The following is a 230686-nucleotide window of genomic DNA, read 5'->3' on the forward strand; positions in this document are numbered from 1 at the left end:
AAGTATTCTGATATTAATCTAAATAAGCATCTATCAGACTTACATGAAATTATCAAACAAAAAATTAAAGCGCCGAAAGTAATTTTAATCGGTCAATCATTCGGCAGTATTATCATCTCACAATATTCTGCACAACACCCAGAGACCATAGATAAAATCGTCTTTAGTTCTCCAGGAGCATTACGACCACATAGACAAATTAATGGCAATTATGTAGATCTTGATTCCATCTATCTAGCACCTGATTCACTCCTATTCAAGACACCATATTATTTTGTAAAAGATGTGGATAATATGGCAATGAAGCCGAAAGCTATTGCTGCAAGTGTCGGTGCATTAATATTTAATAAGAAGTTTATTTCTGACAAACAAATGGATAGAATGCTGAATACTCTGGCTTCCCAATTTACGAAAGGAATGGTTGCTGATCCTAAAAACGTTCTGCCTGAAGAAGGTGGTGGTAGATTGTATGCTTACATGGCAACTAACAGTGATGATTTCCCAGAAATCAGGGATAAAATTAATTCAGTCACAGCACCTATCCTAGTTATTCAAGGACAATATGAATATCATTCTTACGGAGTAGCATATGAATACGTAGATCTTTATCCTAATGGGAAATATCGCTTCATTGAGAATGCGGGACATGAAATATGGTGGGAGCAAGAAGTGGAATATGTGAAAGTTATTAAGGACTTTCTAAATGAGTAATGTAAACTCATTAATGAAAGTAAATAGTTTACATTTAAATTCTGAAAGGATATATTAGCAAATCTCTATTACTAGACTATCCAATAAGTACATCTATGAAATCAAATATTCTCACACTACTATTTCTTTTAACTATTTTTTCTTGCTCCCAGAAGGATGACTTTACTCTTACTTCTCCTAATGGTGATTTGCAAATAGATATCTTCTCAAAAGATCAAAGGAGATCTATTTCCGTCCTCTATTTAAAGGATACCATTTTCACATCAGCTGCATTTGGTTTATTGGTAAATGATTATAATTTTGGAGAGCAGGTTTCCTATAAGCATAAAGAAGTAAATGATGTAGATGAGACTTGGAAAGCCATTAATGGCAAGCAAGCTGAAATCAGAAACCATTACCGTGAGTATAGTTTTCAAGTTGCTGCAAATAGTAATAAGGAAAAGTTCTACAAGCTCATTTTCAGACTATACGACGATGGATTTGCCTACCGTTATGATTTTCCGCATGAGGTTATCGGCGACTCAATAACAATCCAGAAGGAATTGACTTCACTTGATATGAAAGGAGATTACACCTACTGGGCTTACAACGGAGAAAAACACAACGTCGGCCCCATCACGAGATCTTCGGAAGATAAAAAACAAGTCCGAATCCCAATGGTTATTCAGTTGAAAAATAATAGATTTATGGCGATCCACGAAGCAGACATTTCGGAATTTGGACCATTTTCTATGAACGCAGCAGCGCCAGATCAGTCGCTAGTTTTCAATACGTCTTATTCTACTCGGAAAAAAGCATTTAAGACTTCATGGAGAAGTTTTATGCTAGGAGAAAATATTGGTGATCTCGTGGAATCTAATTTACTAGAAAACTTAAATGAACCGTGTAAAATAGAAGATCCTTCTTGGATTAAACCTGGAAAGTCACTTTGGGATTGGCGTGTCAAAGGCTATAAAACGGAGGATCGATACACCTACCAACTGAACACTAAGTCCCATAAGCGATTTATTGATTTCGCATCAAAGAATAATATACAATACCTACTGATAGACGCCGATTGGTATGGTTCTGAATTTTCAGAAACTTCTGATCCGACTTCTTCCATCGATGGTGTAAACATAGAAGAGTGCATGGCCTATGCAGCAGACAAGAAAGTAGGTATCATCCTATATCTCAATGATGTAGGCGCTAAAAAATTTGGATTGGAAGCAGTGTTGAAACAGTTTTCTGAATGGGGAGCAGTAGGTGTTAAGTATGGATTCATGAAAGGGAATGCAGAACAAAAAGTGAAGCATACTCATGAAGTGGTAGCTTTATGTGCAAAGTATAAACTGATGGTAGATTTTCATGATAATCCTATTCCTCCGAATGGAGATTCCAGAACTTGGCCTAATCTAGTCGCTCGAGAATACGGGCATGCTCAGGCTGATGCGAAAAAATCTTACTTTCCAGAAACAGCTGTGAACACTCCACTAATCAATATGATTGCCGGTCCACTAGATCTGACGAATGGATGGTTTGATTTAAACCATGCGCATTCTAGAGAGAAGGTATTCCAAGAGTTACCAGGAACGGTCGTTGCAGAGGTTGCGAAATTAATCGTGATCTATTCAGGCTGGATGGTTCTTCCTGATAGTCCAGAAGAATACGCCAAAAAAGATGATTTATTTGATTGTATTCGACAAATGCCAGCACAATTTGATGATTTAAAAGTTATCGATGCAAAGATTGATGAATATGTCAGTATTGCCCGAAAATCAGGCGAAGATTGGTTCATCGGCTCCTTGACTAATAGAGAAGCCAGAACGCTAAAACTGGACTTTAGTTTTCTTCCTGAAAATGAAAAATACGAAGCTACAATTTATGAGGATGCTAGCGATTCCCATTTCTTGAATAATAAAGAAGCTTATCAAATTAGAACGCAACTAATTGATTCGAGCACTCAACTTTCTATTACCATGGGTGCTGGTGGAGGAAATGCCATTCATCTTAAGCATTTAAAAAGTGAATAATAATGATTCCTGTAATCTTAGGGCGTGAAAAGTTTTAGAAATCAAATCTCTCATTTGTAGATGCGTTACAATTTGTATATTTTCCATTATGGAATACCAAAACTTTGATCCTTCGACCGCATTAGCAACCTTCGTTAAAACCTATTGGACCTTACATATTCCTAAAGAAGCGCCGAGAGAAAAACAACAGATCTTACCAGATGGATGCATTGAAATCATTTTCATTCTTGGAGACGATATAAAAAGATACACTAGTGAAACCGATTATATTATTCAACCTCGATCCTTCGTTCTAGGTCAACTTACCGATCCTTATTTTGTGGAACCCTTGGGTGAGGTGAATAGTTTTGCAGTAAGTTTTATTCCAGGAAAATTCTCTTATTTCGTAAATACATCCCTTCGTGTATTAGCTAACAAGGAAACTCCGCTTTCTGAATTGTTTGATAAAGACGCGGTATCAATCCTAGAAGATGCGATTAAGAATGCCGCTACATCAGAAGAGCGAGTAGCCATTGTCGAAAACTTCCTCCTTGATTTAATTGCTCAGAATACTTCAGTCGACGAAATTATTAATGCTACAATAGAAAGCATTTTTCAAACCAAGGGAAACATTGGCATAGAGAAAATGCTCAAATCATATGACTTGAAACGACGTCAATTAGAACGCAAATTCTCGAAAAAAGTAGGAATTAGCCCCAAACAACTCTGTCGGATTATTAGATTACAAGCAAGTCTCCAAAGCATGCTCAACAATGAAGATAAGAGCTTAACTCATGTGGGTTACGAAAATAATTTCTTTGATCAGTCGCACTTTATCAAGGACTTCAAAGATTTTACTGGAATCAGTCCCAAAGAATTTTACAAGGACGAAAAATTTTCCCTTTCGTCTATCATTTATGGCAATAAGGAAAGATGACGCATTTGTACAATTTTAAATCCTTGTAGGCGAGTATTTTTGAGTTTCACTAATTAAAACATTGACCTATGCTAAATTTAAAATTGCCGATATGGATGGTCTTCGCACTCGGTTTATGCCACTTTGTAGCCCAACAAACAACCAACAATAACATTTCACTTAACTCAACAAACAACACTAGTATGATTTCAATTTTCGAAATACCTGCAACAGATTTTAAAAGAGCAACGACATTTTATAAAGCGATCTTAAACATTGACATTCAAGAAATGGATATGCAAGGTTCTCAGATGGGATTGTTCCCAAGTGATGGCCAATCCGCTTCGGGCGTTATTATCAAAGGAGAAGGTTATGCACCTTCGCAAGAGGGTGTACTTATTTATCTCAATGGTGGAAATGACTTGCAAGTTATCCTTGACAAGATCGAAGCGAATGGAGGAGAAATTGTGCTTCCTAAAACCATCATCGATGAAGAAAATGGCTATTTCGCATTTTTCTTAGATTCAGAAGGAAATAAAATCGGATTACATTCGATGAAATAGAAACTAGGTAAACCCTGCAATTGCTCAGTTTTAGAAACATTTCACAATTCATTGACATTGTTTCACATTAGGAAATAGCAATAGGCACCGCTTCATGATAGATTTACATAAAAAAAATAAATCATGTATAGTCTAAAGTACCTATTGCCTATCCTGCTCTTCTTCATTTCATGCGGACCACAATCCAGATATACTGATCCACAAGATGCAGATGCTTCTATAATAGAACAGACTAAAACAAGCGAAGTAGATAAACTCATCAGAACGTACGCTGATTATGGTGAATTCAATGGTGCCCTTCTGGTCGCTAATGAAGGAAAAGTGATCTACCAAGAGGGATTCGGATATGCGAATATGGAGTGGAATATCCCCAACCAATCGGATACAAAATTCAGAATTGGATCCATAACGAAGCAATTCACAGCGATACTTGTATTGAAATTGGTTGCGGAAAACAAATTAGACCTGCATACTCCCATTTCGAACTACCTTTCTGAATATCCAAAAGAAAACGCGGAACAAATCTCCATCCACCACTTGCTTACCCATTCTTCAGGAATCCCTAATAATTTTGAGTCCACAAAACGGAAAGCATTCAGACCAGACAATTATTCATCCAGGGAGCTTGTAGATGAATTTTCTTCGTTGCCACTTGAATTCGAACCAGGATCTAAATTCTCCTACTGTAATGCTGGCTATAATCTTCTAGGCCATATCGTAGAAGAAATTACCGGCATGAGATATGAAGAAGCCCTACAAAAAGTGATATTCGATCCATTAGAAATGAAAAACACTGGATTCGACAAGCACAGAGCGCAGATTAAGAATAGAGCTTCGGGTTATTTTGAAAGTTTTAAAACTTACTATAATTCGAATTATATAGATATGTCCACGGTATATGCGGCAGGTGCTATGTATTCAACGGTGGAGGATTTATTTCGCTGGGACCAGGCATTGTATTCGGATAAAATCTTACCAAAAAACTACTTGGATTCCATTTTTATGAAACACATAGAAGATCCAGGATACGGCGGCTACTACGGATACGGATGGAGTATTAAAGATAAACCACTAGGCAATTCAGATGAAGTAGTAGAAACCATCGTTCATGACGGTGTGATAGATGGATTTTGTGCGATCATCACAAGAATTCCATCTAGAAATTCCGCTATCATTCTATTAAGTAATATCAGAAGAGCGCCTCTTAATGCCATGACGAAAGGAATCATGGGCATTCTTTATAATAAACCATATGACGTTCCACGAAGATCAGTAGCATTTGCTTTCTTAGATGCCGTCAATGAAAAAGGACTTGAAAAAGCAATAATTGAGTATAAGCGAATTAAAGGCGATCCAGATTATTATTTATCGGAAGAGGAAATGAATATTGCGAGTTATAAGTTGCTACAAGCGGATCAACCTGAACATGCAGAAACATTATTGAGACTAGGAATCGAAGCATTTCCGGAGGCATTTAATTTATATGACAGTCTCGGTGAAGTACTGATGAGCCTTGGAAAAAAACAGGAATCCATTCTAAATTATAAGAAGTCTATTCAGTCAAATCCAGAAAATGAAAATGGGATTAGGATGTTAGAAAAGTTAGAAGCGGGAATGGAAGAATAAATATTTAATTAAAAATGATTTTCTTATTTATAGGTATTTGTTAGACCAACAGTGTCTCTAGTTTATAAAGTATATGCTAAATCATATTAAATATAATTGCATATGTTAAAATTACATTTTATTTTGTTATCATTGCAGCGCAATATATAATAACTAAAACCTTTAACACCATGAATTACAATTTCCGATTATTAAGTTTCGTGTTCGTATTTCTTTGCTCTTTTTTAGTGATCTCTGAAGGGATCGCACAAACCGACACCGGAATGACAGATGGTAATATTGTCGTAAATCCCATGAGACCTTCAGCTCTTATGCCACCTATGCAATCTTTTACTTTCTCAGGAACGATAACTGCAGCATCACCAACAAAATCAGCGCGATTAAACAGAAATGCAGTAGCCTCTACTTGCGAAGTTCCTAAAATTTGTGATATTTTCTCAACAGATGCTTTTCCATATAATCAACATTCCTTTACAAATCCAAGTAGTGAGTCCGTTTGTATAGAAGTAATACTATCAACTTTATGTACAGAAGGAAATGTTGGATTCGACATATATGATGGTTCATTTGATCCGAGTAATATTTGTACAAATTATTTAGCAGATCCAGGGCTTTCATCAGGAGTACCTGCAGTAGATGTTATGCTATCCTATGAATTGGCTCCATCTCAGACAATAGTAATTGTAGTCTTTGATGTTAATCAAGCTACTTGTGAAATAGGAGGTGGATATGAATTAGCTATAAATGGCATGTTCCCTGCAGCTGTTCCGACATTAGGACAATGGGGACTTATCATATTAGGAATACTATTAGCGATATTCGGAGTGGTTGCTATAAAGTCTAGACAGTTTACATTTAATAAAGCGTAGCCAATTCAATTATAATTCAATTTCGCTTTAGATTGGTTTTGTAAAGAAAAACTTGATATTCCCAAGCCCATTCAAACCATTCATTTTTCATTCTTTGGGCGATCTCAGGATAATTTAAGCTTTGATCATTTGATTCAACTGGATCCGTTTCTAAGTTATATAAGGACCAATGTTTACTTTGCTTTGAGTAGACCAATTTCTTTCCTCGCCTTTATAAGTGCTACTTTTTGCGTTGAATGTATGTTTAAAATACTTTACCATGCGTTCAAAGAACCCTATAAATACTCGATCAAGGCTATTTCGTAGAATAAAAGAGCAGATTTCAGCTTAAACATTCTCAATTATTCCTTATCAATTTAATTGCTCAAAACTATTTTTTAATTTCATCAAGCAAGTAAGTTTTTCTATTCATCTCATTCTGAAAAATTAAACTTTTAGCTTTCTAGATTGCTATGATGACATGAATACATATATTTAAATTGCTAAAAATACCTCCATAAATTCGAAACGTATTTCAACAAAATTTTAATTTTAGAATCTGAAACAAGTGAAATAAAAATGAGCAAAACACTTAAAGATATTCTAGGAAAGGGATTTGAATATATTAGAGTAGAAGGTTTTAATACAAAGAATCCTAAAATCTTCATTGAGGATGGGAAAATTAAAAAATGCATCCAGGCCGTTAAAGCTTTAGATATTCAGATCGTTTACTGCTCAACAGACAATATTGACTATCTGACTGATCCAGCATTTCTTCAAACTAAAAAACTTTCGCTATCCTCTTACAACCTGAAAAGTATCTCACCTATTTTCCAACTTAAGAAGCTAACCAACCTTAGTTTTAACGGTGAAATACAGGAAGAGGTGGATTTTAGTAATTTTAAGAAATTAACGACATTATATTGTGACATGCCCAAGCACTATACGAATTTAAGCGCTTTGACCAAGTTAAAAGATGTTACAATAACCAATTATCTCAAAAGTGACCTTTCAGAATTCACACCTCTTGTTCAGATTAAAAAACTAAGTCTATATAACACGGAAATTGAAAAGTTGAATGGTATTACGAATCTTAATAAATTAACTTCATTAAAGATTCATCATGCTCTAAAATTGAAATCTATTAAAGAACTTGAAACTTTAAAAGACAGTCTTACGCATCTCGAAATTCATTTTTCAAATATATCTGACTTATCACCCATTGGAACATTGGTTCACTTAAAAAAACTGAGTCTCAGAGCTCTGAAGGATGTTGGTGATCTTTCATTTATTTCGAATTGTACAGCACTTCAAGAATTAGGATTGAATCAACTAAAAGATGTGGATTCCCTTGATTTTTTATCTGGCTTGACCAACTTCAAATCTTTACAAATCTACCCTTGGGCCGTTAGTGTAAAGGATGGATCTTACCTGCCACTCACTCAGAAACTTAATGAAATGGGTAAACTTTTTCAGCTGTTACAATGGGAAGAAGTCTATAAACATTTAGATGATGATGGGAAGAAAGAATATCATGAATTTCATGACATTAGTAAACTAGACTTTATCAAACGTGAATTTCACTTTCATGTATACGAAAACTTCTCTCCTCCTTATACTAAGGAAAACTGCGATTTGGTAGATCAAGTGATTTATGGTCTAATTGATAATCTAGAAAAGGATCCCGATTTATCCAAAAAAGAGAAAGTCGACCTAATTAAAGAATCTGTTCTCAAACTCAATGAAATAGATGAGCAGATTACCGGTTTTATAGAAACAGGAGAACGTGAATACCTATGTGATGTTCTAGATGAAATAGCCCTGGCAGTTGACATTAACATAGAAGAATATGAGGATGGGATTGCAAGTGAATGGAGAGAATGGTAGTGCTAGCTTGGCATAATTTATTTATAATTGACAAAAAATTTAACATGAAGACATTGCACGAGATTCATCAGCATAAAGAAAACTTTGAACTGATCGAAATGATAGAATCTCCTGAACATTATACCCCAGAATGTATCGAAGTGATTCACGAAATATTGAATTCGCGGGACATTAACAATAAAGAGAAAGCTAAAATCATAAAGCAAATAAATGAAGATAAGGCTAGAAAAAAATTACTCAACCAGAATCTTTCTGAAGAAGAAATCATCTTGCATAAAAGCCAATTTCTAGATAAAAAGCAAATAAAAAATATCTACATTAAGCAGTTGAAACTAATCATGAAAGAGCAAAAAGGTTTTAGATTTGACGTTTGGTCTTATGTAATTGGTGCTTACTAAACCAAATTTAAAGCCGCCGAAATGCTCGGTGGTAAAAAGAACCTAACGTAAATGAGTTTTCTGAAAGCAGAATGGCGAAAACTAGCCATTGCGAATTACAAGATCGATCCTACTCTTCTCGAAGAATATCTTCCAGCAGGCACTGAGCTAGATTTTTGGGAAGGGAATTGTTACGTGAGTTTGATCGGCTTTATGTTTCTGGATACACGAATACTGGGGTTTCGCATTCCTTTTCACACAAATTTTGAAGAAGTAAATCTAAGATTTTATGTGAAGCGTTATGAAAACAAGGCATGGAAAAGAGGTGTTGTTTTTATAAAGGAAATGGTTCCAAAATTCGCGCTAACTTTCGTGGCGAACACCATCTATAAGGAAAATTATGTAACCCTTCCGATGAAGCACCGCTGGGAAAAGTCTGAGAAAAGCAACATCGTAGAATATCAATGGAAAAAAGATCATTCTTGGCAAAAAATTAAAATAATTGCCGACCTTGAGCCTAGTGAAATAATCCCAGATAGTGAAACGGAATTCATTACAGAGCATTATTGGGGATATGCTAAAGTAGATAGCAACACAACGAATGAATATGAAGTGACTCACCCCAAGTGGCTCGCTTACAAAGTCATAGACTTCGATATTTCAGTAAATTTCGAATCCGTTTATGGTGAGAAATTTGCCATGTTAAATGGCAGAGAAGCAGATTCGGTGATGTTAGCTGAAGGTTCTGAAATTACCGTTGAAAACAAGAAAAAACTAAAATTTTGAGTGAGATAAATGTAAAAAGCGACCCATCCGTAAAGGAGAAATTTGAGAATTATCCTGAACACATCAGACCCAAAATGGAGAATTTGAGAAGGATCGTGCTAGAAACTGCTCAAGAAATAGAAACGATTAAGGATGTGGAAGAAACACTAAAGTGGGGAGAACCTAGCTACCTTGTAAAGAAAGGAAGTACTGTTCGCATGGATTATAAAGAGAAAAAACCGGATCAATATGCTGTTTATTTCAAGTGTACGAGTCTAATCGTACCAACGATCAAGGAGATCTATGGCGACTTGTTCAATTATGAAACAACAAGAGCGATCGTATTTGGATTAGACGAGGAGGTTCCTGAGGAAGCATTGAAAACTTGCATCGGTTTTGCACTGAAATATCATACTATTAAACATCTTCCTTTACTTGGTGAGATATAATTTATTTATTTAGGTCAATGTTTGACTTGAAACTAATTGCTTTTCACTGATTAAACAGGCAGCATTAGCAAGCAATACAATTGCTAACCAGTAAGAAGCCAAAATTACCAAAGGTGCCATTTCAAATGCGAACTTAAACTTATTCAATGCAATCATAGCATCTGAGAAAATAAAGCAAGCTGCTCCGATCGCCATAATTTTAAATACAAATTCCTTCCGCTTTAAAAACAAGCTCGTACTCTGCCAACCCATCGTTAATATAAAAAGAACATAAGCAAAAACGGGAATCGCCATCGCTCCTAAACCACTATAAATAAAAGCATAGTAACCAATTCCAAAGGCAAGAAAACCTAGCATTACTGGAATATTAAAATTGAACTTATCCAAGGTTACAAAACTCCAAGTGAATAGAACATGAGCGATAAGAAAAGACCCAAGACCCAATACAAATCTGCTATCCTCTAATAAGAATACATCACCTATTAAGCAAAAAACCAATGCAATAATGGTTAAATTCCTATATTTCCCAAAGACTTTGTTACCATGTAAGATTGGAATTAAAAGTACGAGAATAGTTGTAATGGGTTTGAATATGACGTACAGATTATGATTGTTGGTTAGATCAAGATATATAGATACCGCCGCACTAATGAACACCAATATATTGAGCAATCTTCTTGAAATCATCCTATGGAATCTAAAGTTTCACAAATTTATCAATGTATAATTTTTTATCCTGATCTACAATTTCCAGGATGTATATTCCTGCCGGTAGTGAAGATACATCCATCTTGCTCCCATATCTTTGCATTTCAGTACTAATAACTTTGCCACTTATATTCAGCACCCTAACCTTACTTGTTTCTGGTATTCCATCGAAGGTTAAAACATCAGCAGTAGGATTTGGATAAATCTTCACCTTTTGTGCAAATGAGGATGCATCTGCAGATAGCACTAACTTGCATGTAGAATTGTTAGAAAAGTCTGCGTCCACTTCACCGTCTACTGCAATTGCATAGAGACAAAGTTCATTGTATTTCCTGTATGCTTTATATAAAGTATCTATCGTTATCTGACCGCCCGGCTCTAAATTTAGGTTCTTCAGTTTAATTTGTAGCTGAGCATATGCACAATTAAAACCATGCATTCTGTTAGAGAGCACGAAAATCTCATCGACCTTTTTATCCGATAAATTTGTGATACCAAATTGAAGTTCATAATGATAATATATTTCATAAACTAACGTCCCATCTAATTGCTCATGTACTTCGAAAGTATCTGGGATCTGAACGATTTCATTAAGGTCAATTGAAACGTCTTTTTCAGATGGAGACGGATTACTAATATTCTCAAAAATCCCATTTGTCAATTTTTCACCTTCTGTAGTTTGATGCCCATAAATATATACTGATGAGCCATTCGTAATTAATCTATTAAAATCCTGAACAGCATTGTCTTCTACAAATACTTTCTCCTCTACATTGTTTTCATCAATTTTATAAACGCTTGATTGCTCTTCTAATACTGATAAAATGAAAAGATCATTCTTAAAAACTAAAATATCTTCGATGGTTCCGCCCTTTTCAAATGCAATTGTAGAGCTCAAATTTAACCCACCATCATATATTTCTATTCTATCTTCTAAGCCAATATAAATACTTTCATTATCAATAAAGTAAGTCTTAATCGATTCAACTAAATCAACACTTCCGTTCTTTTCTCCATTTCCATCTATAAGGTAAAATCCATTTTTACTGAACCCCAAAACATGATTATCGTGGGCTTCTATGCTTTCTAAACTTAATTCAGTAACTACCTCAGAAAACAATCCTCCTTCAAAATCGTAAAACTTAAGCTTATCATCCTCCGTCAAGATGGCAATTAAACTATCCTGAAAAATAGAGAAGTCTTTAAAATCTAAAATGCCATCTATAGTTTTCTTTTCTACAAACTTATCTTCATTGTGGTAAGAAAGGGAGACAAAATTAGGCCCTACATCATCTGCTTGTCGGTTAACACTTAGAGCAGCCCATTTTGATTCGTTCTTTTTCAATCTTGCCTTTAGGGTAAAACCATAGCCTGCTATGAATGAAGGACTTTCTAAATGATTGATTAAACTACCTTCCATACAAGTCCCCACAATCCAAAAACTATAAATTGAATTTTCAAAACTAATCATGTCTTCAATGATCAATGGTTCACCAAAATCAAAGATAGATTGTGATGAAAGTGGTGAAAAGGCAAAAAGAAAAATAATCGGAAATAGCTTAATAAGTTTCATGGTATTGGATTTATGATACTTAAAATAGTAAATAATCCACACAATTTCAACTCGTTACTACTAAGTTAAAGGAAGCAATAAATAACGTAGAAATGCATGAATAATCCATGGGCATAAGTGGATACCTCTAAATTTCTATAGAGGAAGGCGCAACAATCATACGAGTAGGAACCGCTATTTTTGGAAAAAGATTTCACCCAGACAGCTACTATTGGAATGAAAAGAAGTAATTAAATAACTGGGACAACTTAACTGCTCCTTGCCATTTGCCTTCTTAGAAACTTAACCCAAGCACTCCATTCCGACTTCTTATTCCCACCAGTGAAGTTGTTTTCTAATTTATCAAATGCATCTTCTAGCAATGCATCATGCAAAGATCGAATTCCGAAAATCCACAGCCAAGTTCCCTTGCCGGAAGTATTAATATCTATCGTATGACTAATTTCTGTTTTGCCATTGCCCAAATCTTTTAATTCCAATTTATGGATACCGTTGAATCCTTTGGGTCTAGTGAATTGAAATTGAATAATCTCAGATGGTTGATATTTTTCTACGGTGTATCTAATCGGTCCATGACCTCCTTTCTCCCCTACTCCGATTCCGTTCTTAAATTTCATCGCTGGCCAGTGCTCATTGGGCCATATTTTATCAGCAGGTGTTGAAACGGTGGCCACAGCTTCTGCAACCTTTTCGATCGGTTCGTTAATCGTACGTCGGTGAATGTTTAAGACTTTCATGACTGCTTGTATTAAAATTAAGTACCGATCTAGTTTTAGTGTAAGTTCGACCTTTACTTCAAAGATAATACATTAATGTGTACCAAATGTTTTCGCTCTCACATCAAATTAATCATATACTTTTACTAGCTTTAGTATCCATACTGTTTTCATTTTTAGTACGCCTGAAATCAAGTTAAAAAAAAGCAAAGCATCAACACACAAACATTTAGATGAAATCACTACATAAATTTTTGACCGGAGGAATTACCTTCATCATCCTACTATCTATCTTCGGATTTAATGAACTTAAGTCCACAGAAGAGCAAGTCACGAAGAAACCCAATATCTTATTCTGTATTGCAGATGACTGGGGCTGGCCACATGCGGGAATCTATGGCGATGAAATAGTAAAGACTCCAACTTTCGATCAACTTGCACGGGAAGGAGTTGTCTTCGACCATGCCTATGTTTCCAGTCCTTCATGTACACCTAGCCGAGGAGCTATTCTGACAGGTCAATACCACTGGAGATTAGAAGAAGGCGCGAATCTATGGTCAACGCTCGACATTGATATTCCAGTATATCCACTATTATTAGAAGATGCTGGCTACCATGTTGGTCACTGGCGGAAATGCTGGGGTCCTGGAAATCTAAAAGCTGGAGGGTACATCGACGCTAATCCTGGAGGCAAGAATTACCCTAAGGGATTTGATCAATTCTTAGAAGCAAGAAAGGATGGTGAACCGTTTTCTTTTTGGTTAGGTGCGTCTGATCCACATCGAGGATATGATGAAGGCAGCGGCAAAAGATCTGGAATGGATATCGATAAAATTAAAGTCCCAGGATTCTATCCTGACGAAGAAATCATTCGCTCTGATATTGCCGACTATTATTTCGAAGTACAACGATTTGATAATGATGTCGCAAAAGCAATTCAAAAACTGGAAGAAATAGGCGAATTAGAGAACACTATTATTGTGATGACAGGCGACCACGGAATGCCTTTCCCAAGGTGCAAAAGTAACCTTTATGACATGGGCGTCCGTGTCCCATTGGTCATTCGATGGGGCGATAAGGTCAAAGGAGACAGACGAGTGAAAGACTTTGTTTCTTTAACAGACTTAGCAGCAACTTTTCTCGATGCAGCAGATGTTGAAATACCACAAGAAATGACTGGAAAATCTTTATTGCCGATACTTACTTCCGATAAAGAAGGCTGGATCGAAACAGAACGTCAGCAAGTTATATTCGGAAAAGAACGTCACGTTCCAGCTCAACTTGCACCATCCATCGTAGGTTATCCAAGTAGAGGAATTCGAACAGATGAATTCTTATATATTCGAAATTTCCATCCTGAGCGCTGGCCTGTAGGAGTTCCTGAAGGTGCATCTCACCCCAGCTCCATTTTTTCTGATAGTGACAATGGACCAACGAAAACATTTTTAATAGAAAATGCGGAAAATCCTGAATACAAGCCATACTACGAATGGAGTTTTGGTAAGCGACCAGGAGAAGAGTTGTACCTTATAACTTCAGATCCAGATCAACTTAATAATCTAGCTTCCATAGAAACATTTGCTAAAGTCAAGAAAGATTTGTCAGATAAATTACACACTCTATTAGTGGAATCTGATGATCCACGTGCTGTCGGTGGTGGCGAAAAATTTGACGAATATCCATATCGTTCTTCCTATAAGCTGAACGACGGCGTGAAGAAATAATAGATGTATTCATGAAATTCTCAACTACTGACTTAGCAAACATTGACCATTAAAAATAAAAAATGCGGTACTTAATTTTCTTACTAATCTTAACCGTTTCATGCACGAAGGAAGACAAAAAACCTAACATAGTTTTCGTTTTTGCAGACCAATGGCGGGCGCAATCCCTGGGCTATGCAGGCAACCCAGATGTCCTTACACCTAATCTGGACCAGCTGGCTAAAGAAGGAGTGAATTTCACCAATGCTATTTCTACAAGTCCAGTCTGTACGCCTTATAGAGCCATGTTACTTTCAGGTTTATATCCGCTGAAAAACGGAATGTTCATGAATGATGTAACGCTTAATCCAGAATCGAACAGTATTGCAAAAATTTTAAAAAAGGAAGGATATAATACAGGATACATTGGGAAGTGGCATCTAGATGGAAATGGTCGGTCTGCTCATATTCCAGAGGAGAGAAGACAAGGTTTTGATTATTGGAAGGTCTTAGAATGCTCTCATCGATACAACAATTCAAATTATTGGGGTAATGATGACCAACTGCATTCTTGGGAAGGTTACGATGCAGAAGCTCAGACGAAAGATGCTATAGCTTATATCGAGGAGCAGTCGAAAGGTGAAAATCCATTTTGCTTGATGCTTTCTTGGGGTCCGCCTCATGCTCCGTATCAAACAGCACCTCAGGAATTTCAAGACTTATATGCGGATGCAGATATTCAGCTAAGACCTAATGTGCCAGTTGAAATGAGCGAGAAAACAAAAGCCCATTTGAAAGGATATTACGCACATTGCACTGCCCTAGATACCTACATCAAGCAATTGCAAGACGCTATAAAACTAGCTAACATCGAAGACAATACCATTTTTGTTTTCACTTCAGATCATGGAGACCTGATCAATAGTCACGGAGAAACGAAAAAGCAACGGATTTATGAGGAATCCGCTAAGGTTCCCTTTATCGTGAAATATCCAGAGCTACTCGGAAAGGAAGGAAAATCAAGTGATTTCTTGTTGAATACATTAGATATTATGCCTACCCTTCTGGGCATGTCGGGTAATCCCATTCCTGCAGATTTGGATGGTGAAAACATCACTGATATTATGCTTGGAAAGAAACCCGATCATCGAGAAGCTGCTTTGGTCGCTTGCATTCAACCTTTCGGACAATGGTCTAAGAAACGAGGTGGAAGAGAATTTAGAGGCATAATAACTAAGCAGTATACTTTTGCGAAAGATTTAGCGGGAGATTGGTTGCTTTATGACAATATCAAAGATCCATTTCAGCTGAACAATCTGGTAGGCACCGAAGCGTATAAATCAATTTCTTCAGAATTAGAAATCCTACTCATGAAAAAACTGGAAACCCTGGACGATGAATTCTTTCCTGGAACATATTACACCAGTAAGTGGAATCATCATATTGATGAAACAGGCACGGTTCCTTATGTGAATTAGTTCGAGGATTTCTTTTTAGGTCAATGTTAGAAGGGTGGACTTAGAATAGTATTCACTTAATATTAGGAATCTATTGCTTGTAATTACTCAATCTCCAAACAAGCTATCTTTGCGTAATCTGGATGACTAATGAAGTCTTTAATATCTAGATAGTGTTCGATTAATATTTTGGCGATATTGTTTGTAGATGTATTTCCTGTTCTTATCCAAATGATTTTCGGAGGATGCCCAAACAAGTTAGCAAGTTCATAAAAGTCGGCATCAAAAGTCACGATCGTATAATGATTCGATTGACAATAATTTCTAATCTCCTTATCTTGTTTTCCATTCAAATCTACTGTTGATGTATGAATTGATTTAGGAAATAAATTCTCAATCTTTTTAAGAATCCGATAAGAAATATTTTGATCGAAGAAGAGTTTCAAGATGCTACTCTTATATTATGCTCTTTATCAGCAGCATACAATAAACAAGATTGAACTGCTTCTTTTTTCAGTTCAGGATAATCATTCAGGATATCATCAATTGACATTTCGTTAGCTAACCAATTTAGAACATCATAAACACTTATTCTTGTTCCCTTTATGATCGGTTTACCAAAACGAATGCTTGGATCTATCTCAATATAATCTCTGTAGTTTACCATACTTTCAATTATTTATATAAAGATAATTATTTTTCATACGAGAGTTCTTCTTTTTAAGTACAACTTAAGTTTTTCCCTCACCCACCTTCGTTAATTCATTGATCATTCCATTAAAAACAATCCCGTGAAAGGGTAACACCGCATACCAATAAAGCCGTCCTGGAATTCCATGCGGTCGGAAAGTCGCCGTTTGTATCACCTTGTTGTTCTTAATCTTAAACTCTAGCCAAGCCTCACCTGGTAATTTCATTTCCGCAAACAATAACAATCTGCCTTCTGACTTATTCGCATATAGAACCCTCCAAAAATCCAGAGCATCTCCAGATTCTAAAGTAGTTGGATTACTTCGTCCTCTTCTAAGTCCTACTCCTCCGAATAACTTGTCTATAAACCCGCGGAGCTTCCACAATATGTTCGCATAATACCAGCCATTCGAACCACCTATGTTCCATATTTTATCGACAACTTCCTTCTTAGCAACTATCTCTCGTTCTTTTACATCTTTGAAACACCCAAAGGACGGAACATCTATAAAGTCAGAAATATTGAATTGCTTAACACCACTTACTTGGGAATCCTTCCAACTTGAAACAATCTGATTACTATCTATCTTTGTGAAAGCACGTTTCAGCGCAGTCCTATAATCTTCAGGTTCTACATTAAGGATATCATTGATTTTAGTATCTCTACAAACAACTTCGATTTTCATGCTGGCAACTAAGGACTTCGCAAGATTATAGGAAGTAGAAGTTACAAAGTAAAGCCAGTATGAAGATAGCCTCGGTGTCATCACCGGAACGGTATATATTCTCCGAGACAGCTTTCTGAACTTGGCAAATTCAAGTAACATTTCCTTGTACGTTAGCACGTCTGGACCACCGATATCGTAATTCTGGTCATATACCTTTTCATTCAGCAATGATTTCTCTAAAAAGGTAAGCACATCTCTAATGCCTATTGGTTGACACTTCGTATTCAGCCACTTAGGTGCAATCATGATCGGTAGTTTCTCCACTAAATCTCTTATAATTTCGAACGAAGCACTACCCGAACCAATAATAATCCCTGCTCTTAAAGTAGACAAACTAAAACTGCCATCTGACAATATATTCTCAACATTTTTCCGAGATTTCAGATGTTTCGAAAGACTGTCTTCATTGACTATCCCACTTAAGTAGATCACTTGCTTTAGCGCCGTCGAATCGATTGCATCTCTGAAGTTCTTTGCAGATTCCTCTTCCAGTTTCACATATTCGTTAGAACTAGACATAGAGTGAATAAGATAATAAGCCGCATCGATATCATTCGGAATGTTACTCAATGACGCTTTATCTAGAAAATCTACTTGAATTATATCAATGAATGGAAGAACAGATTCTGGTGGACTAAATCGATTAATATCTCGAACACAACAGATGACATGGTGACCATTTTGCACCAAAACAGGTAACAATCTTTTTCCAATATATCCAGTCGCTCCTGTTAATAGTATTCTCATTCAATCATAATTACCCAAGTGAACTTATTCAGCTTATACGTCCTCATAACATGATTGCTTCCGATTATGTTCAGGGCCTTCCAGATGTCTCAAAACTAAAAAATCCTAGAATCAAGCAGTAGTTACTTGAATCTAGGATTTATATTTTAATCTATTTTCTACGTCTTAACCTAATGGCTAAGCAGGAATTTCAGGCCAGTTGATCGTGTCTTCATCTTCGAAAACTGGACTCCATTGAATTTCAGATAATAGGTTATCATCAAACCAAAAACTGATTTCTGAACATTCTGAACTAATCAATTTTTGACTAGGGCCATCACTATTCGATAAATCTTCATACGCAAGATCCGTGAAATCCCATCCGACTAACTTGGATTTTATATCCTCAATATCCTTGTACATAATTTCCTCATCATTCAAGGTATAAAACTCCGCATTGATCGATATCGTATATAATTTCCAGTCTTCCTCCTCAGAGAAACTTAACGATAATTCGAAATCATCATAATGCCATATTTCTATACTATCTAATTCTTCTTCTGAAAAAGTCTGCATTTCAGTTTCATCAGGTGTTCCCAGAACGGCTTTTACCTGATCCTTATTCATTCCGAAGATTAAATCACCAAGTCCTATTCCTGGCTTTATGTCTTTAATATTTTCTTTCATTTGTTTTATTATTCTCATTCATTCAATGATGCAAAGCTACTCCTTTTTATGCAGCACAACACCTACATTATGACTTATGATCAAAATTTATGATTAAATTCTAAATCTCCTAGAATTAATAGCTTGATTCCTAATCAAATGAAGAATTAACTAAATAGCTGATCTGCTTCCAGGTTCTTTGAAACCTCTTTTAGATTACGCTTATATATTTCATAGTGAAAACCTTTCTGAAGCATTTTGTAGTCTAATAGTACACCGTAATAACCACATTCATTTTGCTGTCCAAACATATAGTGGCTCTGCTTTCGATTTCTGCTCATCATCATAATTCCGATTTATTCTTTCTTTATAAAAGTTGATACTTAAATCGTAGCGTATATTTATCTATAACCTAGTTACCCATCATAAAAACAAACTTGACAGTTATGGAATAATTTTGTATATTTGTTATACATAATTGACAAGTTGAAGATATTTAATAAAAAAGCAAACCTCAAGATAGAATGTCAAATTACGCCAATTAAAAGGGACTTTGTACCTAAAAAGAAAGATGGCTGGGCATTTAATTGGCAAAAAGTCTATCGGGAAAGACCCGAAACGTTATTTATGATGATTGAAATTCAATCAAAAAAAATACACGGTGTTATTCAATTGATTGAAGATGACGGAATGCTAATAATGGAATTAATAGAGCTAGCACCATTTAACATTGGATCGAAAAAGGAAAATGAACATGTAGCTGGTTGTATGATTGCTTTTGGATGTAAAGAATCAATAAAATTACAAAATGCTTATAAAGGCTATCTAACTTTCATATCTAAAACAAGTTTAATAGAGCTTTATACAACTAAATATTACGCAACTCAAACAATTGGAACGAGAATGTACATTGACCCAATTTCAGGTGAAAAGTTAATTAAAAAATATTTACAAGAATGAATAATGATAAAGATATTTTAAGCAAATTGACAAACGGAATATTGACAGAACCAATGGATATTGGGACAAAAGAATATGAAGATTTCAAACTCCTTATCCGCAGTAAAGTAGCTGAAACACCAAAAGCTGAGAGGGTGAAAATTTCATTGCTAGGATTAAAATACCAAATGGAAGATTACCTTAGATTTAATTCCAATCCAATTCCTGTAGGTAACTTCATAAAGAAATTCATTAAACTAATAGAGATTAAGCAAATAGATTTCGCAAACTATCTTGAAATAAGGCCGTCAAATCTGAGTAAAATCCTAAATGGTGAAAGAAGATTAAGTATTGAATTAGCTCTTATTCTTGAAAAATTATCAAATATTGATGCAGAATTATGGCTTAGAATTCAAAATCAAAATGAGATACACAGTATACAAATATCAAATCCCAAAAGAATGAATAAATATAGATTGAAAGAGCTTATAAAATAATGGTACGATGGGTAACAGGCCGAGATCATAGAAGACTTCCTTCGGTCGTCAGAAGGATTCAGCTAATCCGTTTTAAAATTGAAAATGATTTATTACTTAGACATTTCTATTTATGAAATCCTTCGCAGCAGGTCTTCTTTTTTTTCTATGTCAATGTTTTAACCTCTTTTTACATTTGAAGCACTTAAAACAATAACCGTTTCAACAGGAAAAAGAGATCAGTCCAACATTCTAAGCTACTTCCTTCTTGAAGTACTTTTTACGTAGCCAAAAAGAAACCTTCACGAGCAGAATTAATGCAGGAACTTCCACCAAAGGACCAATTACACCAGCAAATGCCTGCCCTGAATTCAGCCCGAAAACCGCAATCGCAACCGCAATTGCTAATTCAAAATTATTCCCCGCCGCCGTAAATGCCACCGATGCAGTTTTGTCATATTCTGCACCCATTGCTTTAGTGAAGAAAAAGCCAATAATGAACATCAGCGTAAAATAGATCAGCAAGGGAATGGCAATGATTACGACATCCATCGGAATTTCTACTATCAATTCTCCTTTCAAAGAAAACATCACCACTATGGTAAACAATAATGCGATTAATGTAATCGGTGAAATCTTAGGGATAAATACATTTGTATACCATTCCTCACCCTTCCATTTAACTAGAATCAACCTACTCAATATGCCCATCACGAATGGAATACCTAGGTAAATCGCTACACTTTCGGCAATCGTAGCTACCGATATATCCACAATAGCGCCTTCGAATCCGAAATAAGGCGGCAGCACTGTAATAAAAATCCACGCATAAAAACTATAGGCAAAGACTTGGAAAATACTATTCAAAGCAACTAGTCCTGCACCATATTCCACACTCCCTTCCGCCAAGTCATTCCACACAAGGACCATAGCAATACATCTTGCAAGTCCTATTAATATAAGTCCAACCATATATTCCGGATAATTCCTCAAAAAAGTAATGGCAAGAACAAACATCAAAACGGGACCGATAACCCAATTCAGAATCAAGGAGATCGACAAGATTTTTGTGTTTCTAAATACTTTCGGCAAGAGCGCATAATTTACCTTTGCCAATGGCGGATACATCATCAATATTAACCCAATTGCTATGGGAATATTAGTCGTTCCACTGCTGAAAGAATTGATAATCTCTGGAAAGGAAGGCACAAAATAACCGATTCCCACTCCTATTGCCATCGCGACAAATATCCATAGCGTAAGGTTTCTATCAAGAAAACTTAATTTTTTATTCGTCATATCTAAGCACTGATTTGGGAGAAAACGTAAAATAATTCATTGGCAATTTGCAAACTTCTTTCGCGGTACTTTTCAGCTTGTAATGGCGTATTATCAAAAGCTTTCGGGTCGTCATATGTAATCGGAATACGCTTTTCCGCACCGCTAATAAATGGACAACCTTCATCCGCTTGAGAACATGTCATCACTGCTGCAAAGGCTGATTTCGGGTTAAAAGCATCATCTAATTTCTTCGAAAATGCAATTACAGGATGTTCGTTTTCAGCATACTTGATACTATATACAGGGTTCGTATTAGAAGAAATTGCATTGATCTTAAATCCAGCATTTTGCAATGTTTCTGCAACCATCGGAAACAATGCTGTCGCCTCAGTGCCGCCTGAATAACAAAAAACTTGGGGTATTGTAAAATAGTAAGCCATTGTTTGCGCCCAAACTTGGGAAAGATGACTTCTTCTTGAATTGTGCGTGCAAATAAAGTTGATCCTAATTTCCTGACGATTCGCAACCTTTAATTGAATAAAATCAGCTAATGGCTGTAAGATCGCCATTCGCTCTGCAGAAATAGAATTGATTCTTAGCTTCCCAATTAATGCTTCTAATTCAGGGAAAAGGTCTGTTTGTATTAATGGCATATTTTTTTACTTAATTTTTTAGCAACAATCTTGTTTTTGAGACAGGTCTTGATCCAAGAATCCAATCATAATTGACTTCATCGAAGTCCAGTTTTCTTTGTGAATACAATAGCAAACGCTTGTTCCTTCGACGTTTCCTTTGATCAGTCCTAGTCGCTTTAACTCTTTCAAGTGTTGTGAAATCGTAGGTTGTGCTAACCCAATTTCATTCACTAAGTCTCCGCAAACACAGGCGTCCATTTTAAATAAATACTGCAATATAGATACTCTTGCAGGGTGACCGAATGCTTTTGCAAAAAGAGCAATTTCGTTTTGTTCATCCGAAAACATTTCCGTTTTAGCTAATCCCATGGTATTAAAATTTACTTAATCGCAATATTACGATTAAGTTTTCAATTCACCTAACTTTTTTGAATAGATCAATATGTTGAATCGAAAAAACAAAAAATTATAATGTGTTTTGAATAGCCAACTTAACAAATTGCTAAAAATGTCTTATTTCTAGAGCAATTTCATCCAAAGGTCAATCAATCAGAAATTTTAAAAATAAAAACATTGACTTACATCATAATAATTACTGATAGTCATCATATAATCCATCTAATTAATCCACTAATTTTAAAGAACGAATACAAAATTTAGAAATGCAATTATCCAGAATCATAAAAAGAAAAGAGGAGGATATCCTTCCATAATGATACCTCCATCTGATTTCAGAATTGATCATTATTTATTAAAAATACCTAACCATGAACACTGCTTCTTTACTTAATAATCTTGAATTTAGCGATAAGCATCCAAAGATTTCCGTCCTGCTTGAAACGGAACGTTCTAAAGAGTTAAGAATAACATTCAAAAAGGGGCAGGTTATGAAAAAGCATAAGACACCCTTCCCAATCGTCATTGAAATTTTCGATGGAGAAATTGCTTTTGGAGCGGAAGACAAAGTCACCATTGTTAAAAGAGGAGACATGCTTAGCTTAGATGGTGGCATTCCACATGACTTAACTGCTAATGAAGAAAGCATCGTTAGACTTACTCTTTCTAAAGGGGACAAAGTAGAGCGGGTAGAAAACGTGGCAAATTCCTAAAAGAAAAGACTAAGTACTTTCTTTATTGTTGCAATAGTCTTAAATTCGTATTGTGAATACGAAGAACAGAATTCGAACGGTTTTATTTTTAACTGCAATCTATTGCTATGCAATCGGTATTGTTGCGAATTCACAGTTCAACAATAACTTTAAGGAAAACTTGAATCATGAATCGGGAAGTTACTTTTCTCTAGTTTCAAGTGGTCTTTTTGTACACAATTCTTCATCTGAAAATTCACTAAGTAGCCTTAAATCTTTTTCTAAGCCCTCGATCAATAATCCGAATGGATTTAATCTTATCGAAAATAACAGATCAGAGCAAAGCTATGAAATTGAATACCTTAGAAATCATCACCATTCGATTAGCTATCTACTAAACAATCGAAAGGCTGAGATCATCTATCCCTTCCACTTTTTTTGGTAATGATAATATAGCTCCATAAATCTTATGGCTGCCGCTTAACAATTACGCTTTACTAACCAGTAAGGCTATACTTATTATCAATACACAAAAATTTAAAAATCATGGATTTTGGAATGACACTCATAGGAGTGATTGTTGTCGCTATATGTACTGTTCCTCTTGTAGGAATGTACATCAAGAAAAAAAATAAAGAACATAAAATGCTAGATGTCTTAAAAGACCTAGCCACTAAGCAAGATTGCAATATTACGGAACACGAATTCTGCAGAAATTTCGCAATCGCTATAGATCAGAGCAAGCATTTTTTATTCTTTGATAAACATTCAGAGCAAGCTGAAGATGCCTTATTCATCAACCTTGAAGAAATCAAGTCGAGCAAAGTGGTCAAAACCATGCGCGAAGGGAGTAAGGTATCTGTTATTCAGAAAGTTGAACTTGTCCTTACACCAAGTACAAACGCAGCAGATATCAAATTAGAATTATACAATGATAACAGCAATATGCAGATCAATGAAGAATTACAGATGGCTGAAAAATGGTCTGAAATTATTAACAACCAGTTGAAAAACAGATAGCATGAAAAGCGAAAGCCTTGCGATATGATCGCAAGGCTTTTTTTATTTTCTCTTTTTTCAGTCAATTACAATCCTTCTAAAATTAAATTCTATAATACTTTTCGAGGACATTTAACATAGATCAACGACTGAGTGACTAAAAATAATTGACATAGATCAATTATGCAAGTTAGGACACAATTTATTCATATACAACTTACTATATGTTACTATTTATCATATAACTGACAAGTATTTAACAGTTAAGGTCCGGAAAATCGATCGTATTTCTTATATAGAATACATATCTTCGTCTAAAACCATTAATAATTTGATAGAAATGAGAGCCAATTTCCTCCCACTGGCCATATTCTCTTTAATTTTGTTTTTGAATGTAACCCCATCCATCTGCCAAATTGAAAGTCCCAGTAAAATCAAAGACTATTCATCTTTGACTGAAGAAATTCACATCCTTACTTTTTTTGTAAATACACGAGACGGTAGATGGGAAGAGGAAACCCTTGAGACACAATTTGTCGAATTGCTTAAAAGCCAAAGGTGGCTGCAAGCTGAAGCCAAAAAGTGGAACCAATCTCTAGATTTTGATAATGAATATTTCTTCTTAGATAATAAATTTGTTACCTATTTAGATAGGAAAGCATTAAAATCTAATCCCAGAGTAATTCTACAGAAAATCATTAACAAACTCAAGTTTCATTCATTTCAGGAATACTTGAAAGAGAATGAGTTTGACCAAATAGTCAGAAAACTGAAAGTAGTTATCTTTATCAACAACGCTCATCGACGTCATGTTATAACGCCTTGGTCAACTAAGGAAATGGATATTGTTATATTATACCGAGATCCAAAATCCGAAAAGGTAACTAACCAATACGAAATTTCTCATGAGCTACTTCATCAATTTGGAGCGTGGGACTTATACTATAAACGTGGGAAAAACCAAACCTTAGAAAGCGGAAAAGAAGCTGAAAAACGCTATCCCTATTCCATTATGATGAAAAGGTATCAGAACAAAGAAATGCTGAACATTGACGAAGTAACTGCTTGGAGAATCGGCTGGAATCAATGGGATGAATCTTTTAATGAATTCGATCCATTCTTAAATCAAGAAAAAATAAAAGAAGAAGCCATCGGGATTCCGATTAGTGGCAAAACCAATCCTTCAAATTCCAATAAAAATAAGAAAGAAGGGAACTTACACTAGTTAACTGCTCTTCGTGCCTTCATTTACTTGCATTTGCCCAGCGAAACCACCATGCTGATAAATCGCCATTAATAAGGGCTTTCATTTTCTAAACAAGTATAAATTCTTAATTTTATTTAAAATCAAAATCATGAAGTTAGGAGCATTTTCTATTAGCTTGAGTGTCAAGGACATAACAACATCTCAGTCATTTTACGAGAAACTAGGTTTTACAAAATTTGGTGGAGACATCGAACGAAAGTACCTCATTATGAAAAACGGGGACGCACTGATAGGCCTATTTGAAGGCATGTTCGAAGGAAACATACTCACTTTTAACCCTGGTTGGGATCAAGATGCACAGACGCTTGAAAACTATGATGATATTAGAAAGATACAAAAGCATCTAAAAGAAAACGGCATACCCTTAAGTTCAGAAACAGATGAAAGCGGAAAAGGCCCAGGAAGCATTTCATTTACCGATCCAGACAACAATAATATACTAATCGATCAACATGTTTAAAAAAATCAACACACCTAAGAAAGCAAGTTTTTATATTCTTATTGTCCTTTTTAGTTTCATAACAAGCCAGTCCCAGCTATTGGCACAAGATTCAGGGGAAATAAAACACTCAGAATGGAAAACCTTCGAAAGAGTGGATTTCACATTCGAAGGAAAGAATGCATATGTTGTTATTCCTTCTACCCCACTCCCTGGTAACCCGTGGATATGGAGGGCACGATTTCCTGGATGGCATACGGAAGCAGATAGCATCTTAGTCGAGAATGGTTTTCACCTCGCTTTCATTAATACTGCTGATTATTTCGGAAGTCCGATAGCAATGGATATTTGGGATGAATTCTATACCTATTTGCTTGCTGAATATCAGCTGAATCGGAAAGTTTCCTTGATGGGTGTTAGCAGAGGGGGACTTTTTGTCTATAACTGGGCGATTAGGAATCCGACCAAGGTGTCAAGCATTTATGCCGAAGCACCAGTCTTAGACTTTAAGAGCTGGCCTGGAGGATTTGGAGAAGGAAAAGGCAACCCAAAAGCATGGAAAACATTAAAAAACATTTATGGATTTGAATCAGATGAGGAAGCCAAGGCATATAAAAATCTTCCCATTCATCAGGCTGCTTCCATTGCATCCTATAAGATTCCTGTACTTCATATGATCGGTCTCAAAGACGAAGTTGTTCCTCCTGAAGAAAACACGATGATCCTTATCAACAACTATATCAAAGCTGGTGGCATTGCAACCGTCGTTCCATGTACACAAGGAGAGCAAAAACTAAATGGACATCACTTTCCTATTGAAACTCCACAAACTGTGGCCGATTTTATCATGTATCACGCTAAGCCTAAACCGCTTCTTTCTTCTAGACCATATCATAAACAGAAGGGAGGCTTGAAAAATGCTCAACTTATTTTCGAAAAAGAGAAAAAAGGGAATATTGCATTTCTAGGAGGATCGATTACTTACAACGGAGGATGGAGAGATAGCCTTATGAATTACTTTGAAGAAAGATTCCCAGAAACTGATTTCACTTTTGTAAATGCTGGTGTACCGTCTATGGGCACGACTTCGTCTGCATTCAGATTAGAAAAAGATATTTTATCCAAGGGTAAGTTTGATCTCGTTTTTGAAGAGGCAGCCGTAAATGATGGTGGCAAAGGAAAGTCTAACGCCGAGCAATTGCGCGCGCTAGAAGGAATTATTAGACATCTTCGGAACAGTAACCCTAATATGGATATCGTCATGATGCATTTTGTCGATCCTATGAAAATTGAAAATTACAATGATGGAATGGAACCCGTAGTAATTACAACCCACAACAAAATAGCAAGTCACTATGCAATTCCTACGATCAACTTAGCAAAGGAAGTAACGGACAGACTTAATAATGATGAATTCACTTGGAAAGATGATTTCAAAAATTTACATCCCTCCCCATTTGGACAAGGTATCTATGCCCGTTCTATGATTCAGTTTTTAGACGACGCATTTAGTGATGAACTTATAGCGACCCAGAAAGTAGAAGCACACACATTCCCAGAGCTTCTCGATAAGAATGCCTATTACAATGGCAAGTTCATAGATATATCTAAAGCTAAATATGGAAAAGGATGGTTCGTGGATGAAAACTGGAATCCTAATGATGGAACGGGAAGTAGACAAAATTACATCAACGTACCGATGCTGATCAGCGAACAACCTGGCAAGTCATTAAAAATAAAATTTGAAGGAAATGCTGTAGGTATTACCGTGGCAGCGGGACGAGACGCTGGAATTATTGAATATCGAATAGATAAAGGCGAATGGAAGAAGCAGGATTTATTTACTAAGCACAGTAAAAATTTACATCTTCCATGGTATTATACGCTAGCATCTGCATTAGAGAATGGGAAACATGAATTAGAATTAAGATTGATAGAAGATAAAAATGAACGAAGCGAAGGCACGGCATGTAGGATTAGGTATTTTTACTACAATTAGTCTATTTAGCTGATTTGTAAGTGTTTATTCGGACATCAGGAACAGTTTCGCAGTACCATTTTTAATAAATTGACGATTTTAGAGGAAATGCCTTTAAAATGAAAAGAGTCTATTTTGTCGAAATTGCAATATCTATTATCCTGCTTTCGCAGATATTTCCTAATATTTTATATGGCGCAGATCCTCCAGCCCTTAAGATCGTAAGAGATGATCATGTTGCAACTGTAGAAATGGATTTTAAAGAAGGTGAAAGTTTTGGTGGACATCTTTGGGATATCGATGTAGATGGAACAGATCCTATCGGTTATCTACTTGAGTGGTGGCCTGATCCTTTGGATACTATTCAAATGATCAAAGGCGAAGGATGTTCTACAGGGCAGCACACTGGAACTAAAGTCTTTGCAACAGCTGAGTCGCCCCACAAATTGGTCACAGCAAGTCATATGGCACAACTTCAGCCAATAGCTAATAACCTTACCTATCATTTAAAAGTAACTAAATTGAACAGTTTGGGTCAAGCTGCAAGCAACCCTACCATCGTATCCTTTGAAGGTGGCGATAGCACCAGAGTTCATTTACTTAAAAATTCTATGACTTTCTTTGATGATTTCAACTTGCCCGAAGGTCCAGCGAATGAGTTAAAATGGAATAATGCGATGACTCCTCAAACAGACCCAAGATTCAATATGTTTTTCATTAATAAACAATGTCACTCACATACCTTAAATGGAACACTCAATGGCGCTGCCGGAGATAAATCTCAAGTCGCACAGAGGCCGAGAAAGCCGATCTTAATTGAAGAAAACCAAAGAAGACATGTGGTTTTTGACATGGATGGGATTTTTAGCCCTCGAGGAGTTTGGTATCTGGATTTCAATCCTATGGAAACCGACCTAACAGGTCACATGAGCTTTTTTGATGCTAATGGGGATGTCGGTCTTCCAGCAGATTTGCTCAGAATAAGAGCTAAAAACCATGAAATCTCCGTCAGTTTGATTAATTCAGCAGGTGAATCCTATCAGGTAGCTCATGCTAATCTACCAGAATTTGGACGAAGAATGTCCACGAATGTAAGAAGAGCTTTTTCGTTATCTCTCGGTTCAGATGGCATAGAAATAAAGGTAGACGGTACAACTGTAATTAATACACTGTTCGACGAAGGAAACTTTTCACCAGGAGTTTATCACTTGCTTTGGACTACGATCGGCTACAATACTTCTAAAGATGACAACCCCTATTTCTTATCACATTGGGACAATTTCGGTTTCGACGGACCAGATTTAGATCCTTTTGTGACGCATAATTATGTAACAAGAATCATTGGCACAGATTTACAAAAAGCAAGCACTTACAATAATCAAAACCCTATATTTAAAATTGAAGTTCCTGATGATATCAGACCGATAACCAGTAGTATTTCGAATGAAGTCTGGCTAGTGTTTACCTACATGAAAAATGACTACTCTTACTTTGACATTGGCATAGATGATTATTTACTATTCAATGGAAATAAATATGATCTTCCTGAAGCACCTAATAATTCAAGGCCATTAAATAATAGTTTAGTAGGTTATGACGGGTCCGCAATTTCGAATCGTATAAAAATCGGTGAAGTTGAAATGGGAGGTAATTCACCTGTAATTATTGGAGAAAATCAAGTTCAATTTTTCGCTCAAAACACAGGAATTGTAAATGTCCATATTGAAATAAAATGTCCAGAAAATGGAGCGTATCCAATATATACTCCACCTTCACAAATTCATCCCTATAAGAATCATGGTGATCTTCCGAAATTAGGTGTACCTACCAAAATTGTCAAAATAGACAGCTTATATCCAAGTGAGGAAGGAGACTCGCTTTACAGTACAGAACTAAGTGGTACCGTGCCTGTAGAAATACTAGCTGGAAATAGGGCGTGGGCTGGGTGGGCCCCATATCTTCTGCATTCCCCAGCGCAAAGCGCAGAATTATGGAGTACAGGAAACACGCAAGGTATCAAATTCATAGAATTATATATTAAACCAGTTGGGAGTGATTCTATGCCTAGTTTGAGACTGGCAACTATTACTACAAATGCTCTTGCACCGGCTCCTCAAAGCAGATATGAATTTAAAATCGATACCAGAAAGGTAAACAATGGTGAATATGAATTATTTGCTATAGCCGAAAATGAAAATGGCCTGAAAAGTCATCCCAATTATGATGGATTCGCTTTCAAATGGGATGCTGAAGAAATCTCGGGTGCCTACTACCCTATTCGAGTGACGATTAATAATCCTGTAATTGCGGAATATATTTTTAATGGCGTTCATGGAGAACAATGGACAGAAGATTCAAGCTGGGACAATGGTTTAATGCCACCCTATAATTATGATGGTTTGATAAAAATCGCAGCTAATTGCGAGATTCCAGAAATATACAGTTTGGCACTTGGGAAGAATGCTGTCCTTAATATCAATTCTAATTCGACCTTGAAGATTAAATAGCTGCTGTCGATTTTTGCTGCCGAATGATTTTTTTCAACATAACGATTTGACCTAAATGGTAGTGGATATGTTCAGTAATTCCGCATAAATTTCTAAAGTAGCTACCATATTGATAATCTGCAAATTCTTCAAACATCCTATCATCAGGCAGCTCCGAGACTAATGCAGTAAATACTTCTGCATCCAACCAAACTGAATTCATAAATTCAATCCAGTCGTCATGTGATGCAATTATCGGGCATTCGAAACTGAACTTATCCTTAATGCTCAAAGGTTTCCCTTGCAAGAATGCAGTAACACCTTTCACATAGTAGTTCATATGAAAAACAAGCGTTGCAATGGTGTTCAGACCATATACTTGTGTAATCGATTCTTCCCACGAGACATCTGCAAGCGTATCTTTTAGATTGACTGCTGTCCAGTTTTTGCCAAGGTATGCATCATGAAATTGCTTTCCGATTAACGTTGTTATCTTATTCATCAGTTTTATATTAATCCATTTCTATTAGCAATCTTAATAGCTTGTGCCTTACTAGAAATGTGCAATTTATTATACATATTACTGATGTGTTTTTTAACTGTATTTTTAGTAACATGGATAATTGTAGCGATCTGCTCATAATTATGTCCGGCAACCATTAATTTCAGAATTTCAATTTCTCGTTCTGTTAATTCCGGTAACTCATGAGATATTACCTTTCCTTTGGATTCAGGAATTCTTTGAACTAAATCCAATGTCTTTCTTGCAATGATAGGACTCATAGGCGCTCCTCCATCTCTGATTAAAGTTTTTATCTGGTTAATGAGTATGGAAATCTTATCATCTTTTAATAAGTAACCACTTGCACCTACTTTTATCGCATCGAATAGAAAACTCTCATCATCGTGTACCGTCAAAATTAAAAATTTGATCTCTGGATATTGAGCTTTAGCGACCAATATCATATTTACACCATTCATATCAGGCATGTCTATATCTGTCAAAACCACATCCGGATATTCACTCTTGTCTATCCTTTTCATCGCATCTAAAAAAATCCTAGCTCGAGAATAGGTGCCACTTATCTTAATTTCTTTATCGTAGTCAATTAACTCAGCCAAATTTCTTAATGTAACCTTGCTATCATCTACAATGGCGACCTTTATAATTTCCTTCATCTCTTTCTTATTTTGATATATACTTCTGTAAACTGCCCACTTTCACTACTCAATTTTAATTCAAAACCAGATTCCATCGCTCTTGATTTCATATTTTCTAATCCGTTCCCCTTCCTTTCATCCTCCTTTTCTATCCCTTTCCCATTATCTGTAATAATCACTTGAAAATAGTCCTTTGCATCCGAGATATCACACGTTACCAAAGTTGCTTCTCCATGCTTTAGGGCATTATTTGACGATTCTTGAACAATTCTAATTAGGTTCAATGAATCTTTTGCACTAAAACGAGCATCCGGAAAATTTATCTGCTTATGTAAGTCGATCTTAACTGAAGTTTCATTTTCCATTAATCTAAAGATAAAACTAGAAAGACGCTCTGACAATTCAATTGCATTAAAATAATTCTTCTTCGTCACCCAAATCGTATCTCTAAGTGACTGATTCACTTCAGAAGAAATTTCATTCAATGAATTGATCTGCCTAATCATTCTATCCTTAGGAATATGATCAAAATTATCTTGGATAAAGTCTAAGCTTCTTCGAATCAAGCTCATTTTCACTCCGATATTATCATGAAGTTCACGCGATATCCTATTCTTCTCTTCTGTCCAACTCTGTTTTAGTTTAAGTTTTTCTATTCGCTGTCTATTTTTCAAACCACGATATAACTGGTACCCATAAAAAATAAGCATCAAACTAAATGTAATCAGTATCAGTGGCAAAAAATTCATATTCAGCATTAAATCTCAGATTCAATTTATGAAAATAAATTCATCTAAAATATTACCCTTTAGGGTAATTGACATTGCGATTATAAATCTGGAATTTTAGTTTTTCAATAATGTGCCCTTTACCCTTAAAATGTGAAAAAAAATTCTGAGAATATTAATAGTCATTCATTTGCAAATGCCAACTTTAGTGACTTTAATCAACAAGCAACTTTAGCCCCACCTCCTTTTCAACTGAAAGAAACTAGGGAGAAAGAACAAAGTCCTGACGAAAATACAACTTCATCGAAGTCACAAGCTGCTGCTTCTGGTGAAGATAATCCAGCTCTTAAGAAAATTTTGGCATCAGATTTTTCGATAAGCACCGCCCCCACTAGCCAGCTTAAAAAATTAAATGCACAAGCTTACACTCAAGGAAATCAAGTATATATGCCCGAAAATGCGGATACTTCTAGCTCAAAAACGCAATTTCTTATGGCTCATGAGATTAGTCATGCTATTCAGAATCAAGGAGGTGCTCCGAAGCCTACTCAATTTAAAAATGGAAGGCCGATCAATGATGATAGTGGCGTAGAGAAAGAAGCCGACCACAATGCAACAGCATTAACTCGACAATTAAAAACTGACGATTTTTCCCAAATATACAAAGCAAAATTCTCTAATGCTTCCACACAGACCGACCTCCCTATTCAGCGAAAACCAGATCGTTTCGAACCTACAGCTGATGAAAAGAAAAGAGTTAAAGATTTTAAAATAACTGGAGTTCATCGCCCAGACTATGCTGAACAACGCGACAAATTTATAGCCGATCTCAAGGCCGAAATCCTAAGAAACATTAATTCTAGTAGGTCTGCAATTCTATTCGAACTTGCTAATCTTGATAAAAACATGGAAGGTATTCAACGTTCTGCAGCAACGGCAAGTAAATCTAAAAATGTAGTAACCAATTTATTAAATACAACTGTAGGAGAGCATCAAAGCAAAGGAACTAGGATGAATGTCAGACATGGTGTTTCTTTCAATCCAAATCAAAAACCAGAAATTCCAATGACAGCAAAAACTGGAAAGCATCAGGACGAATGGTCAAGAGTAAACGCTACGTATAAAATACACGATGAAATTCTCAACAAAAAATCTACAGAAAACCCAGTACTTTTCGGAGCCATTAAATCTCATTTGGGTTCTTTAGAAAAATTGGCCTCGCCAAGAACGGCAAAGCAAGAGGCTAGCAAAATACTGAATTTAATAATCGAAGCATGCGATGAAACGAAAAAGAATTTAAAAGGTAACAATCTAAAATTAACAGACTTTAAGCCTGTTATCCAAAAATTAAAACAAACTAAATGGAAAGCAAATACTGATATTGTCGATGGTTATATATCCATTGAATCGGCGAAGGACACTTTATGGAATTATGGAAAATTCGGCACTAATTTAATTCTAAGTCTCGGAGCTGCATTTACCTCTGGAGGTACTAGTTTAATACTTGGTGCTTCGGCCTTAGCAATGGATGTGAAAGATGCTAAAGGTAGCATTGATAAATACTATGCTTTAAAAGCTGCTTCGCAATCCCCATCTGAAGAAAGCAACAAGATCGTTAACAACGAAGATGTTCAAATGGCTAAAGTAGATATGATCTTTGCTGTGGGCGGAACTATCGTAGGAGTGACGGGAGATGGAACCGAAATTTTTAAACAAGCTAAAACAATGGCCTTAAATGCGAAAATAGCAAGAAATGCTAGTCATGTCCCTATCTACAAATTGACCAATAGAAAAGACATGATTCATGCGATAAAGGCAAGTGGTGGATGGAAAAACTTAGCTAAAAAAACAGACAAATACGAAAGAATTCAATCTTACTTGATGGATTTCAGAGACAAAGAATTTGATTTAATTACTGAACAAGTAGAAAAATGGGGAGGAAGAGTGAGTAGAACAGGATCTACGGTAAAAATAACTAGTGATTTAGATGCTTCTGTGCTTGGAGATAAAAGTACCGCAATTCGAGAAAAAGTATATAAATGGATGCAATCACGATACGGACTTACCACCAAAAAAGAAGCTGAAGCCTTTTTTGACATGGGACTTTTTGGTGAAAGCAAATTAAAGTACGCTTATAAATCACTTTCCAAAAAATCCTTAAAAACGGTTAAGAATAACCAGCAATATTTAGAAAACGGAATGGTTCTTAATCGATTGTTAAAAGAAGCCAAAGATTCTGGAAATGTTCAAGAAGTAGCTCGATATCAGAAACTACTGAAGGATGGAGGAATGGAAGAATATGCATTCAAAAAACTTAATGAAAAGGAAATAAAAATCCTCAATAATGAAATCGATGATTTCTATAAAAAGTTGAACGCTGCATCAGATGAAGTTGAGAAAGTGCGATGTGTGACAGAAATACAGAAAAGGTTAACACTAGTAGATATTTCAGATCCTGCCTCTTATCATACAGGCGCAGGTGTATTTGCAGTGAATGCTGGACGAAAACAAAATAAAACTGAGGATTTCTTATGGGCTACGCAAAAACAGAAAAAAGGAATAGCACTAACAACGGATGAGAAGAATTCAGTTTTAATGGGCCATTTCAGTGCTTACGGAGAATATATTATCAAATTTGCTAAAAACCCTAACGATCCTGATGTAATCAGAAGCCTTGGTAAATATGGAGATCGAATCTGTGATGCTTTTCTAGACTTATCTAATAAAGGCAAGAATGCCAAGAAGTTTAATGAATTAAAAGAATACTTTAATGAAATAAAGGCGGCCGGAGACACTTTAAGGGAAGGTGGAGAAATTAAAAATATGGACCATCTTCAAAATTTGCTAAAAAACACAACAGAGGAACTCAATCAAAAATTGGAAGTTAAACTCCCAGAAATATTAAATACAAACTTAAAATCAATTTCCAAAAAATCCAAAAACGGACTACCAGAAGCAGTGGATGCAGCTAAATTAAATGGTCAAATGCAAAACTACTTAAGATTCAAGACCATGTATTCTACTTTTAAAACATCTGCCAGTATTACTACGAACAAGGCAGGTACGGAGGTTGTCAAATCTTCTACAAAAAAGATAATTGAGAAAAACGCTACTGAAAATAGCATTTCTGATAACACTGACGAAACCACATCTACATCTAAAAGCAGTAAAAAAATTAAAACAATAACGCCTAGTCTTGGTGGTACTCCTTCCTACGATGCAGCATTTATCAAAGATAAAAAGCAGAAAAGAAATGAGAAAATCAATTGGGTGACACACTCTGGGATTCCTTCAAGTTATAAGAGCGTAAAAGGAAAATCTTACACTATATATCCTGGAGATCGATATGCCTTAAACAAAGATAGAAAGCTAATAAAGTTAGTTCGAAAGAAGAAAAATAAATAAAAGCTACTTCTGCAAAAAGTATTGATAACCTTGTATCTATATAACCTATTTCAGTAATTTATCAGCAAACAAATTCAACATTTCCACAAGATCCGTTTCCATATCATCGCAATTCTTAATATTGGTAAGCCTAGGAAGATGTTTTGCGAAATAGAACTGATTATTAGCCATTTCTATAAAATTACTCGCTAAACTTAGTGGATATTTGAAATTCGGGTTAACCTCAAGTATTATTTCTGAAACCGTTTGAGTAAGTGACTTATAAGAGTAAAACAATCCTACCTTATTCTCATCATCAACGTCAAAAGTATGGTAAGCCTTCGCACCTTCTTTTATAATTACTCTATGAAGAATATTTTCATTGATATACTCATTCGAAGTATTTTCATGAGTGGCTAAAACTATGTTTTCAATGACAATATTAAGCTTACGCTTTGGATCAGAGACTTGTTTGACGTTTACATTAATCAAGTAATGCACCCATTCCCAATACCAAGAAGTTAGAAAAAGCAATAGAAGATGTTTGTTATCAAAATATCTATAAATCGACTTCTCTGCTGATCCGATTTTCGCAGCCAGTTTCTTGAAATTGAAGGATTCAAACCCAATTTCGTCAATAAGTAAGATACTATTCTTAATTATTTTCTTTCCCAAATCCGTATCCTGAGGATCCCTTGTATAAAGGGAATCAATCATTTTAAACTTGATTCCAAGAACCATTTTCCATACATTTTTGTCAATATAGACAATATTAATGACAGTTTTACTGTCATTAATAAAAAAAATGTGTAATATTGCACCAGATTTAGAAATCCTATGAAGATATTCTACGTATTCATCATTTTGTCAGCGCTCATTTACACTGAGGCAGCAAACAATCTATGGACTGCTCAAGAGTATCAAATCACCATCATCGAGCTTTCTCATGAGAATGAACACGAAGGTGAAGAAGACCAATCAAAAGAAGAATCTAAAATCTATCATTTTAATACAAATTCTACTAAAGAATTTGAAATAAGCTATCAATTATTAGCTGATCTACAGCATAGAGATGGTTTTCTTACCCCGTATCGAGAGCTACATTCTCCACCTCCTGAATTATAACCATACCTCTTATCGTCTGGCAGTGTGACGTCCATTCACTGTATGTATTAGCCTACATTCATAAATAATATTTAAACTAAACACATTTTGTTATGAGTACTAAAACTCTAAAAAATGACATACCCGCAAGTATCGTTGTCTTCTTCGTTGCATTGCCGTTATGTCTAGGTATCGCACTTGCGAGTGGTGCTCCTTTATTTTCTGGATTAATTGCTGGAATTATAGGTGGTATCGTCGTAGGTGCTATAAGCGGTTCACAGATCGGTGTCAGTGGACCAGCAGCTGGGTTAGCTGCAATTGTATTAACTGCCATCGGTACACTTGGTGGATTTGAAAATTTTCTTTTAGCAGTTGTTATTGCAGGATTTATCCAACTGATTTTTGGATTCTTGAAAGCAGGAATTCTCGGATACTATTTTCCGTCTTCAGTCATTAAAGGAATGTTAACTGGTATCGGTATAATTATTATTCTAAAACAAATTCCACATTTTTTCGGCTATGATGCTGATCCATCTGGAGACTTTGCATTTATTCAAGTAGATGGTGAAAATACATTCTCCGAAATTTTAAAGATGGTCAATAATATAAGCTTAGGAGCGACGATTATTGCCTTTGTAAGTTTGGCTATCTTAATTCTTTGGGAGAAAGTTTTAGTCCATAAATCTAAAATTTTTAAAATCGTTCAGGGCGCATTAGTTGCAGTTGTATTGGGTATCATTTATTACACTGCAACAACTGGAAATGCTACTTTCGGAATTAAGAACGCTCATTTAGTAAGTGTTCCTGTTCCTACTGATTTTAATTCTTTTTTAGGTCAATTTAGTTTCCCTAATTTTGGAGCGATAACGAATCCTGCGATTTGGGTTACGGCCTTTACGATTGCACTAGTAGCAAGTCTAGAGACCTTGTTATGTGTAGAAGCATCTGATAAAATCGATCCACAAAAAAGAGTTACACCCACGAATAGAGAATTAATGGCTCAAGGAACAGGAAATATTATCTCTGGACTTATCGGAGGCTTGCCTATTACCCAGGTAATTGTAAGAAGTTCTGCTAATGCCCAGTCAGGAGGAAAGACTAAGAAGTCTGCGATTATACATGGATTCCTTCTACTTTTTTCAGTAGTGTTAATTCCAGGATTACTTAATATGATTCCTTTGTCTGTACTAGCAGCAATTCTACTTCTGGTAGGTTACAAATTGGCTAAACCGGCTATGTTTAAGACCATTTACCAGCAAGGGTGGAAGCAGTTTGTACCATTTATTGTAACTGTACTTGGAATCATTTTTACAGATTTATTAGTCGGAATTACCCTAGGATTATTAGTAGGCGTAGTTGTTATTTTAATTAAGAGCTATCAAAATTCCCACTTCCTACACATCGAAGACAAAAACAATGGTATGAAGAAACTAAGAATGACACTAGCAGAAGAAGTAACGTTTATCAATAAGGGCGCAATTCTTAAGGAATTAAATTCAATTCCTGAGGACTCTTACCTGGAACTAGATATTACAAAAACAAGATTTCTAGACTATGATATTGTGGAGATTTTAGAAGATTTTGCTGGAATAGCTAAGTCCAAAAACATTTCTATTCTTATCATTTCAGAACGTGGAAATGTCGAAAACCCACCGAGCTATAAAGAATTTTTCAAATTAAGAAAAGCAAGTTAAATAAACTAAACGATTGGATATCAGCATAAACAAAACAATGCTTTTATCTATTTCATATTATACTATAACTATAAAAACAATATAAAATGGATGCATTTAATGCGGAAGCACAAGCAAAAGTAACGCCTGAAAACGCGTTACAAATACTCTTAGAAGGTAATCAAAGATTTCTTAACAATGTAAGTATTAATAGAAATTTCAATTTACAAATACAGCAAACTTCTACAGGCCAATACCCGATTGCAACAGTTCTTAGTTGCATTGATTCAAGAATTCCAACCGAGATTATTTTTGATCAAGGAATAGGTGACTTGTTCAATGCCAGAATTGCTGGTAATTTCATCAATGACGATATATTAGGAAGCCTTGAATTCGCTTGTAAACTAGCAGGATCTAAAGTGATAATGGTTCTTGGTCACACTTCATGTGGTGCGATTAAAGGCGCATGTGATAATGCGAAGTTAGGGAACTTAACTCAGATGTTAGCAAAAATAACACCTGCAGTAGAAGCTGTAAAAACATCTGAAAATGAAGAAAGGAATTCAAGTAACACAAGATTTGTAAATAAAGTTGCTGAGCAAAATGTACTGAATTCTATTGAAGCAATTAAGGCGGGAAGTCCAGTTTTAGTGGAAATGATGGAAAATAATGAAATCAGTATTATTGGCGCTATGTATGATGTTAATACTGGCGGAATAAAATTAATTTAAGTTAATTGAATAGTTGAGATGGGCAGTATCGATTCGGTACTGCCTTTTTTTATTTTATGTCAATTTTTTTCCTTTCTTAAGAATGATGAGTTAACCTAGAAATGAAATAAACAAACTATGATCCATTAATTTTTAAAAGTAAAAAAACGGCTAGTTACAGGTGTAACTAGCCGAATTCACGTTAGTTTGCAATTGTGATTTTTTCTACATCATCCATTTCTCCTCCTCGTAACTTAACAAAGTAAGTCCCACTAGTTAGTTGATCTGTTGCGATTTTAAAAGTATTCTGACCTTCTTCTATCTGAATAGACTGAATACTTATTTTCTGCCCTATCATATTATAAAGCTCCAAGTCCCCGTTTCTATTTTCTTTACTTTGAATGGACACATTCACAAAGTTGCTAGCTGGATTAGGGTATACTTGCATTCTCTCCATAATATATCCATCTGGAAGCCCATCTACCATCGGTGTAAACCCATTTCTTACTGCAACATCCTCAGCTCCTTGGCTGGCAGCACATGAACTACCTTCATAGATTTTAATGTACCGCACATAAGTGTTTCCATTCCTAGAACCGCCATCATGATCTGCTGCGAAAAACAACCGATTAAATGTTCCTGTATAATATTGTCCTACAGGTATTTCGAATGCCTGCCAATTTCCAGGTGAAGTATAATCAAAATCTCTATTTCCCCAATTTTGAGTCCCGTATAACTGGAAGGTATAACCAGATGATATTCCTGCATCCGTATCAAATCCTAATCCATGAATCTCACCTTGAGTAGTTGATCCAAATTCAAAAGATATCTTTGTATTAGCCGTAACCGTATAATTTAATGATATAGATTTCCAAGCATTATTAAAAATGGAAACACCATCTCCATTTGCTAAAATAGTTGCTGTGCCATTGTCTTGACCATTGCCGTAAGCCACTACGCTATAATCATCAAAGTCGATTTCCACACAGCTTCCTCCAGGTGTGCCACCACCTTCGCAAAAGCTAGTTGTCTCTGAAGATCCAAAATTCCCTCCAGTTTGAATAACAGAACCATCAGAGCCTCTTAATGTGTATGAACCATTTCCATAAGAGCAACAAATTCCATCTCCATAGGAATCATTAATAGTAAAAGTGTAACAACCATCCGGAATGCATATAGACTCGGTATAAGTTGTATTCGCCCCACTATACGATCCTCCAGAAGCAACAGTTGTTCCTCCACTATTCTTCACCGTCCAAGTGGTTTCTCCTGGATACTGATCCGTTACAATGGTTAGGTCTAATTCATTTTCTGTGCAACCTCCGCCTGTACTGCATGATTGCAAGCAAGTTCCATTTGCGACTCTATTACGAATAGCATTTCCAGGTTGTGTTCCGAAGCCATTAGAAAAATTGACCCCTACCCCACTAATCGCGTAACAATAGGACATCACTGTTCCTCCATTATTCGGGTAAACAGGATTATTCGAATTAAAACATGCATTTCCTTCTGGAGTATTTCCTTGATTGGCAACTGCCACATTTCCACAATCATCGATCTGAGTATTATTCCCATTCCAGTAGCATCCATGTGTATGATATGATCCGAAAAGATGACCATATTCGTGACATGCAATTTCAACATCAAAAGAAAATGTAGGAACAGTTTCTAATTGATTCACCACTCCACTGACACACATTCTGCTATTCTCTGTTTTACAAACACCGTTAATGGTTGCTGCAAGACCACCGATATTAGCAAAGGTCAATAACTGGGCAAAATCCGCATTGAAATTATTCCTGTTGTTTTGATAAGAAGATAGTTTTGCGCTAGTAGAAGAACCACTGTAAGGACTAGATGATGTCCAGACAAACGACTGGCTCAGCACGGTATTAATACTTTCGCCTGCATAAATCGTTGAAATCTGGTTAAATAGCGTGTTCAAATAGTTATTACTTGCTGTGGTCGAATTTCCAAGTTCTTGATGTAAGTTATAATCAACTTCCAGCAACAATCGAACGCAATCCGTCAATGCCCTATTCGAAGATGGAGCGAGATCCGCTTCTGTATAAGCTTCTCCTTCATCTGTCGTTGCACAAGCCATAGATTGTTCAAAGCTCATATCTGTATCAAGGTAAATGATATGCGTGCTTGATTTCAATTGCTTCTCTTTCAGTTTCCCCAACACGAAATTACCGTCATATTTTGGATGAGCAATGAAGCCCGCAATTTCATCTTCGTATACACTTATAGAGACTAGAGACCTTGGAAATCCTTTAATGATTCCTCGAAAGTGAGTGCCGAAACCATTTTCAATCACCCTTCCAGATGGTTGCTCCTGAGCCACAAAATCGTCAGCAAACAAATTCACCTTTACCAATTCAAGTGTCAGTTCACTCTTTTCATTAATGGGGACCCGTAATTCAATGGCTTGAGTCCCAGATCTCATCGCATTATTAAGGGTGGTAGCGTCTAAAGACAAAAGTTGAAAGTCTTTTAATTTGGTAAATTCTTTCGTAGACCGCTGAGTATTATCGACAGATAATATATCTACGAAAGTAAACTGACCTTGCTGACTTGCCACCAAGTCAACTGGTTTAATCATTTGCCCAAACGAAACGGAGGCAGTGAAAATAAATAATAGGATCGAATGTAAATATTTCATAAATTTTTGATTTTCAAAATAATTACCACCCTTACAAGTATGCATAGATTAGGCTTACCACAAATTGTAGTGTCGCGAAAACTGATTAATCTAATATGTATTTTAGGTTGAGGCGGGTATTAGTAAAAATTTCAAATCTTATGCAAACGTCTAAGTAGAGTAGGTCATTATTTCAGTTTTTAAATGTTAGTAATAAACTAGAAATATCAGTTTGAATTTGAATTAGCGAGCTCTTTCTATTTCAAAATTCTAAACTTTTTTGTAATATAAATTATTTTCTACTTCGAAGCAAAACATAACTACCAGTCAAGTCAAATTAGCATATCTAATATTGTGTCTTTGTCGCCCTAAATCAAACATACTATTGTGTTTGTGAGATATGTAAAATTTTTATTACAATAGGCAATGCCCTAATGGGCTTCCGCTGGTGATCGGATAAGGATTTTCAGCTCTAGCTATCAATGATCATGGTTTTTGAAAGATAAACTTCGAACCCAAAAAAACATTCATAGCCTCACTCCATGTGAGACCATGAGTTTTTTACTACTCGAAAGCGGAATGATCTGATGGTCTTCCGCTGGTGATCGGATAAGGATTTTCAGCTCTAGCTATCAATGATCATGGTTTTTGCATGATAAACTTCGAACCCAAAAAAACATTCATAGCCTCACTCCATGTGAGACCATGAGTTTTTTACTACTCGAAAGCGGAATGATCTGATGGACTTCCGCTGGTGATCGGACAAGGACATTTAGCTCTAGTTATCAATGATCATGGTTTGTGAAAGATAAACTTCGAACCCAAAAAAACATTCATAGCCTCCGCTGGTGATCGGACAAGTCCTCCTTGTGAGACCATGAGTTTTTTTTATTACTCTCTAGACGAATGATCCTCCTTCCCATACCACTTAGCTAATGTATTCTCAGCTGGTTTAAATCTGGGAGTAAAATCTCTTTCACCATACCGTGCTCTTCTTTCAGTATCATTATGCCACTGCCAAAAATACATTCCAGCAAACCATTTCTTATTCCACAGTTCTTGAAACAAAGCTTCATAAGCTAAATTTTGCGTCATATTCGATGCGACAACTAAAGTGTCATTATTTAGTGCCGATCCCCAAACCCAAGGTTCTATGGTGGCAACATTGTCACTTCTATAACCAATCTCCGAAAACAATATGGGCTTGTTATATTTTCCTGATAAATCCTCCAGCATTTTTATGTGTCGCTTCCACCCAGACCTAATTTCTTTTAACGTTGGATATTCATTTTTTGTCAATGGGAAATACGCTTGGATACCGATATAATCCATTTTATCCCAAAACTTCACCTCCGAATATTCTGCATCCCAATTCGCCGCATACGTCAATTTTCCACTATAAATTGACTTAATTTCCTTAATTAAGCCCTCCCACTTGTCCGGTTGCTTCAAAATTGAACTTCTAAATTCAGCTCCTATACATAATAATTCGATGTTTAATGTTTCAGCCAACATCGCATGATGAATCAAATTTTTACGATAAGACTCAAACCACATATCCCAGTCATCATCCGATTCAAGTTTGATATCAGACCTCCATCCATCCCTCATCCATAAGTGTGGCTTCAACATGACATGCAAACCCCGATTATGAATATTATTGATAACATTCATGTATGACGAATCTCGACGATCCCACTTACCGGTCATTTCAGGTATTCTCATTTCCCGAGTTCGATCATTTTCTTGAAAATAAAAAGGGATTATCGCAACCCACTCCACGTTGTTTTTTATCAACTGATTCAAAGACTGATCTAAACTATCTCTCCAATTAAACACACTCATCCCACGCTGTTTCCCATCTATAGTGTACAAATTCTTCGGAATTCCAGTATGATTCTCAACTGCCATATCCCATGAAAATTCATATTGGTCGTCCTGCCCTTGAAAGATAGAGCAAGCCTCGATCGACACAATACATAATAGGAATAAAAGTTTTTTCAATGTTGTATTTTAAGTTTAAAGTTAAGTCATTTTACTGATGCAAGATCATACTATCTATAACTACTCTATCCTAAATTTAGTATCATTAATCAAAAAAGTAAATTATCTTCTATATTTAGATGATTTGTTTACTAATAACAAAGAGTTCTCAGGAATTAAATGAAGTAGTTCTTATTGCCCTGGAGGACCAATATCGCCTTGGAATTTAAATTGCTAAAATTGAAATACTTAATTATCACTTGCATTATAGGATCTCACACATTCGTAATTGAAGTAACACAAGATTATATTTATCATCATAGTCCAGATCCACTTATTGGCAATGCTTACTTTATAAATAGATCTAATGATACATTATATAATGTGAACAAAGGCAAAGTAATATCAAAAGAATATAGACCTAATGAAAAACAAGGAGGAGAGTGGGGTTCTGGAGTCGAGAATATAGTTGATTATGAAATGTATTTAGACAGTGATTTAGGTAATTGTTTTGTATTTAACATTGAGAAAACAATAAGTAACGATAACGATCATAATTTATTAAAAAATAGTAATAAATCACAAATTTCAAAGTACTATATTTCCATAGAAAACGATTTTATAAGAAGATATTTTTTTACTAATGGCAAATTAGAATATCGAATATTGTCCTGGAACAATTATGGTTTTTCTGATTATTTTCCTTTTCTTATAAGAATAAAGCGAAACGAAGCTTATGAGGATCCTTTTAAAATTCTTCAGGTTACATTTGAAGAAAAAGAAATAGATGCCAATTCTCAATCAAGTAAAATATTAGACATGATTAGTAATTATAAAAAATAATTTAAAAGTCATCTTACATTTATGACGCAACATCTATTTCAACCTCTTAAATAAAGTGTTTTAAGAAAAACTTTAATTTTTGCCCAACCAGTTAATAACAGCACTTAAATAAGCAATTTCAGCGTTCGTTTATCAATTCAAAAAATTCTCGGATATATCTAACACTAAGTGGGAGCTAGCTAAAAGATTAATGGATGTAAAACATCAAATTTTGTCTGATTTATCTTTACAGTCAAACATATTATAAAAAAAGTTGATTTTTATCAATAACATTATTCCCAAATTTCGCCAAATAAATGACGTTGGTTTTCTGGTCTTTATGACCTTGTGATTATGATATGACGGATATGAGTACATCTTTAATATTTGCAATTGTTGCGTAGGTGTGTTCCGCAACACAACTTGTCAACGGCTGTGAAATGTTACATTACTATTGATTTTAGTTTCATATTTACACGCATTGGAATTCAATAAGAATTTTAATACCCAGTCAATATAAAAGGTCTTTAGAATCGTTACAAAGCATAAACTTTGAACGTTACTTCAAAAATTGACCTAAAACAAAATGCTACACCTCTAATTCCTTCATTAAACTGGCAGTCTGTCGCTTATAAATACCCATCCCAGACAACATATTTCCAAGCACCATCGCAAACAAGCCAGGAATAAATCCAATGTAAAATAAATTCGGAGTTACCTTTCCCCTCATCACTGAAGGCATCATAAAACCAGCATCGATCTGATCCATCATGCTACTAATATCGATCCCAACTTCTTGCAAATAATAAATCCCGATGAGTCCTATTATAGTGCCAATGATAGAACCAATAATCCCTATCAAAATAGCCTCTCCGATGAATGTTTTATAGATATGACCTTTCGTTTCACCCAACGACAATCTGATTCCAAATTCTTTATATCTTCTTAATCCAGCCAGTAACCCAGTATTCCATAAAACAATAGACATTGCAAATATAAATATAGCGATAAGCAAGGCTGACATAGAATCAGCCAATGTGATCAATTCTTCAAGTTCCCCCTGTTTTTTCAAGGGAATCATAATTGGTGCAAATTCATCTTTGGAATCCGCGTATCTGGCATTAAACACTTTACTAATTTCAAGGGTTGCTTCCTCATCGTATACATCATTATCCAGATAACCTAATATTTCAGAAGTACCATTTTCCATGTCTAGTAAGTGTTGCGCGTCAGCGACATCTATAATCATAGCACCTTCATCCATCACTGCTGTCCCAAATCTTACCGTCCCTACGAGCTTAAAAACGGTAAATGCCATACTGCCATTCATCGTAGAACCGATAAAAGTCATTTCATCACCAAGTTTCAGTCCTAATTGATCGGCAAATTTCACACCTAGCAATGCCTCATTCTTAGCAGCCGGAATACTCCCCTCCACAAGAGCATCTTCAAAATTCATTCTCTTTAATTCAGAATCATTCCCAGAGTAAATTTCGAATGACATTCCCGTTACTGGACCTTGGCCTTTCGATTCGCCTTCCTCATCTAACACATCCAGTAATCCGCCAAACTTTATCCGCTTAACCCAATCCATATCTGGATACGCTTCTTGAAGTGGCGCAATGACTTCATTAATACCCAAGAGTGCCAAATCATTAGGCAACTGGTCAATATTTTCAGCGTAAGCCTTAGACATTATCTTGACATGTCCTGTATCAAATTTTGCACTTTGAGTAACAACATCACCGAAAACTCCTGCCATATATCCACTCAAAAGAACCGTAAGCATTACTCCGATACTAACAATAATGACAGGAAGTACGCTCCTGCTTTTGTCTCTTAGTATCCCGTTCAATAAAAACTTTATCATTGTATTTTACCTTTTAGAGCGTTCACAGGATCCATCTTCGCAATTTTACGCGATGGCATATAACTGACTATTGTTGCTGAAGCGATGACTAAGATTAAAGTTGTCACGATCAATGATAGACTAAAATATGGGTGGATAACATCTGCTATCGTAACGCCAGTACTTTGAGAAGCACTCGGCATAGAAATTCCTACTTTAGAAACATACCAGAAAAGAGGAACACCTACTATGATAGCAACTATTGCCGCCAGCAAACTATACATTCCACCTTCTACGGTAAATAACTTCACAACTTGTATTCTGGTCATTCCTAACGATATATAAGTACCAATTTCTTTCTGCCTTCTAAAAATAGACAACACTTGGGTATCGAAAATAGCTAACAGCGCAATAGCCAGAAGCAAAATGTACAATATCGATCCACTTGCCTTCTTTGTATTTATAATGGCCGTTAATCCAGATGACAACTCTTCTTTGTCTTTCGCAACCCACCCTTCCACATCATGAGACACGTAACCTTCACCACCTATATACATTGTCGCAACGTCTTGTAAACCCGTGATTTCATATAATTTATCTAATGACATGTAGATCTGTCCTGCGTCTATACTTGCTACATCCGATTTAAAAACTTCCACTACCGTAACATTTGCCGCATCAAATGTTCCATTCTTATCTCGCCATCGCATTAAAACTTGGTCACCCACTTCCAGGTTGGTAGATTTAGCTAACCTTTTTCCAATTAAAATGGGAATACTCTCATCTGAATTCACCAATTTATCTGCAGGGAATGCTAATACATCTTGGTTTATTTCAATGCCTTTAATCATGATCGGAAACATACGTCCATCTGGATAGATACTTCCTTGCCGCAGCAAAATAGGCGTCATATGCTGTGCCTCTTCTGAAGGTAGCTTGCCATATCCATCTTTTATGGTAAATGGATCTCTGGGATCGTAATTTTCGTTCAATAATTGGCCTTCACCATATTCCCATTTTTCAGCCTCTACTAATGCTTGCCGATTCCACCCATCGATAAATCCATTATAGAAAATGATTAGCAGAAAGGTAAATGCAAGAATTGCAACATTAAGCCAGGTCTTTAATCCAGCACCGATTAGATTTTTATATGCGAGTTGGAATGCGAGTTTCATACCTTGTCATTTTCATGTGAAATAAATTCTTCACTTTCTAATTTGCCATCTCTTAGGTGAATGATCCGGTCTAAGTAAGTCATTACTTTTTCATCGTGAGTTGAGAAAAGAAAGGTCGTATTCAATTCTTGATTCAGCTTTTTCATGGTTTTTAAAATGGCATGAGCATTTGCAGCATCCAAGTTGGCCGTGGGCTCATCTGCAATTACAATTTGTGGACGTTTCACCATTGCTCTCGCAATGGCCACTCTTTGACCTTCGCCACCTGATAATTTGGTGACGCGTTTACTAGCTTGGTCGCCTAAACCTACCCATTCTAAAGATTCCATCACCATTTTCTTTCGTTCTGATTTGGTATAAGATTGAAGAAGGAGAGCGAATTCTACATTTTCGAAGACGGTATAAACTGGCAAGAGATTGTAAACTTGAAAAATAAAACCGATGTGCTTATTTCTCAGATTAGCAGACTCTTTATGTGATAAATTACCGATGTCTAGACCTAATACATTGACCTTTCCAGAGGTAGGCTTATCGAGAGATCCGATGATGTTCAGTAGTGTTGTTTTTCCAGATCCACTTGGACCCACTACTCCTGTAAATTCGCCTTTTTTGAAAGTGAGATTTATGTCTTTTAAGGCTGTAAAAAAACCATCTCCTTCAGGAAATTGTTTTGTTAAGTTTTCGATGGAAATAATGGTTTCTGTATTCATAATCTTGTATTTTATCTTTGTGTTATTGCGGTTACCTAAGCAATAAAAAACCCATGGTCTCACACGGAGGACTTGTCCGATCACCAGCGGTGGCTAAGAATGATTTTTATGGGTTCGGTCTCCATCCTTCACGATCCTCTACATCAACAAACAAAATGTAGCTTCTCGCTAAAGCAAGACAGGTCGCAGTCCTAGCTCTCCCTGTATTTCATCCGCGCTCGCTTAATGAGTCTAAATTTCACCAATCCACTATCACTTATCCTCTATCCACTATCACCTACCACCTAATGATTATACACCGCCATCAACCTTATCCCAGGTCCTGCGAATGAATAAACTAAATCATTATCCTGGATTCCAGAAGTAGTAGATGGATTATAATAAGCCATCACGTACATACTAACCTTATTAAATTGATGCTCATAATTCAATATAAAAGTAACATCCGTGGTATTCCAATTATAAAAAATAACGGACCCAATATTATCAAAAAAGGTCAGCGGATAAGCCATTGTTGCAGCCGTAAAATTTACTGGATCCCCAAAAGTAAAAGCCTCTTCATCGTAACTCAGGATCATATGTTCCGCTATAAACGCTAAGCCATTCCCTAATCCAAAAGTATAGTCCACCCCAACATTTATCGTGGTTTGGTTTTTAAACACAGCTATCATTTCTGTTCTCCATAGGTGCGCTGCTTCGAACCACAACCCTACTCCAACATCCCATTTGCCATCTAGTCCGATCCTATTTTCAGGAATTCTATCAATAGAAGGAAGATATTCAAGTGCCCTTGAATCTGCTACTCTATGATGATATGTCAGACCTAGTTCTCCTTTCGTTACAGGAAACTGAACCCTTCCTCCATATTCAGGAATACTTTTATTAGAATGAATGGGATCGAAACCTCGAGCGCCTTCGTTTCCATACAATCCCCAAACCCAAATATTTGCATTATTCAAGAAATAATACCTGCCTAATAGCGCATAAACTCCATTCGTAAGCTGCAGCGGATCACGTGGATCTACCTGATTAAACCACTGCAACGGCCTCAGTATGGAAGCGGAGCCAAATTCAATCTTCTGTAATCCCGCACGAATTTCAAATTGCTTCCCTGTATATCTTGCCCATAACCGGTAAGGGGAAATATTGCCATCCGTAACTCCTTCATTCCATACACCATTAATATTAGCAGAAGCTTCAAAATTAAAATTTGAAAACGTGTCGATCTGAATTCCATAATTCAACTCAGGTATATATCTTAATCCAGCAAAAAATGGTTTCTCAACTTGAGGACTATAACTCGTAATTGCTGACAGCTGCCCATCGAAGGACAGATTTTGCTGAGCATTGCCCAAAGTCAAAATAAACAACATCATGATCGAAAGACAATTTTTCACTATTCTTTATTTTCATTCATTATTCCATAAAAAAACAAATTGGCTACTTCCATTGCTAAGTCTTCTGTAGAACTATAAATTTTCCGCAAGGATGGATCTTCTGCAACATTTTGAAATTTCTGAAGCATAAAAATTATAAAATCAACATTCATATCAGATCTTATAAAACCCTCATCTTGCGCTGTTTTAAAATCTCCTTTTAATTGTACTAAGAATTTACTTGAATACTCACTAATATAATTCTTTAGATAAGCAAACTCATTATCACCTGAATACACATCCTCCATAAATTCCACACTCATATTCTTAGACTCCCTCCTTTTCAAGTCAAGCAGGTCTTTCACTTTATCAGGGAATGTCTGTTCACTAGACATAATAGCATTATAACTATTTACATTTTCTGCTACCACACCTTTGAAAATGAGTAAAGCTAATTCGTGCTTATTGGAAAAATTTCTATAAAAAGTCATTTTACTCACCTCTGCTTTATCACAAATTTCTTCTACCGTAATTCTTTTTATTCCATATTTCCAAAACAGTTCTTTTCCCACTGAAATTAAAGCTGCTACGGACTTTGTTATTTTTATATCACTTGATTCACTCACGCTCTTTAATATTATAGGTTATGCATTCTATTTCTTCAATACCGCTTTGGTAAAAATATAGTCTGGAATTTTCTCATTAAATTTAATATTTACAATTTTGAATTCAGTTCCACTGCCATTTTTAAGCTCATCTTTGTAAATGGTCTTTGTGGGAAACCATCGCCCATCGATCTTTTTCACATTTGATAAGGTCGTTGACTTTAAGAGCTGACCACTTTTAGCATACATTTCTTCTTTAATAGGAATATATCTTTCTTGATCAATCCATGTTTTTCGTTTTACATAATTCACGTCTTCGACTTTAGCATCGAGTTGAATCACCCAATAATTTCGTCCATCGATTTCTTCCTCCCCAACAATCTCAGCATCGTAGATATCTAGCAATTCCCGATCTTCCATCATATCTTCGTAAGACAAGTCAGACCCCATTACTGACTGGCGGAGCATATGTCCTGATAACTGAACAGTCCGATCTGTATCAGGCGAATAAATCCAAAGCCTATCTTCAATCTTAAGCATCTTCGTTCCTTTATCTCGATCAGGAGCAAGGTATTCTGTCATGCTATTCTTATTTCCTTCTGTATACGATCTAGATTCAACCGTTCTAGAGTTTCTTCTTCCATGAATAGTCATTTTCGATTCAACTATTCTCGCTTCAGATGCCATATTAGCATCAACTTTTTGCATGATATCTGTAGCATCTTGAGCAAAAACAGATGTTACCAAAAGGCTAAACAGTAGGAATAATATATTTTTCATTCTAATTCTTTTTTATTTAAACCATTGAAACAGATACAATAGTTCATTTTATGTTACGAATATATAACTTTTTTTATCATTTAGTAACATATATTTGATCTATGTATCAAAAAGTATGAAAATTGATCTATGTCAAGATATCTATACGACCAAAAAAACATGATTTTAATAGTCATTACTCGGCTATTTTTATCTGGACCTTTTTGAAGATTTGTTCATATAAGAATGATGCCTTAATAAATATCATCTTCTCAATGATTAGACGTAATTAGACTTTTATTAAAACAACGATTTTCTATTCCATTTTTAGATTACTTTCTGGTATATCCTTAGGAATCGAATATTGATGATAGGTATATTAACAGGAGTATCAACCTTAGAAACGCGACTTTACAAGTTGCTAATTATATGGACAGATGAGAATAAAAATATGTTGCTTTTTTCGGGGGAAATATTGGGGATAAGAATTTTGAAATTATTTACAGCCACTAAACCATTGATCTAAACTTTTCAACTTGCATCAAAACGTTAATTAACCTTTCATCATCAATTAACCCATTCAACCTTATAAGCCTATAATTCTTTTCGAGTTCCGTTAATGTATTTAAGAAAATTTTAGAAATGTAATCATCATCTTCCTTATCCTCTAAATGATTAATTGAGTAACCCAATGCTAAGACTGCATTTCGCACTCGAGTTGCATATTTGTTGTTAGAATTTTCTATTAAATCTTCAGTTTCCTTGAATACAAAAACCATAAGTTTAATGCAGATATCTCTAACATGAATAAATTTTATTTCTTTAAGCATTTCCCGAATTTTAAAAATGTGCACCCGTCTTGCCCACGGATGCACTGATAATCAATCAATAAAACAATAAACTTTAAACAAGAGCAACTTCAACATTTTCAGCTTTGCTGCTCTTTTTTCTTTTACTTTTAATCCATTCTGTAAGGTTATCTGTAATCAGATAAAATATAGGTACAATAATTAAGGTCAGGATCATCGAACTTGATAGTCCTCCGATTAAAACCCAAGCCAATCCATTTTTCCATTCAGACCCAGCACCAGTTGCAATCGCAATAGGAATCATCGCAATAACCATTGCTATTGTCGTCATTAAAATCGGACGGAAGCGATCCATCGTACCTCTGATCACTGCCTCTTTAGTTTTCATCCCTCTTTCCTTTAGTTGGTTTACAAAGTCTACGATCAAAATTGCATTTTTAACAACTAGTCCAATCAACATGATCAGTCCTAGAATTGAGAAAATACTTAAATTTTGCATAGCTAATGCTAAAGCTAGAAAAGCACCAATTAAAGCTACAGGAACTGACATCATCACCACAAATGGTTGAATCCAGTTATCATACAATGCCACCATAATTAGATACACCAATAACAGAGAAGTAATTAATGCGATTCCCAATGAACCAAAAGCCTCCGTTTGATTCTCAATATCACCACCAAATGTTACTGTAACGCCAGCAGGTAATTCACCTTGATCGATAATAGTCTGAATTTCTTCTCCTACTGTTCCTACAGGTCGACCCACTACATTCGACTCAATCGCTAAAGAAGTTATTTTATCTTTTCTCTCTAATCTCGCAGGCCCTGAAGCTGTCGATATGGTAGCGAATTGCGATAATTTAACCAATTCACCTTGATTATTGAGAAAGGTAAGATTCTCCAAATCACTAGCATTTCTTCTTTCAAATGCATCTAATTGAACCCGAATGTCATATTCATAATCTCCATCCTTAAATCTGGTATCGGTATTCCCTGTGAATGCATTTTGCATGGTAGCTCCTACCCTATCCAGCGAAAGTCCAAGCGATGCCATCTTATCACGATCTATATCAACATCCATTTCTGGGTTTCCATCTTCCACAGTCGCTTTTACTTCAGAAGTTCCAGCCACTTGCGCAATTCCGCTGATGAGTTCATCACTATAATTCATTAAGGTCTCTAAATTATCACCTTGTAAAGTGATCTGAATTGGGGCTGCATTTGCACCACCCATCATACCTACCGCTGCTGATGTAATCTTTGCACCAGGAATTTTTCGCTGTAAATCAGCTTTGATGTTTCTAGCATATTCATCCGAAGCAATGCTTCTTTCTTCTGCTGGAACCAACTTTGCACTTATGCTTGACTTAAATGCACTACCTGCTCCACCATTTGCTCCACCGCCTACATTTGTAAATACATTCACTATATTTTTATCCTCAAATAGAAATTCTTCCACTTGTTGAGTAACATAATTCGTTTGCTCTATAGGTGTTTCCTTAGGTAATTCAATATTAACAATGAATTCTCCATTGTCACCAGAAGCAACAAACTCAGCACCGATATAGCCTTTTGTGACTAATAACAAAGACGAGAAAACAAGTGCGAATATTCCTACAGAACTAACAAACTTATGTGCCAATGTCCATTTCAATATACTTTCGAAACCATCTTTAATCCAATTCAATCCATTTTCAAACCAAATCAATGGCAAATGTTGGATCTTCTTATTATTTAAGTGTGTAAGTTTGGTAAATCTAGATGCCAAAAACGGGGTAAGCGTAAACGACACGAGTAAACTTATGGCAGTGGCTGCAACGACTACCATTGAGAACTGCCTCAATAAATCTGCAACAATTCCAGAAACCAAACCTATTGGTAAAAACACCACTATAATTACAAGTGTAATGGATACAACTGAAAGTCCAATTTCATCCCACGTATCTTTTGCAGCTTGTCTAGCCGATTTCCCTCTTTCCATGTTAAAGTGGATGTTTTCTAAAACCACTATACTATCATCCACTAAAATCCCGATCACCAAGGACAGGGCAAGCAAACTCATTAAATTTAAAGTGAACCCCATCAAACTCATTACTGCAAAAGTAGTTACCACTGAAACTGGAATAGCTACCATTACAATAATCGCATTTCGGATGTTTTTCATGAAAAACAACATGATTAATGCCACTAATACTACTGCTATAAGTAAATCGTGAATCACTGCATCAGCAGCTTCCATTGTAAATACTGACGAATCAGAAGCAATGGTAAAGTTTAAATCTATGTCAGCATACTTTTCTTCAAGTACATCAATTTGTGCTCTAACCTGCTCACTAACTTCTACGGTATTTCCATCTGATTGCTTCGAAATTTCAATTCCTAAAGAATTGATTCCATTAATTCTTGAAATCGAAGTCACTTCTTTTTTCGTGTCATATACCTCAGCTATATCTTTCAAATAAACTTGACTGCCATCTGGTAACGTACTAACGGCTAAATCTCTCATTTGCTCCAAGCCAGAAATTTTTCCAGAAAGTCTTACAAGTATATCTTGATTACTGTCTTTAATACTTCCAGTAGGAAAATCTAAATTTGCAGAGGTTATAGCTTGTGATACTTGCAACAAGGACAACTTATAATAAGCGAGTTTATCTCCACTAACATTAACCGCAATTTCTCGTTCTTCTCCACCTATCAGACTCACTTTAGCTACACCCTCTATTCTTGCAAGTTCAGATGTGATCTGATTTGTGAATAGATTAGTGAAGGCAACTTCATCCAAGTTCGATGTTGCACCCAATCGCATAATCGGCATGTCGGAAAGTGAAAACTTGTTGATACTTGGCGTTTTTACATCATCTGGTAAAAATGCTTCTATGGCATCAATTTTTGATTTTGCTTCTTGTAAAGCTTGATCGATATCTGTTCCATATTTTAATTCTGCAACAACTGTAGAAAAACTTTCTTGTGAAATCCCTGATGTGGACTCTAAGTTTTCTAATGTAGAAATGGCATCTTCTATTTGCTTGGTTACTGAACTTTCAACTTCTGCTGGAGAAGCGCCAGGATAAATCGTAGAGATCGAAAGTACAGGAGTACTTATATCTGGCAAAAGTTCATATGTAAGTGACTGATAGCTAACAAATCCAAAGAATACCATTATCGTAAATATCACGATAATTAGCGATGGACGTTTAACTGATAATTCTGTTATGGTCATTTTAATTTAAGTTTTGTTGAAATGAGGAAATGATTGATTAAAGGTTTTGATTTTCAGTTATGGATTTATCCAAAATCTTAACCTCCTCATTTAAGATTTTCACCTTTTTGTTATTGGATAGATTTAACTGACCACTGACTACAACAACATCATTTTCCATAAGTCCATCAAGAATTTCTATTTTATCCTCCATTGGCTCGCCCACTTTCACATCTATTAATTCAACGATGTCGTTTTCTCCAACCCTATAAATTTTAGGTGATTGCACACTTCCTATGATTGCTTTTCTGGAAACAAATAATCCAATATTGCTGTCCGCTTCAGATGAGATTAAAACCGTTCCAAACATGCCTGGTTTCAATGGAGTCTTTCTTGGATTATCCAATTCAATTTCCACATCGTACTTTCTTCCAGCATCGGCTTCAACACTAATCAAAGAAACCCGACCAATGAATATATCTTGTGGATATACTTCCGTTTTAATTTTAACTTTTTGGCCATTTTTAATCTTAATAATATCTGTTTCACCAATTTTCACTATCATTTTCAATTTACTGACATCAATGATAGAAGCTAAAGTACTTCCTGGTGACGCGAAACTACCTTCTTCGACATTAACCATTTTAACGATACCTGACATCGGAGCCATTGCTTTAGAATATTTTAGCTGCTGTTCAATTGAGGTAACATTGGCCAAGGCATTTTGGTAATTAAGGTTTATTTCTTCAAATTGTTGCTGGCTAATCGCTCCGGCTTCAAGTAATCTTCCGTATCGCTCAACATCCTTTTTCGATTTTTCCATCGTTGCTTTTATGATGTTGAGCTGAGCTTGAATATTCGTGTCATCTATATTGGCAACTGTCTGACCTTTGCTTATATTTTGACCTTCTTTAATGTACAATTTTGTGATTCGACCTTGAGATTCCGCAATGATATTAAGTTCTTTTCTCGCTTCGAATGTACCGGTTAACTCGATATTATTATCGACTTCCATGGCTGTTGCAAGCTCAATTCTAACTGGCAGCTCGCTTATGATTTCTTCCTTGATTTCAGCTTTTGCATCTATTTCTGCTTTGTTAGCAGATAGTGTAGTGTAACCCCAAAACACTAATCCTCCTAAGACTAATAATGTAATTGCTATTTTTAAATATTTCATTTTATTTGTTTATTGATTGTTGTTTATTGAATTTTAATTTATTGATCTAAGTATTTTGCTTAATTGCCCACTTGACTTGATGTGTTCTAATTCCGCTAGGTTCACCTGGAGCAATGAAGTCAAATATTGTGTTTGTGATTCTTTAAGACTTGTTTCTGCATCAAGTAATTCAGTTAAAGGCGCTACACCTTCCTGATAAGAGAGTTTAGTTACTTCGTAAAGTTCTTCAGCAAACTCCATATTCTCTTTTTGTGTTTCTAACAACACCCTGTTTTGTCTTAATTTTTCTTTAGCATTGGCAAATTCCATTTCTACTGAATTGCTTAAATATTGCTTATCCAAATAATACTGAGATTGCTTAACTCGAATTTGTTGAGCTTGGTGGCTTTTTTTGAAACCATCAAAAATGGGAACACTTAAGGATAATCCAATAACACCAGTTGGTGAACCTTGAATTGCATATGCATCTTCCGAAGAAAAAATTCTGTCAGTCTGACCTTGGTATCCATATCTTACAAAACCTGCCAACGATGGATAATAACCAGCCTTGATACTTTCTAATTCTAAATCACTCAACTCCTCTTGCTTAGTAAGCAATCTATAATTCGTATTGTTATTAATATCTACTTCATTCGCTATCGTTGTATATCGGTCACCCTCCATAGCTTCTTCTGATATAGAAATATCTAAATTCGTAGACATTCCCATGTAGAACTTAAGCAAGTTGAGTTGCTGCCCGATTCCAATTTCCAAATTCATTCTTTCGGAAAGAAGGTTTGCTTTATTGATGATCAATTGATCTAAGTCGACCTTTTTTATGATTCCTTCTTGGAATTGAATTCTTGCTATGCGGACCAAGTTTTCTATTCTATCAATATTTGATTGTAGAATAACTTTCTGCTTTTCGCTGATCTGAAGTTGAAAATACAATTGCACGATATTGTAAACCAGATCTTCTGTAGACTTGAAAGTATTTAATTCATAGATTTCTTGGCTTGCTTGAGCGGCTTTTAATCCAGTTCCAATGGCTTTATTAAAAATTACTTGTTGTAATTCTATATTTGCGTTGACTGTATTTGCTACTCCAAATTTCACGGGGATAGTCGTTCCAGGCATTCCAAATACCTCTCCAGGAAGCAATTGTTCTGCTAAAGCATAATTATACAGATACTGACCCGTCCCATTAATTTGTGGCAATGCTGCAGATTTCACTTCTTTGATTTTGTAGGCATTTGCTTCTTCACCCATTCTGATACTTTTAAGTTGCGGATTATGGTCAAGTGCAAACTGTATACACTCTTCAAGTGTTATTTCCTGGCCATCATATTTCTCAAATTCCTCAGCAGAATATTGGGCAAATACGCTACCGAGAAATAAGAGGGAAAAGGTGATTGTTAATATATTTTTCATTGTTTTATTTGTTTTGTTGTTTCTTTTAAATATGTTTTGTTCTGTTCTTTAAGAACTATTTTCTCAAAAAAAAGGGCTAGCCTTTTTCTTTAAAGTAATCTTTAAAAATATTTTGGATATCCAACAGTACGTTTCTAAAGTCCGTAATCTCATTTACAAATTCTGGTTCTTTGTCGACGTTTTTGTGGGACAATACTTCGCCTAGCATTGAAATCATGGTCGACATTGCCAAAATATCTTTTTTCATCTTCGCCTTCCATCCTTTTAAATTCACTTTAAAATACCTTCTTCGATCACCGCTGAAAGTGATATAAGTAATCATTTCTTTATCAAGGAGGAATTTTATCGCATTGCTTATAGCAGACTTACTTGCTTTTAAAAATTCTTGGATTTCAAAAAAGTCTTTGTGAGATGGTTCTGCCAATAATAAATATGCGAATACACGTCCATGTAAGGGAGTTAATCCACTTTGTTCAAAATGGATTCCCATTTTCTCTACCAGCTCTTCTTTGCTGATTTTTTTTTCTTCAACCATGTTAACTTTCTTTGTGTTCATGATGCAAATATAGGGTAAGTTTTTTAGTTCTGCAAGTTAAGAACCAAAAAATATTTAAAATAATTCCTAATTATATGTCGAAACTCATTAACAATGGACTTTTTCGCCAGAGACTTGAGACTTGAGACATTATACTCAATACTTAATACTTGAGACTTGAGACTTGCTTACAAAATCCAAATTCGTAATTCAAAAATCGTAAATAATCAAGGAATTCAAGGTACAGCGTACCGGCCTTGTAATTGACAGTCTTAGTGACATCAATACAAACATTTCAATTTTTATGCATTCTGGATTGACACGAATTATTTCTGAAATTTGGAACTCCAAAGCCGGTGCTTTGCACCTATTTGGTTTTATGTTTACGTAGCTTACAAACAGATCCGGTCCTCTGGACCTAAGATTTTAATTTTTATCAATAAACTGTAAGACAAAAGACGTGAGATCTGAGATTTAAGACTTCAGACTGAATACTGAATACTGAATACAAAAAACTTTAATTAGTAGTATAAATATTTATCTCTGCTAATATTACAAGAATAAATACAAGCTTATTTTGATCAAAAATCCCCATACTGACGGCTTCTTTCAGATCTTTTTCAATAAGTTTTGTTCTTCTTGTAATTATCTTTTGGAATAATTCTTTACTCAATTCTTGAACAGAATTAACAGCATTAGATAACTTAAGGGCACTTCTTCTTAGTCTTTGGGCGATCTTAGACGCTGCTCCCTCTGTAAATGCTTCTGTCTCAATATAAAGCGCGACAACTAGATTAATTATAGTGGGCTTTATTTTCTCAATACTAACTTCATCGATCATAGTACAATTAGTTTCTCATCAAATATTAAAACGCTAAAATACGATCATTGTTTTACTCATATGTAAAATATATCTTAAGTGTTCGTATTCAAATTATTAAACAAATCCGCTTTCCTCATTAAAATAGCATTATTGGACAATTTCGGTGGCTGCGAAATATATCTTGGTTTAACACTTTATTAACTTATAAAAGAAGGCGCATTCGCCTAAAACGTCAGAATTAAAAATAACAAATTTTTAACTTAATTTAAAGGAAATATGCCATAAAGTTATAATATCACTACTATCCGTAGTACAAATGACAAGTCGAACAAGAAGGCCAAATGAATCAAGAAAAATATTAGATATCGGTTTATTCTATTCGCCATTCAGCTATTTATTGTCTCTTATTTTATTTTAATGTTCCAAAAATGAACAATTAGTGAAAATCGTATATTACAAGTGTGAGATAAGAATTCAAAGGTTATTTCTGAATGAAAACAATTGATTAACGTTAAATAATAATTAAAAATACTTTACTCCCAACCCTTCTGTTCTTACCAGCGTTATTATATTTGAAATATAAAGATTAAAAAATGAAGAAAATTCTTGGTGTCGCAGTATTGATCATCTTTGCTATTATGATGAGTTCGACAGATGTATCTGCACAATACGGTAAAAAGAAAAAACGAACAGAGAAAGATAGTGGAAGCAGAGGCGATGAAAAAACAGAGAAGGTAGAAGTCCGCACTGAAAAAGGGACTCCGATTGCACTTGAAAAATTTTGGTTCGGGTTAAATGTCGGTAATCCATTTATAAGCAATAACATTTTTGTCATGGGTCTAGGACCAATGGCTGCCTATAAGTTCAATAATATCTTTTCTGCTGGTTTAATTGGAGATATTAACTACACCTTACTATGGAGGCAAAATTCACCTAATGAAAATTACTTCGATCTCTCGGCAGGTGTATTTGGAAGAGCTAAGTTTTTCCGAGCTTTTTATGCTCATGCTGAATACAACATAACGAGTCTGGACAATGTAAGTACTTTGGAACCAAGAACTAATTTTCCAGTATTATTAGTTGGAGGTGGATATTCTTCGCCGTCTTACACGGCTTGGGGATATGAAGCGACGTTATTATTTGACACGCTTGGAAACTTAGGAAGAGTGACGAATAGGATACCAATTACTTATCGACTTGGGATAACGTATAACTTTTAAGAAAATATAGTTGCGTAATAAATAAGAAATGGCATTCAGTTTATTCTGAATGCCATTTTTTTATGTCAAATTCTAACATTGACCTAAACCAAGAAAATCAAAACTTAAAATTCAAGCCTACTAGAAAGTATCTTCCTGCTTGTGGATACAGTCCAGTTAAATTATAAGTTCCTTCTCCTTCAGCTCTCGCTGATGGATCGTCAGCTACTGGATTATAACCCTCTGAAGAGAATCGGTAAACCCATGCATTACTTACGTATTGCTGATCAAATAAGTTATATACATTGAAATTCAATTGGATCTCTTTTACAAAATTGATTCCCATAAAAGAATAACTAAATAACAAGTCATTATAGAAATAAGCGTCGAGCGCTGCATTCTCATTAGAAGTGTTATCTATATATTGTTTGCCTACGTATTTTGATAAGAGTGAAATTGATAATGCGTGATCTTGGTTATTCCTTAATAACCTAACTCCCATATCATTTGCTAAAATGATAGATGGTGAAAAAGCTAAATCCGTTAATTCATAAGTCTTCTCTATCTGTCCTCCATTATCCCAGTCATCAATATACTCCGTAAATGACTTAATTCTATTTTCTGAAAGTGTTGCATTTACTAAAAAGTGTACACCTCTGAAATCTTTTAATCCTCCATCGAATTCCACGCCACGTCGGTAACTGCTTTCTACATTTTGACGAGAATATTCTCCTACGTCATTAATGGCTCCAGTCAATACCAACTGGTTATCATAGGACATGTTATAAATATTCACGCCAGCACTGAATACATCAGTCTGTAGCGTATATCCTAATTCCAGATCATACAATGTTTCATGTTGTGGGCGACTATTCGTACTGCTTTCTGTGTAATCATTTCGATTCGGCTCTCTATTAGCCACAGCGTATGAAATATAAATCTTCGAATCATTATTTAGAAGGTAAGAAATCCCAGCTTTCGGATTAAAAAAGGACAGATTATCAACTTGATCTACCAAAACACCGTTATCGTCATATCCTTCGAATGCATAATTTACGTATCGATATTGCAAATCCAAGTAAGTCAAGAATCTATCTTTAAACTTATACGACCATTTTCCATAAGTATTAAAATCAATCTTATTTCCAAGATTTCTATAATAATCTGCTGGCGCTATTAAAATAGCTGTATCTAGTGTTTCAACTGGAAAGTCCAGTCCAGAATGCCATCGTACTTGACCGAAATGATTTCCAAGATATTGATTAGCAGAAACACCATATATCAAGTTATGCCGCTCCTCTAAATCTTTATAATTGAATTCTGCAATAACCCCATAAAAGTGATTATCTAACCATCTCTGAATTACAATATCCCTGTCTAACATTTGCGGATCAGATAAACCGAAATCACTTAATTGTTCGTCACCTTTATAGTTTTCGAAAAAACCTAATCCTCTAGTATAATGTCCTTTCAGGTTGATGTTCAAATTTTCATTAACAGCTTTATTATAATGCAATTGCATATGCGATTGATTATAATCATCTACTTCATCCTTATATGGATCACCTGGCTTATCGGTTCCTGCAGAATTATAAGTCCTATCCGTTTCTAGCAATTGATACGGTAATCCATTCCAAGCTTGGTAAGTTATTTCCGATCCTGTCATTAGATTAAAGTTCAATGACGAAGACTCTGTAACGTAGTTAAATGTTCCAGCGAAAGAGTTCAACTTAGAACTTGCTCTATCAATGTATCCGTCTGAATTGATTGCAGAATATCGAATGTCAAATCCGAATTTATTATTAAGCAAACCTGTACCAGCTGAGACACCAATTTTATTAGTGTTAAAAGAGCCAAGTCCAGTAGCTACAGTCATGTAAGGCTTAAGTCTGACTTTGTTGGTTTTCAAGTTGATCGATGCCCCAAATGCAGAGGTACCATTAGTAGATGGCCCTACTCCTCGTTGTATCTGGATTTCTTCAGCAGAAGATGCAAAATCAGGTAAATCTACCCAGAAAACCAATTGAGATTCAGAATCATTTAAGGGAACGCCATTAATAGTAACGTTAATTCTAGAGGGATCTGAACCTCTGATTCTCATTCCTGTATAACCGATTCCAGCACCTGCATCTGAAGTCACCACCATAGAAGGTGTATATTTCAAAACGTAAGGAACATCCTGGCCCAAATTCAATCTTTCGATGCTCTCTCGCTCCGAGTTCTTGTATGAAAATGGCATGTTCTTTTTCACCCAAGTTCCATTTATTTCTATTTCTTCAATACCAAAAATAGATCCGCCAAGAACAAAGGAAACTTCTAAATCTTCTATAACATTAACACTTTCTGTTTCTGGACGATAGCCTAGGTAGGTGGCTTTCAATATATATTCTCCTTCAGGCACATCCTCTATTTCATAGTAACCATTATCATCAGTAATGACACCGTAAGATGTTCCTTCTAGAAAAACGGAAGCGCCTATTAAAGCTTCATTTTCATCGTTTCTAATTTCACCGGAAATGCTAAACTGTGCAGTAGCAACTTGAGTTAGCAATAGGAGTAATGTAATTAATCTTATCATTTATATTAAAATATATGACGGGGGTATCCTGGTAGTCAAGCTACTGCATTTCCCTTATCAGCATTACCTGATCAGGTTCAGTGGGTATAATCTCAGCCAGGACAGGCACCCCAAATGTTAAAAAATTTATGCAAAGGTAATACAATATAAACGTTAAGAAAGCATATAGGCTGCTTTTTTATCTAAGTGGATTCAATAATTGAAATTGCCTCTTTTTTTCGATAAGCTTGCGATCCTTCAAGTATGTGATATTCAAGGTTGTAGAATTCAAGATTCTCTTTATAGATTTCAAATATTTCTTCCCTATCATCTGGGTTCTCTCTTAGTTCATCCGCTTCCCATTCCATTTCAGGCAAACAAAGCAAGTAAATTCGATCACGGTAATTATTGACCTGAGACTCGATCCATTCATCTATTCTGCCATATTTATATTCTAGCCAGATCTTAATGGTTAATAAGTCAGTATCACAAATTAGTAAATCCTCTGCCTTCTGGCTTGCTTCTTTTTCATGCTGATTCTGCCCTTCTCCAATATTTACAACATCTTCGAAAGAGTAATTTTTTTCAATATCTTTCAAATAAGCTCTTGCATATTCTTTGACGAAGTCAATATTATAATAGGATGCAAGATCGGAAGCTAGTGTGGTTTTCCCTGAAGATTCAGGACCAGTGATAATTATTTTCTTCAAGTTTAATGAATTGTCACATTAATATACTAAAATAGATTTTATTCTTTGTTTGTAATTCCATTGAATTACTTTTACATTCGAATTATGCATGATATAGAACCATATTACAAATGGCGTGACCAATATATCGCTTCCGAAGATAGAAAATCACCTTTCTTTGGCCGGGATTATAGTGAATTCACTTTCACTAAAAAGATCTATAATTACTACATTCATCCCCAATGGGATGAATTTGGTTCACATACCATTTACATGAAAATACTCTATGTTGATTACAACTTAGGGTATTGCCACATAGAGCTTATTGGAGAATGGAACGATTGCCTCCACAATGATATTATGTTTATCAAGCGAGAAATAGCGGATCATTTGTATCAGAATGGAATTCGAAAATTTACCCTCTTCTGTGATAATGTTCTTAACTTCCATGGCTCGGATAATAGTTATTATGAGGAATGGTTAGATGATATTGCTGAAGATGGAGGATGGATCTGCTTAGTGAATACTCAAGATCATGTGGAAATGGAAATGGAAAATGCAGAACTTCAATATTATGTTAACTTTGGCGGAATATGGAATGATATTTCTTGGCAAGGTAAAAAACCAGAAAATTTACAATTAATGATAGAAGGATTAATGTCACAAAGCGCTAAAGGATTATCATATTAATGCACTATTCAGGATTCATAAATATAATCGGAAAACCCAATGTTGGTAAATCTACATTGATGAATGCATTAGTGGGTGAAAGAATGTCCATTATCACACACAAGCCTCAGACAACGAGACATCGTATCATGGGAATATTAAGCGGTGATGATTTCCAAATGGTATTTTCAGATACTCCCGGAATCATTTACGATACCAATTACAAGATGCAAGAAATCATGAATAACTATGCCTTTTCCACTAAGGAAGATGCTGATATCATGATGTATGTCACAACGCCTTCTGAAAAAAATGACGCTGAAGATTCTATCATCAATTTTTTAAACTCCGTAAAAGCACCAAAATTTTTAGTGGTGAACAAAATAGATCTTCATACGCCTGAAGAAGTGATGAGCAAAATTCAACAATGGGACAAACTTGTGAATTTTGATGAATTCTTTACTATTTCTGCATTGGAGAAAAAGAATATTCCCTTATTATTCAATGAGTTGCGCAAGAAGCTTCCTGAAGGCCCAGCTTACTATCCTAAGGATCAACTTTCGGACAAATCGGAACGTTTTTTCGTAAGTGAAATTATAAGAGAGAAAATTCTAGAAATTTATCGCCAAGAAATTCCTTATTCAACAGAAGTGGTCATTACAGAATTTAAAGAAGGCTCCAAAAACAATAAGCCACTAGTTCGGATTTTTGCAGAAATATACGTCTCCCGCTCATCTCAAAAACCAATCATTCTTGGAAAAGGTGGAGCGCTCATTAAAAAACTCGGTATTGAATCTAGGAAATCGATAGAAAAATTCTTAGAAAAGCATGTTCATCTAGAATTATTCGTAAAAATTCAGAAAGACTGGAGGAATGATGACAGAAGTTTGAAACACTTCGGATATCAATAAAAACATTGAAATTCATACATTTTTCGTGAAAAACAAGGCAAAACCACTCAAGTATTGCCAAGAATATCCATTTTATTGTATATAAAATGTTAATGGACTCTTAATAAATAATATCTATCAAGAAATAAAGTTTCTTTATATAGGCTTTTCTCAAATGTCAAGTCAAAACAAAACACTATTTGAACTACACTATAATTTATAGATGAAAAATTTATTACTACTATTTCTTATTCTTATTTCTTCAAACTTATTTGCGCAAAAAATTGACATACAAGGAATTGTACTTTCAGACAAAGACAAATCTCCGATCATCGGTGGAACCGTAGAGTTACTCAATCCTAGTGATTCTGTGCTCATCAAAGGTCAAGTTACAGATATCGACGGATCATTCTCAATTAAAGGTATTCAAAAAGGAGACTATCTGTTACAGGTATCTTACTTAGGTTTCACAGACCTTCAACAAAATATCAAAGCAGAAAACAACATTGATTTAGGAAATTTACTTATTCAAGAATCCTCTCAAGTTCTTGATGAAGTTGTCGTTTCCGCAGAAGCGGTAACTGGGACACAACGAGGAGATACAGTTTCATATAATGCATCGGCATTTACAACATTAGATGATGCGAATACAAAAGATTTAATTTCTAAAATGCCAGGTATCATTATTCAAGGTAATGATGTACAGGCAGAAGGCGAATCGATCCAGAAGATTCTCGTCGATGGAAAAGAGTTTTTCGGTGGAGACATCAATACTGCGCTTCAAAGTCTTCCAGCTGAAATAGTGAAGAATATCGAAATTTACGATAAGAAAAGTGATAAGGCAGAATTAAGTGGATTCGACGATGGAAATGAAGTAAAGACGATTAACATCATTACCAAACCAGCAAGAAAGATTGGCCAGTTCGGAAAAATGACTGCTGGAATAGGTAATAATGGGAAGTATCAAGTTGGTACAAGTATGAACTTATTCAGTGACCAGCAAAGAGCTACAATCACTGGAATCAGCAATAACATTAACGCAACTGGCTATTCTGCAGATCCTAATAGCCAAGGAGAAGAACGTACGCAAGATGGTCTAATTAAAACCAATAGTATCGGCGTGCAGTATAGCAATTCCTGGAATTCTGGCTTAGAAATAAGTGGTAATTACAATTACGGAAATAGCAGAAGTGAAGCAGAAGGCATCTTACGTAGGGACTACATCTTACCATCTCAGTCTGATCAATATTATAACGAGGAAAACATAACAACAAGAATCAATAGAGATCATCGGTTTAATATGAGACTTGAATATCAAGTAACGCCGCAAGATAAATTCATCTTTGTGCCGAGAGTGAAGATAAACAATGACGTGAGTGATAGCTACTTTTTCGGTCGTACAGAAGAATTAGACAATCCGATTAATCAAACGAAAAATAATTCAAAATCTGACAACATCGATAATGATTACTCAGCGACTTTATTGTACAATCACAGATTTCTAAAAGAAGGTCGTACGATTACCTTAAATGGTAGCACGAGCAATCATGAGAACCGAGATTTAGGATTGAGAAATGCAGAAAATATCTTTTACACAGATCAAGTTGCAGAAATCGAAAATCTAGATCAAAATATCATCAGAGTTAGAAATGGAATTGACTTCGAAGGTGGTGGATCTTATACAGAGCCTGTAGGTGAGCATGGTCTCATAGAGCTCGAATACAATATCAAAAATAGAGATAATGACTCTGAAAAGTTGAATTACGATATCTCAGATGAAATGTCTCAAGGAGAATTTATTCAAAGGCTAGACACTGCTTTAAGTAATGTTTTCACCAACAACTACCTAACAAATGAGGTCGAGCTAGGTTACCAATTCAAAAATGAAACTGTTAAAGTTCAAGCTGAATTAGAATACCAACATGCGAATCTAATGAACAATCAGGTTTTTCCGAATAGCTCAGAAACGACTCGATCATTTCAGAGTTTGCTTCCATCACTTAGAATGTCTTATAAGATTTCTAAGCACAGTAACGTAGAGTTCAATTATTATTCATGGACGAGAGAGCCTAGTATCGGGAATTTACAAGAAGTAATAGATAATTCTAATCCTCTTCGTCTGATCGTAGGAAATCCTGATCTTAGACAAGAATACAATCAAAGAATTAGAGCGAGATTTAAAGCTAGAAATCCAGGAAAGGAAAGAACATTTTATTTGGGATTTGCAGCATCTTTGGTGAATAATTCTATTACAAATACAACCTTTATTGCTGATGAGGCTGTCGCACTTAATAGCGATATTACCTTACAGAAAGGCGCTCAATTAATAAAGCCAGCGAATGTAGATGGGAACTGGAACATTGGTTCTTTTATCAATTATGGCCTTCCGATCACTACGATTAAGTCCAATTTTAATGCATGGACAGGCGTAGGATATAGACAAAGACCTGGAATTATTAATGACATCATAAGCAATACTAATTCTACTGACTTCAGATTGGGACTTCACTTAAGTAGTAACATTAGTGATCACATAGATTTTAATTTATCGACAAGATCGAGTTATAGTTTAGTTGCTAATTCGAATAAGCCGCAGCTTGATAACAATTACCTATCTAATAGAACTAGTGCAAAATTCAATGCCATTTTCTGGAAAGGATTAATCTACAGAACGGATATCAATCACCAGTACTTTTCAGGTCTTGCAGATGATGTAGACAACAGCTTCCTTTTAGTGAACATGAGTATTGGCAAGAAATTATTTCCTAATGAGAGAGGAGAATTGAGTGTAAGGGTTTATGATTTATTCGGTCAGAATAACAATATCGACAGAAATGTAACTGAGCTTTATATAGAAGATGTTCAGCGAACGGTATTACAGCGTTACTTCATGTTGTCCTTCACTTACAATTTGCGTCATTTCAGCATTGGGACGACGATGGAGGATTTTGAGTCGTAAGAGGCCGTAAATCATTAAAAGATTAATATTGTTGTAGGTCAATTTCAATGCTTATCTAAGAAATTAATTACGGTTAATGGATAAGATTCAGGAAACATAGATAATTTGTTTCCCTTACGTTCTATGTCAATGTTTTAGTCCTTCTGTTATGAAGAAAACAACAAATTCAGTATAGGATACTTAAAAAGTCTTATTTTTCTGCCATGAAAACTTTATTTGCCTTTTTACTTATTAGCTGCTTATCGTCTTCCATTTACGCGCAAAAAGTTGAGCGTCCTCTAATCATTTTCGATACGGACATGGGACCAGACTACGATGATGTCGGAGCAATTGCGATCCTCCATGCCCTAGAAGCAAATGGTGAATGCGAAATCCTAGCAACTGTTGCCAGTGACGCACATCCAGACATTGCTCCTACTATAGAAGTTTTCAATACTTACTTTGGCAGAAAAGATATTCCCATTGGAATAGCGCCAAGTTCTGCGCCCAACTTTACCGCTGGAAACAACTGGAATGAAAAACTTATCGATAAGTTCCAACCTGAAATCAAGAACAAGACTTATCCTGATGCCGTCGATGTATACAGAAAAGTCCTTTCCGAACAGCCTGACCAAAGTGTCACTATAGTGTCTGTTGGTTTCATTTCTAACCTAGCAGCTTTATTAGACTCTGAACCAGATGATTATTCCGATCTCAATGGGTTAGAATTGGTGGAGAAAAAAGTTAAAAAATGGGTTGCTATGGCTGGCTCTTTCCCTGAAGGAAAAGAATTCAATGTTTTCAAGGATGCGCCTGCATCTTATTCCACCTTTCAAAATTGGCCTACGCCAATACTCTTTAGTGGATTCGAAATAGGTAGCAAGATTATGACTGGAAATAAAGTTGCAAAAGAGAAAAACATAAACAAAGCCTGTCCTATTCAGTGGGCATATGAATATAACTTAAAAACATACGCTAAAAAAGAAGTTAAAAATAGAGCATCTTGGGATCAGACGGCTGTACTATGTGCAGTACGGAATCCAAGTGACTATTTCTATGTCAATGGTCCAGGCGCATTTCTTATTGAAGAAAATGGATCGAATAACTGGGATCCTGATACTGATAATCAGCACACTTTCTTAGTACATAAATATCCTTACCAAGTGATCGCAGACGAAATAGAATCGTTAATGCTTTACAAGCCCAGTATGAAATAAGCGAAGTACATATTTCTCAAATTCAAGTGGGATTTTCATTTCCTTTTTTGGCCCTACCTCATTAGGCGTCCACCATTTTTCCACAACCTAATTTGCAAGGCAGATCATTTTATTTATTCACACAAATAAATATGTTTTTATTAGATGACTCTTTCTATAAAATGATTTAATCTGATTTGATAGATGCCTTTATTTTTAGAATTCAAATACCATCAGCCTAATTCACCTGAAAAACTAAATTGATAATTCTAAAATTTAGAAAGTTGTTTGTGCTTAAAAAGGAAAATAACTAAGCACTCAGAACATTCATATAAGCAGCTAAAAATCAGATCACAAAGAGAGCCCACCTATTTCTGAAATAAGATTAAATTAGAAATACATTCATTCAAAACTTGGTTTGTCCACCCTAATGTCCACCTTAAAAAATAATATAAGTTCTGATATATTATAACATTGCATCATATTGACTCAATATATTATTTAATAAAATCCAGTCTTATGAAAATCATTTTTAGATTAGTATTAGTTCTTTGCTTGTCATTACAAGTAGGTATTATTTTAGCCCAGAAAACCAAATCTGATCTTAAAACTAAAATTGACATACAAACTAAAATTTTAGAAAAAGCGGAACCGACTTATCCGAATTACCGTCTAATGATGTCAGATCCAAGTTACACCCTTGATGAAATCAGAGCTGCTTTCAACCAGTATTATAAGGATACTAAAATGGAGAAACGCGGAGAATACAAACAATTTAAACGTTGGGAGTATTTTGCAATGCTCAAAGCTGATAAGAACGGAAAAATTCCATCTGATTATAGTATACAGAATGAGGTTAGAATCCACAAAAAGCAAAACCCAGAAATGTATCGATCAGCTTCTGCCAGTTGGTCTCAAATGGGACCGATCGACTACCCTAGTAATGCGACAACACAACCAACGGGTCTTGGTAGAATAAATTCGGTAGAAATCGATCCTACAAATGCCAATACGATATATGTAGGTACTTCTTCTGGCGGGCTTTGGAAAAGTACTAATGGCGGCTCTTCTTGGTCAACAAATACAGATAATCTTGCATCTTTAGGCGTTTCTACGATCGTTGCAAATGGCAATACAGTATGGATTGGGACAGGAGACCGAGATGGACACCATTCGAGTGGAGTAGGTATTCTTAAATCTACGAACGGAGGAAACTCTTTCACGTCGATGAATACCGGGATTCCAACTAATTATCCTGGCTTTCTAAAGATTAATGAAATTCTCATTGAACCCGGGAACAGTTCTAATATGTACATCGGTACAGGTCTAGATGTTTTTAAAAGTACGAATGGAGGAGCTAGTTGGGGGCCAATTGCTACTACCGTTTATACCAATGTTATAGACATGGCTTTTAAACCATCAGATGCAAATACTGTGTATTGGACTAATGATACTGGAAATTTTTATAGAACTACTAATGGAGGTGCAACTGTTTCAGAAACTACACTCCCAGTTCCTGGAGGTGTAACTAATACTAGGTTGTTTATAGCTACTACTCCATTAGACCCTACCTATGTATATGTTGTAGCTTCTCGTTCAGATAGTCGGTATGGCGGTTTGTATCTATCTACTGATAGTGGTGCAACTTTTACAGCCATGTCCACAAATAATGGAAGTAATAATATTTTCGGATATGAATCAGGAACTGATGATGCAGGACAAGGTGGGTATGACTTGTGTATAACTGTTGACCCTAGTAATAAAAATACCATATATGTCGGTTCTATTAACATCTGGAAATCGACCGATGCTGGTGTTAATTGGGTAAAAAAATCACACTGGGGAGGTGTCATTGGTAATATAGATGGCCTTCATGCTGATCAGCATTTTTTTACTTGGAGTACTGATGGCAGCAAATTATATATCGGAAATGATTCAGGAATCTATTATTCTACCGATAAAGCAAATACATATACCAATATTTCCAGTGGATTAGCAATCGCACAAGCTTATAAAATAGGTGCAAGTTACTATACTCCAGGTTTGATTATGGCAGGATTCCAAGATAATGGAGCAGCAAGACGTGATGTCAATGGTCAGTGGACTACCGTTATGGGAGGAGATGGAACAGAAAGCGCTATAGACCCGCAAAACGATGCCAATAAATTTTTCTGTTATGTACAGGGTGACTTAAGAAGAACGATAAATAATGGATTTGAAGAATCCATAAAAGGTAATATTAATGAAGATGGCCCATGGGTTACTCCATATACATTAGATTCTTATACAACAGGACTAATGTATGCTGGATATAAGAATGTATGGCGAACAAGCAATTCTGTAACGCCAGGTGTCGTTCCTACATGGGTGAAAATTTCCAATGGTATCACTGGATCGGGTTTAGATTTAGAGGTTTCATTAGCAAATGAAAATATTTTATACTATTCCACTTCTGATGGTAAACTGTACAGATGTGATGATGCAAAAGCTCAGTTTCCAAGCCAATGGACTACCTTAACATTGCCTGCCCCAGGAGTTACAGTTAACGCTATTCTTCCGGATGCTACTAATGCTAATGTAGTATGGATTGCACATAACAACAAAGTATATAAATCAATGAACAAAGGAGGAAGTTGGACAAATATATCATCAGGCTTACCTAATATTCCAACTAATGCATTAGCACAATACGTCCCAAATCCAGAAACTATTTATGTAGGAATGGAAGCAGGAGTATACATCCTAGAAGCAGGCGCATCGTCGTGGACTTCATTTGCAACTAATCTTCCATCGACTCTTAAAATTACAGAATTAGAATTCCAATATTATCCAGCAAGCCTTGGCTCTTCATCAATAGCATCAAGACATCCAAATGACAGATTGATTGCAGCGACCTTTGGTAGAGGAATATGGCAATCTCCTCCAGGCGTAGGTGTACTTCCTGTAACCTTTGAATCATTTACAGGACGGAAAGAAAGTTACAATTCTGTCAACCTCAATTGGACCACTGGAACAGAGCTTAACAACGAGAAGTTTATAATTGAACGTTCTGTAAATGGCGAAGATTTTAAAAGTATTGGCGTGGTAAATGGGTCAGGAACAAGTTCTACTGAACTGAATTATTCATTTACTGATAGAAATCCTGATGAAGGATATAATTACTATAGATTAAAGCAATTTGATTTCGACGGTCAATTCTTCTACAGTAATATAATCGCTATTAATTTTGCCGCAAATGGATTCAAAGGCGTGAGCATATTTCCGAATCCAACTAGTAACGGTGAACTTACGGTAGACATTGATAAGCAATTTGAAGGATCATTCGATATCAAAGTTTATACATTAAATGGAGCTATGGTATATGAAAAATTAAATGTAGTGAATGGTCAATACAAAATAGATACTAATGGTTTTGCAAATGGCATGTACATCTTAGAAGTTAAGAATCCATTTGTCATCAATACTCAGAAATTTATCGTAAAGTAAATCAAAAGTTTCAGCATAAGAAAAGCGTAATCGTTAGGAATCCTGTGCACCCGTAAAAATGTTAGCAAATTAATTTTTACAAGTGTGCAGGATTTCTTTTTTTTTGATTCTTTCTAAAATTGACCTTGGTTATTTATGTGCTATTGAGAGCTATTATAAAACATGAGAACTTATATACTTAATAAATGTTCTTAAATAATAAGATCCCTGCGAATTTACATACAAATCACTTGCTCAAAGTAGATAGTCTTAATTGACACTCATCTACTAACTTATGCTTGATTTTACTTTTATAGGTTACTACTTCGGCTGCTCCACTATATATTTCTTATCATAAAGTGATAGTTGCCTTGGTTTCCAGATTGCTCCCTCTAAAAAGACAGGATGAGGCAAATTCACATCCCAATCACCTAACTTTTTCATTAACCGTTGGGTAATATCCAAATTTTTCAAGGCGACATCATTTTGCTCTGCAAGATCAGAAGGAAGGTGGTATAGCACCGGCATTCTATCAGGCAGTCTAATTAATTTCCACTCGCCTTCTCGGATCGCTGCACTTATCGTAAATTTCCATTTCAAGTTAGCATGTGGATCTTCCATTTCTGGATTATTTACAAAAGGAATTAGATTCACTCCTTCTAAGTTTTCTTTTCCTCCAGCTAATTCAATAAATGTAGGCGCTAGATCTAATGAGCTAACCGCAGACTCATAAATAGAATTGGGCGATATCTTGCCAGTCCATTTCATGATAAATGGAACATGTATTCCACCTTCTAGTAATGTCCCCTTGCTTCCATTATAAGGTGCATTTATCGAAGCATTCGTAGAGGCAGGACCACCATTATCGCTTATAAATACAATCAATGTGTTCTCACTTAGTCCAGCTTGTTCTATCGCTTCTACGATTCTTCCAACATTGACATCAAGACGATGAACCATGGCAGTATAGGTCCTACGCTTTTTATTTTTGATATGTTTGTATAATTCTAAATCGTCCTCAGTGGCTTGCATCGGGGTATGTGGCGCATTAAATGAAGCAAATAGAAAAAATGGTTCTGCCTTATGGCGCTTGATAAAATCTACACATTCATCTCCTTTGTCATCTGTCAAGTAGGTAATTGCTTGAGGTTCTTTATAATTACTGATTAATGGCGCACTGTAACCTTTCCCATCAGGCTTCGCAGAAAAATAATCATGCCCCCCTTTTAAATAACCCCAAAACTCGTGGAAGCCTCGATTCAATGGATGAAATTTATCTGCTTCTCCGAGGTGCCATTTACCAACTAATCCATTGACATAACCCAAAGAATCTAAATAGTTGGCGATCGTAGGTTGGCTAACTGGCATACCCAAAAATGCTGGATCAAAACCAGGTTGGTTTTCAGCAAGATTATTATCATGTCCAAATTCAACTTGATTAACTCCAGTTAAAAATCCCGCCCTAGATGGACTGCATACCGCAGACGAAACATAACCATTCTGAAAGAATACGCCATCTCGAGCCAATTGATCAATATGAGGAGTTTTAATCTGATAACTTCCAGTAATTCCTAGATCGCCATAGCCTAAATCATCTGCAACAATGAGAACAAAATTCGGCTGGACTTCTTGGCCATTTAAGAATCCAAAACAGAGTATAAAACTGAAAAAAATTGCAAGATAATTCCTTGTCATTCCTTAATTTTATTTTTTCCAAATGTAATAATTAAAAAAAGAGTTTTAGAGATAAAACAATACATCTGAAGGATAGGACAACTTTTGTTACCTTTGCAGATCATAATATACAATATGTCCAAAATAGTAGCAATTGTCGGAAGGCCCAATGTAGGAAAATCTACCTTTTATAATCGTTTAATCGGAGAACGACAAGCAATCATTGATAACGTAAGTGGAGTGACACGAGACCGTATATATGGTACTTGTGAGTGGAATGGTAAGTCATTTACAGTCGTTGATACTGGAGGATTTGTTAAAAATTCAAGTGACGTTTTCGAATCTGCTATCAGATCTCAAGTACAAATTGCCATAGAAGAAGCAGCAGTTATCGTATTCATAACCGATGTAACTACCGGAATTACCGATCTTGATGAAGAAGTAGCTAATCTGCTAAGAAGAGCTAATACACCTATCATTCTTTGTGTCAATAAAGTGGATAACCACACTAGAGAAATTAGTGCGAACGAATTCTGGTCTCTAGGATTCGAAGAAACTTACTTCTTAAGCTCCATTTCAGGTTCAGGTACGGGTGAAGTATTAGACGCCATTACTGAAAAGCTGCCAGAAAATGAAGAAGAGGAAGAAAATTTAATTCCTAAGTTTGCCATCATCGGTCAGCCTAACGTAGGAAAATCATCATTGACTAATTCTCTATTAGGCGAAGAACGTAATATTGTAACAGATATCGCTGGAACAACGCGTGATTCTATCCATTCTCATTATAATAAATTTGGTAAGGAATTCTTGCTGATAGATACCGCCGGAATTCGGAAGAAGGCGAAAGTTCATGAGGATCTAGAATTTTATTCTGTAATGAGAGCTGTCGGAGCAATCGAGGAATCTGATGTATGTATTCTGATGGTGGATGCACAGACAGGAATCGAAGCGCAGGACATGAATCTACTAGGACTCGTTCACAAAAGAAGAAAAGGACTTGTGATTGTCGTGAATAAGTGGGATTTAATAGAAAATAAAGAAACAAATACTGCGAAAGAATTTACCGAGAAAATCAAGCGGAAAATTTCACCGTTTAAAGATGTTCCGATTCTTTTTGTTTCCGTATTAGAAAAGCAAAGAATATTTAAAGTAGTAGAAGCTGCACTAGAAGTAAACGAAAGTAGAAATCAGAAGATTAAAACTTCCGTACTTAACAATCTACTTTTAGATGAGATAGATAGAAATCCACCACCAGCGAATAGAGGTAGGATTATCAAAATAAAATACGTTCAGCAATTGCCGACAAAGCATCCAGCGTTTGCTTTTTTCTGTAACCACCCGAAACACATCAAAGCCAATTATAAAGGTTTTCTTGAGAATTTAATGCGTAAACATTTTGACTTTACGGGTACACCGATAAGCATCGTCTTTAAAGAAAAGTAGGGAATGAATATTATAGAAACAGGGATCGAAGGATTATTGATTCTAGAGCCAAAGGTATTTGGTGATCAAAGAGGTTATTTCTTCGAAAGTTACAATAGTCGATTGTTAAGTGAACATGGGATAGACATTCATTTCATTCAAGATAATGAAGCTTGTTCTGCTAAGCACATTTTCAGAGGATTTCACTACCAGTTGCCACCATTCGCACAGACTAAATTAGTCCGTGTAATTCGAGGATGCGTATTAGACATTGTTATCGACATTCGGCCCGAATCAAAAACATACGGTAAAGTTTATTCGATCGAATTAAGCGCTGAAAATAAGCGCCAACTTCTAGTTCCTCAGGGATTTGCCCATGGATATTTGTCTCTGGAGGATGATACCATCTTTAGTTATAAGGTCGATCAATTTTATAGTAGAGAACACGAAAATGGTATTTCTTATCTCGATACGAGCCTTGGAATCGAATGGCCTATTCCTCCTGCTGCTTTTAAGACATCAGACAAGGATAAAGTGTTACCTCCTTTCGGATCACATGTTACATATGAATAATAATTACAATATATTAATTACTGGTTGTGAAGGCCAGGTAGGGAAAGAATTTCAGAAAATAGGAGATTCGGATTTCACATTTGTAAGTCGAGAAACACTTGACATTACCGATAGCGATGCGGTTCAGGCATTCCTTCGAAATTCTAATTTCACCCATATCATTAACTGTGCTGCTTACACTGCAGTAGATAAAGCAGAAACAGAAAAGGATTTGTGTTTTCAAGTCAATGCAGAAGCCGTAAAAAATCTAGCATTGGCATGTGAAAAGTATAATGTTGTCTTAGTTCATATTTCTTCTGATTATGTCTATCATCCAAACAATGATCTGCCTATCGATGAAGCTTCAACTTGTCATCCTAAAGGAGTCTATGCTGAATCTAAATTAGCTGGAGAAAATCACATTCGTCAGATTATAAAGCGGCATATCATCCTTCGCACTTCATGGGTTTATTCAAGTTTCGGAAATAATTTTGTTAAAACCATGCTTCGCTTAGGTAAGGAGAAAGACTCCTTGAATGTTGTTAATGATCAAATAGGAAGTCCCACTTACGCCGCTGATATTGCAAGTGTAATTCTAGAAATGATTCAAAATGGAGAAAAATGGGGCACCTATAATTTCAGTAACCTAGGTTTTATATCATGGGCGGAATTCGCGAAGGAAATTTTCAAGCAACGAAAATTAGAAGTTATTGTCAATGAGATTCCTACCTCAGACTATCCTACTCCAGCAAGTCGTCCGCTTAATTCCAGGCTGATAAAATCTAAAATTACGGATAAATTTAATGTAGAATTATCATACTGGAAAACTAGTTTAAAAAAATGTCTTAAAGAATTAGACAACTGAATTGCCTAATTCAACGTTTATTATTTAACTTCATCTAATAAACTTTCTTGGGTATCAAAGTACTTTATAAATCAACGCTAACAATACTACTTTTCCTGGTTTTTCTAGGGAGTGTAAGCGCGACGCATAATCGTGCTGGGGAAATTATTTATACACAGATCAGCGACTTAACGATCAGAGCCACGATTATTACTTATACAAAAACGAGTAGTATCGATGCAGATAGAGACAGTCTTCTCCTTTTCTGGGGAGATGGAACTAGCCAGCAAGTCTATAGGAGCAATGGATTCGGTGAAGAATTACAAGGTGATATAAAGCGAAATGAATACATCGCCGACCATACCTACCCTGGCCGAGGAACCTATACCATGGGTTTTACAGACCCTAATCGGGTAGCTAATATTTTAAATGTTAACGCACCTAACTCGATAGAAATACCATTTTATGTAGAGACGACATTCACCTTTCTGAATCCTCAGTTTCAGGGATCTAATAGTTCAGTGCAGTTACTTTCAGAACCCATAGACTTTGGTTGTGTGGGTGAAAAATTTGTGCATAATCCGAATGCATTCGATGTAGATGGTGATAGTATTTCATATGAATTTGTGATTCCCCAAGAAGGTGAAGATGTGGATGTACCAAAATATAAATTTCCAGATGAAATCGTAGCTGGACCATTTAATCAGATTTCCCTCGATCCAATTACAGGAAATTTTGAATGGATATCACCACAAGTTGTAGGTGAATATAATATAGCTATACGAATCAATGAATATAGAGGCGGTGTGCTCATCGGTAGTGTTATTCGTGATATGCAAATTTTCGTATCCGACTGTGAAAATTCACCTCCTGAAATAGAGAGCATCGAAGAAATCTGCGTTGTTGCAGGTGAATTTTTAGAGATTCCAATTTCAATTAGTGATCCAGATGTAGGGCAGCAAGTGCGAGTTTCTGCAACTGGAGGTCCATTCGAAATGGAAATTTCTCCGGCAATCATCTCACTAGAAGAAGATTATGTAGACTCTCCTACTGAAGTTGTTTTCCAATGGCAAACTGAATGCGATCACATTTCAGAAACCTACTACCAGATCGTCATAAAAGCTGTCGATAACTTTTTCGTGAATCAAAATAGCGGACTGGCGGCTCTTAAGACCATTAGGATCAAAGTTGTCGGGCCAGCACCACAAAATCTTAGTACAGAAACTTTTCCAGAAGAAATTAAATTGACCTGGGATAGTCCGTATGAGTGTGAGTTTGCTGAAAACGATTATTTTCAGGGCTTTTCCGTTTGGCGAAAATTAAAAAGCACACAATTTGAAATAGATACTTGTACTCCAGGGTTAGAAGATCGTGGCTATCAAAAAATAGAGTTTATTACTAAAGAAAAAGAAGGTGATAAGTATTTTTATTTTGATGATGATGTCATGAAAGGCAATACCTATTGCTATAGAGTTCTAAGTGAATTTGCACGATTATCGTCGCAGGGATTTCCATTTAATCCTGTATCGAGTCTACCTTCTAATGAATCCTGTGGTATATTAATAAGAGATATTCCATTATTGACGGAGGTCTCTGTCGTAGAGACTGATGCCGTTAATGGAGCGATAGATGTTTCATGGATTAGACCTAAATTACCCGACCTAGATACACTTCTTTTTCCAGGACCATATACTTATCAATTATATAGAGGTCGAGGTATCAATGCTCAGGATTTCGAACTGATACCAGATGCAACATTTACCTCTACATTTTTTGATAGTGATATAGACACAAGCTATACGGACATGTCATTGAATACAAGTGCAGAACCATATTCATACAGAGTAGATTTCTTAACTGGACCACAGCAAGTATTTTATGGTTCCTCTTCAGTTGCTTCATCAGTTTTTCTAGGAGCAACGTCTAATGATAATTTAATTGATTTGATTTGGCTAGAAAATACACCATGGGAAAATTATAATTACACCATTTTCGAAGTTGATCCTAATACGGGAAGCCTTGATTCGATAACCGACGTAACCACTTTTTCATATCGAGTTCAAGGTCTTGAAAATGGAGAAGAGTTCTGTTATGTTGTCAGGAGTGAAGGCACTTATGGTATACCAGGAATTATCGATCCGCTCTATAATTTCAGTCAAGAAGTATGTGAAATTCCTAAAGACTCACTTGCGCCATGTATTCCAGATTTAATCGTCATGAATTTATGTGATGATGAAGATTTGATCGGGCCTAATGGTGAGTTTGTTAATAGACTACTATGGACAGAGCCTTCAGAAGGCTGTTTGCTAGATTCGGATTTGGAATCATTTAATATTTATTTTTCAAATGATAGTGTTGAATTCGAACTGATTGCTAATGTTTCAGGAGATGCAGAATTCACATATGATGATCTATTGGATAATTCAGTATCTGGATGTTATGCTATTACTTCTATAGATAGTTCGGGTAATGAATCAAAATTAAGTTCTATCGTCTGTTCTGCAAACTGTCCATTATATGAATTACCGAATGTGTTCACTCCGAATGGCGATAATGCGAATGACCTTTTTGTACCAAGAGATAATCGGTTTGTGTCAGAAGTAGACATGAAAATATATAATCGTTGGGGTGAATTAGTTTTTCAGACATCGGATCCAGAAATAAATTGGGACGGAACAAATTTTAAAGGAAAAGAACTTGCTGAAGGAGTTTATTATTACAAATGTGATGTAATAGAATCATCAGTGGATGGGAGTCAAGAAAGATCAATCGGAATTCTTTCAGGCTCCATAACAATCATAAGATCAAGATAAATATGTTTACAGGGATAGTAGAGCATTTAGGCGAAGTAATAGATGTAAAAGAAGAAGGAACAAATAAGCATTTTACCATAAAATCTGGGATTACCCACGAGTTACAAATTGACCAAAGTGTATCTCATAATGGCGTATGCTTAACTGTTGTAAGCATAAAAGATGAAAACTACGTGGTTACTGCAATCGATGAAACATTACAAAAGACAAATTTAGGATCACTAAAGATTGGAGATAAAGTAAACTTGGAACGATCCTTAACCTTGGATAAAAGAATAGATGGTCATATGGTCCAAGGTCACGTGGATACCACCGCAAACTGTATCAAAATGGAGGCGCAAGATGGTAGTTGGTTATACCGCTTCTCTTTGGATGAGCAGTTCTCAGAACTTATGGTCGAAAAAGGATCGATCTGTGTAAGTGGAACTAGTCTTACGATCTTTGATGTCAATAAAGGTGAATTTTCAGTCGCTATTATTCCATACACTTATGAGCATACCATTTTCCATCAGTTAAAAGAAGGGTCTGTAGTTAATATCGAATTTGATATGATGGGTAAGTACATCTTAAAATATCTAAAGAAGATGAATATATCTGGCTAGATTTCTATTACTTTTTACACAATTTGCTGCCTTGAGCCAATCACATCAATTGGTATGCCTTTGCATGATCTGGGCGTTTAATTACTCCATCGCGTTCAAAATGGCTTTATATATAAGTTTGAAATAGCTCCAAAGTACGAGTATACATTGTTAGTATCGATGCTTGAAAATTTATAGAACTGACCTTTCAGACAGAAGCTGTCTCCAACTTAGGAATTGATTAACTTTATAATTTACCGTTCCATGCTTTGTTAAAATATATATACATCTTTTTTGAAATCAAGATCAATACGCATAATAGAACAATTAGATTACTTTATTAATTTTGAATTGTGATTTATTTTTAGATATTTGTTAAAATTTAACACACAATAAGAAATAAATGCGAAAGACTTACTCCTTAGTTATCCTATTATTAACATTTTTCATCACTTCTGAGGCACTAGGCCAAGGTGTAGTTGTTAGTCCAACATCTTTGACTACCTCTGAAGATGGAAGTCCTGTTCAATATTCTGTGGTTCTTACTTCGGAGCCAGATGCAGGAGAAACAGTAACTATCACACCATCATCTACTGACGTGACAGAAGGCATAGTTTCAGGCGCTCTAATGTTTACTGATGCCACTTGGAATATCCGCCAATTTGTTACGGTAACACCTGGCTCTTCAGGAGATGGTAATGACGGAACTGTTTCTTACAATATAGGAAACAATGTTTCTACTACAAGTGGATCCTATAATGGAATAACTGCTTCTGACGTTTCGGTTGAAAATCAGAATGTGGATGGGGTTTCTGCTATTGTTTTGGATCCTTCTAGTGGAATATTAATTGAGGAAGAAGATCCTATGTCACATGTAGTAACATTTAGGACTACAAATACTCCTACAAATGATGTCGAAATTTCTCTTATAAATAATAATCCAACAGACATTCAACTATCTACTACGACCATTTCATTAAATGCAGGTAATGGATTTACTAGTTCGGTTAGCATCACACCTATAGACGATTCAGATGATGAAGGGCCCGAAACTTTCTCAATTACAACCAGTGCATCTACATCAGCAGATGCTAATTATAATGGATTACAACTATTTGATATTATTGGCGAAATTTCAGATGATGATGCAACAGTAGTTGCTCCAGTCCCAACAATGGGACAATGGGGATTAATCGTTTTATTCCTGCTGATGCTAATTTTCAGTGTCAGCATTCTACAATCAAGTAAGTCCAAATCAGCTGTTGCCTAGATACTTGGGTCTTAATTCTCGAGTTTAAAGTGATCTGCTGCAGGAATAGCCGTATTTATTTCTTTACCTATTGTTGACTTAAAATTCAACTATTAAAGTCATTTTAGATATAGCTAATATTAAAAATTAAGCACTCTATCCATCATACTTGACATAAGAAGATGCTGCACTTATTTTAATCATTTGAGATCGCTATTAAGAATCTTAGGTAATAGCTCTTTCTATAATATTAGTAAGAAAGACGGCATCTTCCGTTAAAATAATTTTCAGTTCAAAACACACCTTTCCTACCATTGACGTTGTTTAAAATTTACATTCAATTATTCATTGAACGGAGTACACGATACTTTTATCTGTTTTTAAATATTTTCATCTTACGCTTCTTCTTTTTCCAAGGCCACTTTCGTACCTACGCTTCTACCTTCTATGATGTCAATAATGGTGTTATCTCTTTTCCCGTTTGCAATAAAAGTTGGAATATTATTGGCTGCTGTTATTTGGGCATATTTCAGTTTCGATCCCATACCACCACGGCCTTTTTTATTTTCAATGTTACCATCGTCTATATAACTATTCAGATTTTCACTTGGCTTTACATTTTTCACAACGTCACTATCTTCATCTTGAGGGTGGCCGTCATAAAGACCATCTATATCTGTCAGAATGATCAATTTATCCGCATCCAGCATTTGGGCGATCAAACTTGCTAATTCATCATTATCTGAAAACATGGACATGGTAACAGAAACAGCGTCGTCTTCATTCGCAATCGGAATGACACCCTCTGATAAAAGTCCTTCGCAGCAATTTATCATGTTTTGTCGATGGATTCCAGGGCTAAAGTCTCGCTTGGTCGGCAATACTTGAGCGCATTTCATACCATACTCATGAAATATATTGTAGTATAAACGCATCATTCTAGGTTGTCCTATCGCAGAGTAAACCTGACGTCTTTGAGTTTTGTCTTTGATATCACAATTTCCTAAAACTTCCTTACCAGCGATCACCGAACCAGATGAAACAAGCACGGTAATAATGTCACGCTCATACAGTTCAGCGATCTGCCTCACTAATCTTCGCAGAACAGGACGTACAATTCTGTTATCTTTATTCGTCATTACATTGGTACCAACTTTAATGACTATCTTTTCTTTATACATTTTGCTTATCTTTTTCTTCACCTAATTCTACAGCTCTATCGAATGCCGCAAATGCCGCTTCTTTAATTAACTCTCCTACTCTATTATTATGCATAGAATCTAGTGCCGCTTGAGTGGTCCCACCCTTACTTGCAACTTTCTCCATCCATGAATTCGGTGACAGATTACTTTGATTAAATAATTCAATTGCCCCTGTAAATGTCTGACTCACTAATAGTTTCGAGACACTAGGCGAAAACCCCATCTGTAAGGCTGCTTCCATCATGCTTTGCATAAAATAAAATACATAAGCAGGTCCGCTTCCTGAAATTCCAGTAGAAGCATCTATAAAGTTTTCATCACTTACATGGATCGATCTTCCGGTGGTATCTAGCAAACTTTCGATGGTCAATAATTCTATCTTAGAAACTGCATCTGATGCAACATAAGATGTAAGCCCCTTCCCTATTTGTGCTGGTAGATTAGGCATTGCTCGAACAACTTTCGTTAAACCGGTCCATTCTTTAATGGAATCAATTTTCACACCTGCCATGATGGAAACTAAAATTTGATCATTATTGACCATCGATTTTAACCTATTGCATAAATCTTCCGCGTGATAAGGCTTCACAGCGATGAATAAGATATCTGCCTCAGGTGCACACTTCACTAAATCGCTGTATCCATCGAAGTGCTTAATCTTATCTATCTGCCTCATTTTTTCTTCGGAGGTATCTAGCACCATTATGTTTTTCTTCTTTAATAGCTTAGATTTAGACATTCCCTCAGCGTAGGTAAGTCCCATATTACCCGCGCCAATTACAAGTACTTTCATATTATTTTTTTGTTTTTATTTTTCCCTTATTGCCCTAAATTGAGCAACAATAGAACACATTAGTCATTATTGATTATGTTGTAATTCTACTCTACTGAGCAATAGCGAAATTCTTAATCATTCGAATTTATCTCATAAGTCTTTTTTTAATACCAATTCAGCATTAATCAAAACATACTATTTCTTTACTTCTTTCATATTCATTAAAATTTGCTCACATGATATCCGGTTGATTGATTAAAAAGCATTCTGAATAATGGCCTTTTTTGCATTTAAATCAATCAAAAAGTACATTCCAAGATGTATGTACTGATGAGCTTTGAGAGCGATAGATCTTGATCAGATGGTATCGCGATGACTGTAATCCAGACTTAGAAAATTCTAACGGTTACAGAATGTTTATTCTTTAAAAGTTAAAACAACGATAAAGAAAAACAACATCTCAGGAAGAAATCAGTTAAGTTTTCTCCCTTGCATTTTTGCATATATGTGCAATATTACTAATATAATTAGCAATTTCCTTTATTACTACACGAATACTAGTTAAAAAGTTCAGGTGGGCAACTAAGAATACATTTCATCTTTATTTTTGGAGGTGAATATGATGCTTTCTGAATATTCTAGAATCCAGGTTGATGGTTTATTTGTCGCTCAAGAGGTCATAAAAGACGTTTGAAAAAACCGACAACTCTGTAAATAAGTCAACTAAATATTGAAATTTTTAATATAATTTATTAGCTTTATTGTACTAAATACCTAATTTTTTAACCTAATTAACCTAAATAAACCCTTACACTAAACCTTAACTAATTTCAATTTAACCCAAGTCCGTTCATTTATAATAATTTATTCTTTCAGGTTCATGTAAGAGTTTAGGTATAAACTCTATCTTATGAAAAGTTTATCTAAAATTACTCAGCGTTTTTTTATTCCTTTATTTTTCTTTTTTTTAATGTTCAATTTTGCTTTTAGTCAAGGGAATCCTCCTTGTTTAGATCCGGATGCAACCGTTGCAGGTGAATGTGGTGTCTCATTTGACTTATGCATTGATTATCAAGCACTACCTCAATCAGGGATTGTGGATATTGACGTAACTTCGAATGACATTCTCGGCTTATTCAACTCTTGCGATCTTGAGCTTATTTCAGACAATCCTGAATACATGGCAGAGCATGGTGTTGTTACTAAAATTAATGACAACGGGAATTGCAAATTCAGATATGCATTAACCGACCTTAACTATGTTGGAACGGATACATTTTCTTACCTTCTAAACTACATTAATCCTTGTGAACCATTGCCAACAGATTGTAATGGACAAGGTAAAATTTGGACAATGACTTCTAATTACTATGGTCCAGATAATGCGGCTGTAATTGTTAAAGCGAAACAAGGTCCTAATCTTGTTCCAGTTGATACCGTATTTAATTTAATGTATGGGACCTCATTTTTTGTGGATGGTACACATTTAGGGCCGAATCAAACTGAATGGGCTTTTGGATTCTATGGAAATGGAGACTTAAATAGTCCAATTTTCGAATATGCAAGAGTTCATACTTCATGCTCCGTTTGGATTTTTGGTCAAGATTTTGGGATTTTCCGGCCAATAAGTGGCTGCATTGCATCTAAAAATGATAAATCTGATTGCGTCATTTATGAAAATAAAGAAGCATACCAAAATACAGGTAAGAGAGCAGAACAGGTAAACCAGTTCACAGTTGATACAACAGATGTAATTGTTTATATACTTCCATTCGGAAACTTACCAATTGATTTCACTTATATGTGGGGAAGAGCGCAAGAAACCAATAATCTTATCGCTTGGGAAATTGCTACTGTAATTAATGAGGAATATATGTTTTTGCAATATTCAAATGATGGAATCAACTGGGAAAATCTTACTAAGTACAGAGATTTGAAAGCAGGTAACTTTGATTTCCTTCATGAAAACATAGAAAGTGCAACTACTTATTATCGATTCAAAATGATTTCTACAGAAGGAGGTGAATCTTTTAGTCGTTCTATAAATGTTCACAATAAGAATATGAAGACTAAAGATGTAGATATCTACCCTAATCCAACTGCTGATGTCATTCATTTTGCTTCTGAAGAAAAAATAGAATATATAGAAATTTATGATTTATCAGGACGGTTGATCTCGCTTAAAAATATCGGAGCAAATTCTGTACAATTGTCTAAAAGTGAATTAGAAGTATCAGGTGGTATTTTTATTGCAGCTGTTTATCTGGAAAATAACTTTAAAGTTCTTAGAAAAGTTACTTTTCTATAAGCTAAACCAAATTAAACGGAATCTTTTTCTATAATTGATTGTGGACTGTAACTGAAAAAGCTGAACAATAAAACATTGTTCAGCTTTTTTCATGTATGCGAATACCTTGCTTAGATTAAAATGTAATTTGTAATAATTAGGGTGCTAACTTAATTCCTGAATACATTCTACTTCCAATTTTCAACGTCTAATAAGTGTCAAGAACTTAATCAATAAAATTCAGAGTAATAGACTCTGAATATGCTATCATGCTGAAAAAAAATGGCAATAAACAACATTGTTAAACTCCCCATTAAGCAATGAACCCAGTAAATGACAGTCTACAGTTATTTTTATTTAATAATTACAGATTCATTGATTAATACTTCTCTCCCTTTAACAATCTGAATGAAATAAAAGCCAGGGGTAAAATTCGCAACATTCAGTTTTGCTATCGAATTATGATCAGAAGAGTTTATTTCAGTTTTCTGGCCTAAGGCATTCACTAAGTATATAGAAATATCAAATCTGTCTAAATCTGTAATATCAATATATAAAATGTCAGATGTTGGGTTAGGATAAACAGAGAAGTCCTTTACAGAGTTGTTTCTTGTCAAGCTGACAATTTCTGAAAATTCTACGTGACCATTATAATCTACCATTTTAAGTCTATAATAAGTGATTTTTCCAGATTCAAGAGAACGATCTCTAAATTCATTCTGTTCACTTCCCCCATTCACTATCCCAATATTTTTCCAAGAACTTTTAGTCAGACTTTTCTGTACTTCATAGTGACTAAATCCAACCTCTGCATAACTTTCCCAATTTAGTAATCCATCTCCATTTTCTAATCTTGCTCTAAAAGAGATCAGCTCTACAGGAACTACTGCTAATGGTTCTGAATAAGTCAAGCAAATTCCAGAAATCAACGGTTCTAAAACACTATTAGCCGATTTCTGAAAATCAAGGTTAAGTGTATCATCTTCCACATTAATAAAAAGTGTATCAATAAAAGCCGTCCTAGAAACTACTGCCTCTGAGAGGATATCGAATTCAGAACGTAAAAGTTGTCCCTCACCACGGATATCCATCAATCTGCTATCTGTATTGTCTTTAATTTCAGAATAGAATAATTGAGTCTGGTATCTACCATTAGGCAAAGCTATATCGTATTGAAATTCACCTTCTCTTGCGGTTTGGAAGAGTTCATCATCCTCTGTATTTTCAATTTCCTGCAATTGGACAACACCTGATCCACCTTTAAAACTTCCATCCGAAACGAAAAATGTACTGTCTAAGGTTCGATAGAAAGAACCATTAGAATTGAAACAAATCCCCATTGTGGAGAGTATTGCGGGAGACGTTTTGTTCAAAGAAGCAAATCCACCACTTTGAGCGACTTCCGAAGACTTTCCTTCTTCATCATGATCAATGGTAAATCCAGAGTTCTCAATAAAACTTTTAGATCTTACTCTTATTTTTAGCAAATCAGCATCCTGACTTATTGGTTGTGATGTTAATATTCCAGCAGCAAATCTAATTCTACCACCAAGTGTATCATTCAACAATTCAAATTGAAATCCATAAATATCTTCCACCTCGATGATTTCAAAAGCAGAAGTGTCAAAATCTATATATACTTCTACTCCATCTACTGCATTATCACCTCCATGTAGATCTAATTTCAATATCAGATCAGTAGTATCACCTACATTCATCATCAAGGTATCTGGGCTTAAAATTAAATCCGAAGTCAAGTCTCCTTGTGTAAATGATATTTGCTGACTTATAATGAATACAAAACAAGTAGCAATGATTTGAAAAAATGTTCTCATGTTATTCATATTTAGCAATTTTATAAACCTTGACTTATACAATGATTAGGAGTTATTCTTAGCTCTGTACCTGGATCCAATTCTAAGGATTCAGGAATTTGCGCATTTTGACAATGCAAAACAGCAGTATTTAGTATTTCTAAATTATTAGACATAATGATGCTTGTCCCTGCAGAAAAAACACCATCAATTATTGGTGAATGCGCTAATATTCTTATCTCTGGGCATTCTTCTATAATCTGAATAGACAATGATGTAGATTGGTCAAGTATACCGAAACCGTCTGCAGCAACTTCACATTGTCTTGGAGAAACTCTATCAAAATCAAAATTAAAGGTAGAAGGAAGTGCGCTGGACTTAACTTTAACTTTTATTTTTAGAAGTGTCAAAGATGAACTAGGTGCGTTTTGCAAATTACCTCCTGAATAAGCGACGATACCAGCCAAATCATCCACCTGATTATTTAAATCTAAAGCCCAATCGAAGACTTCTTGAACTTCTAATATTTCAAGACTTAAAGGATCGAAATTCATATATATATCTACCCCATCTACTTCTGTATTATCAGGATTGTCCATCATAATATAAAATGAAGATTCCTCATTTGGCGCTAATACCATATTAGCAGGTATTGTATATAAATTCACCAAACCTTGACCATAACATAGTCTAGGCAAGTACAAGCCTACTAATATAACAAGGCGAATAAGCTTAGAAATTTTGTTTGGTTTTAGTAAATTCATACTATTTAGCTTTAGTCTTAATGGACTTTGATTTAAAGGCATTATTACCCACCACCATCACATTAGTAGAAGATGCTTTTTTCATTCTAAATGATACGATAACTATATCCTCTATTTCATTTCCTGACAGTGCTTTCGTCATCTCGAAAGTGATAACCCCATTTTTACTATCTACAATATCACTGATGCCATCGGAAATTAATTGATTATAGGTTATATCAATAACCTCAAGAATTTCTTCATTGAAAACAAGATGAAACTGAGATGCTGTATTCACAATATTGACTTCGTCTACACTTACCGATACATCTATTATGTCATCTACTGTTGGGTTATGATCACTGAGTGCAACTGAAAATTCAGCATCAGCCATACTTAAACTAGTCTGATCGTCATTTTTAGTTTTCCCTGATACACCTGAGATTCCAGCACCGATCATTCCATATCCATTAGCGAATAAAGAAAAATCAATAATATCAACTGAGTTGTTGAAATTAAAATCTGCTTGGCTACTATAACCAGGATCTCCTGATACCAAACCGTATGAATTAGCGTATCCTGAGAAATCGATAATATCTACGTCGTTATCGTCTTGAAAATCACCTGATACCATCCCACCAAAATCAATCGAATTTGAACCAGGATTAAGTGTTCCATTAACTAGTACTGCTAGTGTCTTAGAATTTTTAACCCAAAAATCATAATTCCCAGGAAGTATACCAGGAATTAAAAATTCACCACTGGAGTTTGTTGTTACTTGATAGGAGTTAATTAAACTGCTTCCTTGATACAAACTTATTGTTGCGTCAAAAGATTGCGAGAGTGCATTTATCACAGTAACCGTTCCAGTCAAGTCAGATAAGACTGGATCATCAACATATAGGAGCAAAATTGGATCTGAAGTACTACTGACTGCTGTATTAACTGCATAGGGTTGATCAGACTGAACAGCCATAAAATAATTTAGACCTCCATCTGGTTCTCCTCCTGTACCAGCAGTTAATAATAAAGGCACAATTATAGTTGCTTTTCCTTGACTGTCGAATTGACCATTATAAACTACTTTATCAACTAATTCATTCGCATAAAAAGTTGGATCAGGAACATTGTATGGTGGAGCTCCTGAAGCAATATGTAACCTTGCATCAATCTGCAACAAAGAGTAATATGCATTGGCTTGACCACAAATGATAATTTCTTGAGACGCATTATAGGCTGTTGATGGATTAGTGATAGTTCCAGAAGCTTGAAGTGTTGGCGCTGGTAAATTACTAGGGCCAATGACTTGTGCACCTCCAAAACTTCCATCTTCATACAAATTAGAAACGATCGTATATCCATTTTCAAATTCAACCGTTATTGTCGCACCTACAAGTTCAAGTCCTGAGACCGCGCCAGCAAATCCAGCTCCAGGAACACCTTGAATACTATTCGGATCTATATCAACGGAAAAACTAAAGTTTTCTGCTGGATTAAAATCTGTAAAATCCATTGTTACAATATCAAATCCACCTTCTCGAGGAGCTAGGAAAGGATCAATACATGGATCTGCCAAAGGAGTTAGCCCAACGGTTGTAGCCTTTGTAGGGTCTGGATTAAAGCACTGAGCAGTTGCATCTCCACCTGCACCAACTGGATCAAAAACCATATCTGGTAAAATTGCAGTACTTAAATCTATTGTGAATTTGGTTATTCTAACTGAGCCTGTTGATTGGTTCGTAATCTGAAATTTATCCGTTGAACCATAAGTTGTTCCACCGATCGGTGTTCCTGGTGTAATTTCAAATAACACTTGAGGAATTCCATCTAAAGCACTAACATTAACAGTTCTAACTACTTCATCAGCTTCATTACCTTCAGCATCTTCAACATTGTAAGTAATAGCATACGAACCTGCTGTATTCATATCTAGAGCTGAATCATCTATGATAATATTAGCCGAAATATCACCGTCAAAATCATCTGTTGCATTAGCTCCTGCTTCTATATAAGTATCTCCTATCTGAAGTTCTAATGGATTATCGCCTAACAGCGTGATAACAGGAATAGTATTATCCACCACATCAAAGGTAACGGTATCTGAAGCTTCCGCATTACTAAACTGATTATGAAATTGATCTGCAGCAAACACTACGACCGTATTACTTCCTGAAGTGATTCCATTTCCAGGAATATTGACCGATAACGAACCACTATTCTCATCAAAAACAAAGCTGGTTTGAAATGGATCACTGGCCGTTGAAATTCGCTTATCCTCATCCAGATCATTAATATCATTAGGGTTCAAATAAAAGTGATAATGCTCGACATTATCAGGAATTACACCCACAGGATTAATCTCGAATGTCACTGTTCTTGAGTTTAATATAGCACCATCTAATGGCTGGAGCAAACTAATTTCTGGAGCAGAAACATTCAGGGTTATCGTTTCTGTTACCATATTATTATCCGTATCCGTAATTGTTGCTGTAACTATTGTTGTTCCTGGTCTAACCAATAATAGATCAACGGTATTTCCTATTCCTGAAACAGGGGCGAATAGTTCACCTGTATCATCCGTCGTCCAAGCAATCATGTGGGAAATATCTCCATCTTCATTATCCGATGCAGTTGCCGTTAAGCTAAATGAACTTCCTCTTGTAACATTGCTACCATCAATTGGGCTATCAATTGTTAAAACAGGAGGCGTATTAGTATTAGAAATGATCAAGTTAATACTTGCTTCTCCAACTAGGCCACCTGCATCAGTTACTGAAGCTGTAATTACGTGAGCTCCTAGTGATAACCCTGCAAAATCAAAAGTGCCGCCTGTTCCTATTACTCCTTCTATATCCGAAGTCCACAAAAGGTTTGATGTAATTGTATTATCATCGTCCTCCACGTCCGTTACCGAACCTGTAAAGGTCAGCAAAGAATTAATAATTTCAGTTCCATTATCACTTGGGCTGCTAATCGATACGACTGGAGCATTATTCGCTGGTCCACTAACAAAGCAAATGTCGATTCCTTTTAACGATGGATTCTGATTCACTTGTAATAGATCAATATTTAAAATACCATCCGTAACCGTTACGGAATATGTTTCAACCTTTGCAATAAAAGCTCCTCCAGCTACAACGGAAGGTCGATAATCATCTGCGACTAAATTTCCTTCTATTACAATATCGAATATCCTATTATTAGCCGCTGTACTATTTTCATTTGCCCAATTCTCATTAAATAACAAGCGAACTTCGTAAGTTCCATTTGCTGGAAATGACCAATTTTGATCACCTTCCTGATATCTTTCCGTCTTAAAAATATCATCTGGATAGCCAGTATTATTTAAGAAAGCACTATTGCTGCCATAAGTATTGTCGCCATTAGAAATATCAAAATAAGGTGACGGTGTTCCAGTTACAGCTGTCCCTCCCGTAGCACTAGTCGCTTGGTCTTCTTCAAAAGTACCATTAGCACCAAATCCTGTAGGTCCACCACAATTCACTCTAAATCCACCAAGCGAATTAGCACAACTAGGTTCAGGTATAGCCGAAACATTAACTGTTCTGCTTACTTGAATTGCTGCATTTAAAGCAGCATCGGATACATTATAAGTTACCATATATGAACCAATTGTATTCATATCAAGAGCTGAAATATCTATGACAATATTTCCTGAAATATCACCATCTATATTGTCTAAAGCGGTGGCTCCTGGTTCTACATAAGTTTCACCTACTATAAAGTCTAAAGGATTATCTCCAAGAAGCGTAATAACTGGTGCTTCAGAATCAGCTGGATCTGTCACATTCACTGTTCTTATTACTTGGTCTGCAGGAACTCCATTACTATCATTTACATCATAGGTAATAAAGAAAGTACCAACACTACTGGTGTTCACAACATCACCACCAATTACTATATTACTTGGATCAATAACTCCGTCTTCATCATCAAAAGCTGTAGCTTCTGGTTCTGTGTAAGTATCACCCACTTCAATATTCATTGGGTTATCACCATTTAAAGTAATCACTGGTTTCATATTTTCAATAACCGTAAAGTCGAAGGTCGTACTTCCAACATCTTGTCCATCAAAAGCTAATACAGTTACTGAATATGTGCCTACATCAGGTAGCGTGGTAGGAAAAAGTAGATGAAATTCTGATGCACTAATTTGATTTATAGAATAACTAGCTTCTGGAACAGCTGTTCCAGACTCAACAATCTCTACAATCAATTCGGTGACGGGTTCGCTTACAATTAAGGCAGCTTCTGCATTGTCACCTGCAGTCACTTGAAAATTAGTGACTGGTGTTAGTATAGGCGCAGTATTTACTGAACCATCATCTGCCCTTATGCAGATCGCAGACAATTTTGCATTATCTACTGATTTTGTGGTTTCTATCGTTAAGAATCCGTCAGAAACATTGACCACAAAAGATTTTACAAGCCCCGTTGTCGGTGAAAGTACTCCACCTTGTTCAGGATTAAGAAGATCAAGGTCATCAAGCACAGTAGTTCCTTCTACTTCCACATCAAAAATTCTCTTTCCAGGCACTGCGTTCGAAGCAGCATTTAAAACTCCTTGATATATTTCTGCGATATATAAATCTACGATATAAGATCCATTAGGAACATTAAAATCATATGTATAATCACCATATCTCTCCGTTCTAAAAAGTTCATCATCAGTGGTATTAGCGAAATCAATCCCCGCAAGTGTTGTTGCAGCAGCAGAGCCTAAATTTGGATATGGAGTTCCTGCACTTGATCCAAAGTCAGCACTAAAATCAATTCCTCCTGTACTGAGGGCTGGACCTCCACAATTCACATAGAAAGCATCGAATTCAAATGTCGCTGCAATTGTTGCATTAGCGTTCACATTCATAAAATCATAAGAACTAACACTCCCTACTGAAATTCCATCAACTAATACATCGGCAATTTTAAATCCGAAATCTGGCGTAATCGTGTAAGACTGACTTCCATTTTCTAGAACAGTTGTAACTCCGATCGGATCAATGTTACCGTTCGGACCAGCTGAAGACATGATGTCGTAGGTTACACCTGAGGTAGCTTTGAAAGTAACATCTATTGTATGATCACCCGTTACGTTAAAAAAGGTGTATTGGGTGTTATTTGAGACTAAATTTCCATCTATCGTTAATTCATCAATTTCAAAACCTAGATCAGGTGTAATATCAAATATAGCATCATCTCCTTCCTCAACCTCAATGTTTCCAATAGGAGAAATTGCACCATTCGCACCTGCTGTAGCAGTTATGGTATGAATTTTCATGAAACTGAAATAATCTACATTCACTCCTCCATCAAAGTCAAGCCGGATGGTCTGAATTCCACCTGATGCAAAATTAACATCAACTGTAAAATCCAAAAAATTTGTCCAATCTGTTTTAGGAACATCAATACTTCCTATTTCACTAAACCCTCCACCATTTTCTTCCGAAAGGCTAATATTAGTTGACGAACCGTTGGTGCCACTTCCATTAGCAGCATTAATGCTAAATTGATATGTGCCAGCTGGTACATTAACTAAATATTCCACGTACTCTCCTGCTCCTATATATCCAATATTTTGTTCTGTATTTGATTCGATGGCTACAGAATAACCAGCTCCTGGATTACTACTTCCATACCACGGAAGGGGCTCACTGAAGGTATTAGCTTGCACTGTACCTGGCAGATCTGCTGCTACATCGATATCAAATACTTCTATTACTTCTGGATTAGCACCATCATTTGCTGTGACTACTGCTTGATATGCTTTCGCATCACCAAGATTTGTAGTCCAACTTAGGGTATAGCTTCCACCAGTATTATCCGTAAAAGTATAGTTAGAAGGATTAATCGCCGTTCCAAAAGAAGGGTTTCCAGATCCATTAGATATATCATAAATCTTAATGGTCGCTGATGGGTTCATGTCATCATTTACCTGAATATTAACAGTCGCTGTCCCTGTTTCAGCTATCTCAATGTCTGAAATTGGATCTATTGAAGGCGGGTTATCGATTGTTGGTACTACTACCCATTGAAAAGTTGTAGTCCCGCTTTCCATCGGACTTCCATCGTCTGTTGCAGTGATCACAACAGTAAATGGTGAAGAAGCAGATGCGTTAGCATCAATTGTTCCTGTTATTTCTCCACTTATGCCATTAATGCTAAGACCTGTAGGAAGTGTCCCGCCATCACTATAAGTAATATTATGGTTTTCAATATCATTAGCAACTGCAAACAGTCCTGAAATAACATCTTCATTTGCATTTGTTTGTTCTGTAATTTCTTCGATTGTTGGCGCTTGATTAGGCAGCAATTCTACTGTGAAATTATCAATATTAAAAAAGTAATTGCCTGACCCTGTCCAATCAAATCTTACAACTTGTTGTCCTGCAGATAAAAAAACAGAAGCTTTTTTCGAAACAAATGTTGTCCAACCTCCTGTAGGTTCTATATCAGCAAATACCTCTTCTCCATTTATATCAAAACCATAGGTCACGGGACCGGAACCTTTGGAAATCTGAAAATCAAATTCATATGCACCATCTTGAGGAATATCCAATAAATATTCTACAAAGTCTCCAGCAGTAGTAAAACCAATATTAGTGAATCCCAAAGGATCAATTTCTACTCCTATACCATTATTCCCTGAACCAGAATTTACTGGTCCTTGATTAAAAAAAGACTCTGCTTCAATTAAGGTTTTTCCAGTTGCGGCAATGATTTTATACGAAGCAACAACTGTAATCTCGAACGTCTCTGTAACCGAACCAACATTATCAGTTGCAGTTACGGTAACAGTATAAGATCCAGTTCCTGATGCATCCATACCACCTGCTCCGAAAGGAGCAAGAATTGTCAAATCAGCATCATAATTATTAGCATCAGACAAAACGATATTTTCGCTAATGAAATCATCAGCAGTCTTTGGAAATGGATCCACTTGCTTCCCTGAATTCGATGAATTAAGGGTTTGTGTTTCATTCGAGACCGAAGTGATCACTACACTCACAAGTGTCCCTGAACTACTAACGTCTATTGCTCCTAGCAGATCTATACTCGTTTCCTCATTAACTGTAATATCACTAATAGAAGCAATGGTTGGCTGAGCATAAAGGTCAGCAATCGTAAGGAAGGTGAGCATACAAATAATTGAAAACTGAGCAATCATTCTTTGGAAGCTACTGGTAATATTGGGTATTATATTTCTCATTTTAAATTGGGTAAGGGTTTAAAAAGGATATTAGGTATAGTCTCTCTTTAGTTTTTCACAATTTTGAATCTTTTTTGATATCCTGTTGATGAACTGGTAATACTTATGTAGTAAATACCATCCACCATATCTGTGTTATTAAATTCCAGCATCTGTTTTTGTAGATTGCTTACATGAAATTGATCATTTCTTTCCCATATTCTTCCTAGGTTATCGATGATTTCAATTGTAATTTGCTCAGAGGGTTCGAATCCTTCTAATTCCAGCCAAAATTTTTGTCTAAACGGATTAGGATATATATTCACCTTTCTTTCACTGTAGGTCTCCCTACTTTCAATTCTAAAATTATCCTCAAATCCTTTAAAGACAGAATGCCCTACACTAGATACTTCTGTTTTGTTGTTACTTTCAGAACTGTAAAAAACACCTCCACTAAATTCACGTTTTGTGACTATTTCAATCTCAGCAAGAAGAAAATCTTCTGAAGAATGTATTTGATCTAAACTACCAGTCGCGAAGTATAGCTTCCCATTATTATTGTCAAGATCTTCTTTGATAACAAAAGGCAAATTTTCTGAAAAGATTACATCAACAACCTCTATGTTCTTCACATCAAAAGCCAAGTCAAGTTCAACTCCATCTACTGCTATATCGGCTGTACTCACATAAATTGGAACTTTGATATGCTCTCCTGGTGCTGTGTAGACTAATTTGTTTTCTGTTGCAATTTCAACATCTCTAGATAGATGCACGTCATCTTCGACTATTTCATTTAGAACGGCAAGTGGTGGTACATCTCCATCTTCTAGGTAATTACTACTTAGCAATCCAAAATCAAGGATCGTAATTTCATTATCTTCATTAAAATCTGCTCGGCCATCATAACCAAGGTCACCTTCAATCTTTGTAAACGTGCTACTCAAAATTGAAAAATCCAAAATTTCTATTCTATTATTATTATTTGCATCTCCTTCACTTAAAGCTGTCAAGAAATCGTGCACCGTATTAGGTGGAGTAATTTCTACCCCTTGAAACATTTTCTGAAGGGTATGCCCATTTTTAATGGCAATATCGAAAATACCTACTGGTACTTCACTTACTGAAAATTCAGCACTATTATTTGTCAAAATAGAGCTGGCAGAGAATACTTCTATTTCAGTTCCTTGCTCATATAATTTAATGGATAGCGGAACAGAAAACGCAGGGTCAGGTTGAGCAACTGCGCCTCTTTCTAAATTTACACTTCCTGATAACACTGCAATATTTTCTATGACAACTTGTCCTCCACTAACTGCATCTAATACTGGATTTCCAGCTAGTCCTATAACATTGGATCTCATCGGATTATTCATGGTAAAAGTCAGTGACGTACCTGCGGTTGGAACCAAAGCATAAAATTTCAAATAACACAACACAAAGTTTCCAGAAGGAGAAGATGTAAGATCACTATCTAGATCAATTGCGCTAAAACTTATCTGTCCAGGGACATCAATTTTCTGATAAAACTCATCTAGAACTCCTCCCTCAATTACCTCAACGATTTGAAGAAAAGCTGGATCGTAATCAATATTAATCTCTGCAGCATCCACTTCTTGGCTTCCGGTATTTAACATCACAGGAACTTGGAATTCTGTCAGAACAGCAGCTTCAGAAATTGCAGGTACATAAAGGCTTACATTATCTACTTGAATAAAGAGATCCTGTCCATCACAATCTTGATCAATATTGTCATTAGGAATTTCTGGAGCTCCTGGATAAATGGTAGGGTTATTTGGCTGACAATCACAAGCGTCACCATAATCATCTGTGTCACTATTTAGCTGATCAATATTAACCACAGTAGGACAATTATCAACATCTCCACAAATGCCATCTCCATCGATATCATTATCTGGATCATTAGGACAAGTATCCATATCATCACATATTCCATCGCCATCTGAGTCTCCAGTCAAATCATTTCCGCTGCATATATCACAATCTAATCCAATACCATCGCCATCAATATCTGGAGAAAATACAAGAGGATTAGGATCATCGCCATCAAGGCACCCATCATTATCATCGTCATCATCATTACAATCAAATATTAAATCACCATCACTATCAATATCTACCACTCCACATCCACATTCACCTGCTAGAATTTTATTTGGATCATTTGGACATTCATCATTACAGTCAGGGGTAGAATCATTATCACTGTCAATATCCTCCTCCCCACATCCACAGATTCCAGGAGCCGTCTTGTTAGGATCTAAAGGACATAAATCACTAAGATCACAAATTCCATCTCCATCCATATCTGTACCATCATTAGTAGTATTGTTATCCGCAAGTGGTCCAAAACCATCAGTGCCTATAGCACAATCATCACATCCATCACCATCTAGATCTTGACAAATATTAGGATTAAGGGGATCTAAATCGTCTATATCTAATACACCATCATTATCATCATCATCGTCACAATAATTTCCGATCAGGTCTCCATCTGTATCTGGAGAAGCGACAAAAATATCATCGTCATTGTTATCATCACATCCATCGCCATCTGTATCAAGATCTCCTGAATCACAAATCCCATCGCCATCTGTATCTGTTCCATCATTTGCTATATCAAAGTCTGGGAGTGGACCGAAATCATCTGTTCCAACTGAACAATCATCACATCCATCGCCATCTAAATCTTGACAAATATTGGGATTTAATGGATCTGAATCATTTACATCTAATACTCCATCATTATCGTCATCATCATCTCCAGAATCACAGAGTCCATCACCATCCGTATCTGTTCCATCATTCGCTACATCATTATTGGCTAGCGGTCCAAAGCCATCTCCTCCTCCTGAACAATCATCACATCCATCTCCATCTAAATCTTGACATACATTTGGATTTAATGGATTTGTATCATTTACATCTAATACTCCATCATTATCGTCATCATCATCTCCAAAATCACAAATTCCATCACCATCCGTATCTGTTCCATCATTCGCTACATCATTATTGGCTAGCGGTCCAAAGCCATCTCCTCCTCCTGAACAATCATCACATCCATCGCCATCTAAATCTTGACATACATTTGGATCTAATGGATCTGTATCATTTACATCTAATACTCCATCATTATCGTCATCATCATCTCCAAAATCACAAATTCCATCGCCATCCGTATCTGTTCCATCATTTGCAACATCATTATTAGCTAGCGGTCCAAAGCCATCTCCTCCTCCTGAACAATCATCACATCCATCGCCATCTAAATCTTGACATACATTTGGATTTAATGGATCTGTATCATTTACATCTAACACTCCATCATTATCGTCATCATCATCGCAGACATCACCAACTAAATCCCCATCGGTATCTAGTTGGTCTGTATTAGCAATGCTAGGGCAATTATCAACATCATCATTCACACCGTCACCATCCGTATCATTCACTTCTACTACGAATGTTGCCCCAAAGGCATCTGTCCCAGGATCATCAAGAACATTCTGAGTGTTACTAACTACTTGCGTTTCCGATCCATTTGCAAAAGAAAAAGCTATATCTGTTGAATTTGATAAGGCAGTCGCTTCAAATTCTATAGAGAAAATTTTAAAAGTATTCATCGGAAAGGGAGGAAGAGCTCCTGCGGCATAATTGATTATACCATTTATATTATCAACAATTATAGGATCAGTTAATACAATATTCAATTCACTATTATCTATCGTCTGCCCCACCACTTGAAGCACTGCAGGATCAAAAGTTAGGTATACTTCCGCTGCATCTATACTTGCAGTACCAGCAATAATGTTAACATCAACAGAAAATTGTTCATTTAATCCAACTGACGTAGTCCCTACAGGAATAACAGCAATATCCACATCTATAGGATTAACAGTTATGCTTAATGGATTCGTATTATTGGGATTTTCATCAATAAAATTTGTCGCTTCAGAAGTAACTGAAGTTGTGGTCACTTCATTCCCTGTTAAGTTAAACCCAATCTCACTGCTAACAGCGGCGGAAAGTGCTTTGAAGGTTATTTGCATCACTTCAGCAGATCCAGAAACTGGAGTAAAGTTTCCTCTCGCATGAATTACACTTCCATTAATATTATCGACAGTGGGTCCAGTAAAAGCTGTCCCAAAAGAAGTTGCAATTGGTGTAACATTAACAACTTCGAAAACTGCCGGATCGAAACTTACATTGGCCTTGACACCAGTTACTCCTGTTCCATCAGTTTCTACAGAAACGATGGCAACAAATGTATCGTCTATATCAATAGTAGAAGCTGTAGAGTTAATATCAATCGTTACGGCTTGCGCACTAGAATTCACACTAAAGCAAAGTATAAAAAGCAGAAAACTTATAAATAGGGAGATGTTTATTCTTGGTTTTAAAGCAGTCATATTATTAGGTATTTTAGGTTAGTTTTTTTTGGGTTATTCCACTATAAATTTCTTATTGTAATTGGACTCAGAATTTTTCGCCCTAACAAAATATATTCCCGGTGGGAAGCTTCTTACTTTAATCATTTTGGAATGACCAGCTTGAATCTGATCTATCATCAAAATTTGTCCTTGACTATTGTACAATTCTAGGGTGTATTCTTCATGATCATAAACTTTACCGATTGAAACGGTGACTATATCGGAAGCTGGATTCGGATATACTTTTAACTCAGGTACTGGAGCAATTATCGTTGCAATGTGTTCATTATCATTTCTGCTCAAAATAAAACCGCCTGAAGTAGCTTCTGAAACATCATCAATTTTAATTTTGAATTGGCCAGGCTGAACAGCTCTGAATCTTATTTTACCTAGATCTATATCTCCAGTTGGAACATTAGAAATACTACCAAGACTAATCCTAATAAAACCTTCTTGCTCATTGATCTCTTTTTTTAATACAATTCCGAAGTCAATCTCATCTAAATTTACATCTACTACTTCCACCGTTTTAGGACTATATTTCAGAAGTAAATCTGAACCATCTACTGCAAGTTCTTCTGCTAGTAATGTAAGCGTTACACTAAATTCATCCTGAATATTTATTTTATTAGCAGCTGAAAGAATATAATTAACCTGATCCTCTGGCGCTTCTCGTAACTTAACCTCATTTGTTCTTACTTGTACAGAACCAACTGCCATAGGCGGTACACAAATATCGTCTCCGCTGTTTTCAAAATTGGAAGCTAAGAGTGAAAAATCACCGATAGTCACTCCTCCACTCCCATTAAAATCAGCGTTAGGATTATATCCAGCATCTCCACTAATTTTATCAAAAGATGAAGCTAGAATCGAGAAATCTGTAATGGTAACTGCTCCACTATTGTTTGCATCTCCAGCGCGCAACTCATTTGCAGACAGAACATTAAAGACCAAAGAATTTGCTCCTGCTGACAATTTTACTCCAGCTTCTGCCTTAGATAGATAAGTATTATACGATACAAGTACATCATAATTGCCAACTGGGGTATTTAAGATTGTCATTGTTCCACTAGCATTTGCTGTGAAATAATCATCTAGAACAGACTGACCATTAGATGGGTCGCAAATTTGAACATGATATGTTCCTGAATGATCTGTTCTTCCTTGAAGTTCGCAAGTAATTTCTAAGGAATTAGAGCCTGCTTCGAATACATTCCAATCAAAAACCACTTGAGTAGAAGCTGAAGGGTTACAACCATCTGTAACAATTACAGTTACAGAATATGGGCTTCCATCTGCTGCTCCAGGCGCACTCTTTGTGGATGGTGCTCCATTTAAAGTCCCTGTCGGTACACCAGTCGAAACATCATCAATATGAAGGAGAGCAAATCGATCAATTTTATGACCGGCAGATCTTTCTGACATTTGAATGGTATATGTTCCAGCGTTAGGAAAGTAAGCGTACACAGGGAATCCATTATTATCTATCGTTTTCGCATCCCATTTATTTCCACCACTACCACTTCGATAAATCTTGAAAAAACCACTATTCCCTGGATTTTCACTGCCATGATCAGGGCGTCCTTGTCCATTACCTTTAGGATAGTAGATCGTTTTCGTTGATGTTCCACCCGATAGAATATTTTCAAATTCGGTCGTACTTGATAATCCTCCACCTTGGACAGTGAAGAAATGAACATCAGGCGTATTTGCTACTTTAAACCATGTGTCATTCTCTTCGGTAGCGATGGTTCCTGTAAATTCACTTTTCATGTGTAACCTATAAACCCCAGGTGTTGAAATATTCAAATCATAATCGATCGTCTGCCCATTGGTATTTCCGAAGTGATCTGTACTTGCAGCTAAGAATGAAGGTGTACCTGAAATTAGATTCCATCCTCCTGCCCCATCTACAAAATCAGTTTCTGCTTCTATGATTAAAACACCATTCGTTTCATCAAAAGCTCCGCCTGAAGTAGATTCACTTATTGTGCCTGATATCAAACCAGTTGCAGGATCAATAGATAATGTAGGAGGTAGTCCTGAAGCTGAATAGTTTAATCCAAAACACGGATCAACATCTGTCGCTACAATTTGAAGACTGATTACATCCCCTTCCGCACTATTCTGAATGCCCGGGCTAGTTACAATTGGCGGATCATTTGGTATGACAGCGCCAGAAATAATTTCTATTCCTTTTATACTTGGATTCTGTAAATTTTTAATAAAATCAATATCAAGATTGCCATCTGAAACACTAATATTAAAGCTTTCTACTCCAGCAACATTATGTCCATAAGTATCTGTTTGATCAAAATTAGCAAGGACTGTATTTCCTTCTATTTCTACATCAAATACTCTGACACCTGCCTCTGTCGCACCAGACCAAACCTCAGCAAAGAGCAAATTAACTATATAGTCTCCATTCGCAACCGGAAAATCCCATTGCATATTATTTGGATTCGCCGCATCACTATATCTTTCTGTTGAAAATAAAGCATCTGGATAACCAGTTGAATTTGTTCCTGAAAACGCTATTCCATAAGACTTATCAAATGCTGGAGGTGTTATATTTACATAAGGAGAAGGTGTTCCAGCAACTGCAGATCCGCCAACGGTTCCTGAGGCTTGGTCGCTAGACCAATCTATATTAGGCGCATCGTTAGCTGATACTATTGCACCACCCGCATTAATTCTGTATAAAGTGACAGCACTTGATGTTCCTGTTGATATAGGTATCGTTACACTACCTGAAACATCATAGGTAATGGTCAGATTTGCAAATTTGCCTTCGGTCGAACCAGTATGTATAACATTTATACTTCTAGTCGCACCTGAGGCAAGTAACCCATAATCTATCGATTCACTTAGTATAAATTCGCTTGCATCCGGACCTGAAATTGTTGTACCAGTAATGATGATACCAACATTACCTGCCTGATTCGATAGAGAAACTGGTGCACTTCCACCCGCACTAATTACAACAGATGTTGGAACATTCAACTGTCCTGATACTGAAGGAGACCCAGTAGGATTATCCAATCCATAGTACTCCATACTCTTCATTTTACCGCCTCCTCCTAAACTATTCGAACCAGCTGCTACATGAATGCCATCGCCTGATGCAATAGCTTGAGTTCCATGTCTTTCTGTAACTAAGTCCGGGCCAGAAGTCCAGGTGCCAGATACCGGGTCTAGTATCTCTGTAGTTTTAACCGCATCTCCTACCGTATTTCCATTGAGATCCGTTTGTATCTCTCCACCGATCACGTATAGTTTATTTTGTAACACAGCTACAGATGGAGCAGCTCTAGGAGTAGGAATGTCTTGAGGTAAAGTACTCCATGAATCGGTATTAAAATCAAACACATCTACTTCTGCAATAAGCGGCGCAAAGGTTCCTCCATCTCCACCAGATAATCGTCCACCAGCTAGGTAAATTTTATCGCCTACGATTCCTGCATGAAAGTGATCTCTAGATCTTGGAGCATCCAGATTAGTTAATGCCGTCCATATTCCAGTAGCCGGATCAAACTCGTCAAACCACGGTACATACTGCCCGTTATGTCCTAATTGATTCCCGCCAATAATATAGAATTTGTCATTATACATCACAACTCCTGCAGATCCTCTTTGTCTTGCAGCTGGTATTTCAGGACCCATAGTCCATTCATTTGTAGCTGGATTATAAGTGTATATATTTTCGGCAGGCATCTCATTTGGAAAGCCATTATCCATAAAAGCACTAATAACCCAAATTAACCCTTGATATTCAATCGCTTGGAAGTGATTAAAGGGCATCGGCGCTGAATTTGGTATAGAGGTCCACGTTTTTGTATCATAACTATAAACATCTAATGTGGTAGGGTTCTCACGACCGCCAAACAAGTAGAATTTGTTACCAGCTTGTACAAATGAACATTCGTGTCTTGCTGTGTAATTCTCGTCATCAGATTGGTCGTTCCAAGCACTTGGAACACTTCCATTGATAAGCCATGAGAAGGAAGCTGTTCCAGAAATACTATTGCTTTTAGAGACCGTAACTTCTACATTATAAGGACTGCCTACCAAAGCGGAGGAAGCTACCGTTCCAAAAATTAATCCTGTAGTAGGTTCTATTTGCAATCCATCCGGTAGACCAGTTGCAGAATATGTATATGGCCCACTTGCACCTCCACTGGCTAATACTGTTAGATTTACGACTTCATCTACATTGCTGGTTTGATCTGCAATTGTCTCAACAACAATTGGAAAACCTAGAATTTCAATTGCATTTATCAGCGGATTTTCAACGTCATGCTCGAAGAGAATATTTAATTCATTATCCGTTACTGTCGCAGAATGTTGAATCATTCCACCAGTTTGATGCCCAAATTGAGCAACCGCATCAAATTTGTATTCTTTTTGTAAGCCTTCTATCAGTATATTAAATTGTCTATCCCCTTCTGAATCTGTTCCTGCATACCCATTTCCTAGATATAATCTAATGGTGTAATCACCATTTGGAACATCGAATGTCCACTCCATTTCAGGTTCCACAGGAGGATCCCATCTTTCACTTGCAAAGAGAGCGGTAGGGGCGTATGATGGCAAGGAAGCATGTCTTTGAGTAATATTATGGGTAGAATGATTACCTGTATTGACTGCATAATCAATTCCATTAAATGTGCCCGACTGTGCTCCTGTAGCTGTAATTCCCAACCAATTCGGATTCGGAGCATCTGTAGCAGTAATGGTCGCACCATTAGCTCTAATTCTTAGAATCGGAACTGGATCTTCATTTACATTCACATCAAATTGTTGTTCAATGAAAAGTCCACCTTGATCTGTAGCTCTGATCGTTACTGAAGAGGACGCAGCTGATGACGTAAAACTGATCGTTAATTGATCATTTGATATGGAGGCGCCAATACTGCTATTTGTATTTTCTTCAATGGTATAAGTGAGGTTAACATCTCCATCATTATCTTCAAAATAATTATTCAGATCGAAAGATTGGCTTGGAGCATTTAATGTGACATTGATATCATTAAGGGTTTGTTCGATCGTAGGTTGACTTCCTATGACATTCAGGTAGTCCCAAGTACACTCTAATTCTTGATTACTAGCATTAGAAGTACCTATCAAACCTACGGCTAACGGAATATTGCTATTTTTTATCGCTGATAGAACGCTCCCCTGTGCAGTTAATGTTCCTACTGTTTGAAATATTTCTCCTTCTCCATAAGCATAAAGTGCTGTCACATTTCCGCTAACTGGGTCGATCGACATTCTGAAAACAACATCATTTAGAGGTCTATTCTGAGTTGTAATATTGATAGTAATTGGCGTTTGTGGAGAATCATTGATTTCTTGTTGGAAAGTAATTCCACTTTTAGTCAATACTAGTTTCATGTAATTGGACTGTGTCCCATCTCCTAAGAAAATTCCAACTTCTCCATTTGGAGTGTTTGCGTTTCCATAAAGTTGGAGCGGCGCATCAAAATTCTGAGTTCTCCCTTCTACAATGAAACCTCCAGTACTTTCACTTACATTAACCCCATATTGAAATGCTTTACGTTGATTATTCGAGTTTCCTAATGCTGTGCCTTCTCCCATCTGCATGGTCATTGCTTCGATAGCACCACCTAATAAGTCATCCGGATTAGGGCCATCACCTTGAATATCAATCCACTCTATCCAATTAGGACCTGCACTTCCATTATTCATTAATCCTGTAAAACCAAGGCCTAAATATCCATTTAGCTCCGTATTTCCAGAGGCCAGTTCATTGATCACAGGTAAGTTAAAAGCATCAGATCCTCCGCTATGAAAATCACCAATCTGAAATGGATCATCTTTATCTAAGATTCCATCATTGTCATCATCATCGTCATTCAGATCAGATACTAAATTACCGCCAGCATCTCGATCAAAATCGTTAGGCTGACTTCCTGCACTACAAATCACATCTTCATCTGCAACAGCAATCCCCTTATTATCTATTTCATCTCCGTTCGTATATCCATCAAAATCGTAGTCCAAGTTTTCGTTATATAGTGGATCATTTGAGTCATAGCATTCAGCAACTGCATCAACTGGTTCTAGAATTTTCACATTTCCGTTGTAGGTTGCTACCCAGATCGTGCCTGGAAATGGATCATCATCTCCGTTACAGGTAATTCCTAGAGCATTTCCTCCTAAGTTAGTAACGAATGTTTCATCTAGATCTTCTAGACCTCCACCTGAAGTGAGCTGTACGCGTTTTATCACACCTCCATTCTTTCCAGCGATCAGATCCCCCTTCATAGCATTCCCGAAATTAGAAGCGGTATATTCATCTATACCATTTGTATTGTTACTCCATGTTGTCACCAAAACATCATCAGGACCATCTGGATTACTTCCACCTGGAGCCCTCCAATCTCCTTGTTCTGGCTGTGCTAGACTTACGGGTACAGGAGGCCAGTTAGCAGGTAAAGCAATACTAGCATCATTTGTAGAACCAGGTGTAGAGCCATCTGGATCATAAACTTGTGTTCTAAAGACAGAATTTGTATTGGCATTTTCTGTTGGATTTGTAAATAAGCCTGCACCTGCCGGATTCGCTCTTACTGGACAAGGATGCCCTCCGTAAAAACTACCTAAAGCATAACTATGGATATCATTTGTAATCATTGTTAAATGATCCTTATTATTCACTTGCTCTCCTCCAATTGAACTAGAACTTCCTGGTTCAGAGGGGAGGTAATTATTGGTTACTGTTCCATCTATTCCTTCATTCTCAGGTAATCCTCCCCAACCGCCATTCGCTCCATTGTCTGTGGCAAAAACTTTCCCAAGTTCTGTTATGACTAGGTCATAGCTATTTCGGTAACCTGGTGAAAATATCTGCACTGGTCCATTGATCACAATCATTCCTTGATTAAGACCATCATTACCTCCCCACGGATCACCTATATCTATCGGTGAATAATTCGCATCATTTGGATCTTCAGAAGCTGGGCTACCGTTTGAAAAAACATTATCTCTAGTCGGATCGTCTAAAGTGGGTATATCATAAATGTATTGCCTACTTCCATCTGTCTTTATAGGCATTCCCTCGAGCTGAGTTAAATTAATTGATAAGAGAGCTGCAGACAAAGCATATTCTGTTGTCCAAGCAAAATTATCAGATGGAGCACCTGCATTCGCATGGCCACCTGAGCAAACGATCAAGTAATCTGTACTTCCTATTGTTACAAACTCTAATCCATTCGTAGCATGATTTTCTTCCGATCTAGACAGCCCTCGAACGATATCTACTACATCCCAAGAATTCCCATTCTTTGTAAGTCGTGTGATGACTCCAGAATTTGTATCAAGGTTTTTATCGCCGCTAGGACCACCTACTCTAGAATCACTAGAGGTGACATATATGATTGGTGTTGCAGGAGTGCCGACAACTGTTAGTCCAGTGGCTTCTCTGCTGTTTCCAGTATGGCTGGAACCATCGTCATTGTGGTTTGGAATGTTTTTGACAAATAATAGTTCTTCTTCACTTGTCACTTCATAGTCATTCGGACCGTTCTTCACAACAGTAAAAATGTCGATGGTTCCATTCAGATTCAAGACATATAGTCTATCATCAGGACCGAACATAAGTGACGTTCCGTTATTAACATCTTCATTTCCGTCAAAATTAAGATTCGATTGAGAAAAGTCTTGACTAACAAGAGAAGTCGATACAAGACATAGCAGTATAGCTACCGCATGGGTAATTGGTTTTAGGTGTTGCACAGGTCTTAAGGTTATGGTTTTTTAAAGTTGAAGTTAAGACTGGGGAAATCGAAACCTCTTGAACAATATTAGATAAATTACCGCAATATGGTGAAATAATAAATGTTAAATAATAACATATTTATTATTCATATCTATAATATCTTGAAAACAAACAATTTAAAAATTAAAAAAATCAATATTTAATTTGTCCAACATGCGACCAAATCAAATATTTTACCGCTTTTATTTGAATTTTACGATAACTCAATTGTGTAATTATTGAATTACTCACTCTATTTTACTTAGGAATGTACCTTTGATAACCTTTTAAAAAATCGAGGGACTAACTCGATTTTCTTTTAAATAAAGCCTAAATAACATCAGAAATAATACCCAAGATGCAACTTTTAATGCCTAAAATAGTTTGATTTTCACCTGAATTGATACAAAATTAACTAGATATAATTTCAGAAATACCATTAATAAGCGATTAGATAACCAAGGTCTTATGAAGAAAATCATTTTATATTCAATATTAGGAGTACTTGCAATCAGCCTTGGATGGTTAACGGTAGACTTAAGTCCTTCTATGCGTAGTTTTATCAAGTTAAGGGTCATTGAACAAGGGCCAAACATTACTTATTATTTAGGTAATGGAGGAAATTCAGGCCTTATAATAGGCGCCAATGAAGCTGTTTTAATTGATACTAAGTTTGGGAGTTTCTCGAAAAAACTTCATAAAAGCGTCATCAAAAAAATAGGAGCTAAAAAATTGACCATTATTAATACCCACTACCATACCGATCATACTGGTGGAAATGCACTTTATGACGGTTCAGCTATCCTATCAGGTAATTATGGCGAATCATCATGGTTATTAGAAAATGACGTTAATACTCTACCAAGTCAATGGATTAAGACAGATACAACGCTAGATCTTGGAGGAATCAGCATTGAAATTATTCCAGTCGGTGCCAACCATACCAAACAAGATTTATTCGTCTATATTCCAGAAGAAAATGTGTTATTCACAGGTGACGTGTATTCTCATCAAACGCATCCTGTTATCAAAGAAGGCAGTGAGCCGAATATTGAAAATTGGGAAAACACATTGAAAAAATTCGCAAATTCGGATCGTAGTATTGAGCAAGTTGTACCAGGACATGGAGACTTAGCAACAAAAACTGATCTATACACTGCTGCTGCTTACTTCGCTGATCTAAACCTTTTATCTAAAAAAGCATTTAAAAGAAAATATAAGCGATGGTACAAACTGCCATTTATGGCTACATCAGAGAAAAACTGGATTTATATTCAAAATCACAATGTTAAAAATCCTTAAGCCTAATCTATGGTTAATTTTAGAATCTGACTAGCACTTTTTGCTGACACAATAAGAACTTCGAAATTGCCTTTATCTACAATAAATGGACTTGCCAAAGTATCCGTATAATTAGTAGGAGACGAAGGTATATTATTATCGCTGACTGATAAGAGTGTATAATAAATACCATTTGAAAGATTTCTAGCCAATACCCTAATGTTCATCCCTTGGTGATTTAAAGGGTCATGTGGAATAACTGTAACACTTATGGTGGAAATGGTGTCGCCATCTTCGAGGTAATTATTTAGGCCAACGGCTGTTTCTACATTACTTAAGTAGTCATCCCAATTGTGGAAATCGCCAGAATGAAACGTCCAAGATGATGGTCTGGGTTCAGCGATAACTTGTCCTCTATAATCCAATGCAAGATTTTGAGTTGCTCTGTTTATTGCATTATCATGTTTAAGTTCAGGAAGGTAGAGTCTTCCGTTAATTCCTGCATAATCATATTCAAAATCTCCATAAATAAGAGGTTTATCTGAATCAGAATTTTCAATAGAAAGTTTATTGCTTCCAGCTTCATTTCTCCCAGACATATAACCTATAAAAACATTACCATCACCTGTATTATTATATCCAGCATAATACCCTACCATTGTGTTCTTATCTCCACCTTCATTCGAGTAACCGGCATAGGCACCAAGATTCGTATTCCACTTTCCGTACTGCAATAGATGCCCTGTCCAGAATCCAATGTTGGTATTCGCAACACCGCTATACATGAATGGAGTGGACAGCCATCCTAAAGAAGTATTTCCAGAATTATTGTTAGCATCCAATCCTGTCGTTCGGTGACCTATATATGTATTTCCATTTTTACCTAAAGACAGCGCATGACCATTAAATGACATCACTTCATCTCCATTCACCGTAAAAATTAATGAATCTTCTGAAACATCTTCTTTGAATTCAATGTATGAATCACCATCATCATCCATTGGCAATGCACCGAATTGCTGCCACTTAGCACCATTGTATCCCTCGAAAAAACCACTTCCGGAATTGTATCTTAGCACTCCAGCTGTTGCCTCCAGGTCATTATACCCAATTTTGATACGTCCCCCGACATCCAATACTTCATCAATACTATAAATACTTTTATTGATTCCCACTCTTCTATCAACTGTCATTTCAAGGGTCGGAAATCGAAATGAAGGGAAAGATACTTCTGGTTGGCTGTAGAACTGCAATTTGGAATTCGTCCATCTCATCTCTGCCTTTGATGCGCCATCTTTCATCATTCTAATCGTCGATCCCAGCTCACCTTCAAAATCTAATACACTTATATTATTACCCGAATAAATTCTGACATGACTCGTATCATTCTGGTTTTCGACTACCAATTCTTCGTTGGGATTGAGGGTACCTATTCCAATTCTTTCATTAGCAATAAATTCTTCTCCTAACATTTTATCGGTAGCCTTGATATTTCCGTTCACTTCCAGTTTTTCACTTGGAAGATTACCCTCCACACCCACATTTACACCGATATTCCCATTTTTCAATATTAAAAGGGCATCATTCCCTTCTTCCTCATTTCCATTACCAATTTGGAACAAAGATTCCTCTTCTTTCCATGAATCAGGAGTTTCTTCTCGGTGAACGTTGTATTGTCCTAGGACTGTAGATAAAAAAGACTGTGTCCATGTATTCCTACCCCACAATGTGCTAAATTCTCCTCTACTATAATTCTGAAAACCCCATATTGTATTGAGTTTAGCAAGTGCGGTATTATGACTTCCCCAAACGGTTGATGTATCACCTGATACCAAATTCGATATTCCCCACGTTGAAGAAACTTGTCCAGAAACATTGTTGTTAAATCCCCACACCGCACCACCTCCGCTAGACATTTCATTTCCTGCTCCCCAAGCTGCGGAACTCCCTCCTGATAAAGTATTGCCTCCTCCCCACACCATAGAATATGCACCGCTCACAAGATTATCCTTTCCACTAGCTGTTGAATAAATACCAGAAGCTGTTGTTGATCCACCCCATGAAGTTGCATGAGAAGCTAAAGCTTTCGTTCTATAACCAAAAGCTGTAGTATTCCAAGATGATGCTTCATTCTCTCGTCCCCATGCTGTAGCCTGATTCTCAGAGGCAATGTTTTGCCTTCCCCAAGTTGTTGAGTAATCACCAATAGGTGAATTTGTTTCAACTTCTCCCCAATTCATTTTGTGGTTATTAAAACTAGTGCTGTCTATACTTTGGTACAAAACCGTATTATTGTCAATAACAAGCTTTACATTTTCTGTATGATTTTGTCCATATAATGTTGTCATATAGCACAGAAAAAAAATTGTAGTTAGTGCAAGGTAAGTTTTAAGTTTGCTCATGATCAGTTCTATTTTATTAATGTATGAATCAGTGAAAAGTTAAAAGGCTTGACTTCAGAGGAATACTCTAATTTGGTGTGCATTTCTGGATATCTATTCCCCATACTATTTAGGAATTTGGTAAAACCTCAGCAGTAGTAATTCGCATATCTCGACTGATTTAATCTTGCGAGATTAATAAGACTAAAAACAAGATTTGAAAAATGATATCTAACGAGCTTTTCTTGGTATTCATATGAAGGAGTTCTTTTTGCTTATCTCCTTCAATATAAGTCGTAATTCATGTCCAAAAAATCAGCAATGTACAGTTGGCAACTATGAATTCTTAATCTGATTTTTTCTTCATTTATTCGGAAAAGTATGTAGTGACCGGTGCACAGAACAGAACTGTTCAATCTGATTTAATATCTAAAACAATTAAGAACGACTAATCTTAAAGAAAAGAAAAAAAAAGCCATCCAATTTCCATTGGATGGCTTTAATATTTTCAAGAATTATCTTCTTTAATAATAAAGAAGTTCTTTCTTTTAATCTAATAAACCTACTTCCTCAGCTTCTTCTAACTCCTCTACTTTCTTAGGTTGTACAAAGATGTCTCTGTACTTTTTAAGACCTGTACCTGCTGGTATTTTCTTACCTACAATTACATTCTCTTTAAGTCCATCTAGTCCATCTCGTTTCGCTCCTATTGCAGCTGTACTAAGTACTTTAGTTGTCTCCTGGAATGATGCAGCTGAAATCCAACTGAATACACCTAATGAAGACTTCGTAATACCTTGAAGAACTGGTTTAGAAGTTGCAGGAATAGCATCTCTGAATTCTACAATTTTCTGGTCATTTCTTTTCAGCATTGAATTCTCTTCTCTCAACTGTCTCAATGTTACTAATTGACCAGCTTTAAGATTTGTAGAATCGTTTGCTTCTGTAATGAATTTCTTATCATAGATCCAATCATTCTGTTCAAGGAAATCATGTCTTTCGACTGCTTCTCCTTCTAAGAATACGGTATCCCCAGCATCTTCGATCTGTAATCTCTTCATCATCTGACGAACGATTACCTCGATGTGCTTATCATTAATGTCAATACCTTGTGACCGATAAACTTCTTGTATTTCATTCACTAAGTAATACTGAACAGCGAATGGTCCTTTTATCTTTAAGATGTCTGCAGGAGAGATCGAACCATCAGATAAAGGCATTCCTGCTCTTACGAAGTCACCTTCTTGAACAAGGATGTGCTTAGAAAGACCAATAAGGTATTTCTTTTTCTGATTCGTTTTCTCATCTTCTACGAAAACCTCTCTGTTACCTCTCTTAATCTTACCGAAAGAAACAATACCGTCTATTTCAGCTGTCGATGCAGGATTCGAAGGGTTTCTTGCTTCGAAAAGCTCCGTTACCCTTGGAAGACCACCGGTAATATCCTGAACTCCTCCAATTTTTCTTGGAATCTTCACGATCTTATCACCCGCTCTTACTTCTGCACCATCTTCGATAGATATATATGCTCCTACTGGTAAGTTGTAACTTTTCAACTCTTCACCAGAAGTAGAAATAATCTTAATCGTAGGAATCTTTTTCTTATTCTTAGATTCAACTACAACTTTCTCTGCGAAACCTGTTTGATCATCTCTCTCAATTCTAAATGTTTGACCTTCTTCGATCGCTTCAAATTGAGCTATTCCTGGGAATTCAGTGATAATCATATTGTTAAATGGATCCCAATTACAGATCACATCTCCTTTCTCAACTACTTGCTTGTCTTTAACAAATAAAGACGCACCGTATGGAATAAATAAGGTAACATATAGCTTACCTGTTTCAGGATTTACAATTCTTACTTCTCCTGATCTTGAAAGTACAACATTTACTTTCTTGCCATTTTCTTCAGAAGCAACCGTCTTAATATTATCAAATTCTAACTTACCATGGAACTTAGAAATCAATTCAGACTCTTGTTTTGTAACAGATGCGATACCCCCAACGTGGAATGTACGTAATGTCAACTGTGTTCCCGGCTCACCAATACTCTGAGCAGCGATAATTCCTACAGCATCTCCTTCTTCTGCAATTCTACCAGAAGCAAGGTTTTTACCATAACATTTCACACATACTCCATATTTAGTCTCACAAGTCAATACTGATCTGATGGTAACCATCTCGATTCCAGCATCTTCTATTCTAGCTGCAGCTTCAGGACTGATGTATTCTCCTGCTTTTAACAATACTTCGTCAGTTACTGGATCTTCTACATCATATAATGTATAACGACCAATAATTCTAGCAGCAAGAGTTTCGATTACTTTTTCATTCTCTTTAAGAGCATATGTCTCTATTCCTCTTAAAGTATCACAATCCTCTTCTGTAATAATTACATCTTGAGATACATCCACAAGTCTTCTTGTAAGGTAACCCGCATCCGCAGTTTTTAATGCCGTATCGGCAAGACCTTTTCTCGCACCGTGAGTAGATATAAAGTACTCTAATACTGAAAGTCCTTCTAGGAAGTTGGAAAGAATCGGATTCTCAATAATAGATCCTCCAGTATCTCCTGATTTCCTTGGCTTAGCCATCAGTCCTCTCAGTCCACATAACTGCTTAATCTGCTGTTGTGATCCCCTTGCACCTGAGTGAAGCATCATATAAACAGAGTTAAATCCGTCTTTATGTTCCGCTAACTCAGTCATTAGGTTTTCAGTGATCTTATTATCTGCCATGGTCCACTTATCAATGATCTGACTATATCTCTCATTGTTAGTAATTAGACCCATGTTATAGTTTTCCCAAACTTCATCTACTTCTTGATTCGCATCTAATAGCGTACTTTCTCTTTTCGTTGGGTTTATTAAATCTCCCAAGTTAAATGATAATCCACCTTTAAATGACCACAAGAATCCTAATTCCTTAATTTTATCTAAGAAAACAGCTGTTTCTTTGAAACTAGTAAGATCAATGATTTTACTGATCTCTTTCTTCAAGTTCTTCTTAGTCAATAACTCATTGATATAAGGAACTGAATCAGGAACTGCTTCATTGAAAATAACTCTTCCTACACTAGATTCAATCACTTCAGGAACTAGTTGTCCAAGTTCATTTTTTACATTAACCCTAACTTTAATAGTTGCATGAAGATTAACTTTACCTTCGTTGTATGCAATCAATACTTCTTCTGGGCTGTAAAATGTCATTCCCTCACCGTCAACTTTAGTCTCTTTTGTAGAAGTTCTCAACTTCGTAAGATAGTAAAGTCCTAATACCATATCCTGTGATGGAAGGGTAATAGGTGATCCATTCTGTGGATTCAACATGTTGTGACAAGCAAGCATTAAAACTTGTGCTTCTAGAATCGCAGCATGTCCTAAAGGAACGTGAACTGCCATCTGGTCACCATCAAAATCCGCATTAAACGCACCACAAACAAGTGGGTGAAGTTGAATTGCTTTTCCTTCTACTAATTTTGGCTGGAATGCTTGAATAGAAAGTCTGTGAAGCGTTGGAGCCCTGTTTAATAGAACCGGGTGTCCTTTCAAGATATTCTCTAATATCTCCCAAATCACTGGATCTTTACGATCTACTAATTTCTTAGCTGACTTTACAGTTTTTACAATTCCTCTCTCAATTAATTTCCTAATAATAAAAGGTTTGAATAACTCAGATGCCATTCCTTTTGGAATACCACACTCATGCAATTTCAATGTAGGTCCTACTACAATTACAGATCTTCCTGAATAATCCACCCTTTTTCCTAAAAGATTCTGACGGAAACGACCTTGCTTACCTTTAAGAATATCACTTAAAGATTTCAACGCTCTTCCACCTTCTGCTTTTACTGCATTTGATTTACGTGAGTTATCAAATAATGAATCGACTGCCTCTTGAAGCATTCTTTTCTCATTTCTCAAGATTACTTCTGGAGCTTTAATCTCTAAAAGTCTCTTAAGACGATTGTTTCTAATAATAACTCTTCTATAAAGATCATTAAGATCTGAAGATGCAAATCGTCCACCATCTAAAGGAACTAATGGTCTCAATTCTGGTGGAATAATAGGTAAGTATTGGATAATAGCCCATTCAGGTCTGTTATCGATTCTTGTTTGTCCGTCTCTAAATGCTTCTACAACTCTTAATCTCTTAAGTGCTTCAGATTTCCGTTGTTGAGAAGTCTCATTTGCAGCTTGATATCTAAGTGCAGCTGATAATTCATCAAGCTCTAATCTTTCTAATAGCATTTTCACAGCTTCAGCACCCATGTAGGCGATGAATTTCTGTGGATCACTATCATCAAGCATTTGATTTTCTTTCGGAAGACCATCTAACACTTCGAAATACTCCTCTTCCGTTAATAAATCTTGCTTAGCAATTCCATCTTCTTCTTTCACTCCAGCTTGGATAACTACATATCTTTCGTAGTAAATGATTGATTCTAATTTCTTAGAAGACAATCCTAGTAAGTATCCTATCTTGTTTGGTAGCGATTTAAAGAACCAAATGTGAACTACAGGAACAACTAATTTAATGTGTCCCATTCTCTCTCTTCTCACTTTCTTCTCAGTGACCTCTACCCCACATCTATCACATACAATTCCTTTATATCTAATTCTTTTATATTTCCCGCAGTAACATTCGTAATCCTTTACAGGCCCGAATATTCTTTCACAGAAAAGCCCATCTCTTTCCGGCTTGTAAGAACGGTAATTGATCGTCTCTGGCTTAAGTACTTCACCAAATGATCTCTCTAAAATATCATCCGGCGAACACAGGCTGATCGTGATCGACTCGAATGGAGCTCTTGTCTGCGTATTGTTCTTTCTAAAAGGCATAATACTCTTTTTATTTAAATTGGTGAATTAATTAGTCAAATTTGATATCTAATGCTAAACCTTTCAACTCGTGAACAAGTACATTAAAGGATTCCGGAACGTTTGGTTCTGGTAAATTATCCCCTTTAACGATTGCTTCGTAAGCCTTAGCTCTACCGATAATATCATCTGACTTAATAGTTAACAACTCCCTAAGGATGTTAGAAGCACCAAATGCCTCAAGTGCCCAAACTTCCATCTCACCAAATCTCTGCCCTCCAAATTGAGCCTTACCACCTAATGGTTGTTGTGTAATCAACGAGTACGGTCCGATTGATCTTGCGTGCATCTTATCATCCACCATGTGAGATAACTTAAGCATGTAGATCACACCTACTGTTGCTTGCTGGTGGAATCTGTCTCCAGTTTCACCATCATACAAATAAGTTTGTCCTAAAGAAGGTAAATTTGCAGCTTGAATTTGCTCTTCGATTTCATCCGTCGAAGCTCCATCAAATATTGGTGTTGCAAATTTTAAGTCCATTTTCTTTCCAGCCCAACCAAGAACTGTTTCGAAAATCTGTCCCAGGTTCATCCTAGAAGGTACACCTAATGGATTCAGTACGATATCCACTGGAGTTCCATCAGCTAAGAAAGGCATATCTTCGTGTCTTACGATTCTTGATACAATTCCCTTATTACCGTGTCTTCCTGCTAACTTATCTCCTACTTTAAGCTTTCTTTTCTTAGCCATGTAAACTTTAGCAAGCTTTAAAACACCTGCTGGAAGCTCATCTCCAATGCTAATATTAAACTTCTCTCTTTTGTATTTTCCAACTTCCTCGTTTACCTTGATGCTATAGTTATGAAGCGTTCTCGCAATCATACTATTCACATGCTCATCTTTCGTCCAGTTAGAATAATCAACTTCGTTGTAGTTAATTTCCTTAAGTACTTTCGGTGAAAATTTAGTTCCTTTCGAAATTAACTCTTCGTTGTAAATACTTCTTACTCCTTCAGAAGACATTCCACTTGCCATCTTCATTAGCTTATCGACTAATGTAGTCTGCAATTCATTCAATGCCACTGCGTGCTTATCTTCCAATTTCGATAAAAGATCTTTTTCCTGAACTTTCTGGAATTTATCTTTTTTCGCTCTTGCAAATAATCTTTTATCAATGATGATACCTTTCGTAGATGGAGGTGCTTTTAATGAAGCATCTTTTACATCTCCTGCTTTATCACCGAAGATCGCTCTAAGTAATTTCTCTTCAGGTGTTGGATCCGACTCTCCTTTTGGAGTAATCTTTCCAATCAAAATATCACCTTCTTTTACCCAAGCACCAACTCTGATAATACCGTTCTCATCAAGATCTTTCGTCGCTTCTTCAGAAACGTTAGGAATATCATTTGTCAATTCTTCTTCACCTAATTTCGTATCTCTGATATCTAAATCAAAGTTTTCAATGTGAAGTGAAGTAAAGATATCTTCTCTTACTACTCTTTCAGAAAGTACGATTGCATCCTCATAGTTATACCCTTTCCAAGGCATGAATGATACCATCAAGTTCTGCCCTAATGCTAATTCACCTTTTTCAGTTGCATAACCATCACAAAGGATACTTCCTTTTATAACTCTATCTCCCTTAGCTACAATTGGCTGAAGGTTAATACAAGTTCCTTGATTCGTTCTTCTAAACTTAGTTAAAGGATAAGATTTCACATTGCTTTCAAATGAAACCAATTGCTCATCTTCACTCATATCATATCTGATGACGATTTCATTCGCATCCACATATTCAACAACTCCTTCACCCTCTGCATTGATTAACATTCTAGAGTCTCTCGCTACCTTTCCTTCTAGTCCAGTTCCTACAATAGGAGACGAAGGCTTAATTAAAGGCACCGCTTGACGTTGCATGTTAGATCCCATCAAGGCTCTATTCGCATCATCATTCTCTAAGAAAGGAATCAATGATGCCGAAACACCAACAATTTGATTCGGAGCAACATCCATGAATTCAACTTCCGAAGGAGTTAAAACAGGGAAATCACCGTGTTCTCTACATTTAATTCTATCAGAAACAAATGCTCCTTCTTCATTCAAGATTGAATTGGCTTGTGCCACTTTCTTGAAATCCTCTCCTTCTGCTGATAAATATTGACCATTTCCTGTAAGATCAACTACTCCATCATGAACCGGACGGTATGGTGTTTCAAGGAAACCCATTTTATTTACTTTCGCATGCACACAAAGTGTAGAAATCAATCCAATATTCGGTCCCTCTGGTGTTTCAATGGTACATAATCTACCATAGTGAGAATAGTGAACATCCCTTACCTCAAAACCTGCTCTTTCTCTGGATAAACCTCCAGGTCCTAGAGCTGAAATTCTTCTTTTGTGCGTAATCTCAGAAAGTGGATTCGTTTGATCCAGGAATTGAGATAACTGCGACGTTCCGAAGAATGAATTAATTACAGAGGAAAGTGTTCTTGCGTTGATCAAATCCACAGGAGTAAAAACTTCATTATCTCTAACGTTCATTCTTTCTCTGATCGTTCTTGCCATTCTTGCAAGACCAACACCGAACTGAGCATATAATTGCTCTCCTACTGTTCTAACTCTTCTGTTTGACAAGTGATCGATATCATCTAACTCCGCTCTTTGGTTAATTAGACTAACCAAGTAGTGAATGATATTAATGATATCATCTTTAGTCAAAACTAAAGTTTCTTTATCTGTATCAAGCTTAAGCTTTCTATTGATTTTATATCTTCCTACTTCTCCAAGATTATATCTCTTATCTGAGAAGAATAATTTATCGATAATTCCTCTTGCTGTTTCTTCATCTGGTGGATCAGTACCTCTTAGTTGTCTGTATATATACTGTACAGCTTCAATTTCTGAACTAGATGGATCTTTCTGAAGTGTATTATAGATAATTGAGAAATCTTCCGCGATATCATCCTTTTGAAGAATGATGCTATCGATATCAGCGTCAAGAATCAACTTAACATTCTCTTCATCTAAAATTACATCTCTTTCAAGGATAATTTCATTTCTCTCAATGGTAACCACCTCTCCAGTATCTTCATCCACGAAATCCTCAGACCATTTTCTTAAAACTCTCGCTGCTAATTTTCTACCAATCGCTTTTTTAATCTCTTTTTGGGTAACCTTAATCTCCTCAGCTAATCCAAAAATATCCAGAATCTCTTTATCAGAATCAAAACCAATGGCTCTTAATAAAGTAGTAACTGGGAATTTTTTCTTTCTGTCAATGTACGCATACATTACAGTATTAATATCTGTAGCAAACTCCATCCAAGCTCCTTTGAAAGGAATTACTCTAGCAGAGTAAATCTTAGTTCCATTCGGGTGGAAACTTTGACTAAAGAATACTCCAGGAGATCTGTGTAGTTGAGAAACAATAATACGTTCTGCACCATTGATCACGAAAGTCCCCTTAGGTGTCATGTACGGAATGTTTCCAAGAAAAACATCTTGAACGATCGTCTGAAAATCTACATGCTCTTCATCATTACAAGATAATCTTAGTTTAGCTTTAAGTGGAACACTATAAGTTAAACCTCTCTGCATACATTCTGCAATACTATATCTTGGAGGATCGATAAAGTAATCTAAAAATTCTAATACGAAAATATTTCTGGCATCCGTTATAGGGAAGTTTTCCTGAAAAACCCTATAAAGTCCTTCACTATTCCTATTTTCGGGTGTTGTACCTAATTGGAAAAACTCCATAAAGGAATCAAGCTGAATGTCCAATAAGTTTGGTGTTTCAGAAGGAAGTTTAATTTTCCCAAAATTTACTCTTGCTTCTTCAGCAAGAATCGCGGTGGTATTGGAAGACATAATTGAGATATTTATAATGAACCGGTCAATACCGGAATAATCTTCAAAACAAAAAAAATAATACAAGTAAACGACGATAGGCTTAGATCAAGTCTCCTTGATTTAAGCCCTATCGCCGTTTAATATGTATTGGATCTTAATTCGATCATTAACTACTTCAACTCTACTTGAGCGCCAGCAGCCTCGAGTTCAGATTTAATAGATTCAGCGTCAGCTTTAGGAACTCCTTCCTTAATTACTGCTGGTGCACCGTCTACTAAGTCTTTAGCATCTTTAAGTCCTACTCCTAAAAGGTTTTTAACTGCTTTTACAACAGCAAGTTTAGCACTTCCAGCGGAAGTTAACTCGATGTCAAATTCAGTTTTTTCCTCAGCAGCGTCGTCTCCTCCGCCACCAGCAGGTCCAGCAGCAACAGCTACAGCTGCAGCAGCAGGCTCAATACCGTACTCGTCTTTTAAAATGTCAGCTAATTCACTTACGTCTTTTACTGTAAGATTTACTAACTGTTCTGCAATTGCTTTTAAATCAGCCATTTTAATTATGGTTTTAAATTTTTTAACAATAGTTGCGTATAATAAATGCTTGGAAGCCTATTTATTCAGCACCAGGTCTTTCCTGAAGTGCTTTTACTAATCCAGCGATCGTATTTCCTCCAGACTGTAAAGAGCCCAAAACGTTTTTGATCGGTGATTGTAATAACGTAACAATTTCTCCTAATAAATCTTCTTTAGATTTCAAGTTAGCTAACGCCTCGATCTGATCATCACCGATGAAAACATCTTGGTCTATGTAAGCTGCTTTAAGAATTGGTCTTTCACCTTTCTTACCTCTAAATTCTTTGATTACTTTAGCAGGATCATTTGCTACATCTGTAAACATTAAAGCGGTTGGCCCTTTTAAGATATCAAAAAGTGGAGCGTATCCCTTTTCTTCACCAAAAGTTTCTAATGCTTTTTTTGCTAATGTATTTTTGACAACTTTCATTTCTATGCCTTTATCATAGCATAGTCCACGAAGTTTATTTACTTGTTCTACTGTAAGTTGAGAAGAATCAGTTAAGTAAAAGAAATCACTATTACTGAACTTTTCTTTTAACTCCTCTATTGCAGCAGTTTTTTCAGTTCTATTCATTTTTATTAGTTATATCTTTACTTAATAGATTTTGGATCAATACTTATACCAGGACTCATAGAACTTGCTATACTAACAGATTTCAAGTAAGTTCCTTTAGCAGTAGAAGGTTTCATCTTATTAATAAGACTAAGTAATTCATGTGCATTCTCCGTTAATTTCTCAGAACTAAAAGACACTCTTCCGATAGAAGAATGAATAATTCCATATTTATCAACTCTAAATGCAATCTTACCACCTTTAACATCTGTAACTGCACTTGCTACATCCATAGTAACGGTTCCAGATTTAGGATTAGGCATTAAACCTCTAGGTCCTAATATTCTACCGATTCTACCAACTTGTGCCATTACTGTAGGCATTGCAATTACAACGTCTACATCAGTCCATCCACCTTGGATTTTAGTTACATACTCATCTAGACCAACATAATCAGCACCTGCTTCTTTAGCTTCTGCTTCTTTGTCTGGAGTACATAATACCAATACAGATTTTGATTTTCCTGTTCCATTTGGTAATGAAACGGTACCTCTGATAGCTTGGTCAGCTTTTCGAGGGTCTACGCCTAATCTTACGTGAACATCAACAGAAGCATCAAACTTCGTAATGTTAACTTCTTTGACTAGCGCCATTGCTTCATCTAAAGGGTATAGCTTATCGCTATCGACTTTAGCTGCAGCAACTTTCCACTTTTTGGTTACTTTTGCCATAATTAATCTAAGGTCCAAACGTATATAACAAAATATATACTCCCTTGTTTTAAAATGTTAAATAATTAATTTTCCCAAGGAGGGGTACCTTTGACCACTAATCCCATACTTCTTGCAGTTCCAGCTACCATTTTCATAGCAGATTCTATTGCATGAGCATTAAGATCCTCCATTTTGTTTTCTGCTATACCCTTCACCTGATCCCAGGTTACAGTACCAACTTTCTGTCTATTAGATTCAGGAGATCCCTTTTTCAATTTTGCTACTTCCATAAGCTGAGTTGCAGCAGGTGGAGTTTTCACAACAAAATCAAAAGATTTATCTTTGAATACAGTAATTACAACAGGAAGTAATTTACCTGCAGATTCTTGAGTCTTAGCATTAAAACGCTTACAAAACTCCATGATATTTACCCCTTTTGCACCTAATGCAGGTCCAACTGGCGGTGAAGGATTCGCTGATCCTCCTCTAACCTGGAGTTTAATAAAGCCGTCAATCTCTTTAGCCATTTTGAAATATTATTTTATATTCTTAATTAAGATTGTTTTTCTACCTGCATGAAGTTCAACTCTACTTCAGTTCCTCTACCGAAAATCTTAACAATTACTGTTAATTTCTTCTTCTCTTCATTTACCTCTTTGATGTCACCCACAAAATCTTTAAATGGACCATCGATAATTTTAATTGTTTCACCTTCAATGTAAGGCTCAATCATTGCTTCTCCGATTTCTTGAGAATCATCTACTCTTCCTAGCATTCTATTCGCCTCTGAAGGCTGCATTGGAATTGGATTATTTTTTCCTAAGAAATGAATAACATTAGGCATATTAGCAATGGTAGTAATAATTTCTCCTGATAGTTTCTTTGGATCAGCTTCAATTAAAATATAACCAGGAAGTATGTTTCTTTCCAGAATGACTTTTTTACCATTACGGATTTTATACACTTTTTCTGATGGAACTAAGATTTGAGTAACAAAATCAGTCCATTTGTTACGCTGTAATTCTAGTTCGATTCTTTCTTTAATTTTACGTTCCTTACCGCTAATTACTCGAAGAGAATACCATTTTTTTACTTCATCCATGGAAATTATTATTATTGTTTCTTAAAACTTAATTTTATAAAGATTCTGTAACAGTAAACCATTAAATACCAAATCCATGACAAATATGATAAGAGCAATAATAACAGAAGCTACAAGAACTAATCTAGTACTACTAAGTAAACTAGGCCATGAAGGCCATGTAACTTTGTGTACCAGTTCATTGTAACTTTCTTTTACGTATAAAACTAAACTTTCCATTATTTCTTTTCTGGTTTAAGAATTCTTGAAAATTCTTATGATAGATTTTGAAAAATTAAATCCTAACTTCCCAAATTTTGCAGGGGAGACAGGATTCGAACCCGCGGCCTACGGTTTTGGAGACCGCCGCTCTACCAACTGAGCTACTCCCCTAAAACATCAATTTCAAAATAAAATTCCTCTTTAGAAATATAATTTGAAACCGACTTAAAATACCTACTTTTCAAATGAGAAAAATTAAGCACCCAACCGGATGCTTAATTATCTCAATAAATTGTATTTTCTAAGAATATTTTACTATTCTATAATCTCAGTAACTTGACCTGCACCTACAGTTCTTCCACCTTCTCTTATCGCAAATCTTAATCCTTTTTCCATTGCAATTGTATTGATCAATTCAACTTCCAAAGTAACGTTATCACCAGGCATAACCATTTCTACACCTGCTGGTAAAGAACAATCTCCAGTTACGTCAGTAGTTCTAAAGTAGAATTGAGGTCTGTAACCATTAAAGAATGGTGTGTGACGTCCTCCTTCATCTTTTCCTAGAACATAAACCTCACATTTGAATTTCTTGTGTGGGTTTACTGATCCTGGAGCACAAATAACTTGTCCTCTCTTGATATTATCTTTTTCTATACCTCTTAAAAGAAGTCCTGCATTATCTCCAGCTTCTCCTCTTGCTAAGATCTTTCTAAACATCTCAACTCCAGTTACAGTAGAAGTAAGTGGCTTCTCATCTGGTTTTTGCATTCCAATAATCTGAACTGAATCTCCAGTGTTAATAACACCTCTTTCGATTCTACCAGTTGCAACTGTTCCTCTACCTGTAATAGAGAAAACATCCTCTACCGGCATTAAGAAAGGCTGATCAACTAATCTTTCTGGTTCAGGAATGTCAGCATCAACAGCAGCCATTAATTTCTTAATTGCTTCTGTACCAGCTGGATCATCTTCTAAAGCTTTAAGTGCAGAACCTTGAATAACAGAAATATTATCTCCGTCAAACTCATATTGATCTAATAGTTCTCTAACTTCCATCTCTACCAATTCTAACATTTCCTCATCGTCTACAAGGTCTACCTTGTTCATAAATACAACGATCTGAGGAACACCAACTTGTCTTGCAAGTAGGATGTGTTCTCTGGTTTGTGGCATAGGACCATCAGTAGCAGCAACTACAAGAATTGCACCATCCATCTGAGCAGCTCCCGTAACCATGTTTTTCACGTAATCGGCGTGACCTGGACAGTCAACATGCGCATAGTGTCTATTTGCTGTTTCGTACTCCACGTGTGCAGTATTAATAGTGATACCCCTTTCTTTCTCTTCTGGAGCAGCATCTATCGAATCATAATCTTGCTTTGCAGCTAGACCATCTTTAGAAAGCACGTATGTGATAGCAGCGGTCAATGTAGTCTTACCGTGGTCTACGTGACCGATTGTACCCACGTTCAAGTGAGGTTTATTCCGTTCAAAAGTTTCTTTAGCCATCGGTCAAAGTTTTTTTTTAAATGTACTTTAGTTAAATAATTAATATAAATAATTTCAGAGCCAATGAAGGGAATTGAACCCCCGACCCCTTCCTTACCATGGAAGTGCTCTACCCCTGAGCTACATTGGCAGAACGCTTTTTAGGCAAAATAAAGGTCTAAAAAACATCTTCTCATCCATTTAAGTCCGCAAAGATAGCAAAAATTAATTAGAGCGGGAGACGAGACTCGAACCCGCGACCCTCAGCTTGGAAGGCTGATGCTCTACCAACTGAGCTACTCCCGCTTATATTATCTTTATGTATCTTTTCAAGTGGGAGTGATAGGAATCGAACCTATTCAGACGTAGTCACCAGATTTACAGTCTGGCCCGGCTCTCCAACTCCGGCGCACTCCCTTTAACAATATTGAGCCGATGGAGGGATTCGAACCCCCGACCCGCTGATTACAAATCAGCTGCTCTGGCCAACTGAGCTACATCGGCAATACTATTATTTAAACGCTTCAATCGAACATTTTCTTGAAAGCGACTGCAAAAATAGAAGATTTTCTAGAAAAAGAAAATATTAAATATTATTTTTTTCAAGATGTTGCAAAATAATTTTTTTCGACCGCCATTTTAGGATCAATTTGATCGCTTTCTTGATACCAGTTTTTCCTTGTGCCTTTTGATTTGTCTTTTGAGTGAGTCAACAGCTTGATCGCACGATGCTTCAAAGGTTTTGCTGTCTTCTACACTTATAAATGTCTCCTTTGGAATACGTATAATAACCTCAACAATCTTGTCTTTAATCTGGCCACTATTCTCTAATTTCATTATCACCTTGGCATCCAAAATATTATCGTTAAATTTTAACAACTTTTCTATTTTAGAGGTGATATAGTTCTTTAATTTGTCATCTGCCGTAAAATGAATGGATTGAAATTGTATATTCATATTGCTCTAATATTTGTTTTCCCTAAGTTAATTATTGTCATTTACTTTTCTGCTTTAGGGTGCGCTTTTTTGTAAATATCTTTTAGCCGTTCTATTGTATTATGCGTATAGATCTGCGTTGCTGCTAAACTAGAATGCCCCAGTAGCGTTTTTATCGCATTCAGATCAGCTCCATCGTTAGATAAGTGTGTTGCGAAGCTATGCCTTAAGATATGCGGACTACGCTTATCCAAGCTGCTAACTTGACTTATTTCAGCTCGAACTAAGTTATATATATACTTTGGGTAAATGCTTTTCCCTTTTTCATTCTGAAAGAGAAAGCCATTTGATGTGATCTCATTATCTTTCTTTAACTTGATAAAGTCTTTTATTTTCAAATAAAGTTTTTCTGTAATAGGAATGATACGCTCCTTACTACCCTTCCCGATCACTTTGATCTGGCCTGCTTCACAATTAGACTCTTGCAATTCGATGCATTCTGCTCTTCTTAATCCACAAGTATAAATCAATTCGACTATTAATCCATCTAATATTGACTTGTAATCACCTGCATTTTCACTTTGATGCTCAATTAATTTTTCTATTTGACCTTCTTCCAAGTATTGTGGTAATTTCTTCGCCACCTTCATTGAAATTATTTTTGCAACAGGATTACTAGCAATGAGACCACATTTTTTCTGATAACGATAGAAACTTTTTAAAGATGAAATCTTTCTATTGATCGATTTAGCCTCATACTTTCGTGTTACCATATCTACCATCCATGATCTAACAGTATGGTGGCTAACTTCTTCTACCTCCTGTAATTCACAAAACTCAAAAAAGGACTGGACATCCTTAAGATAAGCAATTATAGTATGATCAGAATACCGCTTCTCATATCTTAAGTAATTTCCATATCTCTCCAGGTCCATATCATATGATTATTAATTATAATATATACAAATATTATACCTATTCATAACTCTAAAAAACCGGTTTTTCGTATTTCCTTTTCGTGAAGTGACAGATAGATTCAAATAAAGTGTATCAAATTCGTTTTAGAGCTTGATAAATTTCTTTGTAATACCTTTACTATCCCTTATCAAATAAACTCCAAATGAAATCCCCGATAGATCTATTTGACTCATTTCAGATCTCACAGTAAAAGATTTAACTTGCCTTCCGCTGAGATCTAGCATTACAAAATCTAGGCTTTGCTCATTTAAATTTCTAATTTCTAAATGACTCGAAACAGGATTTTTAACGATTTCCCAAGATGCAGAAAACTCAATTGGAATATTATTAGATAAAAGGCAAGGGTTCTCATCGTCACCAATCTGTAAAGTTCCAGTTGAGGTTAATTCTTTACCTATAAAAGCAGGATAGTCAGTTGGAAACCTTTTGATTCTAAATAAATTATTATCACTAATTTCAAGATTTGTTCCTTGTTCTACTGGCATCCCTGCTTTCAACGGCAACTTATATTCCCAAACTATCTCATCATCAGGAGTAATCTCGAAAGCATATCCAATTCGTCCTGCTAAAATTAAAAAGTTTCCGTTGGGTAGATACTGAGCACTTGAAAGCCCTGAAGAATACAGCTTTTCTTTGACAGGATGAAGAATCGTCTTAGTAAAGTCTTCAGGTAAGAACTTCCCTTCTGATATCTTATAGTTTAAAGAATCACTATCCATTACTGGACGAATAACATTTGCAGAACTATAGTTCTCACCAGCTCGATTATTAAATAAAAGAATTTGATTATAAAGCGAATCATTTGCCAGAAAATCATCATCTATCCAATGAGCATGATGCTGAAAAAACAGGGATTGGTCAGACTGGTCTCCCGCTTGATAGGTGAGTGGATTCCCCCATCGAAAAAGTAAATCACCTCCCTTCCCCGAATTTCCGCCAGAACTTGTGCGCGCCTCTGCTAAAGTTGTAGAGTGATCTATGATCCAAATTTCATCAAAGAAAGGTACACTAAGTAAAATTTGATCTAAGTCAGCATTATAATCAATGGAGTTTATATGGTTCCAATCAGGGTTTCCTAGATTGTTTTCATAGTTAATATCTACCCGTCCTGAGTTTTCCGATATTTCTCCAAAATTATTTTTACTTACATCATAATCCTGAATTAAATGATCCCAGACATGCCATTCCCACACCACTGAATCCAGCGATGGATTATACTCTAGGATATAATCTGGCCAAAGTTTATCTTGAAATAATTTTTCAGGATCTCTTCCAGCCTCAATGCATTCTTCTAAGTTTTTCAATTCCCAAGAAATCATGAGTACATTTCCATTAGGCAATACTTCAATGTCATGATGCAACCTCCGAAGAGAATCATTCTGCTCAAACGACCACAACTTATTCCCTTCCCAGTCGTAAGCTTCTACATGCGCTCCACCACCTCCAGCCCAAATACTCCCTACATTTACTTTATTATTAGAGCATTTAACTATTGATCCATCTTTTAAAAGATAAACTGAATTACCTGGAACTTTGTCATCTTCTAATTGCCAACGATGAACGATTTCACCACAATTATTTAAAAGAAAAACATCTGACTGATGATGAGGATAAATGAGATTATAACCATTAAAAGATCTTTCTTCATCTATTGATAACAATCCAACAGTGGGATCTTGGCCATATAATAGACTACATGTCAAGAATAAAAGCATTAATAAATGCGAAACTTTAATCATGCTGCAAGATATATATTGAAACAAAAAAAGGCGACACATTCGTGTCACCTTTTATCAAAAACATTATAATTTTCTTATTCTTACATAGGAGTTAATACAACAGTTGCTGTATCATCATAACCAGTAACCCATGAGAATGTTATCACACCTGAATCTGCATCAACTGATCCAGTTAAAGTTGTTGCAGTACCAAATGGTTCAGTAAACTCAGCTGAAATCACATCACATACATCCTTTATTGTTGTACTTACACCACCTGCGGCAACATATGCAGCGTCTACTCCATATACTTCATACCACGCTTGATAAATACCACCTGACCAATCAGAAATAGTATAAACTCCACCGCCTGCATCTGTTAGTTCTACTGTGCTTGTAACCGTTACTGTTCCAGGACAACAAGAATCTGTAGATTGTCCAGAAGTCGCTGCAGTATATGTACCACCTAAATCAGAAGGACAACTTACATTAACAACTAAACTTTCTCCAGAAGGGAAAGAACCATCGGCTGTTGCTATATCAAATGTATAAACAAATTGATCTAAAAGTTTCACACTTCCTAAATCAATCAAACCATCAGCTGCTTCAGCTAAAGTTGTATTAATAGTAGATGGAAAAGAATTAAGTGTTTTAAACAACACCGGTGCTCCTCCATTAAGGCTTTTGTAAACATTAACAGCAGTTGCATTCCCCCCAAAATCATCAACGGTGAATCCTATAGCTGCATCTCCTCCGTCAGCAAAATTATAGAATCCATTTACAATATCTGAAATGATTACTAGTGCACCTTTTTGCTCCCAATCTACATGATAGTTAGAAAACTTAATTTCCTTATCATCTAATTGAAAAACATCGTCATCGGTACAAGAAACAACAACTCCGAAGAGGATAATTCCCATCACGAAAAACAATCCTTTATTTATAAATTTAAAATTCATTTTATTTAATTTTATTTAATTCAATTAAAGCATTCTGAACTTCATCAGTTTTCTTGAAGTTCACTTTATTTTGCTTGAAATATGAAACTATATCTTTAATTTTTTCTGTTTCACTATATTTATCTAGAAACTTCTTGCGTTTCTTAGGCACTTCGTATAAGTCTCCGTCTCTATATATGTAAAGACTTTCAACTAATGACATTCTGGGTTTTAGACTTCCAACATCAAGGGCTGTATTGTAAAATTGTTTACTTAATTCTACATCTTTCTTTCCTAAGAAGCTAAAATTATCAGAATCCAATATGATTTCGTACAAATCATAAACTCCAGTTTTATTTTGAAGCGTTACAAATTTTTGTTCGAATTCAAAATTTGAATTTAGTGAAAGTGTGTCCACCATTTTCAAATCCACATTATACTCAGTAGTACCTAATTTTAAATAAAGTAACTTTCTATTTGCATCAAAGATTACCTGATAATCTTTGACAGTAAAATCATCATTACCTTTTAATTTAATTTTACCGTAAGTCCATTCATCCCAAAGAAGCGGTGAGCCTTCATATGTCTGATCTCTCTTATCAAAAGTTGCTAAGCCATAGGCCCTCGTGTTATTCACACTTAAATCCGCATCTATATCTACTCCTACATTAGACTGCCCAAGAGCACTCCACGGCAAAAGAAAAACACAAATAATTAAAAAGTAAAGTTTCATAGTCAAAATTGCTATTTATTCAAAAGCCCACACGTTTACATCTAACAAACCACCATTCTGGCTTGCTCTTGCAGCAGCTACATTATCAGAATTTGTTTGTGTTTCACCTTCTACGTATAAAAACCTTCTCGGTACAACTCCGCTTGGGTTAAATCCATTTACACCATCTGAAGATGGAGTAATGTTAGGAACTCCTGTTCTTCTATAGTTAGCCCAGGTAGTAGAGAAATTATAGCCATAATAAGCTTTATAAGCTTCTGTTAAAATAGTTTCTGCATCAACACCACCCGCAATCACACCATCTGCATATGCTGCTCCTTCTGCAGGATCAACACCCACTAGATTCATATTAGAAACGATTGCCGCTTTTAATGCTGCGGATGCATCTCCTCCTCCAGCAACTGTAGCTTCAGCTTCCATAAATTTCACTTCTGCATATGATAACATTGGAACTGTAGCATCATTTCTAGAAAATGGGAAAGTTGGATCATAGTAAAACAAAGTTCCATCACTTTCTTTGAAATAAAGAGCAGCACGTGGATCACCATCAAGCATTGCAGCAAATTGAGGATGGAAACCTAAAGTACTTGGTCTTTCTATTCCAAATTTAGCTAAAGAATAATTCTGAGTCTCTGCTGTTCCAAAAGTGAATTTTGATTCTTCCTCACTAGAAGTATAAGATCCAGAAAGCTCTGATAAAGCTGCAGCAAAATTACCTGGGTTCTTTTTAGCTTGATGAATTAAAAATCTAGCTTTAAGTCCTTTTGCAGTCTTTATCCAAAGTGCAGCATCACCTCCGTAAATGATGTCTCCACCACCATATCCAGTCGCACCTCCAAGAGCTGCTATACCTTCATCTAACATTGTTAAAACTCCAGCATATACTGATTGTTGAGCATCATAAGCTGGCTTCAAACTTTCAGTTCCTTTTAAAGCGTCGCTGAAAGGAATATCCCCAAAGTAAGAGGTCGCGATTCCGAACTGATTCGCCATGATAATTTTTCCAACACCTTCGTAGAAAGAAGCACCTTCTTCAACAGCTTGCTTAATCATCACATCACAACTTCTTAAAACACCTGAGTAAAGTCCAGTGCTCCAATAGTTATTCATCAGATCTTCTCCTAAAATGTAATTATTATAATCGATTTGCTGTGCATCAATTCCAAGAAATTGCTGCATAATAATTCCGATAGCACGGCTTCCACCGTTACCTTCGTTGTACATTGCCTGTGATTGAATTTCAGGCAACATCAATCTTAGATCTACACTTGTTAATCGCGTAGGATTCAAGTTCAATTCTTCTAGCGATTTCTCACAAGATGAAGTGAATAAAAGAATCATTGCAATAAATATATATATATTTCTTTTCATTTTATTTTAATCTTTTATTTAGAAAGTAAGGTTAACAGTCGCAGAATAACCCTTCGTATTAGGCATATTGAAATAGTCTAGACCATACCCATTAGACGCACCAGTAAGGTTCGTTTCTGGATCGATACCAGGGTACTTCGTACTTAACCAAAGGTTTCTACCTGAAAGCGCTACATTAATTCTTTCAATTGGAAGATTTTTCAATACGTCTTTAGTAATGTTAAACTTCACAGTTAATTCTCTTAATCTAATCCAAGATGTATCATGGATATTCATTTCAGAAATACCACCGAATCCATATCTTCTTCTGTAAAACTGAGCTTCAGAAGCTGATGGACTTTGTGCAATAGCAACTGGAGTCGTATTTGGAGTTCCTTCAGCAGTAACACCATCAAAAATAATCACATCATTTCTCTCGTCTGCCGAAATCTTCGATGTTCCAAAATAATTGATAATTCCACAAGTTCCACACCACATGTCTCCACCTTTTCTAAAATCTAAAAGTCCAGAAAGTGTGACACCTTTATAAGTTAATGAGTTTCTAAGTCCTACAGTATAGTCAGGGTTTGGATCTCCTAATGCTTGCTTAGAAGTAGCTGCTATAGGCCATCCATCTGATCCAATAATTAATTGACCATCATCAGCTCTTTGGAAACCATCACCGTAAATAACAGAATAAGGCAACCCAGGAACTAAATCTACAGATGTAGAAGTAAATCCTGCAAGTCCAATATCATCAACTCCTTCTGCTAATTCTTCAACAATGTTATCATATGTTGTAAAATTCGCAATAATGTCCCATCTGAAATTCTTTGTTCTAACTGGAACGGCATCTAATACAACTTCCCAACCAGTGTTAGTGATTACACCTGAATTCTGCACAGCAGTTGTAAAACCTGTTGAAGCAGGAAGTTGAACTGCAATGATAATATCTTCAGATCTTGTATCATACCATGTAACATCAGCACCTAATCTTCCATTAAACAACTTAATTTCAGCACCCAACTCTATAGTTGTTGCCTTTTCAGGTCGTAATTCTTCATTCGCTAACTGAGTACTTCTTTCGAAAGCATTCCCTCCAAACGCTGGGAACGTTATTCCTGTTATAAAGCCGTCTCCACCAGAAAATGCTTGAGCATAAGTGTTCGAAGTTGCATAAATCGGAGCATCATTTCCGATAACGCCATACGATGCTCTTAATTTACCATAATCTAGAAAATCACTCTGAATATTTAAAGCCTCAGTTATAGCTAAACCTAAACTAGCAGAGTATGATTGATAAGTATTGTTTTGTACAGGTAGTGCTGAAGACCAGTCATTTCTTCCTGTCAAATTCAAGAACGCCCAATCATTGTAACCCAAATCAATCGTTCCATATACACCATGAATTCTTTTTTCCTGAATCGACTCACCTGTTGTAATATCTGCTGCGTTACTTATGTGATAGAAATTAGGAGCAGACAACGTTGTACCTGTTGTAGATTGTTGTGTATATCTAGTATCAAAAACATTATATCCAACAACTAATCCTAAAGAAAACTTATCAGCTACTTGCTTATTCATTCCTAAGATTAAATCAGAGTTCAAATCTTTGTTACCTCCAAATCTTTGATTCACTAAACCAGCAAAGTTTCCTCCACCTCCTTGGTTTATATCAAATGCAGATAAAAATCTTTCAGAATAAGTATCAACACCTAATTTATAAGATGCAAATAACCAATCTGTAAATTGGTATTTCAATCCTGCATAACCAATGATTCTATTTACATCATCATTCGTCGGGTTTTTATTAACTGCCCAATATGGACTGTCATAAACTCCCCATCTGTATGATCTTTGAGAACCATCTGGATTCACGTAAGTACTTACATCATCAGCTGCAGCTTGACCTGCTAGACCATTTCCTATATCGAAAGTAGGAGTATTTCTAACTAATCCTAACATTACACCGTTGATGTTAGATCCTCTTTGAATCCTTGATCCACCAGAATTAACATAATTTGCAGAAACTGAAGCTTCCAACTTCTCTGTAATATCTACATTTAAAGTAGTTCTAAATGATGTTCTACCGAAATCTGCATTCGGTACAATTCCTGTTTGTGATAATTTTCCACCTGAAATGTAATATCTGACTTTATCAGTACCACCTGCAACTGATGCATTTAAATCAAGCGTTTGACCAGTGATAAAGAAATTATACGGATCATAACCTATAGCTGGCGTTCCATTTCCTTGACCTTTAGGAACTAATTTTCCTTTCTTGTCAAAAAAGTAATCGGTATCACCATCAAATTCCAAGTCAGAAATTAGCGGCCCCCAACTATCACCTTCAGCTGTTTCAGGACCTCTGTAGACAGCAACACCATTATTAAATGCACCTTGTGCATAGGTGTTCTGTAATTCAGGAAGTTTGTTGACTTGAGAAATTCCATAAGATGCAGAAATATTAACTACTGGCTTTCCAGCCTTACCTTTCTTAGTGGTAATAACAATAGCACCATTCGCTGCTCTTACACCGTAAAGTGCTGTTGCCGAAGCACCTTTAAGAACCGTCATAGAAGCAATGTCGTTAGGATTAATATCAATAGCTCTATTAGACTGATCCGATCCACCTACTCCGTTTCCTTCACCTCCTGTAGAGTTATCAATAGGAACACCATCTACAACAAATAATGGCTGGTTGCTCTTATTAACGGAAACCGAACCTCTAATTTTAATACTAGAAGAAGCTCCCGGAGATCCAGCTGATGATGTCACTTGAACACCTGCAACTTTACCACTTAAAGCATTAACAATATTCGTTTCTTTAGAATCAAGTAATTCCGAAGCGTCCACGTTTTGGACAGAATAACCGATAGATCTTCGATTCGCTTCTAATCCTACAGCTGTAACAACAACCTCTTCCAAAAATTGTCCTTCTGCAAGAATGACAGATACATTCTGTAAACCTTCGATGTTGATTTCCTGGGTTGTGTAACCAGTATAAGAGACAACAATACTAGTTGTTTCATCTGGAACTTCTAATGAGAAATTACCATCTAGATCTGTAATTGTCCCAATAGAGGAACCTTTTGCTGTAATATTTGCACCTATAAGTGCTAAACCTTCAGCATCTGTAACAATCCCTGAAATGCTTTTTTGACCGATTGCGGCACAAATTGTCATTAGGAATGCTACGAAAAAAAGTGAGAGTTTTTTCATATCAAAAAAAATATTTTAGTTAGATAAAAATTTAAAAATCAAAATTTCTATGGTGCATAACTGTATATAATATCTTCTATATGTTAATATCCTCTTAACAATAAAATCACATGCAATAACTCCGTTAGTCGAGTTAAAAATATAATTAAACTACAATATAGTGAATCTAATAGATAGTGTGTGCATGTGGCTTTTATCTTCTTAAGGCAATATTAACATAATTTTTACAATTTATTAACAAAACACCTTGATAATTTAATCACAAGGTTATGCACTTAATTTATTCACAATTTGCTATTTATATAATTCTTGTTACGGCCAAAATGCAATCTTTACAAAATTCAAATCTCTAATGCCTCGTAAATTCAGTTATTACGTTATATCAAGTTTATAAAGATTGTGATTTCTAATTCGTCAATAAAATATGACTTTGCTAAGTTGATGTGTTTATCAAAAGAATTGAAAGGCAAAGACTTCACCATTTTTCTCAATTCCATAAACTTCATCTTTGGAATCTAGACGGTCATCATCATTCGAAATGGGAAAGGGTAAGTAATTTTGATTGGTACTATAATCCCCTAATGGATCGACAGAATAATCAAAGCCCATATTATCTTCACCTATCAAAATATAGTGTGTATTTGCAGTTTCTCGCCAAGTAGACCACGTTGTCCTTAAATAGGAAACGCGTTCAATTTTAGTTTTTTGAAAAGGGCCATTAACTGCTATTTCAAGCAGTTGATTCCAAAAACTTGTTGTTGTTCTATCAAACAACAATATATTATTATTGTAAATCCTTCCACTTACGCCAAATTCTAGCGTCAAGTTATTTATTGTTCTCTCCCAAACAGTAGCCGTATTCGTATATGGGGCATAACATACAGCATATGCAAACCCATTTATCGTATCGTTTACTATTTCATGATAATTTAGAATCTTAATAGGATAAACTTTAGTCGTTTCACCAATTTTCACAACAATTATTTCATCTCTATCATTTAAAAAAGATGAGGTAAATATGTCCTTATTTGTGAACGGCTTAAACTTCGGTGAATTAATAGCTGGAATAGCATCTAATGAAGCTCCTTGATTAATATAGTTCGTATTAACTTCCCATTCAGAATCATTCAGTTCAAGTACTTCTCCATCACCAGCTTCATCATTAAATACTAGCTGCGGATAGATTGAACTCCAAACAAACCAGAAACCTACTCCTGCATGAATAGTCTCTAACCCTGAATCAAAATTAGGGTTGGCAGCCACTTCTCCAAAAACATCATAAAAAACGCCAAACTGGTCTTTCATAATAATGGGAAATGATTTCTGTACCGCCTCAAATTTTAACTCTACCTGATTTTCTGATCTTCTGCTAAATGATTGATAAAACGCTAAAGCCTCACTATAGATAAGGACTATAGGCTCCCCTCCAAGAACAAGATTTAATACATTTATACTTTTACTTTCGCACGGATTTTCATCAGTACAACTTAAAGGTAACTCTTCCTTAGAACAGGAAAAAGTTACAATTATAATAATTAGTATGGTTAGAAGTCTACACATAAAAAAAGCTCAAGGTGAAGTTAATCACCTTGAGCTAATATATTCGTTATCTTAAAGACATTAATTAGTTAACATCCCAGTATAATCTGATTCCATCTGAGTCAGCACCACCAAATGTAGAAAGAATTGCTTTATAATTCTCCTCATTTACTGTAGCCTCACTTTCAGGATACATGTTTCTCAACGGAATTTGCTCAGAAACATTTAATGGATTTTCAGCAGGTTGTAAAACTGGGAAATCTAATTTTCTCCAGTTTACCCATGCATCATAACCTTGATTATAAAGTGCAACCCATTTTTGTAAACCAATAGACTCTTTCCAGTTAGCAGCATCGTATGCAACATTGTCTTGAGCTATGAATTTATCAATTGCATCTTGATCATCAATTCCCCATTGGTTCATTGATGCTGCAATAGCTGCATTATAGTGCGCTTCAGCATCATCAGAAATCCAACCTCTTGCAGCAGCTTCAGCTAACATGAACTCAATCTGAGCAAGTGAGAAAATAGGAATACCAACTCCTTGAGCTCTTACATATGTAGAATTAGGAAATGATACATCCGCAGGTGCAACATCTGAATTTTCTAAACCGTATGGCATTGCAACAATCTCTCCACTTGAATTTGCTGGATCAGCAAAATTTACTAGTCTATCATCATTTGTAGCGATCATAAAGTCATAAAGTGTATTACTTATTGCAAAATCTTGTCTAGTTACAAATCTTCCGTACCAAGGATTCTGATTAGCAGTCTCCTCTAAATATTGATATACAACAGTTCTGTCAAATATACCAGCATTAACTGCAGATGTAAATTGAGCTTTAGCTGTTCCTTCATCAACATCAGAAAGTCTTAAAGCTATTTTAGCTCTCAATGTATTCGCAAATAATTTCCACTCATCGGTATCACCTCCTAAGATAATATCTCCAGCAACAGCACCCGAACCTAATTGAGCAGCAGCTTCTTCTAATTCTTTGAATAAATCAGCATAAATAGATGCCTCAGAATCATAAGCAGGTCCTAAGTTACTTCCCCCTTTTAATGCTTCAGAATAAGGAACAGGTCCCCATCTTTGTACTAAAATATCAAAGTAGTAAGCTTTCATAATTCTTGCAACTCCAATTTGATTTGCATTAGAACCTCCAGATAAAACTTCACCTGCAGTTTCTGGATTTTCATTTAAATCAATAATGTGCTGAAGATTTGCTAATGCACCAGTATACCAGCCATTAAAATCAGCAATAACATCTTGGTATCGTGATCCCTCCGTATAAGTAATTTCAGACATGTGCTGAACAAATAACTCAGGAGAAACAGCACCCACAGCAGAACTAACCGTTCTTTGAGCACTTGTTAATAACGTTTCAGTACCTACTTTAGTTGGAGCATTTGGATTTACATTAAGATCTCCAAAATCACCACACGATGCTAACACAGCTACCGCACAAAACAGATACAATGATTTTATATAAAATTTCATATTATTTTTTAATTTATTATCAATTAATTATAGTCCAATATCTAATTTGATTCCAAAAGATCTTGTTCCTGGAAGTCCTCCTCTTTCCTCGAATACTACATTATTAGAACCAGGTAAGATTTCAGATGGATCAATTCCATCAACTTTAGAATAAAGTAAAAGTGGATTTTTAACAATTGCAGATAATCTAAGTTTTGTGAATTTTCCACCTAAAACATTTTTAGGCAAAGAATATCCAATACTCAATTCTCTCCATTTCAAGTAAGTTGCATCATAGATGTACTCTTCGTGGAAACCAAAAAATCTTCCGTAGTAAGTAGATGGAGCAACGTGAGTAGAATATGGAGATCCATCTTCAAGTACACCTTCTACAAGGATTCCACCTGAATCAGCACCTTCCGTTACTGGGTTTCTAATAGGATTTCCAAGATCGTTGTTTCCAACAGTTGCAATTCCTAATCCAGAATAGTTGTTAAACATTTTCGAAACTGAGAAGAATTTCCCTCCAATCTGAAAGTCAAACATTGCATTGATATCAAAACCATAAACTCTAAAACCAGTTCTTAATCCACCTGTATAATCAGGTAAGATAGACCCCAAGTCTTTTCCACCAGTTCTTTTGAAAGCACCAGATTCTGAAATGATTTTTTGTCCATTTTCGTGTAAAGTATAACCTCCACCAATTAATGCTCCGTATTCTTCGCCTACTTTAGCATTCACTGAAAGTCCACCCCATCCTGTACCTCCAATTGCGTCAGCAATCTTATAGTTAGTAAGGTCTTCATACAACTCAACTACTTGAGATGTGTTGTTAGCAAAGTTGAAAGAGAAATTCCATCCGAAATTTTTCTTATCAAACGGTGTAGCATACAATGTTACTTCATAACCATTACTTCTAAATAAACCAGCATTTACTAGTGTAGAAGTATAACCTGTTGATCCTGGAATAGAAACAGTTAAGATTTCATCTTTTGAATCTTGGTTATAATATGTAAAGTCTAATCCTAATTTGTCATTCAAGAATCTTAAATCAACACCTGCTTCATATGAAGTAGAAAGTGCTGGTCTAATATTCGGATCAATCAGTGTGTTTCCTAAACCGAAAGAAGCAGTTGATCCATAAGGAGTTCCTGTACTAAAAACATTGTTATTTTGGTAAACTCCTAAATCAGAACCCACTTGAGCATAAGAAGCTCTTAATTTTCCAAACGAAAATATTGATGTAGGAAGATCTAATAACTCACTGAATACTAAACTACCCGATACAGATGGGTACAAGTAAGAGTTATCATCCGCAGCTAAAGCTGATGACCAGTCATTTCTAATGGTAGCACCTACGTAAAGAAAATCATTATACCCAATGTTCGCAGCTGCGAATAACGAATTGATTTGCTTATTACTTGTGTATGAGGAAAGTGTCGGTCTATCGATCGATGCGTTTAAGTTAAATAAGTTCGGTGTATTCAATCCACCTACTGTCGCACCATTAAGAGAGTTATAATTATTAAATCTTATGTTTCCTCCTGCAGTAGCATCAAACGATAATGTACCGAAGTTCTTAGCATAATCCATGATTAACTCAAAGTTATCTTCTCTTGCTCTATAAACTGTTTCTTGGTAAGAATCAAGATCTAAACTCTGTGATCCATTTCTATATTCTATACTCTGTGAATAATCATCTCTGTGAACACTACCTCTAATATTTAAATCATCTGTAATTGCATATGACAAGGTAAGATCTCCGTAATATCTTGATCTTGAATCAGTGTTAAAAGACTCATTCTGAATGTAGAAAGGATTATCCCAGTATAATGGACCTGTTTCGGATGGAGACTTAATATTCCATGACTGCATAATGCCTTCAGGAGTTAAGTATTCTCTCATTTTATCAATATCCAATTGTCTCTGGAACCATTGGTTAAATGAGTTCGCAGGATTTTTTCCATTATATCCGAATTCTGGTCTTGCTCTACCTGAATTACTTACAATATTTAAACTTGTAGAAACTTTAAGCTTATCTGTTAAATTATGACCAGCAGATAGTCCAACTGAATTCTTGTTAAATTTAGAATTTGGAAATACACCAGTTTGGTTAACATTAGAATAAGATAATCTGAAAGTAGTTTCTTCTCCACCTCCTGATATACTTACTGAATTCTGATTTGTTACACCTGTATCGAAGAAATCTCTAACGTTATCAGGATTTGCAGCTAATGGAATAGTAGTTCCATAGTCAGCTCCTGGGAACCATGACCAGTATGGTCTGTATTGTGTTCCGTCTAAAGCTGGTCCCCATGACTCATCCGCAGAATAATTAAGACCTTTATAAGTCTGTCCATCTACAGGATCTACATAATCAATAAGGTCTTGGTTATATCCACCAGCATATTCATCTTGGTATGAAGGAAGGATATAAACTTTATCCATTGAAACTGAAGAAGAAGCTGTTACACCGATACCTTTCGATTTAGCTCCTTTTTTTAGTGTTATTAATACAACACCATTCTTCGCTCTGTTTCCGTATAATGCAGAAGCAGAAGGTCCTTTTAAAACTGAAATTTTATCAATATCATCAGGGTTAATATCTGATGCTAAGTTTCCGAAATCCGATCCTGAAGTAGATCCTGAGAAATTTGAATTCGAAATTGGCGTTCCATCTACAACAAATAGTGGATCACCACCTGTTAAACCGTTTACACCTCTAATTCTAATTTTAGCAGATCCTCCTAATGATGATCCCGCTCCAGAAATTACTTGTACACCTGCAACATTTCCTGCAAGGTTACTTACAATATTAGTGGATTGTGTCTGAACTAAGTCAGCTCCACCAATTTCCTGAACTGAATACCCAAGAGATTTTTCCTCACGCTTTATTCCTAAAGCCGTAACGACAACCTCATCTAGAGCTAATCCTTCCGTTAATATTACAGCAACAGTAGACTGCCCTGTGATATCAACTTCTTGTGTGGTAAAACCCGCATATGAAAATACAAGGGTGTTAATTGCTTCTGGTACTTCCAGTGAGAAATTACCGTCAAAGTCAGTAATTGTACCAGTTGTAGTTCCTTTAACGATGACATTAGCACCGATAAGTGCTTCTCCTGATTCATCTGTCAAAGTACCACTTACTGTTCGTTGCGCCATCATGGTACCTATACTACATAGGAGAGCGAACAACAATAGTGAAAATCTTTTCATATTAAATTATTTTGGTTAGAATTTGTCACATATTAAGAAATATGTGGCTTGTGAATAAAAATGGTTTCTCTGTTAACATTTTATGTTAACAAAAACTTAATTTTTCCCTACAATTAACTAAACGAATGAGAACACGATTTGTGATTTTGTCCTGCAAAAAGTTTATTTAATAGAAGAAAACCTCTTATAAATCAGGAACAAAAGAACAAAAAAAAATTATTATATCAAAACACAAATTTTAACATAAATTATTACGATACATCTGTATTGTACTTTTCAACCCATAGTATAGAGAATCCGCAATAAATGCATGACCTATCGATACTTCTTTCAAATTAGGAAGGCTTTCTTTGTAAAATTTTAAATTTTGCAGATTAAGATCATGACCAGCATTAATTCCGATTCCGAGCTGATGCACAGTTTTACTTATTTCCGCATGCGCTTTCACCGCATCTTCTTTGTCCTGCAAAAACGCTGTTGCGTAAGTTCCAGTGTACAATTCTATCCTATCTGTTCCTGTTGCAACAACTGATGAAACCATGTCCATATCGGCATTTAAGAAAAGGCTCACTCTAATACCTGCTTCTTGGAGTTCACTAACAATGTCAGTAAGAAAAATTTGATGTGTCTTCGTGTCCCATCCTGTATTAGACGTCAAAACTCCTGGAGCGTCTGGAACCAGAGTACATTGATCAGGCTTCACTTTTATTACAAGCTCCATAAATTCTTTAGAAGGATATCCTTCTATATTATATTCGGTCTTCACAATATTCTTTAATATAGGAATATCAGCATATCTTATATGCCTCTCATCTGGACGGGGGTGAACAGTAATTCCCTGGGCTCCAAATTCTTCACAATCTTTGGCAAATTGATACAAATCAGGATAATTTCCTACTCTAGAATTTCTAAGTAATGCAACTTTATTAATATTCACGCTTAATCTTGTCATACTTCTTTTACATTTGTCATGAAATTGAATAAAGACTATTTATTCAAATAAATTAATACGAAATTAATTATTCTAAAACAATAATGTTAAGCTCGATTCTTAAATTATTATTATTGATCGTCGGTGGGTTTATACTTGCTCAGCTTCTTACATTAGGTGTTATGATGTCAATGGGCCTTGAAATTTCTAATGACAGCTTAGGGAAAGCGAGCTCATTCACTGTTAAGTCCATTTTATTCATAAGCCACATCTGTACTTTTATTCTTCCTTGTCTCTTATTTGTTTACTTAAACTACAGAGAGAAAAAATGGAATCTGCTAAGGTTAGATAAGGTGCCAAATGCGAAGATATTAGTACTATTCTTGCTATTCCTTATGGTTTCCTACCCAGCGGTAAGCTATAGTTTCACAGTGAATTCGTGGATTCCTCTGGCGGACTGGATGGTAAGTCAGGAACAATCCACAGCAGATACTTTGGAAAAAGTGCTGACCATGAATAACACCTTGGACTTTCTAAGTGTCATTATGATTATCGCAATCATTCCAGCAATCGGAGAAGAATTACTATTTAGAGGACTCATTATGGACTTCATAGAGCAATCAACTCTTAATGGACATATAGCAGTATGGGGCTCTGCAATCATATTCAGCCTTTTTCATCTTCAATTTCAAGGCTTTTTACCTAGATTACTATTAGGGGCAGTGCTCGGATATGCCTTCTTATACAGTAGAAACTTATGGGTACCTATTATATTACATTTATTGAATAATGCAGCGCCTGTCGTAAGTTTATATTTCTTCAAAACAGACCTCGCTGCGATAGACCCAAATGATACACCCGAAATCCCATGGTATGCTGGGTTGGCTTCACTGGTATTAGGTGTTGCAGTTTTATATTTTATTATTCAACTGATTAAAAACGACAAGAGTGCTGAAGCCTAGAATTATCACAGGAATTATATTTGGGGTTATCGTGCTTGCAGCTATTTATGGCGGAGAGATTAGCAGCATCCTGCTTTTTGGATTAGTGGTATTATTTTCTTCTTTCGAGTTAGCAAGAATGCTAAGAAGAAATGTTCAGACACCAATTATGATGTTCACAATGGTTATGGGATTTCTTCCATTTATACTATCTATGTTTTATCCTGCCAAAGGAACATTATTGATTGTTGCTATAATCGTTTCGTGCTGCATAATGATAGGTCTCGCATCTATGATGATCATGAATCGCGGGGCGAGTTTACTTGAAAAGCTTTCACCATTAACTTCATTATTATACTTAGGGATTCCGTTCTACTTACTTAGAGTTGTGTTGCTAAAGCCTCCGTTTCAATGGGAATTGATCTTATGTATGATCTTACTGATCTGGTCCAGTGATACATTTGCTTACATCGTAGGCTCCTTAATAGGAAAGAACAAATTATATTATAAAGTATCTCCAGGAAAGACATGGGAAGGATTTCTAGGTGCCGGTATATTAACTATTCTCGTTGCAGTGGGTTTAAAATTTATATTCGGTGAATTCCCACTGTTATTCTATATTTTCTTAGGATTCACGGTATGGTTACTGGGTGGAATCGGAGACCTTTTTGAATCTTACCTTAAGCGACATTTTCAAATTAAAGATTCTGGGACTTTTCTACCTGGACATGGGGGCTTTCTAGATCGATTTGATAGTTTTATATTCGTGCTTCCATTTGTATGTTTGCTAATGATATTTTTTGAGGTACTTTAAAATCTGTGGTCATTAGAAATCTGTTATTGCGTTCGATGAAAAACATTGACCTAAAAAATTGAAATAAAAAAAATGAATAAAAAATTAATATTAGTTACAAATGATGATGGAATAACAGCGCCAGGAATAAGAGCATTGGTAACTGAAATGCAATTACTCGGAGAAGTTGTCGTTGTTGCTCCAGATAGTCCGCAATCTGGACAAGGGCACGCCATTACGCTGACTGAGCCTATCAGATTGAAAAAAGTAGATATATTCAAAGGTATAGAAGCTTATGAATGTACTGGTACTCCTGTGGATTGTGTGAAACTGGCTAAGAACGTAATTCTAAAGGATAGAACCATCGACTTATGTGTTTCTGGTATCAATCACGGATCTAATGCATCCATCAATATCATTTATTCTGGTACGATGTCCGCAGCGATGGAGGCCAGCATAGAAGGAATTAATTCAATAGGCTATTCCTTACTAGACTTCTCTTATAACGCGGATTTTTCTGCTGCGGCTAGTTATGCTAGAAGAATCGCACATGAAGTATTGAGAAACGGAATGCCGGAAAGTAATTTATTAAATGTCAATATTCCAGCAGTCCCAATGAATGAGATCAAGGGCATCAAAGTATGTCGACAAGCTGAAGGTAACTGGAATGAGACTTTTCAAGAAGGAAAGGATCCAAGAGGTCAGAAGTATTATTGGTTGACAGGTGAATTCGATCATAAAGAGCACGAAGAGGACACGGATTTATATGCACTTGAGCATAATTATGTTTCCATCGTTCCATCAGCACATGATCTTACGAATTACAAGGCCATTCCAGAATTAGGAAAATTTGAAAAATTATAAATTCCATGTTTAATAAGAATCATATTGTTCTAGGAATAATAATCGGCATATGCTTGCCTGTGGTTGGATATGCTCTAATTATGATGTTATTCGAAACGTTAGAATCAGCTGGGATCATGGATGAAGTAACGAGTGGAAGTGCAGGTAGAAGAGTTCGAACTTTATCACTTCTCGGTATTTGTACGAATATCATTCCATTCGAAATTTATAGAAAAAAGAGATTTGATAATACCATGAGAGGCCTTGTCTTTCCTACGGTAATATATATAGGAATATGGATTTTCATGTATAAGGATATTTTATTCGGTGGATAAAATATTCATCATAGCAGGCGAAGCGTCAGGAGATCTGCATGGATCACACTTAGTAAAAGCACTGAAGCGATATCAGCCTTCACTTCAGATTCAAGCATATGGTGGTTCTAAGATGGAAGAGGAAGGTGCGACGATTGTAAGAGATTATCAGGAATTTGCATTCATGGGCTTCTATGAGGTAGCTAAGAATGCATCTAAAGTGCTAAGAAATCTAAAAGAAACAAAAAAGTTAATCGAAGACTTTAAGCCAGATGCCATTATTTTTATTGACTTTCCAAGTTTCAATATTAGAATAGCAAAGCACATTAAAGCCCAACTACCTTCAACAAAATTATACTATTATATCTCTCCTAAAGTATGGGCATGGAAAAGTGGACGAGTTCATATTCTGAATAAGCTGATGGACGAAATCTTTGTGATTTTCCCATTCGAAGTAGACTTTTATGCTAAATATGGATATGATGTAACTTATGTAGGCAATCCATTATTAGATGAGATCCAACAAATCCCTGATCTTGAAAAAAAGAAAGATCTCATTGCAGTGCTTCCTGGTAGTCGTCGTCAAGAAATCCAGAAGATGCTCCCCGTATTTGCTGAATTAGCATCATATATGCCTGATTTCAAATTCGAAGTTTCAGTCATGCCACAATTTAGTATTGATTTTTATCATGCCCATGCGGGAAGATTAGCTCCAAATTTGACTTTTTCTAAGCGATCTACCTATGAGATGCTTAATGAAGCGAGTCTTGCGGTAGTTACATCGGGAACGGCAACTCTTGAAACTGCATTATTCAATACGCCACAAGTTGTAGCTTATAAAACTTCATGGCTTTCCTATTTTATTGGGAAGAAAGTAATTAAGATCAATTATATTTCTCTTGTCAATATCATCTTGGATAAGATGGCCATTACAGAATTAATTCAGCATGAATTAACTGTGAACCACTTAAAAGCTGAACTGGAGGAAATGATTCGTAATCCCGAGCAAATCCTTAGTGATTATGCTGCACTTCAAAAACTTCTTGGAAAAGGTGGCGCTTCTGAAAATGTTGCTAGAAAGATTTTAGCAGGTTAATATTAATGAAGTCTTTCTGAAATCAAATCATGATCATTTGATAGCCTGACTGGAGGTCAGACCATCAGATCATGTTATTTATCTGCTGAAGATCTTTTTTTCTTAACTTTTTTCACCTTAGGCACCCATTTTTCTTTAGGTGGCTTTTCTGGTTCTGTTGCTTTGCTAGCCGTTTTCTTGCTAGTCGCTCCTTTTTTAGCAGGCGCTTTCTTTTTAGCTGGCGCTTTTTTCTTCGCTGGTGCCTTCTTTTTAAAAGTACCCGGCAACTCCTCTTCTATCCATATTTTAACCTGCTCATATGGAAGTTCTTTCAGTTCTTCTGCAGTATACTTCTCTTCACCGTTCTTAGGAATTTTCACAAACTTTCTACCCACTTTTATAACTGGGCCCCATCTCGCATTCTCTATAGACACCTTATCTTCTGGCCATTGCTGGATGTATCGGTTTGCTTCTTTTTCGATCTTTGCAGCAATTAATTCATGCATATCTTCAATAGATATATTCTCGAAATCATATCTCTTAGGGACATTCACAAAATAGTTCTGATATTTCAAGAAAGGTCCGAAACGTCCTTTACCCTTTGTTATATCTTCTCCTTTATATGTACCGACGGGTGCATCTTCTTTCTCTTTCTGAGCTACTAGCTCTAATGCATCTTCTTTAGAAAATTCTAATGGATCTACTCCTTTAGGAAGCGAAACAAATTTCTTCTCACCATATTTCACATATGGTCCAAAACGACCTGAATTAACAGAGAGTTCTTCTCCTTTATATTCTCCAAGCACCTTCGGTAACTTGAACAACTCCATGGCTTCTTCATAATTGATGGTTTCCATAGACTGTCCAGGTTTCATATTAGCAAACCTTGGTTTCCCATCTTCTCCTACTTCTTCTCTTGTTCCGATCTGTACAACTGGACCATATCTGGTAATCTGCACCAAAACGGTATGCCCTGATGCCGGATCTTTCCCTAACTCTCTCTTCCCTTTTGCTCTTTCAGCATTAGCAATTGTATTTTCCACTTTCTCATGAAACGGACCGTAGAAAGATTTCAACATCTCTTTCCATTCCTTCTTTCCCTCTGCAATGATATCAAATTGCGCTTCTATTTCCGCAGTGAACCCATATTCTAAAATGGAACCAAAATGCTCTTCTAAAAAGTCTGTCACGACCATTCCTATATCTGTAGAATATAATCGATTAGATGTGGCTCCAGTGATTTCTGTTTTTTCTTCTTTAACGATCTCATCATTTACAAGAACCATATATTGGTAAGTTCTCTCTACTCCTTCCCTACTCTCTTTCGTTACATAACCTCTTTCCTTTTCCATGATCTTAGAAATGGTCGGTGCGTAAGTAGAAGGTCGTCCGATCCCTAATTCTTCTAACTTTTTCACTAAACTCGCTTCCGTATATCTTGCCGCTGGCCTAGTAAATCTTTCAGTGGATTGCAATTCTTTTAATGTGAGATTTTGCCCTCTGTGCAATGGCGGTAACATTCCTTTTGCTTCGTTTTCCCCTTCATCTTCTTCATCACTTGATTCTAGGTAAACTTTCAGGAAACCATCAAATTTCAGCACCTCACCATTTGCTCTGAAGTCAGCATCTGAAACATTCGAACTTGCGATTTTCACTTCTGTCTTCTCTATTTTCGCATTAGACATCTGAGATGCGATGGTTCTTTTCCAGATAAGCTCATATAATTTCTGCTGATCCCTGTCTGCACCAACACCTTGGTTTTCTATATATGTCGGTCTAATCGCTTCGTGAGCTTCTTGAGCATTTGAATCTTTAGACTTAAACTTTCTAGGCGTGGAATATTCATCCCCGTATTCTTTCTTAATCTGTTCCTCGATGCCCTGCATAGCCGTCTCACTCAGATTATTCGAATCTGTTCTCATATAAGTAATCAAACCTTGTTCGTATAGTCTCTGAGCAGTGGACATTGTTCTATTCACACTGAATCCTAACTTTCTACTCGCTTCTTGTTGCAAGGTCGAAGTTGTAAACGGTGCGGCTGGTTTTCTTTGGGTAGGTTTTATTTCAATGTTAGAAATAATATAATTAGAACCTTTTGATTTGTTTAAAAAAGCTTCCGCTTCCTTAAGATCTGGGATTCTACTTTTCAGTTCCGCTTTAAGCTCAACCTTCGATCCGCTTCCATTATCCACTTCGAAAACAGCAACTACTCTATAGTAATTATCGCCAACGAAATCTCTAATTTCTCTTTCTTTCTCTACGATTAATTTAACAGCTACTGATTGTACTCTTCCTGCAGAAAGCTTGCCTTTCACCTTTCTCCAAAGTGTTTCTGACAATTCGAAACCAACTAATCTATCTAGTATTCTTCTTGCTTGTTGTGCATTAACTAAGTTAATATCAACCTTTCTAGGTTTTTCTATAGCCGAAATAATTGCCGGCTTAGTAATTTCTCGAAAGACAATTCTTTTTGTCTCATATTCATCTAACCCTAGTTCTTTGCACAAGTGCCAAGAAATAGCTTCTCCCTCTCGATCCTCATCCGTCGCTAACCAAACCTCATCAACTTTACTAACCCAATCTTTCAGATCTTTAACTACTTTTCTCTTTTCCGGAGAAACCACATAGCTCGGTTCGAAATCATTTTCGATATCGACACCTTTCGTTCCTTTATCTAAGTCTCGTATGTGACCGAAACTAGATTTCACCTTAAAGTCCTTCCCTAGATACTTCTCTATCGTTTTCGCTTTCGCAGGGGACTCAACTATCAATAAATTCTTTGCCATGGGTAAATGTTTATATAGATAAAACTATAATTGGATTGCAAAAGTAAGAAAATAAGTAGATGTTCCAACTTAAGGAACTTCATTCTGTCTTATCCGCTTTTCTTCCTTAATCACTTTGATTTTATCTAACCTTTCCTTTTCTCTTGCTTTTTGGAACTCTGAGATTTGCTGATCTATCTCTAATGGTAAGTTATTTAATTTTCTGTGGAGGGAGACTATGACGAACTTTGCTTGGTCATCCGGATGATTAATCCCAAGCTCTTTCAAGTAGTGTGAAAATCTAGAACCTTCATATAAATTCCAATTATAGATAATCCACCTACCTAGACCGAAATGTAATCGCTTAGCAACGATTTCTTCTTCACCTGATTTAAACTTAGCAAGTGCTTCTTCTGTAGAAAGTGCTTCTACCTCCATCATCGCTTCATCTAAGTTTTTCGGAATATATACACCGTTAATCCGCGATTTCTTTATGTTTCTTGCATACCTCTCCTCGAATGATTGCTCATCTGATACTGGATCTTGAGCAAAACATTGACCTACAATAAAAAATGCACTCAATATTAAAATTATCTTCATTAACTACGTTTTTCTTTTCTTCTTCTTCGCTGCTGGAAATAAGATATTATTTAGAATTAATCGATATCCTGGAGAATTTGGATGCAGATTAAGATCGGTTTCCGGGTCACCTACATAATGTCTGTAATCCTCAGGATCATGGCCACCATAGAATGTCCAAGTCCCAAAACCATATGTTCCATGAATGTATCTTGCTTCTTGATCTGCCTTATTATCTCCTAGTATAAGGACATCTGACTTAATATATACTTTACTAAATGCTGTTGCTTGTCCCATGAAACCTTTCACAGTAGTGGTGTGATTCTGTGTAAGCATTGCTGGAATATGATCATATTTTGCAGAGAAATCAAATAAAGTAATATAATCTGTCTTAGGAGTCACCTTTCTTTTTTTATGGTCAATGCTAGAGTGCTCGTACTCCATAGGGTTCATTACTAATCGAAAATCTTTAAACGCTAAGGTCTTACTAAAATCCAACTTAGACTGCGCATTAGGATCTATTCCATCGCCATCATATACATTTCCTACAATGTCCGTACCTTCAGCTGCTAACGCGATATCATAGGTATCTGTTGCTGAACACATGGCAAACATAAATCCACCACCTTCGATGTATTCTTTTATTTTCTTCGCAACCGCTAATTTTAACTGAGAAACTTTCTTAAAACCAAGTGATCCAGCAAGGTCTTCCATCTTAGCTTGATTCTCACGGTACCATTTCTGCGTATGTTGCGAAGCATAAAACTTCCCATATTGACCAGTGAAATCTTCGTGGTGCAAATGCAACCAATCGTATTCCGCTAGTTTATTTTCCATCACTTCTCTATCGTACACCGTTTCATATGGAATTTCTGCATAGGTCAATACCAATGTTACTGCATCATCCCAGGGTTGAATTTTTTCACCTCTAGTATTAAAATCAGGCGTGTAGACTGCAATTTTAGGTACTTTTTCTAATTTGATTACTTCTTGGTTCACCTCAGGATTACCGATTTCAGTTCTTATCCGATTGAATTCGCTGTCCGAAATAACTTTGTAGCTGACTCCTCTCGTGAGCAACTCTTTTTCAGCTCGGTCAGAATGCGCAAATGCGAAACTTCCGCCTTTATAATTAAGTAACCAATAGGCTTCTCCGCCTGCTTCCAGTATCCAATAAGTTATTCCATAAGCTTTCAAATGGTCTTTCTGTGTCTCCATTTCCATTGGAATAAAAATGTAAGATGCATGAACTTGAACGCATAGGAAAGCTAGAAAAACAAAAAATATTAGTTTTTTCATAATTGTAAATATGACATATTTCTGTGACCAAAACGCAATAGAACTCAAATGAATTGCAGAAATTACGATTTTTCAAAATACTTAACATAATTAAATAGTTATTAAAGTCTACCTAGAAAATCTTTTTTACATATTTGTAATTAATAATAATTAAAGACATTGTCGAATTTAACATTTCAATATAATCCAGCTTACATTTTCTTATGCCTACTTGTAGGTCTTGTATTCGCATTTGCCTTATACTATAGAGAGAAAAAATTCTTAGAGCACGGTCGTTGGCTGCCTATTTTACTTGGTGCCCTTAGATTCTTAGCCGTTTCTGGATTTTGCTTTTTATTGATGGTTCCTCTTCTTAAGTCAATTTTCGAAGAAACTAAAAATCCGGTGATTGTAATTGCGAAAGATGCTTCTTCTTCTGTAACAGACTTAAATGATACTGTATTAGATGAAGGTCTAGCCAATCTGAAAAATGAGTTAAGCAGTGATTTTCAAGTTGATGAATACTCATTCAGTAATGACCTATATACTGGGCTTCCCGATTCTAACAATGTTAAGAGCACCAATCTCGAGAAAGTTTTTACAGAATTAGATGAATTGTATATTAATCAAAATGTCGGTGCTATTATCATTGCAACTGATGGAATATATAACGAGGGAAAAAATCCTTTATACATTGACAATAATATTTCTGCTCCTATCTATCCAATTGCGCTGGGTGACACAATAGAACGAAAAGATCTTATTCTTAAAAGAACACTTAATAATGATATCGTTTTTCTAGGAGATAAATTTTCAGTTCAGTTAGATATAGAAGCCATCAATAGTGCGGGTGAAAATAGCAGGCTTACAATTTCTAAGTACGAAGAGAATGGAAGTCTGACTTCTTTAGAAAGTAGAAATATTAACATTGACAATAATGATTTTTTCATTACGGAGGAAGTTGTTCTTGAGGCCAACCAAAGCGGTGTCGTGCGTTATGTAGCAAGCCTTAGCCCAGTTAGTGGAGAAGTAAGTCGAAGAAACAACAGAAAAGATATTTTCATAGAAGTCCTAGATTCTAGACAGAAAATCTTACTACTTGCTAACGCTCCACATCCAGATGTTTCTGCGTTCAAACATATTATCGAAAACAATAAAAATTACGAGCTTAACACATCGTATCTTAATAGCGAGGACATTCCTAATGACTTGTTTGACTTGGTGATCTTGCACAATTTGCCGAGTACAAAGAAAGATATAACTGCCATTCTGAATCGATCTAATATTAAAAATGCAGCAAGACTATATGTCTTAGGAAGCCAAACTTCACAATCTAAATTCAATCAGATTCAAAATGTATTCTCGATCGAAGGAAGTAGTAATTCACAAAATGAAGTCCAAGCTACCTTGAGTAACGCTTTTACTTTATTTAAGATATCTGAAGATTTAAATGCTGAAATTGTGAATTACCCGCCGATGGTTTCGCCATTTGGCAATTATAAAGTATCTCCTAATGCAACGGTTCTATTAAAGCAAAAAATAGGAAAGGTAGATACCGAATACCCACTTCTCGCATTCAATGATCAAGGTGGGATTAAAACGGGTGTAATTGCAGGTGAAGGCATATGGAAGTGGAGGTTGTTTAATTATCTACAGAAAAGCCACTATGATGAGATTTCTGAATTGGTTAACAAATCATTGCAATATTTGACCCTTAAGGAGGACAAAAGAAAATTCAGAGCGAGTCCAGCTCAAAACATATTTAAAGAGAATGAGCCTATTATTTTCTCAGCTGAATTATACAATGATAGTTATGAGAAGATTAATACCTCAGACGTGAACTTAACCATCACGAATGCGGATAAGAACAGTTTCAATTTTGTATTTTCTAAACGAGCGGATTATTATTTCTTAGACGCTGGGCAGTTTCCAGCAGGTAACTACAGATATACTGCCGAAGCTGAATATGAAGGCAAGAAAGTGGACCAATCGGGAAGGTTTAGTGTCGAAAGTATTCAGTTAGAATCCTTCGACCTTACGGCTAGGCATGATCTACTTAGATCATTGGCTAGTAAATCAGGCGGCCAACTCATACAGGCAGACAATACTGGTAGTATATTAGAGATAATAAAGACTAATAACCAAATTAAGCCTACAGTATATGCAAGTACGCGAACGAATAAATTAATGGATCACAAATGGATCTTCTTTCTGCTTTTTGGCTTCCTTGCTGTTGAGTGGTTTCTAAGAAGATATTTTGGAAGTTATTAAAGAAAAAAGGCTGCAAAATAGCAGTTGATCCTAATTTTTAAGATAAAAAAAGGCACTCTAGTGAGTGCCTTTTAATTCATTTATACTTTTCTTCCTCCTTTGAGTTGCCCTTGCAGGATTGCCAGTTCATCCCATTTTCCATCTCTCGCCAATGCTGCTTGTTCTGCCCAAGTATCAGGCTTAGATATTCTGTATCTAGGTCCTGCATCGTCTAATATTCTCTGCAGTCTGCTCATTTCAGAACCTGCCAACTCTGCGAACGTATTTATTCCGTCACTATTCAAAAGGCCTTCTATTTTCGGTCCGATGCCTTCTACTTTCTTAAGATCATCTTTAGCAGCAGCTGCACCTGCAATAATTCCAGCTCCTGTAGGTCTAATTCCTCCAACTAGTATTTTTTGTAAATCTTCTAATTCGCCCCATTTCCCATCTCTTGCTAGAGCAGCTTGTTCAGGCCAAGTATCAGGTTTAATAATCTGATACTTAGGACCGCCTGCGTCTAAGATTTTTCGCAATTTCGATTTTTTAGAATCCGCTAGATCATTATATGTTCTTATTTTATCCTCATTCAGTAATTTTTCAACTTTCGGTCCGATTCCTTCAATCTTTTTAAGGTCATCTTTCTTTTTGTCAGATTTACCAGAAGCGGCAAGGCCAGTAACGGCGCCTGCAACAACAGACGCTGAGGCGGCTTTAACAGATGCTTTTTTATTGGCTGCTTCTAAGCTAGCTTCGAGTGTTGATATCTTAAGATTCTTCTCTCGTAACTGTCCTTTAAGAAGGGAAACTTCACTGTCTAATTCGGTACCATGATGTCTGCAGTTAACCAGATCTTCTTCTAGTCCTTTAATTTTCTTTTTAAGACCTCTTATATCATCTTCTAATTGCTCTTTGATCTTCTTGTATTTTGCCCAAATTGCCCAACCTAAAAGTAAGCCCAATAAAAATGGTAGCAACCAAGAAAGTCCTACCTGCCACAATTCAAGATCGCAAAAACTAAATGCTAAGTATATCATAATTTTCGTTTTGATTAGTCAATAATAAGTTCCACCCTTCTGTTTTTCTGGCGTCCTGAGGAGGTTGCATTTGAAGCTACAGGTTGTTCTTCACCATAACTTCTAGTTACAATTTGTGAGCTTTTCAGTCCTTTAGAAACCAATTTCTTTTTCACTTCCTCAGCTCTCCATTTTCCTAAGTTCTTATTAGACTCATCATTTCCACGATCATCCGTATGACCGCTTATAATTACTTTCTTTCCAGAACTCTTTATAGATTTCACGATATCATCTAGGTCAGCCTCTGTTTCACTGGAGTAAAGAGAATTCGAAGAATTATAAGGAAAGTAAAAGGTCAATTTATTCTTGCCAGCAGCATCTGTAGATTTTACAGAAGTAACCGCATTGGTCTTTGCTGCATCTTCTATCGCTTTAGTTGCTTTTTCATCAGCTTGGATCTTGTCAGCAGCCATTTTTTCTGCCTTAAGTCGCTCAGTTTCTTCATCGGCTTTATTTTTTGCTGCGATTTCAGCGGCACTGAGGACTTTATCATCTTGCGCTCCGATAGTAGATTCAATATTGTCTGTTGAAGAAATGCCCTTAGCACCACAACAGGAGGAGTTGCTGTTATTCCATAACCAATAGTATAAGATTCCTAATATAATCCATGCAATTACAGCTAAATATCTCATGTTAGTTTCTTTATAAAATTTAAAAAATCTTTCTAAATATAAATATTATTGGCACAAAGGCAGCGTTTTACCATATAAAATTGCTGTTAAATGTTTAATAATCAGTCGATTCTCTTCAGTTCGAGCAAAACAAGCATATAAATTCATTGCTCACGACAAAAAATACCGAATTAATCGTAACGGAATTGAAATTATTTACACTAGTAGATAAACCAATTGATTTCAAATGTCTAAATCTCACATACCACTCTTGATTCCACTTGCCGCAATGGTGTGTGGCATCATCATAAGTAGATTTATTCATATTGAACTCGTTCATCTTTCTTTTGGACTGGCAGGGATTTTTGCAATTTTCTTTATTATCCCCAAACTGCTGATCAAGTCTTTGCTAGTCCCTACCCTTTTCTTCTTCGTTGGAATATTTACTTCCCAGGTTAATGATCACCTTAAAAATCCTAATCATTTTTCTAGAGTAAGCGGTCAGGCTTTAATTGTAAAAATTGATAAAAAAGAAAGGACGCAGAAAGGATTCAGGTATTTCGCAAAGGTGAAAACAGTAAAAAGCAAATCTGCTGAAATACTAACTATGGGAAAATTATTGATTTATTCCGATTCCCTTATAAATCTAAAGGAATATGAAACTTATGTGATTCCCGCAAATTATTATCAAATAGAGCGCTTTAAGAATCCAGATGCTTTTGATTATGGAACTTACCTTTCGCACTTAAGTGTCTATCATCAGGCCTACATAAAAGAATCACCTCTTTTAATTTCTTCTACACCATCTTTTCTAAAGATACTTCGGGATAAAAGAGCGAAAATATCGGCTTTTTTTAATAGTCAATTTGAGCACACGATTACTGCAGAGATTGTGAACACCCTTTTAATAGGTGAAAAGAAAAACTTAGATCGAGATACAAAAGATGCTTTTATAAATAATGGACTTGCTCACCTACTTGCCATTTCAGGAATGCATGTGGGCATCGTATTAATCATTCTTAAATTTATATTAGGAAAAATACCATCTCGTGTTCTTAAAAACATGCTCATCATTTTAGGAATTTGGTTTTATATACTTTTAAGTGGCATGCAAATTCCTGCGATCAGAGCTGGTTTCATGTTTTCACTAATGGTTATCGGGCAAATTAGTAATCGAAATATAAAAGTACTGAATAGTGTACTTTTTGCAGCATTAGTTATGCTTAGCATCGATCCACAAATTCTATTTCAGCTATCCTTTCAATTAAGCTTCATGGCGATGGCCAGCATTCTATTATTTTATCAGAAAATCTATCAATTCATTGAATTCAAATCCACGATACTGATCAAGTTATGGCAGTTGGTGTCGCTTAACCTGTCTGTTCAGATATTTGTATTGCCATTATCTATTTATTACTTTAAACAACTACCGACCTATTCACTGTTCACAAGCATGATTTCAGTGCCTTTCATTATCATCATCATGTGGGGATCTATTATCATGTTGCTTTCTTCAACATTTAGCATTCTAATTCCTAAATGTGTCGGCTATGTATTAGAATACTTAGTATCTGGATATATGCACTTACTTGATTGGTTCTCTAATCTACCTCATGCATTAGTCCAAGAAATTTCAATTCATGGTCTTCAAGTTATTTTCTGGATGGTTGCAGTCGTAGGATTTCTATGCTTCTACTACCAGAGAAATAGAAAAACAACTTTAGCATGCGCTAGTTTCTTGCCGCTATTGCTAGCCAGTTCCGTACTAAATATTCATCAAGAAGTGATCAGTGAATTCACCATTTATGATGAACCGAAAAAATTAATTATTGATCTAAAAAACAAAGAAAATGTCATTAGAATCCTAGAAGACATCCATTATAAATCATATCAAGTTCCAGAAAATAAAGATGCCCAAATCGTGCAATTAAATCAAGATGAAATAATTAGATGGAATGGGATGTCAATAACTATACTTAATCAAGTGCCAAGTGTTGAAGTTAATTTTGACATCTGCATCATAAATAACGCTTCACTAGTAGGAAAAACAACACTTCCTTGTAAGCAAGTTATACTTCCCAGAAAATTAAGGTATTCAGAGGACCACTCACTATACTATTCCATAAAAGAAAACGGATCATTCAACTTAAAACAATTCAAATGAAAAATCAGCTAACAAAACTTGTCCACATCAGAAAAAGAGAACGGAAATCACTCATTCTTATTCTTTTCATCTTACTATTTTCAAGCTTCTGTGATGAATTATACCTTTCATTATTAGCTACATCGCAAAACGATGACCGAGAGTTAATCATCGAAAAAGTAGAAGTGATAAAACTGCCTGCCGATACAAGTAAAATGGTCATTGTAGATGAAAGTACGGAGAACCCTGAAGAATTTGTAGTTGAACAAAAATCATTTCAGGAGTCCGTTCCGATGGTAGAGAAGACAATTAAATTGCCTCCATCTGAAAAAGTAAAAATCAATCCTCATTCAACTGTACGAAAAGAAATTTCATCGGAACCTTTCGATCCGAATGATGTGAACCTTGATCTGTTGGTTCAAAATGGAATTCCAAAACGTGTTGCTCATACTTGGATTAATTTTGCCAATGCTGGAGGAAAATTTTATAAGCAGGATGACTTAAGAAAAATTTATGGAATGACGGAAGAGCATATTGAGAAAATTGCACCTAATTTAAAATTTGAAAATAAATCAAATTTCCAAAAGCCTAAACTAACGACAATCTATATTAACCAAGCAACGGCTTATGACTTTGCAAAGATTTCAGGGATAGGACCAGTCTTATCAGAAAGGATTGTCAAATTTAGAGACCGAATAGGAGGTTTTCATAGTTATGAACAATTAAAGGAGGTTTATGGTGTTGAGGAAACAGTGATCAATGAAAATAAAGATTTCTTTGTTATTGAAAAAGGTGCTAAAAAAATAAATATAAACACCTGCAATGAACAACAATTAGGTGGTCATTCTTATTGTAGTTATCGGACAGCAAAAACCATTATCAATTATCGAAAGCAACATGGAAATTTCACTAAAGTGGAAGATTTACTAGAAATTAGAGTATTAGATAAAGAGTGGATCGATAAGATCGGTCCGTATTTAGAATTCTAGCAAGATGGAAATGATTTCAATTCGGTAAATTGCGGTTTATTTGATCTTTTGATCAGTCTATGCTCATGATTATTTAACTATCCATATTTTAGTTGGAGATTTTTCTAATTCAGAATGAGCATGAAACGTGATAAATATTTTACCTTTGAACCTTAATTATTTCAATTGAAAGAACTTCGTTTTCTAAATCAGTATTTTCTAAAATATAAGTGGAGATTTTTGCTGGGAATCGTTTTTGTGTCCTTGTCAAACTACTTTAGGGTGTTAATGCCTCAGACTATTCGGGAGGCATTAGATTTCGTGTTTGAAAATATACAACAATATAAACTCTTTTCAGGATTCGAAATCCAGACAGATTTCTATTCATTCATCACGCAGAATCTAATGCTATTCGGAGGATTAGTATTGATCTTTGCTGCAATTATGGGAGTGTTCATGTATTTCATGAGACAGACTATTATTGTGATGTCGCGACTTATAGAATATGATCTTAGGAAATTAATCTATAATCAATACCAGCGTCTCGATACTGCATTTTATAAGAAGAACAAGACGGGTGATTTGATGTCTAGAATTACGGAGGATGTTTCCAAAGTTCGAATGTATTTAGGACCTGCTGTGCTCTATGGCATTAATCTAGTATCGCTTTTTGTTATTGTGATTGTATCTATGTTTCGAGTCAGCACAACCTTATCATTATACACGCTACTTCCCCTGCCTTTTTTATCGATCTCTATTTATATAGTGAGTAGTATCATTCATGATAAAAGTGCCGTTATCCAGAAGCAATTAGGATTCTTAACGAGTATTTCTCAAGAGGTTTATTCCGGAATAAGAATTATAAAATCTTATGTTCAAGAAAGTAAGTTTGGAAAATACTTCTTATATGAATCTAATGTTTATAAGGATAAGTCTCTGGAATTAGCTAAAGTTAATGCATTGTTTTTCCCATTAATGCTTTTATTAATCAGTATAAGTACCATCATAACCATCTATGTAGGTGGCTTAGAGGTTGTGAAAGGCAACATTACACCAGGAAATATTGCGGAATTCGTGATTTATGTGAATATGCTGACATGGCCAGTGACTTCTATCGGCTGGATCGCTTCGATCATACAACAAGCATCAGCAAGTCAACATCGAATCAATGAATTTTTAGATATAGAGCCCAGTATCACTAACAATTCGGATAAAATCGTGAATCTTCAAGATTCCATTGAGTTTGTAAATGTTGACTTTGTCTATCCAGATACAGGTATTAAGGCGCTGGAAAATATTGACCTAAAAATCAAGAAGGGTGAGAAGATTGCGATCATAGGAAAGACAGCTTCAGGAAAAACGACCATTGCCGAATTGATACTTAGAATGTATGATGCGACAAGTGGTAAAATACTAATCGATGGAGAAGACATAAAAACTTTAAATGTTGATTCTCTTAGGCAAGAGATTGCTTATGTGCCTCAAGATCTGTTCTTATTTTCCGATACTATCGAAAACAATATAGGGTTCGGATTAGAATCGCATAACATCGAAGAGATTCAAAAATATGCGGAATATGCTTCGATTAACAAAGAGATATTAGAACTTCCAAATGGATACGATGCCCTAGTAGGTGAGCGAGGAGTAACCCTTTCTGGAGGACAAAAGCAACGAATATCTATCGCAAGGGCTTTGATAAAACAACCGAATATTGTTATATTAGATGATTGTTTATCTGCTGTGGATACAAAAACAGAACAAAAAATACTTTCTTATCTAAATAATGAATTACAAGATAAGACAGCGATAATCATAACACACCGTATTCAAAACTTATTAGATTTTGATCAAATCTTAGTTTTAGATAACGGCCGAATTGTAGAACGCGGCAAGCATAAGGAGCTAGTGGAATTAAAAGGATATTATTTCGATATTTTAGAGCAGCAGCAGCTTGAAGAAAACGAAGTTTAATAGAAAAGTTGGAAAAATTCATGTTTGAAAGAAATATTTGAGTATTTTCAATTATTAATTACATTTGTATTAATAAGATTAGTCAATTAAAATCGAAGAAAAGTGGACGAGAATAAGTTCGAAAGTGTATATTCATCAAAGGTGAAGGCCGGGAAAAGAAGGACCTATTTTTTTGATGTAAGGAAGACAAAAGGTGAGGATTACTACATCACATTAACAGAAAGTACAAAGCGGTATAATGGCGATGGATATGATAGACATAAGATTTTTCTTTACAAAGAAGATTTTGATAGGTTTCAGCAAAGTTTGAATGAAGTCATTGATCATATTAAGACAGATTTAATGCCTGATTATGATTATGAGGAATACACAAGAAGACAAGAAGAGTGGGAAGCTAAAATAGCAGAAGAAGACGCGGAAGGTGGATCTGAAGAAAGTGCTAAACCAGCTATCGACGAAAGTAGTGATAGTAGTAGTGACGAAACGCCAACAGCCGAAGACGATATGGCTTGGTAAAAGTCCATTAAAAAATATTTATAAAGCCTAGTATAGTTGATCTGTACTAGGCTTTTCTATTTCTAATTGCGCTTTCAGAAGCAATATCTCAGAAGTTCCATTTACATATTTCCTTTAAATTGCTCCCTCCCCCATTGGCTAAAACAGGTCATGGAATTCCAAACCTGTATAGACAGATAAAAAGTAAAATGAATAGATTAAAATTTTTCCTTGCATTTGCCTATTCAACTTTTCGTGGTTATAGATCATTATTAAATATATCTTTCTAAACTAATTGAAATACATCGAAATCGAGACGACTTGGTTAAATAATCGAATCCACTCTGTCAAGCGTATCTAAATTGATATTAATTGTAACTATCGCTTGTACTGAAGTACTAACATACCCAATCAAATAATATTTCTAAAATAAAACACAATCCAGAATTAAACCTTTCATATTTTCTTTTGTCAAACGAAAAGCATTGCCAAATCTATTTTTGACTGTAAATAATTTTACTAATATTTAAAATACAATTATTGTATAAAAGGTTAATTACAAAATAAATAAGGCTAGTTTAGTACTAAAGAAAAGTGAAATAAACACACACATGAAATACTTTTTCATTTTCCTAAGCTTATTATTTGTCCAAGTATCTATTGCTCAGAAAATTTCTATTTCTGGAAAAATACTTGAAGGAGAAAATAATGAACCTGTAATAGGAGCGTCCATATCGTTACTTCAAAGCATAGATTCCCTATTGATAAGAGGAGAAGTCTCTGATATAGAAGGTAATTTCCTCATCAAAAATATAAAAAGCAATGATTTTCTGTTGCGTATCAATTATTTAGGATTCGAACCGATCTATCATCCATTTAATGCAGAAAAAGACATCGATCTAGGTACATTCAAGATGTATGAATCTGCTGAACTCTTGGACGAGATTGTTGTGGAAGCAGAAGTTGTAACTGGCACCCAACGAGGTGATACGATCTCATATAATGCAGCAGCTTTCACCACACTTGCTGATGCAGATACTAAAGATCTAATCGCGAAAATGCCAGGCATCGTTATTATAGATGGTCAAGTTCAGGCGGAAGGTGAAGCAGTTCAGAAAGTACTCGTCGACGGAAAGGAATTTTTCGGTGGCAATGTGAATACGGCATTGGAGAGTCTTCCAGCTGAAATTGTACAGAACATTGAAATTTACGACAAGAAAAGTGATAAAGCTGAATTAACAGGTTTTGATGATGGTAATGAATTAAAAACGATAAATATCGTTACTAAACCTAGTAAGAAGGTTGGGCAGTTTGGAAAGTTAAGTGCTGGAATCGGAACAAATGAAAATTACCGTTTAAATTCTAAGGTGAATTTTTTCAATGATGAGCAAAGATGGACGGTCAATGCAGATGCTAATAAAATTCACTTGTCAAATCTAACTGTAGATTCCGAAGCACAAAGTGGTAATTATAATCAAGATGGAGAAAATAATTCTAACAATATCGGTATTCAATACAGCAATACTTTCTTTAAAAAATTAGAGTTCAGCGGAAATTATAGGTACGGAAATTCGGACAATAGATCCGTGGGTAATGTTTATAGAGAATATTCTATTCCATCTAGATCTGATCAAATTTATAAAGAATTTAGCTCCACAGGCTCTAGCAATCTAGAGCACAATTTCAATGTAAGACTTGAGTATCAGGTTAATGATCGTAATAAATTCATTTTCACTCCTCGTGTAACCCTTAAGAATAATTCATTCGACAAGAAATTTCAAGGTGCTACTTCCATTTTAGAAGATCCACTAAACTATACAACTAACGTTTCTGACGGAATCACTTTTGATAATGATTATAAGGCAGATTTACATTACAGTCATAAGTTTTCGAAAAAAGGCAGAACCATTAGTCTTAGGGCTGTTAGCGAGTACCACACTAACGATGATGATGGAAATAGAATTGCAGAAAACATTTTCTATACGGACTCCACTCAAGTATCGGAAGATCTCAACCAAAATATAATCAAAGAAAGAAGTGGGTTTGATGTTGAATTTGGTGCATCATTTACCGAACCACTTGGAAAAAATAGTAGAATAGAAATTGAATATGAAATTCGAAATCGTAAAAATGATTCGGATCAACTAAATTATGATCTACAAGGAGAAAACCCAAATGGTGATCCTTTTAGATATCTAGATACCATGTTGAGTAATGTATTTAACACTGAGTACGTAACGAATGAAGCCAAATTCGGTTATTTATACCGATTGAAAAATATCAAGTTTCAAACTCATCTTGAATTTCAGCGAGCTGATTTAATGAATGCGCAGTACTTTCCTTATCAATCTGACTTAAATAGAAACTTCTTTAGTATACTTCCCAATTTTAGATTTGACTACAAAATTGGCAAAAATTCAAATATTGAAGTAAATTATTACACATCTACAAGGGAGCCAGGAATCGGACAGTTGCAGGAAGTTATCAATAATTCTAATCCGCTTCGTTTATATGTAGGAAATACTAATCTTGATCAAGAATACAATAATCGGATCAGAGCTCGATACAAAGTAAGAAACTCTAAAAAAGAAAGGAACTTATATATAGGACTAGATGCTTCTATTGTGAATAACGACATTATCAATTCTACATTTATTGCAGAAGAAGAAGTAAGGCTAAGCGATGAAATTACCTTGCCTAAAGGTGGACAACTTAACAAACCTGTTAACGTAGATGGAAGCTGGAATGTAAGAACTTCTATCAACTATGGACAACCTATTAAATTGATTAAGTCGAATGTAAATTTTAGAACTAGTATCCGACACAGCCAACTTCCAGGAATAATAAATGATGAAATCGCCTTAACTAACTCTACAAATTTCAATTTTGGAATCAGCCTATCCAGCAACATCAGTGATAGAATAGATTTCAATATTTCTTCGAGTCCCAATTATAATTTAGTGGATAACTCGCTGAAGCCAAATGAAAATAGAAATTATTTCAGTCACACTGGCCAAGTCGATTTCAAAGCTATAATGTGGCAGGGAATAACCTTCAAAACGAATATTAAACATCAGTATATCGATGGTTTATCTGGCGGTACCACAAACACTTTCATTCTTATCGGAGGCAGTATTGGTAAAAAAATATTCAAGAATGAAAGGGGCGAAATCAGTATTAGTGTTTACGATTTACTCAATCAAAACAACAATATCAACAGGAGAGTTACCGAAAGTTACATTCAGATTTCGGAGAGTACGGTCTTGCAACGATATTTTATGTTGAATTTCACCTACAATTTACGGCGCTTTGCAGCTGGCTTATCTCAGAAGGATTTCAAATTAGATGATCAGGAGAATCGCCGTAGGAGAAGATATTGATCTAAGGATTGCTAGTATATCCGCATTTAAACTGGAAATAATACATCATCGAGTGAAAAAACTTCATCGTATTACCTCAAGTAAGCCTATGAATGCTTTTTTTTATACTTGATATCTCCAATCATTTCTTTTTCAGCGGTAATACAACTCCAATTAAATGTATAAAAAAACTCGAATCAATTAATGAAAACTTAGACCTTCAATTTAGTAAAAAATCAGGTACACTATTTAACAATGAAACTAAGATCAAGGGCCATTTGACTAGTTAGTAAAAAAATATCCCTAATTTGCTCATCTTGAGAAATTAGGGATAAATCTTGCTTTTTCTTCTTCAATAAAATAAAAGGTAAGTAAGTTAAATTTACTCACCCTAATCAATTAAGCAAATAAAATTGATACATCTGATTTCGCTATCAACTTTTTGACTCTAGAGTTATCGTTAGACTTATTCTTTTCAGCATCATTTCTCTTCACAAATAGTAAGTTCACTTTACTTCTTGACAAATAATTAGATATAGAATTTACAGCCTGATCATTTTGTTCAAATACGTATTCTATGGCTTTCTTTGTATTCAATGGGTTGCTTTCTCTCAGATCTTCTTCGTGCTGCAAGACTTTAAAAGATCTTAGTGGCATTTCTGTTTTCTCCATTAAATTTTCCACAAGCTCAGAGCTAAAAGATTCTTTACGACTATTTAAAAGACCTAAAGTAAGTTCATTACTATCTTTCAATGTGTTTTTCTGATCTGCTATCATTATTAAACCTGGATGCTTTTGCAAAACAAAATCGGTGATACTGTCACCTATAAAATTTATGAGCTTAGGTCTTCTTTTACCTAATACTATAATATCAGGCTGATTCTGATCAATAAAGGATGCTAACTCCTTCTTTACATTGCCAAATGCAAAACTGAATTTCACATCAATATTACTTTCTTCATTAATAGGCTCAATAAGTTTAATCAACTTTTGCCTAGTCAATATATGCTGATCCTTTAATGATCTTACAGCGGTTAATTGATTATCTCTTTTGATAATTTCCACTAGACTTTTTACATTAAACACTTCTATATCGCCATTAATTATTTTGGCTAATTTTAAAGTACTCTTTATGGTTTCACTAGCAGACTTTTTCAAATCAGTAAATACTGCTATTTTATATTTTTTATTTTTCATAATTTTTAACTTAAGCTTAAACTAGATTTTGGTTTTTCATTAAAAAATCGAATAAAACTGGAAGGGTTTTCGACAATGCCTCTTTTAGAAATCAATTTAATATCAATGTCTCTTTCTTCAGCTTTATAAAGAAAGTCCTCTAAAATTTCAATAATATCATAATCCAGATACCTTGTTTTAATAAGATCAATCTCTAGAAAAGTGTTTCTTGGCAGACTATCTAATTCTTTTAGAATAGCACCTTTATTTATAAAAGTTACTTCCTCTGCTAAAGTCATCTTTATTTTATGCTTGCCATTACTTTTATCCTCAATATTAAGAAAATGTGAGTTTTGGTAGCTTTTTAGAAGTATAACAACAATTCCTACCATTAGACCTAATCCTATTCCTACAAGGAGATCTGTGAAAATAATACCAATTACAGTAACAAAAAATGGAATCGATTGCTTCCAGCCTAGATCATACATTTTCTTAAAAAGTGATGGTTTTGCTAATTTGTAACCAACCAGTAATAAAACTGCAGCCAAAACAGATAACGGAATTTTATTCAATAAGCTAGGAATAAGAATGACAGAGATTAACAAAAGAAAACCATGTAAAATGGTGGATAATTTTGATTTACCTCCCGATTGAACATTTGCAGAACTTCTTACAATTACTTGAGTTATTGGAAGCCCTCCTATCAATCCAGAAATAATATTACCTGTACCCTGTGCTAATAATTCTCTATTTGTAGGAGTAACGTTTTTATCAGGATCAATTTTATCAGAAGCTTCCACACACAATAACGTTTCTAGACTGGCTACTAATGCTAATGTAAAAGCAACTATCCAAACTTCATGGTTAGAAATCGCTGCAAAATTTGGAAAACTAAATTGACTAATAAAAGAATTAAAATCTTCAGGTACAGGAACACTTACCATATGATTGGATCCTATTGCAAAAACTTCATGATCCTGGGTCAAAATATAAAATATGATTCCAAGTACAACCACTACGAACGGCCCTTGAATCAATTTAAATATTTTAGATTTATGTGACAATATCCTATCCCAAAGAATCAAAAGTAGCAAGCTGACAATGCCTATCAATGCTGCTCCAGGATGTATATTACTTAACATCGTAAAGAGCTCAGAGAAGGTATTTCCTCCATCAATCTCAAAAAATTCAAGATCCCAAGCCGATTCTTCATCGTAACCAAAAAAGTTAGGAATCTGCTTAAGAATAATGATGATTCCAATCCCTGTAAGCATACCTTTAATTACAGAAGAAGGAAAATAGTATCCAATAACTCCAGCTCTTAAAAACCCAAATATCAATTGGATTACACCACCTAGAACAACTGCAACTAGAAAATTCTCATAACCACCTAAACTTCCTATAGCAGTTAATACAATCGCAGCTAAACCAGCCGCTGGACCGCTGACTCCGACTTTAGAACCACTTAATCCTCCAACAACAATTCCGCCAATAATTCCAGCAATTAAACCAGAAAATAATGGTGCTCCACTTGCTAGTGCTATTCCTAAGCACAATGGCAGGGCAACGAAAAATACAACGATACTTGCGGGCAAGTCGCTTTTTAAATTTTTAAACATATCAAAATGAATATTAGGCTCTACCAAGTTCCAGATAGAGCAATTAATAATAATGTGTTGATTACGCTCTTTTTATAAGAAAGAACATTTAAATTATGATATGGCTAAATCTGGCGGAGGAGAAAAAATAATGAGAAAGGGTGTGCTGTATCTAATATTACAATAATTTAATCTATTCTTTGAACGAGAAGGATCCAAGTCAAAATTGTTTCCAAATGATGAGAAATATACTTTCAACTTTTTCCCATGACCATTTTCTTCTTCTTCAGGAAATGAAAAAATAATGGAAATGTCTGCAGAATTGCTAGCTATAACTACTATAGTAGGTGCAACTAAAGCAAAAATAAAAAGCATCGAAAATACTATTGTGAATTGTTTCCTAGACACAAACATTAATAGATTTGATTAATTAAAGATAAGAAAACTTACATTTAAGACAGCTTTACTGTCATAGTAATTTGTTAATGATATCTTAACAGCATAATATTTTTACACAAGGTACTAAAGAACAGCAACTTAGACAATCTGTTTACTTTCCAAAAGTAAGTCAAACAATATAGAATTTGAAATGGATATGATTCAAACCATAAGGTTTTTCGTTGTTGGCAAACAAATTTATAAAAAGGAAAGGGCCGTTAACTCTTAATTTACTGATTCCGATTTACTCACTATTCTACCTTGTATAATAAACCTTAAGTTGTATATAAACTATAATGAAATTGTTGCATCTAATAATTAAGTGCAAGAATCACCATCTAGAAAATGGTGGTTGGGCATACTGACAGCCTATTCAAAGAAGTTATCGTATTGATTCTTTCTATTATCAGCTAATTCCGGCTTAGCTTTAGAAATAGGCGCTCCTAGATCTAGTATATCTTCATCATTGTTCGCTTGAACCAATAACTTCGCTTTATCATCTCCTAGCAGAATAGACATTCCGTCATTTTCCCATTTCTCCAACATCTTAAGTCCTTCCTCTTCGAAAATACCATTCTGAAGATCTAAGGATTGCATAAAATTTTGAGATACTTCCATAAACTGCTCCATCTCCCCTACTTTCTGGCTTACATCATCCGCAACGGCCTCTAGCGCTCTGTCAAACATTTCCTTCTTGTCCTTATTACCACTGATGATATTCATTGCAGACTTCATCGCAGAATTACTGGCCAAAATTGCTTTTCGCTCTTGTTCTTTTACTTCGACTTGATCTTCTATATCTTCCTTCATGATTTCAGAATTCTCGTACATTTTCCCAAGAACTCTATACAGCACTTCCATTTTCTTATACAAGTCCTCAAGCCTCATCGTAGATTCTTTTAACCTACCAGCTTTCCTACTCTTAAGGACCATTACTGCATTGTTGTTATTATCTCGTGCCTCACTTGCCAAACTCAGATTATTGTCAATCTCCTTCTTGTTGTTGATGATCATTTCCTTCAACTTATGCATCTGGCCTCTCAATTGAGTCACTTGACGATTCATTTTCTTCAAGTTATCTTTCAAGTCATCAACATAATTCTTCAGGATGCCTATCGGATCGATCTGAATAAACATTCCAGTAATCCACCTCATTACACTCTTATACATGTAACTAACCAGACCTCTCGCTTTAGGATCTATCGCTGTGAAAATGATTGCTCCTAAAACCAGCAACGTCACTACTAAACCTACCGTACTTGAAACAAAAGCTATCAGAGCATTTAAAAAAGTGGTTGCTAAAATTCCACCTCCTACTAATAATGCAATAAGAAAGAACATTCCTGTCTTTCCTTCTGGCCTTTTCCAAAATGATTTCTTTTTGTACTCTTCACTCATGTTGTCAAATATTTATTCATTCTTTCTATATCATTACTTATCTGATCAGAAACACTCTTATAAGATGCAATAAACTCATCTCTTGTCTGGGCAACTTTAGCAGAAGCCTCATTTATTTCATTTTTCTTAAGCTCAAACTCTTTTTTAGAATTCTTTATTTCTTCTTGAAGCTTTTTTATTTGTTCTTCTTTCTTCTTAATAGAAGATTCAATCGAAATTAACTTTTCTTGGCGAATACCTACTTGTTTGTGCTGTTGTTTTTCATAAGCATCATTAAATTTAGACTCTTCCGTCTTAAGGATGCTTAAATAATGATTAGCAGAATCAATAAGGATCTTTTTATTCGCTCCCATAGTTTTAGCCATTGCAAATGCAGAATTAAACTTTGTTGCTTCATCCATATCCATCTGAGATAGTGATTTCAATGACTGCTTATATTCTAAGTAATCGAAACCTTCCAGGTTATTACTTTCGATGGCTTTAAGAAGATTAGTAATAAATTTATCAGATGATTTCGCATTCTTATTAATAGGGACATCGTTAATAATTGGTTTTTTCTTCGCTTCAACTTTCTTTGGGGCAGTTGGAGTGTTATTTTCCTCTTCAATGATGAATAATGATTTTAACCTTTTGAGCATGGGCATTTATAATGTTGTATTAAGATAGAACTTGATATAAGCTTTCTGTTTCAATTATATAAATAACTTTGCAGGTGAGCTCATAGTTCACAAATATGAGTAAATATATAACAATTTGTTCAAGCCATATTTTGAATACATTTAAAATTGACAATTATTAAAACAAGAGAAATGAGTATTAATGTTTCATCAGAAATAGGATTTCTACAAAAGGTAATCGTTCATAGACCAGATTCAGGTATTTCTAGAGTAAGTCCTAAGCGTGCAGAAGAGCTATTATTCGACGATATTGTCTTCTTGCCGAAAATGCAAGAAGAGCACGATGTCTTAACTTTGCTCCTCGATAAATTTCTAGGCACGAAAAACGTTTTGGAAATTACGACACTTCTTGAAGAAACAATTAAAGATGAAGCAGAGAATAAAAAACTAATTATTTCCCGTGTAGAAGATTATGAAGAATTACCTAGAAAATTTGGTGAAAAACTAGAAAGCTTATCAGCTAAGGAACTTGCTAAAGTACTTATAACGGGTTACTTAGAGGAAGAGGACCATATACTGTTCGATCCTATTCCTAATTTCATTTTCACTCGAGACATCGCAGTTGTGGTTAATGATCATGTAGTTATTACTAAAGCATTCAAAGCGGCAAGATACCGGGAAAATCTATTGACTCGATTTATATTCTGGCGTCACCCAATATTCAAACCTTTAAGAGATAAAAACAAAATTATCAATCTAAATGACCTAGATCTGTTCCCTCCTTCTAAAACTGGAGAGCAAGTTTCATTAGAAGGCGGTGATGTGATGATTATTAATGAAGATTTCATCCTCATCGGCTGTTCTGAAAGGACTTCTATGCATGGAATCCAACTTTTAAAGCAATCACTCTTTGACAAAAAAGTAGTGAAAAATGTTGTTGTCATTAATATTCCAAATGATCGATCTTTTATGCACATCGATACTTTATTCACCATGATCAGTGAGGACGAAATAGTTGCCTATAAACCAATCATCTACGATGGAAATAGTTCTAATATCCTTGTTTATAGATCTAATGGTGGCATTTCAGAATATTCTTCCGTTAAGAAATTCTTTGAGTCGGAGATCAACAATGATATGAAATTCATCTTTGCTGGTGATGGAAGAAGTCCTTATCAAGAAAGAGAACAATGGACCGACGGATGTAATCTAGTCGCATTAAAACCTGGTGTTGCAATTGCCTATGATAGAAATACGGTTACTGACCTCGCCTTCCAGAAAGCGGGTTATTCCATTGTAAAAGCTGAAACCTTGATAAAAGATATAGATGAAGGCAAAGTAGACCCTAACACCATAAAAAAGACAATTATCCACATTCCTTCGAATGAATTATCCAGAGCACGTGGAGGCTCGCATTGTATGACCTGCCCTATCTCAAGAAAATAAGCGATATGTATATTCATCATGCAACGGTAAGAGTTCTATATGCCGACACGGACCAAATGGGTTATGTCTATTATGGGAACTATGCACGATATTATGAAGTTGGTAGAGTGGAAGCGATGCGGAATTTAGGTTTGAAATATGCTGAGCTGGAAGAAAAGCATCATATTATGATGCCCGTGATCTCTATGGAATCTCGGTTTGTTAGACCAGCACTATACGACGAACTCCTAACTTTAGAGACCAGGATAAGTAAATTACCTGAACAAAAAATAATATTTAGAACGGACATTTACAATGAAAAGAAGAAACTCGTGAACAGTGGAATCGTAAGATTGTTCTTTATGGATAAATTAACTGGTAAAAGAATTTCTACACCTTCTATTATCGTAGATAAATTAAAACCATATTTTGAAATTTAAGGATTTTGATTTAAGAAAGTATTTAACGAAGTTGCCTATTATTAATAGGATTCTCAACTGGGCAAAGAACACAAGTTTCTACGGCTTCGAGGGAATACCTGTATATGACATCACACGGTTTGTATTAAAAGAAGCACAGACTGATGATATTACTACTCGGGCTAATTCTATGGCTTTTAGTTTTTTCTTAGCACTATTCCCTTCGATTATATTCTTTTTCACTTTGCTTCCTCTTTTTCCGATTACTGCCGACTATATGGCAACGATTCAGAATTCAATTTCTGGAGTTTTACCTACTGAAGCGGCAACATACATTAATCACATCATTACTGACGTGGTTTCTATACCTAGAGGTGGACTTTTCACCTTAGGTTTTATCCTTGCCTTATTTTTCACATCTAATGGTGTAGCGGCGATGATGAAAGGATTCGAGAAAAGTTACCATGAAACATTTATAAAAAGAAGTTATTTCAAAAGACAATGGACAGCTATTAAGCTAACCATCCTTCTGGGCTTCTTCCTTATGATTTCACTGACCACTGTAGTGTTAGGCAAAGTAATCCTTTCCTATGTTTTCGATTTATTACATATCGGCGGAGCTTCACGTATTTTCCTTAATATAGGACGATGGGTATTAGTGCTTGTTGCCTTCCATGCTTCCGTTAGTTCCGTTTATAGATATGGAGCACCTACGATCAAAAGATTTAAATATTTTAGTCCTGGTGCAACAGCAGCAACTATCCTTGCCATTATTCTTTCTTTGGCTTTTGCAGGATTTGTTAATAATTTTGGAGCATACAATAAAATATACGGTACTATAGGTGGGCTGATCATTATTTTGGTTTGGATTCAATTCAATTGCACCATCTTATTAATTGGCTATGAGATTAATGCTAGTATCGCTATTAATAAAACATTAATTAAAAAACGAAATGAAGAAGGCAATGGTAAAGAATAGCCTCTACATTTTAGGGTTCATATTATCACATTTTCTACTCATAGGCCAAAACACTATTGCCGAGGGTTTTTATGACGAGCAAGTTAGTGTGGGATTTATTAATCCTGTGGGAATAGAATTCGACGAAGATGGCATCGGATACCTCTGGGAAAAGGTTGGAAAAGTGTATGCTATTAATGATGGCAATGAAAAATCAGTAATTCTTGATATCAGCGAGGAAGTTGGAAGTTGGGGCGACCATGGTTTAACAGGTTTCGGACTAGATCCTAGTTTTAAGGAAAACGGCTACATTTACCTCGCTTATACTGTAGATCCATACTATTTATACAATTATGGCACCGCCGAATATAATCCAGATTCTACTATCCTAAAGAATGCAACCATTGGAAGAGTTAGTCGATTCACGTTAGATCTTAGCAATTATCCTTATCAAGTAATATCAAACAGCAAGAAAATTCTAGTAGGTAAGGACAAAACTGATGGTTTTCCAATCTTAGCAGATTTTCATGGTATAGGCTCTCTTACTTTTGGAAATGATGGTTCCTTATTTGTCGGTTGTGGTGACAGTGGATTAGATAATGAACCTGGTGTAACTTATCATACAGAGCAAGCTATTCGAAAAGGTATTATTGATTCTACTATGCTAATCGGTTCTTATCGTGCACAATCTTTACATTCCTTGAACGGGAAGTTAATTAGAGTAGATAAATACACTGGAGATGGGTTGTCGAGCAATCCTTTCTACAATGCAGAAAATCCGAGGTCTCCACAATCTAGAATATGGGCACTTGGACTTAGAAATCCATTTAATTTCGTTCATATTCCAGGTACTGGTGGACACAATCAGGATCTCGGGGTTCCAGGGGTACTGTTGGTTGGAGATGTTGGATCTTCTTTTTGGGAGGAATTCAATCTCATAGATGAGAAAGGTTTGAATCTAGGATGGCCAGTGTATGAAGGACATCATAATTCTTGGCCTTACGGTTTTTATAAAACACAGAATCCGCACGCTCCTAATCTCAGTTTTGAGGAAGGAAATTGCGAAAGGCCATTTTATATGTTTGAAGAATTAATTAAACAAGAAAATGCTTTAGACCAGTATGAATTTAAAAATCCATGTGTTGACTCTCTATCTATTCCGCTAGAAATCCCAACATTTGCGAATCATCGGCCAATTATGTATTATAATAATATATCTTGGAATCAACCATTAAGAACCTTTATTCCAGGTTTTGATGAAACGGGAAAAGCTATAGAAATTGCGGTAGATAGTACAGGTATTAGTCCAGCAATAGAGGGATATTCAGCTATTCCAGGGGACTGGTATGATGAAGGTAACTTTCCGGATTCTTTAAATCATTCTTTAATTGCAAGCGATTTTTCTGGATGGATCAAATTTATAAAATTAGATCAAGAATATAGCTTAGAAAAGATTATAGACTTAAGGTCTGATGTCAAAGGTATCGTTAATGTTACATTGAATAAAAACGATGGCTGTATTTATTATGTCAATATTGCCACAGGTGAGTTACATCGTATTTGCTATGGAGGAAACCCACCTCCAGTTGCAATAGCAAAGGCTGATACGATTTATGGAAATGGTGAATTAACCGTTCAATTTAGCGCTGCTGAATCGTACGACCCGAATCAACTCCCGATAAAAGTACACTGGGATTTCAACGATGGAAGTGAAAGCAGTTTATTAGAGCCTACGCATACATATACCAGTAGTAGTGATCGACCATTGAAGTACATTGCACTGTTAACCGTCACGGATTCCTTAGGAGCAAGCTCGACAGATTCCATTGCAATTTCGTTAAACAACTCCCCTCCAGAAGTAAAAATTGTTTCACCTGGTCACAATACTAAATATGCCGTGAATGGGTATAACAGATTGGATTTAAAAGCGATGGTTAATGACTTAGAAGAAGAAAACATTGACCTAAATTATACCTGGCAGATTCATCTTCACCATAACTTACATTATCATTCTGAAGAACCCGTCAACTTGCATCAATACAGTTCAACTATAGAGCCTGTAGGTTGCGGAGAATTAGATAAATTCTGGTATAGAATTACGCTCAATGTGAAGGATCAATATGGGCTAGAAGGACACGACGAAGTGATCATAGAACCGAATTGCAGTGAATATGTGGATGTAAATTGGAGGAGGTTTTATAGTAACGGGAATGATATTTATCTTAATTGGGTTTTAAAGCAACCAGAGCAAATTTCGAAAATCATAGTTCAGAAAATTAACAACGCAGGACAAATTTCGGACATTGGGTCTACCGTAAATTCTACTTTTACTGACCTTTCTCCCCTGATAGGCGAAAATAGGTATCGATTAAAAATGTACACAGGCGAACATTCGTATTTTTATTCTATTGAAAATACAATAGATTTCCCTCTGAATAAACCGCTTAATATATTCCCTAATCCCAATCCGGAATCAATCTTTAATTTGATATTAGACCAACATTTAGATGAAGAAGTAGATGTCTCTGTTTTTTCAATGGATGGAGTGAAGATTTTCAATAAAAAAATTACCGAATTACAGAATCGAAACTTAGAGATGGAGCTAAATTTATTGGATATTCCAGCTGGAACTTACTTCTTATTTCTCCAAAATGGTGATCGATTAATCCAAGAAAAGATACAGATCTTACGGTAATATCTCAGCCACCACAAAAATACTTCCTCCTACATATATAAGGTCGTTCGGAGACGCAGCTTCCTTTGCAGCGCTCAGCGCATTTTCTACAGATGAATAAGCATTTCCAGACAAACCAGTCTGCGTCGCTTGCTCTAAAAGTAAATTAACTGCTAAGCCTCTCGGTATATCCGCTTTGGCAAAGTAGTAGGAAGCTTCCTTCGGAAACATTTTCAACACTTTACTAACCTCCTTATCATTTACAAATCCGAGAACAAAATGTAGGTTTTCAAATTTTAATTTCTTCAGTTCTTCTAATGCTATTTTTAATCCACCCTCATTATGCGCACTATCTGCAATAATTATAGGATGTTCTCCAAGTTTTTCCCAACGACCAATAAAATAGGTGTTTTCTCTTAACTTGCTTAACGCCTTTCCTACCTTTTTGTCCTGCCATTTCACTATCTCCAGTTCTTCTAAAATGCGGAAGCCAGTTAAGGCAGTTCGCAAGTTTTCATTTTGATAAGGGCCAGGATAAGTGAGTTTCTTGGCAAACTTATTTAATTCCGAATTGCTTAAGTAATCTTCTGCAAAAGATAAAGGTGCATTAGACGTTTCAGCTTTTCTTATAAAAACATCATCTGTCTCTGGGGCTCTTTTCCCAACAACTACAGGAACCTTCTCTTTAATGATTCCCGCTTTCTCGAATGCAATCTTAGGAAGTGTGTCACCTAACATTTGGACATGATCGATACTGATATTTGTAATTATAGAAATAAGAGGTGTGATGATATTTGTTGAATCTAGCCGTCCACCTACACCCGTCTCTATGATCGCAAAATCCACTTTTTGCTTAGCAAAGTAATCGAATGCCATGGCCACCGTAATTTCAAAAAAGGAAGGTTGTATTTCCTCTAAGTAGGGTTTGATCCGTTTTATAAAGCCAATAACATACAGTTTAGAGACCAGTTCACCATTGATCTTTATCCTTTCTCTGAAATCCTTATAGTGTGGAGAAGTATATAGCCCAACTTTATAATTATATTCTTGCAGTAAGGATGCAATCATATGACTTACAGAGCCTTTGCCATTAGTTCCAGCAACATGAATGGTTCTAATGCTTAGCTCGGGATTCCCTAATTTATCACAAAGCGCAATTATATTCGAAAGGTCTTTCTTGTATGCTGCTTGCCCTTGCCTTTGATACATAGGCAATTGCTCATACATGAATTCAATTGTTTCTAAAAAAGTGGACATAAAGAAGGTTAATGCTTAATAGTTGTCATAAACAAATAAAAATATATCAATAAAATAATTGTATCTTTGTGCTCAGAAATTAAATAATAAAAGATTATTATATAATATACAACCCTTTTTGAATTCTTTATAAGTAATGTGTGAGAACAATAGATTAAAGAATCAATAGACGCCAGGCATACCCTCCTGGCGTTTTTTTTATTTCAATTTAAACTCTATCGTAATGGTCCCACATTGTTTCTCGATGGGGCTTTTAGAAAATCTATATCTTTTAGAGCCGTCTATTGCTGCCTTCACTAGTCCAGTATCTGTAGTCGTAGAACCTCGCTGAGTATAAGATGCTTCTATTACTTTTCCGCTTCTATCCACGCATACTTTCACAACAACAACTCCAGCCTTTTGAGAATTCTCTTCTATTTCGGGCTCATACATTAACCCACGATCAGATAGGCCACCTTGGATATTCCCTTTACCTTTAGAAATTCCTTTTAGTGCATTCGTATTGGGATCACCATTAGGATCGCCTGCATTACCAGTTTCATTACCTTTGCCAGTTCCTTTGCCTAGTAAATCTCCGAATTGCTTTTTAGCTTTCTCGTAGTCTGCCTTTTTCTTAGCTTCAGCAGCTGCTTTCTGGGCTGCCAAGTCTTCTTTCGCTTTTTCCGCATCGACACTCTTTTTACTCACTTCATCTTTAGCCACAACTTCGCTCACTTCTTGCTTAGCTGTCTTAGAAACAACTACAGGCGTTTCGGGCGCTGACTTCTTAGGTGTTTGTTTTTCTGTTTCTTGGAAAACTTCGGATTGTTTTTTTTCTTTTTCACCATCGTCCGGTGTTTCCACCTCTTCTTGCTGGGATTCTTTAACATCATCTCCACCCACCATCTCTATTTCACCAAAGGAAACAAGGATTCCTGCCTTTTCCGGAGGTGGAAAGGTGTACGACCAAAAAGGATATAAGATTAGAAAAAGCAAAATCAGTGCAAAAATAAATGCAGCAATCTTAGCCCTTCTATCATCTTTAGAATTAAGAACATGGTCCATCATTCAAGATTTTGGGTTCAAAAATAAATTTTTAGTCGTCGGATTCCCGCGTTATAAGAGGACTGCAGTAACACCGTATCTGAAGGCGAGGTCCATTACTTGTACTACAAACTCATTAGATGTCATCGGATCTGGTGATATAGTCATACTAACTTCACCTCCTCTTCTGCTTCGTTTTAATTTTGCCACTGCACCTTCTAAGTTGAGTGCACTTATCCTTTTTCCATTCAAATAAAAATCACCATTCTTCTTAACGGTAACTTTAAATGGTTCAGTGGTTATTTGTGTCTTTGTGCTCGTTCTCCCAGGTAATTTTAAGTTCAAAGCATTAGGAACCACCAATGACGATGTTAGCATAAAGAATATCAATAGTAAAAAGATGATATCCGTTAATGATGACATATTGAACTCGGCACTTACCTTACTTTTTTTCCTTAATCCCATAATTATTTTCTAGGTTGAGTGGATATAATCGCTCTCATTTTAAGCCCATTAGCAACTTCCATGATAGATTGTATTTCTTTCCACGGCACTCCTTTCTGAGCAATGATATTTACGGTAGCGTTCTCACTATTTTCTGATGTAGATTTAGCTTCAGCTATAAGACCTCTCAGTTTATTTTTCTGAGTGACTTTACCTTTGAATTTAACGACACCATCAGTCGTTAACATTACTGGAATATCCGTGGGGGCTACCGTTCTCGAAACTGATTCCGGCAACTCTATATTAATCTGAATTGCTGAAGAAGTCAACATAAAAAATATGAGCAATAGAAAGATAATATCTGTCAATGAAGACATATTAAACTCCGCATTTACTTTGTTTCTCCTCTTCATATCATTTTTTAATTAGAAGGTTCTTGTAATAAATCCATAAACTCTACGGTAGATCTTTCCATTTTGAAAACTACCTTTTCCACAGATGCTACTAAAAGGTTATAACCTACGAAAGCTAAGATTCCGATAAATAATCCACAAGCTGTTGTGATCAAGGCTTGATAGATACCTCCCGCTAATACATCTGGAGTAACATTCTGCTGTGTTGCCATTTCACGGAAAGCCATAATCATCCCCGTCACAGTACCAAAAAATCCGATCATCGGTGCAGCTCCCGCAATACTTGCAAGGGTCGATAGGTTTTTCTCTAATTTAAAAATTTCGAGATTTCCTACATTTTCTATCGCAGTATCAATATCATTCAGTGGCTTGCCTATTCTCACTAATCCTTTCTCCACCATTCTTGCAACAGGTGTATCTGCAGTTGCACAAAGTGACTTAGCACCTTCTATATTCCCAGATGCAACAGCTGCTCTAATATTATTAATAAAGTTCTCGTCTGTTTTTCCAGCTCTCTTAATCGTAAACCAACGTTCTACAAATATATATAGACCTACAATGGAAAGAAATAAAAGGATTACAACGATCGCCACTCCCAACGGACCACCTTGCAATATCAGATCATAGAATCTTTCATACTCTACTTCTGGCTCTACGTCTGCATCTTGAAAAAGGAAAAACATTTTGTTAAACATTGCTTATTTGTTTTGCTAGTAAATATTATAACACCCACACTTAACGATAATATTTTCGAAACAAGTATCAGTGAAGAACAAATTTATTGATTATTTACAATATATTAAAGAAAATCGTAATTTGTTATTGCTTTATTTTTAGTGATCTAACGGAAGTTTAAATTTATTTCAAACTTAGTTCAAAAATATTGGTTTAGAAATCATACAATTCAAATTAGAAAGTGATGAATGAACAGTACAAAACGATGGTGGTTGGTGCCTCATTAAAACCATATCGATATTCGCATCGAGCGGTAAGAATTCTGAAATTGAATGACTACGAGGTAATTCCTTTAGGTCTCTCTGAGGGGGAAATAGATGGGATAAAGATTCTAAATGGTGAACCTGAAATTTCTGACATTCACACGGTTAGTATGTATTTAAATGCTGACCATCAACCTCCACTTTACGATTATATCTTAGAATTAAATCCGAAAAGAATTATTTTCAATCCTGGTGCAGAGAATAGTGAATTGTATAAAATGGCTAGTGAAAAGGGAATACTTTGCGATAATGCTTGTACCCTTGTACTACTCTCAACTGGACAATATGAAGAAATGAAAGTTTAGGTAATCATGAAAAGGAAATTACTTTAAATTAGAGTCCCCTTCTTTTAACTTCTTCTTCTATATACTTTAATTCCCTACCGATGTCACCTGTAACAGATGAATTCTCCTCAGCTCTTCGAATTAAATACGGGAGCACCTCTTTCACTTTTCCATAAACCAAATACTTAGAAGCGTTATATCCAGACGCTGCCAGGTTATAAGTAATGTTATCACTCATCCCATACAATTGACAGAAATTAAGGTGTGGATGATCATTAGGCATTTTTTTCTGCTCGATGTGCTCTGCTTGCAAGAAACATGATTTTGCGTTATGAGTTGCAGCGCAAGATGAAATCGTTTCATAATGGTCTAAGCAATATTTCAAAGCCAGATTATAATCCCTATCCGTTGCTTCTTTGTTAGGCTGAATCGGAGATGGATATCCCATTTCGATAGCACGTTTTCTTTCTTTATCCATATAAGCTCCACGTACTAGCTTTGCGCCGATCAGATAATTTCCTTGCTGTGCTTTCTGATGACTCTTATAGAGAAACTCCAGTCTATCATGTCTGTACAGTTGGAAAGTATTATAGACAACCACCCTTTCTTTATTGTACATTTCCATCATTTCATCTGCTAGCTCATCGATTGCATCTTGCATCCAACTTTCTTCAGCGTCAATGAAAATTCCTACTCCTAACGACTTTGCTTTTTTACAGATTCGGTGTAAGCGATCTTTTAGTTGATGATAAGTTCTTTTCTCGGCGTCATTAAATTCTGCTTTTTCACTTCTCTTGGATAGAATTTTATTTTCGCCAATAGCCGTAAGTTTAACAACTACAACAGGAACTGACTCGTTAGATGCTGCAAATTCTAATCCTTTCAGAAATTCTTGCGCAACTTTTTCTAACTCTTCTTCCCCACTCTTGCCTTCAGCTCCATAATCTAGAATCGTAAGGATGTGTGATTTGTGTAGGCGGTCAATGTTTGACTGACTATCTAACAAGCCTTCACCTCCACAAAATTGATTAAATATGGTACTTTTCACTATGGTCTTAGCGAACGGAAGTGAATACTTAACGGCGAAAAGCCCAAGTGATGAAGTTATCTTAACGAGTTTTTCTTTGTTCATCAATTTGAACAACCACTTCATTTTTTTTAACTCTCGGTTACTTTTATCTGAAAAAGCAATCTCCGTATTTGAAAAATCCAATTTTTCGGGCGCTATCAAGTGTTCCATATTTCCCAGGATTTCTCTGCTTGCAACTTTAACATATCGTGACCATTTTTAATAGAGGCTCCTTGTTTCTCTCCTCGAGATAAAAATAATGTTTTTTCAGGATTGTAAACTAAGTCGTATAAGAAATCTTTTTCGTCAAGAAAGTTATATGGAATATTGGGTGCAGAACTCACATCTGGCCAAGTTCCTAATGGTGTTGTATTCACTATTAATACACTACCTTTGAAATGTGATTCTTCTAGATCTTTATAATTGAGATACTTGGACTGTCTGCTCACTACAGTAGAATCTATTCCCAGCCGTTGTAATGTAAATCGTACAGCCTTGCTTGCACCTCCGCTACCTAGGACTAATGCATGATCAGGTTTTGTATCACCATAAAATGATATTAAAGATTTTTCGAATCCATAACTATCAGTATTATAGCCAATTAGCCTGCCATTTTCAAACTTTATCGTATTAACCGCACCTATAATTCTAGCTTCCTCACTGACTTCCTGCAAGTATGGAATAACTTTTTCTTTATATGGAATTGTTACATTAATCCCTTTAAATGACTTCCGCGATAATTCTTGAAATTCTGCGATATCTTCTAATTCATACAAAGAATATTCTGCATCATCGATCCCCTCAGTTTCAAACTTTTGTTTAAAATATCCTGGTGAAAATGAATGCTTTAACGGATATCCTATTAATCCGAATTGACGTTTTTCTTCCATTACTTGCCTTTACCTTTTAAGATAACTAGAATGGTGTAAAATAAGATTTTTATATCTAATGCTAAGGACATATTTTCTAAATATAACATATCGAATTTCATTCGTTGCAGCATCTGAGGTACTGTAGATGCATACCCGAATTTCACCTGTCCCCAAGAAGTAACTCCTGGTCTTACTTTCAATAATTGTTTGTAATACGGAGCTTCTTTAGCGATAAGGTCTATAAAATATTTCCTTTCAGGTCTAGGACCAACTAAAGACATATCTCCCTTCAGTATATTCCAAAATTGTGGAATTTCATCTAACCTCCACTTCCGCATAATACTTCCCCATGGCGTCTGCCGATTATCATTCTCTTGAGCCAACTGTGGGCCATTAGGTTCAGAATTCAAATACATGGACCTAAATTTATAAATCTTGAACGGTTTCCCATTCAGACCTATTCGTTCTTGTACAAAGAAAATCGGTCCTTTCGATGAGCGTTTCACACGGAAAATAATATACAAAACCAATGGTAGTAGAATTATTCCCGCAATAATACTAGCTACAATGTCAATCATTCGCTTAATAAAAAATTGCCAATTCGGCATTAACTCTCTTTCTATCTCTATTAATACCGCACCATAAACATGGTTCATTTTTACGGTTCCTAAGAGAATATCGTACATATCTGGAATGATCTTCACCAGAACACTTTCATCAAAATCAGATAAAATATCAAGAATTTCACTTAGCCGATTATGTTCTGAAGTTTCGATGGCAATTATCACTTCCTCGACACTATTATCATGCACCACTTGTGCAAGATTCTTAATTTTCCCCAGCTTAGGTAAGTACTTTTTAATTAGATTAGAACTATTGCCATTGCTATCAATAAATCCAACAAAGTTATGGCCTAATTTATAAGGCCGACTTGTAATTTCTTCATAGAGTTCTACCGCATTCTGATCTCCACCTATAATAATTGTATTGTAAGCAACTTTACCACTTTTAAGTCTCTTACTTGCCATCGTTAAAAGCACCATTCTCACTACTGCTGTGAAACCAAATTGGAACAAAAACAAGGTCCCAAATACTTTATAATTACTGATGAGTTTCAGCGCGAGGTCATCCTGAAGAACAGTGAAAAACAATGCAAGAACACCCATGAAATTCAGGAAGAAAGTTCTGGTAAGTGTAGCAAGTCTGGAGAACCGATAAATATCTTTGTATTTATCAAAAATGGAATAGAAAAGCAACCAAAAGATAGGGATAAAAATCATTCCATACCACAGCTTTTCATCTTGAAATATAGATACCCAGTCCGAAGCTTTTCCCTCTATGGATTTTCTATAGGAAAAAAAGAATATCCAAGCTGTAAGAGCTGTAAGATAGTCTCCAGTACGATAAATTAACAGTTCTTTCCCTCTTTGACGCTTCATATTAAAAATGCAAAAGCTTTATATTATCTATGTAAATTTTTGCCTCTGTTGTATTTATTGAATTATCTGCTCCGATTACAATTTGATAACCATCAAAACCTGAGGCGATTATTAAATCTGTAAAATTAATATAGGCTTTTTTCCAAGTATTCTCGGACCTTAATGATACAAAATAATCTTTAAATACACTTTCACCTGTTATTCCGATAAGCCCCAGATCCAAATCCAAATTTCCTTTATAATCTATTTCTAAATATACTGGGCTGCCATCTTGTGGTATCTCATTAAATACTAATGCCGTTGCTTCTTGAATTAGTTCCCCTGGCTGGAGCTTAATCAAACCTTCTCCCTCATCCGTAATTTCGATCCTAATTGAATCTACACCATCTTCATCAAATCCAAACTGATGGGCGCCGTTAAAGTCATCAACTAATCGAAAATTTGTAGTTTCCAAATACTTAAATATAGGAAGCAATGGAATTACTTCGCCTTCGTCGGGAGTAAGATTAAAATTATATGTATCGACAAATGGGTATATTCTAGGAGAAGAATTAATGCCATTATCTCTAATACCTGCTTGGATACTGCCACTTACCGAACCATTGTTAACAACCGGAATCTTCCTAGGTAATTCATAGACACCACTCGACCTTCCATCTTGAAACATCCAGACATCCGTAAATGCAGAAGTGTTAGCGCCTTGGTTTTCAGTAGGCATCAATTCCATGTGATCAATTTCCAAAAAGGAGAACACAGCCGTATCCGTGCTAGGTATGTCACAACCTGCAAAGCAAATTAAAATAAAAAAGAACAATATCTTCCTCATAGATTATCGATAATGCATCAATACCCAACCAAAAAGAGAAATTAGAACAAACAAAATCATTCCTATACGAAAAGAAAGTTTTAAATGGTGTATAAATTGATTTATATCTTGTTCTGACTGAGGGTACCTCGGTATTACTTCAGCTTCTAACTTTTTTTTATTCAATACATGAGATAGGTCAAATTCAACATCAGCCTGAACTAAGCTTTTGTAGTATTTGAATACCCTAACCCGAAAGTAAATGTTAACAATTAATAGCGAAATAACTAAGCTAATAATAACAACAACAAATGTAATATACATTCTCTATTTAATTAGGGTGCAAAAGTAAATAAACATTTCTATTTTAGGGCAAATCTTTAATCATACCTTATGAAACATATATCCATATTACTATTCATCATCCATTTTCTTGTTTTATATGTCAATGGACAAAAAGTTGACCTGAACTACTATCTACCAGATATTACTTATGATAGTTCTATTCCCACACCGGAAGAATTTCTCGGCTATCAGGTGGGAGAATGGCACGTGAGCCATGATCAGTTAGTGTACTATATGAAGGAACTGGCTAGTCATTCGGATAGAATTACTATAGAAACTTATGCTCGAACGCATGAAAATCGTCCACTTGTCTTACTGACGATTACTTCTCCTAAAAATCAAAGTAACATCGACGAAATCCGAAAAACGCATGTTTCTTTAAGTGATCCTAAAGAAAGTGGTCAACCTATAGTAAATATGCCTGCCGTGATCTATCAAGGATTTTCGATTCATGGTAATGAACCAAGTGGATCGAATGCTGCCTTAATGGTAGCCTATTATCTAGCTGCAGGGCAAGGCGACTATATCAATGATTTATTAGATAATGTGGTCATTTTATTTGATCCATGTTACAATCCAGATGGCTTGAATAGGTTTGCGTCTTGGGTGAACACTCATAAAGCAAAGAACTTAATTGCAGATCCAAGTGACCGGGAATACTCGGAAGCATGGCCTAGAGGCCGAACCAATCACTACTGGTTTGACCTTAATAGAGATTGGTTGCTACTAGCTCATCCTGAAAGTAAAGGTCGAATTGCTAATTTCCATAAGTGGAAGCCGAATATCTTAACCGATCATCACGAAATGGGTACCAATTCCACATTTTTCTTCCAGCCAGGAATAGAAACAAGAGTGAATCCGAATACGCCACAGAAGAACCAAGACTTAACGGAGTCGATAGCTGAATTCCATGCCGAAGCACTAGACGAAATTGGATCCCTTTACTATTCTAGAGAGTCTTTCGATGACTACTTTTACGGAAAAGGATCCACATATCCAGATGCCAATGGTGGAATTGGGATTTTATTCGAACAAGGAAGCTCCAGAGGCCATGTTCAAGAAAGTATTAATGGTTTAGTGACTTTCCCATTTACCATTAGAAACCAAGTAACTACTGCTCTTTCTACCCAGAAGGCCGCGTTGAATCTAAGAGCAGACCTGCTTTCTTACCAGCAAGAGTTCTATAAAGGTGTTAAAGAATTAGTAAAGAAAAATCCAGTTAAAGGTTATGAATTTTCTTCGGGGAAGGATAAAGCAAAGGCGAAGCATTTCATAGATATACTTCTTGCACATCAGATCAAGGTATACGAACAAGGCCCTGACTCTTATTTAGTTCCATTAGACCAGACCCAATATCGATTAGCTAAAACCATCTTTGAGAAAGTAACCACATTTGAAGACAGCTTATTTTATGACGTTTCCGCTTGGACCATGCCTGAGGCATTTGACTTAGATTATCAAGAAATTCAAGGGAATCTAAAATTGGGTAATCTAGTTTCTGAACCTATAGAAATCGATGGCCGAATTATAGGAGATGTGGCCAAGTATGCCTATGTTTTCGAGTGGAATGAATACTATGCTCCTAAACTTCTAAACAAAATTTTAAATGCAGGATTAAGGGCTAAAGTTAGCAGCGAAGCATCCACTTATAATATTTCTAACGGAACGAAATCATTCGGTCTTGGAACAATAGTCGTCCCTATCCAAAACCAAGAACTGACTGCAAGTGAAATGCATAATAAAATGAAAGAATGGGCAGCAGAAACATATATAAATATATATAGTGTGAATTCTGGAAAACCATCAAAAGGATTCGACCTAGGAAGTCCTAGCAATAATAACTTGATCAAGGCAAATGTGATGATGTTTGTGGGAGATGGTGTTAGCAGTTATGATGCTGGCGAAATATGGCATTTACTTGATACGCGTTACGACATGACTCTAACCAAATTAGATGTGAACGATGCACGTTCCGCTGATTATTCTAGATATTCAGTCATCATCATGCCTGCAGGAAATTACAGAGATTTGTCTGTAGATGCCTTAGAGCGATGGGTTGCTAATGGAGGAACACTGATCTGCTATAAGAGCGCAATCGACTGGGCGAAACGAAATAAGCTCGTTAATATTGAAACTGTTTCTTCAGAAAAAGATACCTCTGAAGAACGCCAGCCTTATCATATGATTTCAGAGAATAATGGCCGTAACGTAATAGGTGGAGCGATTTTCAATACCAAACTAGATCTGAGTAATCCATTAATGTATGGAATAGAAAATGATGAAATGGCAAGTTTTAAAAGAGGAACCACTTTTTATGAACTAACTAAAAACGTATATGCTAGTCCAGCTATTTATACTGAAGATCCACTTATTTCAGGATACATTACGAAGGAAAATTTGAAAGCATTATCTGGTACAGCAGCTGTATTTGTGGGTGGTAAAGGTTCAGGAAAAGTAGTTTGCTTTGCAGACAATACTAATTTTAGAGGATATTGGTACGGAACAAATAAATTACTCGCAAACGCAATCTTCTTTGGTCACACGATAAGTAGGAGCGCTACGAGTAGGTAATCCGATATTTAAATAAAAAAAAGCCCTCAACATGAAAATGCTGAGGGCTTTTTTATTTTTTCTAGCCTTTTCTATTAAGCTTAATCTCGGTCAATGGTGTATCTTAATCCAATTGCAAAATTCTGAGTAGTCACTGGGAGATCTGCAATTCCTGTAAAGAAAACAGGTTCTTTAGGTGATCTCGCACCGCCGTGAATTCTATAGGCTAAGTAGAAATATCCAATCTTTAATCCAACTTCTCCACTTGCATCGAATCCAAATCGAGTTGCGCCCTCGATGTCATTAACATCTGGCTCACCCACTTGAGAAAGTCCTAGACCAGCACTTACGTAAGGAGACACTTTTTTATCAAAAAATGTATACCATACTTTTGCTGAATAATTAGAAACTCCCCAAAGAGAGACGCTTAGTGAATTATTGCTCCCATCATCTAATGCGACTAGGAAACTTGCATTGTATTCCCCTCCGACTTGTAACTTATCCGAAAGTCCATATTTAATGTGTCCACTAATATTAAGTCCTCCAGAACCAGAGTTAGCAAATTCTCCTAATGCATTTGCCCAACCGAAATCACCACCGAAAGCGATAGCGTTTTTCTGAGCAGATAGCGAAGAGAATGAAAAAGCGCAGATTATTGCGACTAGAGTAAAGATTGATTTTTTCATTGCGTTTTTTTTGATTAAGTATTTATTGATTTCTAATACTTGAAACGCATATATCTAACTACCCTTAGATTAAAACAAATCTTAACATATAGCACAAAACATCAAACCTAAGGGTAAATCGTCCAATAAAAAAAGCTCATGACTAATCTTATGGATCAATCATGAGCTTGTTTTTTTAGATTAAACCTAGATGATTAGATCATCGTCTTTGCTTGCTCTATTGCCGCATCGATTCCTTCAGGATCTTTGCCACCAGCTGTTGCAAAAAACGCTTGACCTCCGCCGCCACCTTTGATGTTTTTCGCAAGTTCCCTCACCATATTACCTGCATGAAGGTTTTTCTCTTTAGTCAATTCTTCACTGATCGTTACCATTAATTGAGCTTTATCTTCCGTCTGAATACCGAAAATGATAACAACATTCCCTACTTCCTTTTCTAGGTTATAGGCCAATGTTTTAGCCGCTTTTGTATCTGAAATCGGCAACTTCGATCCGATAAAATTAATTCCATTGATCACTTCTACCGTGTTCTTTAAATCACCTTGAAGATCGCCAGCTTTCTCTGACATCAATGACTCGATCTTTTTCTGCAAAGCCTTATTATCTGCAAGAACTCCTTCGACTTGCTTAACTGCACTACCTGAACCTTTGAATAAATTCTTTATTTCAGTAAGTTCTTTGATCTGCTCATTAACATAATCTTGTGCTGCTACCGATGTAATGGCTTCTATTCTACGAACACCTGCTGCTACTCCTGTTTCTGAAACGATCTTGAATAGACCAAGATTTCCAGTGGCTGGAACGTGGCACCCACCGCAAAGCTCTACAGAATAATCTTTCCCGAAAGTGATCATACGAACAAATTCACCGTACTTTTCACCAAACAACATCATTGCTCCTGAAGCTTTCGCATCTTCAATAGGGGTATGTCTTGATTCGTCTAAAGGTATATTCTCTCTAATTTTTGCATTCACAATATCTTCTACTTCTTGCAATTGCTCATCAGTCAATTTCGCAAAGTGAGAAAAATCAAATCTAAGATTTTCAGCTCGAACTAAAGATCCTTTCTGAGCAACATGATCACCAAGCACTCTTCTTAATGCAGCATGCAATAAGTGAGTTGCAGAGTGATTGTTCTCGGTTAACTTTCTATCAGTTTCATTAACTTTAGCTACAACTTTCGCATTGATATCTAATGGAAGCCGCTCTATATAATGTAAGATTAAGTCATTCTCTTTTTTCGTATCTACTACTTTAATCACTTCCTCTCCAAAAACTAGTACTCCTTGATCACCTACTTGTCCCCCACCCTCTGCATAAAATGGCGTTCTATCTAGGACCAGTTGAATATGTTCCCCGTTTTTATCTTCGACCGTCCTATACTTTAAAACTTTAGCATCCTTCACTTCCAGCGTATCATATCCTACGAATCGAACATTACCATCATTGCTTTCTGTCCAATCACTAGTAGATCTCCTCGCATCATTTCTAGCTCTATTTCTCTGCACATTCAGTGCCATTTCAAATCCTTTTTCATCAATATTCCATCCGCGTTCACTTGCTATTAATTTTGTCAAGTCAATAGGAAATCCGTAAGTATCATATAATAAAAAAGCTTCTGCTCCACTGATGCAATTATCAGAAAGATTCAGTTGTTCTATTCTCTTCAAGCCATCAGATAGTGTATTCAGAAATGATTTCTCTTCCTCTCTAACTACTTGAGTTACAAAATCCTGCTGAGCTTTTAATTCTGGAAAAACATTTTCAAAATCATTAGATAATCTATTTACCAACTTGTACATCAGGGGCTCCTTAATATCTAGGAAAGAGTAATAGTATCTTACTGCTCTTCTTAATATTCTTCTTATGACATAACCCGCTCCAGTGTTAGAAGGCATTTCACCATCCGCAATAGCAAAGCACACTGCACGAATATGATCAACGATCACCCGCATAGCGATGTCAGACTTAGAACTTCCATCATACTTCCCTGTATACTTTAGGCCAGAAGCCGCTTCTAAATCCTTAATATATTCACTAAAAACATCCGTATCATAATTAGACGTCTTGCCCTGTAAAGCCATACATAGACGTTCAAAACCCATTCCTGTATCAATATGCTTTTCTGGTAAGTCCTCTAATTTTCCATCGGCTTTCCTATTAAATTGAATAAAAACCAAGTTCCAGATTTCTATTACTTGAGGATGATCCATATTGACTAATTCGCCACCTGAAACGGCCTTCCTTTCTTCATCACTTCTTAGGTCAATATGAATTTCCGAACATGGACCACAAGGACCTTGTTCACCCATCTCCCAAAAGTTGTCCTTCCTATCAAAAAACAAAATTCTTTCCTCAGGCAAATACGCTTTCCACATTTCATAAGCTTCTGAATCTGCTTTCAAGAAATCTTCCGCATCACCTACAAATACTGTGGCATATATTCGATCCTTGTCAATTCCATAGACTTCTGTGAGTAACTCCCACGCCCAATCGATAGCTTCTTGCTTGAAATAATCTCCAAAAGACCAATTCCCCAACATTTCAAACATAGTATGATGATAAGAATCAATTCCAACATCTTCTAAGTCATTATGCTTTCCTGTAACTCGGAGACACTTTTGTGTATCAGCAACTCTTTTATTAGGACTAATTGCGTTGTTTAAGAAAAAATCTTTGAATTGATTCATTCCCGCATTCGTAAACATAAGAGTGGGATCATTTTTCAGGACGATGGGAGCCGATGAAACAATTTTATGTTGCTTTTGTTCGAAAAACTTTAAGAACTTCTCCCTGACGACTTTTGCCTTCATAACTAATATACAATTGTTTAAATATTACATAATACTAACATGTGATAATAATTTAACATTTTTCCTTAATGTAACAATATAGTTATCAACAGGTTATGCAGCTTTCAAAAATAAGACCAAAATATGTTAAAATTATCTTTGAAAATTGGATTCCAAAGCTTATTTTTACGCCAATCCTATTTACATATTCTACAGTAGCAGCAAATGTAGTAAACAATATGTTTTTTTAAGTTCTATTTAGTCAACGATAAATAGTTTTTATAAAAACATAGGGTCAATGATTGTTTTGACCATCTAATATATTAGATCGCAAAATGAATCAATGGTAAACAAAAATAATGGATGAAACGAGAGAAGTACGTTTATAACCCGCAGACACTTAAATACGAAAAACATAAATTAGGCGCTAAAGAGATTGTTAAGCGAGGAATCGGTATCACTTCTGGTATCATTTTCTCATCAGTACTCTTATTTGTTTTCGCTTATTATTATTTACCCTCACCGAAAGAAAGAGCTCAAAAAAGGGAAATAGAACAACTTGCAATGCAATATGATCTATTGACTAACGAGATGAATGGCTTGTCTAATATTCTGGAAAAAGTTCAAGAGAAAGATGCTAATATCCACAGAGTTATCTTAGGCATGGATCCGATAGATGAAAATGTATGGAATGGCGGTGTCGGGGGATCTAAGAAATATGACTTCATTACAAACTATAGCAATACCGGAAAGATTATTAAAGAGTCATTATCTAAAATTGATAAATTGAAGTTACAATTCGAACTTCAGAAAAGCTCTTTAGATACACTTGAAATGCTTGCATTAGCACGTAAAGAAAAATTATCTTCTATTCCTAGTATCAAGCCAGTAAGGGAAGATAAATTGAAAAGAAACATCTTAAAACTTTCTGGTTTCGGATACCGATTACACCCAGTTCATGGTGTAAAGAAGTTTCATAAAGGAATTGACTTTACAGCTCCTAGAGGAACAGCTATTATCTCTTCAGGTGACGGAAAAGTTACTAGAGTCGAGAATAAAACTAGAGGCTACGGTAAGAATATCATTGTAGATCATGGATATGGCTACACCACTTTATACGGTCACTTAAGTGAAATCGATGTGAAAGTTGGCGATAAAGTAACTAGAGGTCAAGTAATCGGAAAAATCGGAAGTACTGGAACATCTACAGCACCACACTTACATTATGAAGTGAGAATTAATGGTCAGGCTGTTAATCCTATCGATTTCTGCATGGATGGTTTGAGTCCTGAAGAATACCAACAACTGGTTCACAAAGCAGCTGAAGAAAATCAATCTTTTGATTAATCGTACTTTCTAAGCAGAATTTCATTTCTCTTATTTCAATGTATGGTCTTTAACAATTCGTTTTAGACCTCAAGCTTAATAGTCATATACTATATGGTTTTTCGAACGGTAATGTACATTCGCTGTTTTTCATATTACAATTACTAATTACAGCATTACTCATCTGCTTAAGCAATATTACTACTTGATAAGTCTCCATTTCAATACACGCTATAAAATTGACATAAGTTGTAACATTTCCTAAAATGAATCCGTCTAACAACAAACGACGGAAGCAACTTAGTAAACTCATATTTGGCATAATCTAAATTCATGCTGAGTCCCAAATCAATTTTTATGAAGACCGTATTACCCTTTCTACTCTTAATATTTTCAGGACTTAGCTTATCAGCGCAAAACTATCAAGTGATCAGTGGCCAACTCCTTGATCAAAAAACGGGCAAAGGCATTCCATATGCTAACATTGGTATACCTGAAAAGGGAATAGGCACTACCTCTAATGATGATGGAAAATTCACATTTAAAGTTCCTAAATTCTATGCGAATTCGAATTTGATTGTGTCCGTCATTGGATACAAAACATATAACAAGCCTCTTAATCAAATAATAAGCCCAGTACTCATCACCTTAGAACCAACAAGCTATGCGCTCTCAGAAATCCAAATCGTGGATGAAAGTGGAGTAGAAAACATCATAAGAAAAGCAGTAAAAAAGATCCCTGAGAACTACCCTATCCAATCGACCACTGTGCTAGGATTCTATAGAGAATCTCGGACAGATTCCCTCGATGAACATGTATATCTAGCAGAAGGTGTACTCAACATTCATAAAACTTCTTATAAAAACACAAAAGAAGGTATGGTCAGCTTGGTTCAAGGAAGAAAAATTAACTTAAAGAATCCACTTGACACAGTGATAATAGGAGGATTCAGTTCAGGACATATGGCTGCACATCGTTTTGATTTTGTGAAAAATCGAGAAGATTTTATTGATGAAGACTTCTTTCCTGCATACAAATATTGGATTGAAAATATTACAACCTATAACGGCAGACAAGTTTATGTCATTGGTTTTGACAAAGATCCAAATGCTAAGAATTTAAAACGCAGAAAAAACAGTGCCTCATCCATTATCGGAAAGTTACTGGGAAGATCAACTTCAACAACCTTGGATGCGAGATTAAAAGGAAAGCTGTATATAGAAAAAGAATCTTATGCTTTTATCAAAGCAGAATTTGAAGTAACGGAAGATGGATTAAGAAAATACAATGACTATCCTTTATATTCAGGTAGATGGACTTTTAATAAGTATGTGGTTAATTACCAACAAGTAGAAGGCAAGTGGTACTTCAGCGACGCACTTAGAGAAGGAGGAAGAAGAAGTGGCGGAGTGTATTCGAATGAGATTAAAATAACTGAAATTGACACCGATAAAGGCAAACCTATACCGTATCTGGATCGCTTAGATCGTGGTGAAGAGTTTGTAGACATGACAGGAACTTATGATGAAAATTTCTGGAAGTCTTACAATACTGTGCCGATGAGTGAAAAACTGAGCGAAAGCATGCAACAGTTCAGCAATGCGCAGAAGGCTCAAGAAGTTTTTGCAGTAGAACAGATGCAAAAACTACAAGAATTAAGAGACTCCGTATCACTCGCTACTAGGATTCAACAAGCAGAAGAAGAGGCAAGAAAGAATGATGAATATTTTGACCCAGAAAAGATCACTTTTGGTGAACCAGGATTAGAGCAAAAGAAGAAAAGACGCTTTAGATTAGAAACGATGCTAGGTTTGGGAAGTCACTTCATTACGACCCCAGAAACACACTTACATGCATCTTTCCTAGATTCGGAAACAGCTAATCCATTACTGAATACAAGTGGCATTATTTCATCACGTGATTTCGAAATCATTGCGACCGGAGATTTTAATATTATCATGAATGATCGATGGTTCCTACGATTTGGCGGTGCCAGAGATTTTGGCAGAACGATCTATAAAGAATCTGCTTCTGGAATGGGAGTTCAGTTTAACCTATCTAAGCAAAGACCAGTTTTCCTGAAATTTATCGCACAACATAGCCGTATCAGATATGCAAGACTACTTGGACTTGCAGAAAACAAGGTAGATAATGTCAATGTTGGAGGCAAAAACTTTAATGCTAAGCAGGTCAGGGTATTTTATGGAAGTCGTACCAACAATCTTAAGCTGTCGGGAGAATTTGCAATAGAACTGAATAGGAACAAAGAAATATATATTCGAGGTTCCTATTATCTTCCATACGCGCAAAAACAACATGTTTATTTTCGAGAAGCAACTTTTTTCTTCAAGAAAAGGACAAAATATCCTGTCGAAAGTAATAGTGTATTTATTACTTCCAATGAAAATCCACGTAATGAATTTAATAGTTCATTGATGGAAGGCAGCAGTGTGCAGCTGACTATAGGTTATGTTTTCAAATAAAATAATTCCAGATATTTTTGAATTCAGATCATTTGGTAAAAAATCTTGACTAGAATTAAATCGATTTAGAATTTTTCGAACCTAGTTTCATTCAAAATTCTTTACTTTTGGGGCAAATATTTAATTCAGATGCTGCAAAGCCTTAAGGTTAGTAATTATGCGATTATAGAGAACTTAGAAATTTCATTTTCTAGGGGATTTAATATCATTACAGGTGAGACAGGAGCTGGAAAATCAATATTGATTGGCGCGCTCGGACTCATCATGGGAAATAGAGCAGATACAAAAGTGCTTTTTGATCTGGAAAAGAAGTGCGTTGTAGAGGCACATTTCGATATTAAAGCTTATCACCTTTCCAGTTTTTTTGAGGCTAATGATTTAGAATTTGATGAAAATTTGATCATTCGCCGAGAGATACTGCCTAATAGTAAATCCAGAGCATTCATTAATGATTCTCCTGCTACTCTAAAGATGCTCAGAGAATTATGTTCGCAGTTGATCGATATGCACCAACAGTTTGATACCCTTGGACTTAATAATCCAGAGGTACAGCTCGCAATGATCGATGCTTACGCGAAGAATGGTGATATGCTTGAGAAATATACAGAGATTTTCGAACTGTATAATTTGAAAAAGACTGAGCTGAATCGCTTGATCAAGCAAAAAGCGCAAGCGGAAAAGGATCAGGAGTTATTAATGTATCATCTAGATGAATTCGAAAAATTGAGTTTGGAGGAAGGTCAACTTTCGGCATGGGAAGAAGAAATGAAGCTGTTAGAAAATGCGGAAACGATTAAAAGTGTCCTATCCAAAGCTGCTTTCACCATAAATGAAGCTGATCCATCCATTATTTCAGGTCTGGAAGAAATTAATTATGACGTATCTAAGATCACAAGTTTTCATTCGAGTATAGAACAATTAGGAGAAAAGTATTTTAATCTAATTGAGGAATTAAGAGAACTTGCTTCAGAATTCGAAAACCAAGCTGAGAAAACAGATTTAGATCCCGAAAGGCTCGGAATTGTGCAAGAGAAATTAGACTTGGCGTACCAACTTCAAGCGAAGCACCACTTGAATTCTGAAGAAGAAATGTTTGCTAAATGGGAAGAGATTTCAGATAAAGTGAATGGCTTCAAGAAGTCAGGTTCTGAAATAAAGAAAGCAGAAGAAGCTTTAGGCAAGTTACACTCCGAGCTAGATGAAGTAGCGGCTAAATTATCTGCAAAAAGAAAAAAAATAGGTCCCGAGTTGTGCAAGCAAGCAGAAGATAATCTTCACAATCTGTCGATGGAAAACGCTAAGTTTCAGATAGAAGTTATCGATCTCAAGGACTTTACAGAGACTGGAAAAAATGAGATTAAATTTCTATTTTCTGCAAATTTAGGTGGTCGACTTCAGGAGATAAGCGAAGTAGCATCAGGTGGGGAGTTATCCAGATTAAGTCTTTGCATAAAATCAGAATTAGCAAAAAGGGTTAAGTTACCGACACTTATTTTTGATGAAATCGATAGTGGAGTTTCAGGTGCTATTTCAATGAAAATGGGACAAATGATTAAGAAACTTTCCGGTTCGCATCAGATTATAAATATCACACATTCACCGCAGATTGCTTCGAAAGCAGATCGACATTATCGTATTTTCAAGGAAAGCAATCAAGAGCGAAGTTATACGAAAATGGAGATTCTCGAAGGTGATGAAAAAACAACAGAAATTGCTAAAATGCTGAGTGGCGATCCACCTTCAGAAGCAGCGATGGAAAATGCAAGAGTTCTAATGGCTGGCTAAGTCGCAGAATCTTTTAACTTTACAATTTAAATTTTTATAACAATGGCTAATAATTTACTACAGGGAAAAAGAGGTATCATATTCGGTGCAATGGATGAGGATTCATTGGCTTGGAAAATTGCTTTAAAAGTAATCGAAGAAGGTGGCGATCTAGTGTTAACTAACGCACCAGTTATTAAGCGATTCGGAAGTTTAGAAAAATTAGCCGAATCTGTAGGAAAGAAGATCATCTATGCTGATGCGACAAGTGTAGAAGAGTTAGATCACCTGATAACAGAGAGTCAGGAAATCCTTGGAGGTAAGTTAGATTTTGTACTACATGCCATCGGTATGTCTGTCAATGTTAGAAAAAAGAAAGAATACACAGACTTGAACTATGACTGGATGCAGAAAACATTTGATGTTTCGGCTATTTCCTTTCACAAGTTGATGCAGTGTTTGTATAAAGCAGATGCAATGAATGAATGGGGATCTATTGTAGCACTAACCTATATTGCTGCGCAAAGAACCTTCCCTGATTATTCTGAAATGGCGGAATCTAAGTCATTGTTGGAATCCTTTGCAAGAAGTTTCGGCTATCACTTTGCAGCTAAGAAAGTAAGGGTTAATACGATTTCACAATCACCTACGATCACAACTGCAGGATCTGGAATTAAAGGATTCGATGAATTCTTTAACTATGCGGATAAGATGTCACCGCTAGGGAATGCATCATCAGAAGCTTGTGCTGATTATACGGTAAGTTTATTTTCAGACTTAACGAGAATGGTAACGATGCAGAACTTATACCACGATGGAGGATTCTCTAATATGGGAATGAATCCAGCTATATTGGGGATGTAGAGAGCGGCGAGTTTTTAGTTTTTAGTTTTTAGCTTTCGGTTTTTAGTCAATGGAGCTTGGACTTCAGTCCGAGGAGGAAAGAATGAGATCGCAGATCGAATGAATTTCTCCTAATGTTCCACTAACCTTTAAATCAGATTAATAAACTTAAGTCAATATTAACAATTGATTTTAAAAGAGTCCAATCCAAGGAAGAAATAGTGAGATCGAAGATCGAGTGAATTTCTCCTAATGATACACTAACCATTAAGTCAGATGAGTAAACTAAAGCCAATACTAACAAGCCATTATAGAAGAATCCATTCCAAACGACTTCATTATCGCAATCGTTGATATAACACCTTACATTTAAGGTATCAGCACAATAATATATTAGGAAATCTCACATCAGTAGTTCACCATCAACACATTACGAAATTAAATATATGAATTATTAATATTGAATTAATATGCATATGACGTATAATTTGCAATTATATTTTTATTTTCACGCTTGATCTATACCCGACCCCACCACAACCATTACAAACTTTAACTGTAAGAAAACAAGAATACATATATTAATAATTAATATATGTGCAGATTATACTATTTTAACTCTTAATACTAATAAATACTAATTATGAAGAATGTTTTACTATGTTTTGTTTTTTGCTTAATAAGTTTGAGCACATATGCCCAAAGTGCTGGTGCTATCGCTATTATTGGTATAAACTCCGATAGTCCTGATGGTTTTACTTTTGTTGCAATTGACGATATTCCAGCATCAACCGTATTTTTTTTTACTGATAATGGGGTGTTAAGTGATGGTTCTTTAAGAACTGGTGAGGGAATTATAGAATATACCGTGGGTGCTGGTGGATTATCTCAAGGTGATGTTGTTTTAATTTCTCAATCGGGCCCTTCCGCTTCAGAAGGTGTTGCCGCCGTTGCAAATACTTTTTCAAATATTAATTTATCTGCATCAGGAGACCAAATAATAGCCTTTATTGGAAGCCCTGCAACTCCTGTATACATAGCCGCAGCTCAAACTAATTCTACATTATGGCAAATGACAGCCTCAAGTTCTAACAATTCAGCTCTTCCAACTGGCCTAACCGATGGGACAACAGCTGTTGCTGTAGGATCAGGCTCCGGTGCTGGTGACGAATTTGACAATTCTGAATATACTGGTACCCGTGGCTCATTCGCCGATAGGAATGCTGCATTAACAACAATTAATGATGCTTCAAATTGGACTGGTAGCAATTCATCTATTACATTAAACAGTACTGATTTTGCTCCTTTACTCCCTGTCTCCCTTACCTCTTTCTCCGGTAACCATTTCAACAATAACATCGAATTAAACTGGGTAACATCACTTGAAATCAATAATGACTACTTCGATGTTCAGCGTTCTGCTAACATGAAAGACTTTGTTACAATAGGTAAAGTTATAGGAAATGGAAACATGACTCGTGAATCCGAATACGCTTTCACTGATCGTAATCCATTAGCTGGAGTTAATTATTACAGACTTGCACAGTATGATTTTAATGGTGACATGGAATTTCATAAAGTTATTGCTGTTGAAAATAGAAGCAAAACATCTTCTAAAGTTTACCCAACTTTAGCTAAGGCTCAATTAAATGTAGAAGTTTACGAAGAATCAGCATTGACAATTAGAAACAGTCAAGGCCAATTGATCAATTCTCAAATTTTAGCAGATAGCAAAAGCATCAATATCTCTGATTTCGCTCCAGGTATCTACTACCTTCAGCTAAATACAAATGGAAATATCGAAACACATAAGTTTGTTAAGCTGTAAATGAGCTATGAGCTAAATAAACAATAAAATAAAAAAAGGCTACTCTTTCGAGTAGCCTTTTTTTATTGACTTTAATTTCTCAAGCATAGTTCTCCAGCGCAAAATATGTTTTATCTTACTTGCCTAATTAAAAACCAAAACCAATGCGTAAATTCCTATTTTTAATTGCCACATTTCTTACTACTTCGTTTGCTTTCGCTCAAGCTCCAGTAGCCACCTACATCCACTGTGGAAATTTGCTCGATGTTAATATTAATCAATTTTCTCAAGAGAAAACCATTGTAGTCGAAAATGATGTCATAAAAGACATACTTGATGGTTATGCAACTCCAAGCGGAGGCATAAAAACCATTGACCTAAAAGATAAATATGTCATGCCTGGTTTCATAGATATGCATGTACACCTTGAAATAGAAATGACACCTAAGTTTTACGAAGATAAATTTCGATTAAATAAAGCTGATATTGCATTACAAGCAACCGTTTTCTGTGAAAAGACATTAATGGCAGGCTTTACAACAGTAAGAGATCTCGGTGGAAGTGGTGTTAATGTTTCCCTGAGAAATGCTATAAATCACGGATTTATTAAAGGACCACGAGTTTATACTTCAGAAAAAAGTATTGCGACTACAGGAGGTCATGCTGATCCTACCAATGGTGTTCGCGACGAATTAAAAGGTGATCCAGGACCAAAAGAAGGCGTAATAAATGGGCCAGAAGATGCTTATAAAGCCGTTCGACAACGATATAAAAATGGAGCAGATTGTATCAAAATCACTTCGACCGGAGGCGTTCTTTCTGTAGCAAAAAATGGTCAAGGTCCTCAATTCACATTGGAAGAAATAAAAGCAATTGTCGCTGCCGCTAAAGATTATGGTTTCACAACTGCTGCACATGCACACGGTGCAGAAGGAATGAAAAGAGCCATCAAAGGTGGAATCAATAGCATAGAACATGGAACCTTAATGGATGATGAAGCTATGGAATTAATGATCAAGCATGGAACATACCTTGTTCCAACACTTTCCGCTGGACGCTTCGTATTGGATAAGGCAAAGATCCCAGGCTATTTCCCTCCTGTCATCGTACCTAAAGCATTGCATATCGGAGAACAAATGAAACTTAATTTCGGAAAAGCATATCGGAAAGGAGTAAAAATTGCATTCGGAACAGACACTGGTGTTTCTCAACATGGCAAGAATGCTGAAGAATTTATATTTATGAATGAATATGGAATGCCAGCTTTAGAAACAATTCAAACTGCTACAAAAAATGCTGCCGAATTACTGCAAATATATGATAAGGTTGGATCTATTGAAAAAGGAAAATGGGCAGATATTGTTGCTGTAAATTCTAACCCCAAAGAGAACATTTCGACTCTTTTAGATGTTATATTTGTAATGAAATCTGGGCAAGTTTATAAAGAATAACGCCCATATAAAAAACTTAAAATAAAAGAATGAAAAACTTAATCTTCGTCCTAGCTATATTAGGAGTAGCGATTGTACCTGGGTGCAAAAAAACTTGTGAGAATGTTAAAGTTGGTGAAACAACGCTAGCAGAAGAAACTTTAAATTATCTAAATTACAACAAGGGCGATGTTGTCGTTTTTGAATCATCGAACGGTGAAGACATCACTTTTACAGTAGATCGTACTGATGATATTTACTTTATCTGTCAGAAAGTAACTTGTGATCCAATAGATCCTTACAAGAGTAGTTTTTGCGAATATGTAGAAGCTCCCATTACCAGTATTTTTCTTCAGTCAGACAGCACATTATTAGGAATAGAAGCCAGTGTATATGCTTATGAGCCAGAAACTGAATTGTTTTTCGATGCCGTTCGATTCACAATTTCCCATGTGAATGATTCTGCCATTGCTAGTAAAGTGACCAATGTAAAATTTACAAATCCAGTTTTCAAACAAGATGAAGTTACGGATATTGATGATTTTGTAGAGGAAAGATCTTCTGTAGAAATAGAAAACAAAACACTTGAAAATGTCTTGATATGCAAGGATAGTAAAGTAGCCTTGTATTATCAAAAAGGAAAAGGATTCGCAGCATTTACAATAGGAAATAGAGATTATTTTCTAAAGGAATAAGCTAATCTTCAAACATATCTTCTAGCTGGCCAAGCTTCATGAGTTTTATAAAACTTCTAGAGGCCGCAATGACATCAGCTCTAGCATTGCCAGCTGGAGAATATTTTTGATTAAAACAAGTCGCGTGCAGTTCATTTAATGAAGGCCACTTGTAATTACCATTTCTTCCTGGAATTTTGCAATACCATGTACTTTCTTGCATCAAGCAAAACTTATCCACAAATAATAGTGGATTCTTTTCACCTTGTCGATGGTATTCCGCAGCAATGATGTTTTCGTTAAAATTAAGATTGAAGGAGATGGTATACTGAACCTTTTCCAGACTTTCCTTGAATTTTTCTAAGACTTCTTTTATAGGATCTCCATTTTCAAATTTTGCTTTATCCTCTCCAGATAATTCAATGGCTTCTTCAGAAAGATTGTATCCATCCGGTTTTATAAAACAATTGAAATCTTCGATTGGCTTAAATGCATCATCCAAAACAATCCAGGAGCAATGCATCATTCTTGGCCAACTAAATACATCTGTATATGAAGCTTTCCAAGATTTAACTTTTCCGTTCGCAGTTGTATCAAATAATAAATACACAATAATCTATTTTAACTTAACAAATCTAATTTATTCTTAATCTTATCTTCTATTTCATTTCGTGTCGATTGGGATACTTGTGCACTACCCTTTTCCGCATGGACCCAAAAATGGAAATTTCCATCTATATCCATTTCGCAATGATTATTCACTTTATAATCGACTAAAGTCATCAATTTCCGCTCTATATTCGCAGGAATGACTGACTCCCGTTTATTCAGCTTTCTTAAAATATTTCCAATAGCCAAATCTTTATTGCCGACTATCGCTAAGAAACCCTGACCAGGAAAATGACCAAACTCTCTTCCATCTAATGGAATTAATTTATAATAGCTAGCTATTTCCTCATTGATAAAGCAACCTTCCACTATTGCAATTTCCAAATCGTTCTTTCTCAACCCCTCGATAATCTGCAATGGCTCTAAGACTTCTAATTGTACATCACCTCTTATTTCTAGTAAATTTTTCGAAACAAATAGAGGACTAACGTTAATGATCGCTGAATATGGCAATCCGATAGGCGTATTAATATTAACAACGTCATTTCTAATCGCAATAAAATTACGTCTTTCCGCTAATGTTATCAATCCAAACACCGTTTTACTTGAATTTCTTTCCGTGGGCAGTAGATGCAACGGTATGATTTCGAGGTCACATTCGCCTTCAGAAACCAATCTTATTGAGGTATCTAACTGATCGAAATATTGATTAATCGAATTAATTAATTCTTTAGTAGAAAATAAATTGTTAAATGTTATACGCATTAGTGTCCGTAAACGTTAAATAAAAGTACAAAATTGCAAATATAGGTTTAAGTCAATAAATTGATATGAATACCGAATTTTATTTATTTATTTCTAAATTTGCAAAAATTTTATTTTACTCGACGACACCCAGAATAATGAGTAGCAATTATTGTTGAAATGCTTTAAATATAGGTGGTGAATGAAAATAACAACTAAAGATATTTGCGATATAGTTCAAGGTGAATTAGTCGGCGATCCTGATTTGATCATCAAGGGTCCAAGTAAAATAGAAGATGGAAAAAAAGGTACCATCAGCTTTCTCGCAAACCCTAAGTATAACACTTTTGCTTATTCGACACAAGCATCTGCCTTACTCGTATCGAAAGATTTTACTCCAACAAAACAATTGAAGCCAACACTTATCAAAGTTGAAAATGTATATTCTTCTCTCAGTAAGTTGTTAAGTTCATTCAATCATGTTTTCGATAATGAGGGAATTGCTGAAACAGCGGTGATCAAAGATAATTGCAATATTGCTTCGACAACGTCTATAGGAGAATACTCCGTTATAAGTAAAAACGTTTCCATCGGAGAGGAATCATTTATCGCAGATCAAGTTTTCATCGGAGAGAGTGTAAAGATCGGTAAAAATGCCATCATCTATCCTGGTGTTAAAATATACCATGGTTGTGAAATCGGTGATAATGTGATTATCCATTCTAATGCAATCATAGGAAGTGATGGTTTCGGATTTGTACCCAATGCTGCAGGTCAATATGAAAAAATTCCTCAGGTAGGAAATGTGTTAATCGAAGATGATGTAGAAATCGGAGCGAATACAACGATAGATCGAGCAACAATGGGAAGCACCAAATTATGCAAAGGTGTCAAACTTGATAATCTGATACAAATAGCCCACAACGTAGTTGTAGGAGAAAATACAGTAATTGCAGCGCAAACTGGAATAGCTGGCAGTACCAAAGTTGGAAAAAATTGCCAAATTGGGGGCCAGACGGGTATAGCAGGACACTTAGTCATTCCTGATGGGATGAAGATTCAAGGCCAATCTGGAATAACATCTAGTAATTATCATGAAGGTCAACAAGTTTACGGTACACCGGCCATTAATTATCGAGACTACCTTAAATCCTACGCACATTTTAAGTCATTACCAGATTTAGCAGAAGAAATTAGAGCTTTAAAAGAAGAAATTAAAGCCCTAAAATCGTCTAAACGATAAACAATTTATGTTCAAAAAAACAATTAGTAAATCTGTTTCTATAGAAGGAATAGGACTTCATACTGGGATAAAAACCAAATTAACATTACATCCAGCCGATAAAGATCACGGAATCAGATTTTCTCGGACGGACCTAGAAGGAAAACCAACATTTCTAGCTGATGTAAAATATGTTTACTCCACGAAAAGAGGAACTTCACTTAAGTACGGTGAAGCTCATATTCATACAGTAGAGCATATTCTTTCAGCACTTACTGGATTAGGCATCGATAATGTACTCATAGAATTAGATGGTGCTGAAATTCCAATAATGGATGGTAGTGCTGAACCTTTCGTTAATATGATCGAGGAAGCTGGAATCGTTGCACAAGATGCAGAGAAAGAATATTTTATTGTAGAAGAACCGATAGAATATAAAGATGAGGTATCTGGAGTGGAATTAATTGCACTACCACATGATGGTACAGAGTACACGGCTATGATCGATTTCAATTCTCCGATTCTATCTAAGCAATACGCCCACATTTATAATTTCGAAAATTACTCGGAGCACATTGCACCTTCTAGAACTTTTGTTTTTGTACATGAATTAGAATATTTACTTCAAGAAGGATTAATCAAAGGAGGAGATCTTGATAATGCAATCGTTATTGCAAATAGAAAAATGGAACAGCATGAACTAGACCGTTTAGCTGAAAAATTAGGGAAGAAAAGTGTTCAGATAAAGTCAGAAGGCGTGCTGAATACGATAGATCTCAAATATAAGAATGAACCTGCTAGACACAAATTATTAGATTTAATAGGTGATCTAACCCTTCTAGGAAAACCAATAAAAGGAAAAATCGTCGCTACTAAACCGGGACATAAGGTTAATGTAGAGTTTACTAAACTATTAAAAGTCAAGTATCAAGAACAACGTAAATTAAAAGGTAAGCCTAAGTACGATCCGAATAAGAAGCCGGTAATGGATACCATGGCTATCGCGGAGCAATTACCGCATCGCTATCCATTTTTATTAGTTGATAAAATTATAGAGCTCTCTGAAAATTACGTAGTCGGCGTAAAAAACATTACATTTAACGAACAGTTTTTCCAAGGACACTTCCCTGGAAATCCTATTTTTCCTGGTGTATTACAAATGGAAGCTTTAGCACAAACTGGAGGGCTTCTTGCGCTTAGTCTTCAGGAAAAAGGTCATAAATGGGATACTTATTTTTTAAAAATGGAGAATGTAAAGTTTAAGAAAATGGTCGTTCCTGGTGACACACTAATTCTGAAAATGGAATTAATGGCACCTATAAAAAGAGGAATTTGCCAAATGCTAGGAACTGCATACGTTGGAAATAACATCGTATCAGAAGGCGAACTTACAGCACAGATCATTAAACGGACATAACCAGAAAGATTGAGTAAACTAAACTACATCCATCCGAAAGCAAAAATCGACAGCAATGTTACTATAGATAACTTTGTTACTGTCGAAGAGAATGTAGAAATAGGTGAAGGGACTTGGATAGGCCCTAACGTAACACTTTTCTCAGGAACTAAAATTGGTAAAAATTGCAAAGTCTTTCCAGGCGCTGTTATAGGAGCTATACCCCAGGATTTAAAATTCGACGGTGAAGAATCTATTGTTGAAATAGGAGACAATGTTACCGTAAGAGAGTTCTGTACATTAAATAGAGGCACTAAAGCTAACTACAAAACCCAAATTAAAGACAATTGTCTCTTAATGGCATATGTCCATATTGCACATGACTGTGTTATAGGGAAAAACTGTATCCTAGCGAACGGAGTTAATCTAGCAGGTCACATCGAGATCGGTGATTATGCCATCATTTCGGCACTATCAGCTGCTCACCAATTTGTAAAAATCGGTACGCACTCGATGATAACAGGTGGCTCACTTATTAGAAAAGATGTACCTCCATTTGTTAAAGCAGCTAGAGAACCACTTTCTTACGCTGGAGTTAACTCTATCGGTCTAAGAAGAAGAGGATTTTCAGCAGATCGGATTAACAATATCATGGAAATCTACCGGCTACTCTACGTAAAAGGACATGCTATTTCTAAAGCTATTCAACTGATCGAGGCAGAAATACCGGAAAGTGAAGATCGTGCACTGATTCTAAATTTTGTGAACAAAGCAGAGCGAGGGCTCATGCGAGGTTACCAATAAACTTGTGGAAATAATCCTCGAAAATATATCTAAGAAATACGGCTCACAATGGATCTTCAGGAACATAGATTTTCATTTCGAGGCGAAGACGAAATATGCCCTAATAGGACATAATGGTGCTGGGAAATCTACTTTACTTGATATTATTATGGGTAAAATCCCATATACTAAAGGCAAAATCTCTTATCAAGTCAATGGTAATATCGTAGGAATTGATAGCATCTACAAACATCTCAGCGTGGCAACTACATCTATGTCTTTAATTGAGGAATTCACTTTAGAAGAAATATTACAATTTCATTTCCGATTCAGAAACATCGTTAAAGGCTTAAATCAAGAAGATGTATTGGACTTAATGGAACTAGGAAAAGAAAAGAAAAAATTTATATCCAATTTTTCTTCTGGTATGAAGCAGCGCTTGAAAATAGGACTTGCTTTATTCACTGATTCATCGTTGTTGATTTTTGATGAGCCGGGTGCTAACCTTGACCTAAAATCGAAACAATGGTTTCAGACACTCTTAGCAAAGTATCTAAATGATCGTACCTTATTAATCGCATCTAATGATGCTGAGGATTATCAAATCTGCGATCACATCATGGATATCGAAGATTTCAAATTAGTCGGATAAACTTTTACTAAGATCTAACAGCGATTTCTTAATCTTCTTTAATTTAGAAATGATTTCATCTCGTTTCTTAGCAGCAGCCAATTCTATTTTCAATGCCTTTTTTGCACCTTCTATAGTATACCCTTTGTCTTTTACTAAAACATATATGGTTTCTAATACACGGATATCCTTTTCGGTATATTTCCGGTCGCCTCTACTATTCTTTTGAGGTCTAAGTTTAGAAAATTCTGTTTCCCAGTATCTAATTAATGAATTAGAAACATCAAACATTTCAGAGACCTCTCCGATAGAATAGTATAGTTTATCTTTATCAAGCTCTATTTTCAAAATGCGTAATGTATTGGTTTATTACACAAATATACATATTAACTTAAAGAATTACTTAACCATTTAATTTCTTCATGATTTCTGTTTTCAGCACCTTCGGATCTGCTTTTCCACCTGCTTTTTTCATCGCCTGCCCCATGAAGAATCCCACTAAGGCTTTATTTCCATTTCTAAATTTTTCAAGTTCTGCGGGATGTTCAGCTAATAGCTCATCAATTAATACCTTTACGAAACCTTGGTCGTCACTCTTTATCAAGTTTAACCGTTTCGCAATTTCCATCATTTCCTCTGCTGGATTTTCAAGAATTTCAGGGAACAAAAACTGATTTGCTGCTGAAGGCGAAACTTTGCCACTGCGAATAAGGCCAACATATTCAAGCACTCGCTCATCTGCCATTACTTGTTCGGCGATATCACTTTCTTCATTCTGTACCAATGGTAGGATTTTGTTAATTACTACTTTCGCAAGGGTTTCATAGTCACTTTCTGATTTTGCAAGGCGAAGAAAATAATCTGCATAACTCTTCTCCTTTGTGATAACTCCAGCATTATAATCACTTAATCCATAATCCTTCACCAAAAGCGTTCGGTAGGCCTCAGGCAACATAGGCATATTCTTCTTCACTGACGCTATATATTCATCCGTGATCAATAACGGTGGCAAGTCTGGATCTGGAAAATATCTATAATCATGGGCATCCTCTTTCGAACGCAAGGGGGTAGTAACTCCAGTGTCAGGATTGAAGTTTAATGTTTGCTTAGAAAATGAAATCCCCTTAGATACCAATTTGAACTGACGTTTATATTCGTAAGTGACTGCTTGCTTAGCAAATTTCTTAGAATTTACGTTCTTTATTTCGCAACGCTCACCATATTCTGTAGCACCTTTAAGCCTAATGGAAACATTACAGTCACACCGCATCGATCCTTCTTCCATATTACCATCACTTATACCGAGATATTTCACCATACTCTGGACAGCGCCCATAAAGTCATGCACTTCTTGTGCACTTCTTAAATCAGGTTCTGTCACCATCTCTACTAGCGGAGTCCCTGCCCTATTATAATCAAGCATTGTATACTTATCAGAAATATCATGAGCCGACTTTCCAGCATCTTCTTCCATATGAATATGATGCAATCTGATCGTCTTCATCTTCCCTCCAGTTTCGAAAGTAATCGATCCACCTTCACATATAGGATAACGGTCCTGAGTAATTTGATATCCTTTCGGGAGGTCAGGATAGAAATAATTCTTTCGATCGAACTGATTCTTTTTATTGATTTTAGATCCGGTAGCTAATGCAAGGATTAAAGCTTTCTCGATATGCTTTTTATTGGCCTTAGGTAGCGTTCCAGGATGAGCTAAGGTAATCGCGCTCACATTTGTATTCGGATCACTCCCAAATTGGTTGTAGTCTCTATTAAATGCTTTGGATTCAGTATTTAGTTGTACATGGACTTCTAGTCCAACAACAACTTCATAATCTTCAATGTTTGTAGAAATCATTTCGCAAATTTACATTTTGACTTCGACTTCTAATCGACTAAAAGCGTATTTTAATCGAGATTCTATATTTTCATGGAATTAAATTGCCTTTCTAAGTCTTAATTATGTTAAATAACACATAAAGGATTGAGATTAAATAGTAAATTTATTCACTGTACGTTTTTATCTAACTATCTAAATTTTTAAAATGGATCAAATACCAATTTACTTACCTATTCTTGCTTTTCTTGCTTTACTATTCATTGCAAATGGTTTCTTCACTGTGAAGCAACAAACCGCTGCAATTGTAGAAAGATTAGGTAAATTCCAAGGCTCAAAAAGCCCAGGATTACACTTTAAAATTCCAATTTTGGATAGAGTTTCAGGTAGAGTCAATCTTAAGATACTACAGCTAGATGTTCTTGTCGAAACAAAAACAAAAGATGATGTTTTCTTAAAAATGAAAGTGAGTGTTCAGTATCAAATATTGAAAGATTCTATTTATGAAGCTTTCTATAAATTAGAAAGTCCTACAGCTCAGATTACTTCATATGTATTTGATACAGTAAGAGCTGAGGTGCCTAAAATGAAATTAGATGATGTTTTCTTAAGAAAAGATGATATTGCTATTGCGATTCGAAGAGAACTGGAAGAAGCGATGAATACCTACGGATATGGCATTATCAAAGCATTAGTAACGGATATCGACCCAGATCAAGCTGTAAAAAATGCCATGAATAGAATTAATGCGTCGGAAAGAGAAAAGACAGCTGCAGAATATGAAGGAGAAGCGGAAAGAATCAGAATAGTTGCTAAAGCAAAGGCAGAAGCGGAATCTAAAAGACTTCAAGGTCAAGGTATCGCTGATCAAAGAAGAGAAATTGCGAAAGGCCTGGAAGATTCAGTAGAAGTTCTTAACCAAGTAGGAATTAACTCTCAAGAGGCATCTGCATTGATAGTAATTACACAGCACTATGATACGCTTCAGTCAATGGGTGAAAATGTGAACAGTAACCTTATTCTACTGCCTAATGCGCCGACAGCTGCGAGTGATATGTTATCACAAATGGTTACCTCTTTTGTAGCTGCCAATAAGATGGGAGAAGAAATGAAAGAAATGGAAGAAAAGAAAGCGGATGCAGAAAAACTGAAGCTTCCAAAAAGACTATAAAATGAAGCACATTATTGGATTTTGCCTTATTGTTCTAGTTAATACGATGTCTTTTTCCCAAGCGAAAGAAGGCACCTTATTGGCAAATTGGAAAGTAGATTCATTAGTAGGATCTTCTCAATATGACAACATCTATAATGAAGTTTGGGGATTATCTGTAAATGGACATGAATATGGAGTTATAGGATCAACAGCGGGCATTCACTTTATAAATGTGGATGATCCCAAAAATCCTGTAGAAGATTTTTTTGTACAAGGAGCATCTTATGGACCACATATTATCCATCGGGACTTTCATGATTATAAGGGATACCTCTATGCTGTTTCGGATGAAGACATTGGCACAATAAAAGCATCTCTGCAGATTATTGATATTTCAGAATTACCTGATACTGTGAAGTTGGTTTATCAAGATGATGAACATATCAGAAAAGCTCACAATATCTTTATAGATACTTCTCAGGCAAGGTTGTATAGCTTCGCAAATAAGGGCGGAGACGATCAGTATGCACCTCTTAGAGCTTATGATATCAGCAATCCATTAGATCCTGTCCAACTGGGAGAATTTAGATTCGGAATAGACGGTGTATCTGTAGGACATTACCACGATGGCTTCATCAGAGATCATATTGCGTACTTGAATGCTGGGTTCGATGGATTAGTCATTGTTGATCTTACTGATCCAGAAAATCCTGAAGTATTGTCTCAACTGCAAGGTACTGACTATCCTGAATCGGGATACAATCATTCTGGGTGGTTAAGTGATGATGGTCAATATTATTTTATGGGTGATGAAACATGGGGTACTGCGATGAAGGTTTTCGACGTATCAGATCCAAGGAATATTGTGTTATCGAATACCTTCGATGCAGGAAATGATTCTGAATTTTCTATTGCTCATAACCAAATTGTTTATTGTAATTATCTATTTACGTCCTACTATTACGATGGCCTACAAGTATATAATATCAGCGATCCTACAACCCCTGAGCGTGTATTATATTACCCAACTTCCACTCTGTCACCCAGACAGAATTACGAAGGAGCTTGGGGCATCTACCCTTTTCTACCTTCCGGAAATATACTAGTATCTGATATGCAAAATGGCTTGTTTGTCATTGAAAATTTCGATAACTATTGTGCTTCAAGTAGTACTGATAATGAGGCATCCATAAACAATCAACTCCATATCGTTCCTAATCCAAGTACAGGTATTTTTACAATAAAATCAGATCAGCTGATACATGAAATCCGAATTTATGGGATTTCTGGAAATCTAGTGTTTAAAATAGATGATGTAAATAATTTCCAATCAGAAGTCAGTTTAGAAAATAATGGTGTCTACTTTGCTGAGATTCTGGGAGATACCACCAGAAGCATTCAGAAGATAATTGTCCAGAATTAATACCTTTTCAAATCATATTTCTAATTTCGCGCCGAATATTTTCCAAATGAGCATAGATTTTAAATCTTTTTTAATTTTTACAATTGTTCTGATTCTCGTGAATCAGGTCAATGCTCAGGATTCTATTCCCGTTCCCAGAGGAAAGCCACTCTCAAGATTACTAGAAGAGAAACCTAAAGAAGTTGATTCTCTAAAACTGCTCACTTATAACCTAAGAAACATCAATAAAAAAGATAGCTTTCGAATAAAAGGGTTAGATAAGTACTTTCAGCAATACGACCCAGCGCGTAACCGTGACTTTGATTACGCCCATCTCGGAAATATGGGTTCTGCAGCTATGCCCATGGCTTTCAACTTACAACCCAGGGTAGGATTTCGATTAGGTTATGACCAATATGCACTTTACCAAAAGACAGAAAAGGATATTACCCTATTTGATCAAGTAAGACCATTCTCCGAACTATTCTTTTCAGGTGGAGAAACACAAGCTGACCTTCGGATGAAAGCGCTATTTAGTCGTACTTTTGCAAATGATGTCAATTGGGTAATTGATTATGATCGAATTTCTCAAGAAGGCATTTATGAAAACCAATTGGTAAAGCAAACATCCTTTCTGACTAGTCTATCTTTCAGAGGGAAGAAAAAATTATCCTTGTTTTTTACTTATATTATTAATGCCTCTTCAGAAGAAATTAATGGAGGAATAACGGATGTAAACGAATTATCCATTGCTTCGAATAGTATTAGAACTAACGTTCCAGTCTACAGTTCTGATGCAGAAAGCCGCTTACAAAATCAGAATTTAATATTTAATGCATTTTACCAACTGGGGAACGATACCATCGAATCTGAGTTCAAAAACAGTATCCAATACCAAGTTCAGACATACAATGAATTTTTCAGATTCACAGATGCCTCTACGAGCACTGATTCGGCTTTTTATAAAAACTACTTGGTTAGCGAAAGAGGGATAAGAAATTATAATGACTTATTTAGAGTTAGAAATGCCCTTTTTCTGAATAGCCAATTTAAAGATTACTATTATTTCAAAACGGGTGTAACACATGATTACAATTCAGTCGATCTGAGTTCGAGCACTAAGAAATTCCATGAGGTATATCTGACTTTTAATGGAGGAATACAGGTAAAGAAAGCATTAAAAATTAATGCCGACTTCTATTACGGATTACTAGATGTGGCTAATGAATTCGGGCTAGACGCTAATGCGAATCTAAGACTAACCAAGAATCAAGGGTTTAATTTTAAATTTGCAACATCTAGATTCGGAGTCAACTATATCCAAGAAAAAGCGATGTTAAATGAATCATTTTTCTATGATATAGATATGAAACCCGTCTTTACGCAAGCCATCGGTGCTGAATATTATAATGAAAAGTATCATATTAAACTAGGAGGAAAACTGCAGAACACTTTTAATTTCACCTATTACGACACCTTATCTCTTCCGAGACAGGACCCTGGTTTATATGCAGTTTCCTTGCTTTACGGATCTTATGATATCAAGTACAAATCTTTCCTGATGGAAAATTTCGTGTACTTGCAGAATCACAACAAAGAGTTACTCAACTTACCAACGGTGTTCACAAAAAGTAGTATCAGTTTCTACGGAAAGATATTCAAGGAAAAAATGTTATTAAAAGCTGGCCTTGACTTCCGATATATCGTAAGTGATTATCTTCCGCAGTACAATCCTGTTATTGGCCAATTCTATCTAAATGAATCTACAGAAAATAAGCCATATCCACTCATTGATGGTCGAGTTTCATTTAAGGTTAGCACTTTTACGATGTTCTTAAAATATGAGAATTTGACTTCATTCATTTCAGAGGATTATGAATTCCAAGTCTTGAATTATCCACAATTTGATGCTCGTTTTCGTTTTGGAATATTGTGGAATCTGTGGAACTGAGGTTAAAACATTGACATAAAAAAACCCGCTTACTAAATGCAAGCAGGTTCTATATCTTAATAAAATCTATCGCTAAATATTATAATTCGTAGTTTGGTTGTAAAGAATGTGCATCTCCTCCCTCGTAGAAGTCATTAATAATATCTACTACTTCTTCTATATCATCTGTGATAGGAATCAATTTCAAATCTTTCTCTGAGATGTTGTTTTCTTGTTTTAACATCGTGCTAATAATCCAATCTTTAAGACCAGTCCAATATTCACTACCTACAAGAACAATAGGCACCTTAGTAATTTTATTAGTCTGGACTAATGTGAGTACTTCGAATAACTCATCTAAAGTACCAAAACCACCAGGCATAACGACAAAAGCCTGAGCATACTTCACGAACATTACTTTTCTAACAAAGAAATATCTGTGATTCAGGTTTTTATCTGGGTCAATATATGCATTATGCGATGTTTCAAATGGGAGATCAATATTTAACCCAACAGACATTCCATCGTTTGTTTTCGCTCCTTTATTAGCAGCCTCCATGATTCCTGGGCCACCACCTGTAATGACACCAAAACCTTCCTCTGTTAATCTCTTCGCAATATCAACTGCTAATTGGTAATATCGATCATCAGGCTTAGTTCTTGCTGATCCAAAAATAGATATGCATGGTCCAATTTTATTCAAGGTCTCAAAACCATCAACAAACTCAGCTAACACTTTGAACATTGTCCAGGAATTCTCTCCCTTCATCTGAGTCCATTGCTTCTTTGCCTTCTTCAGGCCTATTCTTTCACTCATACTAAAACACCTTTATAATTTTCAAATTCTCTTTTTACGTGAAGTTGCAGTTTGTGCAAATCATCATATTTATCAAATAAATCAGTTAATGCATCCTTCTTAGAACTAGAAGGAACAACAAATTGTTCAACGTCCTTCTTAGCAATTGTATCACCACTAAGAATGATTAGCCGTTCTACAACGTTTCGAAGTTCACGGATATTTCCCGTCCAATTTAAAGTTTGCAATAATTTCATTGCCGTATTCTCAACTTTCTTAGGATTTATACCGTATTCTTTACAAATCATGTTAATGAAGTGCTCTATTAACATTGGTATATCGTCTCTTCTTTCGTTTAGTGCAGGAACTTTAACAATGATAACCGCTAATCTGTGATAAAGATCTTCTCTAAAATTGCCTTTTCTAATTTCTGCCCGTAGATCTTTATTTGTTGCGGCTAGCACTCTAACATTGACCGAAATCTCCTTATCTCCTCCTACCCTAGTAATCTTACTTTCTTGTAATGCTCTAAGAACTTTTGCCTGAGCTGAAAGTCCCATATCTCCTATTTCATCTAAGAACAAAGTCCCATCATTAGCAAGCTCAAACTTACCTACACGGTTTTTTACCGCTGAAGTAAAAGCTCCTTTTTCATGACCAAACAACTCACTTTCGATCAATTCTGAAGGTATCGCTGCACAATTCACTTCCACCATCGGCCCTTCATTTCTGCTGCTTTTCAAGTGCATCCATCTGGCCACTAATTCCTTTCCAGTCCCATTAGGACCTGTAATTAGAACTCGTGCATCCGTAGGTGCAACTCTTTCGATCGTATCTTTGATAAGCTCCATTCCCTCAGACTTACCGATCATTTCTTGCGAATCTTTTTTTCTAACTTTTCGCTGGAGAACCTTCTTCTCGGTAATGAGGCAACTTTTATCTAAAGCATTTCTGATGGTGATAAGTAACCTATTAAGATCAGGTGGCTTCTGAATAAAATCAAATGCACCTTTTTTCACAGCTTCTACAGCGGTATCGATGTTTCCGTGCCCAGAAATCATAACTACGGGAAGGTCCGGTCTTAACTTTTGAACACTTTCTATCGCATCCATCCCGTCAAGTTTCGGCATCTTAATATCCATTATTACAACATCGTACTTATTCTGCTTGATGTGTACCATAGCGTCAAGTCCATCTACAGCCTCATCTACTTTGTACTTCTCAAATTCCAGAATGTTCTTAAGCGTCCTTCTAATGCTTGCGTCGTCGTCTACGATTAATATCTTAGGCATAATCACCAATATGTTTTAGATTAAAATATAGGGCAATATATTAAATATTTCTATAATAAGTAAACTATTGAAGAAGTTTGACTTATAAATTACCAAAAAATATAATGTAATTAGCTATTGATTTATAGCGATGTATGCCATAAGACCTGAACTAATACGTAAAGAGTCCTCATCAATATCAAATGTTGGCGTATGTACCGATGATGTTATTCCTTTAGCAACATTTCCTGTTCCTAGTCGATAAAAACATGCTGGGATTTTCTGTGTGTAGAAAGCAAAATCCTCAGATGTCATTCTGATAGGAAGTTCTACTACATTTTCCTCACCTAAGTAAGCTTGGGCTGCTTGTCTCGCTGCTTCCGTGGACTTCACTTCATTAATTAAGCAAGGATAGCCTTTCATGATCTCTATTTCACAAACTCCTCCCATTGATTCTGCGATCTCCCTAGCTAATTTTTCAATGATACCGTTTGCTTTAGCTCTCCATTCTTCATCCATCGTGCGGAATGTCCCTTCTATTTTAATTTCATCGGGAATGATATTAGTGGCGCCACCTATAGAATTTATTTTTCCAAATGAAAGGACCGTTGGTATGGTCGGATTTGATCTCCTACTAACTACTTGCTGAAGGTTAACGATTATACTAGAAGCCATCAAGACCGTATCTATATTTTCATGAGGTATCGCGGCGTGTCCACCTTTACCTCTTATGGTCATGTATATTTCATCTGCAGAAGCCATATACAAACCTGGTCTGAATCCAACTTTTCCAGCTGCTAAAATGGGATGTACATGTTGACCTAGAATAGTGGCGGGTTTCGGATTTTCAAGAACTCCTTCTTTGATTAGAATGGACGCACCGCCAGGAAGTTTTTCCTCAGCAGGTTGAAAAATGATTTTAAAGTTTTTGCCTGTTTCCTTTCCTAGATCATTTAGGATAAAAACAGTCCCTAACATGCTAGAGGAATGTACGTCATGACCACATGCATGCATGACACCAGCATTCTTTGATTTATAAGGAACATCATTTTCCTCTTGAATAGGTAACGCATCTATATCTGCTCGCAATGCAATGGTGGGAAATGATGGGTCATTTACTAAATTAACGACGATGCCATGTCCACCCCAATTTCTTTCGTGCTCAATTCCCTTTTTCGTTAATTCAGCGCTGATGAAATCACTCGTTTCCTTTTCTTCAAATGAGAGTTCAGGATGAGCATGAAGATGATTTCTAATTCCAATAACTTCAGGAAAATAATTGGTTGCTAAGGCCTTAATTTTATTGATCATCTGTTTTCTTAAATATAGATTTCCACAAATATCTGAAATCTTTCCATACCGAATAGTCTTTCGCATATGATAAACGATCAGCAGATGGTACATTAATTACTGGAGCTTTCAGCTTTGGCAGATTGTCAACTTTGCGTTTGTCATCTTGATAGCCCACAATTGTTAAATCTCCCGATAAAACACTAGGTGATTTCAGAGTTATTTTTCTCAGTGATTTAGCGATCAAAAAAAGTGGAAAAAGAAAAATTGACAGTAGTGAAACGATGATATCAAATGATCGCTTGATTCTTATATTGTGTTCACTCTGTATGCTGTAATTTATTCCGATGGTATAGATCTCGCCAACTTTATTCTTTGATTGGCTTCCGATAATTCCCAATGATTCCTCCCCTGTAATTTTAAATGCCACTTTATTACCCAGTTTAGACATCAGTTCTATGATTCTTGACATAGAAACATCCTTAATATTACAGATCACTTCATCAATATTTTCAATTAAAATGATCTCTTTCAATTCGTAATCAGAGACATTAACAGGAAGTGCTTTAATGGAATCAATTTGCGTGGCAGATTGCATTAATATATTTTCTATTTTCAATGCTTCTTTATCGTTTGCAATAATTATTAAGTTTTTGCCTTTAGAAAAACCATCAAAACTTTTTCCGGTAAATAAACTTAGAATCCATCGAAACCCTAACAGAAGTATTAATTCAAATGCCGTTGCTATGAAAATAATTGCTCTACTACTCCGGTATTCTGAATCTAGAATTCCATAGATTGCCATAATCACGAGTGTGCCCAGGAGGAAATTTCTAACCAATCGAAAAATACTAATACTTTTATCGTAAGCCCCGCCGAAAAACAAGAAAGCGAACCATACAAAAGTATAGATTAGAAAATTCGTGTCTAGTGGTGCATTTGAATAATAGTCTGGCTCTTTAAAATAATACTTAGCCCATATAAAGGAAACTGCATGCAAGCCAAAAAACAGAAAAAGGATGTCAATAACAGGTAAGTAAATTTTGGTGATGAAATTCTTTACAAGATTTAGACTGGCCTTCAACTGAATTACAATCGACAAATATTTCATGAATATATTGGCCTTCGAATCCTTGAAATGTTTCTTTGCAAATATATTCATCGCATCGTAGAATCGTCTAGTGTATTCTCTAGATTGCTTCCGAGTACTTTCTCCTTTAAAGTGGATGATAGTAGTCTCAGGAAAATACATGACCTTGTAGCCTGCTTTCTTAAAGCGGTAAGAAAGGTCAATATCCTCACCATACATAAAAAAAGCTTCGTCTAACAAGCCTATCTCATCGAGAATAGATTTTCTCATAAACATAAAAGCTCCGCATAAAATATCTACTTCAGCTTTTTCATTTTGATCGATGTGACCTTGATAGTATGCATTGATCTTAGGCGAATGAGGAAACAATTTAAACAAACCAGTAAAACGGTAAAAGGAAACCAATGGTGATGGAAACCCTCTTTTTGATTCCGGTAGAAAGCGGCCTGCACCATCTAACATTTGAACTCCTAGTGCTCCAATCTCCACATCCGCTTCCATTTCCTTAAAACAGGATGAAAGGGTATCTTCTTCAAGGATAGTGTCTGGATTCAATATTAAGATATACTTTCCAGTGGAGATATTAATCCCCTGATTGTTCGCAACAGAAAAACCAACATTTTCCTTATTCTCAATGAGTTCTACATCAGGAAATTTGTCTTTAATCATCTGAACAGATCCATCGGTGGAATCATTATCAACTACAATGACTTCTAAGGATCCTTCAAAATCAGAAACGTTATAAATTGAACTCAAACATTGCTCTATAAAATACTGAACATTGTAATTGACAATAACGATATTAATGTCAGTGCTCATTATTAAATATTACTATCTGTAGAATATGGAATCCTGGTGTGAATAGATCTTCCTAATGTAAGTTCATCTGCATATTCTAATTCACCTCCAAAGGATACACCTCTAGCAATAGTGCTTACTTTAACATCTAGATTTTTGAGCATTTTAGTAATGTAGAAGATTGTAGTTTCGCCATCTATCGTCGGAGAAACTGCCATGATTAATTCTTTAGGAGCGTCTTTCTCCACTCTTCTTATTAAACCATCAATATTTAATTCACTTGGACCAATTCCTTCAATAGGTGAGATAATTCCTCCTAACACATGATAAACGCCACTAAATTGATCGGTATCTTCAATAGCCATAACATCTCTAATAGATTCAACAACGCAAATAATATTCTTATTTCTGGACGGATCACTACAGATTTGGCAAACTTTATGATCTGAATAATTATAACAGACTTCACATTTCTTTATATTGTTTTTTAGATCTACAATCTTCTGAGCAATTCTCAGTGCAAGGTTACTTTCATCATTTAACAAATGCAATGTTAATCTCAAAGCAGACTTTTTACCAATAGATGGTAATTCAGACAAAGCCTCTACGGCTTCATTTAGGAGTGATGAAGAATATTTCATACCTCAAAAATAGGATTATTGTATACAATTATATATAGTACGAGTGGTTTATTATCAAGATTTATAAAAACGAATGAGCAGTTCGATAAGATAAATCAGGAGATGAAAATATTTATTTTTCAATTGTCTTGATAATTAAGTGAGGGAAAGACATAAGATTTGTAGCATTTTAAATTATATATATTATTTTTGGTACCTAAACTTAATAAGACAAAAATGGCGGATGTTATAAGAATGCCTCGAATGAGTGACACAATGGAAGAAGGCAATATTGTAGAATGGTTAAAAAAAGTAGGAGACGAAGTTGAACCAGGTGATGTTCTAGCTGAAGTTGAAACAGATAAAGCGACTATGGAACTGGAAAGTTACCAAGATGGCGTTTTATTATACATAGGTGTAGAGTCAGGTCCAGTACCTGTAAATGGTATACTTGCGGTTATAGGTGAAAAAGGAGAAGATTACAAACCAGCTTTAGCAGCAGCAGAGTCTTCCTCTGAAGGAGAGCAGAAAGAAGAGCCAACAGATAATGCAGATTCAGCAGCTAAAACTGAAAGTGTATCAGAATCATCAGATACAAAGACTTCAGATGATTCAAAAGGTCAATCGGCTTCGGATGATTCTAGAATAAAATCTTCCCCTTTAGCAAGATCAATGGCTAAAGAATATGATATCAATCTAAAAAACATAGAAGGTTCTGGGGAAAACAACAGAATAATTAAAAAAGATATAGAAGAATATATAGCTTCGGGTAAAGGCAAACAAGCCAAAACAGAATCAGTAAATATTCCAGTTATAGAAAGTGGTCTCGCGGATTTCGAATATGGTGATCATCCTGTTTCTCAGATGCGTAAAACTATCGCTCGTCGATTAGCAGAAAGTAAATATTCTGCACCTCACTTCTACCTGACGATTGCTATCGATATGGATAATGCAATCAAATCAAGAAAAAGCATTAATGAGAATTCTGAAACAAGAATTTCGTTTAATGATTTCGTTGTAAAAGCAAGTGCTCTAGCATTAAGAAAACATCCATCTATTAATGCTTCGTGGTTTGGTGATAAAATAACTTATCATAAAGAGATCAATGTAGGTGTTGCAGTTGCGGTGGCAGATGGATTGCTTGTTCCAGTTATTAACAATGCTGATTACAAGTCCTTATCCTCAATTAATGGAGAAGTAAAAGAACTTGCAGGAAAAGCTAAAACTAAAAAGCTTCAGCCAAAAGAAATGCAAGGAAACACTTTTACAATTTCTAATCTTGGGATGTTTGACATCGAAGAATTTACAGCGATCATTAATCCACCAGACTCATGCATTTTAGCAATTGGATCAATTAAGAAAATTCCTGTAGTAAAAGATGGTGCAGTTGTCCCTGGTAATGTAATGAAAGTAACTTTATCATGTGACCACAGAGTAGTAGATGGAGCTTCAGGAGCTCAGTTCCTAGCAACATTTAAATCATACCTTGAAAATCCAGTAATGATGCTTGTATAAGCATATTACTTGTAAATAAACGAAAAAAGGCGGTCCTTCTATAAAGGGTCGCCTTTTTTATTTAAGGATGTTCAGGAGTAGCGCAACTGATCTGTTCTTTTCTTTTGCCAGCCATGCAAAAGAAACAAAAGATCACCGCTGTGAAAGAAAGTATAAAATTGCTTCTACCTCCCGCGCCAAATAAAACTCCTTCCTTTGGTCGTCAGACAGTTATTTGCCCTTTGGCTTACGCGCAGGAATCAATTTATTAACGCCTTTCTTTCAAGGCGGATGATAGAATAAAAAAAAGCATAAAAAAAGGGCCTTACAACACTTAATTGTAAGACCCTCAAATTATAGAAGTTATGTATTTAATTAGTATCCACTGTTTTTGTTACCGCTGTATTGAGATCCAGTTTTGCCTGTTTCACCTTTTCCAGCGTTAGGACCTTCTGGTCTTGCCATATCAGTATCAGAATCTTGACAAACTCTGAATTCCACTCTTCTATTCATATAATTCTTAGATTCAGAAGAACCTCTTGCGCTTGAATCAACTAATGGTTGCTCTTCACCACCATACATTAATTTTAGTCTATCTCTTGAAACACCATATTTAGATGTTAAATATTCGATAGCAGCATTTGCTCTGTTGTAAGAAAGAACTCTGTTATAATCGTTTCCACTTCTAGGATCTGTGTGACCTACTACAGATACACAAACATTTGGACATCTTTGAAGAATTTCTCCAACGTGGTGTAATTGACCATAAAATTCTGGCTTGATGTAGTATTTATCAAGATCAAAGTGAATCATAGGTAAAAACCATTCTCCACATCCTGATTTGATTTCATTCAATGTAGTTTCCATTGCACCCATTTTAGAATTGATTACATCTGTAACATCTTTCTCTGTCATGTAACCTGGGTCTGGAATAATTGCAACGCCCATTTCATCAGTATCGTAACCTGGAGCTGAGAAAGGTTCTTTATCCTTACAATCAGCAAGTCCGTCACCATCACTATCTAGAACAATTCCTCTAGTATCAACTGGACATCCAGCAGGAGTATCTAATTCCTGATCTAACATATCGATGATTCCGTCACCATCAGCATCCGTTAAATCTAAAACTGGTCTTTGTTTAAGTTCAGCAATATCATTATATGTAGCATCCAAAGGATTCAACCAGTATAAAGGCTCAGTTACATTATCAAAATTACCTAGATTGATACCAAGTCTTAATGAAGTAAAAGCTGCAATATCACTATCATTTGTTTGATCAAAAGTAGATCTGTACTCATGACCATCCCATTTATCATAATCTTGAGCGATTAATTGTTGCTCTAAAGAGATATTAATTCTTTTATTAATTTTTCTAGATACACCTACAGTTCCTATGAAAGAAGGAAATATCTGTCCGTTATCATTTAAAAAACTTGCAACATTTCTATCGTTATCAGCAACTGTTTCATAGTCTCCGTCTAACATTGCTCTAATATCATTTCTTTTCTGTCTTGTGTTTTCAGAATGTTGAGACTCAATAGAACTCCAATCATAAGGAGTAGTTCCATTTAAATAATCCATCTTAACCGTTGTAGAAGTAACACCTAATCCAACACCTAAATAAGCATTCCACTTATTTCTAGGACTATGGAATAATAAATTACCAACATTAACAATAGCAGAAAGCCCACCTGTAATACTTGTAGATTTGAAATTTCTGTAAGTACTAGAGCTCAGGTCTGTTGCCTTATTATCTAAATTTAAAACGTTAGGATTAGAAAGTCTACCATCAAGCCCAACTGTAGAGGTATAAAAACCCTCAGCTCTCCATGATAATACATAGTTAATTGCTTTTCTGATATGCAATCCTATTCCATATCCAGAAGGTAAATCAGAAGGAACATCACCATTTACTTGAAAATGTCCTAAAATAATACCTGCTTCCCAAGCATTTTTCGGTTTAGCTGAAAATGAGGATTGACCCATTCTCCACTTTTTGTTTTGATCAGAATCAACAGTCATCTCATCCGTAATCTTGGCCGTTTCCCAAGTGTCATCTTGTGCGCCTACTTTGCATATCATAAATGCAAAAAATGCAAAAGTGAGTAAACATAACTTCTTTGTCATAATACAATTTTTTTCTTTAAGTGTTTGGCTGTGTACAAAATTATAATTTTTCACATTGTTTCTGTTAAAACAAATGTTAAATTAAAGTATACTACTAATTAAATACCCTAATCAAGAGGCAAAAATAGTATAATTATTATTCTTATGCCATCTTTTCTCTATTTTTTATACTACTAACCTTACATATATGTTCGATTGAATAAAACCTTCTTGCATAATATTAACATGAAACCGTCTTCATAAAAACTTATTTACTAGTAATATTACATATAATTCCAATTTATAATATTAATTTTACCACACTAGAAAAGTTTTTTAAAATGATAAATAAGTTATTTCTTTCTTGCGACAATAACAACATATTAACAGAAATTCAGCATAAAATTGACAGTTATTCTTCAATTAATGGCATAGAAATAGATTCAGCTGCTGCCGATTTCTCTGAAATCACCAAAGAAAATCATGTCAATTTCTTAATTTCTAATGATTCACTGGAAATAAAAAAGATAATCAAAGCGATTGGCCCTGTAACGACTGCCTATGCATGTTCTGAACCTAATACTGATCTATTAGATGAATTAAATTCATTTCACTTGCTTGGTATTCAAAGACATTTATATCTCGCTTCAGATGAAACCAAACATTTAAACCTAGGTAAATTAAAAAACAGCATCCATAATGCTGAGCCATTTGTTCGTGAAGGGAATCTATTCATTTGTGATTTTAATGTGCTGAGAAAGTCTGAAGTGGCCAACTTAGCTTTCGGAAATCCTAGTGGTCTGTATAGTGAAGATATTTCACAAATTTTCAGATATGCCGGAATGAATGAGCTCAACAAGTGGGTTATTTTAACCAATGTTGACCCAGAAATAACAGATCTGGTCGCTCAGTGCATTTGGTATTATGCAGAAGCTGCAAGTATACGATTTCCAGATCATCCCTATTTTAGAAATACAGTGGACGAATATGTTGTTGATATTTCTTCATTCGATACCCAAATCTCTTTTTATAAATCCAAAGTGTCTGGAAGATGGTGGGTTAAAATTCCTGATATAAAGGAAAATAAATGGAAATCATGCAGCTATGATGATTACAAACAAGCTTGTGAGGACAATGTTAGTTCCGAATTACTAGAGATTATTTCAGTTGCTGAATAATCTCTAATCTTTCTAGAGCTTGTCCCCTAGAGCCCTTGATTAGAAAATATGTACCACTTGTATTTAGGCTATTTATATATGGGTTAGCATCTTCAATATTATAAAAATATTGATAATCGCTGTATAACGGTGCATTTTTGCCAAACATTTCACCAATAAGAACAACATCTTTCCACGAAGAAACACTGATCAACTTCAAAAGCTCCTTATGGTAATAATCTGATTCTGCTCCTAGTTCCAGCATATCACCTAGCACCAGGACCTTTTGATCTGAATCAAATCTAGCAAATGATAGCAAACTCGATCGCATGCTTGATGGATTAGCGTTATAGGCATCCATAAAATAAAAGACGCCTTCTTTCTCTATGAATTCAGACCTGTTATTTTTCGGTTTGTATTCACTAAGCGCCTGCTTTATGTCACTAATGGACACCTTAAGGTGCTGTGATATACCACAAGCCATCTTAAGGTTTTCATAGTTATGATTGCCATACAATGGACTTTCATATTTTTCACCAATACGCTCACTAAACAAAATATTTGGAATACTATGCTCTAAATTGAATTGATAATCATCTTCTACTCTTTCACCAATTAGAACACTGTGCTCATATTTTTCAGCTAATTTAAAGATTTCTTTTTCACTCGAATTCACATAAAAAGCTCCTCGTTTCTTTTTAACATATTCAAAAAGTCGCCCTTTTTCAATTAGTATATTCTCTCTTGTTTTAAAACCTTCTAAATGAGCAATCCCAATATTAGTTATATATCCATAATCAGGATCAGCAATCTCACAAAGTTCAGCAATATCTCCCATCCTGTTCGCACCCATTTCAATAATAGCTATCTCATCAGTATTGGTAATTTCTAGTAAACTTAATGGAACACCAATATGATTATTCAAATTCCCTCTGGTAAAATAACACTTGTATTTCTTTGACAGCGCATGACCCAACAATTCTTTGTTTGTTGTTTTTCCATTACTGCCAGTAATACCTAGAATAGGACATCTCATCTTACTTCTATGATAACTCGCTAATCGTTGAAGCGTTAGAAGTACATCTGAAACCAGAATATAATTTTCACCTTCCCTAAATTCTTCTTCATCAATAACTGAAAATTTTGCCCCACCACTAATAGCCTGACTCGCATATTTATTTCCATTAAAATTTTCACCCTTCAGCGCAAAGAATATTTTATTACTAAGATCTTTTCTTGAGTCGGTAACAACACCTTCACTTTTTAAGAACAATTTATATAAATCTTCAATCTTCATACATCCAAAAATAAAAAAAGTCCTCTCGAAAACGAGAGGACTTTAAATTAAGTTTATTAAACTTATTTATATCTTCTTTTAACTTTTTTGTTCTTAGTCTTAAACTTATTACCAGCCGTATCCTCATTTCCTTCAGGACCACCAACTCTTGTCATTGCACATCTAAAACCAATAGTTCTATCTGCTTTGTCCTCATCTTTAAATCTTCTCGCACCAGGTGATAGCCAATAAAGTCTATCTGCCCAAGAACCACCTTTTATAACTCTTGACTTGTCATTAATCAAAGTGTGGATTCCATATTCGTAATTTACGAACTCATCATCACCATCTTTGTAGTTCTTAACATTAGCAACTTTATGGTTTTCTCTTCCTAACACATCATCATCACTAACAGGCTCCATCTGAATTTTACCTAAACTATCTTTTTCAACCGGAACTCCATTTTCATCTAATACCTTCTGCATAAATTCTCCTCCTCTATAAGGATTCAAATCATGATTCTCAGAATCTCTCAATGTTGTACTTGTCATCGGTCTATATACATCCGCAGTCCACTCACTTACATTACCTGCCATATTGTATAAACCAAAATCATTCGGTAAGAATGATCTAACATCTGCTGGTATGTGTGCTTTATCATTTAATTTTCCTGCAATACCCATGTAATCACCTCTTCCTCTCTTATAATTCGCAAGCATTCCTCCTTGCTGTTTATTTCTCTTCTGGTACCTTGCTGTATTTCCATTCCAAGGATATATTCTACGATCTGTGATTAACTCATCTTGAGAAGTCGCTTGATTTCCTTGCAACGCTAATGCTGCATATTCCCACTCTGCTTCTGTCGGTAATCTATAATCAGGCAACATGATTCCATCTTCGAATCTTACTGATCGCTCTCCTCCAGATCCTAGGTCTTTAAGATTTTTTCTTACATTTCCTTGATACTGTCCAGCTAAGTAAGTTTCAGTGTTGAAATTATCTGAATCCACTTGATCAGGTGAAGGATTTAAAATTCCTCTTTCTATTAAAAGCATTTCATTCACACGGTCCGTTCTCCAAGCTGCGAATTTACCTGCTTGCTTCCAACTAACACCTACCACTGGATAATCATCATACGATGGGTGTCTGAAATAAGTTTCTACGAACGGCTCATTAAATGAAAGCTCCTCTCTCCATACTAATGAATCAGGCAATGCCTCTCTCCATACAGCAGGATATGATTGATAAGTTTTCTTTGTCCAGTATAAATATTCACGATAGTCAATATTTGAAACTTCCGTTTCATCCATATAGAACGAAGAAACCGTAACTCTTCTTGGAACATTATCCCATTCGAACGTTACATCTTCTTCCGTTAATCCCATCATAAATGTTCCACCTTGGATAGGAACGAGATTCGGTCCAGTTTTCTGACCTTCATAATCTAATTTCTCGAAGCCTCCCCATTCTGAATCATTATATTTCCAACCTGTAGAACTAGAACGTTCTGATTGCTTACATGATCCCAGAATTAATGCTGGAAGTACTAAAACTAAACTTAGCCTTAATAATTTTTTCATTGTCAAACCTTTGTAATTACCTTTTAATTAATTTCTTTTTCTAAAACACATATTGTACCAATTATATTATCTAAACAATTGGAAACAATCATTAATATCCGATCTTTTCTTAGTTTCTCCTATTAAGAAGCTAATGCCTATTTCATGAGATCCTCCACTATTGGAAGAAAGTTTTGAAACAGTTAGATCGTAACTATACCCTATTTTAAGGGCTCCCTGCGTAATTCCCGTTGAAAAAATTACTGCATCAGGATTTTCATTTGCATGCCGATACCATGCTCCTAAAAAAAAGACACCCAAATTGCTATATGCCCCTACATTTAATTGTGTAGAACTGCCTTGTTTAACATATAGGATGTTAGGTGAAATAAACGTCTCTTCCCCTCCAATATTGTAATTATTAATTTTTATTTGGGCACCAGCCTGTAGAGAAACGCGCAAAGGTAGCCCAGAATACAATCCTGAATTAATATTTGTGAAATTTTCGGAAGGAGTATTAACATGCTTTAAGGAAGTTCCTAAATAAAATTTAGGATTATATAATAACATACCCACTGAGGCATCTATATAATTCTTAAATAATTGATCTGGTTGTACTTCAGACGTAGGATAAGGAGTGCCTCCAGGACTAATTCCTCCAAATTCTGGGTCTAATTGATCAAAAAATATGAGCTTATCCCAATCTATCCTATTTTGTACTCCTGCAGCCTCTATTCCTATTTTCAAATAAGTATCACCTTTTAACCGTGCTCTGTATGCATAAAAAAGCGCTACTTTATTATGCACATATATACCATTCCCTGCATTATCCGCTAGAACATTTACCCCGAAACCACTTTCCACACTTTCAAAATACTGATCATATGACGCAGAATAAGTGTTATATGCAAATGGTATTAAAGGCCACTGCATACGATAAGATAAAGAAACTTTAGGATTATAAGTGTTACCAGTGAATGCAGGATTGACTTGAATTGGGTCAATGTAAAATTGCGAAAATACTGGATCTTGGGCCTTCACAAGCCCAGCCCATATCGTAATGACTAAGAAAAATATAATATATCTAAATTTTTTATTCAATCTTTCATCGTATTTTTGCAATAGTAGCTTATTAATTTCGTTTCAATTTAACGTAATGGATCAACTAAAAGTATGAAACTAATCAATACATTTCTTCTTGTAATTCTCTTTTCAATTGTTTATCAGTTTGATATTTCAGCGCAAACAATTGTAACTAAGAAAATAAACTGGTCTAAAAGTACTGAAATTCCTGAAAATGATCTAACTGCTTATTCATTTGATCGATCTTCTATCAATCAAGAAAATAATCTTCATATTTATTCTGACCAATTCCCTGTTAATAAATATGGCGATATCCAATTCGAAATCATTGGTTACCAGTCAGAAGAAACATCGATTACTACAAAAACAAATATCCCTACTTCCATTTCAGTTAATAGTCACATCGCTCAAGAAAGACGAAATTATAACGCTATTTATTCTTTTATCCCTTTTATTAAAAATAATAATACGGGAAAAATAGAAAGAATAACTGAAATTAAACTCCAATATAATACCACCTCAAATAACCTATCTAATTTCAGAGGTGGTCCTGAATTCAAAAATAGTTCTATTCTAAAAGACGGCAAAATCTACAAAATAGCAGTTTCTGAAAGTGGCATTTACAAAATATCCAAGGACGACCTAGACAAACTTGGTATCGAGAGTGATGGGATTAATCCGAAAAAAATTCAAATCCTCGGAAACCCCAATGGAATGAATCCAGAGGAAAACAGTGCTGATATTTATGATGATTTAATTGAAAATTCAATTTTTATTCAAGGTGAAGCTGATGGCAGTTTCGACAACAGTGACTTCATTCTTTTTTATGCTCATGGACCTCATACATGGAATCCTGAAGACAACTATACCCACAATATTTATGATGACAATAATTACTATTTCATAAAAATTGGAAGTGTAGACGGGAAGCGTGTACAGAATAAACAAAATATAACTGGAAATAATACTTTCTCATCCAATTACAATACTTATAGACGCTATGAGAAAGATGTCTATAATTTACTTGGTGACTTCTCATCGACTCAAGGTTCTGGGAAACTTTGGTTTAGTGAAATTTATAGTTCTAATAGAAATCAAGATTTCACTTCATACTTTGCTGATCCTAATTTAGATACAAATGAAGACGTTAGTGTAGAAATTCAATTTGCAGCAAGAGACCGTATTTCTTCTAAGTTAAACCTAAAAATTGACGGCGTCACTAATTCCATTAACTTCAATGGTGTAAATGTTTCTAATATAGAAAGTAAATATGCTGATTTAGAAAAAAAGGTTTTTACTCAAAAGCTTTCCTCCACTTCACCAGAAATTTTTCTTGATTTTGGAGTTTCTTCTAATGAACCAACAGGTTGGCTTGATTACATTCAACTTACTTATTCTGCCAAGTTAAATTATAGTGGACAGCCTATTGTTTTTAGAAAGACAGAATCGAAAGATCTATCTCTTTATGGATTCAACATTAACACTACCCTTTTCGGAATGCAAATTTGGGATATATCCAATCCAGAGAATGTCTTGAACCAAGAACATGAGAATTTCAAGTTTTCTTATGTTCCAAATGGTATTAATGAATTCGTTGTTTTTAATCCTACAGCTGAACACAAAAAGGTAAGCATCATAGGAGAGATTGAAAATCAGAACCTCCATGCTATACAATCTGCAGATCTAGTAATTATATATCATCCTGATTTTCAAGAGGCCGCAGAAAAACTAGCTATGCATCGAGCGGATTTCAGTAATCTAAATGTAGTTGCTGTTTCTGTCAATCAAATATATAACGAATTCAGTTCTGGTCGAGTGGATGTTCCTGGCATCAGAAACTTTGCAAAAATGATTTATGAAAGAGATCCTAACTTTAAATACTTATGCCTCATAGGGGATGGATCTTTCGATTATAAACATATCAACGCGAGCGCTTATGGCGACGATAGTTTCATACCTGTTTACGAAACTAGTGAATCATTGAGCCCTATTAGAGCATTTCCATCAGATGATTTCTATGCGCTACTAAATGACCAAGAAGGAGGAAACTTAAAAGGTGGACTTGATCTCGGTGTCGGTAGAATCCCAGTGAGAACAGCAGATGAAGCGAATCAAATTATAGATAAGATTATTAATTATGATACCAATCTCGATACTTATGCTGACTGGAGACTGCGTATAGGTTTCTCAGCTGATGATGAAGATAATAATTACCATGTTCGGGATGCTGACGGAATTGCAGAAGCAGCAAGATTAAAATATGAAAATTTTAATGTTGAAAAAATGTACTTCGACGCATACCCTCAAGTTTCCACACCCGGCGGAGAACGTTATCCTCTTGCAACGGATGCTTTGAATAACAACATATTCAAGGGTATGTTAACAATGTGCTATTTAGGACATGGTGGTCCTACAGGGTGGGCTCAAGAAAGAGTATTAAAACTTGAAGACATTGAAAAATTTGACAATGAAAACAAATTGCCTCTTTTCATAACTGCTACTTGTTCGTTTACTGGATATGATAATCCAGCTGGTCCATCTGCAGGTGAAAAACTATTTCTAAAAGAAAAAACTGGTGCTATTGCTTTAATGTCAACTGTTAGAGCTGTGTATGTTAATCAAAATGAGAGATTAACTCGAGCTGTATTTGATACCATCTTTACTAAAGATGCTGGTGAGTTTATGGGTATCGGTGAAATTTTAAGAAGAGCTAAAAATTCGAATGCTGCGGATACATTAGATGTGAATGCTAGGAAATTTCAGCTAATAGGTGATCCAGCACTTAAACTTTCTATTCCAGAGCATCAAATAAAAACGACTTCTATCAATGGTGTCACTATAGATAGTGATTATACGGCAGATACGATTAAAGCCTTACAAAAAATGACTTTCGAAGGTTTTGTTGCTGGAGAGGATGGAAATATTATGAGTGATTTTAATGGTGTCGTATATACTTCTGTTTTTGACAAGGTAATTCAAGCAAAGACCTTAGCAAATAACACCTCTAGTTCTGAAAGAGCATTCAACTTGCAGAAGACGATCCTTTTTAAAGGTCAGTCCGTTATTGAAAATGGTAAATTTAAGTTTGAATTTTATTTGCCATCTGATATCAATTTCGATTATGGCAATGGAAAGATCAGCTTATATGCTAAAAGCGGCAATATAGATGCTTCGGGTAATTTTGAAGATTTTATAATCGGAGGAAGCGATCCTGCTAACGCTGATGATAATCCGCCACTCGTAGATGTTTATCTTAATACGGAAGATTTTGCTTTTGGAGGAATCAGTACTTCTAATCCAGTTCTGTTAGTTAAGTTGCAGGATGATTTTGGAATTAATGTCGCTGGAGTCAGTGTAGGTCATGATCTTGTAGCAGAATTAGACAATAATAGTAAGGAACGTTACATTTTGAACGATTTTTATGAGGCGGAATTGAATGATTTCCGAAAGGGAATCGTAAGATTTCCATTAAAAGACTTGGAACCAGGGAAGCATACATTGAAAATTAAAGCTTGGGATCTTTCTAATAACTTAGGTGAAGGATACACTGAGTTTTTTGTAACAGATGACGAGGGTGATCAATTGGAACACGTATTCAATTATCCTAATCCATTCAGTACCAATACGCTTTTCCAGTTTGAACACAATCTTCCTGGCACCGAATTAGAAATTCTTATAAATATATATAATGTATCAGGTCAAATAGTAAAGACGATAGAACACCTCGTACTAGATGATGGTTTCAGAATAGATGATATCTCATGGGATGGCCGAGATGACTACGGTCAGAAAATTGCAAATGGTGTATATTTGTACAAAATAAATGTACTAGCTAATCAGTTAGGTATTAGGAAAGAAAGTAATTTCGAAAAACTAGTAATTCTAAAATAATAAATCGCTTATATTTGCGCCTCTAAATTTTACAACTAATGATTAAAAATCTAAGTATCTTAACAATTCTACTTATGTGTGGGATTAATGCCAATGTAACAGCACAAATTTACGATGTTGAGCAAGGGTGTTTAGTAGAATCACTTGGTGGACCTTGTCTCCCAAACACATTGTTAACAGCAACTCCATTTCTAAGAATCAATCCGGACGCGCGATCTGGTGGAATGGGTGATGCAGGAATTGGGGTTTCAGCAGATCCTAATGCACTACACTATAATGCATCTAAGTTAGCTTTCGCTGAGAATGACTTAAGTTTATCTGCTACATATACACCGTGGTTAAGACAACTAGGATTACAAGATGTATACTTAGCTTATCTTACGGGATATAAAAAGATCAATGATTTACAAGCTCTGGGTTTCGGAATTCGATTTTTCTCTTTAGGGGATATTGCATTTACTGATATTCAAGGAAATCCAGCCGGTACGGGAAAACCTAGAGAATTCGATATTTCATTCGCATATTCTAGAAAACTAGCAGAAAATTTTTCTGCTGCTTTAACAGCAAAATATATCTATTCGAATTTAGCTGCAGGCCAGCAACTTTCGCCAGGTGTGGATGTATCTATTGGTAATGCATTTGCAGCGGATTTATCGCTTACTTACATGATGCCTATCAATATGGGAGATTATGGATCTGATCTTACGATCGGTTTAGCGGTAACGAACATGGGTTCTA

168 protein-coding genes, 5 tRNA genes, 1 pseudogene and 1 riboswitch (2 of these 175 only partly in view) are annotated in these 230686 nt (G+C 35.7%); of the genes and pseudogenes, 76 read left to right on the forward strand and 98 right to left on the reverse strand.

Going from position 1 to position 230686, the window contains the following annotated elements:
- From L2586_RS05410 to L2586_RS05455, 10 genes are all read left to right on the forward strand, one after another.
- On the forward strand, positions 1-711 hold the 3' portion of the coding sequence (locus L2586_RS05410; RefSeq protein WP_235291778.1) for an alpha/beta fold hydrolase. It extends 339 nt beyond the left edge of the window; 711 of the gene's 1050 nt are visible here — the last part of the coding sequence; its start codon lies beyond the left edge, outside the window; the stop codon is at positions 709-711.
- A 95-nt stretch (positions 712-806) separates the two neighbouring features.
- The gene (locus L2586_RS05415) at positions 807-2723 is read left to right on the forward strand and encodes a glycoside hydrolase family 97 protein (protein WP_235291779.1); all 1917 of its coding nucleotides are present in this window, start codon (positions 807-809) and stop codon (positions 2721-2723) included.
- 88 nt (positions 2724-2811) lie between these two features.
- A complete protein-coding gene (locus L2586_RS05420; protein ID WP_235291780.1) occupies positions 2812-3639 on the forward strand; it encodes an AraC family transcriptional regulator in 828 nt (275 codons plus the stop codon).
- A gap of 68 nt (positions 3640-3707) precedes the next feature.
- Positions 3708-4181 carry a VOC family protein gene (locus L2586_RS05425; RefSeq protein WP_235291781.1) on the forward strand — a complete coding sequence of 158 codons (474 nt, stop codon included), beginning with the start codon at positions 3708-3710 and terminating at the stop codon, positions 4179-4181.
- 123 nt (positions 4182-4304) lie between these two features.
- The gene (locus L2586_RS05430; protein WP_235291782.1) at positions 4305-5807 is read left to right on the forward strand and encodes a serine hydrolase domain-containing protein; all 1503 of its coding nucleotides are present in this window, start codon (positions 4305-4307) and stop codon (positions 5805-5807) included.
- Between the two features lie 170 nt (positions 5808-5977).
- Positions 5978-6676, forward strand: coding sequence for an IPTL-CTERM sorting domain-containing protein (locus L2586_RS05435; RefSeq protein ID WP_235291783.1), 699 nt, complete (start codon positions 5978-5980; stop codon positions 6674-6676).
- A gap of 558 nt (positions 6677-7234) precedes the next feature.
- On the forward strand, positions 7235-8542 hold the full coding sequence (locus tag L2586_RS05440) for a leucine-rich repeat domain-containing protein (protein ID WP_235291784.1): 1308 nt from the start codon (positions 7235-7237) through the stop codon (positions 8540-8542).
- 44 nt (positions 8543-8586) lie between these two features.
- On the forward strand, positions 8587-8940 hold the full coding sequence (locus L2586_RS05445) for a hypothetical protein (protein WP_235291785.1): 354 nt from the start codon (positions 8587-8589) through the stop codon (positions 8938-8940).
- Between the two features lie 51 nt (positions 8941-8991).
- Positions 8992-9705, forward strand: coding sequence for a YqjF family protein (locus tag L2586_RS05450; RefSeq protein WP_235291786.1), 714 nt, complete (start codon positions 8992-8994; stop codon positions 9703-9705).
- Positions 9702-10133 (forward strand): DUF1801 domain-containing protein, encoded by a 432-nt coding sequence (locus L2586_RS05455; RefSeq protein WP_235291787.1) that lies wholly within the window; start codon positions 9702-9704, stop codon positions 10131-10133. Before L2586_RS05450 ends, L2586_RS05455 begins: the two co-directional genes overlap by 4 nt.
- Before the next feature lie 9 nt (positions 10134-10142).
- Here L2586_RS05455 and L2586_RS05460 read toward each other — a convergent pair whose 3' ends face one another.
- Entirely contained in the window at positions 10143-10820 is a 678-nt protein-coding gene (locus L2586_RS05460; RefSeq protein WP_235291788.1) for a lysoplasmalogenase, read from the reverse strand.
- Between the two features lie 10 nt (positions 10821-10830).
- Positions 10831-12414, reverse strand: coding sequence for a T9SS type A sorting domain-containing protein (locus tag L2586_RS05465; protein ID WP_235291789.1), 1584 nt, complete (start codon positions 12412-12414; stop codon positions 10831-10833).
- A gap of 104 nt (positions 12415-12518) precedes the next feature.
- Between L2586_RS05465 and L2586_RS24785 the strand changes: the two are divergent.
- Positions 12519-12644 (forward strand): annotated as a pseudogene (locus L2586_RS24785) (YggS family pyridoxal phosphate-dependent enzyme); the annotation flags it as partial.
- An 18-nt stretch (positions 12645-12662) separates the two neighbouring features.
- On the opposite strand, the gene L2586_RS05470 reads toward L2586_RS24785, so the two are convergent.
- Positions 12663-13151, reverse strand: coding sequence for a hypothetical protein (locus tag L2586_RS05470; RefSeq protein ID WP_235291790.1), 489 nt, complete (start codon positions 13149-13151; stop codon positions 12663-12665).
- A gap of 212 nt (positions 13152-13363) precedes the next feature.
- On the opposite strand from L2586_RS05470, the gene L2586_RS05475 reads away from it, so the two are divergent.
- Positions 13364-14854 carry a sulfatase family protein gene (locus L2586_RS05475; protein ID WP_235291791.1) on the forward strand — a complete coding sequence of 497 codons (1491 nt, stop codon included), beginning with the start codon at positions 13364-13366 and terminating at the stop codon, positions 14852-14854.
- Positions 14855-14916: 62 nt separating this feature from the next.
- Positions 14917-16311 (forward strand): sulfatase family protein, encoded by a 1395-nt coding sequence (locus L2586_RS05480; protein ID WP_235291792.1) that lies wholly within the window; start codon positions 14917-14919, stop codon positions 16309-16311.
- An 83-nt stretch (positions 16312-16394) separates the two neighbouring features.
- Here L2586_RS05480 and L2586_RS05485 read toward each other — a convergent pair whose 3' ends face one another.
- The 4 genes from L2586_RS05485 to L2586_RS05500 all read right to left on the reverse strand — a co-directional run bounded on the left by L2586_RS05485 (position 16395) and on the right by L2586_RS05500 (position 19121).
- Positions 16395-16736, reverse strand: a complete 342-nt coding sequence (locus L2586_RS05485) for a DUF5615 family PIN-like protein (RefSeq protein WP_235291793.1) — start codon at positions 16734-16736, stop codon at positions 16395-16397.
- Positions 16733-16957 (reverse strand): DUF433 domain-containing protein, encoded by a 225-nt coding sequence (locus L2586_RS05490; RefSeq protein WP_235291794.1) that lies wholly within the window; start codon positions 16955-16957, stop codon positions 16733-16735. Before L2586_RS05490 ends, L2586_RS05485 begins: the two co-directional genes overlap by 4 nt.
- Before the next feature lie 64 nt (positions 16958-17021).
- Positions 17022-18455 (reverse strand): SDR family oxidoreductase, encoded by a 1434-nt coding sequence (locus L2586_RS05495; RefSeq protein ID WP_235291795.1) that lies wholly within the window; start codon positions 18453-18455, stop codon positions 17022-17024.
- 177 nt (positions 18456-18632) lie between these two features.
- Positions 18633-19121 (reverse strand): outer membrane protein assembly factor BamE, encoded by a 489-nt coding sequence (locus L2586_RS05500; RefSeq protein WP_235291796.1) that lies wholly within the window; start codon positions 19119-19121, stop codon positions 18633-18635.
- Between the two features lie 465 nt (positions 19122-19586).
- Between L2586_RS05500 and L2586_RS05505 the strand changes: the two genes are divergently transcribed.
- Positions 19587-20060 carry a hypothetical protein gene (locus tag L2586_RS05505; RefSeq protein ID WP_235291797.1) on the forward strand — a complete coding sequence of 158 codons (474 nt, stop codon included), beginning with the start codon at positions 19587-19589 and terminating at the stop codon, positions 20058-20060.
- Positions 20057-20536 carry a HigA family addiction module antitoxin gene (locus tag L2586_RS05510; RefSeq protein WP_235291798.1) on the forward strand — a complete coding sequence of 160 codons (480 nt, stop codon included), beginning with the start codon at positions 20057-20059 and terminating at the stop codon, positions 20534-20536. Before L2586_RS05505 ends, L2586_RS05510 begins: the two co-directional genes overlap by 4 nt.
- A 231-nt stretch (positions 20537-20767) precedes the next feature.
- Here the strand turns inward: L2586_RS05510 and arsB are convergent, their stop codons facing one another.
- The 3 genes from arsB to L2586_RS05525 are packed head-to-tail and all read right to left on the reverse strand — an operon-like array spanning position 20768 to position 22800.
- Positions 20768-21814 carry an ACR3 family arsenite efflux transporter gene (arsB, locus tag L2586_RS05515; protein WP_235291799.1) on the reverse strand — a complete coding sequence of 349 codons (1047 nt, stop codon included), beginning with the start codon at positions 21812-21814 and terminating at the stop codon, positions 20768-20770.
- Positions 21815-21816: 2 nt separating this feature from the next.
- Positions 21817-22449 carry an arsenate-mycothiol transferase ArsC gene (locus tag L2586_RS05520; RefSeq protein WP_235291800.1) on the reverse strand — a complete coding sequence of 211 codons (633 nt, stop codon included), beginning with the start codon at positions 22447-22449 and terminating at the stop codon, positions 21817-21819.
- Positions 22450-22467: 18 nt separating this feature from the next.
- Entirely contained in the window at positions 22468-22800 is a 333-nt protein-coding gene (locus L2586_RS05525) for an ArsR/SmtB family transcription factor (RefSeq protein WP_235291801.1), read from the reverse strand.
- A gap of 398 nt (positions 22801-23198) precedes the next feature.
- On the opposite strand from L2586_RS05525, the gene L2586_RS05530 reads away from it, so the two are divergent.
- From L2586_RS05530 to L2586_RS05560, 7 genes are all read left to right on the forward strand, one after another.
- Complete coding sequence (locus L2586_RS05530; protein WP_235291802.1) at positions 23199-23540, forward strand: cupin domain-containing protein; 342 nt, start codon at positions 23199-23201, stop codon at positions 23538-23540.
- Positions 23541-23592: 52 nt separating this feature from the next.
- Positions 23593-23964: a hypothetical protein gene (locus tag L2586_RS05535; RefSeq protein WP_235291803.1), complete on the forward strand. Its 372-nt coding sequence runs from the start codon at positions 23593-23595 to the stop codon at positions 23962-23964.
- Between the two features lie 101 nt (positions 23965-24065).
- Positions 24066-24539 carry a hypothetical protein gene (locus L2586_RS05540; RefSeq protein WP_235291804.1) on the forward strand — a complete coding sequence of 158 codons (474 nt, stop codon included), beginning with the start codon at positions 24066-24068 and terminating at the stop codon, positions 24537-24539.
- 319 nt (positions 24540-24858) lie between these two features.
- Entirely contained in the window at positions 24859-25743 is an 885-nt protein-coding gene (locus tag L2586_RS05545) for a hypothetical protein (RefSeq protein WP_235291805.1), read from the forward strand.
- Between the two features lie 130 nt (positions 25744-25873).
- Positions 25874-26245 (forward strand): VOC family protein, encoded by a 372-nt coding sequence (locus L2586_RS05550; protein WP_235291806.1) that lies wholly within the window; start codon positions 25874-25876, stop codon positions 26243-26245.
- Positions 26238-28223: an SGNH/GDSL hydrolase family protein gene (locus L2586_RS05555; protein WP_235291807.1), complete on the forward strand. Its 1986-nt coding sequence runs from the start codon at positions 26238-26240 to the stop codon at positions 28221-28223. The genes L2586_RS05550 and L2586_RS05555 overlap by 8 nt, the downstream gene beginning before the upstream one ends.
- Positions 28224-28321: 98 nt before the next feature.
- Complete coding sequence (locus tag L2586_RS05560) at positions 28322-30709, forward strand: hypothetical protein (RefSeq protein ID WP_235291808.1); 2388 nt, start codon at positions 28322-28324, stop codon at positions 30707-30709.
- Here the strand turns inward: L2586_RS05560 and L2586_RS05565 are convergent.
- The 3 genes from L2586_RS05565 to L2586_RS05575 are packed head-to-tail and all read right to left on the reverse strand — an operon-like array spanning position 30702 to position 32523.
- Entirely contained in the window at positions 30702-31190 is a 489-nt protein-coding gene (locus L2586_RS05565; RefSeq protein ID WP_235291809.1) for a DUF1572 domain-containing protein, read from the reverse strand. The genes L2586_RS05560 and L2586_RS05565 overlap by 8 nt on opposite strands.
- Before the next feature lie 5 nt (positions 31191-31195).
- Entirely contained in the window at positions 31196-31867 is a 672-nt protein-coding gene (locus L2586_RS05570) for a response regulator transcription factor (RefSeq protein WP_235291810.1), read from the reverse strand.
- Positions 31864-32523 (reverse strand): sensor histidine kinase, encoded by a 660-nt coding sequence (locus L2586_RS05575; protein ID WP_235291811.1) that lies wholly within the window; start codon positions 32521-32523, stop codon positions 31864-31866. Before L2586_RS05575 ends, L2586_RS05570 begins: the two co-directional genes overlap by 4 nt.
- A 207-nt stretch (positions 32524-32730) precedes the next feature.
- On the opposite strand from L2586_RS05575, the gene L2586_RS05580 reads away from it, so the two are divergent.
- The gene (locus tag L2586_RS05580; protein WP_235291812.1) at positions 32731-35982 is read left to right on the forward strand and encodes an eCIS core domain-containing protein; all 3252 of its coding nucleotides are present in this window, start codon (positions 32731-32733) and stop codon (positions 35980-35982) included.
- A gap of 45 nt (positions 35983-36027) precedes the next feature.
- Here L2586_RS05580 and L2586_RS05585 read toward each other — a convergent pair whose 3' ends face one another.
- Positions 36028-36702, reverse strand: coding sequence for a TetR/AcrR family transcriptional regulator (locus tag L2586_RS05585; RefSeq protein WP_235291813.1), 675 nt, complete (start codon positions 36700-36702; stop codon positions 36028-36030).
- Positions 36703-36798: 96 nt separating this feature from the next.
- On the opposite strand from L2586_RS05585, the gene L2586_RS05590 reads away from it, so the two are divergent.
- From L2586_RS05590 to L2586_RS05600, 3 genes are all read left to right on the forward strand, one after another.
- The gene (locus tag L2586_RS05590) at positions 36799-37086 is read left to right on the forward strand and encodes a hypothetical protein (protein ID WP_235291814.1); all 288 of its coding nucleotides are present in this window, start codon (positions 36799-36801) and stop codon (positions 37084-37086) included.
- A gap of 92 nt (positions 37087-37178) precedes the next feature.
- On the forward strand, positions 37179-38759 hold the full coding sequence (locus tag L2586_RS05595; protein WP_235291815.1) for a SulP family inorganic anion transporter: 1581 nt from the start codon (positions 37179-37181) through the stop codon (positions 38757-38759).
- 86 nt (positions 38760-38845) lie between these two features.
- A complete protein-coding gene (locus tag L2586_RS05600) occupies positions 38846-39469 on the forward strand; it encodes a carbonic anhydrase family protein (protein ID WP_235291816.1) in 624 nt (207 codons plus the stop codon).
- A gap of 181 nt (positions 39470-39650) precedes the next feature.
- Here L2586_RS05600 and L2586_RS05605 read toward each other — a convergent pair whose 3' ends face one another.
- Complete coding sequence (locus L2586_RS05605) at positions 39651-42113, reverse strand: zinc-dependent metalloprotease (RefSeq protein WP_235291817.1); 2463 nt, start codon at positions 42111-42113, stop codon at positions 39651-39653.
- Between the two features lie 870 nt (positions 42114-42983).
- A complete protein-coding gene (locus tag L2586_RS05610; protein ID WP_235291818.1) occupies positions 42984-44096 on the reverse strand; it encodes a glycoside hydrolase family 113 in 1113 nt (370 codons plus the stop codon).
- A gap of 219 nt (positions 44097-44315) precedes the next feature.
- Between L2586_RS05610 and L2586_RS05615 the strand changes: the two genes are divergently transcribed.
- Positions 44316-44918, forward strand: a complete 603-nt coding sequence (locus L2586_RS05615) for a hypothetical protein (protein ID WP_235291819.1) — start codon at positions 44316-44318, stop codon at positions 44916-44918.
- A gap of 568 nt (positions 44919-45486) precedes the next feature.
- On the opposite strand, the gene L2586_RS05620 is transcribed toward L2586_RS05615, so the two are convergent.
- The 12 genes from L2586_RS05620 to L2586_RS05675 form a co-directional block, all read right to left on the reverse strand.
- Positions 45487-46767 (reverse strand): ABC transporter permease, encoded by a 1281-nt coding sequence (locus tag L2586_RS05620; protein WP_235291820.1) that lies wholly within the window; start codon positions 46765-46767, stop codon positions 45487-45489.
- Positions 46764-47921 carry an ABC transporter permease gene (locus tag L2586_RS05625; RefSeq protein WP_235291821.1) on the reverse strand — a complete coding sequence of 386 codons (1158 nt, stop codon included), beginning with the start codon at positions 47919-47921 and terminating at the stop codon, positions 46764-46766. The genes L2586_RS05620 and L2586_RS05625 overlap by 4 nt, the downstream gene beginning before the upstream one ends.
- Positions 47918-48631, reverse strand: a complete 714-nt coding sequence (locus L2586_RS05630) for an ABC transporter ATP-binding protein (RefSeq protein ID WP_235291822.1) — start codon at positions 48629-48631, stop codon at positions 47918-47920. Before L2586_RS05630 ends, L2586_RS05625 begins: the two co-directional genes overlap by 4 nt.
- Before the next feature lie 284 nt (positions 48632-48915).
- Positions 48916-50028, reverse strand: coding sequence for a hypothetical protein (locus L2586_RS05635; RefSeq protein WP_235291823.1), 1113 nt, complete (start codon positions 50026-50028; stop codon positions 48916-48918).
- Complete coding sequence (locus L2586_RS05640) at positions 50028-50633, reverse strand: TetR/AcrR family transcriptional regulator (protein WP_235291824.1); 606 nt, start codon at positions 50631-50633, stop codon at positions 50028-50030. The genes L2586_RS05635 and L2586_RS05640 overlap by 1 nt, the downstream gene beginning before the upstream one ends.
- Positions 50634-50660: 27 nt before the next feature.
- Positions 50661-51392: an outer membrane lipoprotein-sorting protein gene (locus L2586_RS05645; RefSeq protein ID WP_235291825.1), complete on the reverse strand. Its 732-nt coding sequence runs from the start codon at positions 51390-51392 to the stop codon at positions 50661-50663.
- A 488-nt stretch (positions 51393-51880) separates the two neighbouring features.
- Positions 51881-52201, reverse strand: a complete 321-nt coding sequence (locus L2586_RS05650) for a hypothetical protein (protein WP_235291826.1) — start codon at positions 52199-52201, stop codon at positions 51881-51883.
- A 73-nt stretch (positions 52202-52274) separates the two neighbouring features.
- Positions 52275-55400, reverse strand: coding sequence for an efflux RND transporter permease subunit (locus tag L2586_RS05655; RefSeq protein WP_235291827.1), 3126 nt, complete (start codon positions 55398-55400; stop codon positions 52275-52277).
- A 37-nt stretch (positions 55401-55437) separates the two neighbouring features.
- Positions 55438-56556: an efflux RND transporter periplasmic adaptor subunit gene (locus L2586_RS05660; protein ID WP_235291828.1), complete on the reverse strand. Its 1119-nt coding sequence runs from the start codon at positions 56554-56556 to the stop codon at positions 55438-55440.
- Positions 56557-56589: 33 nt separating this feature from the next.
- Entirely contained in the window at positions 56590-57966 is a 1377-nt protein-coding gene (locus tag L2586_RS05665; protein ID WP_235291829.1) for a TolC family protein, read from the reverse strand.
- Between the two features lie 76 nt (positions 57967-58042).
- Positions 58043-58522, reverse strand: coding sequence for a GbsR/MarR family transcriptional regulator (locus L2586_RS05670; protein WP_235291830.1), 480 nt, complete (start codon positions 58520-58522; stop codon positions 58043-58045).
- A 496-nt stretch (positions 58523-59018) separates the two neighbouring features.
- Entirely contained in the window at positions 59019-59342 is a 324-nt protein-coding gene (locus L2586_RS05675; RefSeq protein WP_235291831.1) for a hypothetical protein, read from the reverse strand.
- Positions 59343-59917: 575 nt separating this feature from the next.
- Between L2586_RS05675 and L2586_RS05680 the strand changes: the two genes are divergently transcribed.
- A complete protein-coding gene (locus tag L2586_RS05680; protein WP_235291832.1) occupies positions 59918-60544 on the forward strand; it encodes a hypothetical protein in 627 nt (208 codons plus the stop codon).
- Positions 60545-60641: 97 nt separating this feature from the next.
- Here L2586_RS05680 and L2586_RS05685 read toward each other — a convergent pair whose 3' ends face one another.
- Entirely contained in the window at positions 60642-63101 is a 2460-nt protein-coding gene (locus tag L2586_RS05685) for a TonB-dependent receptor (protein WP_235291833.1), read from the reverse strand.
- Positions 63102-63134: 33 nt separating this feature from the next.
- Positions 63135-63224: riboswitch (TPP riboswitch) on the reverse strand.
- Between the two features lie 59 nt (positions 63225-63283).
- Positions 63284-63790, reverse strand: coding sequence for an AAA family ATPase (locus L2586_RS05690; protein ID WP_235291834.1), 507 nt, complete (start codon positions 63788-63790; stop codon positions 63284-63286).
- Positions 63791-63874: 84 nt separating this feature from the next.
- Here L2586_RS05690 and L2586_RS05695 point away from each other — a divergent pair, with 84 nt between their 5' ends.
- The 5 genes from L2586_RS05695 (at position 63875) to L2586_RS05715 (ending at position 72948) form a co-directional block, all read left to right on the forward strand.
- Complete coding sequence (locus L2586_RS05695; RefSeq protein WP_235291835.1) at positions 63875-64459, forward strand: hypothetical protein; 585 nt, start codon at positions 63875-63877, stop codon at positions 64457-64459.
- On the forward strand, positions 64459-65349 hold the full coding sequence (era, locus tag L2586_RS05700; RefSeq protein WP_262914112.1) for a GTPase Era: 891 nt from the start codon (positions 64459-64461) through the stop codon (positions 65347-65349). Before L2586_RS05695 ends, era begins: the two co-directional genes overlap by 1 nt.
- A gap of 202 nt (positions 65350-65551) precedes the next feature.
- Positions 65552-68287 (forward strand): TonB-dependent receptor, encoded by a 2736-nt coding sequence (locus tag L2586_RS05705; RefSeq protein WP_235291837.1) that lies wholly within the window; start codon positions 65552-65554, stop codon positions 68285-68287.
- A gap of 203 nt (positions 68288-68490) precedes the next feature.
- Entirely contained in the window at positions 68491-69483 is a 993-nt protein-coding gene (locus L2586_RS05710) for a nucleoside hydrolase (protein WP_235291838.1), read from the forward strand.
- A 498-nt stretch (positions 69484-69981) separates the two neighbouring features.
- Entirely contained in the window at positions 69982-72948 is a 2967-nt protein-coding gene (locus L2586_RS05715; protein WP_235291839.1) for a T9SS type A sorting domain-containing protein, read from the forward strand.
- 300 nt (positions 72949-73248) lie between these two features.
- On the opposite strand, the gene L2586_RS05720 is transcribed toward L2586_RS05715, so the two are convergent.
- Positions 73249-74622, reverse strand: a complete 1374-nt coding sequence (locus L2586_RS05720; protein ID WP_235291840.1) for a sulfatase-like hydrolase/transferase — start codon at positions 74620-74622, stop codon at positions 73249-73251.
- A 114-nt stretch (positions 74623-74736) separates the two neighbouring features.
- Here L2586_RS05720 and der point away from each other — a divergent pair, with 114 nt between their 5' ends.
- The 6 genes from der to L2586_RS05750 all read left to right on the forward strand — a co-directional run bounded on the left by der (position 74737) and on the right by L2586_RS05750 (position 82083).
- On the forward strand, positions 74737-76044 hold the full coding sequence (gene der, locus L2586_RS05725) for a ribosome biogenesis GTPase Der (RefSeq protein ID WP_235291841.1): 1308 nt from the start codon (positions 74737-74739) through the stop codon (positions 76042-76044).
- A 3-nt stretch (positions 76045-76047) separates the two neighbouring features.
- Complete coding sequence (gene rfbC / locus L2586_RS05730) at positions 76048-76596, forward strand: dTDP-4-dehydrorhamnose 3,5-epimerase (protein ID WP_235291842.1); 549 nt, start codon at positions 76048-76050, stop codon at positions 76594-76596.
- Entirely contained in the window at positions 76589-77440 is an 852-nt protein-coding gene (rfbD, locus tag L2586_RS05735; protein WP_235291843.1) for a dTDP-4-dehydrorhamnose reductase, read from the forward strand. Before rfbC ends, rfbD begins: the two co-directional genes overlap by 8 nt.
- 47 nt (positions 77441-77487) lie before the next feature.
- Positions 77488-80232 (forward strand): T9SS type B sorting domain-containing protein, encoded by a 2745-nt coding sequence (locus L2586_RS05740; RefSeq protein WP_235291844.1) that lies wholly within the window; start codon positions 77488-77490, stop codon positions 80230-80232.
- 2 nt (positions 80233-80234) lie between these two features.
- The gene (locus tag L2586_RS05745) at positions 80235-80834 is read left to right on the forward strand and encodes a riboflavin synthase (protein WP_235291845.1); all 600 of its coding nucleotides are present in this window, start codon (positions 80235-80237) and stop codon (positions 80832-80834) included.
- A gap of 382 nt (positions 80835-81216) precedes the next feature.
- On the forward strand, positions 81217-82083 hold the full coding sequence (locus L2586_RS05750; RefSeq protein WP_235291846.1) for a hypothetical protein: 867 nt from the start codon (positions 81217-81219) through the stop codon (positions 82081-82083).
- Between the two features lie 374 nt (positions 82084-82457).
- Here the strand turns inward: L2586_RS05750 and proB are convergent, their stop codons facing one another.
- Positions 82458-83243: a glutamate 5-kinase gene (proB, locus tag L2586_RS05755; protein WP_235291847.1), complete on the reverse strand. Its 786-nt coding sequence runs from the start codon at positions 83241-83243 to the stop codon at positions 82458-82460.
- The gene (gene proC / locus L2586_RS05760; RefSeq protein WP_235291848.1) at positions 83236-84057 is read right to left on the reverse strand and encodes a pyrroline-5-carboxylate reductase; all 822 of its coding nucleotides are present in this window, start codon (positions 84055-84057) and stop codon (positions 83236-83238) included. The genes proB and proC overlap by 8 nt, the downstream gene beginning before the upstream one ends.
- Before the next feature lie 892 nt (positions 84058-84949).
- On the opposite strand from proC, the gene L2586_RS05765 reads away from it, so the two are divergent.
- Positions 84950-86347, forward strand: a complete 1398-nt coding sequence (locus L2586_RS05765) for a T9SS type A sorting domain-containing protein (RefSeq protein WP_235291849.1) — start codon at positions 84950-84952, stop codon at positions 86345-86347.
- A gap of 332 nt (positions 86348-86679) precedes the next feature.
- Here L2586_RS05765 and L2586_RS05770 read toward each other — a convergent pair whose 3' ends face one another.
- The 5 genes from L2586_RS05770 to L2586_RS05790 are packed head-to-tail and all read right to left on the reverse strand — an operon-like array spanning position 86680 to position 108302.
- Complete coding sequence (locus L2586_RS05770; RefSeq protein ID WP_235291850.1) at positions 86680-88161, reverse strand: malectin domain-containing carbohydrate-binding protein; 1482 nt, start codon at positions 88159-88161, stop codon at positions 86680-86682.
- Positions 88162-88181: 20 nt separating this feature from the next.
- Positions 88182-88904 (reverse strand): hypothetical protein, encoded by a 723-nt coding sequence (locus tag L2586_RS05775; protein WP_235291851.1) that lies wholly within the window; start codon positions 88902-88904, stop codon positions 88182-88184.
- 1 nt (position 88905) lies between these two features.
- Positions 88906-96111, reverse strand: a complete 7206-nt coding sequence (locus L2586_RS05780; RefSeq protein WP_235291852.1) for an immunoglobulin-like domain-containing protein — start codon at positions 96109-96111, stop codon at positions 88906-88908.
- A 47-nt stretch (positions 96112-96158) separates the two neighbouring features.
- Positions 96159-100523 carry a cohesin domain-containing protein gene (locus L2586_RS05785; protein ID WP_235291853.1) on the reverse strand — a complete coding sequence of 1455 codons (4365 nt, stop codon included), beginning with the start codon at positions 100521-100523 and terminating at the stop codon, positions 96159-96161.
- A gap of 33 nt (positions 100524-100556) precedes the next feature.
- The gene (locus tag L2586_RS05790) at positions 100557-108302 is read right to left on the reverse strand and encodes a malectin domain-containing carbohydrate-binding protein (RefSeq protein ID WP_235291854.1); all 7746 of its coding nucleotides are present in this window, start codon (positions 108300-108302) and stop codon (positions 100557-100559) included.
- Between the two features lie 490 nt (positions 108303-108792).
- On the opposite strand from L2586_RS05790, the gene L2586_RS05795 reads away from it, so the two are divergent.
- Positions 108793-109626, forward strand: coding sequence for an MBL fold metallo-hydrolase (locus L2586_RS05795; RefSeq protein ID WP_235291855.1), 834 nt, complete (start codon positions 108793-108795; stop codon positions 109624-109626).
- 2 nt (positions 109627-109628) lie between these two features.
- Here the strand turns inward: L2586_RS05795 and L2586_RS05800 are convergent, their stop codons facing one another.
- The 26 genes from L2586_RS05800 to L2586_RS05925 form a co-directional block, all read right to left on the reverse strand.
- Positions 109629-112007 (reverse strand): hypothetical protein, encoded by a 2379-nt coding sequence (locus tag L2586_RS05800; protein WP_235291856.1) that lies wholly within the window; start codon positions 112005-112007, stop codon positions 109629-109631.
- Between the two features lie 527 nt (positions 112008-112534).
- Positions 112535-116827 (reverse strand): DNA-directed RNA polymerase subunit beta', encoded by a 4293-nt coding sequence (gene rpoC, locus L2586_RS05805; RefSeq protein WP_235291857.1) that lies wholly within the window; start codon positions 116825-116827, stop codon positions 112535-112537.
- Between the two features lie 31 nt (positions 116828-116858).
- Positions 116859-120680, reverse strand: coding sequence for a DNA-directed RNA polymerase subunit beta (gene rpoB / locus L2586_RS05810; RefSeq protein ID WP_235291858.1), 3822 nt, complete (start codon positions 120678-120680; stop codon positions 116859-116861).
- Positions 120681-120832: 152 nt separating this feature from the next.
- The gene (gene rplL, locus L2586_RS05815) at positions 120833-121213 is read right to left on the reverse strand and encodes a 50S ribosomal protein L7/L12 (protein WP_235291859.1); all 381 of its coding nucleotides are present in this window, start codon (positions 121211-121213) and stop codon (positions 120833-120835) included.
- A 61-nt stretch (positions 121214-121274) separates the two neighbouring features.
- Positions 121275-121811, reverse strand: coding sequence for a 50S ribosomal protein L10 (gene rplJ / locus L2586_RS05820; RefSeq protein WP_235291860.1), 537 nt, complete (start codon positions 121809-121811; stop codon positions 121275-121277).
- Positions 121812-121828: 17 nt separating this feature from the next.
- Positions 121829-122521 carry a 50S ribosomal protein L1 gene (gene rplA / locus L2586_RS05825; protein WP_235291861.1) on the reverse strand — a complete coding sequence of 231 codons (693 nt, stop codon included), beginning with the start codon at positions 122519-122521 and terminating at the stop codon, positions 121829-121831.
- Between the two features lie 65 nt (positions 122522-122586).
- A complete protein-coding gene (rplK, locus tag L2586_RS05830) occupies positions 122587-123030 on the reverse strand; it encodes a 50S ribosomal protein L11 (RefSeq protein WP_235291862.1) in 444 nt (147 codons plus the stop codon).
- A gap of 26 nt (positions 123031-123056) precedes the next feature.
- Positions 123057-123605: a transcription termination/antitermination protein NusG gene (gene nusG / locus L2586_RS05835; RefSeq protein ID WP_235291863.1), complete on the reverse strand. Its 549-nt coding sequence runs from the start codon at positions 123603-123605 to the stop codon at positions 123057-123059.
- A 21-nt stretch (positions 123606-123626) separates the two neighbouring features.
- A complete protein-coding gene (secE, locus tag L2586_RS05840; RefSeq protein WP_235291864.1) occupies positions 123627-123824 on the reverse strand; it encodes a preprotein translocase subunit SecE in 198 nt (65 codons plus the stop codon).
- A gap of 80 nt (positions 123825-123904) precedes the next feature.
- Positions 123905-123977 (reverse strand) — tRNA-Trp (locus L2586_RS05845).
- A 144-nt stretch (positions 123978-124121) separates the two neighbouring features.
- Positions 124122-125318: an elongation factor Tu gene (tuf, locus tag L2586_RS05850; protein ID WP_235291865.1), complete on the reverse strand. Its 1197-nt coding sequence runs from the start codon at positions 125316-125318 to the stop codon at positions 124122-124124.
- A gap of 58 nt (positions 125319-125376) precedes the next feature.
- Positions 125377-125448 (reverse strand) — tRNA-Thr (locus L2586_RS05855).
- 82 nt (positions 125449-125530) lie between these two features.
- Positions 125531-125603, reverse strand: a tRNA-Gly gene (locus tag L2586_RS05860).
- Between the two features lie 28 nt (positions 125604-125631).
- Positions 125632-125714, reverse strand: a tRNA-Tyr gene (locus L2586_RS05865).
- 13 nt (positions 125715-125727) lie between these two features.
- Positions 125728-125801: transfer RNA gene (locus tag L2586_RS05870), tRNA-Thr, on the reverse strand.
- 141 nt (positions 125802-125942) lie between these two features.
- Positions 125943-126254 (reverse strand): ribosome hibernation-promoting factor, HPF/YfiA family, encoded by a 312-nt coding sequence (gene hpf / locus L2586_RS05875; RefSeq protein ID WP_235291866.1) that lies wholly within the window; start codon positions 126252-126254, stop codon positions 125943-125945.
- Between the two features lie 41 nt (positions 126255-126295).
- Positions 126296-127168, reverse strand: coding sequence for a tyrosine-type recombinase/integrase (locus L2586_RS05880; protein ID WP_235291867.1), 873 nt, complete (start codon positions 127166-127168; stop codon positions 126296-126298).
- A gap of 126 nt (positions 127169-127294) precedes the next feature.
- Positions 127295-128950, reverse strand: coding sequence for an aryl-sulfate sulfotransferase (locus L2586_RS05885; RefSeq protein ID WP_235291868.1), 1656 nt, complete (start codon positions 128948-128950; stop codon positions 127295-127297).
- An 80-nt stretch (positions 128951-129030) separates the two neighbouring features.
- Positions 129031-129888, reverse strand: coding sequence for a hypothetical protein (locus tag L2586_RS05890; protein ID WP_235291869.1), 858 nt, complete (start codon positions 129886-129888; stop codon positions 129031-129033).
- A 1-nt stretch (position 129889) separates the two neighbouring features.
- Positions 129890-130600: a hypothetical protein gene (locus L2586_RS05895; protein WP_235291870.1), complete on the reverse strand. Its 711-nt coding sequence runs from the start codon at positions 130598-130600 to the stop codon at positions 129890-129892.
- 15 nt (positions 130601-130615) lie between these two features.
- A complete protein-coding gene (locus L2586_RS05900; RefSeq protein ID WP_235291871.1) occupies positions 130616-131971 on the reverse strand; it encodes a SusD/RagB family nutrient-binding outer membrane lipoprotein in 1356 nt (451 codons plus the stop codon).
- A gap of 18 nt (positions 131972-131989) precedes the next feature.
- On the reverse strand, positions 131990-135172 hold the full coding sequence (locus L2586_RS05905) for a SusC/RagA family TonB-linked outer membrane protein (protein WP_235291872.1): 3183 nt from the start codon (positions 135170-135172) through the stop codon (positions 131990-131992).
- A gap of 450 nt (positions 135173-135622) precedes the next feature.
- Entirely contained in the window at positions 135623-136732 is a 1110-nt protein-coding gene (locus L2586_RS05910) for a DUF3179 domain-containing (seleno)protein (protein ID WP_235291873.1), read from the reverse strand.
- Between the two features lie 64 nt (positions 136733-136796).
- Positions 136797-138212: a SusD/RagB family nutrient-binding outer membrane lipoprotein gene (locus L2586_RS05915; protein WP_235291874.1), complete on the reverse strand. Its 1416-nt coding sequence runs from the start codon at positions 138210-138212 to the stop codon at positions 136797-136799.
- Positions 138213-138239: 27 nt separating this feature from the next.
- Positions 138240-141410 carry a SusC/RagA family TonB-linked outer membrane protein gene (locus L2586_RS05920; protein WP_235291875.1) on the reverse strand — a complete coding sequence of 1057 codons (3171 nt, stop codon included), beginning with the start codon at positions 141408-141410 and terminating at the stop codon, positions 138240-138242.
- Between the two features lie 238 nt (positions 141411-141648).
- Positions 141649-142362, reverse strand: coding sequence for a pyridoxine 5'-phosphate synthase (locus L2586_RS05925; RefSeq protein ID WP_235291876.1), 714 nt, complete (start codon positions 142360-142362; stop codon positions 141649-141651).
- 83 nt (positions 142363-142445) lie between these two features.
- Here L2586_RS05925 and L2586_RS05930 point away from each other — a divergent pair, with 83 nt between their 5' ends.
- The 5 genes from L2586_RS05930 (at position 142446) to lpxB (ending at position 146328) form a co-directional block, all read left to right on the forward strand.
- Positions 142446-143303 carry a CPBP family intramembrane glutamic endopeptidase gene (locus L2586_RS05930; protein WP_235291877.1) on the forward strand — a complete coding sequence of 286 codons (858 nt, stop codon included), beginning with the start codon at positions 142446-142448 and terminating at the stop codon, positions 143301-143303.
- Positions 143290-144096 carry a phosphatidate cytidylyltransferase gene (locus L2586_RS05935; protein ID WP_235291878.1) on the forward strand — a complete coding sequence of 269 codons (807 nt, stop codon included), beginning with the start codon at positions 143290-143292 and terminating at the stop codon, positions 144094-144096. The genes L2586_RS05930 and L2586_RS05935 overlap by 14 nt, the downstream gene beginning before the upstream one ends.
- 72 nt (positions 144097-144168) lie before the next feature.
- Positions 144169-144939: a 5'/3'-nucleotidase SurE gene (surE, locus tag L2586_RS05940; RefSeq protein ID WP_235291879.1), complete on the forward strand. Its 771-nt coding sequence runs from the start codon at positions 144169-144171 to the stop codon at positions 144937-144939.
- 5 nt (positions 144940-144944) lie between these two features.
- Positions 144945-145253, forward strand: a complete 309-nt coding sequence (locus tag L2586_RS05945) for a hypothetical protein (RefSeq protein ID WP_235291880.1) — start codon at positions 144945-144947, stop codon at positions 145251-145253.
- Positions 145246-146328 carry a lipid-A-disaccharide synthase gene (gene lpxB, locus L2586_RS05950; RefSeq protein WP_235291881.1) on the forward strand — a complete coding sequence of 361 codons (1083 nt, stop codon included), beginning with the start codon at positions 145246-145248 and terminating at the stop codon, positions 146326-146328. The genes L2586_RS05945 and lpxB overlap by 8 nt, the downstream gene beginning before the upstream one ends.
- Before the next feature lie 74 nt (positions 146329-146402).
- On the opposite strand, the gene topA is transcribed toward lpxB, so the two are convergent.
- The 3 genes from topA to L2586_RS05965 all read right to left on the reverse strand — a co-directional run bounded on the left by topA (position 146403) and on the right by L2586_RS05965 (position 150950).
- The gene (topA, locus tag L2586_RS05955; RefSeq protein WP_235291882.1) at positions 146403-149093 is read right to left on the reverse strand and encodes a type I DNA topoisomerase; all 2691 of its coding nucleotides are present in this window, start codon (positions 149091-149093) and stop codon (positions 146403-146405) included.
- 69 nt (positions 149094-149162) lie between these two features.
- Positions 149163-149672 carry a DUF6794 domain-containing protein gene (locus L2586_RS05960; protein ID WP_235291883.1) on the reverse strand — a complete coding sequence of 170 codons (510 nt, stop codon included), beginning with the start codon at positions 149670-149672 and terminating at the stop codon, positions 149163-149165.
- A 3-nt stretch (positions 149673-149675) separates the two neighbouring features.
- The gene (locus tag L2586_RS05965; RefSeq protein WP_235291884.1) at positions 149676-150950 is read right to left on the reverse strand and encodes an asparagine synthetase B; all 1275 of its coding nucleotides are present in this window, start codon (positions 150948-150950) and stop codon (positions 149676-149678) included.
- Positions 150951-151109: 159 nt separating this feature from the next.
- Here L2586_RS05965 and L2586_RS05970 point away from each other — a divergent pair, with 159 nt between their 5' ends.
- Positions 151110-153200, forward strand: coding sequence for a hypothetical protein (locus L2586_RS05970; RefSeq protein ID WP_235291885.1), 2091 nt, complete (start codon positions 151110-151112; stop codon positions 153198-153200).
- An 80-nt stretch (positions 153201-153280) separates the two neighbouring features.
- On the opposite strand, the gene L2586_RS05975 is transcribed toward L2586_RS05970, so the two are convergent.
- Positions 153281-154216, reverse strand: coding sequence for a helix-hairpin-helix domain-containing protein (locus L2586_RS05975; protein WP_235291886.1), 936 nt, complete (start codon positions 154214-154216; stop codon positions 153281-153283).
- Positions 154217-154230: 14 nt separating this feature from the next.
- Positions 154231-154887 carry an OmpA family protein gene (locus L2586_RS05980; RefSeq protein ID WP_235291887.1) on the reverse strand — a complete coding sequence of 219 codons (657 nt, stop codon included), beginning with the start codon at positions 154885-154887 and terminating at the stop codon, positions 154231-154233.
- A 226-nt stretch (positions 154888-155113) separates the two neighbouring features.
- Between L2586_RS05980 and L2586_RS05985 the strand changes: the two genes are divergently transcribed.
- The 5 genes from L2586_RS05985 (at position 155114) to L2586_RS06005 (ending at position 163823) form a co-directional block, all read left to right on the forward strand.
- On the forward strand, positions 155114-157030 hold the full coding sequence (locus L2586_RS05985) for a ComEC/Rec2 family competence protein (RefSeq protein WP_235291888.1): 1917 nt from the start codon (positions 155114-155116) through the stop codon (positions 157028-157030).
- Positions 157027-157998 carry a helix-hairpin-helix domain-containing protein gene (locus L2586_RS05990; protein WP_235291889.1) on the forward strand — a complete coding sequence of 324 codons (972 nt, stop codon included), beginning with the start codon at positions 157027-157029 and terminating at the stop codon, positions 157996-157998. The genes L2586_RS05985 and L2586_RS05990 overlap by 4 nt, the downstream gene beginning before the upstream one ends.
- A 165-nt stretch (positions 157999-158163) precedes the next feature.
- Positions 158164-159948, forward strand: coding sequence for an ABC transporter ATP-binding protein (locus tag L2586_RS05995; RefSeq protein ID WP_235291890.1), 1785 nt, complete (start codon positions 158164-158166; stop codon positions 159946-159948).
- A gap of 102 nt (positions 159949-160050) precedes the next feature.
- Complete coding sequence (locus L2586_RS06000) at positions 160051-160464, forward strand: DUF3276 family protein (protein ID WP_235291891.1); 414 nt, start codon at positions 160051-160053, stop codon at positions 160462-160464.
- A 590-nt stretch (positions 160465-161054) separates the two neighbouring features.
- A complete protein-coding gene (locus tag L2586_RS06005; protein WP_235291892.1) occupies positions 161055-163823 on the forward strand; it encodes an outer membrane beta-barrel protein in 2769 nt (922 codons plus the stop codon).
- 378 nt (positions 163824-164201) lie between these two features.
- Here L2586_RS06005 and L2586_RS06010 read toward each other — a convergent pair whose 3' ends face one another.
- The 5 genes from L2586_RS06010 to L2586_RS06030 all read right to left on the reverse strand — a co-directional run bounded on the left by L2586_RS06010 (position 164202) and on the right by L2586_RS06030 (position 169056).
- On the reverse strand, positions 164202-164999 hold the full coding sequence (locus L2586_RS06010) for a universal stress protein (RefSeq protein ID WP_235291893.1): 798 nt from the start codon (positions 164997-164999) through the stop codon (positions 164202-164204).
- Positions 165000-165004: 5 nt separating this feature from the next.
- On the reverse strand, positions 165005-166597 hold the full coding sequence (locus L2586_RS06015; RefSeq protein ID WP_235291894.1) for a SulP family inorganic anion transporter: 1593 nt from the start codon (positions 166595-166597) through the stop codon (positions 165005-165007).
- A gap of 93 nt (positions 166598-166690) precedes the next feature.
- A complete protein-coding gene (locus tag L2586_RS06020; RefSeq protein WP_235291895.1) occupies positions 166691-166951 on the reverse strand; it encodes a hypothetical protein in 261 nt (86 codons plus the stop codon).
- 432 nt (positions 166952-167383) lie between these two features.
- Positions 167384-168412: a hypothetical protein gene (locus L2586_RS06025; protein WP_235291896.1), complete on the reverse strand. Its 1029-nt coding sequence runs from the start codon at positions 168410-168412 to the stop codon at positions 167384-167386.
- Complete coding sequence (locus L2586_RS06030; RefSeq protein ID WP_235291897.1) at positions 168409-169056, reverse strand: hypothetical protein; 648 nt, start codon at positions 169054-169056, stop codon at positions 168409-168411. The genes L2586_RS06025 and L2586_RS06030 overlap by 4 nt, the downstream gene beginning before the upstream one ends.
- A gap of 165 nt (positions 169057-169221) precedes the next feature.
- Here L2586_RS06030 and L2586_RS06035 point away from each other — a divergent pair, with 165 nt between their 5' ends.
- The 4 genes from L2586_RS06035 to L2586_RS06050 are packed head-to-tail and all read left to right on the forward strand — an operon-like array spanning position 169222 to position 174526.
- Complete coding sequence (locus tag L2586_RS06035) at positions 169222-170475, forward strand: arginine deiminase family protein (RefSeq protein ID WP_235291898.1); 1254 nt, start codon at positions 169222-169224, stop codon at positions 170473-170475.
- 5 nt (positions 170476-170480) lie between these two features.
- The gene (locus tag L2586_RS06040) at positions 170481-170894 is read left to right on the forward strand and encodes an acyl-CoA thioesterase (protein WP_235291899.1); all 414 of its coding nucleotides are present in this window, start codon (positions 170481-170483) and stop codon (positions 170892-170894) included.
- Positions 170884-171852, forward strand: coding sequence for a YihY/virulence factor BrkB family protein (locus L2586_RS06045; protein ID WP_235291900.1), 969 nt, complete (start codon positions 170884-170886; stop codon positions 171850-171852). Before L2586_RS06040 ends, L2586_RS06045 begins: the two co-directional genes overlap by 11 nt.
- The gene (locus L2586_RS06050) at positions 171827-174526 is read left to right on the forward strand and encodes a PQQ-dependent sugar dehydrogenase (RefSeq protein ID WP_235291901.1); all 2700 of its coding nucleotides are present in this window, start codon (positions 171827-171829) and stop codon (positions 174524-174526) included. Before L2586_RS06045 ends, L2586_RS06050 begins: the two co-directional genes overlap by 26 nt.
- Here L2586_RS06050 and L2586_RS06055 read toward each other — a convergent pair.
- From L2586_RS06055 to L2586_RS06075, 5 genes are all read right to left on the reverse strand, one after another.
- The gene (locus tag L2586_RS06055; protein ID WP_235291902.1) at positions 174518-175762 is read right to left on the reverse strand and encodes a bifunctional folylpolyglutamate synthase/dihydrofolate synthase; all 1245 of its coding nucleotides are present in this window, start codon (positions 175760-175762) and stop codon (positions 174518-174520) included. The genes L2586_RS06050 and L2586_RS06055 overlap by 9 nt on opposite strands.
- 198 nt (positions 175763-175960) lie before the next feature.
- Positions 175961-176806 (reverse strand): hypothetical protein, encoded by an 846-nt coding sequence (locus tag L2586_RS06060; RefSeq protein ID WP_235291903.1) that lies wholly within the window; start codon positions 176804-176806, stop codon positions 175961-175963.
- 51 nt (positions 176807-176857) lie between these two features.
- Positions 176858-177250 (reverse strand): ExbD/TolR family protein, encoded by a 393-nt coding sequence (locus tag L2586_RS06065; protein ID WP_235291904.1) that lies wholly within the window; start codon positions 177248-177250, stop codon positions 176858-176860.
- A gap of 2 nt (positions 177251-177252) precedes the next feature.
- A complete protein-coding gene (locus L2586_RS06070; protein ID WP_235291905.1) occupies positions 177253-177642 on the reverse strand; it encodes an ExbD/TolR family protein in 390 nt (129 codons plus the stop codon).
- Positions 177643-177650: 8 nt separating this feature from the next.
- Positions 177651-178337, reverse strand: a complete 687-nt coding sequence (locus tag L2586_RS06075; RefSeq protein ID WP_235291906.1) for a MotA/TolQ/ExbB proton channel family protein — start codon at positions 178335-178337, stop codon at positions 177651-177653.
- Between the two features lie 224 nt (positions 178338-178561).
- Between L2586_RS06075 and L2586_RS06080 the strand changes: the two genes are divergently transcribed.
- Positions 178562-178945 (forward strand): CoA-binding protein, encoded by a 384-nt coding sequence (locus tag L2586_RS06080; RefSeq protein ID WP_235291907.1) that lies wholly within the window; start codon positions 178562-178564, stop codon positions 178943-178945.
- 28 nt (positions 178946-178973) lie between these two features.
- Here L2586_RS06080 and L2586_RS06085 read toward each other — a convergent pair whose 3' ends face one another.
- From L2586_RS06085 to L2586_RS06100, 4 genes are read right to left on the reverse strand one after another with little or no spacing between them, the layout of a single operon-like run.
- The gene (locus L2586_RS06085; protein WP_235291908.1) at positions 178974-180164 is read right to left on the reverse strand and encodes a proline dehydrogenase family protein; all 1191 of its coding nucleotides are present in this window, start codon (positions 180162-180164) and stop codon (positions 178974-178976) included.
- Positions 180152-180883, reverse strand: a complete 732-nt coding sequence (locus L2586_RS06090; RefSeq protein ID WP_235291909.1) for a shikimate dehydrogenase family protein — start codon at positions 180881-180883, stop codon at positions 180152-180154. Before L2586_RS06090 ends, L2586_RS06085 begins: the two co-directional genes overlap by 13 nt.
- On the reverse strand, positions 180883-182304 hold the full coding sequence (locus L2586_RS06095; protein ID WP_235291910.1) for a sugar transferase: 1422 nt from the start codon (positions 182302-182304) through the stop codon (positions 180883-180885). Before L2586_RS06095 ends, L2586_RS06090 begins: the two co-directional genes overlap by 1 nt.
- Before the next feature lies 1 nt (position 182305).
- Positions 182306-183130: a hypothetical protein gene (locus L2586_RS06100; protein ID WP_235291911.1), complete on the reverse strand. Its 825-nt coding sequence runs from the start codon at positions 183128-183130 to the stop codon at positions 182306-182308.
- A 372-nt stretch (positions 183131-183502) separates the two neighbouring features.
- Here L2586_RS06100 and L2586_RS06105 point away from each other — a divergent pair, with 372 nt between their 5' ends.
- Entirely contained in the window at positions 183503-186025 is a 2523-nt protein-coding gene (locus tag L2586_RS06105) for a M14 family metallopeptidase (RefSeq protein WP_235291912.1), read from the forward strand.
- Positions 186026-186105: 80 nt separating this feature from the next.
- Here the strand turns inward: L2586_RS06105 and L2586_RS06110 are convergent, their stop codons facing one another.
- Together L2586_RS06110 and alaS are read right to left on the reverse strand one after the other, a co-directional pair.
- Positions 186106-186690, reverse strand: a complete 585-nt coding sequence (locus L2586_RS06110) for an outer membrane beta-barrel protein (RefSeq protein WP_235291913.1) — start codon at positions 186688-186690, stop codon at positions 186106-186108.
- Positions 186691-186884: 194 nt separating this feature from the next.
- On the reverse strand, positions 186885-189503 hold the full coding sequence (gene alaS / locus L2586_RS06115; protein WP_235291914.1) for an alanine--tRNA ligase: 2619 nt from the start codon (positions 189501-189503) through the stop codon (positions 186885-186887).
- 342 nt (positions 189504-189845) lie between these two features.
- Here alaS and L2586_RS24635 point away from each other — a divergent pair, with 342 nt between their 5' ends.
- From L2586_RS24635 to L2586_RS06150, 7 genes are all read left to right on the forward strand, one after another.
- On the forward strand, positions 189846-190829 hold the full coding sequence (locus tag L2586_RS24635) for a M23 family metallopeptidase (protein ID WP_284284646.1): 984 nt from the start codon (positions 189846-189848) through the stop codon (positions 190827-190829).
- Positions 190830-191165: 336 nt separating this feature from the next.
- Positions 191166-193292: a carboxypeptidase-like regulatory domain-containing protein gene (locus L2586_RS06125; RefSeq protein WP_235291915.1), complete on the forward strand. Its 2127-nt coding sequence runs from the start codon at positions 191166-191168 to the stop codon at positions 193290-193292.
- Positions 193293-193421: 129 nt separating this feature from the next.
- A complete protein-coding gene (recN, locus tag L2586_RS06130; protein WP_235291916.1) occupies positions 193422-195077 on the forward strand; it encodes a DNA repair protein RecN in 1656 nt (551 codons plus the stop codon).
- Between the two features lie 42 nt (positions 195078-195119).
- Positions 195120-195920: an enoyl-ACP reductase FabI gene (locus L2586_RS06135; protein ID WP_235291917.1), complete on the forward strand. Its 801-nt coding sequence runs from the start codon at positions 195120-195122 to the stop codon at positions 195918-195920.
- A 622-nt stretch (positions 195921-196542) separates the two neighbouring features.
- The gene (locus L2586_RS06140; protein WP_235291918.1) at positions 196543-197727 is read left to right on the forward strand and encodes a T9SS type A sorting domain-containing protein; all 1185 of its coding nucleotides are present in this window, start codon (positions 196543-196545) and stop codon (positions 197725-197727) included.
- A gap of 143 nt (positions 197728-197870) precedes the next feature.
- On the forward strand, positions 197871-199157 hold the full coding sequence (locus L2586_RS06145; protein ID WP_235291919.1) for a metal-dependent hydrolase family protein: 1287 nt from the start codon (positions 197871-197873) through the stop codon (positions 199155-199157).
- 29 nt (positions 199158-199186) lie between these two features.
- The gene (locus tag L2586_RS06150; protein ID WP_235291920.1) at positions 199187-199831 is read left to right on the forward strand and encodes a hypothetical protein; all 645 of its coding nucleotides are present in this window, start codon (positions 199187-199189) and stop codon (positions 199829-199831) included.
- Position 199832: 1 nt separating this feature from the next.
- On the opposite strand, the gene L2586_RS06155 is transcribed toward L2586_RS06150, so the two are convergent.
- Together L2586_RS06155 and L2586_RS06160 are read right to left on the reverse strand one after the other, a co-directional pair.
- A complete protein-coding gene (locus L2586_RS06155; RefSeq protein ID WP_235291921.1) occupies positions 199833-200420 on the reverse strand; it encodes an exonuclease domain-containing protein in 588 nt (195 codons plus the stop codon).
- An 11-nt stretch (positions 200421-200431) separates the two neighbouring features.
- Positions 200432-201184, reverse strand: a complete 753-nt coding sequence (locus L2586_RS06160) for a hypothetical protein (RefSeq protein WP_235291922.1) — start codon at positions 201182-201184, stop codon at positions 200432-200434.
- 181 nt (positions 201185-201365) lie between these two features.
- Between L2586_RS06160 and lpxD the strand changes: the two genes are divergently transcribed.
- Genes lpxD through L2586_RS06180 form a run of 4 tightly spaced genes read left to right on the forward strand, consistent with a single transcriptional unit; the run spans position 201366 to position 205216 of the window.
- Positions 201366-202406, forward strand: coding sequence for a UDP-3-O-(3-hydroxymyristoyl)glucosamine N-acyltransferase (gene lpxD / locus L2586_RS06165; RefSeq protein ID WP_235291923.1), 1041 nt, complete (start codon positions 201366-201368; stop codon positions 202404-202406).
- A 7-nt stretch (positions 202407-202413) separates the two neighbouring features.
- A complete protein-coding gene (locus L2586_RS06170) occupies positions 202414-203802 on the forward strand; it encodes a bifunctional UDP-3-O-[3-hydroxymyristoyl] N-acetylglucosamine deacetylase/3-hydroxyacyl-ACP dehydratase (RefSeq protein WP_235291924.1) in 1389 nt (462 codons plus the stop codon).
- A 9-nt stretch (positions 203803-203811) separates the two neighbouring features.
- Entirely contained in the window at positions 203812-204585 is a 774-nt protein-coding gene (gene lpxA / locus L2586_RS06175) for an acyl-ACP--UDP-N-acetylglucosamine O-acyltransferase (protein ID WP_235291925.1), read from the forward strand.
- 4 nt (positions 204586-204589) lie between these two features.
- Positions 204590-205216, forward strand: coding sequence for an ABC transporter ATP-binding protein (locus L2586_RS06180; RefSeq protein ID WP_235291926.1), 627 nt, complete (start codon positions 204590-204592; stop codon positions 205214-205216).
- On the opposite strand, the gene L2586_RS06185 is transcribed toward L2586_RS06180, so the two are convergent.
- A complete protein-coding gene (locus L2586_RS06185; protein WP_235291927.1) occupies positions 205205-205543 on the reverse strand; it encodes a MerR family transcriptional regulator in 339 nt (112 codons plus the stop codon). The genes L2586_RS06180 and L2586_RS06185 overlap by 12 nt on opposite strands.
- Positions 205544-205598: 55 nt before the next feature.
- On the reverse strand, positions 205599-207053 hold the full coding sequence (gatB, locus tag L2586_RS06190) for an Asp-tRNA(Asn)/Glu-tRNA(Gln) amidotransferase subunit GatB (RefSeq protein ID WP_235291928.1): 1455 nt from the start codon (positions 207051-207053) through the stop codon (positions 205599-205601).
- A 187-nt stretch (positions 207054-207240) separates the two neighbouring features.
- Between gatB and L2586_RS06195 the strand changes: the two genes are divergently transcribed.
- The 3 genes from L2586_RS06195 to L2586_RS06205 are packed head-to-tail and all read left to right on the forward strand — an operon-like array spanning position 207241 to position 211538.
- Positions 207241-208203 (forward strand): SPFH domain-containing protein, encoded by a 963-nt coding sequence (locus tag L2586_RS06195; RefSeq protein ID WP_235291929.1) that lies wholly within the window; start codon positions 207241-207243, stop codon positions 208201-208203.
- Between the two features lies 1 nt (position 208204).
- A complete protein-coding gene (locus L2586_RS06200) occupies positions 208205-209608 on the forward strand; it encodes a choice-of-anchor B family protein (RefSeq protein ID WP_235291930.1) in 1404 nt (467 codons plus the stop codon).
- A gap of 46 nt (positions 209609-209654) precedes the next feature.
- The gene (locus L2586_RS06205; RefSeq protein WP_235291931.1) at positions 209655-211538 is read left to right on the forward strand and encodes a putative porin; all 1884 of its coding nucleotides are present in this window, start codon (positions 209655-209657) and stop codon (positions 211536-211538) included.
- A gap of 79 nt (positions 211539-211617) precedes the next feature.
- On the opposite strand, the gene L2586_RS06210 is transcribed toward L2586_RS06205, so the two are convergent.
- The 5 genes from L2586_RS06210 to recR all read right to left on the reverse strand — a co-directional run bounded on the left by L2586_RS06210 (position 211618) and on the right by recR (position 217403).
- Positions 211618-212334 carry an LOG family protein gene (locus L2586_RS06210; RefSeq protein ID WP_235291932.1) on the reverse strand — a complete coding sequence of 239 codons (717 nt, stop codon included), beginning with the start codon at positions 212332-212334 and terminating at the stop codon, positions 211618-211620.
- Entirely contained in the window at positions 212331-213605 is a 1275-nt protein-coding gene (locus tag L2586_RS06215) for a sigma-54-dependent transcriptional regulator (protein ID WP_235291933.1), read from the reverse strand. The genes L2586_RS06210 and L2586_RS06215 overlap by 4 nt, the downstream gene beginning before the upstream one ends.
- A 114-nt stretch (positions 213606-213719) precedes the next feature.
- On the reverse strand, positions 213720-214895 hold the full coding sequence (locus L2586_RS06220; RefSeq protein ID WP_235291934.1) for a M20 metallopeptidase family protein: 1176 nt from the start codon (positions 214893-214895) through the stop codon (positions 213720-213722).
- Positions 214885-216783, reverse strand: a complete 1899-nt coding sequence (locus L2586_RS06225; RefSeq protein WP_235291935.1) for a glycosyltransferase family 2 protein — start codon at positions 216781-216783, stop codon at positions 214885-214887. Before L2586_RS06225 ends, L2586_RS06220 begins: the two co-directional genes overlap by 11 nt.
- 2 nt (positions 216784-216785) lie before the next feature.
- Complete coding sequence (gene recR, locus L2586_RS06230; RefSeq protein WP_235291936.1) at positions 216786-217403, reverse strand: recombination mediator RecR; 618 nt, start codon at positions 217401-217403, stop codon at positions 216786-216788.
- 216 nt (positions 217404-217619) lie between these two features.
- Between recR and L2586_RS06235 the strand changes: the two genes are divergently transcribed.
- Positions 217620-218897, forward strand: coding sequence for a pyruvate dehydrogenase complex dihydrolipoamide acetyltransferase (locus tag L2586_RS06235; RefSeq protein ID WP_235291937.1), 1278 nt, complete (start codon positions 217620-217622; stop codon positions 218895-218897).
- A gap of 354 nt (positions 218898-219251) precedes the next feature.
- Here the strand turns inward: L2586_RS06235 and L2586_RS06240 are convergent, their stop codons facing one another.
- Positions 219252-221003, reverse strand: coding sequence for an OmpA family protein (locus tag L2586_RS06240; protein ID WP_235291938.1), 1752 nt, complete (start codon positions 221001-221003; stop codon positions 219252-219254).
- A 320-nt stretch (positions 221004-221323) separates the two neighbouring features.
- Between L2586_RS06240 and L2586_RS06245 the strand changes: the two genes are divergently transcribed.
- Entirely contained in the window at positions 221324-222160 is an 837-nt protein-coding gene (locus L2586_RS06245) for a hypothetical protein (protein WP_235291939.1), read from the forward strand.
- Here the strand turns inward: L2586_RS06245 and L2586_RS06250 are convergent.
- From L2586_RS06250 to L2586_RS06260, 3 genes are all read right to left on the reverse strand, one after another.
- Positions 222141-223436, reverse strand: coding sequence for a UDP-N-acetylmuramoyl-tripeptide--D-alanyl-D-alanine ligase (locus L2586_RS06250; protein WP_235291940.1), 1296 nt, complete (start codon positions 223434-223436; stop codon positions 222141-222143). The genes L2586_RS06245 and L2586_RS06250 overlap by 20 nt on opposite strands.
- 62 nt (positions 223437-223498) lie before the next feature.
- A complete protein-coding gene (locus L2586_RS06255; RefSeq protein ID WP_235291941.1) occupies positions 223499-224995 on the reverse strand; it encodes an SUMF1/EgtB/PvdO family nonheme iron enzyme in 1497 nt (498 codons plus the stop codon).
- A gap of 66 nt (positions 224996-225061) precedes the next feature.
- The gene (locus tag L2586_RS06260; protein WP_235291942.1) at positions 225062-226075 is read right to left on the reverse strand and encodes a PorP/SprF family type IX secretion system membrane protein; all 1014 of its coding nucleotides are present in this window, start codon (positions 226073-226075) and stop codon (positions 225062-225064) included.
- A 72-nt stretch (positions 226076-226147) separates the two neighbouring features.
- On the opposite strand from L2586_RS06260, the gene porU reads away from it, so the two are divergent.
- Together porU and porV are read left to right on the forward strand one after the other, a co-directional pair.
- Positions 226148-229948 (forward strand): type IX secretion system sortase PorU, encoded by a 3801-nt coding sequence (porU, locus tag L2586_RS06265; RefSeq protein ID WP_235291943.1) that lies wholly within the window; start codon positions 226148-226150, stop codon positions 229946-229948.
- A gap of 38 nt (positions 229949-229986) precedes the next feature.
- Positions 229987-230686: the 5' portion of a type IX secretion system outer membrane channel protein PorV gene (gene porV / locus L2586_RS06270; protein ID WP_235291944.1), read on the forward strand. Its footprint extends 518 nt past the window's final position; only the first 700 of its 1218 coding nucleotides appear in the window; the start codon lies at positions 229987-229989; its stop codon lies off the right edge, out of view.

Origin of the sequence: Portibacter lacus (assembly GCF_021533215.1) — a bacterium.
Taxonomy (GTDB): domain Bacteria; phylum Bacteroidota; class Bacteroidia; order Chitinophagales; family Saprospiraceae; genus Portibacter; species Portibacter lacus.

Bases quoted from the DNA above. Each gene is read 5' to 3' on its own strand.
- L2586_RS06240 (WP_235291938.1), bottom strand. From the start codon at position 221,003: ATGACAAAGAAGTTATGTTTACTCACTTTTGCATTTTTTGCATTTATG.
- L2586_RS06090 (WP_235291909.1), bottom strand. From the start codon at position 180,883: ATGGAAGAAAAACGTCAATTCGGATTAATAGGATATCCGTTAAAGCAT.
- L2586_RS05435 (WP_235291783.1), top strand. From the start codon at position 5,978: ATGAATTACAATTTCCGATTATTAAGTTTCGTGTTCGTATTTCTTTGC.
- L2586_RS06105 (WP_235291912.1), top strand. From the start codon at position 183,503: ATGAAACATATATCCATATTACTATTCATCATCCATTTTCTTGTTTTA.
- topA (WP_235291882.1), bottom strand. From the start codon at position 149,093: ATGGCAAAGAATTTATTGATAGTTGAGTCCCCTGCGAAAGCGAAAACG.
- L2586_RS05560 (WP_235291808.1), top strand. From the start codon at position 28,322: ATGAAAAGAGTCTATTTTGTCGAAATTGCAATATCTATTATCCTGCTT.
- L2586_RS05905 (WP_235291872.1), bottom strand. From the start codon at position 135,172: ATGAAAAAACTCTCACTTTTTTTCGTAGCATTCCTAATGACAATTTGT.
- L2586_RS06040 (WP_235291899.1), top strand. From the start codon at position 170,481: ATGTATATTCATCATGCAACGGTAAGAGTTCTATATGCCGACACGGAC.
- L2586_RS05665 (WP_235291829.1), bottom strand. From the start codon at position 57,966: ATGAAAAATATATTAACAATCACCTTTTCCCTCTTATTTCTCGGTAGC.
- L2586_RS06125 (WP_235291915.1), top strand. From the start codon at position 191,166: ATGAAGACCGTATTACCCTTTCTACTCTTAATATTTTCAGGACTTAGC.
- L2586_RS05975 (WP_235291886.1), bottom strand. From the start codon at position 154,216: ATGATATACTTAGCATTTAGTTTTTGCGATCTTGAATTGTGGCAGGTA.
- L2586_RS05510 (WP_235291798.1), top strand. From the start codon at position 20,057: ATGAATAATGATAAAGATATTTTAAGCAAATTGACAAACGGAATATTG.
- alaS (WP_235291914.1), bottom strand. From the start codon at position 189,503: ATGAAGGCAAAAGTCGTCAGGGAGAAGTTCTTAAAGTTTTTCGAACAA.
- L2586_RS05985 (WP_235291888.1), top strand. From the start codon at position 155,114: ATGTCTAAATCTCACATACCACTCTTGATTCCACTTGCCGCAATGGTG.
- L2586_RS05595 (WP_235291815.1), top strand. From the start codon at position 37,179: ATGAGTACTAAAACTCTAAAAAATGACATACCCGCAAGTATCGTTGTC.
- L2586_RS06095 (WP_235291910.1), bottom strand. From the start codon at position 182,304: ATGAAGCGTCAAAGAGGGAAAGAACTGTTAATTTATCGTACTGGAGAC.
- L2586_RS05990 (WP_235291889.1), top strand. From the start codon at position 157,027: ATGAAAAATCAGCTAACAAAACTTGTCCACATCAGAAAAAGAGAACGG.
- L2586_RS05705 (WP_235291837.1), top strand. From the start codon at position 65,552: ATGAAAAATTTATTACTACTATTTCTTATTCTTATTTCTTCAAACTTA.
- L2586_RS05655 (WP_235291827.1), bottom strand. From the start codon at position 55,400: ATGACCATAACAGAATTATCAGTTAAACGTCCATCGCTAATTATCGTG.
- L2586_RS05780 (WP_235291852.1), bottom strand. From the start codon at position 96,111: ATGAGAAATATAATACCCAATATTACCAGTAGCTTCCAAAGAATGATT.
- proC (WP_235291848.1), bottom strand. From the start codon at position 84,057: ATGAAAGTACTTGTAATTGGCGCGGGTAATATGGGACTTACCTACGCT.
- L2586_RS05550 (WP_235291806.1), top strand. From the start codon at position 25,874: ATGAAGTTAGGAGCATTTTCTATTAGCTTGAGTGTCAAGGACATAACA.
- L2586_RS05670 (WP_235291830.1), bottom strand. From the start codon at position 58,522: ATGAACACAAAGAAAGTTAACATGGTTGAAGAAAAAAAAATCAGCAAA.
- L2586_RS05625 (WP_235291821.1), bottom strand. From the start codon at position 47,921: ATGAAACTCGCATTCCAACTCGCATATAAAAATCTAATCGGTGCTGGA.
- L2586_RS05500 (WP_235291796.1), bottom strand. From the start codon at position 19,121: ATGAAAGAAAATATTAAAGACATAAAGCCAGGAATAGGACTTGGTGAT.
- rplK (WP_235291862.1), bottom strand. From the start codon at position 123,030: ATGGCTAAAGAGATTGACGGCTTTATTAAACTCCAGGTTAGAGGAGGA.
- L2586_RS05925 (WP_235291876.1), bottom strand. From the start codon at position 142,362: ATGACAAGATTAAGCGTGAATATTAATAAAGTTGCATTACTTAGAAAT.
- L2586_RS05750 (WP_235291846.1), top strand. From the start codon at position 81,217: ATGCGAAAGACTTACTCCTTAGTTATCCTATTATTAACATTTTTCATC.
- surE (WP_235291879.1), top strand. From the start codon at position 144,169: ATGAATAAAAAATTAATATTAGTTACAAATGATGATGGAATAACAGCG.
- L2586_RS05465 (WP_235291789.1), bottom strand. From the start codon at position 12,414: ATGAAACTTATTAAGCTATTTCCGATTATTTTTCTTTTTGCCTTTTCA.
- L2586_RS05565 (WP_235291809.1), bottom strand. From the start codon at position 31,190: ATGAATAAGATAACAACGTTAATCGGAAAGCAATTTCATGATGCATAC.
- L2586_RS05980 (WP_235291887.1), bottom strand. From the start codon at position 154,887: ATGAGATATTTAGCTGTAATTGCATGGATTATATTAGGAATCTTATAC.
- lpxD (WP_235291923.1), top strand. From the start codon at position 201,366: ATGAAAATAACAACTAAAGATATTTGCGATATAGTTCAAGGTGAATTA.
- L2586_RS05530 (WP_235291802.1), top strand. From the start codon at position 23,199: ATGAACACTGCTTCTTTACTTAATAATCTTGAATTTAGCGATAAGCAT.
- L2586_RS05890 (WP_235291869.1), bottom strand. From the start codon at position 129,888: ATGAATTTTAAATTTATAAATAAAGGATTGTTTTTCGTGATGGGAATT.
- L2586_RS05415 (WP_235291779.1), top strand. From the start codon at position 807: ATGAAATCAAATATTCTCACACTACTATTTCTTTTAACTATTTTTTCT.
- proB (WP_235291847.1), bottom strand. From the start codon at position 83,243: ATGTATAAAGAAAAGATAGTCATTAAAGTTGGTACCAATGTAATGACG.
- L2586_RS05775 (WP_235291851.1), bottom strand. From the start codon at position 88,904: ATGAATTTACTAAAACCAAACAAAATTTCTAAGCTTATTCGCCTTGTT.
- L2586_RS05520 (WP_235291800.1), bottom strand. From the start codon at position 22,449: ATGCCATTAATACAAACAGACCTTTTCCCTGAATTAGAAGCATTAATT.
- L2586_RS05920 (WP_235291875.1), bottom strand. From the start codon at position 141,410: ATGAAAAGATTTTCACTATTGTTGTTCGCTCTCCTATGTAGTATAGGT.
- L2586_RS05895 (WP_235291870.1), bottom strand. From the start codon at position 130,600: ATGAAACTTTACTTTTTAATTATTTGTGTTTTTCTTTTGCCGTGGAGT.
- L2586_RS05960 (WP_235291883.1), bottom strand. From the start codon at position 149,672: ATGAAGATAATTTTAATATTGAGTGCATTTTTTATTGTAGGTCAATGT.
- L2586_RS05685 (WP_235291833.1), bottom strand. From the start codon at position 63,101: ATGATAAGATTAATTACATTACTCCTATTGCTAACTCAAGTTGCTACT.
- L2586_RS05885 (WP_235291868.1), bottom strand. From the start codon at position 128,950: ATGATTAAAGTTTCGCATTTATTAATGCTTTTATTCTTGACATGTAGT.
- L2586_RS06150 (WP_235291920.1), top strand. From the start codon at position 199,187: ATGAAAAACTTAATCTTCGTCCTAGCTATATTAGGAGTAGCGATTGTA.
- L2586_RS05540 (WP_235291804.1), top strand. From the start codon at position 24,066: ATGGATTTTGGAATGACACTCATAGGAGTGATTGTTGTCGCTATATGT.
- L2586_RS05720 (WP_235291840.1), bottom strand. From the start codon at position 74,622: ATGACAAGGAATTATCTTGCAATTTTTTTCAGTTTTATACTCTGTTTT.
- hpf (WP_235291866.1), bottom strand. From the start codon at position 126,254: ATGAATATACAATTTCAATCCATTCATTTTACGGCAGATGACAAATTA.
- L2586_RS05765 (WP_235291849.1), top strand. From the start codon at position 84,950: ATGAAAAGTTTATCTAAAATTACTCAGCGTTTTTTTATTCCTTTATTT.
- tuf (WP_235291865.1), bottom strand. From the start codon at position 125,318: ATGGCTAAAGAAACTTTTGAACGGAATAAACCTCACTTGAACGTGGGT.
- porU (WP_235291943.1), top strand. From the start codon at position 226,148: ATGAAACTAATCAATACATTTCTTCTTGTAATTCTCTTTTCAATTGTT.
- L2586_RS05460 (WP_235291788.1), bottom strand. From the start codon at position 10,820: ATGATTTCAAGAAGATTGCTCAATATATTGGTGTTCATTAGTGCGGCG.
- L2586_RS06235 (WP_235291937.1), top strand. From the start codon at position 217,620: ATGGCGGATGTTATAAGAATGCCTCGAATGAGTGACACAATGGAAGAA.
- L2586_RS05645 (WP_235291825.1), bottom strand. From the start codon at position 51,392: ATGAAAAATATATTATTCCTACTGTTTAGCCTTTTGGTAACATCTGTT.
- L2586_RS06010 (WP_235291893.1), bottom strand. From the start codon at position 164,999: ATGAAAAATAAAAAATATAAAATAGCAGTATTTACTGATTTGAAAAAG.
- L2586_RS06080 (WP_235291907.1), top strand. From the start codon at position 178,562: ATGAATGAACAGTACAAAACGATGGTGGTTGGTGCCTCATTAAAACCA.
- L2586_RS05545 (WP_235291805.1), top strand. From the start codon at position 24,859: ATGAGAGCCAATTTCCTCCCACTGGCCATATTCTCTTTAATTTTGTTT.
- L2586_RS05915 (WP_235291874.1), bottom strand. From the start codon at position 138,212: ATGAAATTTTATATAAAATCATTGTATCTGTTTTGTGCGGTAGCTGTG.
- L2586_RS05675 (WP_235291831.1), bottom strand. From the start codon at position 59,342: ATGATCGATGAAGTTAGTATTGAGAAAATAAAGCCCACTATAATTAAT.
- L2586_RS05680 (WP_235291832.1), top strand. From the start codon at position 59,918: ATGAAGAAAATTCTTGGTGTCGCAGTATTGATCATCTTTGCTATTATG.
- gatB (WP_235291928.1), bottom strand. From the start codon at position 207,053: ATGATTTCTACAAACATTGAAGATTATGAAGTTGTTGTTGGACTAGAA.
- L2586_RS06015 (WP_235291894.1), bottom strand. From the start codon at position 166,597: ATGTTTAAAAATTTAAAAAGCGACTTGCCCGCAAGTATCGTTGTATTT.
- L2586_RS06055 (WP_235291902.1), bottom strand. From the start codon at position 175,762: ATGTCCACTTTTTTAGAAACAATTGAATTCATGTATGAGCAATTGCCT.
- L2586_RS06205 (WP_235291931.1), top strand. From the start codon at position 209,655: ATGAGCATAGATTTTAAATCTTTTTTAATTTTTACAATTGTTCTGATT.
- L2586_RS06195 (WP_235291929.1), top strand. From the start codon at position 207,241: ATGGATCAAATACCAATTTACTTACCTATTCTTGCTTTTCTTGCTTTA.
- L2586_RS06245 (WP_235291939.1), top strand. From the start codon at position 221,324: ATGATAAATAAGTTATTTCTTTCTTGCGACAATAACAACATATTAACA.
- rplA (WP_235291861.1), bottom strand. From the start codon at position 122,521: ATGGCAAAAGTAACCAAAAAGTGGAAAGTTGCTGCAGCTAAAGTCGAT.
- L2586_RS05555 (WP_235291807.1), top strand. From the start codon at position 26,238: ATGTTTAAAAAAATCAACACACCTAAGAAAGCAAGTTTTTATATTCTT.
- L2586_RS05525 (WP_235291801.1), bottom strand. From the start codon at position 22,800: ATGGGATTAGCTAAAACGGAAATGTTTTCGGATGAACAAAACGAAATT.
- L2586_RS05600 (WP_235291816.1), top strand. From the start codon at position 38,846: ATGGATGCATTTAATGCGGAAGCACAAGCAAAAGTAACGCCTGAAAAC.
- L2586_RS05480 (WP_235291792.1), top strand. From the start codon at position 14,917: ATGCGGTACTTAATTTTCTTACTAATCTTAACCGTTTCATGCACGAAG.
- L2586_RS06160 (WP_235291922.1), bottom strand. From the start codon at position 201,184: ATGCGTATAACATTTAACAATTTATTTTCTACTAAAGAATTAATTAAT.
- L2586_RS05630 (WP_235291822.1), bottom strand. From the start codon at position 48,631: ATGAATACAGAAACCATTATTTCCATCGAAAACTTAACAAAACAATTT.
- L2586_RS06020 (WP_235291895.1), bottom strand. From the start codon at position 166,951: ATGCTTTTTATTTTTGCTTTAGTTGCACCTACTATAGTAGTTATAGCT.
- L2586_RS05965 (WP_235291884.1), bottom strand. From the start codon at position 150,950: ATGAAAAAACTAATATTTTTTGTTTTTCTAGCTTTCCTATGCGTTCAA.
- L2586_RS05770 (WP_235291850.1), bottom strand. From the start codon at position 88,161: ATGAGAACATTTTTTCAAATCATTGCTACTTGTTTTGTATTCATTATA.
- L2586_RS05795 (WP_235291855.1), top strand. From the start codon at position 108,793: ATGAAGAAAATCATTTTATATTCAATATTAGGAGTACTTGCAATCAGC.
- L2586_RS05440 (WP_235291784.1), top strand. From the start codon at position 7,235: ATGAGCAAAACACTTAAAGATATTCTAGGAAAGGGATTTGAATATATT.
- L2586_RS05660 (WP_235291828.1), bottom strand. From the start codon at position 56,556: ATGAAATATTTAAAAATAGCAATTACATTATTAGTCTTAGGAGGATTA.
- L2586_RS05495 (WP_235291795.1), bottom strand. From the start codon at position 18,455: ATGAGAATACTATTAACAGGAGCGACTGGATATATTGGAAAAAGATTG.
- L2586_RS05900 (WP_235291871.1), bottom strand. From the start codon at position 131,971: ATGAAAAGAAATATATATATATTTATTGCAATGATTCTTTTATTCACT.
- L2586_RS06085 (WP_235291908.1), bottom strand. From the start codon at position 180,164: ATGGAACACTTGATAGCGCCCGAAAAATTGGATTTTTCAAATACGGAG.
- rpoB (WP_235291858.1), bottom strand. From the start codon at position 120,680: ATGTCTTCCAATACCACCGCGATTCTTGCTGAAGAAGCAAGAGTAAAT.
- L2586_RS05420 (WP_235291780.1), top strand. From the start codon at position 2,812: ATGGAATACCAAAACTTTGATCCTTCGACCGCATTAGCAACCTTCGTT.
- rpoC (WP_235291857.1), bottom strand. From the start codon at position 116,827: ATGCCTTTTAGAAAGAACAATACGCAGACAAGAGCTCCATTCGAGTCG.
- L2586_RS06140 (WP_235291918.1), top strand. From the start codon at position 196,543: ATGAAGAATGTTTTACTATGTTTTGTTTTTTGCTTAATAAGTTTGAGC.
- L2586_RS06225 (WP_235291935.1), bottom strand. From the start codon at position 216,783: ATGAGCACTGACATTAATATCGTTATTGTCAATTACAATGTTCAGTAT.
- L2586_RS05490 (WP_235291794.1), bottom strand. From the start codon at position 16,957: ATGGTAAACTACAGAGATTATATTGAGATAGATCCAAGCATTCGTTTT.
- recN (WP_235291916.1), top strand. From the start codon at position 193,422: ATGCTGCAAAGCCTTAAGGTTAGTAATTATGCGATTATAGAGAACTTA.
- L2586_RS05475 (WP_235291791.1), top strand. From the start codon at position 13,364: ATGAAATCACTACATAAATTTTTGACCGGAGGAATTACCTTCATCATC.
- L2586_RS06135 (WP_235291917.1), top strand. From the start codon at position 195,120: ATGGCTAATAATTTACTACAGGGAAAAAGAGGTATCATATTCGGTGCA.
- L2586_RS05715 (WP_235291839.1), top strand. From the start codon at position 69,982: ATGAAAATCATTTTTAGATTAGTATTAGTTCTTTGCTTGTCATTACAA.
- L2586_RS06030 (WP_235291897.1), bottom strand. From the start codon at position 169,056: ATGCCCATGCTCAAAAGGTTAAAATCATTATTCATCATTGAAGAGGAA.
- L2586_RS05745 (WP_235291845.1), top strand. From the start codon at position 80,235: ATGTTTACAGGGATAGTAGAGCATTTAGGCGAAGTAATAGATGTAAAA.
- arsB (WP_235291799.1), bottom strand. From the start codon at position 21,814: ATGACGAATAAAAAATTAAGTTTTCTTGATAGAAACCTTACGCTATGG.
- L2586_RS05800 (WP_235291856.1), bottom strand. From the start codon at position 112,007: ATGAGCAAACTTAAAACTTACCTTGCACTAACTACAATTTTTTTTCTG.
- L2586_RS05585 (WP_235291813.1), bottom strand. From the start codon at position 36,702: ATGGTTCTTGGAATCAAGTTTAAAATGATTGATTCCCTTTATACAAGG.
- L2586_RS06050 (WP_235291901.1), top strand. From the start codon at position 171,827: ATGAAGAAGGCAATGGTAAAGAATAGCCTCTACATTTTAGGGTTCATA.
- L2586_RS06100 (WP_235291911.1), bottom strand. From the start codon at position 183,130: ATGAGGAAGATATTGTTCTTTTTTATTTTAATTTGCTTTGCAGGTTGT.
- L2586_RS06250 (WP_235291940.1), bottom strand. From the start codon at position 223,436: ATGAAGATTGAAGATTTATATAAATTGTTCTTAAAAAGTGAAGGTGTT.
- L2586_RS06220 (WP_235291934.1), bottom strand. From the start codon at position 214,895: ATGATCAATAAAATTAAGGCCTTAGCAACCAATTATTTTCCTGAAGTT.
- nusG (WP_235291863.1), bottom strand. From the start codon at position 123,605: ATGGATGAAGTAAAAAAATGGTATTCTCTTCGAGTAATTAGCGGTAAG.
- rfbC (WP_235291842.1), top strand. From the start codon at position 76,048: ATGAATATTATAGAAACAGGGATCGAAGGATTATTGATTCTAGAGCCA.
- L2586_RS05620 (WP_235291820.1), bottom strand. From the start codon at position 46,767: ATGATAAAGTTTTTATTGAACGGGATACTAAGAGACAAAAGCAGGAGC.
- L2586_RS06060 (WP_235291903.1), bottom strand. From the start codon at position 176,806: ATGGACCATGTTCTTAATTCTAAAGATGATAGAAGGGCTAAGATTGCT.
- L2586_RS05910 (WP_235291873.1), bottom strand. From the start codon at position 136,732: ATGTGTAGACTTCTAACCATACTAATTATTATAATTGTAACTTTTTCC.
- L2586_RS06025 (WP_235291896.1), bottom strand. From the start codon at position 168,412: ATGAGTGAAGAGTACAAAAAGAAATCATTTTGGAAAAGGCCAGAAGGA.
- L2586_RS05710 (WP_235291838.1), top strand. From the start codon at position 68,491: ATGAAAACTTTATTTGCCTTTTTACTTATTAGCTGCTTATCGTCTTCC.
- recR (WP_235291936.1), bottom strand. From the start codon at position 217,403: ATGAAATATTCTTCATCACTCCTAAATGAAGCCGTAGAGGCTTTGTCT.
- L2586_RS05605 (WP_235291817.1), bottom strand. From the start codon at position 42,113: ATGAAATATTTACATTCGATCCTATTATTTATTTTCACTGCCTCCGTT.
- secE (WP_235291864.1), bottom strand. From the start codon at position 123,824: ATGGAAAGTTTAGTTTTATACGTAAAAGAAAGTTACAATGAACTGGTA.
- L2586_RS05880 (WP_235291867.1), bottom strand. From the start codon at position 127,168: ATGGACCTGGAGAGATATGGAAATTACTTAAGATATGAGAAGCGGTAT.
- L2586_RS06070 (WP_235291905.1), bottom strand. From the start codon at position 177,642: ATGAAGAGGAGAAACAAAGTAAATGCGGAGTTTAATATGTCTTCATTG.
- L2586_RS06215 (WP_235291933.1), bottom strand. From the start codon at position 213,605: ATGCCTAAGATATTAATCGTAGACGACGACGCAAGCATTAGAAGGACG.
- era (WP_262914112.1), top strand. From the start codon at position 64,459: ATGCACTATTCAGGATTCATAAATATAATCGGAAAACCCAATGTTGGT.
- L2586_RS06110 (WP_235291913.1), bottom strand. From the start codon at position 186,690: ATGAAAAAATCAATCTTTACTCTAGTCGCAATAATCTGCGCTTTTTCA.
- L2586_RS05695 (WP_235291835.1), top strand. From the start codon at position 63,875: ATGCATGATATAGAACCATATTACAAATGGCGTGACCAATATATCGCT.
- L2586_RS05470 (WP_235291790.1), bottom strand. From the start codon at position 13,151: ATGAAAGTCTTAAACATTCACCGACGTACGATTAACGAACCGATCGAA.
- L2586_RS05930 (WP_235291877.1), top strand. From the start codon at position 142,446: ATGTTAAGCTCGATTCTTAAATTATTATTATTGATCGTCGGTGGGTTT.
- L2586_RS05450 (WP_235291786.1), top strand. From the start codon at position 8,992: ATGAGTTTTCTGAAAGCAGAATGGCGAAAACTAGCCATTGCGAATTAC.
- L2586_RS06065 (WP_235291904.1), bottom strand. From the start codon at position 177,250: ATGGGATTAAGGAAAAAAAGTAAGGTAAGTGCCGAGTTCAATATGTCA.
- L2586_RS06200 (WP_235291930.1), top strand. From the start codon at position 208,205: ATGAAGCACATTATTGGATTTTGCCTTATTGTTCTAGTTAATACGATG.
- L2586_RS06210 (WP_235291932.1), bottom strand. From the start codon at position 212,334: ATGAGTGAAAGAATAGGCCTGAAGAAGGCAAAGAAGCAATGGACTCAG.
- L2586_RS06075 (WP_235291906.1), bottom strand. From the start codon at position 178,337: ATGTTTAACAAAATGTTTTTCCTTTTTCAAGATGCAGACGTAGAGCCA.
- L2586_RS06170 (WP_235291924.1), top strand. From the start codon at position 202,414: ATGTTCAAAAAAACAATTAGTAAATCTGTTTCTATAGAAGGAATAGGA.
- rplJ (WP_235291860.1), bottom strand. From the start codon at position 121,811: ATGAATAGAACTGAAAAAACTGCTGCAATAGAGGAGTTAAAAGAAAAG.
- L2586_RS05445 (WP_235291785.1), top strand. From the start codon at position 8,587: ATGAAGACATTGCACGAGATTCATCAGCATAAAGAAAACTTTGAACTG.
- L2586_RS05785 (WP_235291853.1), bottom strand. From the start codon at position 100,523: ATGACTGCTTTAAAACCAAGAATAAACATCTCCCTATTTATAAGTTTT.
- L2586_RS05590 (WP_235291814.1), top strand. From the start codon at position 36,799: ATGAAGATATTCTACGTATTCATCATTTTGTCAGCGCTCATTTACACT.
- L2586_RS05650 (WP_235291826.1), bottom strand. From the start codon at position 52,201: ATGCTTAAAGAAATAAAATTTATTCATGTTAGAGATATCTGCATTAAA.
- L2586_RS06145 (WP_235291919.1), top strand. From the start codon at position 197,871: ATGCGTAAATTCCTATTTTTAATTGCCACATTTCTTACTACTTCGTTT.
- L2586_RS05945 (WP_235291880.1), top strand. From the start codon at position 144,945: ATGTTTAATAAGAATCATATTGTTCTAGGAATAATAATCGGCATATGC.
- rfbD (WP_235291843.1), top strand. From the start codon at position 76,589: ATGAATAATAATTACAATATATTAATTACTGGTTGTGAAGGCCAGGTA.
- der (WP_235291841.1), top strand. From the start codon at position 74,737: ATGTCCAAAATAGTAGCAATTGTCGGAAGGCCCAATGTAGGAAAATCT.
- L2586_RS06005 (WP_235291892.1), top strand. From the start codon at position 161,055: ATGAAATACTTTTTCATTTTCCTAAGCTTATTATTTGTCCAAGTATCT.
- L2586_RS05430 (WP_235291782.1), top strand. From the start codon at position 4,305: ATGTATAGTCTAAAGTACCTATTGCCTATCCTGCTCTTCTTCATTTCA.
- L2586_RS06035 (WP_235291898.1), top strand. From the start codon at position 169,222: ATGAGTATTAATGTTTCATCAGAAATAGGATTTCTACAAAAGGTAATC.
- L2586_RS24635 (WP_284284646.1), top strand. From the start codon at position 189,846: ATGAAACGAGAGAAGTACGTTTATAACCCGCAGACACTTAAATACGAA.
- L2586_RS06255 (WP_235291941.1), bottom strand. From the start codon at position 224,995: ATGAAAAAATTATTAAGGCTAAGTTTAGTTTTAGTACTTCCAGCATTA.
- L2586_RS05570 (WP_235291810.1), bottom strand. From the start codon at position 31,867: ATGAAGGAAATTATAAAGGTCGCCATTGTAGATGATAGCAAGGTTACA.
- rplL (WP_235291859.1), bottom strand. From the start codon at position 121,213: ATGGCTGATTTAAAAGCAATTGCAGAACAGTTAGTAAATCTTACAGTA.
- L2586_RS05425 (WP_235291781.1), top strand. From the start codon at position 3,708: ATGCTAAATTTAAAATTGCCGATATGGATGGTCTTCGCACTCGGTTTA.